The organism is Acinetobacter suaedae, from assembly GCF_008630915.1.
GTDB classification, from domain to species: domain Bacteria; phylum Pseudomonadota; class Gammaproteobacteria; order Pseudomonadales; family Moraxellaceae; genus Acinetobacter; species Acinetobacter suaedae.
The window spans coordinates 57,672-288,357 of sequence record NZ_CP043909.1 but is presented as its reverse complement, the minus strand read 5'-3'; the positions used below and the strand labels follow the sequence as shown (position 1 = coordinate 288,357).

The following is a 230,686-nucleotide window of genomic DNA, read 5'->3' as shown; positions in this document are numbered from 1 at the left end:
CCAAGTTGCCATAACGACGTGCAATCTCACCTGAGATACGCGCACCGATTGAACGATCACAGTTACCTACAGTAAAGTTAAATGAGCCACCTGTACCTGCTTCAATCGCTGGCAGCATTTCTTCAACCATACGCTCAGCCAAGACACCTTTATCGAATGGCTCATTGCCTTGAACTTGGCAATATTGTGCCTTGCCTTCTGCTGCAGGATGAGAAGTTAATAATGCACTTAGGTCTAAGTGTGCATGCTTTTCAGTTTCACCTGGTAACACTTCAAGCAAATCAACACGACCAATCAAGTCTTTCAGTGATGAAACACCTAATGCAGCCAACCATTCACGGGTTTCTTCTGCAATAAACTTGAAGAAGTTAATCAACATTTGTGGCTCGCCAATATAATGCTCTTGGCGTAAATGGTCTTGTTGTGTTGCCACACCAGTTGCACAGTTATTTAAGTGGCAAATACGTAAGTACTTACAACCTAATGCGATCATTGGCGTAGAACCAAAACCAAAACTTTCAGCACCTAAAATTGCAGCTTTGATCACATCCAAACCTGTTTTTAAACCACCATCAGTTTGAACACGAACCTTACCACGTAAATCGTTTACACGAAGAGCCTGATGCGCTTCACTTAAACCCAACTCCCATGGTGAACCAGCATGGTGAATCGACGAAAGCGGTGAGGCTGCTGTACCACCGTCATAACCTGAAATGGTGATGAAGTCTGCATAAGCTTTTGCGACACCAGCGGCAATAGTCCCTACACCCGGCTCAGATACTAATTTTACTGAAACCATTGCTTGAGGATTGACTTGCTTCAAGTCAAAGATCAATTGCGACAAATCTTCAATCGAATAAATATCGTGGTGTGGAGGTGGAGAAATCAACGTCACACCCGGCACCGAGTAACGTAAACGAGCAATCAAGCCATTTACTTTACCACCCGGTAGCTGACCACCCTCACCTGGTTTTGCACCTTGTGCCACTTTAATCTGCAACACTTCAGCAGAAGTTAAGTACGCTGGTGTTACACCAAAACGACCTGATGCGATCTGTTTAATTTTAGAGTTACGAATCGTGCCATAACGTGCAGGATCTTCACCGCCTTCACCAGAGTTCGAACGACCACCAATAGTGTTCATTGCGATCGCAATGGCTTCATGTGCTTCTGGAGACAATGCACCTAGAGACATACCCGCAGAGTCGAAACGCGGAAGAATATCTTCTATGCTTTCAACCTGATCTAATGCAATTGAATTGGCTGTTTTTAATTTAAATAAGTCACGGATCGTCGCAATTGGACGATTGTTGACTAGCTCAGCATACTCTTTAAAATCTTGGTATTGACCAGAACGCACCGCTTTATGAAGTGAATTAATCACATCCGGGTTAAACGCATGGTACTCTTTACCAAAGACAAACTTGAGTAAACCACCTTGATCAATCGGCTTACGGTTCTGCCAAGCCGTTGTTGCCAATTTTTTCTGATCATTTTCTAAATCGATAAAGGTCGCACCTTGAATACGGCTCGGTACGCCAAGGAAGCATTGATCTACAACTTCATCGGATAAACCAACGGCTTCAAATAATTGGCCACCGCGATAAGATGCAACCGTAGAAATACCCATTTTAGAAAGTACTTTTAACAAGCCTTTCTCAATCCCTTTACGGAAATTCGCTTGTGCGTGAATTGGATCACCCAATAACTCACCTTTAGCAACCAAATCATTGATTACGTCATAAGCTAAGTACGGATACACTGCTGTTGCACCAAAGCCAAGCAATACAGCGAACTGGTGTGGATCACGTGCAAAGCCCGTTTCAACCAAGATATTCGCATCAGTACGCAAACCAGTTTTAATCAAATGATGATGAACTGCACCAGTTGCTAATGCGGAGTTGGCAGGCAAGAAACCTTCACGAATATTTTTATCCGTTAAAACAACCAAAGTTTTACCATCACGAATTGCTTGTGCTGCTTCTTCACAAATACGTGTAATTGCGGCTTGTAAACCTTCTGATTCTGGATAATTTAAATCAATGTCAACAACACCATAACCTGCACGCTCCTTTTCGACATTGCGGAGCTGCTGCATTTTCGAGTTGGACAATACTGGACTTGCAATAATGATCCGATCTGCATGCTCAGGACCTTGCTCAAATACGTTTTGCTCACGACCTAAACAAGTTTCCAATGACATTACAATTGATTCACGTAATGGATCGATTGGTGGATTGGTGACTTGCGCAAATTGTTGACGGAAATAGTCAGAAACATGGCGCACTTGACGAGATAATACGGCCATTGGGGTATCATCCCCCATCGAACCAACAGCCTCTTGACCACTTTCAGCAATCGGGCGTAATAACTGATCACGCTCCTCAAATGTCACCATAAACATTTTTTGAGCTGCTTTTAATTGATCGCCAGTTAAACCTTGATCAATTAATCTCTCTTCAAGTTCAGGATTTGCTTTCAGACGAATAGCATGGTCACGTAACCATTCACGGTACGGGCGCATATTTTTAAGATGGTTGCTAACGTCTTTAGTATCTAATACTTTACCTGTCAAAGTATCGACCACTAAGATTTGACCTGGACCAACACGACCTTTAGATACCACATCTTCTGGATGATAATCCCATACACCGATTTCTGATGCGAGTGTGATGTAGTCATTCTTTGTGATCACCCAACGCGCTGGACGTAAACCATTACGGTCAAGCATACAAATCGCATGACGTCCATCTTGAATAACTAAACCAGCAGGACCATCCCATGCTTCCATGTGCTTAGAGTTAAACTCATAAAATGCACGTAAGTCTGCATCTAAGGTTTCAACGTTTTGCCATGCTGGTGGAACAAGCATACGCAACGCACGGAATAAATCCATACCACCACCAACAAGGATTTCAAGCATATTATCTAAGCTAGAAGAATCCGAACCAGTACGGTTTACAATTGGATTTAACTCAGTTAAACCTGGGAGTAATGGGTTTTCAAATTTTGGTGTACGTGCCAAAGCCCAATTACGGTTTGCCGTAATTGTATTAATCTCACCATTATGAGCAAGATAACGGAATGGTTGAGCCAATGGCCAACGTGGTAATGTATTGGTTGAGAAACGCTGGTGGAATACCACAATATGTGACTTTAAACGCTCATCGGCTAAATCTGTATAAAAGTCAGCAATCGCTGCCGGCATCATCAGACCTTTATAACTGATCACCGTTGTAGCCAATGTCGTTACATAAAACAAAGGATCGTTTTGTAATTGTTGTTCAGCACGACGACGCGCTAAAAAGAGTTTACGATTAAACTCAACTTCAGTTAAACCCATTGGGCAATTTACAAGAATTTGTTCAAATGCTGGCAATGATTGCAGTGCAATTTCACCTAAAGCATCATTATTAGTCGGTACAACACGCCATGTTGCAACCGTCAAACCTTCCGCTGCAATTTCTTTATTCAGAATATTTTTTGCTTTTTGAGCAAGTGCAGGATCAATATTTAAAAATACGGTACCAGCAGCAAAAACTTCAGTTAAATTAACCCCTAATTTTTGCGCTTCATCACGGAAAAATTGTTTAGGCATAGCCAATAACAATCCGCACCCATCTCCTGTCTTACCATCTGCGGCAATACCACCACGGTGCGTCATGCAACTTAAACTGTGAATCGCGGTTTCAACTAAATGATGGCTTGAGTCCCCTTTCATGTGGGCGATCAAACCAAAACCACAGTTATCCTTAAACTCATGAGGTTGATATAAACCTTGAGCGGGAGCTACAGTATTAGGCGATGGCATGTGCATAGCGTACCCTTCTTTTAACATGGCTCTTTCGAGCAACAAACAATCAATTCATTTTCTGCGATATTGCCGATTAACTCATACAAAGTTCAATGCTTCGCGAAAACATTTTTCATGGCGAATTTGCAATATACGTCTTTCTCATCCAAGAATCAGCGTATTTACCATGTAATGTGTTTTCAGTTATTACACCTTAGCAAGGCTTTGTAAAGCAGAAAACTTTACATTTCACCAAATTAATGAGTCATTTAGCACCAAAAAGAACATTGAGCAGACAAATTAGCACCACAAAAAAGCAAAAAACATGCCAACAGGGTATAAAATTACTAAATCATTAAAAAAATTAAAATAACTTTAAGTTATAGTGATCTAAGGCTAAGATTTATTGCATAAAAATGCACCACAAAAAAGCATAACGCTACAATATTGACCCAATTAAGCACCAATTTAGTGCTTATTAATTAAAAGGATCACTGATTTCACGCTTAGCAGAATCTGAATTTTCTTTTATTTTTTCTGCATTTGTTGGTGCATTAACAGCAGATTGATTTTGCTGAACATTCACAACATTCCCTTGTGCATCACGACGGGTCACCGTTGTTCTCACTGTAGTCGATGCATCTGTTGAAGTCGTTTTATTTGCTGACGTAGAACCTCGGCTCGTTCCAAGCAGTAAAGTTTCATCAACCTTTGGTAAAGCTGCTGGTTTTAGTTGTATCTCATAAAGACGATTGGTTGCCAACTTCATCTCTTCAGCACCCAAATCATTCACTAAATCTGCATACACTCCTAGTCGTTGCGCTTTTGGCTGAATTGAATCAGGAAGCTTTAAGTCTAGTTGTGTGAATTGTCGATTTGCTTCATCCGCATTCGCAAATAGACCATATGCCAAAACATATTGCTCAATTTGATCTGGACTACTTAAACGGAAATAAACAAACTTTTTACGATCTGAACGATTTAACAAAAAGTTTTTAATAATTGCCTCATTTGAACTTCGAAAAATCTCAACAATCCACTTTCGCTGATTCTCTTTTATATATTTCGTCCCACGGAACTCTGGAAGGTGTTCATTTGCGACAACAACACGTGCTTTTAAATCCAAAGGTCTCACACTATCTGACAATGCTCCCAGATGCGTAGTTGCAGCGACTTTTTCTGGTTGAATTTGTACAGACACATCAATTTTCGATGGTTGCTCAACCTCAACCAAAGCGTCACGATCAGTCACTGCCCAAAAAACCAATGCAGCAATTAAACAAGCGAGTGCTAGAACCAGCCAGCTATATTGTTGAATATTTTGCCAAATTGATCGTGACACAGCCATGCTTTCCTTCGTGATTTATGATACAGATTGATTTGCAAGAATAGATTGTTTCATCAGCTCGATGTCAAAGTCTTTGGTAATTACCGCTTGCCCTAATCTTTGAAGCAAAACTAGACGCAATTGCCCATTCAAAACTTTTTTATCATGCGCCATATAAGCTAGAAACTCATCTAATGGAATTTTTGGACATGATATCGGTAAATTAGCACGTTGAATGATTTTTTTTGTACGCTCTACATCTTCAACTGAAATCCACCCCAAACGCTGCGATAAATCTGCAGCCATGACCATGCCTGTAGCTACAGCTTCTCCATGCAACCAAACACCGTAACCCAAATAAGATTCTATCGCATGACCAAAAGTATGACCTAAATTTAATAAGGCTCGTTCACCTTGTTCTTTTTCATCATTGGCAACAATACGTGCTTTGTGAGCACATGAACGATAAACTGCTTCAGCCAATAAGTTTGCATCACGAGCAACCAATGCATCCATATTCTGCTCTAACCATACTAAAAAGTCTTGATCACCCAATAATGCATATTTAATGACTTCAGCCAAGCCTGCTGATAATTCTCGATCAGGCAAGGTATCCAACTGCGCCATATCCGCAAGTACCACCTGCGGCTGTTGAAAAGCGCCTAGCATATTTTTTCCCAAAGGGTGATTAATTCCCGTTTTACCTCCAACACTCGAATCCACTTGAGATAAAAGAGTTGTTGGAACTTGAATAAAATTCACACCACGCTGAAAACATGCAGAGGCAAAACCTGCCATATCCCCAATTACTCCACCACCTAAAGCGAGGACAGTGCAATCACGATTAAAACCTGACTCTAATAATGCATCAAAAATCAAATTAAGATGTTGAATATCCTTATATTGCTCACCATCCGGCAAAATACATTCAGCAACTTGTTTATTCAATTGAATGAGTGCGTCTTTATAGCTTTGCAAATATAAAGGAGCAACTGTGGTATTTGAGACCAACATGACTTGTCGCCCATGGAGATATGGCTCAAGCAAAGCTTTAGGATCTAAATGACTACCAATAAAGATCGGATAACGACGCTCACCTAACTCAACATATAATGTTTGCATAACTTAAACCAACTACAGACTTACTTAACTTGTTTAGACAAAATCACTTGCAGAATTCGTTGAGCCAGATCCCGTGCTGCACCTTGATTGGTCTCAATCACATAATGCGCAACCTCACGATATAAAGGATCACGGATTGCTAATAAATCACGCAATTTCTGCTCTGGATTTTCAACTTGTAATAATGGACGATTTTTATCTCGATAGGTTCGCTGTAGTTGAAGTTCTACAGGAGTGTATAGATAAACAACAATACCTCGTTGTTTTAAAAGCTCTCGATTCGGAAGCTGAGTTACAGCCCCTCCGCCTGTTGCTAAAACCAGCGAAGAGCGAGCAGTCAAATCATTCAACACATTTGTTTCACGTAAACGGAATCCCACTTCACCTTCTTTTTCAAAAATCCATGGAATCGTCGCTCCTGTTTTACGTTCAATCTCATGATCACTATCCATGAAATCACGTCCTAACAGCTCAGCTAAGTGTCTACCAACTGTTGTTTTCCCTGCCCCCATTGGCCCTACCAAATAAATATTTGGTAGGGATTCAAACGCTTTGCTTGGCAAATGCGCCACCTATATTAATTGCGATTATTGAAAATATATTAATGATTTCTCGTCAAAGTGTCATTAACAATTCTCGGTGTCACAAAAATAAGCAGTTCACGTTTATTGTCTGTTTTCAGATCTCGACGGAAAAGCCTTCCGACATAAGGAAGATCCCCCAAAAATGGAACTTTGATTTGCGAGCTGATATTTTCTTGCTCAAAAATCCCTCCAAGCACCACAGTTTCACCATTATCAACCAACACGTTAGTATCAATTGAGTTCTTGCTAATTGTTAGCTGACCTGTTGGTGTCGGGTTACTTGGCGCATCCTTGGTAATATTGAGTTTCATCATGACTTTTCCATCTGGCGTGATGCTTGGTGTCACATCCAAACTCAATGTTGCATCAATAAACTCCGTCTTAGGTACCGCATTTGCGCCTGCACCAGTTGAAGAGGAATATGGAATCTTTGTTCCTGATTCAATTTTTGCAGGTTGTTTATCTGCAGTCATTACTTTTGGTGTTGAAATGACTTCACCATAACCATCTGCTTGCACTGCCGACAGTTCTAAATCCAACATAAAATCAGAGAGACTAATTAAGCCAAAAGCAATACGGCTTGCGCCTGCAGTCGTCGCCCCCAAATCCACATTTAAATTATCAGGACGTTCGATTTCATACTTCCACCCACCAGTCTCACTGTCTTTCTTAGGCTCTCTTAGATTCCACAACGTAGTATCACTACCACCAACCAGCAAATCATTATTTCGAGTGATACCTTGAGACAAGATTCCCCACTTCACCCCCATTTCCTTCGTAAAGTCAGTGCTTGCTCGAACAATGCGGGCTTCGATCATAACTTGCTTAACAGAGACATCCAGCAAATCAACCATCTTACGGATCTTGTCAATATTTTGAGCAGTATCATTTACAATTAAAGTATTGGTTCGTACATCAGCCACTGCACTACCACGTGGACTTAACAAACTTTCCAGTGCGAGTGAATCTGAATTCGCAGTACGATTTGATGCCCCAGCCTTACCGTCACGAGAATCTTCAATCAGCTTTAAGATATCCGCCGCTTTGGCATAACTCAGCTTGATATACTCTGATTGGATCGGCGCGAGCTTCACACTCTGAGCGATGGCTTTTGCCTCTTCTTCCTCAGCCTTGATCAGTTCTGCCACTGGTGCAATCCAAATCACATTACCATTACGACGCTTATCCAAGTTTTTAGTTTTCAGCACGATATCCAAGGCCTGATCCCAAGGAACATCCTTTAAACGTAAAGTGATATTACCTTGTACAGTATCCGCAGCCACCATGTTGATATTGGTAAAATCTGCGAGTAACTGTAATACGCGTCGCACTTCAATATCTTGGAAGTCTAAGGAAATTTTATTGCCTGTATAAGTCTGAGATTTTGCTTTTAATGGTGATTTTTCTTCAGGTCGTTTGAGGCTAATTGTAAGTTTATTTTCGGCTTGATAAGCCATATATTCATAACTACCTGCAGACTGAATGGTAATCACACCATTCCCTTTGTCATTGTAGGCATCAATACTTGCCACAGGAGTAGCGAAGTCATTGGTGTTTAAACGACGTGCTAAATGGGTAGGAATTTTATTCCCCATCGTACGCACAACAATTTTACTACCTTGTTGCTGTACATCCACAGGGGTATTACTGCCCAATAAATCAATCACAACGAGGCCTTCACCTTGATTACCGCGCTGGAAACCAATATTAGAAACCCCTTGTTGTACTTGACGTGCAGTGGTCGATACAGGACTCACAATAGCAGGACGAGCTGAATTAATTTTTAGAATAAAGGTATTGCCTTCAACACGTGTAGTAAAAGCGCCAGCATCTTTTAGATTCACAATCACTCGTGAGCGCTGATCATCAGCAGCAACTTCAACCGAACTAGCCTCATTGGTTGCAACAGGGATAGACGTTTGTTTTAACGTTTGTTTAGCTTTATCAAAATCCAAAATCAAACGAGAAGGCTGTTCAAGTTGATATGCTTGTGGCTGTGGTGGCAGACCATTAAACATGACACGAATCTCAGTCCCCTGATCCGCCAAACCCATAGGCACAATATTAGTCATGTTTACTTGTGCTGAAGCTACTTGCATTACTGCTATAGCAACAGCACCCATAGAAAATTGACGGAATGCACGATTCATGGTCTTCGCTTCCCCAAATAAAGAATATTTAAACTGTTTTTTCATTGTTATTCCCTTAATCTTACGGCGCAGGTCCAATTAAAACGAGTGTTCTTGGTCTCTCAACATAACCCTCTCGCCCATCAGGAACGATCTCAACCAAATCAATTTGTGTTGGACTAATTTTAATAATACGCCCTTGATTCATCCCTAAATAACTCCCTACTTGTACTCGCTCAATTTGTCCATCTGGCGTCTGAATCAGTGCAAGGGTTTCATTTGTTCGGCCACGCATACTACCTTTCATATTTAGAGACTCTAAGGCATAACTCTCTAAAGGCTGAGGTTGGCGATTAAAATTAGGATAAACACGTTTTCCTGCCATGATTTTTAATTCAGCAGCCAATGAACTTGGCATGAACGGACTTTTAAGCTGATGCGCTGAATAATTAAATAAAGGGACTGGCATAAAGACAGGTGCAGGCTCAATAGGCAATGGCGGTTGATTGCGAATCTCAGCCATTTTTTGATTCACCGAATCAATACGAGAATCACACCCAACACCTCCAAGCGTAACTAATAATAAAAGTAATAACTTATAATTATTCATTAACGTTGTCCCCCTTGAACAGGTGTGCTTTCAGCCTGATCATCTGCACCAACATAACGATAGGTTTTTGCTTTAACTGTATAATGAACAACAGGAATATCTGATTTTTTCTGCGTATCTTCTTTCGCTTCAACCGTGAAATCATGTAAAGTCACAATTCGAGGTAATGAGGCAATCCCTGTCGCAAAAGCACCAAAAGCGTGATAATCACCTGTCGCTTCTAAGCTAATTGGCTGTTCAATAAAGAACTCTTGTCTAATTTCTTTTTCTAAACGAATGTTTTTAAATTTCAGACCAGAATTTACTCCCGTTAAGTTCATATCCTCAACCAAGCTTGGAATTTCCGTCTCTTTTGGTAATTGTTCAAGTTGCTGATTGAAATTCGCTTCCATTTCTTGCAACTGAGTTTGATATTGCTGCAAATTACGTAATTTAGATTCCTTTTCTCTAAATTCATTTAACAGACTTTGTTCACGTGCTTGAGCATTCGCAATAGTTTGTAACTGTTTTTGGATGACTAAAAAATACCCCAATGCAGCGACAGCCAACAAAATAAAAATCCAACACGTCACTTTCACCGACCATGGCCAACTGCCATAGTTATTCATGTCCAAGGTATTAAACTGCTGGAAAAACTGCTCAACTGTCATCTTCTTTTTCTTAACAGCTGCACCTTCTTGATTAAGATCATTCAATTCATCTTGGCTCATTGTGCGCCTCCCACTGTTGCTGATGCAGCTGTATCCGAAGCAGAGTCATTCGCTACCGTGGTTCCAATTTCACCCAAATCTACAGTAACAACGAAACTTCCATAATTTTCTTCAACACGAGGAACTAAAGAACTAACCGCTTTATCTTTTTTCTCTTCTGATGCCAAAAAGGAGTTCATAAATGCATTCCGATACCACGGAGAAGCTTCTAAATTACGTAGTAACTCAGCAACCGTATTTGGACTTTCTGCCTTTCCTTCAATCGTAAATTTATCACCTGTACGCGTAAACTTAGTGATATACATTGTCGGCGGAGTTACACGAACCAACTCATCCACTAAACGAACGATAACTGGTCGCTGGCCTTGAAGACCTTGAATTAACTTCATACGCTCAATAATCGCATTACGACGCTCTTGCAAGCCCTCCAGCGATTTCAACTGTACATCTAAGTTTTGATTGGTACTTACAATAAATTGATTTGCTTGTTCTTGATCATTGAGTTTATGGTCAAAATACATCCATGCTGTAAATACAGATGCAATCCCTAAAGCAGCTACCCCAACGCAAAATGCAATAAATTGTTTCTTTCTTTGTTCTCTTAGCTCATCGCGCCAAGGGAGTAAATTAATCTTTGCCATTAATCAAAACTCCTCAATGCCAAACCACATGCAACCATCAATGAGGACGCATCATTTTCAATTTTTTTAATATCGATTTGTGGAGAAAAACCCATTTGTAGGAATGGATTGGCAATTGTCACTCGGTAACCGAGTTTTTGTTGTAATAACTTCGCTAGGCCAGGAATATTCGCATTTCCGCCAGCAAGCAAGATATGATCAATTTCATTAAATTGAGATGATGAAAAGAAGAATTGTAGTGAACGTGCTGCCTGTTGCACTACAGCATCCAAAAACGGCTCCAACACTTCAATATCATAATCATCTGGAAGCGTTCTTTCTTTTTTTGCCCGACCCGCTTCTTCAAAAGATAAACCATAACGACTTTGAATATCTTGTGTTAGCTGTCGACCACCAAAAACCTGCTCACGTGTGTAGATAATTTTGCCTTTCTGCATCACAGACAATGTGGTCATGGTATGACCGATATCTAAGATACCAACGGTATTTGCCCCCATAGGAAGTGTATCGGCAAAGACACTAAATGCTCGCTCCATTGCATAGCTTTCAACATCTGCAGTTTTAGCAGTTAATCCTGCAAGTTCGAGTACTTCAACACGGGTGTCAACATTTTCGGTACGTGTTGCAACAAGTAATACATTTACCCGATTTGGATTGTTTAATCGATCAGGCAAAACTTCAAAGTCTAAACTTACTTCATCTAATGGGAACGGAATGTATTGCTCAGCATCCATACGAATTTGAACTTCTCGCTCATCATCCGTCATGTCAGCATCCATTTCTATAATCTTATTGATGACCATAGATGTTGGAACTGCCATCGCGACATTACTGGTATGCGGATTTGCAAGGTTTACCACTCTTTCAAGCGCATCACCAACTGCTTCTGGGTTCAGAATGCTTTTTTCCACCACACTATTTTCAGGCAGTGGCATCACGGCATAACTTTCAACCCAATATCTACCGTTCTTTACAGAGAGCTCCAATAATTTCACGGTTGTCGAACTGATATCGACCCCCACTAACCCCTTATTTGGTTTACGATATAACCTGAGCACAATACTTTCCTATTTATTTTTTTATCCCCAAAAAATACAACATACTAATTTGTTTTGGTCTTTAATAATACGGATACAATATCTCATCTAACAATCCGCATGTCTAAAGGATATACTGACCACAATTAGTTTGCCATTCGCTCTTATTAAAACTTACTTATTATGAAAAAGCTATCCAGTTCTGGTATTGTTCGCCCATTTTTTTTGATCCTGATTATTATCTTAGTCTCACTTCCAATGGGATTTTATGGCATGTATCTCTATCTGGCACCTTCTTTGCCTGATATGAGTTCACTAAAAAAGGCGCCTCTCATAAAACCATTGCAGGTCTACACAGCAGATAATCAGTTGATTGCAGAATATGGCGGAAACCTTTCTATTCCTGTTGAATATGAACAAATTCCACCCACCTTTATTCATGCATTCTTGGCTGCTGAAGATTCATCATTTTTTGAGCATAGTGGTATCAGTTTTAAAGGCCTCGGGAGAGCGATAACCGAGTCAATTACTGGTTCTGATGTTCAAACAGGTGGTTCAACGATCACCATGCAGGTAGCGAAAAATTATTATTTAAGTCCAGAGCGAACGCTTCGACGCAAGCTGACAGAAGTCTTTCTTGCACGCAAAATTGAGCAGAAATTAACCAAGCAAGAGATTTTGAGTTCTTATGTAAACAAAATCTTTTTGGGTAAAAATGCCTATGGTATTGCTGCTGCAGCTCGCATCTATTACAACAAAGAAATTAATGAGTTGAGCACTGCGCAAATGGCGATGATCGCAGGATTACCAAAGGCTCCTTCTCGATATAATCCTGTTGCCAATCCTCAACGTGCACTTGAACGCCGTAACTGGATTCTTGGTCGCATGTTGCAACTCGGCTACATCAACCAATCCCAATATCAAAAAGCTGTCGCGGAACCAATCAACTTAAATATGGTTGATCGGTCTGTAACCAATGTCTTTCCTTATGTCGGTGAAATGGTTCGTTCTGAATTAGTAAAACATTTTGGTGAACAAGCTATCGATTCTGGCTATAAAGTCTATACGACTATTGATAGCAACCGCCAACGTTATGCTGAGCAAGCACTCCAAGATGGATTAGAAGCATATGATCGACGTCATGGTTGGCGTGGTCCAGAAGCACATGATCAACCACTGAACCAATTTATGGCCTTTGCCAATACAGTTCCAGCGCAAGTGACCAAGGTAAATAACAACTCTTTTGAAGCCTTATTACAAGACGGATCGACTGTTACTGTAAATTGGTCAGGCATGTCATGGGTTCGCCCTTATCGTAATGTCAATAGTGTAGGTGGTGCGCCATCAAATGCCTCACAAATTGTTAAAGTAAAAGATATTGTTCGCTTACGTCCAAACAAAGATAAAACAGCTTGGGCTTTAACCCAAATTCCTAAAGTTCAAGGACAATTGATTGCGTTAAATCCAAATGATGGCGCAATAGAAGCTGTTGTTGGAGGATATAACTTTTATCATTCTAAATTTAACCGTGCCATCCAAGGGTGGCGTCAACCAGGCTCAACAATCAAACCTTTTGTGTATGCACTTGCCTTAGAGCGTGGTATGACTCCATATAGCATGGTCAATGACAGCCCCATTACCATTGGAAAATGGTCACCAAGAAACTCTGATGGGCGCTATCTTGGCATGATTCCATTACGACGTGCGTTATACCTATCTCGAAATACAGTTTCAGTGCGCTTACTACAAAATGTTGGGATCGAACGCACACGTCAGTTATTCATGGATTTCGGACTTCAAGACGATCAAATTCCTCGTAACTATACGATTGCCCTAGGTACACCACAGGTACTCCCTGTTCAAATGGCAACAGGTTATGCAACTTTTGCCAATGGTGGTTACCGCATCCAACCCCATTTTATTCAACGCATTGAAGATGTTACTGGTAAAGTAATTTACACAGCCAAACCCGAATATGCTTGCATCCCATGTATAAGTAAAAACGCTGCAATCAAAACAAAGCAAACCGATACAGCCGATGAACAACAAACTCATGTTACCGAGATTACCAATCAAAGTTTAGAACAGACTGCCGCTGCTTCTGAAACTGTTGAAAACACAAATCAGCCAGAGCAACCAATTAAAAACAGCAGTGATTACCGTCAAGCACAACGCATTATAAAATCTAGCTCTGCCTATGATATGGCGAACATCTTGCGTGATGTTATTCAACACGGTACTGGACGTGCAGCTTTAAAAATAGGACGTGATGATTTAGGTGGTAAAACAGGTACAACCAACGATGCTAAAGATGCTTGGTTTGCTGGTTTTAATGGCAATCTTGTAGCCATTGCATGGGTTGGATTCGATCAACCTCGTACACTCGGTCGTAGAGAATATGGTGGGGTAGCTGCGCTTCCAATTTGGACAAACTTTATGGCAAACGCCCTAAAAGATACGCCTTCTGCATGGGTAAAACTAGATAAGGATGCGAAAGATCCAATCTCGCATGATCAATTACAGGTTCAGCAGAATCAAGATCGCAAAGAGTACCGTGCCTCTCCACCATTGGCTCGCCCACTTTATCGCCCTGCGCCTCCTGCACCGCCATCATCTGCTCAACGTGATTTTTCAGACTTATCTGAAACAAACTCCAACACAGAGCAACCGATCACTCCAACACGCAAGGCTCCACCCAACATGGGGTCAACAACTCAAAATACAGCACCTCAAAGAGAGCGTGATGGTATTGAAAATTTAATTAATCAAATTCAATAGCTACACAGCTCAATGTCAAAAAGCCATCAAATTGATGGCTTTTTATTTTTCTCAAATACATAAATCTGAAAAGCAGCAGTGACAGCAAATTGCTGTGCTTGCTCTAGCTTCATACGTCGCTCAGGATTTGCTTTATAAGCATAAGGTGTCATTGCAATTAAGTTTTTTAATGCATATTGATCTAAAAGCATGGGGGCTTCAATGCATTGTGATTGTGTTAGATTAAACTGCACCGCCAACTGTTCCACAAATTTCTGAGGTTCATGTAAGGTGACCTGTTCAAACAAGGCTTCACGCAATTCGTATAAATGTCTTGGCGCTGGTGTAACGACAATGAGATGCCCCTGCTCCCTTAGCACACGAACAATTTCATTTTGAGGAATTGGACTAAATAAGCTAGTACATACATCAATAGCATGATCTTGTACAGGTAAGGTTGCTCCTGTACCGACAGCCCAAGTAATATTCGAATTTAACTTGGCTGCACGCTGTATGGCTGTTTTGGCAATATCCACCCCAATACACCGCTCTGTGCACATTTGCATTGCACTCGTATAATACCCTTCACCACAACCAATATCTAAGACTGATTTAGGTTGTAGTTGCTGTAACAATGCAACCACAGCATGCTGTAAGGGCTGATAAAATCCTGCTTGTAAAAATTCTCGACGTGCCAATACCGACTCAGGTGTATCCCCAGGTGTTTTACTGTGCTTATGTTGCACCACATGTAAATTAACATAACCTTGTTTAGCCACATCATAGCTATGACCACTCTCACATCGCCATGTATGTTCTACCAAGTGTAGAGCTTGGCGACATACTGGACACATCAATAAACTCATTCATTTCCTCCAAACATAAAAAAAGCTGGTATTTTCACCAGCTTCTTTCTTTGAATCGTGGCTTAACGTAATTTTAAGGTCATTAATCCTAAAACCACTAAGAAAATCGTAATAATCCAAAAACGGATAACAACCTGCGTTTCTTTCCAACCTTGTTTTTCATAGTGATGATGCAAAGGTGCCATTAAGAACACACGCTTATTTCGCATACGCAATGAGCCAATCTGTAAGAAAACAGAAATTGCTTCCATGACGAAAACACCGCCCATAATTGCAAATACAATTTCCTGACGCACCATGACCGCAATGGTACCCAACATTGCACCCAATGCTAAAGCACCAACATCTCCCATGAAAACCTGCGCAGGGTGGGCATTGTACCAAAGGAATGCCAAACCAGCACCCACCATTGCCGAACAGATTACTACCAGCTCAGATGTATATTTCACATAAGGAATATGCAGATAATTTGCAAAGCGAATATCACCCGATAAATAAGCAAATACCCCCAGACCAGCAGCAACCATCACAATTGGCATAATCGCTAAGCCATCTAATCCATCAGTTAGATTAACCGCATTCGAAGCACCATTGATCACCAAGTAAGTAAAAGCAATAAATGCCAAACCAAATGGAATTGCAGAAAGTGGAATTGAAAGATTCTTAAAGAATGGAATCAACAAATCTAACATGTTTGCCGTATGTACAGCACTATCCTGTTGTTTTGCAATCACATAAAGTGCTACACCTGCGCCAAGCGCAGCCAGTGACGTCCAAAAGAACTTTTTGCGAGCAGGTAACCCTGCATTATCTTTATAGCGAATTTTGATCCAGTCATCGGCCCAACCGACTGCACCGAACACCACCATCACGCCTAACACAATCCAAACATAAGGATTTGATAGGTCAGCCCATAGCAAGGTACTAATCCCGATTGAGAGTAAGATCAAAATCCCTCCCATCGTAGGTGTCCCCATTTTCTTGGCATGGTTTTCAGGCGCAAAAGAGCTGACTGCTTGACCATATTTTAATGCTTGTAATTTACGAATCATTATCGGCCCAAGAAATAATCCGATCATCAACGCAGTCAATACACTCAACAAAGAACGTAATGTTAAATAACGAACAACTTGGAACGAGCTGTTATAACCCGCCAATTGCTCAAACAACCATAGCAACATTTAAATTTTCTCCATCAAATCAGCCATCAACGTTTCCATATGGGTATAACGAGACCCTTTAAATAGGAAACTCATTGACTGGGGTTGATGTGTTTGGACTAAATTAATTAAAAACGGTAAAGCGTCTGCCTGTGTTGCAAATGCATGTAAATTTTCTGCACGTTCAGCGCCTTGTTGAGCTGCTTCTGCAAATTCACCAACCACAACCAAATGATCTAGGGGGAATGAAATCAAATCACGCCCCAAATCATGGTGTTCTTGCCAACTGCTCTCACCCAACTCCCCAATATCCCCCATCACCATGACTTTTAAGCCCTGCTGTTGTAGTAAGACCTTTGCTGCGGCGCGCATTGAGGTTGGATTCGCATTATAAGTATCATCAATAAAAAGATGATTTTGATGTTGAATAAAGTTCAAACGCCCTTTGGCCCCTTGTGCTTGCTCCAAACCTTGAACAATATCATCCAAAGGTATACCAATCGCTAATGCAAAGGCAGTTGCTGCCGTTGCATTCTGCACATTATGTGCACCAGCAAATGGCAGGTTGACTGCTCTCGAACCTTCTGGCGTATGTAGGTTAAATTGTGCAGACTGCGGATTCAGCTGAATCTCCGTTGCGTACACATCACCACCCTCACCAAAACTCAGGATTGGATGATTGCCTGCATTTTGACGAATAGTGGTGGTGAAATCATCATCTGAAGGAACAATTGCAGTCCCGTCAGGTAGGATATGTGCATAAATTTCGGACTTAGCACGACAAATTCCATCACGCCCACCAAACTCACCCAAATGGGCAGTTCCAATATTCAAAATTCCTGCAACATGTGGCTGGACTAAATTAGACGTATAATCAATCTCACCTTGGTGATTCGCACCCAACTCCATTACAGCAAATTGGTGCTCTGGGCGGAGTTCAAGCAACATCATCGGCACACCCAAATCATTATTCAGGTTACCTCGTGTAATTAAGGTCGGCGCTAAACGAGACAATATACTGCCCAACATCTCTTTAGTGGTGGTTTTCCCACTACTTCCGGTCAAAGCGATGACTTTCAACTGCTGATTTTGTTGACGGCGATACGCCCCTAGGTGACCTAAGGCAACTCGAGTATCTTTAACAATCAATTGTGCAATGTCTGCATTTATTATTGGGCGCTCTACAATAACAACCTGACATCCTTGAGCTGCAACTTGCACAACAAAATCATGTGCATCAAAACGCTCGCCTTTTAAGGCGAGAAACGCATCGCCCATTTCCGCATGACGTGAATCCGTTAGAATGCGTTTAATTTCACCCTTCGGAAGATTCTGCTGAAACCATTCCCCTTGAGTCGCTTGTTGTAACTGTTCTGCTGTCCACGCTTCTAATGGAACAGTACTGGTTGTTGAGGTATGCATGGTTTTTATTTACCTTTTAACGCTATTGTGCAGAATAAGCAGAATCTACAGAGTGTGACTGAGCAGCAATCGCAGCCTGGACCTCAACCACATCATCAAACCAATGACGCACGCCATCAATTTCCTGATAGTTTTCATGCCCCTTTCCTGCAATCACCACAATGTCACCCGCTTGAGCTTGAGCAACGACAAATTTAATTGCTTCTCTACGATCATGAATTTCATGCACAACATGCTCAGCGAAATTAACACCCTGCTTCATGTCAGCAAAAATCTGTGTAGGATTCTCAGTTCGAGGGTTGTCTGAAGTCAAAACAACAGGATTCGCATGCTCAAGTGCTGCTTGTGTCATCAATGGACGCTTACCACGATCACGGTCACCACCACAACCAAATACGACCCAAAGTTGTCCTGTAACATGACGCTTCAATGTTGTTAGTACTTGAATCAAAGCATCAGGCGTATGTGCATAGTCCACCACAAACAAGCGATTTGCATCTTGAATCACTTGCATACGACCAGGTGCACCCTGAAGTTGTGGTACAAACTCAACTAAATCCGCCAAGTTGAATCCTGCACTCTCAGCAGCAATCAAACTTGCCAATAAATTTTCAACATTAAAATGCCCAAGCAATGGACTTTGAACTGAATACGACCCCGTTGGTGCAAGCAAGGTAAAATTCGCACCGCTTAAACGATATTCTAAATCGCCAATATAATAATCAGCCATCGCCTGAGTTAAAGAATAAGTTAGAATCTTCGGTCGAGATGGATTGGCTTTAGCCGCATCTAACATGAGTGTTGCATAAGCATCATCTAAATTAATCACAACAACCTTTAATGTAGTGAATTTAAATAGCAACGCTTTTGCTTCAGCATAAGCTTCTAATGTTCCATGATAGTCCAGATGATCGCGACTTAAATTACTGTAAACTGCTATTTCCAAATCGCAGCCATTCAGACGACCTTGTTCCAATCCATGTGAGCTTGCTTCCAATGCTACAAATCTTGCACCTTGTTTTGCATAATCATGCAAAGCATCTTGGAGTTGCAAAGCATCTAAGGTGGTATGTGTGGATGGGGTTAATTGGGGCAGAATTCCGTTACCTGTAGTGCCCATCACTGCACAACCTTTGCCTTGTGAGCTAATCAACTCAGCAATCAGGCGAGAAATCGTAGTTTTTCCATTAGTGCCTGTGACTGCAACCCCAATTAAAGGCTGCACTGGATCAACCGCCTGCAGATATTGTTTGTGCCATGCCCCCATCAAGTAACGTACTTCAGGACAAACCCACTCATTTTCTAGCCCTAATGCCATTTCACTGATTACTGTGAGAGCACCAGCATCCAAAGCATTTTGTGCAAATTGGCGTGTTCTTTCTGGTTGACTAAAACTATTTAAAGCAATAAAAATTTGTCCTGCTTTCACCTTCCGACTATCAAGACAAAAACCTTGAAAAGGTTGTGCATACCAAACCGCATCTATGCTGATCGGATGTATTTGTTGAAAACTAATCGACATAATTTACCTACGGATTGGTTTTTATAGAAGTATCTAGTGGCTTGTCTAAAGGTACATTAAGTAACCGCAATGACTCTTGCATAATTCTGGCAAATACAGGCGCTGCAACCAAACCACCATAATAACGACCTTGTGGGTTCTCTACGACAACAATCATTGCCAAACGAGGATCACTTACAGGCGCAACACCTGCAAACAAGGCACGATATTCGCTGTTCGAATAACCTTTACGGTCTGCACGAAGCTTATGTGCTGTTCCTGTTTTTCCACCAACGCGATAACCCGGAATAACGGCTTGTTTAGCCGTTCCACCTGGTAAGGTCACTTGTTCCAACATCATCAAGACTTGATCTGCGATCTTAGGATCGAGTACCTGTCGCCCTTCAGGTACTTGGTCAAGTTTATGTAGACTCAACGGCATTTCCACACCGTGATTTGCCAACATGGCATAACCTTGTGCAAGCTGCAAAATTGTCGCATTCAAACCATAACCATAGGCCATCGTACCTAATTGTGATGAGTTTAATTTATCGGCAGAATAGAGTAAGCCTGCACTTTCACCAGGAAATTTCACATCTGAGCGTTGACCAAATCCAGCTCGACGGAAGAAAGAAGGCAATGTCTCCTTAGGTAAGGATAATGCTAACTTGGCAGAACCAACGTTTGATGACTTTACAATAATTCCTGTCAAAGTCAGTGCACCATAGTTATGCGTATCACGAATGGTATGCCAGCCTAACCGCATTGTTCCCGGCGCTGTATTCACAATCGAATTCGGAGTGTACTGACCACTTTCTAATGCCGCGGCAACCGTAAACGGTTTCATGGTCGAACCAGGCTCAAACATGTCGATAGCACCGCGGTTACGCATCGCATCTTTATTGCTCAAACCGGCTTTATCATTTGGATTGTAAGATGGCCAACTGGTCATCGCCAAGATTTCACCCGTTTTAACATCAACAGCAATCGCAGTCGCAGAACGTGCATTATTTGCCACTCCTGCAGCTGTTAACTCTCGATACATAATGTATTGCAGACGTGAATCTATACTCAGCGTAATATTTTCACCAGACTCGACTTCTTTAATAACCTCAGAAACTTTTAAACGATTACCTTTTTTATCACGAATAATTTTTTGTTCGCCGTCTACACCCGCAAGACGGGTATTCAACTGCATTTCCAAGCCTTCAATTCCTCGCCCCTCACTATTGGTCAAGCCAATAATTTGAGCATTCGGTTGGGGTTGTGGATAATAGCGTTTATAGCTTTTCTCCGTATAAACTCCTTGGAAGTTATGCTTTAGAATCAAGTCAGCTTGTTGTGGTGGCACTTCGCGCTGTAACACCAAATAACGAGATCTTGCCCGATCCGCCATTTGTTTCTTTAACGTTTTACGATCAATCCCAACGACATCTGCCAATTCATCTAAATTTAGATTTTTATTCGGTAACTGCCGTTTTAATCGACGATTATTCGGATCTTTTTTAAGTTCTGCAGTAATCTCATCAAATTGGGTCTTGGCATCCCAATAGTCTCTCGGATCTATCACGATCTTCATGATCGGCGTACTTATTGCTAAAGGCACTCCATGGCGATCACTAATCACTCCACGCATTGCCTCTAAGCGCTCTGTCCGTAGAATATTTGCATTGGCCTTATTCTGGAGAAAATCTTTATTGATAACCTGTACATAGAAAGCACGTGCAACAATCACAATAAAACAGAATAATACCGCCCCCCAAAGCAAATAAAACCGCCACATATCCAAAGCCAGTGTTGGTTTAGCCGAAATGGATTGCTGTTTTTTTCGTGTTGGTTTATTTCGCTTATCTACCATACAGCGTGCCTTATTTGTCTTGCTTTGAAGTCGTTGGTAAAGAAATCACAACCGTTTGGGATGCAGGCGGTGAAAACATACGGAGTTGGGTCACAGCACGTGAGCCGATTTGTGCAGTTGCACCAAAAGTTTGCTGTTCAATCAACAAACGTCCCCACTCTGCATTCAGATCATCTCTTTCACGCATTTGCGCACTCAAATCACGATAATCATGTCTGTATTCAAACACTTGAAACACCACCATTAATGCACTTGTGAACACCAGTGCAACGAGTGCAGCATAAACAATCACTTTTTTAAGTCCTGTTTTACTGCTTGTTATCACCTCGTCATCATTTTTGTTGTTCATTATTTGCCTTTTTTCTCTAAACGCTCCGCCACACGTAACCATGCACTACGTGAACGAGGATTTGCTTTTACTTCTGCTTCACTCGCACGAATACGAGAAACCTTCTTCAAACGGCGAGTATCAACTTGTGCTTGAGGCATGCCCCAGCCGTGATCTTCAGCCAAACTTGATTCTTTTTGAATAAATTGTTTGATCAAACGATCTTCCAGAGAATGGAAGCTAATCACTGCCAATTGTCCTGCTGGTTTTAATAATTCTACAGCTTGCGGCAAAAATATCTCAATATCATCTAGTTCTTTGTTAATTGCAATGCGAATTGCTTGGAAAGTCCGAGTTGCTGGGTGTTTGTGTTTCTCCCATTTAGGGTGAGCTACTTTAACAATCTCAGCGAGTTGAGCTGTAGTTGTGATTTCACCAGCCAACTTAATTGCCTTTGCAATACGTCGGCTATAACGCTCTTCACCATATTGGTAAATAATATTGGCTAGTTTTTCTTCTTCAATTTCAAGTAGCCACTCTGCGGCGGTCAGACCTTGAGAATTATCCATGCGCATATCAAGAGGGCCATCTTGCATAAAGCTAAAACCACGTTCCGCTTGATCAAGCTGAGGAGAAGACACGCCAAGATCTGCCATAATTCCGTCAACTTCAACAATACCGATCTTGGCCAATTCAGCTTGAATATCTGCAAAACTGGCATGGATAATTTTAAAGCGAGGATCTTCTTGTTCTAACTGAGCTGCAACCTCGAGTGCCTGTGGGTCTTTATCAAAGGCATAAACACGTGCATTTTGATCAAGCTTAGAGAGTAGCAGCTTGGTATGACCACCACGACCAAAGGTTGCATCGACATAAACACCCGTGTCGCGACCTGCCAATACGCCATCAACCGTTTCGTGAAGTAAGACAGAAATATGCGACATAAGAGATAAATCAACAGCTAAAAATGTAACTGCACATTATCACCTTGTTTTAAGCTAGCACCAAACGACTTTTTGTAGAGAATTCTTAACTTTTCATAGGTAAAACCGTTTTTTATACCATTCAAGCTATCAATCCATGTTTTCTACACATTTGCTTGCTAAATTCACCTTGTATACAAAGTAGACGAACTGTTATAGTTAGTAGGTATTAATAGCTATAAATTTTATTATTTTTGTAAAAAGTGTGACGTAGTTCTACTTTTTTATTAAGATTTATGTTTGAATCGTATTATTAAAGCAATACTATATTTGCTTAGTTAGTCTTTTAGACTCAATTAATGAAGGGGATGTTAGCAATGCGAGCATTAGAAATGAAAAAAACATTATGCCTCAGTTTATTTTTAGTATGTTCTGTGCAAATGGGACATGCTGCCGCAATTAAAGAAAATAACAACCTAAAAACTATGGAAAAAACTGCATCACCAATTGTGAAGGCACTTGACCAACAAAAACGCAATACTGCGATGTTACCATCTACAGATGATGAGCTCAAAATGTTAAATACAATTCGGACAACACCGACTCAAACATTTTTTGCCAGTCAACATGAACGCTTTTCACGTTTTGTACAGACGATATTCCAACCGCACAATTCTTAATTTTTAAATATGTAACCCTTCGCATGTTTAAATCAAGCCTAGTCATGTCGTGACTAGGCTTTTTCGTTATAATAGCTTCAATTCTAATTTAACGTCCTGCTTACCTATGAAAGTTCGTACCCGTATTGCTCCCTCTCCTACAGGTTTTCCACATGTAGGTACTGCTTATATTGCATTATTTAATTTATGTTTTGCTAAACAGCACGGTGGTGAATTTATTTTACGTATTGAAGATACGGATCAACTGCGTTCAACACCTGAATCTGAAAAAATGATTTTAGACTCATTACGTTGGTTAGGTCTAAACTGGTCTGAAGGTCCGGATGTTGGAGGTCTACATGCGCCTTATCGCCAATCAGAACGCATGGGAATTTATAAACAATATGCGCTTGAATTGGTTGAAAAAGGTCATGCTTTCTACTGCTTTGCAACAGCAGAGGAGCTTGACCAAATGCGGGCGGAACAACAAGCTCGTGGTGAAACACCTAAATATGATGGTCGCGGCCTTAAACTCACACAAGAAGAAGTACAACAACGTTTAGCTGCAGGCGAACCACATGTCATTCGCATGAAAGTGCCAGAAGACGGTATCTGCAAAATCAATGATATGTTACGTGGTGAAGTTGAGATTCCATGGGCACAAGTAGACATGCAAGTGTTGTTAAAGACGGATGGACTACCAACTTATCACCTTGCCAACGTCGTTGATGATCATTTAATGCAAATCACACATGTATTACGTGGTGAAGAATGGTTACCATCAGCCCCTAAGCATCAATTACTGTATCAATACTTTGGTTGGGATATGCCAACGCTTTGTCACATGCCACTGTTGCGCAACCCTGACAAATCTAAACTATCTAAGCGTAAAAACCCGACTTCTATCAATTACTATCGCGACATTGGTGTCTTACCTGAAGCCCTCCTCAACTATCTCGGCCGTATGGGATGGTCAATGCCAGATGAGCGTGAAGTATTTACGCTGCAAGACATGATCGAGAACTTCGATGTACAACGTGTTTCATTGGGTGGACCAATCTTTGATGTTGAAAAGCTTAACTGGCTCAATGGTCAGTGGATTAAGGGCCTAACACCTGGACAACTCCTAGATCGTCTATTGTCATGGAAAAGTGATCGCCAAACCCTTGAAGATATTGCTGCCGCTATACAGCCTCGTATCAACTTATTCTCTGAAGCTGTGAATTGGGCAGGTTTTTACTTCAATCACATGCCGCAAATCAGTAAAGAACAATTTGAAAGCAAGAAATTAACTGAAGAGCAAGTTCGCCAAAGTTTACAGTTTGCGATTTGGCGTTTAGAAAGTCAGTTTACGTGGAATAACGATACGGTAAGTCAGACCTTAATGGATTTGGCAAATCAAATGGAGATTAAACTGCGCGATTTCATGCCAGCATTCTTTATTGCAATCGCGGGTTCAACAAGTTCAACCCCTGTGATGCAAGCAATGGTTACGCTTGGACCTGATTTAACCTTCGCACGTTTACGCCATGCCTTAGAAATCGTAGGCTCTCCAAGCAAGAAAGAATTGAAAGCTTGGGAAAAGCTAAACGAATCGCTAAAATTGCCGAAAAATGATGCAACTAGTGAAAATTAGTTCAATTTAATCATTGACGTGTGAGGGTAATCCCCCTAATATTGCCCTCACACAAACTGGGGCCATAGCTCAGTTGGTAGAGCGCTACAATGGCATTGTAGAGGTCAGCGGTTCGATCCCGCTTGGCTCCACCAAATTTTAAGACCAGAAAAGCAAAACTTTTCCTTAAGATTTAAAGCCTTGCGACATATATGTCTTATATACTGTACGCTAGCAAGTAAAGCTCTACAACGTGCAATTCGCTTTTGCACAAAAATCGCCTCATCTGTCCCTATCGTCTAGAGGCCTAGGACATCGCCCTTTCACGGCGGTAACCGGGGTTCGAATCCCCGTAGGGACGCCATATTCTTTATCTAATAATTATATTTTTCTCACAATCTTTCCATTAATCAGATTGCACATTTCCGAATTTTACATAAAATAGCCGCTTCTCCATGTTTGGACAAATTGTCGTATGCAATCTTCCAACTCAAATACTCATCAGGATCAAAATGCGCCACAAACATTAAAACGCGCAATGAGTACTCGCCACTTAGTGATGCTATCTCTCGGTGGTGCGATTGGCACAGGGTTATTCTTAGGTTCAGGCGAGGTCATCGCCCAAACAGGACCAATTGGGGCAATTGTTGCCTATATTTTAGGTGGTTTAATTGCCTATATGGTGATGTTGTGTCTCGGTGAACTTGCCGTACATATGCCTGTAGCAGGGTCTTTTGGTACATACGCAAAACACTATATCGGTCCAGGCACAGGTTATATGATCTCATGGCTCTATTGGCTGACATGGACTGCAACCTTAGGTACCGAATTTACTGCAGCAGCACTATTAATGCAGGAATGGTTTCCCCATATTTCAATGTGGATTTGGACGATTATCTTTGCAGTCACCATTTTCGGACTCAATCTCAGCTCCACTCGTATCTTTGCTGAATCTGAATTTTGGTTAGCCTTAGTCAAAGTCGTGACTGTCATTGCCTTTATTATTCTAGGATTGCTAGCCATTTTTGGTCTAATTCCCTTTGAGGGCAAAGAGTCAGCTCCGTTGTTTCATAACTTGACCTCACATGGCTGGTTTCCTCAAGGTCTCATTCCAATTTTCACCACAATGCTGATTGTTAACTTTGCCTTCTCTGGTACAGAGTTGATTGGGGTCGCTGCGGGTGAAACTAAAAATCCAGCTGTAAATGTTCCTAAAGCAATTAATGCAGCGATCTGGCGCTTATTAATCTTCTTTGTGGGTACCATTATCGTCATTAGCGCCTTATTGCCTTTTGAAATCGCAGGCTTGGGCGGTGAAGGCGTTAGTAGCAGCCCGTTCGTCACGGTATTTAATTATATTGGTATCCCATATGCAGATGATATCATTCGTTTCGTGATTATTACGGCGTTACTTTCTGCAGCAAACTCAGGACTCTATGCTGCTTCGCGTATGATGTGGTCCTTATCTGATCAACGTCAATTACCAAGCATTTTCTCAAAGCTATCTAAAGGCGGCACACCAATCATCGCACTTATTGTCACCATGTTTGGAGCGATACCTGGGCTTTTATCAGAGCACTATGCACCTGAAACCATTTTTAAAAATCTCTTAGGTGTCGCAGCATTTACGATGGTAATTGTATGGATGTGTATTTGTTGGAGTCAGTTTAATTTTAGACGACAATGGTACAAAGCAGGCTATACGGCAAAAGATCTAAAGTTCGCAGCACCATTATTTCCAATTGTTCCGATCTTAGGCTTTGTTTTCTGCTTAATCACAGGTTTAAGTATGGCAGCAGATCCAGAAATGCATGCTGGCTTTATTGCTTGTTTAATCTTTATCGCAGGATGTTATGTGAGCTATTACATGTTCTATCGTGATCGCACATAATACTCACCTATAAAAAAATGCAGCTTAGTCTGCATTTTTTTATATCTTCATAAAATCATTATGATCAGAAAATTTATATATAACTGCTTATTTTTGATTATTTATTCCTCAATATGTTTTATTTTTAGACATTCATTCTGTTTTTTTAAATTTTATGCGGAAAAGTGTTTGACACCCTACCTAATTCACCCTAATATACGCCCACCTCTGAAACGTCCCTATCGTCTAGAGGCCTAGGACATCGCCCTTTCACGGCGGTAACCGGGGTTCGAATCCCCGTAGGGACGCCAATTTATAGTTTCAGATGTATGCCTCATATAAGTCCCTATCGTCTAGAGGCCTAGGACATCGCCCTTTCACGGCGGTAACCGGGGTTCGAATCCCCGTAGGGACGCCAAATTCTAAAAAAGCCACTGCATGACAGTGGCTTTTTTCTATCTATATGTTGTATTTGCTATTCGACACCAATACCGACTTGCACTTCTAAACGTCCTGATTGAACACGTAATCCACGAATTTCAAACTGATCAACCAACTGTTGTACTAACTCACGACTTTCTTGCAAAATATTCAAACCAGGTAAAATACTAAAATCAGTTAGATTTAATAATTTATCAACCATCCATGAACGATTATTAATAAAGTCAATAAAGCCTGCTTCCTCAAGATCAATATACCAAATACGATGACCTTCTTTTTGAATCCCGGGAACATCACGAATCAAATGATTAATCAGGAAAGGTATCGGCAATGAATTAATCAGATCAAAACTGATATTACCAACTCGCCGTGTTGCCCAGTTGGTGAGTGTACCGCCATGACGAACTTGTAGATCTAGATGTTCGTCAACCTGACGCAATCGCAGATATTTTTCTTGACCGATACGACACTCCAAGACATTAAACTCAAGTGATAAACGGTACAAGAAACGATGATAATGCCCATCCAATTCAATGTGAAAGCGATCATTTCCACACTCGACTTTAATATCATCGATCTCACTGCGATCAATCCGCTTTCTAATCTGATTATTGAGTAACATTTCGGGAAGATACAAGGTTAGGCTGCTTCGCCCTAACGAAGCACGAGCCATACTCAATGCAACTTGACGTGCTGCTTCACTGGTTTCAGTCACCATACCGCGCACAGAGTTTCGTACCCCCTCTACACCACGTTTAGTATGATGCGTGACGTGATCTAAAGCATCTAATGCTGCATCAGCCACCTCTGCGATATTACGAGATGTATCACTGGCAAACTCTACCGCATCCTGTGCGTGTTGTAGCGTTTTATTAATTAGACGACGTGACAATGATGGTTTCTCATCAGATGATGCTGTGTCGGCAGGCATAATATCAAACATTGCCTTTTTATCATCTTGTCGATTCAAGATGCTCTCCCTCTTCCCTTTCTTACTCGTTCATTTGTTATCCGTGACGATTCACTTTTTGAACAGTTCGAATCTTTCTTTCTAGATTAGCATGCAACAGAAAGCGATTTGCTTATTTTTGTTGCACAACATCAATTTTTTAATCACTCAACACTAGGTTTCTCATTCAATCTAATCATCACCATTTTCACGTGCAAAAGACATATCGGTAGATGGCTGCACCATAACAATCTGTTTTAAACGAAGCTGTTTATAGCGCTCTAAACTTCGCTGTAACTGTATGATTTTCTCTTGCACTTCATCCAAATGAAAATGTCTTAACTCCCTTAGACTCACCCATGCAGCCTGTATTTTTTCGAACTCTGTGCCTTTGTCCAATTTCCGTTGTAACCAAACACATAAATCCTGTGCTCGTTGTTGCTTCTCGTATTGATAAGCAAACAATCCACTGGATAAAGTCATATCATTCAATTGCTCACCCAAATGTTTTTGCATTTCCTGCAATTGTCGAGCTTGTTGGTCAGCGAACGGATAGAGAATGGTTTGTTGAAACCAAATCGCTAACCCAATCATTTCCGCAACCAACTCATCACGCTGCGCATACAATATAGACCGCTCAGGATGATGCTTATCAAGTCGAGCATCGCCTAGATAAGCCACTAAGCCTTGATCAAGAATAGTTTGAATGTCACCAAGTTCCAATGACGAAGTTGTCTTAAGCTGACGATCATTCAGCAACTCATGTAGTTGATTGCTGCGTAATGATTGAGTGACTAATGAAAGTGCTTGATTCTTTTGACTGAGCAATAGCCATAAATTACCTAAAAGATGTGTCGAGACCGTTTGCTCAATTGATGATGATCCACATAGGCGCTGCATTGCAACTTGCATGAGATCAGATTGAACTAAACTTTCTACAATAGGTGAATCCATTAATAATTGTGGTGCACTCTCAACCACCTGCTGGCAATAGGAAATATCGACATTTCTACCCCCCAATATTCCTCCCATCGATTTCCCTAAAGCATTTAAACTGCGTCCGACATCTGCCAACACATGCGTTTCTATTGCGCGGCCTCGAAGAATTGAAGAAGGTAAAAATGCGGTGACTGCATTTTGAATAGATTTCCGATAGGCTTTTTGATCAATTGGCTTTCTATAGCGACATAGCAAATCAATCGCATAAGCCACATCACTCACATCAGCTCGATATTGTTGTTGCCGTTGAATCAAACAATTTACATAAGCAAAAAAAGCCACTTCATTGGGTTGAGTTGCATGTTGCATTGCCCATTCATATTGTTCGATTGCCTGAGTATATTGCTCAGCACCAGCATAAGATTTTGCCAAAGCAATCGCATGTTGGGTGCTGGGATAATGCTGCTGAAAATACATTAATAAATCAATTTTAGGTGCTTGATCTAAGCACTGATCCAACTGTCGTAGATAAACATTGATTTGCTGCTGTGTAGGATGTAATACCACGAAGTTCAAGAGATACATCAAGCACTGTTCATACCAAGCATATTTCCGTGCATGCATTTCATAAGCAGCGATCAACTCTGTCTCGATCAGTTCGATCAATTGCGTTGAGTACAAGATGTCTTCTGCTGTCTCATGTTTAAATTTCCATTGCTTTGGCAATGACATTTTAAATAAACGTAAAATAAAGTGAGCACTCAGATCTGGGCTTTCCAGAGTGACTAACATGAGTTTGTCTTGTGTGGAAAGATGTGCTTTTCCTTTGGCAATCCGTGCCAAACGTAATTTGAGAATTTTGGTCGGTAACATGCCTTTCCTTGCGCACTATTCAGCCAATTTAGCTTCAACTTAGCATGAGTTCATGTCGATTAGCGACCATGTTTAGACGAGATGCAGGTGGGTCTAAAATAGTGAAATAAAGACTTGAGCAATTCTCCCACCTTTCGATCATCTAAATTTGACGATTTAAACATTTCTAGATTTTAGCTTTTGCGGTTTTTTCGCTAAACTACTCAAAACACAATAGGAAAAATCTATGCAATACCGTTGTCCTAAATGTCAAAGCGTAAAAATAATGCCTGCTAGTCAGGGTGCAAATAGTCCACGCCCTAACGTGCCAAAAAGCTTAGTTCTTTTGGTTCCTGCTATTTTTATTTTACTGATCTTGGTACTGATTAGTATTGCCATGTGGATTTTTGGTAATGGTGCAGGTCAAGGACTCCAAATCACAACGATTGTAGTATTTGTGATCTGTGTGATTGCAGGTGGTTTATTTTGGCGTGATCTACCAGATTTTAAAATTTCAATGCAAGCTTTCATGCAAGCACAAAAACATTGGAAATGCCGTGACTGTGGTCATGACTGGCACAACTAAGCACCGTCAAAAATTCACATCAGCTTAATGCTGATGTGAATGATCTGTATCAGATTTGGCATCATGTTGATGTGTGTGCTCACAATTCATTTCTGCATCATCTTCGATTTGTATCGTCATTTCCCTGATTTCATGTTGATGTGCCAACATTTCAGTGGCTGCTCGATGTAATTGATTACGATCGGCATGAGGTGCAAATAGATGGACCGTCAGATGAATATTTTTAGACGTAATCGCCCACACCTTAAGTTGATGAATACTTTCAACGCCATCCAATGCCAATAAATCATTCCTTAATTTTTCAATATCGATTTCTTCAGGTACGCCTTCCAATAAGATATTGATACTCTGCTTCAATAAAATCCATGTTCTCGGAAGTACCCAGAATCCAATTGCAACCGCAATAATCGTATCAACCCAATACCAATTGGTGTAATAAATCACGATTGCACCCACAATAACGCCGACTGATCCCAAAGCATCACTGAGTACTTCTAGATATGCACCTTTGATATTTAAACTCTCTGAAGCACTGGACATCAACATTTTCATCGAGATCAGATTCACCACTAAACCCAGTGATGCCACAATCAGCATACCTAAACTATTAATTTCAGGTGGTTGAGTAAAACGCTGATAGGCTTCATACAAAATATACATCGCAACAAAAAACAGCATACAGGCATTAAATAATGCCGCGAGAATTTCAAAACGCTGATAACCAAAAGTGCGTTTATTATCTGCTGGTCGTTTTGCGATTTGGATCGCAGCCAAAGCAATCGCCAGTGCAGCAGCATCTGTAAACATATGTGCAGCATCGGACAACAGCGCTAAACTTTGTGTGATTAAACCGGCAATCACTTCTACAACTAAAAACGTTGATGTCAGAATAAGCGCGATTGTGAGTTTTTTTATATTGCCTTCAGTTACAGCGGCATGGCTGTGATCATGACCTTGATGTCCACTCATGTTGGACTCCTTATAATTGTGTAAGCAAGAATATTGATTTTATCTTGCAACACTGCCTCGAATTAAAGGTTAAATCAAATACGTTATGTATAGGCGTTTTCCTACTTTGAAGGATCAAAGTAGGCAAAATCCCTTGTTAGACAGAGGGTACATCCCTGTAACCCCTGTCTAACGGGCGGCATCCTTGCCGCCTATCACGATAGCAAAGGCTGTCATTCCTCCCAAATAGCCTGACTGGTCGCTTTCTCATTCATCCAACGATAGACCACAGGCAAGATCACCAAAGTCAGTAAAGTCGATGAAATAATTCCACCGATCACGACTGTTGCTAGTGGACGCTGAACTTCAGCACCTGTACCCGTTGCGATCGCCATCGGAATAAAACCCAGTGATGCCACAAAAGCAGTCATCAAAACAGGGCGTAACCGTAAAATCGCACCTTGCCATGTGGCAATATGCAGGTCGAATTGTTCACGAAGCTCTTTGATAAAACTGAGCATCACCAAACCATTTAGGACTGCGACACCTGAAAGCGCAATAAAACCGACACCTGCAGACATCGACAATGGAATATCTCGCAACCACAACGCCACAAGACCGCCAGATAAAGCAAATGGCACGCCACTAAATACCAATAAGCTCTCTTTGAAATTGTGGAATACCGCCATTAACAAAGTAAAAATTGCAATCAGGGCCAAAGGAATGACGATCTGCATACGTGCTGCTGCAGAAGCTAAGTTCTCAAACTGCCCACCGTATTCCAGCCAATAGCCCGCGGGTAAAGGTTGCTGTTTTAATGTGGCTTGCAACTCTTGCACAAATGAACCTAAATCACGTCCTTCCACATTTGCAGTGACAATGACTCGACGTTTACCATTTTCACGACCAACTTGACTCATACCAGAAATCGTTTCGACTTTGGCAACGTCTTGCAATTGAACTAAACCACCATTCGGTAACTGGATTGGGAGTTGTGCCAAGCTTTGTGCGGTACGTTGGTGATCTGGCAAACGAATTTCAAAATCAAAACGACGATCTCCTTGCAAGATTTGCCCAACATTTTGTCCACCTACACTCGCAGCAACAACATCCTGAATACTTCTTACGGATAAACCATACTGTGCAGCCAAAGCATGATTAATCTCCACATTTAACACAGGTAGTCCACTGGTTTGTTCGACTTTTACCGCTGTCGCACCGGATATATTCTGTACTTTTTGTGCAATTGCTTGAGCTTGCGTATTCAATACATCCATATCATCACCAAAAACCTTGATACCAACATCACTACGTATGCCTGAGATCAACTCATTAAAACGCAATTCAATCGGTTGGGAAAACTCACTGTTATTACCAGGAATTGTTGCTAAAAAGGCTTGCATTCGTGTACGTAATTCATCAATGCTCTCTTTGGGATTTTCCCATTCCTTTTTCGGCTTTAATAAAATCACCGCATCTGAAATATTAGGCGGCATCACATCGGTTGCCACCTCAGCCGTCCCTGTTCGTGCAAAAATCGCTTTTACTTCAGGGAAGTTTTTCAAAATCAACTTTTCAGTGGTTTCTTGCATCCGCAAAGACTGCTCTAAACCCGTACTTGGAGAACGCATCTGCTGCACGGCAAAATCACCCTCACTTAACTGAGGCGCAAATTCACTCCCGATCTTGGTGCTTAAAATTCCCGTCAACAGCAAAATGCTGATCGCTAAAGTCACCACGACCAACCTAAACTGATAAGCCAGATCTAAAAGCTGTTGATATTTTCCTTTTAAAGCTTGCATCCAACGCGATTCTTTCTCTTTCACCTCACCCGTGACAAATAACGCAACCGCGGCTGGTACAAACGTTACCGACAAAATCATTGCACCTAGCAATGCCATGACTACGGTCATTGCCATTGGGTGGAACATCTTCGCCTCAACACCTGTTAAAGCGAAAATCGGTAAATACACCACCATAATAATGGCTTGCCCAAACAATAAAGGTTTACGTGCCTGTTTTGCCGCAAGAAAGACCTCTTTAAAACGCTCTTGTCGGGTTAATAACCGTCCTGCATGATGCTGTGCTTCTGCCAATCGCCGAATACAATTCTCTACAATAACAACTGCGCCATCAACGATAATCCCGAAATCCAATGCACCCAAGCTCATCAAGTTGGCACTGATGTTCTGCTCTGCCATTCCTGTAAGCGTAAATAACATTGAGAGTGGAATAACACAGGCTGTGATTAGTGCTGCTCGGAAATTTCCCAAGAAAATAAATAGAATGACGATGACCAGAATCGCACCTTCTACTAAGTTTTTTTGAACTGTTTTAATGGCTTTATTCACGAGACTGGTACGATCATAGACCGTTTCAATCTCAACACCTTTTGGCAAGGTCATTTGAATTTCTTGGATTTTTGCATCAACAGCTTGGGCAACAGTACGGCTATTTTCACCCATCATCATCATGGCAATGCCAAGAACGGTTTCCTCGCCATTATAGGTTGCCGCGCCCGTACGTAAATCATGTCCAATCGCAACCGATGCAATATCTGCAACACGAATGGGTAGACCATTTTTAACACTGACCGTAATATTTTGAATATCTTCAACGCTGCTCAACATCCCCGGTACACGCACTGTGAGCTGCTGACCATTTTCTTCAATAAAGCCAGCACCACGGTTCTCATTATTTTCCTGTAACGCCGTTTGGAACTCGGTTAAGGAAATCTGGAGTTGCTGCAACCGCTTTAAATCGGGAGAAACAATATAGGTTTTGTTATAGCCTCCAATACTATTAATTTCGGCTACACCTTTGACGCGCTGTAATTGAGGCCGTACGATCCAGTCTTGGATCTCTCTCAAGTCCATAGCCGTATAGAGTGTTCCGTCCTCTTTTTTGGCATCGGCTTTGGCTTTAATCACCCATTGGTAAATCTCTCCAAGTCCTGTGGAAATCGGTGACATCACAGGATCAACTGCATCAGGCAACTGCCCATCAGCCTCCTGCAAACGCTGATTAATCAACTGTCGTGCCCAGTAAATATCCGTACCATCTTTAAAAATAATGGTCACTTGGGATAGACCATAGCGCGAAATTGAGCGGGTCTGTTCCAGATTCGGAATACCAGCCATCGCTGTTTCGATCGGATAAGTAATCCTTTGCTCAACTTCTAAAGCAGTATAGCCATTGGCCTGAGTATTAATTTGTACCTGCGTATTGGTAATATCAGGTACCGCATCAATCGGCAGTTTTTGATAACTCCAGACACCAACGGCAATCCATGTCATCACAAAGAGCATGACCCAAATGGCATTGCGAATCGCAAACTGGATCAAACGATCAAACAGCCCTTCGGGTTTAGGTAACTGAGAAGAATTAGTGGTCATGTTCCGCTTCTCCTTTCTCAAGTTCCGATTTCAGTAAGAAACTGCCTGCTGCGACATAAGATTGTCCAACACTTAAACCTTGCTTAATTTCAACCCACTCACCATCCTGCTTCTCTGAAATGTTTCGCTGCCCAATTTGTACTGGAACTGCTTTAAACTCAAAACCTTTATCCTGATTTTTCTCTGCAACGAATACCACCTGCTTGCCATCAACTTGTTGAATTGCCTCTGCACTCACACGTATCACTGATGCAGTTGAACCAGATTGCAATTCCACATTCACCATGAGATTTGGACGCAATTCAGTCGCATTGGATTGCACTTTGGCACGAACCTGTAAACGACCTGTTTGTGCATCAGCTTCTGTTGTCAGGCTTTGTACTTGAGCATTAAAAATATTGCCTGTTTGTAGAGACTTAAATCGAATCTGTTGGTTTGGTTGCACATTGACATTCGCTATAGTCGGCAACACAAATTCCAACCACAATTGATCTAGCTGATCAATGGTAAATAATTGGTCGGCGAGTTGAACATTTTCTCCAATCACAATGTCTTTATTGCTAATTACACCACTAATGGGTGCGGTTAAGGTATATCGACCATTCGACCCAGAGCCAGCGCCAAAAGCCGTTAAACGTGAACGTGCAGCTTGAACTTGGATTTGTGCTTGGCGATAGGCATTGTAAGCACGTTGGTATTCTTGCTTAGCTGAAATTCCTTGTGACCATAAGCTTCGTTCACGCTCATAATCTTGCTTTGCAAGTTCCAAATTGGTTTGCGCGATTTGCAAGTTGGCTTGCTGATCAACCAAATCTGGCACGAGAAGATTTGCCAATGCTTGACCACGTTTCACTTGCTGCCCTAATTCGACATAAACCGATTCAACTCGTCCCGCAAAACTTGGCGACACATGAGCTTGTCGATCTGTGTTAACGACCAGTTTCGCAGGATAACTTTGAATCTGATTGACCTCACCCATAGCCACCTGAGCAAGCTTCAAGTTATGTTGTTGCATTTGCTCTAAGGTCAAACTCAGACCATCTTCATCATGCTCCCCTGCTGATGCATCATTTGTATGTTCATCTGCTTCATTTTCCTGATGAGAATGACCTTGTTCGCTTTGTGGCTTACTGCCTTTTTCCCAGAGTAAAACTGTTGCGAGAAAACCTGTAACAACAAGGATGACTGCAATCCAAACCCATTGCTTAGGCATTTTTGATTTCATCTTCATTACATTATTCTCCGACTTGGCTTGGGAAAGCACTTGCTTGTTGCCACATGCGTTGGTTGAGTTGCATCAATGCATCTTTAGCAGTGATCTGATCTGAGGAAAGCCCCATACGTGCCGTTTGCACATCGATATTGAGTTGCCATGCTTGCTTGAGCAGTTGGACTTTACGCAAACGAACGTCTTGTAGCTGGATTGTGGCTTGCTGAACATCTGTCACAGAAAACTTACCCAACCGGAAACCTTGCAAGGTTTTTTGTTGAACTTGTATCGCTAACGGTATTTGCTGATCACTCAATTGTTGATATTGGCTTTGCAAGGCTTTTAACTCAGTCATGCGAAGATCGATATCCAACTGATTTTGCTGACGATAAAAACGCTGCTGTTGTTGAATTAAAGTCTGTTTAGCTTGCGCAATTTGGATTCCATATTTTTGTGAATTAAAAATATTGAGTGGGATCTCTACGCCTAATCGAATTTGACTTTCAGTATTTTGGTCTGCCGAACGCGTACGATTTACCCCCAAGGTCATCGTTGGTTGAGGACGCGACTGCGCTTTGAGCTGTTCAATATGCGCCTGTTGACGCTGCGTTTCGAGCTGTAAGCCTTGTTCAAAAAGGTTCTGATTTTGTTCAGACACAGTTTGAATGGTCATTGCCTGCGTCCAAAGCTCATTTAAATTGGGCTGAATCGAAAAAGATGGCGTGCTTTCCCCCCATAATCCAGCCAACTGTTTTTGCGCAACTTGGAGCTGTAAATCTGCTTGTTGGCTAAGTCGCTGGTTCTCAAGATGTGCCATACGAACCCGCTCAACATCGACTTGGGCAATACTCCCTGCTTGATAACGTTTTTCAGTTGCCTCTAAGTTCTGCTGACTCACCTGTAATTGCTCAGTGATCGCTGCCTTTTCCAATTGCAATAACGCGACTTGAGACCATACATATTCAACAATTAATTCCAATTCAGCGTTATAACGCTGCTGTGACAAATCTACTTGGTGAGCAGAAAGCTTCGCGACCTTTTGCGCGGCCTTTCGCTGCCCAAATAGATCTAAAGGTTGTGAAATACCAATGGAGAGTTCGCGATCCTGATCACTTTGCAAGCCTGTTTGTTCGACCGAAAGACTAGGATTGGCCCACAGAGCACTTTGCTTAAGTTGCACACTCGCCATTTGTTGCTGTGTTTGCCAACTGGATTGTTGATTTTGATAGTTGCGAACGCGCGCTAACACCCCATCAAAGCTCGCATTTTGCTGTGCGATAGTGATCGATGATTGATTCGCATTTAATAATGATTCCGCCAAAACCGATGGGCTGGAAAGCACCGCAACTAAAGCCAATACCGAATATTTCAAAGCAATGGAATGCGTCGCAGGATTGAGCGTGTGATTTTTCAACGTACCGATACGCTGAGATAGATTAAAAGACATATAAAGCCCCGCAAATAAAAGAAGATGCGGTGGGCTATTTTTCGGCTACCCCACCTATAGCGGGGTTAGTAGCGGCGGCGGATTTAATCCAGATAGATGCGGAGACTGATAAGAATTAGACCAATAATATTTTTGTTTTGTCTTATGATCGCTAAAAACAAGATGATCAAGCTGTTGCTGTGCTTCAGTAACTACGACATGAAAACAGGATGGCAAATGATCATTATGATCTTGCAAACTTAATGGCATCGGTAAATCACTTGAATCTTGATTTACCTTCAAGGCAGGTATTTCAGTCTCATCCATATTTTCTGGTACATGATGACCAAAATGACCGACAGAAACCGTTTGCTGCGTTGTACTTTCATGACCACAATACGCCGCCGCCACATTCCAAAGACTTTGGAATATGAAAAGACTGAGTAAGACGGTAATAAAAATACTTGATCGACGCAAAATTTACTCTTTAGACAAAAATTGCTCAGCTAGACTATAGCAAGGAAGCTGGATGTAATAAAATTACATCTACTCATCCAGCATAAAATCTTTTGATAAACAAGATTCACACACCAATACGTTATCTTTAGCTGAGGAAAACTGCTAACAACAAAGTTAGCAGTTCCCTAAAAAATTAACTCGATACTTTACACTTATGCTTGTTGCTACTGTGTTTAATGCTATTTCCAACATTTGCCTTCATTTCTTGTTGAGACTGAAGGTTTTTTTCTAAGAAAATTAAACCTCCATCAGCATTTGCCAAGCTTGTTGAAAGGAATAACACCATAAAACATAGTTTTTTATTAAATTGAATCGACATTATCTTCACCTGATTTAAATGTTTTTGATTCATCTGAATCGAGGATTTGACCTCCAAACAAAATGAATAAAATTGTTCATTTATGATCTACTTCAATCATTTACCTAACAAAATGGTGAAATGACGTATTGAAATAGAGGGCTTTCTGGTGAGTATTTTGAAACTACCCCACCCATAGTGGGGCAAAGACTGGAGGGGGATTTAAGCTTGTTAGATATGGCGACTGGTAATGATTGGACCAGTTATATTTTTGTTCTAATTCATGTATCCGTAGAATTGGTTGCTTCAATTGCTGTTGTTCTTGAATAACAATTGCATGAAAACATGTTGGCAAATGATCGTGATGATCTTGCACGTTCAACAACCATGGAGCATCTGCCTCTTGAACTGCGACTAAAGAACTTTGTTGCTCTTTAGAGTTATCCAACGCATGATGACCAAAATGATTAACCGAAACAGTCTGCTGAGTTGCACTTTCATGACCGCAATACGCTGCCGCCACATTCCAAATACTTTGGAACATGAACAAACTTAGCAAGAGTGTCATGAATACAAGTGGACGTCTCAACAGCACACCATTACAGTAAATTGCAGAAAGGTACTATAGCAGTGAAGCATGGTGTAATAAAATTACAAAAATGTTGCGAGTTGCTCTTTTATTCAATCAAGCAACACAATTTAACACTTCATGTGATAGACAAAAATAATTTCTCTAATAGTTCGAGTAATGTTCATGTACAAAACTTTTTTTATTTTCGCCTTAATTGCAAGTTTCGGTTTGAGTGGTTGTGCTACTACGCTTCTCTCCGATGCCTTGCCTAATGAAACGACACATGTTCAAACCACAACATTAAAAACAGATCAAATTATTGCATTGGGCCAAGCAGTCCAAGATCAGAAGGAGTACGGTTTCATATTTGTCGGTCAAGACTATAATTATTTGATGACAGAAGGCAGCTCAAACTTACTCAATATTATCAAAAGCATTCCAGCAGAACAGAGAACGTTAAAAACACCATCCCCAATCGAGCTAGTAATGGATGATTCTACCCATTTCCATGGTGAAATTACGATTCGGTATAATAACCCTACTTCTAAAATAGATGAAAAACAGAAAGAGCTTTTAAGAACATTAGGTTTTACCAACCATTTCATGGCAATGGAAAATCAACAACAAGTATTTTACCCTTTCACCATAATTCGCTTTAAGGGCAAGATTTATCAAACAACCGTAACTCAGAAGATTCAACAAAAGCTCCCCACTCCTTACTCAATCGTATTACAGCAAAAAACTGAAATAACGAAAAAGCATCCTGTTAAACGCGCGACTCGAATGGCTTTGTACCCTTTAGCAATGACCTTTGATGTTATTACTGTCGCTCCGTCACTGATCTGGGCAGATCTACACGGTGATTTTAATAAATAACCCATTATAGAACTCAAGACCTTATTCAGCCTAAAATAAGGTCTACATCATTACTCAAAAATATTAAATTAAAAGCATGCATATCAACCCCGACCACTATTTAGAAACTGTCGCTGGTAGAGTTTTCACAAGTGAACGAAATCAGATGGCATGGGCAAAATGCTTTCATGACTTAGAAAATGAAATCATTAACAAATCAAGCGTACAAATCGTTTATGTCTTGATTGGTTGCCAAGCTGCTGGTAAAAGTACTTGGGCTGACAAAAAAATAAAGAAAGAGCCTTATAATATTATTTTTGATGCCATCTTAGTCAAAAAAGAGGAAAGAGCACCTATTCTAGAAATCGCACGTTTCCATAATATTGAATGTGTGGCAGTGATGTTCAAAACACCTTTATCGATTTGTCTAGAACGAAATAACAATAGAACCTTAGATACCAAGGTTGATGAACAGGCTCTCAAGAATGTTTTCGCAGCCATAGAAGCCCCAACACTAGATGAAGGATTTACAAGTATCATTTTTGTATAAAAGTAAAAAACCAGCCCTCAGGCTGGTTTTTATCAATCAAGTCTTAGCCCGAAATTTTCTTATATTTAGAGCGTTTCGTTGTTGCAGCATCACCCAAACGTGACTGACGATATGCTTCATATTCTGCATAGTTACCTGTATAGAATTCAGGCTGTTCATTTTCAAATGACAGAATATGCGTTGCAATACGGTCAAGGAACCAACGGTCATGCGATACCACCATTACCGTACCTGGGAACACCAAAATGGCATCCTCAAGTGCACGTAAAGTTTCGATATCCAAATCGTTCGATGGCTCATCCAGTAAGATGACGTTAGCGCCCATTTGAAGGATTTTGGCAAGTTGTAAACGGTTACGTTCACCACCAGACAATTCACCTACGCGTTTTTGCTGATCTTGACCTTTAAAGTTAAAGCGACCGATATAAGCACGTGATGCAATTTCGTAATCACCAATTTTCAGGATATCTAAACCGCCAGAAACTTCTTCCCAGACTGTTTTGTTGTTATCCAAGGTGTCACGAATCTGACCTACGTAAGCCACTTTAACTGACTCACCTAAAGTTACAGTACCCGTATCTGGTTGCTGCTCACCAGTCATCATACGGAATAAGGTCGTTTTACCCGCACCGTTTGGACCAACGATACCCACAATTGCTGTTGGAGGTACACTGAAGCTTAAGTTTTCATACAATAAGCGACCATCGAATGATTTGCTGATCCCTTCCACTTCCACAACCTTGTTGCCTAAACGTGGACCAGGTGGAATATAGATTTCAGACGTTTCATTACGCTGTTGGAATTCTTTAGAGTTAAGCTCTTCAAAACGCTCCATACGCGCTTTGTTTTTCTTCTGCTGGCCTTTCGCATTTGAACGAACCCATTCAAGTTCTTTTTTCAAAGCTTTAGCAAAAGATTCTTCTTGTTTCTGCTCTTGTTCTAAACGAGCATTTTTCTGTTCCAACCAAGAAGAATAGTTGCCTTGGTATGGAATACCATGTCCACGGTCAAGTTCAAGAATCCACTCAGCCACGTTATCCAAGAAATAACGGTCATGCGTAATCGCAACGATGGTGCCAGGGAAATCTTTCAAGAAACGTTCTAACCAAGATACTGATTCAGCATCCAAATGGTTCGTCGGTTCATCTAGCAGTAACATGTCTGGCTTGGAAAGCAATAAACGACAAAGCGCTACACGACGACGTTCACCACCAGAAAGTTTCGTAACATCTGCATCCCAAGCTGGAAGATTCAAAGCATCTGCTGCGATTTCAAGTTGATTGTTTAGATTATGCGCATCCCAAGCATGGATGATCGATTCCAATTTTTCTTGCTCTTTTGCAAGCGCATCAAAATCTGCATCAGGATCAGCATATTCAGCAAACACTTGGTCAAGACGTTCTAAAGCATCAAGTGCTTCACGTACGCCATCTTCAACGTTACCACGAACATCTTTGGTTGGATCTAATGGCGGCTCTTGCTCTAAGTAACCGATTTTGATTCCAGGTTGTGCACGTGCCTCACCTGAGAAATCTTTATCTACGCCCGCCATAATACGGAGCAAAGTAGATTTACCCGCACCGTTTAAACCAAGCACACCAATTTTTGCACCTGGGAAAAATGATAAAGAGATGTCTTTTAAGATTTCGCGCTTAGGCGGAACCATTTTAGACACTCGGTTCATCGTATAAATATATTGGGCCACGCAGGACTCCTCAATTGAAAAACCAACACATCGCAAAAAAAGCGAAAAATAATCGCACGTATTATACGCTGAAAACCCAATCAACATGAAGTTAAGTTGGATTTTGTTTGGAGGAATTAAAAGGATTTTATTTTTCAGCATATTACGAAATTTATTTACGTTAATAAGCTCGAACTCATTGAATAATTACTTACTATGCATATAAATAAAAATGCTAAAAATCGCATAAATTATGCACCATCCTGGATATTTTTTCGGCTACACTCGATCATTATTTAACTCACGTAGATGATGTAAACATGACTTATAAAGATGAAACTTTAGCTATTCATGCGGGATATTCACCAGAAGCAACCACCAAAGCAGTTGCAGTACCCATTTATCAAACCACTTCTTATGCCTTTGATAACACACAACATGGGGCAGATTTATTCGATTTAAAAGTTCAGGGAAATATCTACACTCGGATCATGAATCCAACCACCGCTGTGCTGGAGCAACGTCTCGCAGCGCTTGAAGGTGGTATTGGTGCTTTAGCTTTAGCCTCTGGTATGGCAGCAATCACTTACTCGATTCAAACCATTGCTGAAGCAGGTGACAATATTGCTTCTGTTTCAACTTTATACGGAGGAACCTATAATTTATTTGCCCATACTTTACCGAAACAAGGTATCGAAGTACGCTTCTTTGATTATCAGAATCCAGAAGTATTACGTTCAATTATTGATGAAAAAACCAAATTAGTTTTTGTGGAATCAATTGGTAATCCACTCGGTAATATTATTGACCTTGAAGCGATCTCAAAAATTGCGCATGAATATGGCGTACCCGTGATTGTGGACAATACCGTGGCGACGCCTGCCCTACTTAAACCATTTGAATTTGGTGCCGATATCGTAATTCATTCACTCACCAAATATATCGGCGGTCATGGTAATAGTATTGGCGGCATCATTGTGGATAGTGGGAAGTTTCCTTGGGGTAAATATCCAGAACGTTTCAAGGCATTAAATACCCCTGACCCAAGCTATCACGGCGTCAATTATGTGGAAGCACTTGGAGAGGCTGCTTATATTGCACGCGCGCGCGTCGTTCCATTACGTAATACAGGCGCAGCAATTAGCCCTTTGAGTGTATTCTTAATTTTACAAGGATTAGAAACTTTAAATCTTCGTATGGAACGTCATACCGAAAATGCAATCAGAATTGCGGAATATTTAAAACAACATCCAAAAGTGAAATGGGTGAATTATGCAGGACTCAAAGACCATCCACAGCATGATTTAGCTCAAAAATATGTGAAAGGGAAACCTTCTGCGATCCTTTCATTTGGTGTTCAGGATGGATTAGACGGTGGAACTCGTTTTATTGATGCATTACAGCTATTTACCCGTCTCGTAAACATCGGTGATGCAAAAAGTTTAGCATGCCATCCAGCGACAACAACTCATCGCCAATTAAACGCGGAAGAACTCAAATCGGCAGGTGTCAGTGAAGACCTAGTACGCTTGTCTATTGGCATTGAGCATATTGATGACCTCATTGCAGATCTTGAACAAGCCCTCGCACAGGTTTAATTTCGATAAAACTCATTAGCCTCCATCTGGAGGCTTATTTTTTATTCAAATTAACTAAAATATTCTTGCTTTTTCAACTATTACAATATCTTGTTTTAGAGTTTTTACTCTAAAAAAACTATTATTTTTCAAATATTTACACTAGACAAACAAAAAAAATCGGTTAATATTAATACAAAATAAAGTGCAATGTTTAATCGTAACAGGGATACATTGCAAACAACAGCTTGATTAATGTAGGACACTTACATGAACGCAAAACTCAAAAAACTTTTTCAGCAAAAAGTCGACGGGAAAACAATCATTGTCACAGGTGCTTCAAGTGGTATTGGTTTAACGGTTTCAAAATACCTTGCTCAAGCAGGTGCACATGTCTTGTTGATCGCTCGTACCAAAGAAAAGTTGGATGAGGTCAAAGCAGAGATTGAAGCAGAGGGCGGAAAAGCATCTGTATTTCCATGTGATTTAAATGACATGGAGTCAATCGATGCTGTCTCAAAGGACATCTTAGCGGCTGTAGATCATATTGATATTCTTGTAAATAATGCAGGACGCTCAATCCGCCGTGCAGTTCATGAATCGATTGATCGCTTCCATGATTTCGAACGCACCATGCAACTCAATTATTTTGGTGCAGTCCGTTTAGTGTTGAATCTTCTTCCACATATGATGCAACGCAAAAATGGGCAAATCATCAATATTAGTTCAATCGGTGTTCTCGCAAATGCAACGCGTTTTTCTGCTTATGTTGCATCAAAAGCCGCTTTAGATGCTTTTAGTCGTTGTTTATCTGCTGAAGTACATTCACATAAAATTGCGATTACTTCGATTTATATGCCTTTAGTACGTACTCCAATGATCGCACCGACAAAGATTTATAAATATGTTCCAACGCTTTCACCTGAAGAAGCAGCGGATCTGATTGCATATGCAATCGTAAAACGTCCTAAGAAAATCGCAACCAACCTTGGACGCTTAGCTTCAATTACTTATGCTGTCGCACCTGATATTAATAATATCTTGATGTCGATTGGTTTCAATTTATTCCCAAGCTCAACAGCATCTGTTGGTGAGCAGGAAAAACTCAATCTTATCCAACGTGCCTATGCACGTTTGTTCCCAGGTGAACATTGGTAATCTTTCATCGATATAAAGAACCTCCCAAAAGGGAGGTTCTTTTCTTAATTAATTACAGAAATTTGATTGATATTGATAAACAAACTGAGTTTTGGTTGCTGCCGAACTCGACGCGTTATACTGGGTTAAACCTTTTAAAGCGCTAAAACTTAAAGCGGCACGAGAGACTACTTTTTTAGTATAGTCTGCATTTGGATCTTTATATTTAAAAGAAATTTCGACTATGGCTGGCTTTAAGCCTGTATAAGGCATTTGGGTATACCACAAACTCATTTCTAGATCAGCATCAAACTCACCTAAATCAATCGTTGCACCATCATATTTACGTTCATAAATCGTCAAACCACCAACAGGCTGTAAACTCTGACGATTACTAAAATTATAATTATTCTTAAAACCCGTAAATAAAGTATTAATATCCTCAAAATCATTAATCGTTCTAGACGTAGTTACCGTCGTCGACTTACTTGCAACAACAAGAAAGCCGAGATTATCTTTGCGGGTAATATCGTCTTCGAGCTTAGTTTTAGCACCAGATACACTGCTGCTCATATCTTCAAAATCAGTCATGTAGTGATCATAACCACGATACTTTAATGTCACTTCTTTAGTGCCATTTTCGATACGCTCTCTAAAACTATATCCCATATTATTGAGCGGGCAGCTTCCTTGAGTATCATAAAAGCGAACTTCGCGTTGTGTATCGAAGCTCATACTGCCTGTGACATTTCGGCTAATTTTATTTTCGATGGCTGCTTTTGCCTGAGTAAAATAGCTATTTACATTACTCGCTTCATTGCCGTAACTAAAATGATTGGGATCTAATAATAATTTGTATTCGCGAGAAGTAACTTTAGGTGCAGCATAGCTAAGCGATGGCAGCACAACGATGGTGATTAAAGTCATTAAGGTCAGTCTATTTATTTTCATATTCGTTCTTCTTAAAAAGGATGAATTTAAAAAAGCCCAAAAGTTTTTTTGCTTTTGGGCTTCATTTCTCGTTATGGCTTGAACAGATTCAGCTTATCAATGACATATAAGGTTGGTGTATCGACACGCATACGGGCATGATCCAAATATTTTTGCTCTAAACCGTTGCCATTTCTCCAAAGCCCCATGTCATCATCATTCAGCACCCCAAGGTGATGCTGATCAATCAACCATAAGCCTTCCATTTTGTCATGTGCATAACTCACTCGTTTGCTTATATCCAAAACTAATGTTTTGCTGACAGGTTGAATATTTAACGTTTGTAATCCTTCCCAACCTTGCGCCAAAACATACTGCTCTAATGTTTTCCCTGCGATGGTCAAACCTAACTTTGAATCTTGCTGTAAATCACCTTGCGCAATGATACTCTCTAGATTAGTCGCATCTTTCAAATCAATTCGATACACATGTTTCATGATATCAGGTGTATCTTTGAGAAATTTACCATCACGCTCTAGCACCAAAAACTCATGATCATTAATCGCAACAATCGCTGAGTTCGAGTTCTCTGCAATTTCTTGGCGGTAAAGGTATTGTGCCACTTTTCCTGTTTCAAGATTGATCGTCACGATACGAGTTAATGTTGATTTATTGACAGCTTTTGTCGGTAAATTCATCGTGGATTGCATAATTCCAACCAATGTTTTTTGGTCAGGTGTAATGGTTAAACCTTCCATGCCACGGTTGGCACGGCGATAGCTAAACTCTTGCGGCAAAGTAAAAGTATTACGTGCATCATGAACAAAAGGATTGATACGACCAATTTCTTTACCGTTGGCATCATAATGCACAATATGCGGACCATACTCATCACTAACCCAAAATGTGCCATCATTTAATGCTGCTAAACCCTCACTGTCTAAACCGTAATCATCTAACTTGATTGGATTTGTGACAGGATCAAAAGGCTTGGTTGAATCTACCGTAATGACATGCCCATTGATATCATAAGGCGTTTCGCCTGTTCCACCCAGCGCAGCAGTATTTGGTAAACCTGTAATATTTTTCCCATTACGATCTTTTAATAAAATGGTTTTTATCAGTTTGATTGAACCATCATCTTGTAGCTCAAATAAACCAATTTTGGGCACAAAATCAGGAACAGGAAAAATCTTACCAGCACCATGCACACCATCATCATAGTCAGCATTTGGACCTCGATCAGTAATGGCATAAAATTGTTTTTTATTGGTGGGATGTGCTGCCACATCTGAGCCAAAACCACCTTGTCGTAGGGAAAATGGACGATCAATCGTTGTACCATTTGGCTGAAAACTTGCTAAGATTTTATAAGGTAAAGCAACGCCTTGAGCAAATAAATTGGCACCACATTGCACTGAACTTTGCTCAATTTCATTGGCATCTAACCGACCATTTTTATTTTTATCCAAACCACTTTCAATACGTGTTCCAGCACTCCAACAGTCATCATTGCCAAGTGCTAAAGGCACTTGTTGAATCAAGCTGTTTAATCCATTTTGACCATTATCCCCATCAGAACATGCGGTCATTAAAAGCATTGAAGCCAATAAAGTAAAAGTTAACGGTGTTTTTTTCATTATTCACAAACATCATTCAAAAAGAGCCTTCATACTAAAAAGACCCAATGACATTACTATGAATAAAATATAACCAAAAGATGACAACAGATCATGTGAATAAGTCTGAACTTATCCACAGTTATAGGTGGCATATATCACTTTTGATAAGGATTGAAATGTACCAAATGCTTAAAGCCACTTTGTACCACCATCGCTGTACGCGATTTTGGTCGAACAAATGCTTCATGTTGGGTAAATTCAATCATCTGCTGATTAAAGCCCAAGCGCGGATATTGCGTATATAATTGTTGTCTAAATCGCGTAGAAAACTCAAAACCCCGACTTCCAATCACATCACAACTGGCTGCTTGTTGCAGTAAATGTGCTTCGATCCCTTCATCAACCGCAACATAAGGATTCATGTGCATACTGATCACATCAAATAATTGCTCAGCACGTGGGGCTTGCCATCCTTGCGCTAAAGACCAGTCCTTTGCAGCATAAGCCCCCTGTCCTGCAAAGCAACGACAACTTTCATGATGCTGATAATGCGGTTCAGTCATGCCCAAGTCATGTAGTAAACACGAGACTGCCAATAACTCCTCATCATGACTCAAGCCTTGTAACTTGGAAAATGCCACAGCGTAATACCATGTTCGTAAACAATGATTCTGCAAACTCACTGAACTACAAGATTGCATTTTTTCGATCGCCTGTTTGACTTCATCACTATCAGGCAAATGTAAGTCCTCTACACTCAAAAACTGCCGAGCGTTCAGCTTAGAACGACCTGCTAATGCATACATCTTGATGCTTTGTTTAAGTACTGGGAATAGGCTATGACGTAATAAAGCCATCCGATCTTTTAAAGACAAATCACCTGAAGTTTGAGCCATCCATGCTTGTCGACCAATCTGCATTTTTATCCACCCATAAAATTAGAGTAATCACTCTAATTTTTAGTTTTACTGTAAATTTTTCTCCATGTCAAAGTGATCTGAGGTATTGTTCTGGTAGAAGCTAAAGTAGTTTTTTTAAATGTTGCTCTAACCAGTCAATAAAGTCTTGGAAATATTTTGGGCGATATTGTCGATCCGTCAGCAAAATATTTACAGGCAATTCCAAGCATGGAATATCTGAAAAGAGGCGCTGTAATTGTCCTTGCTCCACATAAGTTTTCGCATCAAATTCAGGGATCTGAATCAAGCCAAGGCCAGCTAAACCTGCTTGAATATAGGCTTCTGTATTTTCAACCAGTAAACGATAAGGCATGTTAATCCGATGATTTTGAAATGCTAACTCACTCCGTTCTCGATAATGTTTTGCCACATGGTAATCCACAGCAAAATGCCGTTCTAACGCATCAAAATGCTTCGGTTCACCATATTCCGCCAAATATTGTGGCGATGCCAAAGTCCAGATTTGCGTCTGTTTAATCGGTCGAATCAGTAAATATTCATCCTGAACCTGCCCAACTCGCACCACACAATCCAGTTGTTGTTCAATCAAATTTGAAAAATCATCGCTGCCATTAATCAACACTTTGACTTTAGGATAGCGTTGATAAAATGCGGATAGATGAGGAATCAACACTTGTGTTGCCAAGCGTTTCGGCATACCAATACTGATTTTACCTTCTTGACTACGCACCTGTGTTTTAAAACGATTTAGCTCTTTAAGTTGGGCAACCAGACGTATTGCCTCCTCATAAAACAAACTGCCTTCATGTGTTAATGCAACTTTGCGTGTGGTTCGATAAAACAGTAATACTTCATATTCTTTTTCCAAAGCTTGAATCGCATAAGTCACATTTGAACGAGGCAAACCCAATTGCAGTGCAGCTTGGGCAAAAGATTGTTTCTCAGCCACCAGACAAAAAATCTTTAAACGCTCAATTTTATCCATTTTATTATTCAACTTTTTTGCACAATCAGTTCAATACTAACAACTATTTCAAACAAATAAATTCAATTAGGATGTTTTTTATGCAAAAACAACATGAGGAATAAAGCAATGTCACAACATGATCTAAAAGGAAAAACGGTACTGATTACCGGCGGTGCAAAAAACTTAGGTGGATTAATTTCACGTAAATTTGCTGAACAAGGGGCAAATTTATTGATTCATTACAACAGTGTAGCAACGCAATCAGATGCTGAAGAAACCTTAAAAGCGGTACAAGCATTAGGGGTTAAAGCAATCTTGGTACAAGCAGATTTATCTAACATCCAGAACATTGAAGACTTATTTGTAAAAGCCAAAACAGAGTTTGGCGGTGTAGATATTGCGATTAATACTGTCGGACGTGTACTCAAAAAACCATATTTAGACACCACTGAACAAGAGTTTGATGGCATGAATGACATCAACAATAAAATTGCCTATTTCTTTATTCAATCGGCTGGCCGCCATCTCAATCCAAATGGAAAAATCTGTACCATTGTCACCAGCTTACTTGCCGCTTATACAGGTCTTTATTCAACCTATGAAGGATTAAAAGCGCCTGTGGAACATTACACGCGCGCCGCATCGAAAGAGTTTGGTGAACGCGGTATTTCTGTTACTGCTGTTGCTCCTGGCCCGATGGATACACCATTTTTCTACGGCCAAGAATCACCTGAAGCGGTGGCGTATCATAAGTCAGCATCAGCGTTGGGGGGGTTAACCAAGATCGAAGATATTGAACCCTTAGTCCGTTTCTTAGTCACTGATGGTTGGTGGATCACAGGACAAACCATTTTCGCCAATGGTGGGTATACTACGCGTTAAGGCATTAGCAACAAAAACTGGGAGCATAATCTATATGCTCCCAAGTTTTTAATTTAACCAAAACACCAATCCATAAAAACATGCCAAACTCAAAATAATCGTCAACAAAGTATGACGGACTTTATACGCAATCAAAATCGTTAAAATCGTCGCCAGAAAATAAGGATTCAATAAAGTTTCACGAAATACACCATGTTCATCCATAAAAACAATTGGTGTTGCGATTGCCGTCAACAAACATGGGGCGGAGTATTGCAAAGATTGTTGAAACCATTTCGGCAGTCGCAAAGGAAGATTAGGTTCAAGCAATATATAGCGATTCATAAATACAACTAATGCCAGAATAATCAGGATAAACCAAGTCATACTTTACGCTCCCGAAAATTCTGTAAGCAAGTTGCAGCAAACATCCCGATCACTCCAGCCATGATTGCTGCACTTTTAATCCCTAGACTTAAAAAAACCACCGTTAATGTGACTGAAACAAGCACACCAACCAAAGTATTTAAGTTTTTAATAAATGGAATTACGATTGCGATGAACGTCGCAACGATGGAAAAATCGAGATGGTATTGATCTAAATTAGGGACTGCAGAAGCAAGGAATACACCACAAGCGCTAAACAGTACCCAACACAAATAAAAACAAAATCCAGCACCAAGTAGATAATGAATATAGTGTTGTTGCTTTTTAATACTCACCGCAAACAACTCATCCGTCAGCAAAAAACCCAGCATCAAACGATTTTTTAAAGGTTGCTTAGAAATATCTTCACGTAAATACAGTGCATATAAATAATGCTGCGTGGTAATCAGAAAAACGGAAATGATAATCGTGATTGCGGGTGTTCCTGCCATCACTAAACCTAAGGTCATCAATTGTGCAGCACCAGCAAAGACCAGCGCCGACATCCCAATAGCTTGTAAAGTCGTAAGCCCCGCTTGAATCGCCATTGAACCTGCAAGCAAGCCCCACGGCAATACCGCAAAACACAACGGAAGTATCTTGATTGCGCCATTCAAAAATGCCCGTGATTCGGACATCTGAGTATCATCTATGCTTTCACCTAACATTTACATCACAACAGTTCATTAAAAACCTAGTGACTATGCCAAAAATCAACCGCTGGAGATTGCATAAAATTGCTATTTTTATTTGAGGTAAGCGATATAACCGCCCGGTGTAACTCCAAAAGTTTGACGGAAATGTCGACTAAAATGACTTTGATCCGAGAAACCACACTGCTGCGATACCTCGGATAAATTCAAACCTTGTCTTAATAATTTTTGTGACTTCTGTAAACGTGCTTGGATCAACCACGCATGCGGAGAGAGTCCGATATGCTTTTTGAATTGACGTAAGAAATGCCACTGACTCAAATTTGCCATTTCCGCCAATTCGATGAGTGAAAACTCTTGCTCAGGCATACTCGCCATTAAATCTTTAATATTTAAAATGCGCTGTTTGGTATTACCCAAATCTGTGGCAAGTGGTTTAGTTTGACTATACTTTGACACCAACCAAGCAATCGTAGATAAGAACAAGGTTTGTTTGAGTAAGGTATTATTCGGTTGTTCAAGTAAATCAAAGAGAAATCGGAATTGCTGTGCTAAACCTTCGTCATGCAACACGGCGTCTCTAAACCATGGTGCTGTACCATGTACTGTCGTCAGATCACGGGTTAATTCATGGAAAATCTCTGGTGTCGGATAAATTGCCCGATAACGCCAACCAGTTTCTACAGCTGACGAGCCGGTATGCACTTCATCGGCATTCACTAAAATAATATCGCCTTGTGGTGCGACATGGTTGCCACCTGTGCGATAGAACCGTTGTGCACCCTCTTCAATCACACCAATACAAAATCCTTCATGGACATGCCGAGAGAACTCCTGCTGAAAGTAACTGGCTTTCAACATTTCTAAACCACCGAGTTCTTCGAGGTGTAAGTAATCGACTTGTTCTCGAGGTCTACGTGACATCACGACCTCCTTTGGATTTTCACATCAAATCAGGTTAACGCAATAGGATACGATTTATAGAATAAAATTGCTGTTTATTCAAACCAAAGATGAACCTTGACCGCTAAATAAAAACGGATTAATAAGCCTTTATTTTCCAGTTTGAACTGACAAATTAATAACAGGAATCAATTTTATATAATGCAATGCAGAGAAAATAAAAAATATAATCATCTAAACATATTTAAATTTTATTTAAAATATTTTAAAATCCGCACATAATTTATTCAATAAATTGTAATAAAACCAAAAGCAAAAGAAATTGAGAGAATGATATGTTAAATCCTTTGCATCCTAAAAAATTAATCCCTTTAAGCTATGCAATTGCGCTCAGTCTTTCTGTATTAGGGACAACAACGATCCCAAGTTATGTGTATGCATCAGCATCTACAGAAGAAACTGCAACCAGTAATGCCACAGTTCAAAATGCTGTAGAAAATCCTATGGCAAAATTAGATTGGCATTTAGGACCTCAAAAAGAAAATATTGCTAACGTGGCAACTTTAAATACCCTCAAAGATGAAGGATTTCTAGATCCCCAAAATGCCGATAAATTCTTAGAGCTCACGGGAAATTTAACCACAGGCAGTACCAATATTTTAGTTGCTACAGATGATTCATGGTGGGCAACTTTTGATTTTGATCCATCTGGTTATGTAAAAGATGATGAGAAAATCGATGCCGATGCCTTATTAAAACAAATTAAAGCTTCTGATGAACCATCTAATAAAGAACGTGCACGTTTAGGTTATCCCAAACTATATACTGTTGGCTGGGCTGTTCCACCACATTATGATAATCAAACCAAACGTTTAGAGTGGGCACTTAAAATTCGTGATGAAGATAATAATGAAGCTATTAACTACACCATCCGTATTTTAGGTCGTACTGGTGTAACCAGTGCTACATTAGTATCTGACGAAGAACATTTGACTCAAAATATTAATGCATTTAAAACCAGCTTAAAGGGCTTTGATTATAATTTTGGTGAGAAATATGCAGAATATCGTGAAGGTGATAAAGTGGCTGAATACGGCTTAGCTGCATTAATTGCAGGTGGTGCTGCAGTCGTTGCAACCAAAAAAGGATTCTGGGCTGCGATTGCCGCATTTTTCGCAGCGGCATGGAAATTCATTGCTGTGGGTGCGATTGCCGTAGGTGCATGGCTCCGCTCTTTGTTTAATAAAAATAAATCATAAATGTCGTTATCCTTCGACATACTACTAATAATAGGGATAGCCGGGTTCTATATTTATGATTCGGCTCATCTCTATTTTTATAATGAGTTCAATATTCAAAAAGGGCTGGGATCTGCCTTTAAATCACAATTGATTTCACGACAACTGAATATCTTTCATAAATATTTATTCATTCCCAATCTATTGTTTTCCCATCAACTGCTTTTTAAATGTGCATGGAAGATCAAAGACCCTGACCCCACTATTCATCCCCATGATATTATCCATCTCAAAAATATCAGCCAATCCTTGAAACCACTGCAATGGGTCAATATTTTCGCATTCGTATTAACCTTAGCAATTTTACCCTTTTTCATTGCATTTAAAGCCGGCTATCTTGCTCTTGCAATCATCTTAGTCATTATTTATAGCTTGAATCTCCTTTCAATCTTGTTTGTGATAGTAAATAGGAAAAAACTTCAGCTTTCTTGGCTTAAAATCATGCAGCTATTATTAGATGCCTTGTTATGTCCTCCTTTTGCATTAAATCTATTACGCAAAATTAGTCTAAATTATCACACCAAAACAGATGGTATATTGCTCGCCGCTCAAATACTTGACCCGCAACAATATCAGCTCTTAATTGATAGCATCCTGTTGGATATCCAAACATTAAAAATGGCATCACATGAAAAAAATCTTGCTCAACTCGAATTAAGAGAGCAACAACTGCGCCAGTTAAAAGCGCCTATTGAGCACAGATAAAAGCCTCCCGTAGGAGGTGATTCAAATCGTAATTACTTTAATGATTCTGGAATATCAACCCGTCTCATCTGTTGACCATATTTGAGCCTCGAGTCTTTTTCCATGAGGTAGCATACTTTGACATTATCATAGGCATCTCGATAAGCATAGACACTGCCTTCAATACATAACTGTGGCTGATCCACCGAAAATTGAATCAAAGCAGGTTCACCATTTAAGCTACCTCTTGCATCTTTAAACCCTAAGATCGCATCACGTAACGGAAAAACCACACCAGTTTGGGTATCAATCACTACATAACGCATATATCGAGGGGACCCGACATTGAGCAAAATTTTTGTTGCATCATAGTTCGGAGACTGTTTTGCCAATGCAGTTTTATATTTAGCAATACTATGTTTTGAGCAAAAATCAAAATCATCATAATCAAAGCGACATTCAGCGGTTGCTGTATAAGGGACTTTAGCCACAGCAGTAAAGCTCAAACTTGAAATCGCCAATAAAAGCAGGATTTTTTTCATTATTTAACCTTTAGGGTGTTTTATGCTTATTGTCATCACTGACATTCAAAAAATTAGAATTATCATATCTAAAATAAAAGCCTCCGAAGAGGCTTTTATTTAACTTCTCAATTACTTAGATCCTTTGATCCCTGCTTGTAATAACAAGGCACCCAAACCACCAATTTTTTGCTCTTGTGGCTTGTCAGTTTTTGGCTTGTTATGTTGCGGACGTTTAAAGTCACCATCTTTACGTGGCGGACGTTGACCTTGGGGCTTACGCTCTGAACGTTCAGGACGATCCTGTTGTGCACGTTGCTGACGTGGTGCTTTAGCAGGTGCAGAACCTTCGGCACGCATACTCAAGTTGACGCGATTACGTTCCACATCCACTTGCATCACACGGACTTGCACGATTTGACCTGGTTTCACCACTTTATGTGGATCAGAAACGAATTCATTCGCTAACTCAGAGATATGTACTAAACCATCTTGATGTACACCCACATCCACGAATGCACCGAAATTCGTCACATTGGTCACTACGCCTTCAAGCTGCATTCCTTCAGTGAGTTGAGCAACTTCAGTAATGTCTTCACGGAACTTCGCAGTGCGGAATTCTGGACGAGGATCACGACCTGGTTTTTCCAATTCAGCTAAAACATCTTGAATGGTTGGTAAACCAAATTTGTCATCAACAAATTCATCCGCTTTCACTTGACGAATGATTTCAGTATTGCCAATGATGTCTTTTACCGTGGTTGCTTTTGCTGCAACGATTTTTTCGACTAGACCATAACTTTCAGGGTGGACTGCTGACGCATCTAATGGTTCAGAACCATTTTGAACACGTAAGAAGCCTGCTGATTGTTCAAAAGTACGTTCACCTAAACGCGGTACTTTCTTCAACGCTTGACGATTATCAAAACGACCATGTTCTTTACGGTATTCAACGATTTGTTGTGCAATCGCTTTGTTCAAACCTGCAATATATGCCAAGATTGCTGGTGATGCTGTATTTACATCAACACCGACTGCATTCACACAGTCTTCAACCACAGCATCCAATGTTTTTGCTAGACCTGTTTGGTTTACATCATGTTGATACTGACCAACACCGATTGATTTTGGATCAATTTTTACTAGTTCAGCCAATGGATCTTGTAAACGACGTGCAATTGAAACCGCACCACGGATTGAGACATCCAGCTCTGGAAGCTCTTGTGCAGCTAACTCACTCGCGGAATACACAGAAGCACCTGCTTCACTTACGGTGACACGTGTCAATTTAAGATCAGTGTTGGCTGCCATCATTTCAGCGACGATAGCCTCCGTTTCACGACTCGCTGTGCCATTGCCGATCGCAATAAGTTCCACGTGGAACTCTCGACATAAACGAGCAAGTTCTGTAATAGAACCTTCCTTATCTTCTTTTGGCGCAAAAGGATAAATCGTGCTGTGTGCAAGGACATCACCAGCGTCATTCACTACTGCAAGCTTCACACCTGTACGAATACCAGGATCAACTCCCAATGTCGTACGGCTACCCGCTGGCGCAGAAAGCAACAAATGACGTAAGTTTTCTGCAAACACATCCATCGCTTCAGCTTCAGCAGCTAAACGTTTTTCAGTCAATAATGAATGTTCAATTTGAGGACGAACTTTGCCCAACCAGAATAGTTTTGCCGTTTGCTTTAGATAATCTTGACGACTTTGTGGTTGAATTTGTTCAAGATTATATTCAGTTTCAATACGAGCCAATGGTGCATCATCTTCACCATCAACCTTTAAACCCAACACATTTTCTTGACGCCCACGCAACATTGCCAATAGACGATGTGAAGGCACTTTGTTCAAGTTTTCTGAAAATTCAAAATAATCACGGAATTTCTTGCCAACTTCTTTCTTCTCTTCAGAAGCAACTGCACTTTTCAATACGGCAGTTTTAGCGAAGGTTTGTTTTAATTCAGTGGTCAACGCAATATTCTGCGCCCAATCATCAATCAAGATATGTTGAATGGCATCCAGTTGACTTTCAATATCTGGATAGTCCTCATGACTAAATCCAGCCAACGCTTCGGTTGGATCAATGTCCTCTGCAGCAATTCTTTCAGCAATTGGACCTAAACCGGCTTCTTTTGCTTTGAATGATTTACTGGTACGTTTCGGACGGTATGGTGCGTAAATTTCTTCTAATGCATTCTTGGTTTCAGCTGCATTAACACGTGCCAATAGATCGTCATTTAATTTATTTTGTTCTGTTAAAGACTGAATCACTTTTTCACGACGTTCATACAAATCACGCAAATACGTTAGACGTGTATCGAGTTGACGCAATTGAGTATCGTCTAAGCCTTGCGTGACCTCTTTACGGTAACGTGCGATAAAAGGAACACTGGCGCCTTCATCAATTAAACGAATAGCAGCTTCTACTTGGTTTGGACGTACGGCAAGTTCATTTGCCAACTGCTGAACTAAGTCAGTCATCGTGATTGATTCCACAAGGGTTAAGTCTAAAAGCACTGATTATAAAGTCCATGACCATAAAATCCACTATTGTTTTTTTAAAATATTGTGCACAAGCCCCTTTCTTTTTTGAAAAGCTTACAGTTTATGCTAATTCACCAATGTTTCTAAAATACAGTGCTTTTTTTGCCTATCTATTGAAAAATAGATTGATTGTCATAATTTTACCTGTATATATTTGGTATCTTTCTCTTGATTTTATTGGCAATATTTGTTGCTTTATAACATAGTCAAATCTGTGCAATGAGTCGTATACTCATGAGTCTACGGATACTTCATGATTGAAATATCAATATATTCTATAGCATTGCATAAAGACGATGACAATAAACGATAAAGGAGCACAGCATGAGTTTAGTTGTACCTGCCGAATCGACGGACACTGTTCAACATGAAACAGACCGCGTCGAACGCATTTTAGTGGTCGATGACGATGTGCGTTTGCGTACGCTTTTACAACGCTTCCTCGAAGACAAAGGTTTCGTCGTTAAAACTGCCCATGACGCAACACAAATGGATCGTTTGCTACAACGCGAATTATTCTCGCTGATTGTTCTTGATTTTATGTTACCTGTTGAAGATGGTCTCAGTATTTGCCGTCGTTTACGCCAATCCAATATTGATACCCCAATCATCATGCTGACAGCTCGTGGTAGCGACTCTGATCGTATTGCTGGCTTAGAAGCAGGTGCAGATGATTATTTACCAAAACCATTTAATCCAAATGAGCTACTTGCACGTATCCGTGCGGTATTACGCCGACAAGTACGTGAAGTACCAGGTGCACCAAGTCAACAGGTTGAAGTGGTCAGCTTTGGCCCTTGGGCACTCGATCTTTCTACCCGTACTTTAACGCGTGAAGGTCAAGTCGTGACCTTAACCACTGGTGAATTCGCAGTATTGAAAGCATTGGTTCAACATCCACGTGAACCTTTAACCCGTGATAAGTTGATGAACTTAGCTCGTGGTCGTGAATGGGGTGCCATGGAACGTTCAATTGACGTTCAGGTTTCTCGCTTACGCCGCTTAATTGAAGACAACCCTGCTCGTGCTCGCTACATCCAAACCGTTTGGGGTGTAGGTTATGTATTTGTTCCAGATGGTGCTGAATAAGTTCAGGAAATTTAGACGTTGAAACTTGAACCTATTGACCCACAAGAGTTTACTGATTTCGTGGCCTATTCAGAACGGCCACGAACCAAATGGGAACGCTTTTTAGATAAGATCAAACCGCGTTCCGCAGCCATGCGTACTACGATACTAGTCTTATTCATGGTTTTTTTCAGTCTTTTTATGTCGCTATGGTTCTTTTGGCGTACTCTATATTTGCCTGAATTACAACAACATGCACGCTATCTCGCGATTGAACTTGAGCTCGTTAACAATCCTGATATTCGTATTTTGCATCGTGACACCGAAGTCGATGTAGATACATGGCTTAAAAATCGGATTGGCATTGAATACATTACAGATCCCAAAGAATTTCCAAAGGTCGAAGATAAGTTTTTAGCCGAGTTATTCACCAACCAAATTGAGGAAAAACTTGCCAAAGAATTAGGTGTCGATGACGTTACCGTCTATTTTAAATTCAAACCGATTCCAAGAATCTGGATTCAAACCCCAGAAATGAATGGCAACTGGGTTCGTGAGCCATTAAAAACCTATGCCAACTACAGTGTTGAACTCATCGCAACATGGTTATTTGGTGTGCCAATTCTCTCTTCGATTATTATCCTAATTTTGGTTCGTCAGATGAATCGTCCATTACGTCGATTACAGAACGCAGCTAATAATTATAGTAAAACAGGAAAAGCACCCTATCTCGATACTAATCACGGCCCACTTGAGATTCGCCAGGTCAATCAAGCTTTTAATCATATGGTGTATACGCTTGAGCAGACCGAGCGTGATCGCCAAATCATGTTAGCAGGTATCTCGCATGACTTACGTACACCACTGACACGTATTCGCCTCACTGCAGAAATGCTACCTGATGAATTCCTGCGTGAAGGTTTGGTATACGATGTTGACGATATGGATGCGATCCTAAATCAATTCATCTCGTATATGCGTGATGGTTCAGATGAAGAACTCAGCGACACCAATATCAATACTTTATTGCAAGAACTAGTGGTGCAATTCCAGCCACTCGATATCCAATTCGAGATGCAAGAGTTGCCGATTATTCCAGCACGCAGCTTGTCACTAAAACGATTGATTGCAAATTTATTGAATAACGCTAAACGCTATGGCTCAGAACCAATTGAACTCTCAGCAAGCCATGTCGATGACCATATTCTGATTACTGTTGCGGATCATGGTGAGGGTATTCCACCAGATCAAGTTGAAGAACTGATGCAACCTTTCGTTCGTGGTAATTCGGCACGAACAATCCAAGGCAGTGGACTGGGATTGGCAATCGTGAAGCGAATTGTGGATATTCATCAAGGTCAGATCAATATTCGTAACCGTGAACAAGGTGGTTTAGAAGTGGTCATTTCATTACCGATCCCATCACCTGAATCAGATGAACCACAAAGTAATACCATTGATAAAATTAGACAAACACTAACGGGGCACTTTTAATCAGACAATTTCTGATCAAATATATTGTTATTCACCTTAGACCTTAGCCTAAATTCAATACACTTTTCACATTTTAGGTCTAAAATCCATTGCTGATAAAAAGCAACATTGAGAATGGATGATGTCACTAAGTCGCATTCGCCTTCACAGCCTACATAACAAAGTTATGAGTGCTGATGAGGCTTCCAACTTTATTGAAAATGATATGACAGTTGGCATGAGCGGTTTCACGCGTGCAGGTGAAGCAAAAGCCGTTCCACAAGCACTGGTCAATCGTGCCAAAAAAAATCCGTTAAAAATCACATTAATTACCGGTGCAAGTTTAGGCAACGATTTAGACAAGCAGTTGACTGAAGCAGGTGTATTGGCGCGTCGTATGCCTTTCCAAGTGGATAGTACATTACGTCGTGCCATCAATCATGGTGAAGTCATGTTTGTCGACCAGCATTTGTCTGAAACTGTTGAACAAATGCGTAATCAACAGCTTAAACGCCCAGATATTGCCATCATCGAAGCAGTTGCGATTACTGAACAGGGGCATATCGTTCCAACCACGTCTGTGGGTAATTCGGCAAGTTTTGCGATTTTTGCTGAAAAAGTAATTGTCGAAATCAATACCTCATTAAGTGAGAACTTTGAAGGCTTACACGATATTTATATTCCAACCTATCGTCCAACGCGTACACCAGTACCGCTAACCCAAGTCGATGATCGTATTGGCTCTACAGCAATCCCGATTGATCCCGCTAAAATTGTAGGAATTGTTTTCAATGATACGGCGGACTCTCCATCCACAGTGACCGCACCAGATGTAGAAACGCAGGCGATTGCCAATCACCTAATTTCATTCTTTGAAAAAGAGGTTGAAGCGGGTCGTTTGGCTAAAAATTTAGGCCCGTTACAAGCTGGCATTGGTTCAATTGCCAACGCTGTGCTAACGGGTCTAAAAGACTCTCCATTTGAAGATTTAGTCATGTACTCAGAAGTACTTCAAGACTGTACTTTTGAACTCATTGATGCAGGGAAAATCAAGTTTGCTTCAGGCAGCTCGATTACGCTTTCAGCAAAATGCGGTGAACGTGTTTTTGGTCATTTGGACCAATACAAAGACAAGTTGGTATTGCGCCCCCAAGAAATCTCAAACCATCCAGAAATCGTACGACGTTTAGGCATTATTGGGATCAATACTGCACTTGAGTTTGATATTTATGGAAACGTAAACTCAACACACGTTTGCGGCACAAAAATGATGAATGGAATTGGCGGTTCAGGTGATTTTGCACGTAATGCACACTTGGCTATTTTCGTAACTAAATCGATTGCCAAAGGCGGTGATATTTCGTCAATTGTCCCTATGGCAAGCCACGTCGATCATTGTGAACATGATGTGGATATTTTAGTGACCGAGCAAGGATTGGCAGACTTGCGAGGCTTAGCACCACGTGAACGTGCACGCGTGATTATCGATAATTGCGTACATCCACTGTATCAAGCAGCATTGAATGACTATTTTGATCGTGCTTGTGAGCGTGGTGGGCATACGCCTCATATTTTACGTGAAGCGCTGTCATGGCATGCCAACTTCGAAGAAACAGGTCATATGCTCAACGCTTCTCAAGTCGCTAAATCAGCTTAAAAACAACCTCTACAATAAAGAAGTCGCTACATAGCGACTTCTTTTGTATTTAGCGTTATTCGATAGCATTCACCATCGAAATCATCAACAAAACCAACAAACTTAGCGTTTACTGCATCTATACACAGATACACGCTTATAAAATCTCAACAATCCGATAACTTGCTTGAGCAATCGGCTTAAGTTGATCATGCATTTGATAAACCTTGACATCATAAGTACCTATTTGCCATCCAGTTGGAGGCGCAGCACTTACCCAGTTCTGGGAAACATCTTGGGTAATCTTTCGTGGCGTAAACATCAACACTTCGCCAGTGTCACGGTTTAACCAACGAATAAATATTTGCTCATCTGCAGGAAACTTACCCAAGGTATCAAAATGCGCAAAAACACTCTGATTTGAATGGATCTGACTCAAATCCTCAGAGATTTGCGGCATCACAGGGGTACGTCCTAACACTAAACGACCAGATAAAGTCTGTTGATCATTATGCGAACTCAATTCTTCTAAAGCACGCTGAGCAAACAATTTTTTATTTTGGATCGCAGTGAAATCCTGTTTAGGAAAAGCTTTATTTAAATATTCATCGATTTGCTGTTCAGATGCATTTTCAATAATTTTAGACACTTGTTCACGTTGTTGCTCTGACAAGGTCTTGATTGATGATGTTGCGCTGTTGGTTATCGGTGATGGCACTGAAGCGACGATTGCTTGTAAATCGTTAACGACCATCGATGGACTCTTTGCATGTTTATCGAGTGGCGCAGATGAAGGTACGATTTGCTTAAAATCAGCCACTAGATACCCTAGACCAAAGCCAATGACTAAGAACAAAATATATAAATACTTTTCCATGATGGACCCCAAAATTAAAGGTGAACGCATCACCTTTAATTTTCATCAATATATTTAATGAGTAAGTTAGCTACAGCTTACTTTAATGCCATTTAATACGACGCTACCCGCACTAAATGTTGCGCCTTCAGCAATTACTTTCTGTTTAGTATGACCTGTACCTGTTAGCATTTTCAATGCAGTTCCTGAACAGACACTGGTTTGTTGCCCGTTACCAATGGTTGCAATACATCCATTTTCAGTCGCTTTGACTGTGCCAGCTCCTGTAACACACTGCGCAGTAATTACTACACCCGGTGTTGAAGTCTCACAGGCGGTACAATCGTTATTATTTTCACACGCATTGGCAGCAGACTGCGATTTACAAACATAGGTCACCCCATTTTTAGTAATGGTTTTAGAGAAAGAAGAGTTAAAATCATCACCATCTCCTCCTCCACATGCCGTTAAAGCACCCAATAATAATGCAGCAGTCGCTAATTTGATTTTGGATAACATACTAAGACCTTTATCATTTTATCTAATTAAAAGTTTTGTTTGTTTGAGTTGTTGTACTCAAGTTTTTAATTCCGCACGCTTATTATTTTTTGAGTTCACATCGTTTCACATAAGCATACCCAGCGAAATACAAGCCGAAGATTAGCTCAAAGATATATGATTAATCAACAAAATAAATTAATCAAAGGGTTAAAAATCATTTTTCTAATTCAGTCAAAGCAATAAAAAAGCCCCAAACTTTTGTTTGAGACTTTTTGAATATGGTGGCGTGACCCAGGATCGAACTGGGGACACACGGATTTTCAATCCGTTGCTCTACCGACTGAGCTATCGCGCCAATGGCGTGTATTAAGCCGTATCTAGCCAAAATAGTCAATCAATATCATGAGCTTTTGATTTAAATGCTTATTTTTCAGACAAGCACTAGGCAAAAAAAATCCCTGATGGGATCAGGGATTGAAATTTGAATCTATGGTGGCGTGACCCAGGATCGAACTGGGGACACACGGATTTTCAATCCGTTGCTCTACCGACTGAGCTATCGCGCCAAAGTGGGCGTATTAAACAATGTTTGTCAAAATCCGTCAAGTATATTTATGGATTTTTCGATTGAGCGCTTAATTTTACTGCAACCCATTATCCAAGCAATTTAAATTTTGCCAATATGCGATAAGCAACGATGGATTGCACCACACCCTGGTTCAAACAATTTCACCCCTTGTTCTTCCTCTATACGACACACCTCTTCCACAAGGCGTTCTGCCACACCACGACCACGATTTGCAGGATGCACCACCACATATTCCAAAACACGGCTTTCACCTTGTCCTGTCACCCAAATTGCACCTATAATTTTGCTGTTAAATTCAGCGGTATAAACTGTGGTATATTGCTGTAGATTTTGTTCAAGTTGCTCCATTGCATCTTGCCCATCACCAAACTCTGGGCTGGTGTCATAAAGTCGCTCTAGCTGGGTGCGAATTCCTAGATTTTCTAGTGAACTGTAAGCATGTACGCTAATAGGCATTGATTAACCCTCCTGAGCAAACTATGATGCTGTCACTTTTTCGTCACAGCGAAACTATTGGTTTTTAATTCAATCATTTTTGACGTTTTTTGAGGAACGTGTCCATGACGCAACGTATCAGTGAAGTGGTAAGAAATACCAACGAAACAAAAATTCGAGTTCGTCTCAATCTCGATGGTACTGGTCAAGGCACACTCAACACTGGAGTTCCATTTTTAGACCATATGATTGATCAAATCAAGCGCCATGGTCTATTTGATATCGATATTCATTGCGATGGCGACTTAGAAATCGATGATCACCATACTGTTGAAGATTGTGGAATCACCTTGGGACAAGCCTTTGCTCAAGCTTTAGGCGATAAAAAAGGTTTAAAACGCTACGGTCATTTTTATGCACCTTTAGATGAAGCCTTATCTCGTGTTGTGGTTGATCTTTCTGGTCGCCCTGGTTTGTTTATGGATATTCCATTTACTCGCGCACGTATCGGAACATTCGATGTCGATTTATTTTCAGAATTTTTCCAAGGTTTTGTCAATCACGCACTGATGACCTTGCATATTGATAACCTGAAAGGTAAAAACAGCCACCACCAAATTGAAAGCGTGTTTAAAGCATTGGCACGTGCGTTACGTATGGCATGTGAAGTAGATCCTCGTGCAGAAAATACGATTGCGTCAACCAAAGGTAGTTTGTAATGACTCGTATTGCTTTACTTGACTATGGCATGGGCAATTTACACTCTGCTGCGAAAGCACTCGAACATGTCGGTGCAACTGTTGATGTCACTAATGATCCTAAGTTAGTTGCGAAAGCAGATAAAATCGTATTTCCAGGTGTAGGCGCAATGCGTGACTGTATGCAAGGCATGCACGAAGCTGGAATTGATGAAGTGGTCCGTCAGGCTGCTTTTAACAAACCTGTTCTAGCGATCTGTGTAGGCATGCAAGCCTTATTGCAAACATCAGAAGAAAATGGGGGTGTGGATGCACTTGGAATTTTTGATGGTGTGGTGAAGCATTTTCCAGAAATGCCAAATTTAAAAGTTCCTCACATGGGTTGGAATCAAGTACATCAACTTGACCCAAACCATCCGATGTGGAACAACATCGAACAAGATGCGCGTTTTTATTTTGTCCATAGTTATTATGTTGAACCAAATGACTCGTCTGTGATCGCGGCAACTTGTGATTATGGTGTGAATTTCTGTACTGCGATTCACAAAGATAATTTATTTGCCACTCAATTCCACCCTGAAAAAAGCCATACCGCTGGTTTGCAGTTATTGAAAAACTTTGTGGAATGGAAAATCTAATTAAAAAACCATAGCAGATCAAATGTATTCATTTGATCTGCTTTTATAAAAATATTCTGTAATTCTCATATTATTTTCTTTATTATTCGCATCTATACAGATCACTCCATTTTAACAATTGTATAAAAACACTTAAATAGGAATAAAAATGAATTCACCTATCCAAACCATAGATAAACCGCTAAGCCCGAAAGGTCGTTTTGGCCGACTCGCGTATGCCGCTTGGTCCTTTTTGAGCGCAATCGTCTTCTGTATTGTTATTTTTATTCTTGCATTTATTGCAAGTCTATTCAGCGGCAATGGCTCTGAGTTCTCAGATTTTCCATTTATTGCGATTTTATTATTCATCATTCTCTATATTGGATTTCTCTATTTTTCTTTTGTTTTTACCATTCGTCGTTTGCATGATCGCAATCAAACAGGCTGGCTGTCATTGTTGATAGTTGTCCCGTTGCTGAACCTGATTTTTTTAATCTATTTATTCTGTGCTAAAGGAACCGAAGGTGAAAATCTTTATGGCCCGAGTCGAAGTACGGCTGGATGGGAAAAAGTATTGGGTTGGATTTATATTATTTTGATTCCTCTCCTGTTGGTTTTCGGTTTGGCTGCAAATGCAATTCCAGCGTATCAAGACTACATAGAAAGAAGCCAACAAATTCAAATGGAATATCAACAATACGATGCTGAATAATATTCCTTCTCGCTAGATCAATCGGCCAAGCTATGATGCTTGGCTTTTTTATGAACACAAATTCTAAAGAAAGATGCAGTCGTCTAACATCCAAAGCTTAGCGATTGAACAATACTTTGCTAATATGTAGCCAATTTAAACTCCATGATGACGCAAGGAGCGAAAGCATGCTAATCATCCCTGCAATTGACCTGAAAGATGGCAAATGTGTTCGTTTAAAACAAGGTCGTATGGAAGACGATACCGTTTTCTCTGATGATCCTGTCGCAACAGCACAGCACTGGGTCAATGAAGGTGCACGTCGATTACACTTAGTTGATTTAAATGGTGCTTTCGCAGGTACACCGATTCATAAACCAGTTGTCGAAGCGATTGCGCGTGCACAACCTGAACTCCCGATTCAAATCGGTGGTGGTATTCGTTCACTTGAAACCATTGAACACTATCTTGATGCGGGCGTAACTTTTGTCATTATTGGGACAAAAGCAGTGAAAGAGCCTGAGTTTGTTGAAGAAGCATGTAAACGCTTTGCAGGTCATATCATTGTGGGCATTGATGCAATCAATGGCATGGTCGCAACTGATGGTTGGGCAAATGTCACCGATGTAAAAGCCACTGATTTAGCAAAACGTTTTGCAGATGCTGGTGTATCTAGCATCGTTTACACCGATATTGCACGTGATGGCATGATGCAAGGGGTCAACGTAGAGCAAACCGTGAACCTAGCGCAATATTCTGGCTTACCGGTGATCGCTTCAGGCGGTGTAACCAACCTCGATGATGTGCGTAATTTAAAAGGCCAAAAAGGCATTTTAGGTGCGATCACAGGCCGTGCGATTTATGAAGGTACACTAAACCTTCGTGAAGCACAGTTATTACTGGATGAAGATCGTCTCTAAACAAAATGCTAAAAAAGAGCCTTACGGCTCTTTTTTTATGTATACGCAATCTATCGCAGAGAAGCTGTAGTTACTTTTGAAATTAAGCGAACCACACTACTTTCTTCATCATAGCAAATCAGAGAAGTTGTCTTTACGGTATTTCTAGGGATATATAATTGAAACCTTTCAAAATTTTTATTAATAACATCATTATTTAAAATTAAGCTTTGATTACAGGTCAGGTTCTCAGCTTTATCTATTTTCTCAAATAATTGATCTTGACCGTATACCAAATATGATCCGTATTCCTTGATGTAATTATCAGATGAACCCATTCTTTTCCGAAGACAGGGTTCACTTAAACCCAAACAATATTTTTTTAAATTAGGAAGAAGCCAAACACGCTTGGAGGGAGCTTGCGCAAAAAAATATTCATGACTTTGATCTTTTTGAAATATCACCCCATCATGTTCAGCCTCTTTCACTCTTTGGATTAAATGATGCATCGCATCAAATTTTAATTGATATATAGAAACATAATATTCATTTGCATAATGATGGGAGTCTTCAAATGTAATCATTTGATATCGATAAGAAATTAATCGATCACACTGTTTATGATTTGACATCATTTGAATGAGTGCACAATGCTGCTGTCCAAATTTTTCAAATCTTACATACGTATTCATGATATGACTAACCAAATCAATCGTACTCATTAAAACGTATAATATAAAAAGAAAGACCAACACTTTTCTTAATTTTCTATTCACAAGTTGCTCTTATTTTGAATAAGTAATCCGTCTCTTCAAACATCAACCATTTAAAAGTGGTAAATAAATTTATAAAACAATCTTTTAATGATCAAATTAATTTATATCGTTTTCTACGAAATTTGGCAATCCTCCCCCTAAAATGTTATGCTAGCGACACTTTCGTACACCCCCTCTTTTTTATAATGACACTTACGCCACCCTAGTTTTTACAGCCCCCTTTTGTAAATAACTCATCACTGTCTAGTGATGTGGTGTAGTCGTGTGTTTGTTATATATCACATCACTAGCCTTTTAACTTTTCAAATAAATAGGCTATTTCTATGTTTTCCAACGTACGAGAACAATGGTTCTCTAATATCCGTGGCGATGTGCTGGCGGGTCTTGTGGTCGGCTTGGCGCTGATCCCTGAAGCGATTGCATTTTCCATCATCGCGGGTGTCGATCCCAAAATTGGTTTATACGCTTCTTTTTGTATCGCAGTCGTCATCTCATTTGTCGGCGGAAGACCGGGCATGATCTCCGCTGCCACAGGTGCAATGGCCTTACTTATGGTCACTTTAGTCAAAGAGCATGGTTTAGAATATTTACTTGCTGCCACCATCCTGACAGGGGTGATTCAAATCATTGCGGGTTATTTAAAACTGGCAAAGTTAATGCGATTTGTCTCTAAATCAGTGGTGATTGGCTTTGTGAATGCGCTTGCTATTCTCATTTTTATGGCACAGCTTCCTGAACTGATTAATGTGACTTGGTATGTATACGCCTTAGTTGCATTTGGTTTAGCAATCATCTATTTATTTCCTTTACTGCCTAAAATCGGCAAATTAATTCCTTCTCCATTGATGTGTATCATCATCATTACCCTGATCGCGATTAGCTTCGGTATTGATGTTCGCACCGTTGGGGATATGGGGCAATTACCAGATACCCTTCCCGTGTTTTTGTTACCTGATATCCCTTTAAACCTTGAAACATTGACGATCATCTTGCCCTATTCAATTGCACTTGCAGCCGTGGGTTTACTTGAGTCGATGATGACTGCCACGATTGTGGACGAAATGACAGATACGCCGAGTGATAAATTCCAAGAATGTAAAGGTCAAGGTATTGCCAATATTGCTTCGGGCTTTATGGGGGGTATGGCGGGATGTGCCATGATTGGTCAATCCATGATTAACGTAAAATCAGGTGGTTTAACACGATTATCTACATTCTCAGCAGGTGTTTTCCTTCTGATTCTGGTGGTATTTATTAGTGATTGGCTGAGAGTTATTCCAATGGCTGCCTTGGTTGCTGTCATGATTATGGTCTCAATCAGTACCTTTGAATGGAAGTCGCTCACCAGTTTTAAAGAAAATCCGCAAAGCAGTAACATTGTGATGATCGCAACCGTGATCGTTGTTGTGGCAACCCATAATCTTGCACTTGGGGTACTTACTGGTGTGCTGCTTTCTGCCTTGTTCCTTGCCAATAAATTGGAAAATGATATTCGTGTAGAACGCCACCTCGAAGGCTCAACCCGTGTTTATGATCTCAAAGGACAGATCTTTTTCAGCTCCGCAGAAAAGTTCATGCAGGGTTTTGACTTTAAAGAAAATATCAATGACGTCATTATTGATTTAACCCATTCTCATATTTGGGATGTCACCTCTGTGGCAATGTTGGATTCTGTGGTCAATAAGTTCCAAAGAAACGGGGTCAATGTCACAGTACGAGGGTTGAATGAAGCCAGTTCAATCATGATTGATAAATATGGAACACATGCAAAAATCTAACTCTTATCTTCCCCAAATGGCGCTGATTTTGATTACCGTCATTTGGGGCGGGACATTTCTAGCGGTGCAATATGCACTGAATTTTAGTACGCCAATGTTTTTTGTTGGCTGTCGCTTTGCAGTGGCGGCATTCGCAATTCTCCTGATTTCATTAAAATCAATGACAGGCTTAACCTTAAAAGAAACCTTTGCAGGTACAGCAATTGGAGTCATGATCGCAATTGGCTATGGAACACAAACCATTGGTTTGCAAAGTATACTCAGTAGTGAATCCGCCTTTTTGACGGCATTGTATGTCCCCTTGGTTCCAATTTTAATGTGGATTATTTTTCAGAAGCGTCCTTCTTTGATGACATGGATCGGCACAGCCTTGGCATTTATCGGTTTGGTGTTGCTAACCGGTAATGGTTTTTCGAGTATCACCTTGAGTTATGGACAAGTCCTGACCTTGATCTGTGCATTTGTGATTGCCTTAGAAATTATCTTGATTGGCTTTTTTGCTGGCAAGGTCAATTTAAGACGTGTCACTGTTGTTCAACTCATCGTTGCCTCTGTTTTATCATTTGCTTGCATGCCACTCGTGGGTGAACATCAGCTTCCTGCATTTTCATGGCCACTGGTCTTTATTGCCGTTGGCTTAGGACTTGCAAGCGCATTGATTCAATTTGTCATGAACTGGGCGCAAAAAATGGTTGATCCAACACGTGCTGCGATCATTTATGCGGGTGAACCCGTTTGGGCAGGGTTATTTGGACGCATTGCCGGTGAACGTTTACCACTATTGGCTTTGTTTGGTGGATTACTCGTAGTTCTAGGCGTATTGGTCAGTGAATTGAAATTTAAATTCTTTGAAAGTAAAAAAGAGAGCTAAAAAGCTCTCTGTCTATTCAGTTTGAAATGCGGCTTCAAAAGCCCGACTTTGATTTGGCTTAATATTTAAATACACATACTCTATGAGCATATTTCATTCTACTGATTTGTACATCGGAACATTATCATATAAACACAGTAAACCATTAATCCCACGGTATACAACCCAAGCCAATGAAAAAGCAATAACACTCAAGAAACCTATAAAGACACCTGTGGCTACACTATCTGACAGAAAATCATGTCCGAACCACAAAAAGAATGCAAATAAGAATAGTGCGGATAAATTCCAAAAGAGATACCACCAAAACGTGCGAATTTGCCATTTAAAATGGCTTTCTAAAATTGTTCCTTTCACATCTTTACGCTTAATGTAATTTAGCACTACAGCAACAATTGCAAGAACACCACCCGTGAAACACGCAACAATATAAAAAATATACAAAATATAGGTCAATGTACGATTTGCTTTTTGATCAACTGTATGACTCATATTGATCTATCTCCCTCACCCACACATGTGGAAAATCAATTGAAAAATTAAAATTTTAATATGTAAACATTTACTTAGATAACAATGCTATTTACAGATAAGTACAAGTTTAAAATAAAGTTAATCACCATCGTATAACAGTGATCAACCCCATCACTTACGAATACATCGGTTTATTATCATTGAGAGCGATCAAACCACGAATGGCACGATAAACAATCCAAATCCATGCGACGAACACCACAGCAAACGCGAATGTAACCGCAGAAAGTGCAACACCTGCAAATAGGTTCGGATTATCACCTGTAAAAAACAGGAAAAGGAACGGAATAAAGGCGATAATATTCCATGCCAGATACCACCAGAAAGTGCGAATCTGCCATGTAAAATGACTCTCAAAAATTGAGCCTTGCACATCACGACGTTTGACATAGTTAATAATCAAAGCCACGATTGCCAACAAACCGCCCGTAAAAATCGCAATAATATAAAGAACATAAAGAATTAAGGTCAAGGTGCGATTCGGATCTTGATCAACAGAATAATTCATTTTTTATTTCTCCAGTACGAACCAACTCCCCTTAATTTAGTAAAAAACATTAAGAGGAGAAATTAACCAACATATCAACAATATATGAAAAGCTATGGTACAGAAATAAATCTGACGAAACGGTTGTTTTTGTGTTTTATGTCTCAGTTTTTGCTGAGCATACCAACCAGCGCACCATCCGCCCAGCGCATCGACAATATGTAAAGTCTGTTCAGGTACACGACGATTGCCCAACTGCGCTGCTTCTTTATCTTGAGCATATAGCCAATAACTTAATGCATTCATCAAACTCACAAACAGTAAGCTATACGGCGGCAACCATTTGGCTAAACTCGCAATTACCATAAAGCCGATATAAACCAAGATTCCGATTTTCATCGGTGTCCATGTCTGTTTCTGCTGAGATTTGGTCGGTGCTGCCTTATGCTCAATCACTTGCGATGCTTTCAAATAAGTGACTTGCTGTGCACGATAACGCCCACGTTCATCCAAAATCACAAGGTATTCCAACGCACAACCAACGATAGGACGAGGCCCAGGACGAGCAAAGTCTTTGATATGTAAAAAAACACGATCTTTAAATGCATCATTGGGTTGAATAAAACCGTAACCTTTTTCATCAAACCATTCAACTAATCGACCTTGATCTCGCATGACGTCTCCCTAAGCTGTGATCTGTTGTAAACGGTCTTGCAACATCATGCGCATTTCCATTGGATCTTTTTGCAAAATATCACCACCTGTACGTCCATGTTCGGCATTTTTTTGCGCAACTTGCAAACGCATACTCCAAAAACGGCATGCAGCCATCGCTAAAAATACATTCAAACACGCTTTCTCATCTTGGGTGAGCATACGAATCGTTTGATAAGCTTGCAAAAACGCGTCGGCTTTAGCTTGATCAAGATGAGCTTGCGGATAGGCAGTACAAAAGTCATTGATACTAATCGCAATATCAAATAGCCATTCATCCTGATTCAACTCATAAAAATCTAAAATGCCCTGCAATTGATCGCCTTCAAACAGCGTATTGTCTCGAAACAAATCTGAATGAATAAAACCTGTTGGACGATCTGGATGCTGCTGAGTAATGTCTGCAAATTGTTGAAAAACCTGCGCCAATAAGTCCTGATCCGCTTGATTCATGTGAGGTTTCAACTGTTCAGCAACTTCAGTCCAATACTGATGATTGCGATTAAAATCACGCACTAAAGGAAAATCTTTTAAAGCCAAATGCATTTTTGCTTGAGCTTGAGCGATCGCTTGAATCTGTTCTATCGTGGCATCTTCGGGATGTACGCCCATCAAACGGGGTGCAATTTGGGCGGGTTTATTTGCAATACTATGAATCGCTTGACCATGGTGCTTGAGTGGCACCGCGACAGCAACACCTGCCTCACCCAAACAGTCCAATACAGGGACCAACTCACCCGCACCTTCCGCATCTAACTCTTCAAACACCGTTAACACATATTGCTTTTGTGTTTGATCCACCAAAAAATAATTGGTGTTTTGGATACCGCCTTGGATCGGAATCAGATCAATCACTGCCAAACCATAAGGCTCAGCAAAGGCTTGAACTTCATCTAAACTCAACGGGGTATAAACCGACATGGAAAACCTGCAAAAAATAGCTGTGAAGTTTGATAGAATACCCTTTCCCACCATGAAGGTGTAGCACCTAAGTCGGTCTCCTTTCTTTATTGGCGATTTTTTGGAAAATTTTATGCTCGCAAAACGTATTATCCCTTGCTTAGATGTTGATAATGGTCGAGTCGTCAAAGGCGTTCAATTCCTTGATATTCGTGATGCAGGTGATCCTGTAGAAGTTGCTCGTCGTTATAACGAACAAGGTGCCGACGAAATTACCTTTTTAGATATTACCGCCACCCATCATGGACGTGATACTACCTATCGTACCGTAGAACGAATGGCTGAAAGCGTCTTTGTTCCTTTAACTGTAGGCGGCGGTGTTCGTAAGGTTGAAGATATTCGCTTATTGCTCAACGCAGGTGCGGATAAAGTGAGTATTAACTCGGCGGCAGTGTTTACGCCTGAGTTTGTTCAAGAGGCATCACAACGTTTTGGTGCACAATGCATCGTGGTTGCGATCGACGCCAAGAAAACAGGTGAAAATAAGTGGGAAATCTTTACCCATGGTGGTCGTAAACCAACAGGCATCGATGCAATTGAATGGGCAGTCAAAATGGCAGACTTCGGTGCGGGTGAATTGTTAATTACCAGTATGGATGCTGACGGTACCAAAGCAGGCTATGACATTGCCTTGATGCGTCAGATCAATGATCGTGTCAGCATTCCAACCATTGCTTCAGGTGGTGTTGGCAATTTACAGCACTTAGCTGATGGTATTTTAAAAGGCGGTGCTGATGCAGTATTGGCAGCCTCTATTTTCCACTTTGGTCAACATACTATTCCAGAAGCGAAACAATATCTGGCTGATCAAGGTATTGAAATGCGTTTATAAGCATTAAAGCGATAAAACAGCAACCTCCCAACGTGATCGTTTGGGAGGTTTTTTATCGACCTTTCACGACACAACATCCAACTTGCTTGCTGTATCTCGAGCAACTCTGTTTCATATTTAAGCTACTGATTGCTGCTCTGAGGTCTCAACAGCTGGGATAAGTTTCGGCTTTTGTTCCACCCATTTAGCAGGGAAAATGGATTCAATCGCTTGCGTTAGTACTTTAGAAATAGGCGCTGGCAATGGCAAGCCAAGTGGATTAGCTTCTTTTAAGTCAGCAGAAGATACCACCCGCGTTCCCATGACGTAGTCAAACCATGGTCGAGTCACACACCAATTGGCATCTTGATTTGAATTCATATGATGATCGTAGTGCCAAGGAATCGTACGTCTTGCCCAGTCTGGCTCTAAATGCGCACGACGATGTACATAATAATAATTCCCAGCGCTATAAAGTGCAGCGAGCGACATTCCTTTTGAAAATGGATAGAACGCCACACTTGCGACCCCAGCTACAACGGCCAATGACATCACTTCGTTACGTGTACGCCAATGTTCGAATCCTTGTACATAGCATTCATCCGAAAACTCCTGTTTTCGTACCTCACGATGATGTGCCCAGTGTGATTCCATGCTTTTTGGTACAGGGCTATAACGTGGTTGCCCAGGTCGATGGACACCATGCAAAATATATTTATGTGCAAACCACTCAAATGCATTGGCAACTGCCAAACCTGCGATGAACCCCTTTAACATGGTTTTCTCCTGATATTTCCTTCTTCTTATTTAAGATATAAATTTTTATAGGCGAAGTATTGACGATACGATATATTAATATTGACAAAACACGACAAGATGGGAACAGACAGGATGTCTCAACTCAAAAACTATACAGGCTCTGTTTTCGGTGGTTTGGGGCATTTGTTAAAAGCCTACTGTGAGGCGAAACATATTCCTATTCCAGAACAATTACAACGCATTCAAAATCAAGAGCGATTCGATTATGTCATTTGGCGAGATTTGCTCGAAGACTTAAATCGCATACAGCCCACTACCGCCTTAGGGCTCGAAATTGCCACCTATGTTCAACCCAAACATTTGGGGATCATTGCTTATTTAGCACTGTCGTGTGAAAACCTAGGCGAAGCTTTAGCACGCTATCATGACTTCCATCGTCTCATTTATGACGGAAGCCCTCTCATTGTAGAATTTGATCATCCTTATGCATCTATCCGTTGGGAAGCACCAGAGCCTCACCCCACCCAACTTACAGATGAAATTGCGATTGCCTTAATGGTACAGTTTCTTAAATTATTCATGTCAGGTGAGCAAATTCATTTGCATGAGGTACATTTCGTTAATATTGCACCTAAAAACACTCATATTTATGAGCAGTACTTCCATTGCAAAGTCCGCTTTGACCAACCTAAAACACAACTTTTATTACCTGTGTCCGAAGCATTTAAACCACTAAAAACAGGTGATCACACACTACAACAATTGTTATTGCAGCAAGCCCAAGCCTTATTGGAAAAGCTCCCAAACTCTACACAGCTCGACCAACGTTTACAGCATGCCATTTTGACAGGGCTGCAAAAGAACCAATACCAAATCGACTGTATTGCGGAAAAGCTTGGACTTTCAGTTCGACAGCTTCAACGACACTTGCAGCAACAAGACACCACATTTCAAGCACGCGTTCAGCAAGTTCGCTTTATGTTGGCAACAGAATATTTAAAAAACCCTCATCTTAGCCTGCAAGAAATCGCCTTATTGCTTTGTTATTCAGAACAAAGTGCTTTTCAGCGTGCTTTTAAGCTTTGGGCGGGAAAAACACCGCAACAGTGGCGGAAAAACAACATAATTTACAATTTGTAATAAAATTACCAATGAACTAACGCTTTCTCAACTGATCATTTTTTTTCAACCATTTATACAAGATCGTATATACCACTGTGAAATACTTCACATTTTTCACAGGGGTTAAACATATCCATAATAAAGTCTTGGATGTTTCGTTTTTTATTTTTTTACAACTGTGTTGGTGATAACAATGAACAAATATTTAGCAGAATTTCTTGGAACCTTTTGGCTTGTTTTTGGTGGTTGTGGTAGTGCTGTCCTAGCAGCAGCTTATCCAGAACTTGGTATTGGCTTTGCAGGCGTAGCACTTGCATTCGGTCTCACTGTATTAACAGGCGCATACGCATTTGGGCATATTTCTGGAGGACATTTTAACCCTGCTGTCAGCGTTGGTTTATGGGTAGGTGGTCGTTTTGATGCAAAAGATCTTATACCGTATATTATTTCTCAAGTGATTGGCGCAACAGTTGCAGCTTTAGTACTTTACATTATTGTACAAGGTCAAGCCGGCTTTGCTGGTACAGGTGGTTTCGCGAGTAATGGTTTTGGTGATTTATCTCCAAATAATTTCTCACTCGGCTCAGCCTTTATTATCGAAGTGGTATTAACTGCATTCTTCTTAATCATCATTATGGGAGCAACTGATCGTCGTGCACCTGCTGGCTTTGCACCTATCGCGATTGGTTTGGCATTAACCTTAATTCACTTAATCAGTATTCCAGTGACCAATACCTCTGTAAACCCTGCACGTAGTACGGGGGTTGCTTTCTTTGCTGAAACAGCGGCGTTAGGTCAACTTTGGCTATTCTGGGTTGCTCCAATTATCGGTGCCGTGATTGGTGCTGTGATCTATAAATTGGTTGGACGTGAAAATAACTAAATCATGATTGAGTTCCAACGATTTATGATTAAAAAATGCCTCCTTTAAAAGGAGGCATTTTTATTGTGCTTATAAAAATGGATTATCTATTTCCTTTTCAGGCAAACGCTCAATCTTTTCGGGTAAGTCGTCTTTCTCTAATGCGATGACCACATCATTGACGAACTGCTGTAGTGCTTTTGCTGTTTGCAATCCCACTTGATCTTTGGTGATCTGCAAATTCCCATACAAACTGACGCAATCCACCTGATTTTCCAAAGTCAGATCATCAATCGCCGAAGATTCATTGCCATTTTCAAACGGTTTAAACATTTCAGCCTCACATTGTTATTTTATTTGAGATAGCCTGCGCTGCGCATTCTTGCTTTGCAAGTGATCCTACATTATCTCAACAATTGTAAAAAATACTGCACCAGCATATCCACCAACTGTCGAATAACTTCTTGCTTTGCTTCCTCATCAATTGATGACACTGGGCGTTCAGCCGTTAGCGTTGAATTATTCGTAAACTGACGTTGTTGTGCTTGAATACTGTCTGCACTGGCATCTTCTGCACATTGGCTTTGACCATCCCAATGCAAATACTTCAACTCACTCTGTGCTTTGACCTGCTGTGCTGAGGTGGGTAATTGATAGACATTACGCTTCTGTTGTTCTGTTAATTGGGGAAATAAGTTAATGCCTAATTTCTCTTCCAAATAACACACACTGACTACTTTTACCTGTAGCGAATTATTATTCGGAGCATAATACGCCCCAATAATCCCCTGCTTCGGCAAATATACCGCTTTATAAACTGCGGTTGGAACAATGACACCATTGCCAATGGTTTTTAGTCTTTGTCCTTCAAACACGGGGCCTGTAATCACATAAGCATCTTTATGCTGTTTACTCACCACTGCACGTACCGCTTCCTCAACTTTACGCCAAACTTCCTGATTATTTTTAGGCGCTTGCGGTACCATATTTGCCAAGGAAAAACTATCGTATTGTGCAGCTTTATTATTCATATCGCCATTTGGCGCCATATGCCCACGGTCATAACCTGAACCACGATAATCTGATAGCAAAGCACGATGACGTTCTGCAACGCGTGTTTCTTCATGGAAATTGTCTTCACGTTTGATCTTGATACTCAAACGTTCTGGGGTCAGATAGGCTGCTGACCAAAGTGGTGTTTTGGACACCCCTGAATACATCACATTAAAATCATTAAAGCACAGTGCATAACTGTCTTTTTGCAAACTGGCTTTGCTGAGTAAAGGCGGAACATCACGATAAAATTGCTTTAAACAAGTGGGATTACTGCTTTGCAAGGGAATAAATTTGGCAATTTTTTCATTACCAAATGCAATCGCAAAACTACTCGTTGCAAGCACCGCTAATACGATTTTTCCAAAATTTTGGCTCAAAAAAGCGAATTTCGCTTTACTCTTCCTGCTCGTTCTTCTTGCCATAACCACATCAAAATCCACATGAACGCGCAGCTTATCAATTCAAACCCTTGCTGTACATTGAACAGCGGCTTAGAACGACATCTTATGTCGCAAAACTGAGCATTCAATCATCAAACATAAAAAATGGCACCCGAGGGTGCCATTTTTATCGATCCAAGTTTAGATTTCGATCTGACTTCCTAACTCAACCACACGGTTGGTTGGAATCTGATAAAAGTCGCTGACTGGGCTGGTATTACGTTGCATCGAAATAAACAACTTTTCGCGCCAAGGTCGCATCCCTTGCCCCACTGTGGCAATGATTCGATCACGGGAAATAAAGAAGCTGATCTGCATCAAATCATATTCAAGCTCTAATTGCTCATAAGCCTGATTCAGTGCTTTAGGTACATTCGGCTCATCTTTAAACCCGTAGTAAATTTTAATTCGGTAAAAATGATCTGCCAATTTCTCAACAGCAACGCGTTCTTCTTGTGGCACATAAGGGACATCTTGCACCACAACTGTAACTAAGATATTTCGCTCATGTAGCACTTTATTATGTTTGATATTATGCAACATTGCATGAGGAACAACATTTGGTGTACCTGTCAGGAATACCGCATCCCCAGAAACCCAATGTACTTCATTGCCAATACTTTTAACAAATAGATCCAGAGGCAAAGTATCGTGTTCTAAACGGGCAAAAGTAATTTCGCGACCTCGTTTCCACGTCATTAAAATCGTAACCGCAATCGCACCGATTAAGAGTGGCACCCACCCTCCAGAGAACATTTTTAGTGAGGTTGCACTTACTAATATGATATCAATAATGAAAAACGGAATGATCAACAAAAGAACTTTTGGCAGACTCCATTTCCATGCAGAATAAATAAATACTGCAACTAAAATCGTGTCACATAGCATCGTTAAGGTCACAGCCAGACCATACGCACTCGCCAAGTTCGAACTGTTTTGGAAGATTAAGATTAATATAATAATTGCAGCCAACAACAACCAGTTTAAAAAAGGTACATAAATTTGTCCTTCTTCTGACTCTGAAGTGTGCTTAATCGTCAAACGAGGGAGATAACCCAATTGAATCGCTTGACGCGCAAGTGAGAAAACCCCTGAAATCACTGCTTGAGAAGCAATTACTGCTGCCATAGTCGCCAGTACAATCATTGGGTATAACGCCCAGCTTGGCACAAGCAAATAAAATGGATTTTCTATCGCACTTGGATTTCTTAATAATAATGCGCCCTGTCCCGCATAGTTCAGCAATAAACAAGGTAATACGATACTAAACCACGCCAGTCGGATTGGAAAACGCCCAAAGTGTCCCATATCTGCATACAAGGCTTCCCCGCCTGTTACAGTCAAGACTACAGCGCCCATAATAAAAAACGACATCACGGGGTGAGTATAAATAAATTGAATTGCCCAATGAGGACTAAACATCCCTAAAACAATAGGGGTTTGAATAATACTAGCAATCCCTAAAACCCCTAAAGATAAAAACCAAATCAGGGTAATTGGACCAAAGAACTTACCCACAAAGGCGGTTCCATGTTTCTGCATGATAAACAGCGTCACTACAATTGCAATTGCGATTGGCACAATAAAAGGATCTAGCACATTGGTTGCAATTGAAAGTCCTTCAACTGCGGATAAGACCGAAATTGCAGGTGTAATAATTCCATCACCAAAGAAAAGTGATGCGCCAATAAACCCAATGGCAATCAAATAAATTTTTTTACTTTCTGGAATTTTTGCTTTTCTTAGATTCAAAGCCAATAAGGCCATGATTCCGCCTTCACCATTGTTATCTGCTCGCATCACAACAGCAATGTATTTAATACTAATGATTAAAGTGAGACACCAAAAAATAATAGATAAGATACCTAAAACATTTTCTGGTTGGATCCCTAATCCATGCGCTGCATGGAATGACTCTTTGAGCGCATATAAAGGACTTGTTCCAATGTCTCCAAAGACCACCCCTAAGGCTGCCAATGTTAGTGCAGGCAATGCGGCTTTTTTTGCAGAACTTTGCATATATTTCAATCAAATCAACTTTGAGATCGTGCCATCTTACCACTAGCACAAAACTTTTTCTGCAAATCTGTTTGGTGATAACTTGGCAGCTGGCTTTTTTTTAGTTACTATCGCACACCTTGGTGAGGTGTCCGAGTGGCTGAAGGAGCACGCCTGGAAAGTGTGTAAACGTTTATAGCGTTTCGAGGGTTCGAATCCCTCTCTCACCGCCAAGATTTATATTCATGTGTTTGCATGAAATGAGAAAGCTTAAATCGAAAGGTTTAGGCTTTTTTATTGCCTCAAGGAATTCGATTGCATCCGTTTCAATCCCCTTATTGTGGGAAAGAATTAGATGAAATGGGATGAAATTAATTTTGAAACAAAATTATGGCGCATTCCTGCACACAAAATGAAAATGACATTACCTCATATTATTCCTCTATCAAGACCAGCCGTGAGTTAATTGAGGGACTAAGACCAATAACAGGTAACAAGCAATTCGTTTTTATAACCATAGTAAAGCCAAACCTTTGAGCAATAATGCTCTTTTAAGTGCAATTCGAACAATGGGCTATATGGGAAAAATGACTGGACATGGCTTCCGTAGGCTTGCCTCAACAACACTACACGAACAAGGCTATATGCACGATGCGATTGAAATTCAATTAGCTCATCGGGTAGGTAATGCAGTTTCTCAGGCTTATAACCACGCCCAACACTTAGACTATCGTATTAAGATGATGCAGGAGTGGTCTAACTTTATAGATATTTTAAGAAATAAAACTATTACTTCAAAATCCTAATTAGTTTAAAATAAAAACCTCTACTAAAAACACCATCTCTAAGTCAGAGTATTTTTAGAAAAGAACCTCATCTAAATATAAAAACATCATAAAACCACTAAGGATTAGATTTAATTCTCAATGGTTTTTCTACCACCCGATTAATAAATTGTGAATCAAAAAATAACTTAAAAAAGATAAAATTATTTTAATAAACACACCTAAATTTAAAAATTCAAACTCACACCATATAAATCCTCAATAAATTCATCTAATTTTGATTGTTCAGGCTCACTTAATAAAAATTCTATTTGGTTTTCATCAAATGGATATATGCCGAATGTTTTAATATAATTTTTACTTAATGAAAAATATCCAGAACCATATGGCTTACTAGTATTTACAACATAAAACCAAAATAATCTCGAGCTCATCAAAATCCGCAATATTTCTAGAGATTTTCTTTCATTTGACAGTACAGCCAATCCATTATGAAAAAGAAGATCTTCTTGATCAGAAACAACATAATTAGGAATCTTTGGTGTTATATGTGGAAAGAGCAACTTATATTTGTATTTAACCAGCCCTTGTTTCCGCCCATAAGCATACCACTCTTCATATTCCTTTTTACCTTTATCTCGCCCCGCCAATTCACTCTTATATGTTAACAAATATGAATATGCATTAGGATAATCCATCCTAAAAATATTCTCTGGTATAATATTTGCAACACCATCCTTATAAAAATAAGGGAAAATTATTTTTTTCCTCAAACCATCTAGACTAGAATTCTCAATTAGTTTATTTGGATTGATTACATCAACACATATATTTTTCTCTACTTTAGAGCCACAACTCAATATATAGTTAGTTTCATCTTCATTAACATAATCTATGATATAAACATTATTTTTTAAAGTTGCAATACCATTGCTAACTTTATAAAGATCTTTAAGCTGCATTCCAACTTTTTCAATTTCATTAACCACACCAATATTGCTTAAGTTCCAACCAGAACCATGACTAATTGAATCATAAGGAATTTTCGAATATTTTTTTGATTTTAAGCTTTTGAAGTCCATTAGCCTTCTATAATAAATTTCTTTAGAAATCTCTTTCTGAATAATACAAATACATGTATATGTATTTCTTGATAAGAACACCTGCATAGACCCAAAATCAGTTATAGATAACTTATATTTTTTATCACCAAAATATTGTCTTAACGCCCTTCCATTTATTGACTTAAAAAAAGTATTCATTGTTATAAAGCCCAGAACTCCTCTTTCCTTCAAAATTTCAAGCCCTATTTCAAAAAAAGGAATATACAAGTCAGGATGTCCAGTACTACAAACAGCCCAACGCTTTAACAATTTCAATGACTCATCATCTATATTACGGGATGCAACATATGGAGGATTTCCCACAACAATATCAAACCCAGAAAAACTATCTAATACACTAGTCCAATCGAAACTCAACGCATTACCGGAAAAAATATTAAATTCAAAATTTAATAAATCTTCTCCACTAGTTATAGCCAAAAGATGTAATAAGATCTTTGTTCTTTCGACTGAATATTCCTTCAAATCCAAACCAAAAATAAAATCTTTATATATCTCACTAAAACTAAGGTTAGGATTTATTTCTTTTATCTTTTTTACAGCCGAAAATAAAAAACCACCACATCCACACGCAGGATCACATATAAGTAATTTCTTATAGAGCAATTCATCACCTTGAATAACATTATCAATGATATTATTTCTAATAACTTCTGGTGTATAGACTGCCCCTGTGACGACCTTATCAATAGGCGAAATAATATATTCAAAAGTTTTAATTAAATCATCAAATGTTAGTATTTTTAAATTCAAACCAAAACTTAAAAATACATCATAATCAAAATCTCCTTCTAAAATAAATAAATTTGAAATATATTCATTTTTCACAGAAAAAATATTATTACTACGTAAAAAAGCTGTCACTATGATTCTATTTACATCATTAATTTCAGCTGTATAATTACGTAGCAAGTTCAAATCATCTAAATTCATTTACAATCACACAGCGAGCGGAAATACTTTCCCGATATTAAAGTCTTGATGTTTACATCCTTCTTTAAAAGCCTGAAAATATGGATCAAACATTCGTTGCTTTGCTCGCGCCAAAATATCTTGATACTCAGTATCTGCAAACAAATATTCCAGAAATGGAAAATCTTTCTTACCAAAAAAATTACATATTACAAAATGTATAGCTAGAAAAATGTCCATAGGAGGATGCGGAAGTCTCGGAGCACCTAAAAGCAATAACTGACCTGTATTTAATCCTTCAGCACGATGCCCTCCTGCTTGAAAATGATAGCTAGGGTGGGTATGGTTATGTGTACCGAGACCCGTAGGCGGTATATCTTTATCAAGATGCCAACAGTTCAAATATTCACCATTACTTGAGTATCCCATGATTACAAGTTGAAGACTGTAATGATTGATGATGTCTCTATCATTTGGATCTATCGTTAAATCAATGTCACATAAACAATCAATGTATATACTTAAAGACTGGACTTCTGATGGAATTGTACCAGAAGTCTTCTTATGCATTCGAAGCTCGATATCTTTTATTTCTAATCGATTAGAATTTGAGTATTGAAATTGATATGAAACGTTATGCAAAATACCTAAACCGTTATAAATGATATCTGATTGATCATAACGCCCTACAACCTCTACAAATTTAACTAAGTCTTTGCAGTATTGTTCTTTTTCCCAAGGCATTTATTTACCTCTCATTTTTTGTGATAAACGATTTCGATCCTGCTCTTTTATTTTTTTTAAGATTTTCTGATCTACATTATCAATTAGGAATTCAAAAGAATAATATTTGCTTTCTAACCAAGGAGATACATCTGTATCTTTTATAATTTCAAAACCATCTATCGGATCTAAAGGTTGTTTTAAATTTCCAGAACAGATTGTCCAGTAACGACTACTACACGAAAACTCAGATTGATCTATGGCGTTAAGATTGAAATTAAACTTTTCACCAATTAACTTATGACGCTCTTTCGCAGTCAGTCTTCGCAAGGAAGTTGCTGTAGGAAAGTTTTTACTCCACCAAATATCAATCCCCTGTGCCCACCAACGCTCATATGTTTTGCTATATAAACCTGTATATTTGAATTCATCTATTTCTTTTAATAATTTATCCCAATCTTGAGAGTCTACGGTCACCCCTAACCTAGCTGCCAGAACATCAGGGCCTATTAAAATACCGATAGGCTTAACTAGAGATGAGAGTAAAAGGCCTGACATCATAAAAGCATCATTTTGATACTTATCCATTACTAATAATTCTAATAATCGTCTATCTAATCGTGGTTGTAGTTGCTCAGGCATATCAAGTAAATCACTAATGACTCCATCCTGAGAATAAATCTTTGTCTTTAGATCTTTATACCCATCTATTAACTCTTTCATTAAATTAGAATATTTTTTTATTTTTTTAGTGAAAATTTCTTTTTCTACCGCAAAATCAAATAAATCAAAGCTAGTATAATCACGGTAATACGAATGAATTTCTGTTTCACTAGAAATAAGGACTATGGGTAAGCTCTCACCCTTCTCTACTACTTGGCTTCTGAAGAATTGAGCAAATGGAGGAGCATTAAATTTACTAACCCCAGCATAGAGACGAAAGTCCATTAATATTAAATCTGCTTCAACATTTTTAATTTGAATTAATGTATCTTCAAAGTTATTCAGTGGTTTAACATGCTCTACTTTTAAGCCTTGTTCTTCAATTTCCTCTATAATGGAATCAGGTACGAGATCCTCTAAATAGACAATTTTATAATCCATAATCTGTTAACTCTTTCTCGCTTGCTTTAGGTACTTCAACTCGAATACACGTTGAAAATTCAGCTTTTGCTGAAACAACCTCAACGCTTCCCCTATGAGACTTTACAATGTCTTTGACTATTTTCAATCCTAACCCTGTCCCTACTACCTCGTTACTTGCCTCAATCGCATCTAATGAAATAACTGCAGTAGTAGTAAAAAATTCATTAAAAATAAGTTCTTCATTTCCTTCTTTAATACCATCGCCATTATCTGAAAATTCTAAGTAAATACGACCATCCTCTTCACCACATTCTATTAAAATTTTCCCATCAACTCCTTGTCTAGCAATAGCCTTCTTTGAGTTGGTATAAAAATTAAATAGAATTGAAGACCATTCCGATGGATGCATAGACTTCGTGAACAAAAATATGTTATTGAATTTAGGTGTCAAAATTTCAATATCAAGTCTTTTAGCATCATGCTGCATAGATGAAATAAACGAATTAACCACATTCCGAATATTCAAAGGGGCTAATTCTCGAACAAGATTAGCTGAGACTACTGTATTAAAATAAGCTGTATAATTATGAAATGATTCAAAATTCTTTTTTAGGATTTCAACTCTTTTTAAATAAGGGTTTTGATCATCGGAATGACTCAACTCTCTAATTAAGAAGTTGATATCACTTTGAATATTATCCATATAGTATTTAATTTCATGGATAAACTGAGATACTGTAATACCCACACTACTTAAAACTCTAAGCATTGCACGCTCTTGAATTATTTTTTTAACCTCTTCCTCATGGGCAGCTTTTAGACCAGACAAATCTTTTTTCAACTTTTTTACAGCACGCCGTCTAGAAGCCTTTTTCTCTTCCCCTTCAAACTCTTTATCTAACTCTTCTAAGCTAAGTGCAATATTTCTTATACGTAATTCTACATCATTCCATGCATTCCCATCTTTTTTCTGAGAGGCTACTACTTTTGTTCCACGTAATGCCCCAATCCTTGCTACTGCTGTAACCAATGCTCTATGAACAAAATTTTTTAGCTCCCGAACACTAGCATTATCAATTAATCCCTCTCGGCTTGAAGTTTCATTAAATATATTTTCAGGATCAGCTAATTCTACAAAGCCATAAAAGTTATTATTACCATGTGGAATTAAGATAACTCTACGACGAACTGACTCATCCAATCTTAGCCAATCATCTCCTTGCTCACCATAAGGTAATACCCTGAATCCATTACGATATAATTTGATACCCCCTTCTCGTGCCAATCTACTCCTGATACTTGTAGAATGAAGTTTACTAATAAGGCTTGACTCAAAAATAAAATAAAATACTTTGAATTTCACTCCACGAATATTGGGGAAAATAGACTGATTATCATCCTGACCATATCCTATTTGTAATTTTTCATTTGTTATCTTAAGCTTTTTACTCTGTATATTCACCCAACCACAGCCTGCCTCATCTATTTCGCCACTTAATACGGCTACAGCATGTTGATACAGCATAATATTATTATCAGCGATTTTCTGTTTTCTACCTTGGTTTACTTCCAAAAAATCAACTACAAACTTATCTTTTTCTTCTTCAATTTCTAATGTATCATCCATAGGAAATATTGGAGTAATTATGTCAGAAACATAACGATAAACTCTTTGAATTGAGGCACTACTCCAACGATCACGTAATCTTTCTATTGTTAAAATAGTACCTTTCTCTTTAATTTTTGGAATAACTTCTAAAGTATTTTCCACTGTAAATAAATTTCCATCTCTATTATAGTCATCCCAATTAATTACGAGCTTTAGTGCATTATCATTATTTTTAATTTGCGTGATAATTGTAAGCTTTCGACCTAATCTTTGTACTGAAAATCGCCCAATACCTTTTTGCCCTGCCCGTTGTCTATTAAAAATTGGAGATCTTGGTTCATGAATTTTGGAAGTTGATGAAACTCGCATGAAACCATGAACTAACTCTTCACGACTCATACCCTGCCCATCATCCTCAATAATAAGAGTTCCACCTATATCTTTAGAATCGCAAAATTCAAGGGTCACATTTTGAGCATCTGCATCGTACGAGTTTTTAACCAATTCAGAAACGGCAGTTTCCTGCCTAGCTACCAACTCTTGCCCTAATCTATCAATTACTCCTGCATCTACAGAAAATCTAACTTTGCTTTCATCTGTATTAGCAAGTTTATGAGTTAAAGATAAAATTTGAGAATTATCTAATTCTTCTGCTTCTAGGCACTCTAATAGTTGTTTCTTTAACTCATCAACGTTCATTTTTTTACCCACCAACTCTTTATTATTTAAATAAAAATTAAAATAAAGTAGGTATTCTACATCATTTTTCTTATATCCTGTCAAAGCCATAAAAATAAAGGAGCAAAAGCTCCCATTACTCGCGCTCTTCCAACTTAGATTCAATCCACTGACAGATTGTCCTCGCCCCCTACACATCACAACTAAATTCAACCCAATCCAGCCAATTGCTCATTTTTTCGCTTGTCTTTTTAGCTAGATTAGGTAAAATGCTCGCCACGTTGCCGGCATAGCTCAGTTGGTAGAGCAACTGACTTGTAATCAGTAGGTCCACAGTTCGAATCCGTGTGCCGGCACCATCAAATTCAAAAAAGGCTTAAACTTTCAAGTTTAAGCCTTTTTTATTGTCTAACTTTTCACTGCACTGATTTGAGCATAACGTACCAAACCATCTCTGTAGAGTTTTCGGCACAGCTTGGCAGTCATATTGATTTTCAACTGAGCAAAGTCCAATGCTTTTTTGTCGATTTGCTGCATTTCAATATATCGCGCAAAACCATCTAATACAGCTTCGGAAAAGTCCTGAATTTTGACCTGACTCAAACCACGTCGCTCCAAAGTTTGCACAAGCTGTGGTTCATTCATTAAATGCTGCCAATCAACATCCGCCCCTTTTAACAACAAACGATATTGTTGCTTTTGCATATAGGAACACTGTTGCCAAGCGTCAGACCACATTAAATAGTGAAAAACAACACGACCTTTTGAATTTAAAACGGGAATGACTGAATCTAGAAATGAATTCAAATGACTGTGATACGCCGCATCAATGCAGATCACGGCATCAAATGAATTTAAAAAATGAAGTGTGTTTAAATTCAAAAAAGATTGGCAATAACTTTCAACCTGCGGCAAGTTTTTTTGAATTCGTCCAATACAGGCGGCTTGTAATTCAATTGCACAGAGCTGTTCGACGTGATAACGCTTGAGCCAATGCAACACACTCGCACCTTGCCCACAGCCGAGATCTAAAACACGATCCTGCTGTTGCAGTTGGATCGATCCTGCGGCTTGATCAGCGAGACTTTGGCATGCGAGTGGATAATCATCATATTGGCCTTGCCAATATCCTAAATTACTCCAAGCAAGCGTGGCATCATCACCGAGTCGTTTGGCATCAATGGCATACTTATGCCCAATGATTTTTTCAATCCATGCCTGCTTGAAGCGGGTCATCTTAGTAACCGAGTTCAGGTGCAACTTTAACTTTAGGTTTAAGCCCAACAAAAGGTAACGGCGCACCCAAGATTTCAGAGATATGCATCGCCGAAGTCACCGCTGATTCCAAGATTGGCAGACCATCACATGACCAAGAACCACAGTAGAAAACTTTACGATTTTGGTCTAAATGACGTTGCTGAATTTGCTTATTCAACGCCACCGTTTCTGAGTCCACCACCGCACGAGTAAGTTTTACTTTAGAAATAATTTTCTTTGGATCAATATCAATCACAGGACACCATGTTTGGAACACGGCATTTTTACCCACCAAAGTCGGTTCAATCGCGTTGATCCACACCGTAAACTGCTGACGAGTAAATTTACGATCCATCATATAGCTCAATACCGCCCAGTCTTTACGGCGTGGTGGCATGACCACAGGATCGGTATGAATCACCAAATCCCCTTGTTCAAATCTAAATTTCTTTAACAAGGCAATATCTTCAGCAAATTGTGGCTGTTTCAAGAAATTTTCAATCGCAGGGGTTGGTGTGGCGATCACCACACGATCGAAGCATTGACTCTGACCGAGTGCATTTTCTACCAAAATCTTGTCGCCTTGCTCTTCAACTTTCTCAACCGCAGCGCCACTATGGATCTCGATCCCCTCAATCAAGCGACTGACCAAAGCTGGCGTTCCGCCTTTCATTCGCAATAACGCTTCGCCTTCGGTCAATTGGCGAATAAACTCTAATAAAGGTTTTGCTGGCCATTCTCCAATGGTTTTTGGATGGCAGGTGCAAATAGTATAGAGAACCGGCATGACCGTTCCATGCCAAAACACTTCTTCAATATGGTACTGGTTCATAAATTCAGCAAGCGTAATGTCTTGATTCTCAGATTTAAAAAACTGATTCACCGCTGTTTTGAGCTGTAACATTCCTTTGACCAAACGCCAGCCATATTGCTGAATACCTTTACGGTTATTAATAATCGGAAAATTACCAATACGGCTACGAGAGGTCGTCAACCATGTATCTGTTCTGTCTTCAAATAACCAACTGCACGCCATAAAAGTACGAACTGGAAAGGTTTCAATACCTAAGTATGTGGCCAAACTTAACGTGTTTTTCCAAAGCTTTGGATTCATCACACGCAATGGAGCATCAATGATACCGCCATCAAAATCTATACTATGACTATCCATACCCCGACCTGAGAGTGCTTCGAAGATCGTTACTTTATGTCCTGCATCATGTAGGATTCTGGCTGCAGCAAGCCCTGCCATTCCACTGCCAATAATTGCAATATCCAAAATTATGTCCCATCAGTTGATGATTTTTATTGATTATGACCGATCATTAACCCAAACACCTTATTAAAAAATACCAGATTCAGCATTTAAGTCAGACTTTTCTCTAAATATTTTAGCTTACTACAGTTACATTTTATCACAATTCATTTTATAGACATAAACAACTGAAATTATTAAAGAAATCTCACAAAAAAGTCAAAAATATACAGATCCTTCTATATTTTTCCATATTTTAGCTTCGAAAGGCTTTGCAAAGTGCAAAATTCAGGCTATTCTGTTTGTACAACAATGAGAACTGAGTCACATAATAAGCTGTATAATTATAAGTGACCTAACATTAAAAAAATCAATAGAGAACGTTATAGCCGAAGCCCATAACTCTAGCGGAGTTATGGGCTTTCTTATATAAACAATTGATACCTAAAACAATATAGATTACATCACGCCAAATTTACCACTATTGAAATCATGTATCGCTTCGGCAATCTCAGTTTTACTGTTCATAACGAATGGTCCATAACCTTCAATCGGTTCATTGAGTGGCTGACCCGTTAAAATCAAGAATTTACTGTCCTGTTCAGCTTTGATTGAAAAATCAATTTCTTCTCGGCTAAGCACCACTAAACTTGGCGATTGTATCTGTTGTACTTCATTTAAAGTCACCTCACCTGCAAGTAACACCAACAAGGTTGTATGGCCTTCAGTCACATAAAAATGATGTTGCTGACCTTCAACAATTGTCCCATCCCAAACATTGACTGGACTGAATGTCGTTGCAGCGCCTTGGGTGTCTTGATATTGCCCAGCAATCACACGTAACTCACTGCCCACATCATCAAGTGCAATACGTTGAATCTGTGCAGCATCAATTGCTTGATACTTGGCAGGGGTCATTTTGGAATGAGCAGGTAAATTTACCCAAAGCTGTACCATTTCAAATAGACCACCTTGCTCAGCAAAGGCTGGTGAATGAAATTCTTGATGCAAAATCCCACCACCTGCGGTCATCCATTGCACATCACCTGCTTTGATGGTACCACCACCGCCAGCAGAATCTTTATGCGTCACCTCACCTTGATAAGCAATCGTTACCGTTTCGAAGCCACGATGTGGATGAGTACCCACGCCATGCTGAGCTGTGGTCGGTTCAAAGCGATACGGTGCAGCATAATCTAATAGCAAAAATGGGCTAATGCTTTGTCCTAAACGATCATAGGAAAATAGGTTATAGACAGGAAAACCGTCACCTACCCAGTGCATATGTTTATTTTGGAACACACCAAGAATCTTTTTCATCTATGTACTCCTATAACGTAGAAGTTCTGATCTTGGTTTTTATTTTACGCTGCTGTTTTGAAGGCTTATAGCACCAGTTTGACAACACATTATTCTATATACGGGACAATCCCTGCGATAATATAGGGGATAATTCCAGTAATTGTATCTTATCAAACCAACCTCAATCTTAATCATCCCATTTTTAGTATTGTTTATCCTATTTTTTAGACTTCATTCGGCTTGGTAATTTCACTAGCATTATTCTCAGAGATACCAATAGAGCGTTTTACGCTTGTATTTAACTTACAACAACATGAGGATACAACAATGGCTCAAGACTATATTCGACTAGATAAAGATAATGCAGCAGTGCTTTTAGTCGACCATCAAACAGGTTTACTTTCACTGGTTCGCGATATCGATCCAGATAAATTTAAGAATAATGTATTAGCATTAGCAGATGCTGCAAAATACTTCAATTTACCAACCATCTTAACCACAAGCTTTGAAAATGGTCCAAATGGCCCACTGGTTCCTGAGCTTAAAGAAATGTTCCCTGATGCACCTTATATTGCCCGTCCAGGCCAAATCAATGCATGGGACAATGAAGACTTTGTCAAAGCTGTTAAAGCAACAGGTAAAAAACAACTGATTATTGCAGGTGTCGTGACTGAAGTCTGTGTCGCATTCCCAACACTTTCAGCACTTGCAGAAGAGTTTGAAGTGTTTGTGATTACCGATGCTTCTGGTACATTTAATGCATTAACTCGTGACGCAGCTTGGGATCGTATGTCTAAAGCAGGCGCTCAATTAATGACATGGTTTGGTATGGCGTGTGAACTACATCGTGACTGGCGTAATGATATTGAAGGTTTAGGTGCCTTGTTCTCCAATCACATTCCTGATTATCGCAACCTGATCAATAGCTATAATCAAAATACATCACAAAAATAAAATACTCGCTGAAGATTAGAATCGTGCATATGATTCTAATCTTCTCTCGATATAGGACTACATCGACCTTGATCAACTCATTTGATGATTTTCATTATTTCTATCTCGTGGTGAAACACGGTGGCTTTAGTGCTGCCAGTGAAGCAGAACACATTAGTAAATCAAAGCTCAGTCGTCGGATCATTGAGTTAGAAAATAAATTTAATGTCAGCCTCATTCAACGCACCACTCGCCACTTTAAAGTAACAGAACTCGGACAAGAGTTTTATGAAGAGTGTTGCAAAGTGATTGCACAAGTTGAATGTGCTGAAAGTGTCTTACTCAAACAAAAAAGTGAACCTCAAGGTTTGGTTAAAATCAGTTGTCCACCATTGATGATGCATTTCCAAATCCGCCGGTTATTAAATGAGTTTCTAAAAACCTACCCCAAAGTCGAAATTGCCTTAGAACTAACTAGCCGTCGTGTTGATCTCATGCATGATGATATTGATATTGCAATAAGAACCAGCTTTGAACCCAACGAAGACTCGAGCCTAATCGTTCGTGATGTGATCCGCACTGAACACTGTCTCGTTGCAGCACCTGAACTTTTGCAGGGACAACACATCCAGCATTATTCAGAATTATCACATTATCCAAGTGTGGCTTTGGGGATCCAAAAAAGCCAATACTTCTGGCATTTATGTCATATAAACAGTGATAAAACGGTTGATGTTCCCTATACACCTCGCGTCAGAAGCAATGATCTTGCAGGGGTATATTATGCTGTTAGTGATGGACTAGGTATCGCAGATTTGCCTTACTTAACCGTGCAAGCCGATATCGAAAAAGGTAAATTGATTCATATCTTACCCGAATGGAAATCTAATCGAGGTACAGTGCAACTGGTTTATGCATCACGCAAAGGACAACGTTTAGTGGTTGAAAAACTGATTGATACTTTAATCGAAAATTTAAGACGTCTGCCTGAAAGCCAACACCAACATGGCTATCTCTCGACTTAAAAAAACGGTCATGAATGGGCATGACCGTTTTTTTAACAAGTTTGAGTATTTATATAGCTAGGGTTTACTCAGATAGATCCACACAGAGATATTTCATTTCCAGATACTCCTCAATGCCGAATTTTGAACCTTCACGACCTAAGCCTGATTGTTTGACACCACCAAATGGCGCAACTTCATTTGAAATCGCGCCCGTATTAATGCCAACCATGCCATATTCAAGCGCTTCGCCAACACGCCATTGACGAGCTGTGCTTTGAGTAAATACATAGGCAGCTAAACCAAACTCAGTGTCATTTGCCATTGCCACTGCTTCATCTTCAGTGTTGAAACGGAACAATGGTGCCAGTGGACCAAAAGTTTCTTCTCTCGACACTTTCATGTCTTGGGTTACGCCCGTTAATACAGTCGGTTCAAAGAAAGTACCACCGAGTGCTGAACGCTGACCACCGATACGCACTGTCGCACCTTTTGAAGTCGCATCAGCAATATGTGACTGAACTTTGGCAATCGCATCTTCATCGATCAATGGGCCCTGGGTGGAAGCTTCCTCACGACCATCACCGACTTGTAGCTTGGATACGGCTTCGACTAAACGATCTGCCAAGGCATCGTAAATACCATCTTGCACATAAATACGATTCGCACAGACGCAAGTCTGACCACTATTGCGATATTTGCTCGCCATAATGCCCTGAACGGCTTGATCGAGATTGGCATCATCAAACACCAACACAGGCGCATTACCACCCAATTCGAGCGATAGCTTCTTAATGGTTGGCGCACATTGCTGCATCAAGATACGACCCACTTGGGTTGAACCTGTGAAGCTTAGCTTACGCACAATATCGCTCTCGCACAGGGTTTTGCCGACTTCAATCGCATCACCGCTGATATTTAACAAAATATCGGCAGGCAACCCTGCTTGCAAAGCCAATACTTCCAGTGCATAAGCGGTCAAAGGGGTTTGTTCAGCGGGTTTGACCAACATCGAACATCCCGCAGCAATTGCTGGTGCAGCTTTGCGCGTGATCATCGCCGCAGGGAAATTCCACGGCGTGATCGCAGCCGTTACCCCAATCGCTTGTTTAATCACAAGCAAACGTTGATTTGGCAATGTTGGCGTTAACACCTCACCATCGATACGACGAGCTTGCTCTGCAAACCAACGGATGAATGAAGCCGCGTAACCAATTTCACCTCGTGCTTCAGCCAACGGTTTGCCTTGCTCGGCAGTTAAAATCTGAGCAAGATTTTCTTTATGCTCAAGCATCAACTGATACCACGCCAAAAGCACATCAGCTCGAACTAAAGCAGTTTGCTTTTTCCATGCGGCTTGGGCTTGGGCTGAACGCTGAATCGCGGCTTCAACACCTGCACGGTCATAGCTTTTTACCCATGCCAGTGTTTCGCCGGTCGCAGCATCTTTCACTTCGATATCATTATGAGCTGCTGGCGCAGCGAATGAAATATCGGGGTGCTGTAATAAATACTGCAAATTGTTTTGAATCATGCAGATTGCTCCACTGTTTGTGCACTGTCTGCTGTTAATGCTGCAAAACCTTGTTTTAAAATATCGAGACCTTGACGGAATTGCTCAGCAGGAATGGTTAACGGATATAGGAAACGAATGACATTACCGTATTTACCACAAGTGAGAATCAATAAACCATGTTCCATTGCATAAGTTTGTACTGCTTTTGCTTGCTCTGCTGTTTCTAGCTCGGCAGCGACCATTGAACCCAAAGCACGAATTTGAGTAACAACTTCGCCGGAAGCCTGTTGAATTTCTTTTAAAACAGTAACCAATGCTGCACCCAGTTGATTGGCACGCTCACATAAATTTTCTTCTTCGATTGCATCAATCACCGCATGCGCAGCAGCAACTGCGATTGGACTACCTGCATACGTTCCCCCTAAACCACCTGGGTTTGGCGCATCCATCACCTCAGCACGTCCCACTACACCTGAGATTGGGAAACCACCACCCAAGCTTTTCGCCATCGTGATCAAATCGGCTTTGGTTTCATAATGATTCATGGCAAATAATTTGCCTGTACGGGCAAAACCAGATTGCACTTCATCAGCGACCAATAAAATACCGTGCTTATCACACAAAGCACGTAAGCGCTTTAAGAATTCGGCAGGTACAACGTTAAAACCGCCTTCACCTTGTACAGGTTCAAGCACAATTGCCGCGACATCATGTGGGGCAATATCTTCGCTAAAAATATCTTCAACACTTTCAATCGCTGCTGCAACCGAGATGCCTTTTTCTGGTACTGGATAACGCGCATGAAATACACCTGCCGGCATCACACCAAAGTCACGTTTATAAGGTGCTGTTTTACCTGTCATTGCCATAGTCATAAATGAACGACCATGAAAGCCATTGCCAAAAGTAATGATACCGTGACGACCTGTGTATGAACGTGCAATCTTCACTGCATTTTCAACAGCTTCTGCACCTGTGGTGAAAATTGCCGTTTTCGCTGCACCTGCGATCGGCGCACGTTGATTAATGCGTTCAGCCAAAGCCACATAACTCTCATAAGGCGTAACTTGATAAGCGGTATGGGTAAATTTAGTCAGTTGCTCTGTTACGGCAGCGATCACTTTCGGATGACGATGGCCTGTATTGAGTACCGCAATCCCCCCTGCAAAGTCGATGTATGGTTTACCTTCTTTATCCCAAATCGTTGCATTTTCAGCTTTTTCTGCATACCACTGACACATCACACCGACACCACGTGGCGTTGCTTGCTGTTTACGTATATTCAGTGCAGAATGTTGAGCGTCCATTTGATTCCCTCATATTTCATCATCAGTTACAGCTTTGGTCTTACATCCTAGGAGTCGATTTTTGGGATGCGATACAATGGCTGCCTATAGCTGTAATTTCGCTCGTCTGATGGCAAGTGACGAGAGCCATTTTTAAACTGTAGGAGAGAGCCAATTGCGTAGCTTACTTGGAGATCATTTACTGCAAAGACTCCAACAAGACACTGAAGGGAAACTACATCAACGTCTTTTCCGTTGTCTGCGTGCTGCAATTATGGATGGTGTGATCCAACCTATGACGCGTCTACCTGCGTCACGTGATTTAGCTAGCGAAATTCATGTCTCTCGAAATACCGTATTGAGTGCTTATGAACAGTTGCAAGCGGAAGGTTATTTAGAAGCACGCACGGGACATGGCACTTGGGTCGCTGAAAAACTGCCTGAAACTTTTTTAAACAGCAGAAATAAAAATAAGAAGGCTGAAATAGCTCATATTGAAAGCTCTTATGCTTTATCACAGCGTGGCTCAAACTTATTGGGTTATGCAGCAGCTTCACCCCATCAATGGGGAGCGTTTGTGCCGGGCGCACCCGATGTAACTGAGTTTCCCCACCATATCTTTAGTCGCATTCAAGCACGTTTGAGTCGTGAACCTGATGTCAATCGACTGATTTATAGCAATGCAGGGGGATGTATTGAGCTCAGGAGCGCATTGGCAGATTATTTAAAAGTCGCACGCTCTGTGCAATGCGATGCGGATCAGATCATAATCACTGAGGGTATTCACCAAGCCATTGATTTAGTATCTCGCGCGCTCAGCGATATCGGGGATCGTGTTTGGATCGAAGATCCAGCCTATTGGGGCATGCGCAACACGCTCAGGATCAACGGTCTGGATATTCAACCGATGCCTGTCGATGCAGAAGGTATTATTCCTGAAAATAACCCGACCCAGCCACCAAAGCTGATCTTTGTGACACCCTCACACCAATATCCATTGGGTTCCCATCTCAGTTTGGATCGACGTCGACAGTTGATTCAGATTGCACGCCAGCACAACAGTTGGATCGTGGAAGATGATTATGACAGTGAATTTCGATTTTCTGGGCAACCTTATCCAGCCCTGCAAGGCTTAGAACATAATGCCCCCGTGTTATATATGGGCACCTTTAGTAAAACCATTTATCCCTCATTGAGGATCGGTTATCTGGTAGTGCCTAAACCACTATTTTCACCCTTACGTATCGTTGCGGCAGAACTCTATCGTGGCGGACATTTACTGGAACAAAAAGCTTTAGCCGAATTTATTCGTGAAGGTCATTATGAAGCGCATATTCGACGTATGCGCCTATTGTATGGCAAACGTCGGGATTATTTGGTGAGCTTGATTCAACGTTATCTAGGTGCTGAGTTTTTACATGAATACGATGAGGCTGCGGGCTTACATCTGGTTTTAAAACTCCCCGATTATTGTGATGATGTCGCGATTGCAGCAACTGCGTTGGAACGTGGAGTCAAAGTTCGTCCCCTGTCCCAATACTATATGCAGTCCCATGCTCATGCACAACGCGGTTTGCTCATGGGCTTTGCCTGTGTTAATGAAAAAGACATGGTGATGGCGTTTGGAGTCTTGCTGCAATGTCTACGTGAAGCAAAAGTGCCGACGCTTTCCGCATAAATTCAATAAAAAAGAACCTCAACATGAGGTTCTTCAATTCGCTTCAAGGTTTCGGATTAAAGCGATGGCTTTTCTTGAATCATTTCACTTTGTGCGTTTTTGCCCCAGTTGAATTTCTGAACCAGAAAACCTACTGCCACAATGAATAAGGCCAATAATGAAGTGTAGGTCACTTCTTTAAAATATGTACCATCAATCAACATGGTAATGATCGAACCAATGATCGCGAAAATCACCAAGTAGGTCAGCCAAGGGAATAGCCACATTTTAAAATCAATTTTGGCCCCTTCAGCTTCAAGTTTTTTACGCATCCGTAGCTGTGAAAAAGCAATGGTCAAATACACATACAACGCTGCCGTACCCGTTGCAAGCATGAAAATGTCATACACATTCATACTCTCTGTTGCGGTCAAAAAAGTTGCGAACAAGGCAAATAAACATGATGCAATTACACCAATGCCCGGACTGCCTTTTTTATTTAAATAACCAAAACTTTTGGGTGCATCGCCCCGTTTAGATAATGAAAATAGCATCCGTGAACAGGTATACAAAGCGGAGTTAAAGCAGCTACACACCGAAGTCAGCACCACGAAACTCACAATATGACGTGCTTCTGGGACGCCCAAAGCACTCAAAGTTACACTATAGGTTCCCCATGTCGGGTCTTTTAACAACGGGTTGTTATAGGGAATCAAACATACGGTAATCAACATAGACCCCACATAGAACAGCATAATTCGCCATACAATCGAGTTGGATGCTTTGCGGATTTCCTTAGATGGATTTTTCGACTCTGCAGCGGCAACGGTGACGATTTCAGCCCCAATATAGGCAAACATCACCCCAAGTAAAGCGGTGATCACAGAGGAAAAACCATTGGGCATAAAGCCTTGTGCGGTGAGATTGCCTACACCTGCAGCAGATCCCTCTCCCCAAGGCCAGAGGTGCATAATGGCTAAACTACCGATCACTAAAAAGATCACAATCGCAATGACTTTAATCAATGCAAACCAAAATTCAAACTCACCATAATTCTTAACGTTTTGTAAGTTGATCCAAACCAGGGACCCAATCACCAACAGCATATAGCCCCAAATTGGGATAAAGGGAAACCAGTTATTCAAAATTTTTCCTGCAACATAGGCCTCCCATCCCATGAGTAATGCCCATGAACACCAATATAGCCAACCGATGGTAAATCCCGCCCAGCGACCAATGGCACGATCAGCATAGGTTGAAAAGGAGCCACTGTCAGGGTTTTGAACCGCCATTTCCCCTAACATACGCATAATAAATAAAACCAGTAACCCACCTAGGGCATAAGCCAAAACAGCCGCAGGTCCAGCGGAGTAAATCACATTGCCCGAACCGATAAATAATGATCCACCAATCACGCCTGCAATAGAGATCATGGTCAAATGTCGTGATTGCAATCCATGTTTTAAATTTTGGGAGAGATTGGCTTCAGAACCGTGTTGATGTGCTGCCATATCATTTTCCTTAACCTATTGGGGATATTTGCAACCTGAGAAAGACTCATCTCAATGCCCCATATATCCCTTAAAATGGTGTTGTTCAAACCTGCTCTCCTCAAATAAAAGAAAGGACGAATGAACAACGTTTCCGTATGCATACTTGCTATGGCTTTAATTTGTCGTTTCGGCCCCGAAGAAACGAGAGCCATTTTTAGAATAAAAGAGAGAGCCAATTGTAAAAATTATGCACAATTTTGGCGAGTTTGATGATCAACTCGGTCTAAGTCGCGATCAGTGAATGATCTTTTTTATAAGAGTTTATATGAGGAATAAAGTTGTTGTCATGACATAACAAAAGCCCCTCTCCAATCGCTGAAAAGGGGCTTTTTGAAAAACTTGTTCAGTAAATCTTACAAGTTAGAACGGTAAATCATCATCTAAATCCGCAGGTGCTGTTGCAGCAGGCTGTGGTGCTTTAGGTGAATTAAAACCATTTCCAGCTTGTGGACTACCTGCATAATTACCCTGTTGGAAACCACCATTATTTTGGCCATAACCGCCTTGGTTTTGAGCATTAGAATTCTGGTAACCACCGCCTTGATTATTGTTAAAGCGTGGTTGATTGAAATCACCACCACTTTGCTCACCCTGTTGACGGGAATCAAGCATTTGCATCTGATCGCCACGAATTTCAGTGCTGTAACGTTCTTGACCATTTTGGTCAGTCCACTGACGGGTACGTAACGAACCTTCGATATACACCTTAGAACCTTTACGAAGGTATTGCTGTGCAATTTCACCTAAACGGTTGTGCAATACAATACGATGCCACTCTGTTTGCTCTTTACGTTCGCCTGTATTTTTATCCGTCCACGATTCACTTGTTGCAATCGAGAACTGTGTTAGCGAGCCACCATTCGGAAAAGTTTTTGTTTCAGGATCACGACCCAAAGTACCGACTAAAATAACCTTATTCACACCACGCATTAGCTGTCTTCATCCTATGTATTTCTGTGTTTTACTTTATAAGAGTTATGCTCAAATGGCTAGCTCTTTCCCCAACAGGTGCGTTAAATCTTGTCGCGCAGAAGCATCTAAACACTGTTTATCGACCTTAATATAAGCAACTTGCTGATCAGGCATCACCACGACTTCTTCAATACCACGAATTGCCAAGAGTTTTGAAGTCCACTCATCCGTTTCTTGAATTTCAGGTAGTGAAAATACCACCGAAGTTAAATAACGCGGCTGAGCAAGACGAAAACTAATGAACAGCCATAGTATAGCAATGACCGTAAGCACACTCCAACCCAATGCAGTATTCTGTAACATGATCAATTGACCACCCAAAATACCACCACTAAATGCCCCTAAAAATTGGGCACTGGCATTGATCCCCATAGCAGTGGCTTTGGATTGTAAGGGAGCTGATTTAGACAGCCATGAAGGCAACAAAGCTTCCATGACATTAAACGCAATAAAGAAGATTCCTAAACCTGCGAGTAATACATATTTTGACTCATAACCAAAAATCAAAATAAATAAACCAACGATAATCCCTGCAATTGCGGAGAGAAAAATACCGCGCATTTTACGATACTTCTCTGCCACGATAATGCTTGGAAATGCAAAGAACAGACTAATCAGCAGCAAGGGTAAATAGACCCAGCCATGTTGTGATAATGGAATTTGGGCATACTCAATCAGCTGCGAAGGTGCATAGATAAACATTGCGGTTAATAGCAAATGTAAGGCAAATACAGAAATATGCAGTCGATTCAGGTCGGCCATCTGAATCACTTGTTTGAGTTGAGGCAAATAACCTTGCTGGAAATTGCGATGATGACGTGTAACTTTCGGAACCAGTAAGAGCATGACAATTGCAATCAAGCCCATTAAGGTGGTCACCCAGAATAAACCTGAAATCCCCACCAAACTGGTCAACCAAGGTCCTAAACTAAAGGCAACCACAAAGGATAAACCAATACTCATGCCCATAATCGCCATGGCTTTGGTTCGTTGCTCTTCACGCGTAACATCTGCCAACAGTGCCATCACCACAGCCGAAACAGCCCCAGCCCCTGCGATCGCACGACCAATAATCACACCATAAATGGTTTCAGACATCGCCGCAATCGCCCCACCTAAGGCAAAAAGTAATAACCCAAGAACCACTAACGGCTTACGACTAAAGCGATCCGCAAGCAGACTAAATGGAATCTGTAACAGTGCCTGAGTCAGCCCATATACTCCGACAGCCAAACCAATCAATGCAGGCGTTGCATATTGATAAGACTGCCCTGCAACTGCAAATACAGGGATAATCATGAACAGGCCCAACATGCGTAAGGCAAAAATGCTACTTAAGGCAAAAGTTGAACGACGTTCTAAAGCATTCATCATTTTAAGACACTAAAACTGGCTGAACGGATTATAAGCCATCCGCTCACAAAGCGTTGAAAAAAACATAACCAAAAAACAAAAAGGGACGTTGCCGTCCCTCGTGATCTTAATCGTTTGAACTGAACTCAAACTTAAGAAAGCTGCTGCTGTCGCTTACTATATTGTATCGAAGCGATCACCGCCCAAACAATAAAGGCAACACCAATCAAACCTGTCACAACTTCTGGTACATGTAAACCTGTACCACTTGCAATCATAATAAATGCTAAAGCACCAATGGCATAATGCGCTCCATGCTCCAAGAAGATATAAGCATCCAACGTGCCTTTTTCGACTAAATAAATGGTCATCGAACGGACAAACATTGCACCAATTGCAAGACCCAGCATAATAATGACCACATCACTGGTGATCGCAAATGCACCAATCACACCATCAAAGCTGAACGATGCATCGAGGACTTCCAAGTACAAGAAACCACCAATACCCGCTTTTACCACACCCTTTGCTGCACCATCTGCGCCCTGTGTCACTGCATTGCCATCCTCATCCACCTCAGGCTCTCCACCCAATAAGTGACTGAGAACTTTCACACCGATGTATACCACGATGCCCCAGATACCCGCCATAGTCACCACCAAACGCTTTGCTTCGTCCACATGTGCAGCCATTACTAACATTGCCACCAACGCAATGAAAACCGACATGGCAGGCACACTGGCTAAATGCGCCAGTTTGGATTCAATCCAACGGAACCAATGGGTCTCTTTCTCATCATCAAAAAAGAAGTTTAAAAACACCATGAGTAAGAATGTTCCACCAAAGGCTGCGATCTCAGGATGGTGCTCCATCAGACGTTCAGAATAGGACTTCGGATCATTGAGCGCCAATTTCACCACTTCCATCATGCCCATATCAGCAGTGACAGCAACGATCAAAATCGGGAAAATTAAACGCATGCCGAATACAGCAACCAGAATACCAACGGTGAGGAACAACATCTTCCAGAAGTGATCCCAATTGCGGAGAACAGATGCATTGACCACGGCATTATCAAAAGACAAAGAAACTTCCATAATCGCCAAAATGACGGTGATGGTGAGTGCCTTTAACATGGTTGAAATGCCAGCTTCTGGGCCATGGGTATAACCCCAATAAGCAGACAGTGCTAAACACACAATGGTGAAGAATATGGAAAAACGGAAATGCTTCATGAGCTGCCTTTTAGACAAAATTATTGGGTCATAAAAATGTGTCTATTGTAGGCGAGTTTTGAACGAAAGATAGAAAAGATTGTTGAACTTGTTTGCAGATTCAAACCGAATAAAATCGACTTCTGTTATAGTTTGAATAAAATTTATTATTATCGTTTTACAGGCTCATTTCATGGCATTTTCACAAGCGCTTTGGCAACAAAACCACGATTTATACAAAAAAATATTAGCTCTTCCCTTCAATCAAGAACTAGCAGCGGGCACATTAGATCCAAAAGCATTTTGCCACTATGTGATTCAGGACGCGCATTATTTATTGGCGTATGGTCGTGCACTCGCAATCGCTGCAGCTAAAGCCTATGATGCCGATGATGTGATTCAATTTTCCGAAGCTGCAAAGATTGCCATCATTGTTGAACGTAGCTTGCACAATGATTTTATGCAGGAATTTCACATTAGCAAAACCGAGTTTGAAAGCACACCATTGACATTGGCTTGCCATCATTACACCTCTTTCTTGACCGCCACTGCATGGTCAGAAAGTTATCCTGTGGTTTTGGCCGCCTTACTGCCTTGTTTTTGGATCTATGCCGAAGTTGGTAAGGATATTGTCAATCAATCCGTCGCCAACAACCCCTACCAAGCATGGATTGATACCTATGCAGGTGAAGAATTTAATATCGCCGTTGCGAATGTGATTGCGACCGTGGATAAAGTTGCCGCGTGTTGCGATCAAGATACTTTAGCGAAGATGCATGCGGCCTATACCATGGGCGCAAAACTCGAATGGTTGTTTTGGGACAGCGCTTATCAGCAACGCCAATGGTTAGGTTTAGATCATATTTAAAACTTCGAAAGAATCGGTCAGATGGTTCAATACTCTGATCGATTTTGAATAAAATGCGAGACAGATATGTATATCGGCGAATTAGCATCTTTAACTGGAGCTACTCCTAAAGCCATTCGGTATTATGAAAAATTAGGCTTGCTCCCTGTGGCAAAAAGAAAGGGGAATTATCGTATTTATGAAGCGATTGATGTTCAATCAGTCAAGATGATTCGTCTCGCGCAAGCAGTTGGATTTAGCCTTTCCGAGCTGTATGATCTTTCAGCTTTAAAATATAAAAACAAGCACTTTCCTATCGAAGTTGCACAACAACTTATTCAAAAAAAGAATCAACAAATTATTGAGCAGAAAGAAGAGTTAAACCGTTTACAAGAAAAACTAAAGCAACTTGAAGATGAGATTACTCATACTTATATCACTAATAAGATTTCAGCTTAAATAGCGTATTAAAAGCTAGAAATATCTTTCCAAATAAACGCTTGACTCTGCCCTTAGGGTCAAGGTTTATCGTAATGACTCCTTTTATTTCGGGTCAATAAGATGAGTGCTAATCTCACTAAATTTAAAAATTCAACAGCTTTAATTACTGGAGCATCCTCAGGGATAGGCAAAGCCTATGCACGAAAGTTTGCGTCTTTAGGGATTCACTTAATTTTAACTGCGCGCTCCGCGCAAAAGTTGCATGATTTAGCTGACGAACTTAGAAAGAAATATAACGTAAATATTGAAGTTATCGTTTTAGACTTAGCTCAACCCAACTCCACCCAAATACTATTCGATGAGATACAAGCAAGGGAATTATCAGTCGAGATTTTAATCAATAATGCAGGATTTGGAAAATGGACTAAATTTTTAGATCAACCCGTTTCTACCTATCAAGAAATGATAACGCTTAATATCAGCAGCGTAACGTCTTTATGCTATTTATTCTTGCCCCAGATGCTTGCAAACAAAAAAGGCCTTATGATTAATATTTCATCTACTGGTGCTTTCCAACCACTCCCCTATATTGCTGTTTATGGAGCAACCAAATCTTATGTGTTGCAATTTACAGAAGCACTGGCAGGAGAATATGCATCTTCTGGTGTTAAATTTTTAGCTGTTTGCCCTGGTAACACCGAAACAAACTTTACTCAGGTGGCAAAGGCTAATACCAGCGGTATGAAAAGCTCGACAGTTGATGATGTTGTATCTGCAACAGTTGCTGCATTAGATAAAAATAAACCAACGATTGTTGTAGGGTGTAGCAATTATTTAATGTCTCAACTACCCCGCATACTTTCTAGAAAAAAGATGATCAATTTAGTTGAAGGTATGCTCAGAACCCGTATTATTGAATAGTCATAAAGATAGCTCATTTTTAAAAGATTAAGAGTTTCTCTTAATCTTTTAATGCTGAAACAACTGCTAACCGTAAATTAAACCTACATGATAAAATGCCTTACTTTTCGATGAAATCGAAATGATGAGAACATCTCTCAGCCCCCAATATACATTTTAAAATAACGCTCACATACGCTTATTCTATCCAGCAATAAATAAATTAAATTGCCATATTGTGCGTTTTTTAGAGAAAATTAACCGCAATTAAAGCAACCAAAGCTGGCAGCGCTTGGATATAGATAATCTTCTTACTAGCAGTCAACCCACCATAAATTCCAGCCACCAACACACAAGCTAAAAAGAAATTCGCCAAAGGCAATGCATAGCTGTCAGGTGCATACAATGACCAAAATAAACCTGCGGCAAGGAAACCATTATAAAGCCCCTGATTTTGTGCCAGTACCTTGGTGAGCTGTGCTTTTTCAGGCGTATTCCCAAATGCTTTCAAACCTGCTGGTTTATCCCACAAGAACATTTCCAACACTAAGATATAAACATGTAATAGACCAATCAATGCAATTAAAATATTTGCTAGCATGTTTTTCGATTCCTTATTCTGCTCATCCTATGATTGAGATGAATGTAGCACTGATCTAGCGATTTTGCTCGATCGGCAATTGGATTTGTGTGACTTTCCAGCTCAAGCCCGTTCTTTGCAAGATAATTTTGGTCGGAAAACGATTGTGTGGATGCTGAATTTCCACAGCGAATTGATTGAAAGACTGGTAACGACCTTTATAGCTTGCTTTTTCAGCGTGAGTTGAAGAGGTCGATTCAGATGAAGGAGGTGTTTGAAAGTCTGAGTTTGCTTGCAGTGGCAAACTGTCTTTGAGCTGCTTACCTTGCATGAGCATGGCCACTCCTTGTGGTGACACCATAACATCCACTACTTTATCCAGCATTGATGAAGCTAAAATTGCCCCGAATGCAGCGAGTCCTCGCTCAGAAGAAGGCGCTTGAGGCATATCTTGCAACATTTGTGCATTGACCTGATCTTTTAAACTCTGGCGTACACTTGGAAAATCAATATGACTGGCCAAGGCTGCACTATCCTCTTGTTCAATCGCTTGACGAATTTGATAAATCGTTAAATAAGGTGAAGCAAATAAATAACCGAAGACCAATAACACCAGCATAATGCTGAACATCTTAAATTTTTGTGACATCTTATCCTCAGCAATGAACAGTTTTTTTACTCAATGGTCTGTAAAACTCACAGATAAACACTTGGGCAATATAAAAATTTCATGTTAAAACATTAGGCACATCATTTATCCGACACAAACTGACGCTTAAAATCGTTTTGTTACAGCTTGAACAATTTTAAATCGCTATTATATAGAGGGTTTGAGGAAACTTCACAGATCCTAGTAGGAATGAAGATTACACTCCCTATTTCAATTTCCACATTACTGAGATGTATTTATGAGTCAAAGTCATATCCGTATTCGAGGCGCACGTACCCATAATTTAAAAAATGTGTCACTCGATATTCCACGTGACAAGTTTGTGGTGATTACGGGACTTTCAGGCTCAGGAAAGTCATCCTTAGCATTTGATACCTTATATGCTGAAGGTCAGCGTCGCTATGTTGAATCACTTTCAGCCTATGCACGTCAATTCCTTTCGCAAATGGAAAAGCCTGAAGTTGATTCAATCGAAGGTTTATCTCCTGCAATTGCGATTGAACAAAAATCGACGAGTCATAACCCACGTTCAACTGTCGGAACGATTACCGAAATTTATGACTATTTGCGCTTACTCTATGCGCGTGTCGGTACACCTTATTGTCCTGAACATGATTTGCCGATGGTCGCGCAAACCGTTTCGGAAATGGTCGATGCGGTAAAATCGCTTGAAGAAGGTACAGCACTGATGTTGCTCGCACCTGTCGTTCGTGAACGTAAAGGTGAATACAGCAACTTATTTGAGCAACTACAAAGCCAAGGTTTTGTACGCGCACGTGTCGATGGCGAAATCATTGATATTGATACCCCACCTGAATTAGACAAAAAGAAAAAACATACCATCGAAGTCGTCGTCGACCGTTTCAAAGTACGTGATGATCTTGGCAATCGAATTGCTGAATCTTTTGAAACGGCTTTACGTTTAGGTGGCGATATTGCGATTTTATCGTGGATGAATGGCGAACATCCTGAACGTGTCTTTTCAGCGAAACACTCTTGTCCTGAATGTGACCGTGCGGTTGCTGAACTCGAGCCTCGTTTGTTCTCATTTAACAATCCTTTTGGTGCTTGCCCTGTCTGCGATGGTTTAGGGACGCGTAGTCATTTCAGCGCCGACAAACTTATCCCAAACCCAGAAGTATCGATCAGCCAAGGTGCAATTCGTGGTTGGGACAGACAGCGTCCGTATTACTATACGATGCTTCAAAAAGTCGCAGATCATTTCGATATTCCACTCGATACCCCGTGGAATCAACTGGATAAAGAGACACAAAAGAAATTCTTACAAGGTACAGGCAAAGAAAAAATCGACCTCAGTTATATTGATGAACGTGGTCGTAAACATAACCGTGTGCAGCCTTTTGAAGGAATCTTGCCACATTTGGAACGCCGCTATCGTGAGACTGAATCGAATTATGTTCGAGATGACTTAGCTCAATACTTATCTAATGCCGCTTGTGATGCCTGTGGTGGTTCTCGTCTCAATGAAATCTCGCGTCATGTTCGCGTCAAAGACAAAACCATTGCTGAAATTACCAAGATGTCGATTGGTGATGCTGAAAGTTATTATCAAGACCTCAATCTTGAGGGGGCTAAAGGCGAAATCGCCGATAAAATCTTTAAAGAAATTCGTGAGCGTTTACACTTTTTGGTGAGTGTTGGACTCAATTATTTAAGTTTGGCGCGTTCAGCTGAAACCCTTTCAGGCGGTGAAGCACAACGTATTCGTCTCGCTTCGCAAATCGGTGCAGGCTTGATGGGCGTGATGTATGTGCTTGACGAACCATCGATTGGTCTACATCAACGTGATAATGATCGCCTACTACAAACACTGATTCGCTTACGTGATTTGGGCAATACCGTGCTGGTCGTTGAGCATGATGAAGATGCGATTCGTGCTGCAGACCATATTATTGATATCGGACCTGGTGCAGGGATTCACGGTGGTGCGATCATCGCCGAAGGAACCTATGACGAATTGGCAAGCCATGCCGACTCGCTTACAGGTCAATATCTTTCAGGCAAATTAAAAATTGCAGTACCGAAACAACGTACTCAATCACCACGTCCTGATGAAGTGATTAAGCTTTCAGGCGCAAGCGGACATAATCTTAGAAATGTCGATTTGACCATTCCTTTAGGCATTATGACCTGTGTCACCGGCGTTTCAGGTTCAGGAAAGTCAACCTTAATTAACCGTACTTTATTACCTTTAGCAGCCACTCAACTCAATGGTGCAACCACTCTTACCGCAGAAAAGTTTGATTCAATTGATGGTTTGCAACACTTGGATAAAGTGGTCGATATTGACCAAAGTCCAATTGGCCGTACACCACGTTCGAATCCAGCAACCTATACCGGTTTATTTACCCCGATTCGTGAGTTATTTGCGCAAACGCCAGAGGCCAAAGCACGTGGTTATAGCGCAGGTCGTTTCTCGTTTAACGTAAAAGGTGGACGCTGTGAGGCATGTGAAGGCGATGGCATGATCAAGGTTGCAATGCACTTCCTGCCGGATATGTATGTGCCTTGTGATGCCTGCCACGGCAAGCGTTATAATCGTGAAACGCTGGAAGTGGGGTATAAAGGTAAAAATATCTCTGATGTGTTAGAAATGACCGTAGAAGATGCAGCGGAATTCTTTAGTGCAATTCCTGTGATTCATCGTCGTCTAGAAACCCTGACTCAAGTGGGTCTTGGTTATATTCGTTTGGGTCAAGCCGCAACAACCCTTTCAGGTGGTGAGGCTCAACGCGTGAAATTAGCGCGTGAGTTAGCAAAACGTGATACGGGTAAAACCTTATATATCCTAGATGAGCCAACCACAGGTTTACATTTCCATGATATTGCCAAGTTACTCGATATCTTGCATGAGCTACGTAATAAGGGTAATACCATTGTGGTGATTGAGCATAATCTGGATGTGATCAAAACTGCCGATTGGGTGATTGATCTAGGCCCTGAAGGTGGTTCTGGAGGTGGTCAAATTATTGCAGAAGGTACACCTGAGCAAGTCGCTGAGGTTGAAATCTCACATACAGGTAAGTTCTTAAAACCGATGTTGAAATAGTATCTTTTGTTAAAACTAAGTTTATGTTACAAATATAGATATTATAGTTCTGTAACATAAACTTTAAAATGACCAATAAACCTAAAAAAGAAATCCTTAAAATTAAACTTAAATATGAAAATGGTGATGCAGATAATCATCATTTAGATTTATACGATGCATCTATCTCATTTCAAGGTTTTTCAAAAGCAATAGCTATAACGGCACATGCTTTTCTTAATAAAGGAGAAATTCGTACAAAAGGAAATACTATGAGTGGGGGACGTATATTTTTAGAAACATCAAAACAAGGTAGTTTTGAACAGTTAATTTCTATTGTTTATGAAAACCCTATCTATTCAGGACTAGCTGCAACTGCTTTATGGGAGGCTATAAAATATACTTGGAATCGTGTAATGAATATTGATTACTCTACTACAAATAAAAAAATTATTGAGAGAATAGAGCCTTATTTTGATGATCTAGAAGTTGCATTAGAAACTCCATTATTTGAGGCTCATAGACCAATCCGTACTGATGAAAATATTAGAATTAATATATCCTCCCCTAGAAAAGAAGGTAGTATCAATTTAAATAGACAATCTCTACAAAGTGTAGAGATACAAAAATCAAATAAGATTATTGATAATATCCAAGGTAATGTTACTCGTTATAATAATATTACCCATGTAGGGAAATTTTTTGACGAATCATTAGACCATACTATTTCATTTAATGCTGAAAGTTTATCACAATCAGAGAAAGAAATATTAAGTTGGTCCTTACATGAATCAAATGGTGATCCTAAAAATGGAAAAATTGCTTTATCGGCATTACCAACATACAGCGCAAAAAAGAAACTAAAAAGATATACATTTACCCATGTCGAAAAGATAATTTGATTGAAATCCTAAAGTACTAATGTTCTACCACATTCTTCCCTTTTGCCTTAGCCCTTAACATCGATTGATCCGCATTTTCTAACAGTTCAAGCCAGCTTTCTGCACCGACTGCGACACCAATACTCACCGAAACTTGAATGATCTCACCCAAACTTGAAACCTCAATCGATGCATTAGAAATTTCCAAACGAATACTTTCCGCAATTTGTTTTGCGGCATCTAACTGAATATTTTCAATGACCACCAAAAATTCATCACCACCATAACGGACGATTAAATCTGATGCACGTACATTGTGCTTTAGCTGATCCGCAATCATACTGATGACCTGATCACCAACAATATGCCCATATTGATCATTCACAAATTTAAAATTATCAATATCAATGACAATCACACCTAAATGCCTAAGAAGCTCAGGTTTAGATTGAAGTAAATCAAGATACTCATCTAGTGCAAGGCGATTAGATACCCCTGTCAACGGATCCGAATTTGCAATCTGCTTTAATTGCAACTCCATCGTATCCCGTTGACCCAGCATAACTTTGAGTTTATCTATCGCCTCAAATAAGGAATAGAATTCATTTCGAGATTTGGCTGGATTCACAGGCTCATCGCTGACATCGGATAATCCTAGAATCATATTTCGTGCTTTGATTAATGGGCTAAACACTTTTTGCTTGGCATAGATCATGGTAAAAAGTGCGATTAATAAAGATAAACTAGAAATACCAAGTGTAAAAAGAAACTGTTGTTGTGCATGCTTTTTTTGAGTTGTAGCAAATTCAATACTGTAATCTAAAATATAGTTTTGTAAATCCATCACTGTTGTGAACTTATCTACAATTTGCTCAGTGAGTTCCGTTCCAGAAATGAAGTAGTCTTCATTATTTTTGCTCTGAAGTAGCAATCGAGTCACTATAGGAAGTCCCTGATCTAAAAACTCAGTTTTGACTCGTTGATGCAACCGATTATATTCAGGTGTTTTAGATTGCTCTAAATGAATGGTGTCGACCAAAGCCCATAAGTAATAAGTTTGATGTTGCGTTTGTAAAGATCGAGCTAGATTTTCATCTGAGATTTTTTCATCAAAAGTGACTGGTGCCATGATATTGGAAGCAACACGGCCCGCCTGATCTCGCATATCGGTTAAAATCAAAATAGACGTAAAATAATTTGAAATTTTACTGTCCTTGCTTTTTGACTGGATCATCAACTTATTCAAAAGCTCACGTGCCTCATCCCATGCAGCAAACATGGATAAAATCGCTTGATCAAACTGTAATGATGTTCGTTGATGAGGTGGAATTAATGCATAAGCATCAACAGTAATTCGTGCTTGAGCCAACTCTGCCTTTAAATCCGTTTGTAAAGATTGAGCAATTGACGGAAAGCCACCTTGCTCCAAGATTGTAACCGTTTGATCAATTTCAGAATCTACAATACGTCTAAAAGCGTGTAATTCAGCTTGGTTTACCGCCAATTCATCTGGTGTACTGGACATTACCTTATTGGCAGGTGCACGTTCTCTAGAAATTTTATTCACGGTCTTCACCAAAGCCCGTAAACTTGTTGTTTCTGTTAATACCTGTTTGGTTTCAATATATTCTTGATAGCTGCGAATAATCAGCGGTATAGAGATATATAAGATCGATAAAATAATCACAATCATACATGAAAACAAACGAAGGCTAATTTGCTCAGAACGTAGTTTTGAGTTTTTTAAATCACGTCCCATGAACACACCCTGCTTTCTCACCAATCATTTTGATCAATTAACAATCAAGTAAACATTTTAGCGATGTTCTTACAATCACAACACCTTTAAGCGATCGACATCATATACCTCTACCAACATCATTGCCGAAACAGATTGTAAAAATAAAAATTATCAATTTTACAAATCAATCGTCAAACCACATACTTTGATTAAGCCATATGAATGACTGACTAAATACAAATTACCCTCTAGGATGTTTTCTCCCCCAAGTATAAACATCCTATTTATCAGCCCAACTCATGCTAAGAGATTGGGCTTTTTTTTGCTCAAAGACCAGAACCTTACTCACTTTAATAGATTCAATTGGGTTAATGCTTGATAAACAATTTCTTTACGTGCGGCTGCATGTGCAGATTGATTCATTTCCATATTGAGAGAAAAAGCGATCACTTTTCCGTTCGGATCTTCAATCCATCCAGTCCACCATCCTACTTGCGGGGTAATATCCATTCCCCAACCACTTTTGGCGTAAATTTTAGTTCCCCGTATTTCATCCACCAGCAACATATCGATCACTTGCTTTTGAGTTGTTTGTTTAAACGGGAGTTCCTGCTTTGCAAGACTGTAAGCAAATTGGGCTTCTTCGATTGGCGTAATTTTTAATGGTCCAATGAGCCAAAAATTATCAACTTGTGTCCCAATTTCCATATTTCCAAACCCGACGCTTTTGACTTCTTTTGCCATCAAATCCAATCCAATTCTCTGGGCAAGCGCTTGATAAACAGGTACAGCGGAAGCTTGCATGGCTTCAGCTAAAGTCAGATCTTTTTCCCAACTTTCAAAAGCACGTTTCTGACCGTCCCACTTAAATACTTCATTTGGTGAGGTCTTATCATGTTCAATGCCAATCAAAGCATTTAATATTTTGAAAGTTGACGCTGGAATATATGCAGTATTGGCACGATTCAAATCATTGCCGTATGCTTTGAACTTCTGCCCATCAAAGGTAATCAGAACGCCTGTCGTTTGAACATTCTGAAATAAGGAGGCAATCTTCGCTTCTTGACTATGTTCAACGCCACTCGATTGCATTGGAACATGAAAGTGTTGGCAAGCGACATTGGCAAATCCAATACCAATAAGCGCAGTAAAGATAAATAATTTTGATTGCTTCATTGTCTGTATTTAAAATTATCGGAATTTAATCGTTACTATAGATCTTTTATACAAATTGCTTTGTCATATTTCTTGATCTAAATCTTCTACTTTAAGCAAATAAAAAAAAGCTCGACCTTGGGGAAAGCCGAGCTAGTAAACTTAAAAATACACAAGGAAAATGTTAGGAGATCGTAAAATGCAAATTACATATCTCTTGATACGCATTATGTGAACTATGCCTCATAATGTAAAGTGAATTAAACAAATTACTTTTCAATTTATAATCGGTTTATCAAATTAAAAACTATTACTTTTTGTTTTTTACCCTCAAATAAAGAGCATTTTTCAAACAAAATACTCGTTATTTTTTTGCCACATTCATCGCATAATTGTAAAAAATCCACACCAAAAACACATTTTTCATGGCAAGTTTATGACAATGTTCAACCAATATTAAGTGAAAAAAACGATCAAAACAATCGATTTAACCAATCAACAATACAGCATTACTAAGGTATACGAAGTGCACATTTTCATGACAAACCCACCATATCTAACTGTTAGTTATATACTTTCTTTCAGGTTGACAAGAAATGATGCTTTTGTCTGATTTTTAAACAGCTCTTTATTAAGATCTTACCCTTGGTCGAGTAATTCGATTTATGACATTGACAACATACTTTGTTACAATACAATGACTCCCAACTTAACTCAATCACTGTTAAAGCTGGAAATTATTATGAAAAAACTCGGTTTAGCCACTGCTTTATTATTAGCCATGACCGGTGCTAACGCTTACCAAGTAGAAGTTCAAGGTCAATCTGAATTCATCAACGCAACTGATGCAAATGACAAAGACTTCACTGGTGCTGGTCAAGCAACTTATTACTTCAAAGATGTAGACACTTCTAAAGGTCCTTTAGCTGAAGCTGCGTTCTTAAACCAAGCTTCTAATGTTTCTGCAGCATATAGCTTTGCAAAATTAAGCGGCGATGAAGTTGTAACATCTAAAACCCAATCTTATGGTGCTAAAGGTGAAGCTTATATTCCAACACCTTACCTACCAGTATATACAAGCGCATCTTATAGCCACACTAAATCTAAAAGTGATGATGAGCGAGACAATGGCGACCGCTTCGCATTAGAAGTAGGTACAATGCTTGCACCTAATTTCTTAGTTGCTGTTGGTTATACTAACATTGCTGACCAATTTGCTTTAGATGCTAACAGCGTACTTTCTAGTGGTATTGCTAAATCATTTGCTCAACCATTAGTTATTGGTGAAGACCAAGACGCAATCACTGCGCGTACTAAATACGTTGGTAACATCGACGGTACAAACATGGCTGTAGGTTTCGAAGCAGGTCTTGTTTATGGCGATACAACCGCTTATGAATTAAAAACTGACTTCTATGTAACACCTAAGTTAAGCGTTGGTGCTTCTTATGCAGAAGTAAGTGCAAGCTCTAACCAAGCAAATGACAAATTCTCTCCAATCAAATCAGCTTGGGGTGCAAATGTAAATTACTTCATCACTCCAGCGATTGCTGTTGGTGCAAGCTACGTAAATGCAAATGCGAAAAGCTTCCTAGATGAAGATGCTGAAACTGTAAACTTAGATACGCAAACTATCGGCTTAAACGCGAAGTTCCGTTTCTAATTTTGGATTTTGGTTCTTCCTATAGAACACATGATTCATAATAAAAAAACCAGTTCTTTTGAACTGGTTTTTTTATGCAACGATTTGCAGAATAAATCGATAATAACTGAAAAATAAAATCAGGAAATTTTCTTCTCATCAATATTTAACGCACTGATCGCTAAAACGGCTTGAGTACGATTCTGCACGCCCAATTTACGGAAAATTGCCGTCACATGTGCTTTAATTGTTGCCTCAGAGACATCAAGTTCATAAGCAATTTGTTTATTTAATAAGCCTTCAGCAACCATCATGAGTACGCGAAATTGCTGTGGCGTTAAGGACTGCAAGCGTTCTGCCAAAGCAGTTTCATCTGCTGCTCTTGGGTCAAAGCTCGCATGTGTCGGTAAATTTGGTGGTAGCCAGATTTCGCCATCTAGAACATGCTTGATGGCTTCACCAATATGGCTTGGATGAGATGATTTGGGGATATATCCCATTGCCCCATGAGCAATGGCACGTTGAATAATTGAAACCTCTTCATGCGCTGAGACCACAATAATTGGAATCGCCGGATATTGTGCTCGCACATAAACTAGAGCAGAAAAACCCGATGCACCAGGAAGGTTTAAATCAAGCAAAACTAAATCAGGTTCAGCACCATGCTCTAAACGCTTATAGAACTCATCTACATCAGCCGTTTCTTGAATCTGCGCTTGTGGCAAACTGTAACGCACCGCTTGAATTAAAGCGTGTCTAAAGAGAGGGTGATCATCTACAATTAAAATATTCATAAGCGCTATAAGCAATCTGCTGTTTTAGTACGTCACTGTACGGTGTTTATTAAAATTAACCTATCTAAGCCTATTTTTAAATAAACCATTGGTCAAGCACTCTGACATTTTTTCTTTCTTTTTCCAGTAAAATAAATCATATATTTGTATAAATCATCACGATGATGGTTCGATCTTAAAAATTTTGAATAGAAACATAAAATTAAATCATCGTAAATTTACGATTTTGTATGCTTAGGCGATATATCTTTAAATCAGATAAGCTTGCAGCATTTCCTTATTTTACAGCACGACATCAGACGTAGATAAATAAAAGCCATTCGTAATGAACTTTTATTTAGGCAATGTCTATGTCCAATCGTAATACTGTTTCTACTCCGCTCAACATCGTTGCCGTTTCAGGTGGCTTGAATAGTCCATCAAAAACAGAAAGTCTCGTTCAAGCAATTCTTGATGAGCTTGCAGAAGCAACGCAGATCAAAGTCCATTTTGTAAAACTCAGTGAAATCGGACCTTTATTGGGTGGTGCAATCTATCGCAACCAATTACCACAACGTGTACAAGATGATTTGGCTGCGGTAGAGGCTGCAGATGCATTAATTGTTGGAACACCTGTTTATCGTGCTTCGTTTACAGGGCTATTTAAACACTTTTTTGATTTCGTTGAACAAACTGCCTTAGTTGATGTTCCTGTACTATTGGCTGCTTCGGGTGGTAGCGACCGCCATGCTTTGGTACTCGAGCATCAACTACGCCCTTTGTTTAGCTTTTTCCAAGCGCAAACCTTACCGATCGGTGTATACGCGACAGATCGTGATTTCACGCCAGCGTACACCGTCAATAGTGAGCAATTGTCTGATCGCATCACCTTAGCCGTTGCCCGTGCCTTACCTATTCTGGAATGGGCGCCTGCCAAGGGACAACGCGCAGCAGTCATCAAAGCCAAAACTGAGCAGGCCAATCAGAACTTGGGGATCAACAAGCAAATTGAACAAGCAGAGGTTTTACCATCAGCAGCTGTTCCAGACCTCGATGCCGCGGAATCTCGCTTACACCCCAAACCTACAAAAAATTTAACCCACGTCGCTTAGAAGACTATTTAGAGGGTAAAAAATGACTATTTCATCTGCAATTAAATTTGCGTATTGGGTTCCCAATGTCAGTGGCGGACTTGTGGTCAGTAACATCGAACAACGCACTGATTGGAGCTATGACTACAATATCCGTTTAGCACAAACCGCAGAAAAAAATGGGTTTGAATACGCGCTCACCCAAATCCGTTTTACCGCGGGCTATGGTGCAGAAAATCAACATGAATCGGTGAGCTTTAGTCATGCTTTGTTGGCAAAAACAGAGAAACTCAAAGTCATCGCAGCAATTCTGCCGGGTCCTTGGAAACCTGCACTTGCAGCGAAGCAACTCGCGACCATTGACTATTTAACTCAAGGTCGCATCGCAATCAATGTCGTGAGTGGTTGGTTTCGTGGAGAGTTTGATGCAATCGGTGAGCCTTGGCCTGAGCATGATCAACGTTATGTTCGCTCTGAAGAGTTTATTCGGACACTCAAAGGTATTTGGACTACAGACAATTATAGCTTTGAAGGTAAATACTACCAGTTTCACAACTACACGCTAAAACCAAAACCTTTGCAAAAACCTTATATTGAGGTCTTTCAAGGCGGCAGCTCCCGCGCAGCTCGTGATATGGCAGCGCGTGTCTCAGATTGGTATTTTACCAATGGCAATAGCGTCGCAGAGATCAAAAAGCAAATCGATGATGTACGTGCCAAAGCAAAACTCGAAAATCGCCAAGTGAAAATCGGAGTGAATGCTTTTATTATCGCCCGAGATACAGAGCAAGAAGCTCATGCTGTGCTAAATGAAATCATCGCTAAGGCAAATGTAGAGGCAGTCAATGCCTTTGGTGATGCAACACGTGAAGCAGGGGCTGCAGCGCCAGAACAAGAAGGAAATTGGGCTAAATCAAGCTTTGATGATCTTGTGCAATACAATGATGGCTTTAAAACCAATTTGATTGGTACACCACAGCAAATTGCGGAACGAATTGTAGCTTTAAAACAGGTCGGTGTAGATCTGATCCTGTCAGGTTTTCTACATTTTATTGAGGAGGTGGAATATTTTGGTGAAAAAGTATTACCGCTGGTACGGCAATTAGAACAACAACAATTGTCTCAAGTCACTGCAAAATCAGCTTGAGTTTCCTTCATTTTTGAATAAGAAGAAAAATAAAGATAAAGGCGCAAAATTACCCCCAAGACTCGGCTTGGGGGCTTTTTAAGTTTAACCTTCTGCACTACTCACTTCTGGGTAAACCGTTGCGATTAACGCATCTACCACTGCTGGCTCAGCAAGCGTTGAAGTATCACCTAAGCTGTCCAGTTCATTTGCTGCAATCTTTCTCAAGATACGGCGCATGATTTTACCTGAGCGTGTTTTTGGTAAAGCAGGTGCCCAATGCAAGGCATCTGGTGTTGCCACTGGTCCAAGAACTTTACGTACCCAATTGACCAACTCCTTACGCAACTCTTCAGACTCTGACACATCTGCTTGTAAGGTCACAAAGGTACAAATTCCCTGCCCCTTAATGTCATGTGGCATACCAACAACAGCAGCTTCTGCAACCGCTTCATGGGCAACCAATGCACTTTCAATTTCAGCAGTCCCTAGACGATGTCCTGAGACATTGAGTACATCATCAACACGACCTGTGATCCAATAGTATCCGTCTTCATCACGACGTGCACCATCGCCAGTGAAATAACAGTTCTTGAAAGTTGAAAAATAGGCTTCAATAAAGCGCTGTGGATCACCCCAAATCGTGCGCATTTGACCCGGCCAAGAATCCTTGATCACTAGGTTCCCTTCATTCGCACCTTCAAGTGGGTTACCTTCCCCATCAACCAATGCAGGTTGTACACCAAACATTGGACGTGTTGCCGAACCCGGTTTTAAAGCGGTTGCGCCCGGTAACGGTGAAATCAAAATACCACCTGTTTCCGTCTGCCACCATGTATCGACAATCGGGCAGCGTCCTTCACCAACCACTTCGTGATACCAGTTCCATGCTTCAGGGTTAATTGGCTCACCGACTGAACCGAGTAAACGTAAGCTACTACGATCACTCTCACGAACATAAGCATCGCCCTCACGCATCATGGCACGGATGGCAGTTGGTGCTGTATATAAAATCGTGACATTATGCTTATCAATCACATGACCAATACGCGCCCATGTTGGGTATTGAGGAATCCCCTCAAACATGACCGTGGTGGTTGCATTACAAAGTGGACCATACAATAAATAGCTGTGTCCTGTAATCCAGCCAACATCTGCTGTACACCAATACACATCATCTTCTTTGAGATCAAAAACCTCTCTAAATGTGGTGTTGACATAGACCAGATAACCACCCGTTGTATGTAACACACCCTTCGGCTTACCTGTTGAACCTGATGTATAGAGAATAAATAACGGATCCTCTGCCTTCATTGGTTCAGGTGGACAATGCTCGTCAACTTCCATGATTTCGAGGTGATACCATAAATCACGTGCTTCATTGAATTGGATCGGGTTGCCTGTACGGTGAACCACAATCACATGTTCTACACTTTCCGTACCCTGAATTTCTAAAGCGGCATCCACATTTTCTTTCAATGGAATTAACTTACCACCACGCATGCCAGCATCCGCAGTAATGACTAATTTTGCTTGACTGTCTTCAATACGGCTTGCCAGTGAATCAGGTGAAAATCCGCCAAAAACCACACAATGTACAGCACCAATGCGGGCACAAGCCAACATCGCAATTGCTGCTTCAGGGACCATTGGCATATATAAAACAACGCGGTCGCCTTTGCTAATACCCTGTTTCTTTAATACATTTGCAAAACGACAAACCTCATCATGCAACTCAGCAAACGAGATGATCTTGTGACGTGAAGGATGGTCACCTTCCCAAATGATCGCTGGCTTTAATGCATTATCTTTTAAATGACGGTCTAAGCAATTTGCTGATACGTTTAGTTCACCATCGGCAAACCATTCGATTTTAAAATTTGCTGGGTCAAAATTAGTATTTTTGACCTGAGTAAAAGGTTTAATCCAATCAATATTTTGTGCTTCTTCTGCCCAAAATGCCTCAGGCTGCTCAATTGAATATTGATAACGATTGAAATAGTCTGCTTCCGAGATCCTTGCCGTTTCTTTAAATTTTTCAGGCACTGGGTAGATTTCTTTCATAACTTACTTCCTTGGTCTTTTATCTCATACCTTAGATGTACTCATCTATTTTTTTGGTATGTCTGTGCTCACTTGCAGTATGGCGATCATCTATAAAGGTAAACAATGCGGCTTTGGTCGTAGGAGTTGGTTACTTATGCTTACTCAACGACCTAAAGTTCCTAAAAATAATTAAATATTAACTGCTTGTCGATGTTTTTTATTTTCAAAAAGGATCATTGTTTTGATCATTGACCATCAATCAACCGACCAAAGTATAAAAAAATAAGCCAATAAAATTGTTTATTTTTTGACAACAAAACTTCCAACAATCATCATAAACGATCATGCTCTATTCGTTATAAAATAAAACCATAAAGTTGTGAACGAATTTCTCATGCGTGCCGATTGTAAATTGATTATGATGACGCACCTGATTCCTTCTCACCATAAAATAGAGACTTCAACTTGGCAAACGAACAAATCACCTTGACAAGTGTCGCCAAAGATACAGGCATTTTAATCCAGCAAGCTGGTAGCAAAACGACTGAAACGGTCTTGGCACATACAGAAAAATATCAAGATGCGTACAGTACTATCGATAAAATGATCTATGCATTTTGGGATCGTATCCCCTATATCGGTCTTGCGATTATTGTTTTTGTGATTTTTTGGCTGCTCACAAAACTATTCAAAGTTTTTGTGAATAAAACACTCAGCAATCGTTCTTATGCAAGACAAAACTTGGTTCTAGTATTACATCGAGTCGGTAGTACCTTCATACTATTTTTTGGCTTCTTGATTGCGTTGGTGATCGCCATTCCTGGGTTTACACCGAGCCAGCTCATTGGAGCCTTAGGGATCGGCTCAGTCGCGATTGGTTTTGCGTTTAAGGATATTTTTCAGAACTTACTTTCTGGCGTACTCATCTTATTGGGTGAACCATTTCGCATAGGGGATGCCATCATCGTCAATGGCATGGAAGGTACTGTAGAGGATATTCAAATTCGCGCCACCTTCTTACGCTCTTACGATGGTCGTCGAATTGTGATTCCAAATGCGACTGTTTATACCAGTGCCGTAACGGTAAATACGGCTTATCAACAACGCCGCTGTGAGTTTGTCGTTGGCATTGGTTATGATGATGATGAACAGAAAGCGAAACAAATTGTCTTGGACATTCTAAACAATGACCGTAATGTGTTAAGCCAACCAAAATTTTCAGTCAATGTAACAGCACTGGCAGACTTCTCAGTCAACTTAACTGTTCGTTGGTGGATTGATACCACAGAAACCGATATTTTATCATCGACAAGCTCAATCCAAGCTCAAGTAAAACAAGCATTTAATGCTCAAGACATTAATATTCCATACCCAATCCAAGAACTCAAAGTTCAGGCAAATCAAGCCGCACAATTGCCAACAGTGATGCAGCCTTCAGATAAACAGCCGTCCTAAAATATGTGCTACTGCTGTTTCTGTTCGCAAGATTCGGTTGCCTAAGCATACTGCTTGGCAACCATTTTTTTGCATCAATTCAATCTCATATGGAATGAATCCTCCCTCAGGTCCAACGATCACACTACATCGATGTTGAATCGCATGAGGCATAACTGTTTCAGCATAAGGATGTGCGACATATGCAGCAGCCTCAGTCGTGATAAAGCAAGGCAAGATATCTTCAACAAAAGGCTTGAACCGCTTATACAATTGAATCTCAGTAGCAATCGGATCGCCTGCTTGTTCTAAGCCAAGCGTCACATAATCATCCAATTGTTGCAAAAACGGTGTTTGCCAATAGCTTTTATCCACTCGATAACTATGGATTAAACTGATCCGTTCCACACCCAAAGTCACAGCATCCATCACCATACGGCGTAACACTTTAGGACGAGGTAAAGCCAAAATCAGATGGACTGGTAGTTTTTCAGGAATTGCCTCAACTCGAATCGGTTTAACAATGATTCTTTGTTCTGAAACAGACAACACTTCTGTTAAATAACGCTGCTCATTGCGAACACCTATTTTCAATGTGTCGCCAACACTTAATTGCAGATGTTGCTGTAAATGTTTTAATTGGCGTGGGTTTTCGATTAACCATTGATCAGCACTAGCCGTTTGATGCGGCTCCAATAAAACCATGTTCATGAGTAATCAGTTTGCTTCAAATAATGATCAAGTAATTGAATATGCTTTTGCAACGAACCCTGATTACGCTTTAACACCACTTGAGCCTGTTCGATTAACTGCTGACGTTGCGTTGAATCATTCAAACAATTGAGAAGTTGTGCCGTAATCTGCTCAGCATTCTCGCCAATCAAAATCGCCCGCTCTGCAACAAACTCATCCACGATCGTTTGGAAATTAAAATAACGGGGGCCAATCACCGTTGGGACATCTAAAACCATCGGCTCTAGAATATTATGCCCACCACCCGGTTCATTCAATGATCCACCTACAAAGCAGGCTTGACTCAAGGCATACCACAACCACATTTCGCCCATACTATCAGCCAGAAAAACTTGTGTATCTGCTTGAATCGTTTGCTTAAGACTACGACGTTGCGTATTTAAATTTAAACTTTGGCATGCCTTATAGACTTCCTCGAAACGCTCTGGATGACGAGGAACAACGATACAAAGTAAATAAGGATTTGAATTTAAATATTGCTGTAATTGTTTAAGTAAATTTTCTTCCTCAGGGGCATGCGTACTGGCTAAAGTGATAATTTGCCGCCCAAGTAAATTCCAGTCTTGTTTTATTTGTTCTGCTTGCTCGATAAACTGCTGGGGAGCAGTAATATCAAATTTTATATTTCCTACGACCTGACTTTTTGTCCGATCCAGACCTAACTCAATATAACGTTGTTGTGTAGCTTTATCTTGTGCCAACAGCCAAGTCAGCTGTTGTAACATCGGTCGAGTTAAACGACTCACTTTTCCATAACCTTTGGCTGATTTTTCCGAAAGGCGCGCATTGAGCAAAATACAAGGAATATGTTGTTGTCGCGCTTCAGCAATTAAGTTCGGCCAAATTTCAGTTTCAACCAAAGCCAAGAGTTTTGGTTGATATAACTCAAAAAACTGTTTGAGTAATGACTTTTGATCAACGGGTAAATAAACCGCCTGAAATAAATCAAGATAAGGAGCTTTTAAAAAAAGTGATTTTGCTCGAGCTTGACCTGTCTTGGTGGTATTGGTGACCAGTACTGGATGACCTAATTTTAAATAATGCTCAATCAAAGGCTGTGCAGCATTGGTTTCACCGACAGAAACCACATGAAACCAAATGGCCGCTAAATTTTTTGGTGGCTGGAAGGGACCAAAACGCTCCACACATTCTTGCTGATACAGCGCATCACTTTCTGCACGTTGTTTTATTTTCCAACGATACAAGGGCTTGAGACAGATCAATAAAAAGTTATACCAAAATGGTGTTTGCTGTACTGCGTTTTGCTGCGCCATCCTAGACCATATTTCACGATTTAATATGTGCTTATTATGCGGAATTTAAATAAAAAACTCATGCCATTTTTGTTGGTTCTATTAAGACGATTTAACAGCCTTGAATGACATGAGCGTCCAAATAGAAGCTTATGCTTCTATTTTTTCAAATACAGGATAATCCGTATAACCTTCTGCACCCGCACCATATAAGGTCTGAGGTTGAACAGCGTTTAATGGTAAATCATATTGTAAACGTTCGAATAGATCTGGATTGGCAATATACGCTAAACCAAATGCCACAGCATCCGCTTGCCCAGTCGCCAAAATGCGTTTTGCTGATGCAGGCGTTAATTTTTCGTTGGCAATCCAAGTACCTTTGAATTTAGGACGCAATTTTGGCATTAAACTGTCTTCTGCTTCATATTCACGCGTGAAAATGAATGCAACATGACGTTGATCTAACTGCTCCACCACATAACCAAAGGTTGCCAATGGATTTTCATCCCCCATATCGTGTGAATCAGCACGTGGTGCTAAATGTACACCGACACGACCTGCGCCCCACACTTCAATAAAGGCGTCCACGACCTGTAATAACAAACGTGCACGGTTTTCGATAGAACCACCATACTCGTCATCACGTGTATTGGTCTTACTTTGCAAGAATTGGTCGATCAAATAACCATTGGCTGCATGTAGCTCTACCCCATCGAAACCTGCTGCTTTGGCTTGTTCAGCAGCATGTTTATATTCCGCTACGATTTCTTGAATTTCTTCATGTGATAAAGCACGAGGTGTGACGAAAGGACGTTTTGGACGAAGTAAACTCACTTCACCAGCAGGTTGAATTGCACTTGGTGCAACAGGTGTATCGCCATCCAATAAGTCAGGATGTGAAATACGGCCCACATGCCAAAGTTGAACGACTATTTTTGAACCTTGTGCATGTACAGCATCAACAATCTTGTGCCAAGCTTGAGCTTGTTCTTGTGACCATAGACCTGGTGTCTTGGCATATCCCACGGCCTTAGGACTAATTACCGTTGCTTCAGTAATAATTAAACCCGCATTCGCACGTTGTTGGTAATATTCCACCATCAAATCATTTGGAATACGTTCTTCACCACTACGTGCACGGGTTAATGGAGCTAAAACCAAACGGTTTTTAATTGTAAAATCACCTACTTGTAAGGTAGAACTTAATTCTGCCATGATCGCCTCAACTTCACTATGAACCGAAGCTTAAAGACCAAGTCTTGGCTCACGGCTATAGTGTTTGTTTTAAATGTTCGATGTATTGCTGAATCAAAGCTTCATTACGTGTGAAGTATGACCATTGCCCATATTTTTCAACTTTAATCAAACCCGCTTGCTGTAATACAGACAAGTGATTCGACATCGTCGATTGCGCAACTTTGCCTAAACGTTCGATGTGTCCTGCACATACACCACGTTCAAAACTGCCACCACATTCTTGTACAGGTAAAAATTGCTCAGGCTCTTTTAACCATTGCAAGATCTGTCGACGTAATGGATTGGCTAAGGCCTTGCTTATAACATCAATATCCATAGACTCACCATGTTTCTCAACAGGCAAAGCTTTGTTCAGCACCTAGAACCAGTATATCGAATTTTATAAATATTAATATCTATTTTTATCGATATTAATATCATATTTTTCCGATTAACCTTAAGGTACTGAACGAGATTGCCGTTCTGAATTTCTTTATACCCCTCCTTTTGCTCTCTCAGAATACTGAGAAAGTTCATCTCTTCAAAAGAGAGGACACTCGATTAAACCATCGAAGACGTCTCCCTCTTTTAAGAAGTGATTGAGAGAGGTTCTTATAAACCTTGTTTCAAACTCGCTTCGATGAACTTATCTAAGTCACCGTCTAGCACAGCTTTAGTGTTGGAATTCTCCACACCAGTCCGTAAGTCTTTAATTCGTGAGTCATCCAAGACATAAGAGCGAATTTGGCTTCCCCAACCAATATCAGACTTCGAATCTTCCAATGCTTGTGCAGCTTCATTACGCTTGCTCATCTCTAACTCATAGAGTTTGGCACGTAATTGCTTCCATGCATGGTCACGGTTCGCATGCTGCGAACGCTGGTTCTGACACGCCACCACAATTCCTGTTGGTGCATGCGTTAAACGCACAGCGGAATCGGTTTTGTTAATATGCTGACCACCCGCACCCGAAGCACGATACGTATCAGTACGGACATCTGCAGGATTAATATCGATTTCGATATTGTCATCAATCTCAGGTGAAATAAACACGGCAGAGAATGACGTATGACGGTTATTGTTACTGTCAAATGGTGATTTACGTACTAAACGATGCACACCACTTTCTGTACGTAACCAACCGTAAGCAAACTCACCGTCAACACGAATCGTTGCAGATTTGATACCCGCCACATCACCGTCTGAAACTTCCATGAGTTCAGCCTTAAAGCCATGACGCTCGATCCAACGCATATACATACGTAACAGCATAGATGCCCAGTCCTGTGCTTCTGTTCCACCAGAACCTGACTGAATTTCGAGGAAGCACGGATTCGGATCCATTGGATTGCTAAACATGCGACGGAATTCAAGATTACCTAAAGCTTGTTCGGCACTGTCTAATTCTGCTTGTACATCAAGCAACAAACTTTCATCGTCAGCTTCTACTGCAAGATCCAGCATTGCTTTCGCATCATCCAGCTGTTCAGCAAGACGATCAAATACACCTAAAGTATTTTCTAAACTGCCCTTTTCTTTTGCAATTGCTTGCGCACGACTTTGGTCATTCCAAATCGCAGGGTCTTCTAATTCTCTTAAAACTTCTTCTAAACGTTCAACTTTTAGATCGTAGTCAAAGATACCCCCGTAGTGTTTGGCTACGATCAGATAAATCTTTCAATTGAACTAAATACGGATTAATTTCCACGCGTGTTTTCTCACAAAAATTTTTCACTCAATTTTCCATTTTAACATAACTGTTTTAGCCGACACAGTCTCAATAGATCGAGCAGATCATTGCTTATAAGATGCCCACGTCAGTTTTTTCTTATTGATTTTATGACTTTCAAACGACACATTTAGCGACAATAGTGTTCAATAATTACACGAAAAATACCAAAACACACAATCCATCCTAAGTTTTAATAAATCAAAACATTAATATTTTATAATTAAAATCAAGTTGTTAGTTATAATAAATTACAATTCAGTTACACTTGTACCATCCGATTACCGTCAAAGGATTGACGCAGGCTGGATTTAGCCTAGACTGGAAGTTGTAACAAAACATGTAATCAAAATTTCATTTGGTTCGTTATCTCAAAGGGGCATAACCATGAAAAAATTAGCAATTGCATCAGCACTTTTATCTGCACTTGCAGTAACAGGAACTGCTCATGCGTATCAAGCTGAAATTGGTGCATCAGCAGGTTATATCGACCCTGACAAAGGTAGTTCAGGCAGTGACTTCGCGATTAATGGAAAATATTACTTCAATCCTGTACAAACTCGTAACGCACCACTAGCTGAAGCTGCATTTTTAGACCGTGCAAGTAACGTTAGTGCTGAAGCAGTTTGGAAAGATAAAGGGGCAATTGATGACAACACCTATGGTGTTGGTGTTGAATACTTTGTTCCTAACTCAGATTTTTACCTCAGTGGTGATGTAAGCCGCAATATCTTAAAGCTGAACAATGCACGAGATATTAAAACCACCTATTACAGTGCTGAAGTTGGTTATCTACCAGCACCAGGTTTCTTAATTGCAGTCGGTGCAAAAGGCTATGACAACAAATTTGACGATGGTGTTGATCCAACCATCCGTGCGAAATATGTAACTCAGGTCGGTGGCAATGACATCAACTTAGAAGCAGGTGCAGCATTTGGTGATTTGGATGAGTTTAACCTAGCAGCAGATTACTACATTGATAAAACCTTCAGTGTTGGTGCTGATTACTACGACAATGACCTATCTAAACAACGTGAATTCGGTGTAAATGCTCGTAAATTCTTCAACCAACAAATGAGCTTAGAAGGACGTATTGGTTTCGGTAAAGACAGAACCGTTGCTAAAAATGACTACAACACATTTGGTGTTGCAGCAAAATATCGCTTCTAATGTAACTACTGAAATAGACTTTTTCGTCTAATACATAATCGCTCTGAAATAAAAATATTTCAGGGCGATTTTTATATAAATAATTTCAACCAAATCAGAATAACAATCCAACTTCCCTAAAAACGTAAATGTCTTTTTAAGCGATAAATATATAATTGATTTGACCATTCATTTAATAATTGACGTATGGTTTTTTTTCACTAAACTACCCCGTGCAACACAATATTAATAAATGACTTATTTTAATAAGGGGTTATCAATCAATGAAAAAACTTAGTCTAATTACAGCGCTTCTATCCTCATTCATTTGCTTTAATGCAAATGCATACCAAGCAGAATCAACCATTGCCTATGAATATATCGACATGGATGGCGGTAAAACAAATGGTGCAGCAATCAGCGGAAAATATTATTTTAACCCAGTACAAACTCGTAGTGCGCCTCTCGCAGAAGCAGCTTTCTTAGATAAAGCATCAAGTATTGGTGGTGGATATTCTTATAGTAAGCTCAAAGATGATGAGGATTTTGGGGACTTACAATTTAATATTCTTGGAATTGAAACAGAGATTTTCATTCCTGATAGTCAATTTTATATTTCAGGTGCGTTACATCGGACTAATGTTAAAGCAACTATTAACGGTTTAGGCTCTGCCTCAAAAAATGGTAATGGTTATGAATTTGAAGTAGGTTTCCTTCCAATCAATGGCTTATTACTTGCAGTTGGTGTTGCTGATTTATCAGAAAGTCTGAATCCAGTTAAAGTTGCAAAATATGGTTTTATCACCAATCTAAATAATGCAGCGATTGTTTCTGGCGAAGATGATGATACTGCGGTTTCTCTGCGTGCGAAATATGTGACTCAACTTGGTGGTTACTATACCAATTTTGAAGCACAAAGTTATTTTGGTGATGAGACCATTTACCGTTTGGCTGCTGATCTTTATTTAGACCCAACACTGAGTGTCGGTGTTTCAATTGCTGACTCAACTGCTGATGACTCAGATAGCATTTTTAGTATTCGTGCACAAAAATTCTTCACACCACAAGTTGCTGTAGGTGTTGGATATACAACGATTGACGGTGCAGACTCATTTGGTATCAACGGAACATTCCGCTTTTAATTCGCCATACGCACAATAAAAAAACCGCTCAATATGAGCGGTTTTTTTATTGTTTTAAATAAGTGACTTGCAATTGCAGACTGGTATTTCCATTAAACACATTACGCTCTAAACTATAGACTAAATCGACATACCCTAGCATCGGGTTAAATTCAAAACGATCTATTGCGTTAAAAGCAATCGCGTCAATTGAGTGTGACCCTACTGCCAATTTCAGTTTTAAATGCTGATCTTTAAGCCAACGATAATCAACCACTTGGAATCGTCCTTCAAACTGCGGCAAAGGGAACTTTTGCCCCCAAGGTCCAAGCTGCTCAATCCAATCCAAAGAGCTTAAATGCAAAGCTGAATCATCTAACTCTCCATCGGTCCATAAGGTGGCTTGAAATAAATCAGAATCCATCTCAGCGATCATTTGAGTAAAAACGCTTTTAAACTCATCAAAATGTTCTTTCCTAAGCGTTAAACCTGCTGCTGCAGCATGACCACCAAAATGGCTCAGTAGATCGGGACGCTGCTCTGCCACGGATTCAATCATATCTCGGATATGAATACCATCAATAGAACGCGCAGAACCTTTGATGTGTATCCCATCTTCATCTGGTGCAAATACCAAACTTGGGCGATAAAACTGTTCTTTTAGTCGCCCAGCGACAATACCAATGACCCCTTGATGCCATTGTTCATCAAACATCACTAATGCTGGCGGTATTTGCTCAGCTGTTAATTGGACATGTTGCAAGGCAGACAAAGCTTGTTGCTTCATCTCTGTTTCAACTTGCCGACGCTCAAGATTTAATTGATTGAGCTGCTGTGCGATTGGATATGCGGTTTGCATCTCTGTTGCAAGTAAACATTCAATACCGATTCGCATGCTTTCCATACGCCCTGCGGCATTAATACGAGGCCCAAGGACAAAACCTAAATCCTGTGCACGTAAACTCGCAGCATCACGTCCCGCAATATCTAATAAAGCCAGAATTCCTACACGACATTGATGCTGCTGGATCCGTTTCAGCCCCGCATCAATCAATATGCGATTGTTGTAATCCAAGGTTGCGACATCAGCATAGGTTCCCAATGCCACGAGGTCTAAATATTGAGTGACTTTACAGCTACTTTTTCCATACTGAGCACGGTAACTGGCTAATTTTGCCAATACATAAAAAGCAACACCTACCCCAGCCAAAGCTTTGCTTGGGAAATCACAACCCAATTGATTTGGATTAACCACCGCTTCAGCAGCAGGTGTTGGTTTCGTCGTGAGGTGGTGATCGGTAATAATTACCTGCATACCTAAAGCTTGTGCTGTTTCTACACCAGCATGACTGGAAATGCCATTATCGACCGTGATCAGCAAATCAGGCTGATAACTCTGCTTTGCCAATTCAGCAATTTTGGGTGTGAGCCCATAACCATACTTAAAGCGATCAGGGACTAAATACTCTACTCTTGCCCCCATTTCTTGTAGAACCAAAACCATTAATGCAGTGCTGGTTGCCCCATCCGCATCATAGTCACCGATAATCACAATTTGCTTTTGTTGATCAATCGCCTGATCAATCAATTCAACTGCGGCATCAATCCCTTTTAAAGTAGGGGGCAATAAATGTTTTAGCTTGAGTTCAAGTTCTTGCTCTGATTGAACACCTCGTCTTGCTAATATTTCAGCAATAAACGAAGGCACGCCCTGAAACTGTTCAGGGCGTGTAAGTAAAGGTCTTTGTTGAATTTTTATCTGTGTCATTTATGGCATCAAACGCTGTATAGTCCATTGCCCATTATGTTTTTCATAACTTAAGCGGTCATGTAAACGATTTGGGCGCCCTTGCCAAAATTCGTAATAATCAGCAATTAAGCGATAACCTCCCCAAAAATCAGGTTTCGTGAGTTTACCCTGTTCACCAACTTGCTGCTGTAAATCGTAAAAACGCTGCTGTAACTCTTCTCGACTCGCAATTCTACCACTTTGTGGTGTACTGATGTGTGCGGCAATCTGACTATCACGCGGACGCTTTAGATAATACTCCGTTGACTCTTGTTCAGAGATCTTGACCACTTGACCACCGATGCGAACCTGACGCTCTAGACTTGGCCAGTAAAACAACAGTTCAGCAAAAGGATTTTCAGCAAGGTCTACCCCTTTCTGGCTATCATAATTAGTATAAAAATCATAACCAGCCTCCGTCGCTCCACGTAATAACACAGTACGCACATGTGGACGCCCTTGAGCATTTGCTGTTGCCAAAGACATGGTATAGGGCTCATGTAAATGTGCAGCCAAAGCGTGATTAAACCAGTTTAAAAACTGAAGATGAGGATGATCACTAATCTGTGCTTCATGCAGCTCACCTTGCTCATAACTTAGTCGTAATTCACTCAGGTCCTTAATCACATCACTCATGGATATTCTCTCTTATGCAACTTGGGCTTGAGCTCTAACAGCTTCCGCCAAATGATTGGCAATGCTCTCTACCTCTTGTTGCTGATCACCTTCCACCATAACCCGAATCACAGGTTCAGTACCTGACTTACGAATCAAAATGCGACCACGACCTTTGAGTTGTTGTTCGGCTTTTTCAAATTCTGCAACCAGAGCAGGAATAGAATACGGATCAATCATCTGCTGTAAACGAACATTCACCAATACTTGTGGGAATAACTCAAAACCTGCAACCAACTCATGTAGTGCTTTGCCTTGTTCAACCATCACTGTAAGTACTTGCAGAGCTGCAATAATTGCATCACCGGTGGTACTTTTATCTAAAGTTAAAATGTGCCCAGATGGTTCACCACCAATACTCCACTTCTGTTCTTCGAGTGCTTGTAATACATAACGGTCACCTACTTTTGCACGAACAAATCCAACATTGGCTTTGTCTAAAGCAAGTTCAAGTGCCATATTACTCATCACTGTTCCAACCACGCCCTCTGGCTTATGATTGGCCTGCGTTGCAAGGATGTAGAGAATATGGTCTCCATCAATCAATTGACCATTTTTATCCACCATTACGACACGATCAGCATCACCATCAAAAGCAATACCAAGATCTGCTTGATGTTCAACTACCGCTTTTTGTAAATGTTCTGGATGTGTAGAACCACAATTTTCATTGATATTTAAACCGTCAGGATCGTTGAATAATGGAATAACTTTAGCACCCAACTCACGGAACACTGATGGTCCAACACTGTAAGCTGCGCCATTGGCACAATCCACGACAATTTTTAAATTATGTAGGTTGAAATGATATGGAAAAGTTGATTTGCAGAATTCGATATAACGACCATTGGCATCTTTTACACGGACACTTTTACCTAAGTTCGCTGTATCCTCAATAAGTAAATCTTGCTCAAGCTCTTGATTAATTTGATCTTGTATATTGTCAGGTAATTTCTTACCTTCACTTGAGAAAAACTTAATCCCATTGTCAAAATAAGGATTATGTGAGGCAGAGATAACGATCCCTGCATGTGCATGCAGAGCACGAGTGAGATGCGCAATTGCTGGCGTCGGTAATGGTCCAAGTAAATGTACATATACCCCTGCAGCATTCAGACCCGCTTGTAATGCGGCTTCTAGGATATATCCAGATAAACGCGTATCTTTCCCCAATACCACAATCGGTTTGTTTTTCGGACTATTACGTTTTAATACTTTTCCAGCTGCAAAGCCCAACTTTAATGCAAACTCTGGCGTAATTGGCAATTGTCCAAATTTGCCACGAATTCCATCAGTACCAAAATAGCTCATTTTCCACTCTCTTTCTTATCTTTTATATGGTATGTCACCATATCTTTCTTAATCATATTCACTCTACACCAAAACAAAAAAACCGTCAGCGAACTGACGGTTTTTCCAGCGACAAAATTACCAAAAATCAACCAACACGGTAGTTTGGCGCTTCTTTAGTAATCGTTACGTCATGTACATGAGATTCAGACATACCTGCTGAAGTAATTTTTACAAATTTCGCATTTTGACGAAGATCTTCAATCGCAGCTGAACCCGTATAGCCCATAGATGAACGTAAGCCGCCCATCATTTGATGTACGATGTTGCCCATTGGACCTTTATAAGGAACACGACCTTCAATACCTTCTGGTACTAATTTTTCAGCACTTGCTTTTGAGTCTTGGAAATAGCGGTCAGCAGAACCTGTCGCGCCTGCCATTGCACCCAATGAACCCATTCCACGATACGCTTTATAGTAACGACCTTGGAAAAACTCAACTTCACCTGGTGCTTCTTCAGTACCAGCAAGTAGTGAACCTACCATGATCGTGCTTGCACCTGCGCCAATCGCTTTCGCCATATCACCAGAGAAACGAATACCACCATCCGCGATCAAAGGAATTTGATCTTTCAAGGCATTTGCAACACTATCAATGGCAGAAATTTGTGGCATACCAATACCAGCAACAATACGCGTGGTACAAATAGAACCTGGACCGATACCTACTTTTACAGCATCTGCACCCGCATCAAGTAATGCCAATGCAGCATCACCCGTTGCGATATTACCGCCAATCACTTGAACTTGTGGGTAATTCGCTTTTACCCAACGTACACGCTCAATGACGCCAGCAGAATGACCGTGTGCTGTATCAACAACAATAGCGTCTACACCTGCATCGACCAATGCTTCTACGCGGCTTGGTGTCTCAGCACCTGTACCAACTGCTGCACCTACACGTAAACGACCGAGTTCATCTTTACAGCTATTCGGGTAGCTTTCTGCTTTACGGAAGTCAGTCACCGTAATTAAGCCTTTAAGTTCGTTGTTTTCACCAACAACTAAAACTTTTTCAATACGATGCTTTTGTAGCAATGCTTGGATATTTTCTTTCGACTCGCCTTCACGTACAGTGACTAAGCGATCTTGACCTGTCATGATGTTACTAACAGGTTGCTCTAAATTCGTTTCAAAACGTGTATCACGTCCTGTCACAATACCGACAACTTTGCCGTCCTTAACCACAGGTACACCGCTAATATTATTTGCTTGTGTAATTGCAATCAGTTCACGAACCGTCGTTTCTGGTGTTACTGTGATTGGATCTTTCACCATTCCAGCTTCAAATTTTTTCACACGGCGTACTTCAGCGGCTTGCGCTGCGATATCCATGTTTTTATGCAAAATACCAATACCACCATTTTGCGCCATTGCAATCGCCATACGTGACTCAGTCACTGTATCCATTGCAGCCGAAACGAGAGGGATATTGAGTTGAATTCCGCGAGTTAAACGTGTCTTTAAGGAGACATCTTTTGGGAGAACAGTTGAGTAGGCAGGAAGTAATAAGACATCATCGAAGGTTAGCGCTTCTTGAACGATGGTCAGCATAACAATCTCACTGGTAAATTCCGTGAGCTATTATAAACAAATTTCACAGTGAATTTCATTTTCTACAGCGAAATAATTTCAGAAAAACTGTTGCTAGCACTTTTCACTGCACTTGGGGCACAAATTTTACAAGTTTTTTTATCACCCCACCTGATTATAATCCTCATTATTTGCTGCCTCTTGTTCTTCAATTTGAATCAAAGGAATCAAATTGTGCGCAATTCTGGCTTTATTACAATGCTCATCTGCCATCTGAACTTCTTGGCAGGTTGAGCTACGCACCTCATAAATTGAACAACTGACCTGCTGTCCAACCACACCTTCTAAAGCGATACATTTTACCTGAGTCTGATTCGTTCCCTTCATGCATGAATAAACTGCTGTGAGCGGCTCAATCATTTCACTTGGCATGGCTTCAGCCTCAGCCCAATAAAATGACACACGGTAATGCGCACAGCATGCGCCACAATGAACACATGCATCAGATGTTACAATTTGAGATAACATTTTTGTTAAAATTCTCATTATCAAATGGATTTCTTTATAATGCGAATCCTAAAAAAACTTATGTACAAAAACAAGAGAGATCAAACCAGATTTTTATATTCAGCAGTCATATTTATCCTATGTTTAAGCCATTTCTGTGGGCATACTAAATACATATTCGTTCATCAGATCCACACCACATTCTAAGGTTTCAATCCAATCTAGAAATTGCTCAATCATTTCTTTTCCAACAAAGGCTGTGCCATGTTGTGGAACGATCATCTCCAAATCCATCTGACGTACCATATTGACCCATAATCGGATCACTTTATTTGAGCACATATAACGCTGGTGAAAACCTTTCATTTTTTTAGTATGCGCTTCAAAATCTATAATTGGCACACTCGCATCATCCACAATCGATGCTCCCATATCACCAGAAAATAAGATTTTCGCAGTCGGATCATAAAACTGGAAATTACCGACAGAATGTAAAAAATGTGCCCACAGTTTTGATGCGACAACTTTGGCATCGGTATAGACTAACCAGCGAGGCATCGAGGTAATAATGTCTGGGTCCTGATGAGAAGCCATCACATAATCGAGATTTTTCAGTTTGGTATAGCGATTAAGCTCCATGGTTAAAGGCACATATGTGAGATCACCACCTGGATCTAAAACCGCAGCTCGCTCATGGTCAATAATCAAAAACTGATTTGCTTGAATGCCTTCCCCTTTCACCAAATTGGTAAAACTAATACATTTATGCGTACCATTATCAAATAATATCTGTGATGTTGTCCGTTCAAAACTCATATAAACCCCAAAAAATCTTTTAAATATGAATTATTTTAATTCCATAATAAAATAATGGGATTTAAATCTAGATTCAATCACATATTGGACATTTATCATAATTTATCCAACAATCGGCTTTAGATTTATTGCTTGGTTTTAGAAAACATATCCATTAAAATAATAACCATTCTCATTCGCGACATTCTCTTGCTATTTTGCTCCCTCCCTTGGACATCCCTATGCTTGTTACGCATCGTACTTTACTCGCAACACTTATCTTAAGCACCATGACCATGGCGTATGCCAAAGAAGATCACAGTCCTATACTGCCAACCATTTCAATTAAAGCCCAACAGCAAGATCAGGCTTATGCCGCCACGACAGCGACTTCAGCACTCAAATCCAATGCAGCTTTATTTAAAACAGCGCAGTCCGTCAGTGTAGTGACTCAAGAACAATTGCAACAAAAGCAAGCTTCTACCCTTGCTGAAGCGATCAACGGCGTCGCGGGTGTTGTATCAGGGCAACTTGGACGACGTGGTTGGGATGATTTTATTATTCGTGGACAAAACTCGTCCGATCAAGTCTTTATTGATGGGTTACGTCAAGGTCAGAGTACTTTTGTCGCAACAGAAATCTCGGGTATGGAACAGGTTCAAGTCCTAAAAGGACCAGCATCTGTCAATTTCGGTTTAGTACAACCAGGTGGCATGGTCAATATGGTGACCAAGCGACCTCAAGCAGAAAGTTTCTATCGCGGTACATTGACCTATGGCTCAAATCAACTCAAACAGGGCACATTTGATTTAAACTACAGTCCGAATAATAGCGAGAAAGGTGCTTTTCGTATCAATGGGCGTGTTGCAGATCAGAATGATCCGACCGATTTCGTTTATTTTAGAAATTACTACATTTCACCGTCCTACAATTTTGATTTAGGTGAAAATACAGATCTCTCTGTGATTGCCAGTTACCAACATCGAGAATATCTACGCCAACAAGGCCTCCCGGTTTTAGGGACACTATTGGACAATCCAAATGGTGCTTTAAACTCTAAATTATTCATCAGTGAACCATCTCATGGCGGCTACAATGCCGACGTTTATCGAGCGGGTTATAATTTTGCTCATACTTTCGAAAATAACTGGCAATTCAGACAAAATTTTGCCGTTCAAAAAACTGAAATGCTAGGTCCTGCAATCTTTGCAGCAACTGGAAAAAACTTTTGGGCAAAGAATAAAGACGGAAAGGTTGATTACACGACAATCCAACGTCAAGGACGTTATCAAGATGTCGATAATTTAAGCTTTTCTATCGATAATCAACTACAAAAAACATTCAGTCTCGGCCATATCTCACATGAATTCACCATAGGCATCGATGCGATGCAAGAGAAAAGTGATTACATCAATAATCGCTGCACAGTCGGCAATTTGAATCTATATGAACCGCAATACAATACAAAGGTGACTTGCCCAGAAACGCCGACCAACCATGATATCAATCGCCTCAGATATACAGGTTTATATCTACGTGATCGAATCCAACTGAATGATCAGCTGGTTTTAAATCTTGCTGGACGACATGATTGGGCAGAAACAAAAACGCAAAATCTGATTAAGCATACCGAAACAACCCAATCTGAAAATGCATTTACGGGTAATGCCTCTTTACTGTATAGCATCAATGAAATCGTGGCACCTTATGTGAGTTACGCCACTTCTTTCTTGCCGACCACAGGAACGGATTTTTATGACAATGCTTTTAAACCAGAAAAAGGCAAACAAGTCGAAGTTGGTTTGAAACTACAAAGCCCTGATCAACGGATTCAAGGCAGCATTGCATGGTTTGACTTACGTCGCCAAAATGTTGCTGTCACAGACCCAGTGAATAGTGGTTTTAAAGTTCAACGTGGCGAGCAAATGACGCGCGGGATCGAAACTGAAATCGCAGCGCAACTGTTTGATCAACTCAAAATCACAGCCGCTTATACGTATACACCTGATGCCAAAACCAGCAAAGACACTGTCACAGATCATCTTGGATTACGGATTGATAATATCCCAGAACAGAGCTATAGCCTTTCTACCCGTTATCGTTTTGAACCGAATTCCAACTTAGGCTGGTATGTCGGCGCGGGTATTCGAGGTGAAAGTAAAAAAAGCGTCAATGGTCTATCTGCAGATATCCCAAGCTATACTTTATTTGATACTGAAGCAGGTTATGATGCCAAACATTGGGGTGCCCAATTGACGATCCGTAATATGTTTGATAAAGATTATTATGCTGGTGCGCTCAATGAGAATCTCATCACCTTAGGCAATCCACGACAAATTAATTTTACTGTGAAATTTAACTATTAATCAATTAAAGCCCCTTTGCTCAAAGGGGCTTTAGAATTTTAATGTGCTCTAATCAGTACAAAATTAAATAACTTCTGTTAAAGCGTATTTTCAAATTACAACCTTAAAAGAAATAATGCTGAAGCAAAGTAGACACACCGATAATCAAGAAAATGGCAGCCCCCACTTTATGAATCAATGAAATCGGTAATTTATCTGCAATCTTGTGCCCAATGAACACCGCTGGCGCATTGGCAATCATCATCCCTAAGGTTGTACCCATCGTCACCCAAAAGATACTGTCAAAACGTGCAGCTAAAGCAACCGTTGCAATTTGAGTTTTATCTCCAATTTCTGCCAAGAAAAACAAGATAAAAGTCGCGCCAAATACACCAAACTTTTGCCATTTATTAATGTTCTCTGATTCATCGCCCAATTCATCAGGAATCAGCATCCAAATCGCCATCCCAATAAATCCAAGTGCAAGAATCCATAATAGAATTTCAGGGCTAAGTACGGTTGTAATCCACTGACCTAATACAGCAGATACACCATGATTGATCAAAGTCGCCAATAATATTGCAATTAGAATCGGAATCGGCTTACGGAATCGTGCGGCAAGTAACAATGCCAAAAGCTGAGTTTTATCGCCCATTTCTGCAAGGGCAACTATCGAAGTTGAGATGAGAAATTCATACATAATGGATTGCTCTGGCTAGCATATATACCGATGACCTATCCCTCCTGCTAGCCAAAATCAAATGAATTGATGCAGAGTGATAAATCAAAGGTCTTGCCAACAAAAGCACAGCTTGAGCTGCTTTGGTTCTTTGCTATGATGACCATGTTCAGTTGAACAATTATGTTGACCATCACCTCTTTACTTTGCGTAAAGAGCGGCTACTCCCCAATGAAGTGCAATTATTCTAACAAATCCATTCCCTATTTAAAATCTCTAAATTTAGATTTTTTGATAGCACCATAATCCGTAACGTAATATACCCAACACACAAGCAAACAAAAGATTACTCCCTATAAGACCCAGACTGCCCCAACTGCTTACACTACCCACTTGCTGTGCTTGGTACTCCATTGCCATTGCAACTGTGGCAACCATCACCTCCAATCCCATCACTAAATAAAATACCCATTCCCAAGGGAAATGCAGAACACTCACCCAAAGTCCCATTGCAACAAATATAACCAGTAATAAAGGCAACATTATTTTATATACAGCGAACATCGTGACTCCACATAAAACGTCCTTGCTTACCACTCATTTTAGATAAAAAATTGTACAAATAAAGCACTGCTTTGATCAAAGTTATTCAAAAAAGAAAACCCCGCAATTGCGGGGTTATTCCAAATTAAACAATTGAAATTACAGTAACAAAGTACGGATATCTTTCAATAATTTAGTTAATTTATTGGTGAAGCGTGCTGCATCCGCACCATTAATCACACGATGATCATAAGACAATGACAACGGCAACATTAAGCGTGGATCAAAATCTTTCCCATTCCATACAGGTTGCATGGTTGCAGGTGAAATGCCCAAGATTGCAACTTGTGGCCAGTTCACCAATGGTGTAAATGCTGTACCGCCAATTGAACCTAAGCTGGTAATCGTAAAGTTAGCACCTTGTAAATCTTTTGGTGATAACTTGCGATCACGCGCTTTTTGACTAAGTTCAGCTAACTCTGTAGCAATTTGCTTAATCGACTTTTGGTCTGGATTACGTAGTACAGGCACTGTCAAACCATCTGGTGTTGCAACCGCAATACCCATATGGATCTCATTACGAAGCAATACAGACTTTTGATCATCTGCCAAATGACCTGCAAAATATGGCTCTTCTTTTAACAAATGAGCAACCGCTTTCGCGATGAACGCTAAAATGGTTAAGCTAATACCTTGCTTCTTAAAACCATCTTTCAGTTCGCCACGCCACGCTTCAAGCTCAGTGATATCAGCCAAATCAAACTGAGTCACTTGCGGGATGAAGTTATTCAATGACAATTGCGGCACCGAAACCTGTTGCAAACGCGTCATTGCTTTTACTTCACCACCACCAAATGCAGTGAAATCAGGTAACGATGGCAAACCTGAAGCAACAGGTGCTGCCTGTGTGCTTGGAGCAGCTTGTGGTGCAGTTAAACGTGTTTTTACATATGCAAATACATCGTCTTTCATTACACGGCCATGTTCACCAGATGCTTTAACTTGACCAAGTACCACACCCAATTCGCGTGCTAATTTACGCACAGCAGGTCCAGCGTATACCTTGGCATTTTCAGCTTCTTGCTCTTTGGTTAACTTGTCAGTATCAGATGGTGCCGCAGGTTTAGACTGAGTTGGAGCAGAAGTGGCCGCTTGAGGTGCCATTGCTGGTGAAGTAGGGGCTACTTCTGCTTTTGCTGCTGGAGCTGCCGCAGTTGCTTGACCTTCAGCTTCAATTGTTGCAAGCAATATACCTTGCGAAACTTGTTGACCTGCTTGTAAATGAATTGCTTTGACAACACCAGCAACCGTACTTGGGACTTCTACAGTCGCTTTATCTGACTCAACCACAACAAGACTTTGGTCTACATCAACTTTATCGCCAACTTGGACCAAGATTTCAGCAACAACTGCCTTATCAACACCCAGATCAGGAACATTGATATCCACTGGACCAGATTGAGTAGCCGTCGCTGCTACAGTTTCTTGCTGAGCTGGTGCAGGTGCCGCTGCCACAGCTGCTGTTGTAGAAGCAGGCGCCTCAGTTGGTGCACTAGATACAGATGTTGTTTTCACTTGAAGAAGCACAACACCTTCTTTAACGGTATCGCCTTCTTTCACTTGAATGCTTTCCACAGTACCCGCAACACTACTTGGAACTTCTACAGTTGCTTTATCTGACTCGACAACAACAATACTTTGTTCAACATCGATCTGATCACCCACTTTAACGAGGATTTCACCAACCAATGCTTTTTCAACGCCGATGTCAGGTACAGTCACGTCAACAGTTGCAGTTGATGTAGCGGCAGCAGGTTGAGCTGAAGCTTGAGTTTGTTGTGCAGGTGCTGGAGCAGCTGGCTTTTCTTCAGCCGCAGGAACTGGAGTTGGCGCTGCTTGTGCTGCACCTTCTGCTTCGACCTCGATCAAAGCCACACCTTCAGTCACATCATCACCTTGATTAATCAAGATACTTTTTACGACACCTGCCGAAGTGCTAGGCACTTCAACAGTTGCTTTATCTGACTCAAGCACAACAATACTGTCGTCAACTTCAACACGATCACCAACTTTTACTAAAATTTCAGCAACGTTTGCTTTATCTACACCAATATCAGGGGTCTTAATTTGCATGCTTAGTTCCCCTCACCTGTTTGTGTTTCATTGTATTCAGCAACTGGCTGAACTTCTGGATGTGCTTGTGGAACCCAGGCTACTGGACGATCCGTATCTAACTCAAAGTTAGAAATCGCATCTTTCACCAAACGTGCATCCACCTCACCTTCATCCGCTAATTTTTTCAAAGTCGCAACAACGATATGCGCAGCATCAACACCGAAGAAACTACGTAGGTTCGCACGTGTATCTGAACGACCATAACCATCTGTACCCAATGCAACAAATGGTCGACCATCTGGAAGATACGCACGGATCTGTTCGCTATAAGCACGCATATGGTCTGTAGCAGAAACAACGATACCTTCCGTACCTCGTAATTGTTTAGATACCCAAGATTCTTTCACTTCTTCAGCAAGTGGGTGTAGGCGATTGTATTCTTCACATGCCATACCATCACGTGCCAATTCGTTGAAGCTTGTTACACTCCACACATTTGAATGGATTTGGTATTCATCACGTAAGATTTTCGCAGCTTTAATCACTTCACGCAGAATTACACCTGAACCAAGCAATTGGACAGTTGCTTTTTCATCTTTCTCAAATAAATACATACCACGTTTAATGCCATCTTCAACGCCTTCTGGCATTTCAGGATGTTCGTAGTTTTCATTCATTACCGTTAAGTAATAGAACACACGCTCTTGGTTCACATACATACGTTGTAAACCATCATGTACGATTACCGCCAACTCATAACCAAAACATGGATCATACGATACACAATTTGGAATCGTGTTCGCCAAAATATGCGAATGACCGTCTTGGTGCTGTAGACCCTCACCGTTTAATGTTGTACGTCCAGCAGTCGCACCCAACAAGAAACCTTGAGCCTGTGCATCACCAGCAGCCCATGCAATATCACCAATACGTTGGAAACCGAACATTGAGTAGTACATGTACATTGGAATCATTGGCAAGTTATTGGTTGAATAACTGGTTGCCAACGCAGCCCATGCGCTCATCGCACCTGCTTCGTTGATCCCTTCTTGTAACATATGACCATCTTTTGCTTCACGGTAATGCATGAGCTGTTCTTGATCTTCTGGTGTATATTTTTGGCCGTGAGCAGCATAAATACCAAGCTGACGGAACATACCCTCTAAACCAAAAGTACGTGCTTCATCTGGAACAATTGGTACGACGCGATCTTTAATTGCTTTTTCTTTGAGTAAAGCCGCAATTAAACGAACCATCACCATAGTCGTTGATTGCTCTTTGCCACCTGAGCCTTTCAATACTGCATCAAATACAGATAGATCTGGAATCGCTAAAGATTCACTCTCACGACGACGTGCAGGTAAGTAACCACCTAACGCTTCACGACGCGCTTTCATATATTTCATTTCTGGAGAGTTTTCACTTGGGCGATAGAATGGAAGTTCTTCTAATTGCTCATCTGTAAATGGAAGATTGAAACGGTCACGCACGTATCTTAATGAATCAATTTGCATCTTTTTGATTTGGTGCGTTTTATTGACTGCTTCAATTTCTTCAGACAAACCATAACCTTTAATGGTTTTTGCCAAGATTACCGTTGGTTGGCCTTTCGCTTTCATTGCTTCTGCATAGGCAGCAAAAACTTTGTAAGGATCATGACCACCACGGTTTAATGCATCAATATCTTCATCACTTAAATCTTTTACAAGTTCTGCAGCTTCTGGATACTTGCCAAAGAATTTTTCACGTGTATATGCACCACCTTTTACTTGGTAGCGTTGGTAGTCACCATCAACAGCTTCTTCCATACGTGCTTTTAAAGCACCACTTGTATCTTTAGCCAGCAATGGGTCCCAATGACGGCCCCAAACCACTTTAATCACTCGCCAGCCCGCACCACGGAAGATCGATTCAAGTTCTTGAATAATTTTACCGTTACCACGTACAGGACCATCTAGACGCTGTAAGTTACAGTTAACCACCCAGACTAAATTATCGAGCTTTTCACGACCCGCCAATGAAATCGCACCTAAGCTTTCTGGTTCATCCATCTCACCATCGCCGAGATATGCCCAGACTTTACGATCTTCTTCTTTAATCAAACCACGGTTCATCAAATATTTTTGAATGTGCGCTTGATAAATCGACATGATTGGACCAAGACCCATTGATACCGTTGGGAATTGCCAATAGTCCGGCATTAAATATGGATGTGGATAGCTTGGTAAACCGTTACCGCCAACTTCACGGCGGAAATTACTTAACTGCTCTTCAGTTAAACGCCCTTCAAGGAAGGAACGTGCATAAATACCAGGAGCACAGTGCCCTTGGTAATAAATCATATCTCCGCCAAAATTATCACTGTTAGCACGGAAAAAATGGTTAAAACCTACGTCATATAATGTTGCACTTGATGCAAAGCTCGCCAAGTGACCACCTAAATCATCACCTGTTTTATTCGCACGAAGTACCATTGCTAAAGCATTCCAACGAATCAATGCACGAATACGGCGCTCCATATCCTGATCACCTGGCATCGCAGGTTGTTCTTCAACTGAAATGGTATTGAGATAAGGTGTATTTAAGCGTTGAATAGGAACGTGTTTGGCAATGGCACGTTGATAAAGTTTTTCAAGTAAGAAAGCAGCGCGTTCCGTGCCCATGTGTTGTAATACTGAATCAAAAGCATCTTGCCATTCTTGGGTTTCCTGCGCGTCTGAGTCGCCATAAAACGCCATATAATTCACCTTTTCCCTTAAGCTATATTGTTATTGCTATATTTATCATGTTTTGGCGTCATAAAGGTATCGCCCTAAATGAATACAAAAGCGCTTAATATTTTTTTCCTAAATAGTCATTGACCCAAATCAAACAAAATTTATAAAAAATCGCCAATAAAGGCGATTTTTTCAAATATTTATATACAACTGTTAACAAATTACATTAAGGCAACATTGCAAGATAGGTTGAAGGGTTGCGGCGCTGACCATCCTTCACTACTTCAAAGTGTAGATGCGGCCCTGTACAACGGCCAGTACAACCAACATTTGCAATATGCTGACCTGCACCAACACGCTCACCTGCATTGACCATTAAGCGTGAAGCATGTGCATAACGAGTTACATAGCCATTACCGTGATCAATTTCAACGTATTGACCATAACCAGTACCCCATCCCGCCTTAGTCACAACACCAGGACCAGTTGAATAGATAGGCGTTCCTGATGGCGCTGCAATATCAACACCCGAATGGTGACGCGTCGAACCTAATAAAGTACGGTTACCCCAAGTCGAGCTCACTCGACCATCTTGTAATGGATGGCTGACTAACCAAGAATGGCCTGTACCTGCTGATAGTGACGCTCCACTATCTTGACGACCATACTTCTTTTCAATGCTCGCATTGTTTAGTTCAATGGTTTTTTCGCGTAATTTAACAGAAACATTTGATACGGCTGGCAGATCAATATCATCAGGATGGGTATATGAACCTTGAGCTAAGGTTTTTGATAACTGCTCTAGACGGTCTGCAGCAGTTGCTTGATTGATATTTTGATAATCTGCAAAAGCAACCGAGGCAGCTGAAGCAGCGAGTGAAAATGCGAGTAAAATACGACGCGTGTGCATAAAAAACCTCTTGAAACCGTCCTTAAAATGTTCCTTTATCATCTCTTCCTTGATCATAGCCGAACTAAACGCTTAAGATGGACAGGTAAACTTTAAGGAAGTTAACATGTCTGAACCTAACAACGTTTTTCAACAGAAAGGACAACATACAAAAACTGGAAACTTAACGTTTCTGACTACGCAAGTCACACAATGGCAAAAACTTACGAAAATTATTCAACCATTATTACCCCAACCGGAGCAATGGCAGGTTGTTTGTTATCAACATGGCGTTTTGATCATAACGGGTGAAAATCAAGCAATGATTAGTCAGCTCAGTTACTTACAAAGTCACTATGTCGCGCAGTTCGCTCAGCTTGAAGTATTCCGTGATTTACGCAAAATTCAAGTTCGTTTAAGAAACAAAAAACATGTTCCAACAGAACCTGCCCCCGTGTCAAAGAAACTTACTTCAGAGACCCAAGAGCTTTTACGCAGCGCCGCTGAATATGTGAGCGACCCTAAGCTTAGCCAAGCTTTACTACTTTTGGCAAGCAATAAAAAGTAAACGATGCAACTTAAGTGGTGGAATCTCTTCTTATTTTCCGTGATTTCCATCTCATTTTTATTTGTTATATTATAACATAGACAATAAAAGACAATGACTTATGTCACACTTACGTATGGAATTGGACAATTATTCTCGTCATCAAATGTTACAATTTCATAACTACTTGGATCATTCTGAACATTGCGCAATAGCTGATTATTCAAGGCATGTCCTGATTTATAACCATCAAACTTCGCAATTATTTGATGTCCCAATAGATATAGATCACCCACTGCATCTAATATTTTATGGCGTACAAATTCATCAGCAAAACGTAAACCTTCCTCATTGACGACACCAGTATCGTCCACACCTATCGCATTATCCAAACTCGCACCTAATGCAAGATTATTTGCTTTTAAGTAATCTAAGTCCTTCATAAAACCAAAGGTACGTGCTTCACTCACCTCATATACAAAGGTTTCTGTCGAGAAATCGATCGTCGCTGACTGATATTCTTTTGCAAAGGCAGGATGATCAAAGTCAATGGTAAAGTTCAGTTGAAAACCAGAATGTGGAGTAAAGATCGCACGTTTATCGTCGATCAGTGCTTCAACTGGTTTTAAAATACGAATGAATTTTTTCGGGGCATCTTGCTCAGCCAATTCACCTTGCATCAGTAAATAGATAAAAGGTCCTGCACTACCATCCATAATTGGAACTTCAGATGCCGAGACCTCGACAATTAAATTATCTATTCCAAGGCCAGCAATCGCACTCATGACATGTTCGATAGTACCAACTTTAATGTCTTCTCGAACAAGGTTCGAACACATAAATGCTTCTTGAATCAGCATCGCATTTGCAGGGATATCAACAGGCGGATTCAAGTCAATCCGACGAAACACAATTCCTCCATCGACGTGATGTGGAACAAAATTAATCAGCACCTTTTGACCACTGTGCAGACCAATACCGCTCGCTTTCACTACACGTTTAAGAGTCCGTTGTTTCAACATGCCATGCCAACTTTATTTGAAAAAACCGATATAAGTTAGCATATTTGGGGTGTTTTGGCACTTGATAAATCGAATCTGTTGTTGGCAGAAATGTCAATCAATACTTTATTTCAAAAAATTAAAAAGGGAGAAACAAGTTCTCCCTTTTATTAAACATCTGATTCTATTACTTTCTTTGTTGATTTTTTAAGTAATCTTGAATACTCATTGGAGATGAAAGCGGCGATGAACTTGGTGCAGCGGTTGCTGGTGCTTCTGCATTTGCACGCTTACTAATCGCTGGAACATCATCTTCATCCACAGATTGTGCTCCCTGTGAACTGGCATGTGCATTTGAAGCGCGTTTTCTCGTTTCTACTTCTGCCGCATTACGCGTTAAGCCTGTTGCAATCACAGTTACACGTAGTTCATCACGTGCATCTGGATCAAATACAGTACCGTAGAAAATTTCACCTTCATCCAAATCAACGATCTGGTTGACAACATCAGTGATAATCTCTGTTTCACGCAGGGTAATATCATCCCCACCTGTAATGTTGATTAACACACCTTTGGCATTGATAATATTAACATTATCAAGCAATGGACTACGGATTGCTTGCTCAGCTGCCTGACGAGCACGATCTTCGCCACGCCCTAAACCTGCACCCATCATCGCATAACCACGTGTACTCATTGCAGTTTTCAAGTCAGCAAAGTCAAGGTTAATATGACCGCGATTGACGACTAAATCAAAGATACTACGCACGGCATTTAGCAATACATCATCTGCCTTTTTATAGGCATCTTTCATTGATATATCGCCATAAACACTGAGTAGACGTTGGTTTGGAATAATAATCAAAGAGTCAACATGTGCTTCTAAAGCATCAATGCCTTTCTCTGCAGATTTTTGACGACGGCGACCTTCAAAGTTAAATGGTGTCGTTACAACACCAACAGTTAAGATGCCCATTTCTTTAGCAACTTCTGCGACAACTGGCGCAGCACCCGTACCTGTACCGCCACCCATACCAGCAGTTACAAATACCATGTCTGTACCTTCAAGGTGTTGACGAATCACTTCACGACTTTCTTCTGCCGCAACTTGACCCACTTCTGGATTTGCACCAGCACCTAGACCACGAGTACTTTGTTCGCCCAATTGAATTTTGAATGGGGCATTCATACAATCAAGTGCTTGTTTATCTGTATTCGCACAAACAAACTTTACACCCTGAATATCTGACTGCACCATGTGCTGGACAGCATTACCACCGCCACCACCAACGCCAAAAACTGTGAAACGGGCTTGACCGTTGCCATCGTCTAGTTCATCTTCTATAAATTCAAATGAGGCCATGACCTTTAGATTTCCTAATATATTAATGGCAGTTACTTCAGCCCGTTACTGCCCTGATTTTTAAAACAACTGATGTTTAGGATGCTGTTCAATAATCACTAGCTTGTCAAGTACAGTGACCTACTATTACAACTTCTTAACAAATTTTCCCAAAAAAAACTACAACTGAGAGTTTGTTTAGATTTCAAGCACGCATTGTATTACCAGTTAAATCGACGATCACAATGAGAGCGATAACTCACAAGGTGAAATCTCAACAAGCCCTAGAATATAGCCTTTAATTTGCTATTCAATGCATTCCAGCCATTAGCAACACGTTCGACAAAACTACGCTCGGTCGCTTCTTCTGGCTCTTCAACCACATCTTGCAAATCACTTTGACTAAACATCAATAAACCTGCAGCCGTTGCATACATTGAACGACGCAATGCAGGTAAGTGCTGATCATCAGCATATACCTGTAAAGGTGGATTACCTAAATGTGCAGAAACACCCAACATACGACGTGCCAAATTCACCATTCCTTCAATCTGACATGCATCACCAGTTAATACAACACCATGATACAAACCATGAATCGCACCACTATGCTCTAACTCTTCACGAATCATCGCAAAGATCTCTTCATAACGGGCAATGATAATTTCAGCTAATTCAATGCGGCTGATCGTTTGAGTTCCATCAATTCCCTGCACTTGAATCATATGATCAGGTTTGACAACACTAAGATCCACACAACCATGCAATATTTTAATACGTTCGGCTTCTTCTGTAGTGGTCTGTAAAACCGCAGCAATATCACGTGTTACATTTTCACCACCACGCTGCAAAGTACGCGCTAATGCTAAACGACCATCTAAGTACACTGCAATATTGGTAATACCAGCACCAATATCAACCAAACAAACACCATACTCTTTTTCATCCTTGAGCAGGCTTGCTTCAGCTGTCGCCAAACACGACACCACCATTTTTTCCACCCCGATATTTGCCCCTTTCATGGCACGATCAAGGTTTTGCATGGTACTGATTGGCATCATCATCAACTGATAATGCCCTGTCATGCTATGGGCAGACATATTGACTGGATTCTGCACCCACTCACCTGAATCACCCAATTCAAAACCCAACGGGACTGCACTCGCCAAATAATAATCAGGTGAAACATGACTAGCTTTCGCCAGCTCTAAAGCACGTACCACTTCATTGGTTGTAATAATATGATCGTGGTTTGCCACAGGTGTGCGACCCGAAGCATAAAAACTTTGTAATTCAGTACTTGGAATAGACACCCATGCGCTATGAATACGGCACTCTGCCATATCCTCAGCTTCGGATACCGCATTTTTAATAGCCGCAATGACCTTATCAAGACTGACAATCTTACCTTTCACCATACCACGGTTACGAGCAGACGCCATGCCAATCACTTGAATCTTATCGGGCGCATGGATTTTACCAATTAAAACTGTGACCTTATGAGTCCCAATATCAATCGTAACAACTGAGGGAACAGTTTCACTCATTACTTCAATACCATATCTTTGTTGTTTAGTACGGGCAAACTGCCTGTTGTTTTCAAGCCACGTATTATGGCTTTGCCTGAATTCCACCTGCAAGGCTTGTGTCATCAATCGTTACAACAAACTGACCATTAACGATCTTAGGCGGTGTTGCATTTCTCCACTGGATTGCCAGTCCATTTCGATAACGCAAGTCAATCGCTGAGATCTTCGGCCATACAGGTTTAAGATCCGTTTGTGCCAAATGGCTTAAGCGTTGTAACTTATTCATGGTTTGATCTTGATCAACGATAATACGTAAACCCGAATCAAACTGCATAAACCATGTCATACGCTCAGTTAAATACAACTCTTTCAGACGTAAATTTGCAGGCTGAAACAGCTGATTAATTTCATTATAACGACGCATCATCATTTTGGATTGGCTGATGGGCCCATGTAAAAGTGGTAAATTAGGATGTGCTTTTGGCACAGCCTCACTAAATACCTCACCATTGTCACTCAGCAAACGCCCTGTTCCCCAACGCGCAATCGGATGGCGCGGCATAACCCGCACCCGAATTGCATTTGGCCAAGCTCGTGACACCACCACACGGTCAACCCAAGATACGCTTAATGCATGATCTCGAATTTGCTCTAAATCCGAAGTGAAATAATTATCTTTAATCACTGGACTCAACTGTTGAACCAGCTGTTGATTTTCTTGTTCTGAATTTGTACCAACAACCTGCAATTCTGCCACAGTCGCATCAGTCATTACTTTATACAGACCATAGACACCCAATGCCAACACTGCAAATGCAACGACCAGCAACACCCAACCACCCGCATTGACCATTTTTTGTTTTGGTGTCGGTGGTTTCTCATGAATTGAGCTGATTGCTGGCCGTTGCTTACGGCGCATAGATGCAGGAAGTTGAGCCATAAAACTAAACCGATGCCGCCAAAGTTTGCTCTAAAATCGCAACACAGAGCGCATCAAAACTATAACCAACTGCTTGTGCAGCTTTTGGTACAAGTGAATGGCTGGTCATACCTGGTACAGTATTTACTTCTAACAACCAAAAATTACCTTGCTCATCCTGCATTGCATCAATACGCCCCCAACCTTCAGCACCAACAGCTTGGAAAGCACGCAAGCAAAGGGCTTGCAATGTCTTTTCTTCTGACTCGCTCAATCCACATGGAATACCATATTCCACATCATTGCGTTGGTATTTTGCTTCATAGTCATAAAATGCGACATCAGCAGGTGGTTGTAGGCGAATCACAGGCAAAGGCTGACCATTTAAAAATGAAATGGTAAATTCACGTCCTGTAATCCATTTTTCGGCCATCACCACCGCATCATGTGCTGTGGCTTTCGCAATTGCTGCTGCAAAGTCTTCGGTTTTCTCAACTTTACTCATCCCAACACTAGAGCCTTCATGTACAGGCTTAATAATGACTGGCAAACCAAGATCAGCAATCACTGCATCTAAATCAGTGTCTTTCGTAATGATACGATATGGCGCTGTTGGTAAATCACTACCCTGCCAAATTTGCTTGGTTTTGACTTTATCCATCCCAATCGCTGAACCTTGTACGCCAGTGCCTGTGTACGGAATATTCAGCCATTCAAGCACACCTTGAATCTGACCATCTTCTCCGCCACGACCATGCAACACAATAAAAGCGCGATCATAAGCAACCAGCTCAGTCACACTACGCTCTTGAGGGTCAAATGCCTCAGCTTGTACACCCGAACGCAACAATGCCTCTAGCACAGCCTGACCACTGTCTAATGACACAGCTCGCTCAGCTGACTTCCCACCCAATAACACAGCAACTTTGCCGAATTTTGCAGCATTTGACACGTTTATATCCTTAAAACTTTTAATATTCACAAAACAAAATTATTCGGCATACAGACGATGCTGAGCCAATTCTACCGAAATTGCACCAACGTTACCTGCGCCTTGTGTTAATAACAGGTCATTGCCTTGTAACACTTTTTGTAAAACACTCGGTAAATTTCCATCAACAGGATCAACCAAAATTGGTTCAACCTCACCACGCAAACGTATACTACGTGCCAATGCCCGACTATCTGCCCCAACAATCGGTTTTTCACCTGCCGAATAAACCTCTAATAATAACAACTGGTCTACTTGTGACAACACTTCCACAAAGTCATCAAAACAATCGCGTGTACGACTATAACGATGTGGCTGGAACAACATCACCAAACGACGATCTGGATGACTGGCACGTGCTGCTTTAATCGTCGCCTCAACTTCTTTTGGATGATGTCCATAATCATCAACCAACTTCACGAGGCCATCACCCACTTCAAACTCACCCTGAACTTGGAAACGACGCCCAACACCACTGAATCCTGCTAATGCGCGGCAGATTGCATCATCAGAAACACCTTCATCGGTTGCTACACCAATTGCAGCAAGTGCATTTAATACATTGTGTAAACCGGGTTGATTCACAGTAACACGTAATGGCTCACGATCTTTGCGTAAAACAGTGAAATGTGAACGCATTCCATCCTGTTCAACGTCGATTGCACGAATATCGTTGTCTTCATCAAAACCATACGTTATGACTGGACGGCCTACTCGCGGTAAAATTTCACGAATATTGGCATCATCACCACAAACAACAGCCAAACCATAGAACGGCAAATTATGAAGAAATTGAATAAAAGTATCTTTTAACTTATCAAAACTACCTTCATAGGTATCCATGTGATCCGCATCAATATTGGTCACGATCGCTGCCATTGGCTGTAAATACAAGAATGATGCATCTGACTCATCCGCCTCAGCCACAATGATACGGCTATCACCCAGCGCTGCATTGACACCGGTGCTATTCAACAATCCACCAATCACATAGGTTGGATCTAGATTGCCTTCAGCCAACATGGTAGTCAACAAGCTGGTAGTTGTCGTTTTACCATGCGTGCCCGCCACTGCGATCCCGTGACGATAACGCATGAGCTCACCCAACATTTCAGCACGGCGCACGATCGGAGTACGCTGTTCAATCGCAGCTTTTACTTCAGGATTCTCAGGATCAATCGCAGTCGATACCACCAGTACGTCAGCATGTTTAATATTGTCCGCAGCGTGACCGATATAAACTTTAATATTATTCGCTTCAAGCTGTGTCGTGGTTTTTGAAGCCTTAATATCTGAACCAGACACTTTATAGCCTTGGTTACTTAATACTTCGGCAATACCACACATCCCCGCACCACCAATACCAACAAAGTGGATATGTTTAATACGGCGCATTTCTGGCACTTTAATCAGCTTTTTGGCTTGGTTTGGACTTGTTGGAGACATAAATAAACTCGAATTACAATTTTTGAATCAGATCAACCACATGCTGCGTTGCATTTGGTTGCGCCTGTTGACGTGCTTTGATTGCCATTTCAGAAAGTAGCTGGCGGTTAAGTAGATGCCCAAACAACTCATCCAAAGCCGCTGGTGTCATCTCCGCTTGCTGGCAAATCTTGGCAGCCCCCACATTTGCTAAAAATTTTGCGTTTGCTGTTTGGTGATCATCGACCGCGATTGGTAAAGGAACAAAAACTGCTGCAAGTCCTGCAGTCGCCACCTCTGTGACTGTTAAGGCTCCTGCACGACAAATAATCAAATCCGCCTCACTATACGCTTTAGCCATATCATGAATAAATGGCTCAACCGTAACATTTAGACCTTCAGGTGCATCCTGATAACGTGCACGTGTTGCTTCTTGTTGGTTTTGACCACATTGATGGAACACATTCAATGCTACATCGACCTTTTTTAAGGCTTCAGGCAATCGCTCATTCAGCGCTTGCGCTCCCAGCGATCCCCCAACAATCAAGATATTCAGTGCTTGTTGTTCTTGCTCACGGGTTTGGTATCGCCATGAGGGATTTAAAATTGCAGTGATCTCAGCACGTACAGGATTTCCCGTGGTCACTACTTTATCACTGGTCGGGAAAGTATTTGGAAAAGCCTGACACACGGTTTTAGCAATACGTGCTAACTGAGTATTGGTAAAACCTGCAATCGCATTTTGCTCATGAATTAAAATAGGAATACCCAAGATACGTGCAGCTAACCCACCAGGACCTGCAACATAACCACCAAAACCAGCAACCGCATCAATGTTGAGTTGCTTCATGTAGCGCATCGCGCTGAATGTTGCTTTTAAAATTTTAAACGGTGCGCTGAGCTTACGCAGTAAGCCATTACCACGCACACCTTGAATATCAATTTGATAAATAGGAATATTTTGATCTTTGAGTAACCGATTTTCCATACCCGCAGGCGTTGCTAACCACGAGACTTGACAGCCTTCTTGTTGAAGTTGTTTGGCAACAGCAAGTGCAGGAAAAACATGTCCGCCAGTACCTGCAGCCATCATCAAGACATGTTTAGGTTTGTTGTGTGGTGAATTGGTCACGGTCTAATTCTTCAACTCAAAAAAGAAGGTTATCATCTATTGTTTTCGGGCGTTATTTTAATCCTAAAATTTCATTCACGAAAAGCGAATTTCACTTGTTTACAACAGAAAGCTCAGCTTTTTTCAATTCTTTGCTAAAAACACGATGATGTCTACATTGAATTGCCTATTTAGTACCAAGTTCGGTAAAAATTCACATGGGCAATTCGGTCAAAAATATAGGGGCTATTGACATTTCAGCCCCTTATTTTTTAGTTTGTACGACCTGCTTCAAGCACAGCAAAAAGATCATCCGCAATCGAAGTACCATATTGCGCATCAATTTCACGAATACAAGTTGGGCTAGTCACATTAATTTCAGTGACATAATTACCAATGACATCTAAGCCCACAAAAACCAAACCTTTTTCACGCAAGAAAGGACCGACTTTTGCTGCAATCATTTTGTCATTCTCACTCAATGGTCGTGCTTGCCCTAAACCACCTGCAGCTAAATTACCACGCACTTCACCATTTTGCGGAATACGTGCCAAACAATAAGGCACTGGCTCACCATTGACCATCAAGATACGCTTATCCCCTTCAACAATTTCAGGAATATAACGTTGTGCCATGATTGGGCGTGTACCCAATTCAGTCAACATTTCTAAAGTCGAACCGATATTCACACCATCTTGATACAAACGGAAAATTCCCATCCCCCCCATACCATCAAGTGGCTTTACGATCACATCACCATGCTCAGTAATAAACTCGCGAATTAAGCTTTGCTGTGACGTCACTAGAGTTGGTACTTGTAACTCTGGAAATTGGGTCGCAAATAGCTTTTCATTACAATCCCGCAGCGATTGTGGTTTGTTAATAATCCACACGCCTTCACGCTCAGCTTGTTCCAAGATATAAGTGGTATAGACAAAATTCATGTCAAACGGTGGGTCTTTGCGCATCAATATCACATCATAGTCAGCCAATGACTCTTTGCGCTGCTCACCCAACTCATAATAATGGTTATAATCTTCAAAGACTTTAAGCGGTGAAATCAAACCGAAAGCTTTACCTTGGTCGATATATAAATCGTGTTGTAATGCATAACCCAACTCATGACCACGACGGCTAGCCGCCCATAACATGGCCATCGTTGAATCTTTCTTGAGATTCACCGTTTCTATTGGGTCCATCACGACAAGTACACGCATAATCTGACGCTCGTATTTTTAAATCTTGGCAAAAAGTATATCGAAGTTTACAGCCAATCGTGCAACAAGTTGTGTAATTGTTAAATCTAAAAAACTCTAATTGATTCAGCTAACTACATCAGGTTTATTTTAAAGAAGTTTTTTTATCTTTCATTATAAATAAAAAATTACTGGCAAATGAGCACATCACCAGTAATTCGTACAGCATTCGATTTCAGATTCAAATTAAGCCAAAAGCTTTTGAATATCTTTGCCAATTTTTTCGGGCTTGGTGGTTGGAGAATAACGCTTGATCACTTTACCGTTTTGGTTAATCAAAAATTTGGTGAAATTCCATTTGATGCTTTCACTCCCTAAAATGCCTTTGGCTTCTGAAGTCAAATATTTATATAGTGGATGGGCATTTGTACCATTTACATCAATTTTGGCAAACATGGGAAATGACACGCCATAGTTACGCTGACAAAAACTGCCAATCTCTTCATTACTTGATGGGTCTTGGTTAGCAAATTGGTTACATGGGAAGCCCAAAATCACTAAACCTTGCTGTTGATAATCTTGATATAGCTTTTCAAGTCCCTCAAATTGTGGGGTTAAGCCACACTGACTTGCAGTGTTCACCACCAATAACACTTTGCCTTGATAGTCTGCAAGGTTCTTTTGCTCGCCTTCTAACAATTCTGCCTGAAAATCATAAATTGTGGTCATACAACATCTCGCTCTGATTCAATCAATCTTATTTACCTAATCGCTGTTTGCATTTGTTCAGCTATGGATATTAATATTGCACACAATTATCTTGTGTGCAAGTTAATTATGCGCAATATACTTTTATGCATTTTCAAACTATACTGTCACTTAGCAAAACGATGTTGAGGAGCGAAGCATGACCGAAATTTCTTACTTGGATAATCAAGTGTGTTTTGCGATGTACTCCGCGACCAATGCGATGATTCGTCAATATCGTCCCTTGCTTCAGGAATACGACCTGACCTACCCGCAGTTTATTGTGCTGCTGGCTTTATACGAAAAAGACAATGTGACTTTGTCTGAAATCGGTCAAAAGACCTTTTTTGATTCAGGAACGCTCACGCCGATTATTAAAAAACTAGAAGAAAAGCAATTTTTAAAGCGCCTTGCCGTTAAAGAAGATGAGCGTATGAAAAAGGTGGTTTTGCTTGAGAAAGCACTCGCTGCAAAAAGTAAAATCAGTACGATTCCATTGAAACTCGCCTGCTCTTTAGGTATGGATCCGAATGATCTACTGGCGATTCATAATCTATGCCATCGTTTTTTAAAGGGTTTGGAACACTCTAAACTTGAAAGTTTGAGTGAATAAATGCAGCAAGCCATTGTTGGTTTTCATCTAGACGACGAAGGACATTGGGTTGCTGATCTCGCCTGTGGTCACACGCAGCATGTCCGCCATGATCCACCGTGGCAAAATCGCCCTTGGGTGTTAACCGAACAAGGGCGTAAGGAAAAGTTAGGTATGATGTTGGAATGCAAGAAGTGTGAGGATATACAATTCGCATAAGCACCATTATGTTAAATTGAGTGAATATGATCATTCTAAACTTATTTCATAATTGGCGTGATTTACCATATTGATGGCGTAATTCGATTTATATATAAAATAAAAAGCTTCTAATATTGATTTATAAATAATCAACATGAAGAGTTTCTAATGGAAAATAAAACTGCACTGATCACAGGTGGAGCATCGGGTATTGGTAAAGCAACCGCAATAAAACTGGTGTCACAAGGAACTACAGTTATTATTTCTGGTCGACGTGAAGAAATAGGATTAAAAGCAGTTGAAGAGATAAAAGGCTTCGCAAAAAATAATGCTCAGGTACGATTCATTCGTAATGATGTATCAAATGAAGATGATGTCAAAAGTATGATAGATCAAATTGTGCTTGAGTTTGGACGTTTAGATATGGCTGTCAATAATGCTGGTATTTCTAATGAGACCTCAACCATCAATTTATCAGATACGAACCTGTATAAAGAAATGATTAATACTAATATTTTAGGCGTTTATTTCTCAATGAAGTATGAAATCATTCAAATGCTTAAACAAGGTCATGGATCTATTGTAAATCTTGCTTCTATTGCTGGTTTAAATGGTATTCCATGGGCAGATACATATGCTTCGACTAAACATGCAGTTGTGGGCCTAACTAAGTCTTCAGCAGTTGATCATGCTTCCCAGGGTATCCGTATTAATGGTGTAGCACCAGGAGCTGTTAAAACAGATATTATTGCGAAGCAATTGGATGGCGGTGATGCAAATTATAATGAAGCAAACATCAGCGCAATGCACCCTATGAATCGTTTAGGAAAACCAGAAGAAATTGCGAATGGTATTGCTTGGCTACTTTCGGATGAAGCCAGCTTTGTTACGGGACATATTCTAAGTGTAGATGGCGGATTCCAAGCAAAGTGATGTATGAGAAGATAAAATTACCAGCAGCATTTTGGTTAGCAGTAGAGCGGCTTAGTTTAAGCCGTTTTATGTTAATTAAAGAAGCAGATCTACCCTTAAATGTTGCACGTTGTGATGCACGGATAACAACCCTACAGTTTTTTAAACTGTGGCAAGCCTTAGAAAATTCTAGGGGTAAGCATGTTGGTATTGAATTTCTTCAAGTATTGGATAGAGGAAACTTACCACCGTCTTTTTTAGTGGCATATCATGCAAAAAATTTACGTGATGCAATCAGGCGTGTTTCACGATTTAAGACCTTATGTACACCTGAAGAATTATTGCTAACAGAAGATAAAGACTTACTTTGTATCACTATTAAATGGCCTACTGAACAACTTAAACCACCTCGTGCACTTATCGATGCCACAATAGCTTCTTTGATTTATTTGGCTAGAGAAGGCACTCAGCAATTGATTCAACCTGCCAAATTAGATTTAAATCGTGATACTGCTGATGTTTTTACAGGATTTATTAACTGCCCGATACACTGTAACTCAAGTGAGAATAGAGTGTATTTTTATCAAAAAGATTTAGATCTTAGTTTCCCTAGCTATAACGATGAATTATTAAAGATTCTAGATGTTGCGTTGGAAGTAAGTTTGAATCAACAGAGTGCAGGTTTAACAGTTTCTGAGCAAGTTAAATGGCTATTGCGAAGATCTTTAACTGCGGGACGCCCTGAACTAAGAAGTGTTGCAAAAGAGTTGTCTATTAGTCAGCGATCATTGCAAAGATATTTAAAGAATGAAGGCGCAAGTTTCCAAGCATTACTTTCTGAAACTAGAAACCAGCTCGCTTGTGAGTATTTATTGGATTCAAGCCTAGATATTGCTGAGATTTCTTATTTACTTGGATATGAAGAGCAAGGATCATTTTTTCGTGCATTTCAGGAGTGGGAAAACTCAACACCTACAAAATGGCGGGAAGTTCATCTTAACGAAGCATTGAAAGTGAGAAAATAATGAAAATTGTCATCTTTGGTGCCAGTGGCATGGTGGGAGAAGGTGTTTTAAAAGAAAGTTTATTAGCATCCGATGTAACTCATATCACGGTGATAGCACGTAAAAAATTGGATCGTATAGATGCCAAATTAGATCAGATCATAATTCATGATCTATATAAAACTGAATATTTACAATCTATTCAAAATTACGATGCCTGTTTTTTTTGTATAGGCCAGTCTGTAACGAGACTAACTGAAGAAGAATATCAACACGTTACATATGAACTAACAACTAGAATTGCACAGGCATTGGTGACTCATAACCCTGATATGACGTTTATCTATGTTTCGGGTAGTGGTACAGATAGTAGTGAAAGCGGTAAGACGATGTGGGCACGCATCAAAGGAACAACTGAGAATGCGTTACTGAAGATGGATTTTAAAGCGGTCTATCTTTTTCGACCTGCAATTATTCAGCCTCTAGATGGTATTCAATCTAAAACGAAAAGCTATCGCTTGTTTTATAGAATTATGAAGCCATTTTTCCCTATATTTAAGTTTGTTGTACCAAATTCAATTTTAACAACCCAAAGTATTGGTATTGCTATGTTAAATGCTGTGCGTCGAGGTTATTCAACTAATATTTTAGAAGTTAAAGATATTGTTAAATTATCAAATAATGTGGAATAGAAATTATGTAATTTATCTAAAATTAACATAATACGCCTTATGCGAAATACTTAAATTTTTCCTTTTCTCATCAATGCCTTACCTCAATCCGCCCTAGGATTCAGCACACTTGAACGGATTTTTTGTGATTTTTCACGTTCCACGCTTAGTTTTCAATCATTATTTCCAATAATCGATTAGTTAAACTAAATACGAAACTCTCACATATTTTGCCTAATAGCTAAATTTAGTCCTTGACCTCAAGCTAAGTTGAGCTTTTATAGTTGCCTTTTAATCCTAAATACTTGGGAAGAGTGATGAGCGATTCGAATAAAACATTTCTCATATATGGTGTTAGTAAAGGTTTAGGAAAAGCGATCGTTCAAGCTGTACCAAAACCAACAGATACCATCTATGGCGTATCCCGAACTCAACCGCAAAAAATTCCAAATTTAAACTGGATCTGTACTGATCTATCCAAATCTGAACAAGCTGTAAGTGACGTAAAAACAGCAATTGGACAGCAAAAAGTTGATGTGCTGATTTACAACGTAGGCATTTGGGAACAACAGGCATTTAGCGAAAATTATAATTTTGCAGACGTTTCTGCCGCTGAAATCAACCAAATTATTAATACCAATATCATCACCTGTATCCAATCCATTCAATCATTACTTGAAAATCTAAAGCGCTCTGACAATGCCAAAATCATTCTGATCGGTTCAACGTGGGGTGTTGATAATCATAACGGTAAAGAACTTGTTTTCTCCGCAACTAAATTTGCATTAAGGGGCATTGCACAATCACTACGAGAAATCTTACGTGAACACTTGATTGGGGTCAGTGTACTGAACTTGGGCTACCTTGCCAGTGAATATGAGATTGATGAACCAACGCAAGACGTTTTAGAAGAAACTAAATTCTCTCTTATTCCATTATCCGATGTGATTCAGGCGATTCACTTTATTATTTCAACCAGTAAGGCAAGTTGTGTCAAAGAAATCTTGATGCCTGCGATGCTGGATAAGAATGTTTAGTTTTTATGAATACACTAAATGGCCCTCATAAGATGAGCCAACACATTCAAAACCCATTTGTCGGTAGAGTTCTATGCAGGGTCATTATCTGCATCGACAATTAGATGTAAATACTCTCCTCTTTAGCTAAGCGTACAAATTTTAATAATGATGTTACATCATTAAAAGGTAAATTAGGGTTTGGTTTTAAATCGAAACTATATAAATACCCAAGGAAATATAGATATGCAAAAGAAAAATATTGGCATTATATTTGGAGGAAAATCTACCGAGCATGAAGTATCTCTTCAATCTGCAAGAAATATTGTTGATGCTATAGATCCAGAAAAATATGATGTGACATTAATCGGTATTGATAAAAATGGAATATGGCATCTCAATGAAAGTACTCATTTTTTATTAAATTCAGATAACCCATCTCTAATTGCATTGCATCAATCAGGGCGAAATATTGCGTTTATCCCCGGTAAAAATGAAAAACAGATTATTGAGTTTCAAAACAAAACTCTATCACAATTGGATGTAATTTTTCCTATCGTTCACGGAACACTTGGCGAAGATGGTTCTCTGCAAGGATTATTAAGAATGGTGAACCTACCATTTGTTGGTTCTCAAGTACTCAGTTCCGCCATTTGTATGGATAAAGATATAACAAAAAGGCTTTTAAGAGATGCGGGGTTAAATATCACACCGTTTATCAAATTAACGAAAAAAGATAGAAACAAAATAAATTTTGATATTGCAAGCTCTCAGCTTGGCTGTCCCTTATTTGTAAAACCTGCTAATCAAGGATCTTCAGTAGGTGTGAGTAAAGTAACTTCTCAAGATGAGTTTGAAACGGCCATAGATACGGCATTCAATTACGACAATAAAATACTGATTGAACAAGGAATTGATGGCAGGGAAATAGAGTGCGCCGTTATCGGTAACGATGAACCTTCAGCAAGTGTTTGTGGAGAAATTGAACTTGAAGATAGTTTCTATTCTTACAACACAAAATATATTAATGATAAAGGTGCAACAGTAACGATACCTGCAAATGTACCCGATGAAATCAGCCAAAAAATTAGAAATATTTCAATCAAAGCTTATGAGGTTTTGGAATGCACTGGGCTCGCAAGGGTTGATGTTTTTTTAACAAAAGATGGGGAGGTTTTTATTAATGAAATAAATACTTTACCAGGCTTTACCAATATCAGTATGTTTCCAAAGCTATGGGAAGCGAGCGGGCTAAATTATTCTGACCTCATTACGCGTTTAATAGAATTAGCAATTGAACATCATGAAAATAGCGCTCAACTACAAAATACAGTCTCTTTAAATAAGATAGGATAAGTATATTGTTCCCGTTCAAAACCAAGTAACAAAAAAGGAAGCCTTCGCTTCCTTTTCTCTTACACCTAAAACTTAGATGCCATATTTTTCACGATACGTCTGCATATTTGCCAAAGCTTCTTTCTCACCTTTTGCATCCAAATAATCCATCAAATCTTTCATTGTGATTAAAGCATGCACAGGGATTTCGAGTTCTTTTTGCACTTCCTGAATCGCAGAAAGCTCACCTTGACCACGTTCCTGACGATCTAGCGCCACTAATACCCCTGCAATCGTCGCACCCGCATTTTTCAAGATGCTCACAACTTCACGAATCGCAGTCCCCGCAGTGATCACGTCATCAATAATCCAAACTTTTTGACCAGCAACCGATGCACCAACCAATACACCACCTTCACCATGATCTTTGGCTTCTTTACGGTTAAAGCCCCAAGGTACACTCTTGCCATGTACTTGAGACAATGCCACTGCTGTTGCTGCAACAAAAGGAATACCTTTGTACGCTGGACCAAAAATCACTTCAACATTGTCGCACTGTACCAATTTATCCGCATAGCCTTGTGCTAAAAGAGAGAGTGCTTCACCATCATTGAGCAAACCTGCGTTAAAGAAATAAGGACTGACACGACCTGATTTTAAGGTAAACTCACCAAATTTAAGCACACCACGTGATAATGCGAGTTCGATAAAAGCTTGCGGATGAAATGACACAGGCGTTGTCATATAAGGTGCTCCAAATTCTTCAATTGAGGTTAAACAGACGTATGATACCAAAGGATAGCTATCCAAGTGATGTAAAAATTCTTCGAGTCGTTTCAATTAACGTGAATGGACTGCGTGCATCCGTAACCAAAGGACTCTTGGAATGGTTAGAGCAGTCCGATGCGGATGTGGTCTGTATGCAAGAAAGCCGTATCACTCATGAACAATGGACTGATAAATTTAGACCAGAAGGTTGGTACACACACCTATTCCCTGCTGAACGTGCTGGTTATGCAGGTACAGCCATCTATAGCCGTCTACCATTTGTTTCAGTCACCAATGGTTTAGGTTTTGAACTGGCAGACTCTCAAGGTCGTTTTATTACCGCTGAATTTGATTTAGGGCTGTCACATCCTGTTCATATTGCTTCTCTATACTTACCTTCAGGATCAAGTGGTGATGAAGCCCAAGCACGTAAAGATATATTTCTCGAAGAATACGCAAAAATACTAAAACAATGGCGTGACGAGAATAAATCAATCATCGTGTGTGGTGACTACAATATCGTACACAAGCGTATTGATATTAAAAACTGGTCAGGCAACCAGAAGTCATCAGGCGTGTTACCGCATGAACGTGCATGGCTGGATCATATTTATGATGAATTGGGTTATGTTGATACCTTCCGTGAAGTTCGACCTGAAGCAGAGTTGTACTCATGGTGGTCAAATCGTGGTCAAGCACGCGCAAAAAATGTCGGTTGGCGTATCGACTACCATGCATGCTCTCCAGATTGGAAAGCACGTACCGCAAATGCATGGGTCTATAGAGAACAATGGTTTAGCGACCATGCGCCTGTGATTATCGACTATAAAATACACGAATAAGTGAACACTTGTTCACTTTGACCGCTTCTTTAGCTTACGTATCATGTCGTTTTTTGTGTATTTTTATTTAGTACCTGTGACGGCATTATAGCACCACGGCACAGGGAAGCGGTCAGGATGACCACAAAGGGATAGGACGCCGTAGGAAGAAAAAATAAACTTAGTTTAAGTTTATTTGCAAGGATGAGACATTGGACGTTGAAATGAGACCCGCATGATCAGGATGATTAAATGCGGGTTTTCTCTTTTTTGGGTATTTCATTTTACTCACGTTCCTTCACCCCTACATTTAACTCAATAGACCAATCTATTTACGCATTTCATTCGCTGTTAATACCTTATATCGATCAACTTGATAAAAAAATTCAACTGGCAAATCACATCGATTTTCAGTTAGGCTGTGATGAGATGATTCACTTTTTTGATGGTTTGAACATGTTTAAAATTTACGGTATTAAAAATTGTAATTCGATGAAAAAAGCGTTTGATGCACTACAAGCGAAGGGAATTGATTACCAGTTTCATGATTATAAAAAACAAGGTATCGATGCCGAAACTTTAGAAATTTGGTTAAAAGAAATCGGTGCAGATAAAGTCCTCAATAAAAAAGGTACCACATGGCGCAAATTAAGTGCTGAAGAACAAGCTCATGCAAGCAGTAGCGAACAAAACCTAATTGCAACATTGATCGCATCTCCAAGCTTGATTAAACGCCCTGTATTACAGACACCTCAAGGTTTTATCATTGGCTTTGATGAAACAACGTATCAAAACTTATCTAGTTGATCGAATAAAAAAAACCGAGTCTTATAGACTCGGTTTTTTTAACTGAGCTTGGATTTAGTTCGTACGAACCCAAGTTTGATTACGACCAAGCGCTGCAACGCCGATATAGCCACGTAATTTCAGCTTTTGACCGCCATCAGTAAGTTCAGCTTTTAGTTTATAGGTCTTACCATTTTTTGGATCAACGATAGAACCGCCATCATAATTCACGCCACCTACATTTTTAAGGTTGCGTACAATAGTTACACCATTCAATGATTTGTTATGAAATGGACCTTCACATTTTGTACAAACACTTTCCTGACCAGGAACTAAATATTTCTGAATCGATGCAGATAATGAACCATCCTTTTGTTCAGTGAACTTGACGATCGCCTTTGGTTGCTTGGTTTCATCATCAATCGTTTGCCACACGCTACCGTGTAATGCATCTGCCGCATTGGCAAATGCTGTCAAACTAAACAATCCTAGTGCTAAAGCAATTTTCTTCATTTTTGTAATATCCTTAATGGGTCTTTTAAGACTAAGAGTATTGAAAACTTCCATCAATATTGCAATTCTTGATTGTGACTATTAGGTACAACCTGAATAGGTGAGAAACACCTCACAGATCGCCATTGAACAGGTTTCAATCAAATGCTCTCTTAGTTGTATACTGCTCTAACAATATGGAAAAATTATGAAATTTGGTACTGTTTGGAAATATTATTTTACTGAATCCCTACTCAAGGCGACCATTCGCACACCGAGTCAATTCAATTTAGCCCCAAATGCTTTACGCCCGCTATTAGACCAACTGTGTCGTTTATTTCCCCAGAATCCAAATGCACGCATTCGCCCCCTACGCCTAGCGGGTGTACGTGGAGAAGAAATTAAGACCAAAGCAACCGCTACTCAGTTAATTTTCCATATCCATGGTGGCGCTTTTTTCTTAGGCAGTCTCAATACACATCGGGCATTGATGACCGATATCGCTGACAGTACACAAATGCAAGTCATCCATATTGATTATCCTTTAGCACCGGAACATCCGTTTCCTGAAGCAATTGATGCGATTTTTGATGTTTATCAAGCATTACTCGTCCAAGGGATTAAACCCAAAGACATTATTATTTCGGGTGATTCTTGTGGGGCGAATCTTGCACTAGCACTGTGCTTACGTTTAAAACAACAACCTGAGCTAATGCCAAGTGGCTTGATTTTAATGTCTCCTTATTTGGATTTAACCCTCACCAGTGAGTCGCTACGCTTTAATCAAAAACACGATGCATTACTGTCGATAGAAGCCTTACAAGCAGGAATTAATCATTATTTGACCGCAGATATTCAAGCTGATGATCCTCGTGTCTCTCCTTTATTTGATGATTTAACAGGCTTACCTCCAACATTGGTTCAAGTCGGATCTAAAGAGATTTTATTAGATGATTCCAAGCGTTTCCGCGAAAAAGCAGAGCAAGCGGATGTTAAAGTGATTTTCAAACTCTATACGGGCATGTGGCATAATTTTCAAATGTTCAACGCTTGGTTTCCGGAAGCAAAACAAGCATTGGCAGATATTGCAACGTTTGCACAACGGATTGATCGCGACTGAGTCTTTTTCATTTCATGTAAAAAAATGGTCAGTTATCACTGGCCATTGTCATACCTAATTTATTATTGTCATCGTAAAATTAAGTTAATTGATTATTTAGATAATAGTCTATTTTTCAAAGAATTTTCCTCGTTGTAATTTGCAATCAAAGCTAAGAAGCAGACTTTCTTCTCATTCCAAAGATGCTATTGTTAGTTCTATACGCATTTGATCAACATTTTTATGTCAAATTTATCTTTATAAAGTTTCTTAGGAATCTCATTGCATAAAAGGATGCATGCCAATGACGAAGATTCATTTTAAGAGGACGGCGAATCGAGAGAAATGGAGTTTCTCTCAGCTTTGGGAACATGAACCACTGATCAACTGGAACATGTTAAAGAAGTCGATTCTATTGCTGATCCTTGCTGCATTTATGACCCTTTTTGGAATCGTTTGGGATGTCTTGGTATTACTCAATCCCATGACATGGCAATGGGTCAATTTACCTTTGGTTTGGTCTAAACTTTGGACCAATCTGATTATGTTTTTTGTTTTTTTAGGTCTAATTGTTCCCTGTTACCTTTTTAAAAATCGTGTTTGGGCATCGGAAGTTATTCCTATTTTAAGTGTGCAACTTTTTACTGTGTTACTGTGCCACACTAGCTATTTAATCGGAAGTTTCAGCCCTGCTACGATGGTGGCTTATGTGAGTGTCGTCGCTGTCGGTTTAGTCTTGTTTAATCGAAAAATGATTTACTGTGCGCTTATTCCTGCAACAATTGCATTATTATTCTGCAATATTTTAAGCGCATATGATGTACTTCAGTATGCTCCATTATTCAATCCAAAAATTCTGAATCAAGCGGAAATGCACCCTTTTTGGGTGGGAAGCATGTTGTTCTTCCTCTCACCTATTTTAATCGCTTGTTTATTCTTATTTGAAATCTTACTTACACAATGGCGTACTCGTGAAACCGCGATTCAAGCACTGAGTCGTCTCGACCCTCTGACTAATATCATGAATCGACGTAGTATTAGTAACCATTTGGAGAAACTAAATAAACAGCCAAATTCATTTTATTCGGTGGTGCTACTTGATCTAGATCATTTTAAAAATATTAATGATGAATTTGGTCATAGCATGGGTGATCAAGTTTTGGTGCATGTGGCAAAGTGCCTTTCTAACAATGTCCGTGACCAGGATCTGATTGGTCGCTTTGGTGGAGAGGAGTTCATCTTATTATTACCCAATACCACAGCAATCCAAGCCAAGAATGTCGCTGAACGCTGTCGATTAGCGATTGCCGACATGTGTTTTATTGCTGAGGATCAACAACAATTTTCTGTCAGTGCGAGTTTTGGAATTAGTAGCTCACTCAATGCGAATGAACCACACTTAGTTGTCAGTCAGGCTGATCAAGCACTTTATGCCGTGAAAGCTTCAGGACGAAATAATATTCAGATTTTTGGAGATTTAACGATGTGATTACTCCTATCAACAACTGGAGCACTAAAAGCCAATCAAGATTATGATGATTCACATCTAAATAGCTGCTCAACATTAATAATCTCATCAGCAAGATCAACACATTCCTGAGAGTGCGTAATCACGATTAAGGTCTCTATTTCGTTCTTTAGATAGCTTAAGACTTTAATACTCGTACTCAAATCCAATGCTGAGGTTGGCTCATCTAAAATTAAAACCTTAGGTTTTTTGAGAACTGCACGTAATATATTTAAACGTTGCTTTTCACCGCCTGAAAAAACCTTCAAGTATTCGTTGATATCATCATCCAATGTGAGCTTTTTATCTAATAAAAAATGTTGAAGATCAAAAACATTCAGTAAATATATTAATTGATCATCGCTATAATTATACTCAGTATTATAAATTAAATTTTCTCGTAATGACCCTGTAAAAATAGAGTAATTCTGTCCGACAAAAGCAACTTCATCAAAAATTTTAGTAGAGTACTCTTTAGTAATTTCAATATCTTTATAAAAAAGTTTCCCAATCTTTAGTTTGTAAGCACCTAACATATAGTTAATTAAAGTTGACTTACCTGACCCTGTTTTACCAACAATTGCATACATCTTTTTTTTATATAAATCTAAATTCACTTCAGGGCTCAATTTTCCAGCTATTTCTAATCCTGCATTTTTGAATGAAAATAACAAATCTTGATCATGATAGCTTTCACTATTTAACTGATCTTTTTCAAGATTAAAATAACTATAGAATTTTTCTAAAGCTACAGTGTTTCCAGCAAGTAAGTTGATTTGTTGAGAAATCATAAGTGATGGTGTGGTGAGCATCATAATATAAGAACTAATCATCACCATATCACCAGTCGTCATTTTTCCGATAGCAAATAACTTAGTAGATACAAGTAAAAATCCAAGCATAAATAAAAAGATAAAAGATATTTGAAAGATCATTAAGCAAGCAATCTTGAAATGACTATTGAAGCTTTGCTCAACAAAGGTATTTACATTTCTTTTGAAATTACTTACCTCAAAATTAGCAGCATCATTCACTTTTATCTCGTAAGCATTATTGATCTTTTCAAGAAATTTACTATTAAGAATATTTTTTATAGAGTACAAAGGCTCATAATATCTTTTACTTTTTTTGTTTATTAATACTGATATTAAAAAGAGTAAAAATGAAGCAAAAATAAAACCAAGTGAAAAATAGACACTAATATTTATACTCAGAATGTATGTAATAAAAAACAATTGTAAAATAACTGGTAAAAATACCAGCAAAAATGCAAAGGTTATCATTGAAAAGGCATTGCTTGCTCGCACTGCCTCGGCATTAAAAATACCAACATCAATTTTATCTTGTTTGGTCTTTGTGAGCTTAAGATAGTTATCTAAGCTAGCAATCAATACTGTTGTTTCTTGTTTCGCAGCAATTAAACCACTTAAAGCATTTTTTATCCAATCGATTGTCTGGGATAGTAACCAAGCACAACAATACGAAATCACTAAAATATAGATGTAGTTAATATTCTCATTTTTATGCGTATTATCAACAATAAGTTTAATAAAATAAGGAAGAATCGTAGTAATTAAACTTGTAAACACCACTAAAATTGTAAGTAAAACTAAATGTTTTCTCTCATTCTTATAAAATTTATTGGAAACACGCCACATTTCTTTATAGGCTTGTAAAAACACTGAGTGCATTCTCCTATTATGACTTTATTTCAAGTCATAATATTACGTGTCTAAAAATCACGTAGGAGAATAATTTGTTGAAATTTTGTCTAATTATTTAAATACATTTCACGATTTTGACGGTACGGCTCATCAAAAGGAACAAACATTTGCTCTTGTTTTGCCTCGACAATCCACTGTCGAACCGATGGCAAGGCCAAGATTTTTTGCATATAAGCTTGGCTTGATGCAGAGACAGGGAGCTTGAAACACACAAAGCGCATGACTACAGGTGCATAAAATGCATCAGCGATACTAAACTCACCACATAAAAAGCTGTCTTCACTTGGACGCTCTGACCAGATCTGATCAATTCGTGCAACTTCAGCGCGCAACTGCTCATGCTCAGCCCACAATTGCTCACCAATATGGGTCAGATCAGCCTCAATATTCATCGGGCAAAGATTACGTAAGTTTTGAAAACTGCTATGCATTTCAGCGCTAATGCAACGCGCTCTAGCACGTAATTTCTGATCTTGCGGCAACAGTTTTTTCTCAGGGTGCTGTTCAGCTACATATTCACAAATAGCTAAACTATCCCAAACCGTAATATCTGCATCGACTAGAGTAGGTACTTTTCCTGTTGGATTGAGCTTTAAGATTTCTGTCTTAAACTGGCTGTCTGGTTCAAAGCTATCAAATTGAATTAAATGCTCATGAAAATCAATGCCTGCTTGTTTTAATAAAATCCAAGGGCGCATTGACCATGTTGAGTAATTTTTATTACCAATAAAGAGCGTATACATCGTTATGATTTCCCCTCAAATAAAGCCAGTTGTTGGACTAACTCCGTTTTTTTAAATGCACCCGTTAAACGTAATGAACGGAGCTCTTGTTGTTGCGCGTTTAAGAATAAATAAGTGGGTGGACCTAAAATATCCCATTGCTTTAACAAAGCTTGATGAGAAGCATCATACTGACTCAAATCTAGCTTAATTAAATAATACGGCGCTAAAGCTTGCTGCACTTCTGCATCTTTTAAAATACGATGTTCAATAGGTTGACATGCCACACACCAATCAGCATATACATCAATAACAATCCCGCGATCTTTCGGTGCATTGGCAAGAATATGTTGAAACTCATCCGCTGTTTTGGCGACATGCCATTGAGCCAGCTTGTCTGCCTGAACTGAATTTAAATTTTGAATATGTTGATATTGATTGAATACAAGCCAAGGTGTCGTGATCATCAATAAGACAATATAAAGCCATTTGAGTTTACTGTTATGTGCCAACAAACGAGAGGCGGCATAAATAATAAATGCTAAACCAAGGATTAGACTGAGAATTTGTAATGCCAACTCAGGTAATAATGGACGAATAAAATAAAGACTCAAAGCCAACATTAAAAAGGCAAAAATCACCTTAATTTGATGCATCCACTCCCCTGCTTTTGGCAATACTCGTGCACCTAAAACTGTAGCCAATAACAGTGGAATCCCCATCCCAAAACCCAAGGTAAATAGCAATAATGCACCTTGCCATTGGTTCTGTGTTTGCGAAATAAATAGCAACACACCGGCAAGAGGAGCTGTCATACAAGGGCCAACCAATAACGCCGAAATCATGCCCATGACACTCGCGCCAACCAGCGTCCCACCTTTTTGTGAGGCTTGCAGATGATCCAGTCGATTCACCCATTTCTGTGGCATTTTCAATTCAAATAAACCAAACAGGTTTAAAGCAAACACCACAAATAACAGACTAAATGCAATCAAGGTGGCAGGCTGTTGTAACCAACGTTGGAAATTCAACCCAGCAGCGGAAGCAATAAGCCCCAGTAGAGCATAGATCATTGCCATACTGACCACAAAAGTCAGTGCTATTGCCCAAGCTTTAACCCCTTTATTTTCACGCACAATAAGTGACGTCAAAATCGGTAGCATGGGGAGTGAGCAAGGTGTAAAGGCCAGTAAAATACCTAAGCCTAAAAATAAAAGAATGCTATATAACAATGAATGCTGTGCTAAACGACTCGACCATTTTTGGTCTTGTGCCATTTGTCCTGCCGCATTTGATGAACTTATTGCAGATGCTTGCTCTTGATCAGAAATGTCTGCCAGATCGGGGCGTTGCGTATTGATTGCATTGGCAGAGCGAGCGACATCGAGAAAGCGTTTTTGTGCGTTTGGACTGAGGTTTTGTGTATTTACAAGACCATTGGCATCCGTATCAAATGCGATTGTTTGCGGCGGATAACAAATACGATCTTTGGCACATCCCTGCCATGTGACTTGATAGTGTTGAGATGCTTGTGTAGGAATCTCAATCGCAAGCTCATCATAGTACACTTGGCTATGACCATAATTTTCATCATATTGAGCCATCGCCTTAGGTAAGTTTAGAGCAACAGGCTGATTGCCTTGCTTCACCTCAAACTTATGCTGATATAAATAATAATTTGGTTGAATTTCCCAATGTAATCGAGCTTGATCTGCACGAGATGATTCTACGGAAAATACAAATGCATCCTCAGGATTTAACAGTTGAGCGGAAAGATTCTCTTGGGCGTGGGTAAAACTCCCACATAACAACAGTAAACTACCAAGAAAGTAACGCACCAGTTCGCTACTGTAGCCACCCTGAGCATAGATTTTCATTCAGATTTCTCTTTTATCAACCCAATACTCCCGATGAGAAATGCAGGGATTCACGGGAGATTGAGAAGTCACATGGATTAAAATAAAACGGAAATGCCTAAACCGCCGTTATAGCTTCGTGCATTACCTTCTAAATCGACACCCACACTGGCATCGAGCTGCATACGATTGTTTACCGCATAGACCAGACCTGTCCCCAAACCATATTCATAGTCTTGGCTCTCTGCTTTGCGATAAATAAACTCTGAGTATCCAGACAGCTTCCCAGCAATTTTATAATCAATGGTTGGAATGGCAGTCACAGCCCAATTGCTGTTTTGCGCTTCGTAACGCATGGTAATCGAGGTACCAATTAAGTCACTAAACTCATAAGCCACCGCCGAAGTGAGGCTATAGATATCATCATGGGCAGTAAATTCGTCATTTCCTGTCGCAAGAATCGCTTCAGCTAACAATGCCATGCTCAGACGGTCATCTTTTAAATTAATCGCTTTTTTCAAACCGATGCTGACATCACCTAAACCATTGTTTTCTTTAGTTACACCGGTACGCTTGTGTTGTTGCCATACTGGACCTTGCCAACCCAACTGAAGCTCTAACCCTTTCGCCAAACCTGTACGTAACAACATATCGCCATTTAAGGTTAAAGTTTTTTCCTTTACCCCATCAATTGTTTGTTGCTGATAACTTGCGGTTGGCAGGCCTTGCTCCCAAGCCAGTTGACCAACTGGTGTAATGCCTGTACCCATGCCAGCGCCAGGTCGATCAAAAGAAAATTCATTCGCAAAGGCTGAACTTACTAGCATTGATAGCGCGATCAAGCTTAATGTTTGACGTTGTTTCATCATTATCCCCTTTTATTCAATCGGCTAAACTCAAGTTGCTAGCTCTTTTGACATTTTTGCACCATGTTCACGTAACAATTCTAGTGTTGCTCGCTCCTCTGCCAACGCTTGCGACCAATCGATTTCATCAAAATCACAGTCAAAGAAAAGCTGGCTAATCGAGGATAAAATTGTTAGACCTTCTTCATCACGGGTATTTGGGTCAACCTTTTCATCTAATAACCGTTGCACCACTGGCGCACATGCTGAACTTGCGGCATCCCAAAGCGGACCATAAAACTCTTCCGCATCCCAAAGATGTAAATTCGCTTTCGCTTGAATGAGCGCATCTAAAATATCTAAGTAGACTTGAAGTTGTTGTTGTTTTTCAGTTTCAGTCAGTGGTTGATTGGCTTCATATGCCTCACAAATCGTTTCCCACCATGTAAATAATCCATCACATATCACTGAAACTGGCGGACCTTGTTCAGGATCGATAAAATTTGGGTCGAGTCCCTCAGCAAGTAAAGATTGCACTTGGTCTAAATCAAGTTGTTGTATGGCTTGCACCAAGGCCTGCTGCTGATTGCTTAACATGACCAATTCTCACAATATATTTAATGGTTCTATTATGCCGAATATCCTGGCAGGTTTTTATAAAACGACCTAAAAATCATGTATAAATTTGATACAGGCAAAAAAAAAAGCCCAACTTTTGGGCTTTTTCTAAGTTATTACTAAGAAGCTTCATCATCTATATCAACAAACTCAGGTAAACCACCTCGATGATGATCTTTTTTCTCATAGAGATGTTCCAAACTACGTTTTAATTTATCAATTGCACCATGAATAGAATGATCAATATTTGCAGCTTTATGTGTTACCGCAACAGGCTTCATCCCTGCTGGACGGGCTTCGATCATACAACGTTTGTCATGTTCGCCCGTTTTATCCCCATTTTCATCACTAATATGAACCGAAAAGTGTGTAATACGCTCGCTATAACGTTGGAATTCTTGTGTAAGCTCTTCACGAACATAACTAATTAAACGTTCACTACCTTGAATGTTTTTATCTGTACGGATTTCAATATTCATAAATATCTTCCTCTCTTTTCTGTGAGACGGTTCTACAAAATTATCTTACTGAGCACGCTTTTGAGCATGCATTCATTCAACGCAGTTGTATATTTTGTTTATGTAAATGCTTGTCGTCTCCTTGCTTTACATGTGTTGCTTTTCAGTGTGAAAGAAGATCTTCTATAATTCCAATATCCGTCCTTAATGAAAAATATGCAAGCTGATTTTTGACATTTTTATTAAAACTTGAGCAAAAAACAGTTAAATGATATGCAATTCCCCTCGATTTTCAGCACAACAATTCTTTTGAGCATTTGGTCAAATTTGGCTTTATTTTTGCTTGATTCCTTGTATGCTTTACACGCCTTTCAGGGGGGATTTTTTAAATGCAATTGAAACAACTTGCGGCAACATGTTTATTGGTATCTACAGCAGCTTTTACTCAAGCAAAACCGATTTGGCAAGATTTTAGCCTCACTGGTTTATACGGCGAAAACTATGAAGTTGTTGATGAAAAGCAAACAACTTTAACGGTTGAATACGCAGCAAAAGTAAAATATGCCGATGTATTTTTCTTTATGGATCGTATGCGTGGTAGTGACGACCACAAAAGCACTTATTTCGAGCTTTCACCACGTTTCAGCCTAGGTGAAATTTCTGGTCAAAAATTAGCTTTCGGTCCAGTAACCGATATTTTGATTTCAACGACTTGGGAATCAAACAGCGCAGATGGCAGTAATTTTGATAATTTCTTATATGGCGTAGGCTTTGATCTTAAAATTCCATATTTCCAATATGCAAATATCAATTTCTACCGTGCAAACAATGAGAAAACAGCTGATGACTACCAGCTTACTTTTGTCTATGCATTGCCATTTAAACTCTCAACTGAAGAGTTCTTAGTCGATGGCTTCCTTGACTGGTCAACAGCTGAAAAAGATCACGCCAGTGAACTCAACTGGACTACACAGTACAAATGGAATGTGGGTAAACACATTTCGCCTGAAACACGCTTATATTTAGGTGTCGAGCATTCAGTGTGGAACAATAAATTTGGTATCAAAGGCAGCGACGAAAACAACGTTAGCGCTTTGATCAAATATCATTTCTAAATTGTTCAAATCGTTAAAAACAGCAAGCTCAGTCTTGCTGTTTTTTTTGATATGTAGAATAAAATAATCAAATCTATTTATTTAAATTTAAGATGTCATTTACTACCGTGACAGGCGACATGGATGTCGCCTTGTTGAGTTGCGGTATCAGGATGTACCGTCAACTCAACAGAAGATTTTTGTTACTTTTGATCTTTCAAAAGTAAGAGATTCCCTATACACAAACAATCCGCCTCATCATAATCTATGCGGCAGTAACACAATGTGAAATAAAATCAATTCACTGATTCGAATTCATCTTCCACCTAATTCAACCTATAACCTATGCCTATTTCTACTCAATTTATGCCTCACATATTCAATAAGTATTACAAGATTCGCTTGGCAACAATTCATGACCTTGAGCAGATTTTAGCTATCTATAATCATGAGATCCTCACGGGCACAGCCAACTGGAATGATCAAGCCGTTTCCCTGACAGACTATCAGCAACGCTTCCAAGATTTACAACAGCAGCAATTTCCGATGATTGTAGTTGAGGATCAACAACTAGATCGTATCGCAGGATATGCCTATTATTCAGCATTTCGCTCGATTAGTGGTTATCGGCATAGCGTTGAACATTCAGTGTTTATTGACCCAAGTTATGCACGCCAAGGGCTTGGTAGAGCCTTGATGCAACAACTGATTCATCTTGCGACTCAACAGCATATGCATATGATGGTGGCTGCCATAGATAGTGAAAATCGGGGTTCAATCGTGCTCCACGAGCAACTTGGATTCATTCAAACTGGCTATATGCCTCAGATCGGACAAAAATTTGGACAATGGCGTGATTTAGTCCTGATGCAACTACAATTAAATACGCCATAAAAATTTAACAATACAGCACTGCTGTCCTGTGATTTGGCTGGTTAGAATGACAATTATCCGAGTCTATAAAGATAAATAAGATGAGAAAAATATCACTATATATTGCGATAAGTAGCGCATTTGCAGTTACCACAAGTTTTGCCGAATCATCTTATCAACAAGAATTACAACAAGGCTGTGCCAAAGTCAAAAATTATGCGCAGGCAGGAAAGAAGTTCTATGACCAAAAACAATACGTTAAGGCAGCAAAGCAATTTGAGAATCAAGCCGCATGGGCACACTTCTGCCAACTGAATGCAGAAGAAAGTGGGATCAAGATTACTGACCGAGATGTTGAAATCGCCAATAATAATGTGGGACTCAGTTATGCCAAATTGGGTAAACCGCAATGGGCAAGAGTCTGGTTTTTACGAGATAAAGATTCTAAAACCAGTCAATACAACTTAAAACAATTACCCAAACCCCAATTATCGACTGATCTACAAGGAAACTATGTCCGCGCCAATGGTTTTGGGCAATGGGATTACATTACGGTTAAAAAACAACAGAATCGATATCTTATTGATTTTGAAGGTTACTATTTTGGACTGCGTGGACTTATTTATGGTCCAAACCTAGGTTCATTTGAAACCAGCATGCCAATTACTGCAAAACAGGCCAATTATCGTTACGAAGACTGTCAAATCAAACTGCAATTTTTGAATGACCCACAGCATGGACCCAAGATCGAGGTGAAGCAAAATAATGGTGCTTCAACCTGTGGCTTTGGACACAATGTCTATGCAGGTGGGACGTTCTATAAGGTTGAACGCAAATAAATCTAGTACCAACCATTTAGTTTTCTAAATTGTATTACCCAACATTCACTATCGTGACAGGCGACATGGATGTCGCCATGTTCGACTGCGGTTACAAGGATGTACTGTCAGTCGAACAAAAGATTTTTGTTACTTTTGATCTTTCAAAAGTAAGATATATCACCAAGGTAGAGACTTAAAAAAAAACAGATAAAGAATCCTTAATTGAAGAATATTAAATCGCAACCAACTCCCGAATCCCCTTTTCAGGCATATCCGTACCTTGTCCTTGTGCAATCACCTGGCCACGTGCCATCACGGTATAATTATCAGCAAGTTCTTCAGCAAAATCATAAAACTGCTCAACCAACACAATCGCCATTTCACCTTGATCTGCCAATTTACGAATCACTCGACCAATATCTTTAATAATCGACGGCTGAATCCCTTCCGTCGGCTCATCCAAAATCAATACGCGTGGTTCTGAGGCCAATGCTCGAGCAATCGCAAGCTGTTGCTGTTGACCACCAGACAAATCACCACCACGGCGATGTTTCATTTCATCTAAAATAGGAAAAATATCATAGAGGTGACTCGGTACTTTTCGTGTTTTAGCCCCTGAAAATTTCGCCATTCCGATTAAAATATTTTCTTCAACGGTCAAAGTCGAAAATATATCTCGTCCTTGTGGCACATAAGCCAAGCCCGCACGTACTCGTTGCTCAGGCGACATCTTGGCAATATCTTTTCCATCTAACAAAATTTGTCCCGATTTAATCGGCAGAATCCCCATTAAACACTTTAATAACGTGGTTTTACCCACGCCATTACGCCCAAGAACCACACTGCATTCCCCTACAGGCGCAGATAAAGACACATCACGCAGAATATGACTGCCACCATAAAACTGATTAATTTGTTTCACTTCTAACATGGCAGTCTCCTAGCGTCCTAAATATTTTTCAATCACATCTTCATTGGCTTGTACCTCTACCAATGTGCCCTCTGCTAAGATTGCACCTTGCGCTAAGACCGTAACTTTCTCACTGATGGTGTCAATAAAGCTCATATCATGTTCAACCACAACTAAGGTGTGATTCTTTTTAAGTTCTAAACATAGTTCGGCTGTTCGTTCAGTTTCTGCATCCGTCATCCCCGCCACAGGCTCATCCAATAAAATCAGTTTCGGTCGCTGCATCAATAACATACCGATTTCTAACCATTGCTTCTGACCATGGGACAATAACCCTGCGGGCTTTTGTACAAATTCCTTTAAACGAATTTGCTCCAAACTTTCATCTAGTGCCAACTGCGCTTCTGGATCAAGTCGGCTAAACAAGCTTTTTTTCACTCGCTTATCTCGTGGCGCAGCCAGCAATAAGTTTTCCATCACTGTGAAATTTTCAAAGACAGTGGGTTTTTGAAATTTCCGTCCAATGCCCACTTCAGCAATTTGCTCGGTGCTCATTTTGGCAAGATCGTAATTTTGCCCAAAAAAAGCTGTGCCTGTGGTTGGACGGGTTTTGCCTGTAATCACATCCATCAACGTAGTTTTACCTGCACCATTTGGCCCGATAATGCAACGCAACTCACCCTCTGCGATATACAGCGATAAATCATTTAAAGCACGAAATGAATCAAACCAAACACTGACTTTTTCCAGATATAAGGCAATACCATGACTAAAATCTGCACCTTGTGTTTTGGCGCGTCCGTAACCCTCACCCAGTTGACCACCATGTTGAGCTGAGTTGTTGTGTAAATCACTCATTTAATTACGCTCCTTTTTAAAGCGGTCAAACAAACCAATGACACCTTTAGGAAGGAATAAAGTCACCACAATAAATAATGCGCCCAAGATCAGCAGCCATGCTTCAGGTGCAGCTACCGTGAAATAGGTTTTAGCGGCATTGATCAGGCCTGCACCTAAAATTGGGCCAATCAAGGTACCACGCCCACCCGCAGCAACCCACACGGCCATTTCGATCGAGTTGACAGGATTCATTTCACTCGGATTGATGATGCCAACTTGCGGTACATAGAGCGCACCTGCAATCCCTGCGATCACAGCCGAAAGCACCCATGCTGATAGTTTGTACCACAGCGTGCGATAACCTAAATATTGCAAACGGTTTTCACTGTCACGGATTGCACCAAGTACACGACCATAAGGACGGTTCATCAATTGACGTAATCCAATAAAGCACAGCATCAATACCAAAGCAGTTACAAAACATAAGGTGGCACGCATCGGTGCAGAGGTAATATCAAAACCCAATAAGGTTTTAAAACCTGTGAAACCATTGTTTCCACCAAAGCCTGTTTCGTTACGGAAGAACAAGAGTGCTGCGGCAAACACCATTGCCTGCGTGATAATCGAGAAATACACCCCTTTGATTTTCGAGCGAAATGCAAAGAAACCAAAAATAAAGGCCACAATTCCAGGGACTAAAATCACCAGTGCCATTGCCCAGAGAATATGTTCTGTTCCTGTCCAATACCACGGCAATTCAGTCCAACTGAGAAACCGCATAAAATCAGGTAAGCCATCGCCTGCGGATTGGCGCATCAGATACATGCCAAAAGCATAACCACCCAGCGCAAAGTACAAACCATGCCCTAAACTCAAAATACCGGCATAGCCCCACACCAAATCCAATGCCAATGCCACTAAAGCAAGGCACATAATTTTGCCAATCAAGGTGACCCAATACGCGGATAAGTAAAATGCTGAATCCGGAGGGAGCAGGTGCAGCCATGGTAAAAGTAGCAACACCCCGAAACACAGACCGATTGCAACCGCACTGTATGGCTGATCTGAAAACATTGTTGTCATTTTCATTGGCTTACTCCACAAAACGGCCTTTGATGGCAAACAAACCTTGTGGACGTTTTTGGATAAACAAAATCACAAGTACCAGTAGAATAATTTTTGCCAATACAGCACCCATGCCGATTTCCAACACCGTGCCACTGATCCCTAAACCAAGTGCTGCCAAAACTGCGCCCCACACTTGCCCCACACCACCGACGACCACCACGAGGAAAGCATCGATAATATAGTTCTGTCCAAGATCAGGTCCCACATTTCCCACTTGTGCCAGCGCACAACCCGCTAAGCCAGCCAAACCAGAACCGAGACCAAAAGCCATCATATCGATACGCGCTGAACGAATCCCCACCGCACGCGCCATCTGACGGTTTTGTGTGACGGCACGAACGAATAATCCGAAACGGGTTTTATTGAGTAAGAACACCAACAACAGTAAAACTGCAATGGTGAATGCAATAATCGCAATGCGGTTATAAGGCAACATTAAACTCGGCGTAAGTGCAATACCACCACTGAGCCATGACACATTCGAAACTTCGACATTTTGTGCACCAAAAACCATACGTACCAATTGCATCAAAATCAGACTGACACCAAAAGTCGCCAATAAGGTCTCAAGTTGACGACCATATAAAGGACGGATCACCGTACGTTCAATCAGCATGCCGATCAGCGCACTCACAAGGAATGCAGCAGGAATCGCAGCCAGTAAATACCAATCGACTAAACCAACAAAATGGGTTTTGAAAAAGCTTTGTACAACGTAAGTGGTATATGCACCAATCATGATCAATTCGCCATGTGCCATATTAATGACACCCAGCAACCCGTAGGTAATAGCGAGACCAAGTGCTGCAAGCAATAAAATACTGGCGGTGCTTAAACCTGAAAACACATGTCCAGACCATTCACTGGCTTGTATTCTGGTTTTAATTTTACTCTTGGCATCCAACAAAGCCGTTTGTAATTCTTGGTTGGCAATCGGCTGCTCTAAGGTTTGCTCAATCATTGCCAATACATCAGGACGATTCGATTCAGCGAGAACATTGACCGCCGCAATTTTTCCAAATACATCCGCATCATTAAACTCTAAACGTGCTTTAAGTTGTGCTAAACGTGCTTTGACTTTGTTGTTGCTCTCGTTGAGATAGAGTTGCTTGACCATTGCGACATCAATTTCAGCCAAGTTGTTTTCCAAAATATCAACGGCTGCCAAACGCTGTGATGCATCTTCTGAATTGAGTTTCACTTTGGCTTGCCCGAAATTAAGCGCTTTGCGTAAGGTATTGACCAAAGTAACTTGAGATAAATCGGCAGGCCAATCTTCCAATACCTGTTTGGCAGGATAACTGAGTAAGACCTCATCATTTTGTAAAATGTAAGTCTGTCCTGCATGATCGGTATACAACTCATTTTGGTCAATATACGCAACAAGCTGGTCTAGCTGTTCAATACTGGCTGGCCACTGATTCAGCATGGCACGACGTGTTGCAAAATCACCTTTAACGAAGGTTTGAATTGCATCTTGGGTAACCACAGCAGTTTCAACAGAAGGCGTGGTTGCTAAAGGATCTTGCTCTGCCCATGCAAGACTACAAAAAAACTGTGTCATCACGCAGAGCAATGCTAAAACATAATGTTTTGCCATACGACTCGCCCTTATGCATCGTAGATTTTTACGAAGAACCGAAAAAGAAAATGAAGAAACCTGCCATCGAAATAGCAGGTTGTAGAACAAACTTATTTTGGAATATAAGGACTCCAAGGCTCTGCCTTGATGGTTTCTGGTGTTTTATAAACCACGTCAAATTGCCCATCTGCACGAATTTGCCCGATCATCACAGGTTTATGTAAATGATGATTGCTTTCGTCCATTTTTAAGGTATAACCCGAAGGTGCTGCAAAGGTCTGCCCAGCCATTGCTTCACGGACTTTATCGACATCCGTAGTCCCCGCTTTTTCAACCGCTTGCTTCCACATATTGATCCCAACATAGGTTGCTTCCATCGGATCGTTAGTCACAACTTTATCGGCATTTGGAAGTTTGTATTCCACTGCGAATTGCTTGAATTTATTGACAAACTCAGTATTTTTTGGATTTTTGACTGACATGAAATAATTCCATGCTGCCAAATGCCCCACCAACGGTTTGGCATCAATACCACGTAGCTCTTCTTCACCCACTGAAAATGCCATGACAGGAATATCAGCGGCTTTAATCCCTTGGTTACCCAGTTCACGATAAAATGGTACGTTTGAATCGCCATTGATGGTTGAAATCACTGCGGTTTTTTTACCTGCAGAAAACTTTTTAATATTGGCAACGATAGTCTGATAATTACTATGACCAAATGGTGTGTACTCTTCCATAATGTCCGCATCGGCAATGCCTTTAGACTTCAAGAAAGCACGTAAAATTTTATTGGTGGTTCGTGGATAAACATAGTCTGTGCCAAGTAAGACAAAACGTTCAGCCTTGCCCCCTTCATCACTCATTAAATATTCAACCGCAGGAATCGCTTGCTGGTTTGGCGCTGCGCCAGTATAGAAAATATTCTTAGATTGTTCCTGACCTTCATACTGCACTGGGTAGAACATTAAACCATTTAATTCTTCAACGACAGGGAGAACTGATTTCCGCGATACTGATGTCCAACTCCCGAAAATCACGGCAACTTTATCTTGAGTAATCAGCTGACGTGCACGCTCAGCAAATAACGGCCAGTCTGATGCAGGATCTACCACCACAGGCTCTAATTTTTTACCTAAAACCCCACCGTTGGCATTGATCTCATTAATGGTCATCAAGGCGGTGTCTTTCAGTGAGGTCTCAGAAATCGCCATCGTTCCTGAAAGTGAATGTAAAATTCCGACCTTAATGGTTTCACCGCTCGCTGGTGCAGCTTTTGCTTCGGTTGTGCTCTGTTCTGTTTTCTCAGCTGGCTTTGAACACCCCACAAGCCCCACCCCCATCATGGCAGCCATCAGTACAGACATTGGCATCATTTTATTTTGCATCTTTGTTCTCCACAGTTTGATCTTGTGATTTTGACTGAATGGAGTTATTCAATTTTCATGCCAATAGTTTAATATATTGTTTTATATATGTTTTTATAAGAATTGTTCTACAAAAATCCCATCTTGTATACAACATTGCATACAAAAAATACGCAGTGAACTAAAATGATGCATTTTTGATCTTCATAAAAAAGCCAAGCATCTGCTTGGCTTTTTCCGTTGAGCTTAGCCCATCATCTAAACCGCAATATCGGCCAAATTGCCTTTTTGCTCTAACCAATGTTTACGATCAGCCGCTCGCTTTTTCGCAAGTAACTTATCCAGTAAACCAGCGGTTAAATGTGCATCATCCAAGTCCAACTGCACTAGACGACGTGTATCTGGATCCATCGTGGTTTCACGTAGTTGGCTGGCGTTCATCTCACCCAATCCTTTAAATCGAGTGATTTGTGGATTTTTATTCCCTTTAATATTTTTTAGAATCGCTTCTAGCTCATCATCATCCAATGCGTAGTGCACATCTTTTCCGATATCAATTCGATATAATGGCGGCATGGCAACATATAAATGACCTTCTTCCACCAATGTCGGGAAATGCTTCACAAACAAAGCGCACAATAATGTTGCAATGTGCAGTCCATCCGAATCCGCATCAGCAAGGATACAAATTTTTCCGTAGCGCAGTTCTGATAGATCATCACTGCCAGGATCAACCCCGATCGCAATCGCAATATCATGTACTTCCTGAGATGCTAATACCTCATCCGAAGATACTTCCCAAGTATTTAAGATTTTGCCACGGATCGGCATAATCGCTTGGAAATTCTTATCTCGTGCTTGTTTAGCACTACCACCAGCAGAGTCCCCTTCGACGATAAAGAGTTCACTATCTTCACGGGTTAAGCCCACACAGTCTGCTAATTTTCCAGGTAATGCAGGCCCAGCTACAATCTTCTTACGTTCAACTTTCTTAGCTGCTTTTAAACGGCGCCCCGCTTTGGCGATTGCCATCTCAGCTAATTGAGTCGCAATCTCGGCATGTTGGTTTAACCATAATGCAAATGCATCTTTGGCAATATTGAGAACAATATTCGAAGCTTCACGACTAGATAGGCGTTCTTTGGTCTGCCCTGAGAATTGAGGCTCTTGGAATTTCAAAGACAGAATGAAATTTACCCCATCCCACACGTCTTCGGCTGAAAGCTTCATATTGCGCGGTAATAAATTACGTAATTCACAGAACTCGCGCAACGCTTCTGTCACACCAGATCGTAATCCATTGACATGGGTACCACCTTGTGCAGTTGGAATCAAGTTGACATAACTTTCTTGAATCTGTTCACCACCCTCAGCATTCCAGCAAATCGCAAACTCACAAGCAGCACGTTCCGCTTGTCCGCTACTCACAAAAGCGGGCGCTGGCAGAATCTCACGGTCTTCGAGTTCATCCATCAAATAGTCAACTAGACCATTTTCAAACTGCCATTCAATCTTTTCATTATTGATTTTATCGTCATAAATAATTTTTAAGCCTGCCGCTAAAACCGCTTTGGCTTTAAGGTTATGTTTCAGTGCTTTTAATGCGAACTTTGGACTATCAAAATATTTTGCTTCTGGCCAGAAACGTACCGTTGTCCCTGTCGCACGTTTCGCCACTTTGCCTTCTAAAACAGATAATGGTGCGACAGGTTCACCTTGCTCAAATGCCATCTGGTACAAGTTACCTTGGCGTTGTACAGCAACTTCAACCCGTGTAGATAACGCATTGACCACAGAGATACCAACGCCATGCAAACCACCCGAAAACTGATAGTTATCTGTACTGAACTTGCCGCCTGCATGGAGCTTGGTCAGAATAATTTCGATACCACTTTGTCCATATTCTGGGTGAATATCAACTGGCATTCCTCGACCATTGTCTTCTACAGATAATGAACCATCTTCATAAACCGTAACCGTCACTTGATTGGCATGACCGGCAAGTGCCTCATCGACGGCATTATCAATCACCTCTTGCGCCAAGTGATTTGGACGTGAGGTATCAGTATACATCCCGGGACGACGACGAACAGGATCTAAACCAGAAAGAACTTCAAGGGATTGTGCCGTGTATTGTGTCACTTGGTCTGACTTCCTTTTTGCAGGGCTGCCGATAAAAATTCGAGTACTAAAGGTAATTTTTCTTCAAAATCATCCATTGCATGATTACCATTAGCGTCGGTTAAAATCAATGATGATGGATGCACTGCACTATAATAGCCTTGTGCTTGACGATAATCCAAGACTTCATCACCTTGTTGCAACAACACCAGAATTTTATCAGCATGGACTAAGCGAGTCTCAGCAATCGATTGTAATTGCTGCAATTGATCTATATCAAGTGTCCATGAATCCGTCACTTTGAGTGGAATCTGTTCAATCCCAAATAAATCTTGAAACAGTTGCCATGGTCGCATAGCTGGATTAATCAAAACAGCGGGGCATGCATAGCGTGCGACAAGATAGGTCGCGTAAAATCCACCTAAGCTACTTCCGACCAAGACCACTTGATCACATGGTAAACTCTCAATCAACTTAGAGAGTTCATGCATGACACGTTGTGGGGCCAGATTTAGATCAGGCAAATGCACGTGAATATGACGATGATTTGCACAATATTGATGCAATTGCTGCCCTTTTTTTGACATCGGGCTACTTCTAAAACCATGTAAATAGATAATTTGCATACGCACTCAGGAGGTGAATCGCTTGACTTATAGCCAAATAGATCACACTATTAATCATAATTGATAAACAAATAACAATATAATTTGCAGATAAGCCCGAAATTGTCCGACACAAAAAACGATACTACACACCGTTCATCAGTATTCTAAAAAAAATGCGATTGAAACAAGAAAAGATGCGCGTGTTTGCTGTAGTTTATCTAAACAATGTTAGGTTAATAACTTCAAACCTTCGGTATATATCAAGGATGAGGAAATCAATATGCCAAGTTTAACACCTCTACATGAAACCTACTGTAAATGGGACAGTACCCCTCCCAGTCAGGCGGATGTTTTGGAAGGTTTGGCACAACTCGTAAGCACCAGCTTAAGCGGGGTGCACGAATTAGTGCAATTGGTACAAACAGAGGTGTTACGGACAACCCTCGGTTTAAGTGCTCAAAAAGCCAGAAAATTACAAAAGCACCCACAATTACAGAGATTTTACCAATTCTCCTATGTCGCGATTCAAAAATACGGCGTTAGCTTCCTTGCACCAAACTTGCGCAGAGTCATTGCTAAATTTCCAGTATTACATGACAAGCCGTTGAGTCCTTCTTTACACTTTGTAGTCGGCGCACTCAATGGAATCTTTGGTGATTTTTTCTTAAAACAGCATAACCCGATGGCACTCCCTATGGTGCTGTATGATCACTATGGTTCATTACAACAAGGTGAACTCACAGGTCGTGTAGTCATTTTGACACATGGTCTTTGTATGAACCATTTAACTTGGTCGAATCATCGCTATGGTGGCATTGGTGAACGCTTGCTTGCGCAACGTGATAACAACACCATGCTGTATCTCAACTACAATACAGGGCGTCGTATTTCAGCCAATGGTCGTAGCTTTGCCAATGTGCTAGAAGATTTAGTTCAACGTAATCCACGCATCACCAGTATCGATTTGATTGGGCATAGTATGGGAGGATTAGTCTCTCGTAGTGCTCTGTTCTATGGTAAGCAGAACCTATGCCAATGGGTTCACATGGTTGAAAATTTGGTCTGCATTGGCTCACCGCATCATGGTGCAGTACTTGAACGTTTTGGTTTCATTCTGCAAGATAAACTCGGCGCATTTCCATTTATTAGCCTTATCGGTCAATTGGTCAATATTCGCAGTAATGGGATTTTAGATTTACGTCATGGTAGCGTACGTGATGATGACTGGGAACATAATGATGCACGGATTGGTTTTGAAGATGACAATCGTAAACCAGCACCTTTACCATCACATATCAATACCTTCCTCATCGCAGGTACACTCGAGTTCGAAAAGCTTAGAACCAAAGCGCTCACCGTGATTGGTGACTATTTGGTAAGTGTTAAAAGTGCTTTAGGTGAACACCCAAATCCTCGCTTCCAACTTAAACTTCCTGATACACATAAAGCGGTTTTCTATGGTTTGAACCATTTTGAGATTCAATACCACTCCAGTGTCGCAGAACAAATTACGCGTTGGTTATATCCAGATGTCAGCGATAAAGTTGAAGCAGGTGTTCAAACACATCTCATTAATATTCCAAATAATCATAGCTTTGAAGATCTGGAAGGAATTGTTGAAACCTAAACAGTGCTCCAAATTTTATCCAATAAAAAAGCCAACATCATGTTGGCTTTTTTTACCAATTAAGCAGGATATTTTCTAAAGAGTTGCCATAAACAAATCACAAGGATCAGGCTGAAATAGATCAAAGACCAAACAGGTAGTGATTGTCCCAGAAAACTCCAATCAACCATGGCACACTCTCCTGAGCCAGACAGCACTTGCTGCAATACCGCTCTCATCGGCAAGACATCAACCAAATAGTCTAAGCCTGGTCCACAGCTCGGTACTTGATCTGGTGGTAAATGCTGTAACCAGACATGCCGTGCGGCAACACCAGCTGACCATCCAATCGCCAAAGTTGCCAACAAGGCATAAAAGCGTTTAAAAAAGTTTGAAATTGGGTTGTGAATAAATGCAACTAATGCAATTAAGCCCATGCCAATTAAACCAATTCGCTGGAAAATACATAAAGGACAAGGTTCTAGACCTTGCACGTGTTCTAAATATAATGCAAATGCGAGCCCAATAATGCTCGTCAGTACCAATACAGCACTGACCAAACGATAATTCCAGCGCATGGAAAATCCTCTAAAAAATGTCCTCTGCCGCAATAAGAACAATAGCTCCTAAGATAAAATATCAGCAGACCCTATCGGTATTGTGCAAGATATTCTGCAAAACTCATGTGATTATCTTGTTCGAGTTGCCACTGTTTTTGCAACGAAGTTTGTGCCAAATGTTCGAAATATTGTTTTCTTTCTAAACTGATTTGGTGTTGCTCATAATCCTGTACATGCTGTTGAGCCATGAGACTACCAAAGTTCCATGTCCCTCCATATTGCAAGGTATCGTTAATCACCTGTGCAGAAAGGGTATTCTCAACCTGATGCAAGCGATGCTGCATGATCTGTACAGCATCTTGATATAGTGAAGTGCGATCCATTTGATCCAATAAAATCGCGCAGGCTTGAATCTGACTAAGATGACGTTGGGCCCAATCTTGGAAAGGTATCTCAAATGGCCCATCTTTAATTTTGGCGTCTGACGCACGCCCTCGATTGACAATTTCCGTTTGATTTAGATCAATCTGATCTTGTTCCTCTGCCCACAATTCAGGGCTGTCATTCAACAAACAATACAAAGCTAAACTTTCTAGGAACCCAGCTGCAGTCTCATCAATTCCAATCGCGCGATATGGATTGACGTCCACTGCACGTAATTCGACATAGCCCACACCACGATTTTTTAACGCTTGGGAAGGTGTCTCACCTTGTTCTGGTACTTGTTTTGGGCGAATCAAACTATAGTATTCATTTTCAATTTGTAGAACATGATCATTGATTTGAATCGGCTCACCTTGCTCATCATCTAAGCCTAGAGCTGTAAATTGAGGATAAGGTGTGTGCACGGCTTTTTGTAAACCATTTAAGTAGTCATGCAAATCGTTATAGTGAATACCAAGCTGCTTTTGGGCTGAGTTTTGATAACCTAAACGGCCCATACGTAAAGCCGTTGCTTCTGGCAAATACAATGTCCCTTTGATCAAGGCTTGTAAGTGATGTTCACGACCAGTCAAAAAACAACGACATACGGATGGACTAGCGCCCAACAAATACATCACTAACGGCGTCAGTCGAATAAAGTTACGAATCAAACCAAAGTAACGATGGCTACGATAATCCTGTAAACTGAGCTGCTTTAATTCAGCATTGGTTTCATGCTGTTGTAAATCTTCAAATAATCGCTCTGGAAAGGATAAATTATAATGTACGCCTGAAATGGTCTGCATACGACGACCATAACGCACACCTAAACCGTGACGATATAAAGTTTTAAAACGGCCAATATTGGATGTGCCATACTGCGCCAATCTAATATTTTCTTCATGGTCGTCCAACATACATGGCATAGAAAGTGGCCACAGCTTTTCCCCATCTTGCAAATGCTGATGCACCACATGATGAATATCTCTCAATTCATCTAAAGCAGCCGCAATCGTACTATGCGGTGTCGTGATAAACTCCATTAATGCTTCAGAATAATCTGTTGTGATATGCGGATGTGTCAGTGCTGAACCTAAAGCAATTGGATGATTTTTTTGCGATAAAAATCCATTGCTTTGCATACGCAAACTTTCACGCTCGATACCACGTAACATACCTGCCAATTGCGAAGCATCTACCCAAGTTGGTATCACAGAGGAAGAAAGTGCGCTGGGTTGATTCATAATATATATGCTCATTAATTCACTGGCCAAACACTGAGTAGTGGCTTGCTTTTGCCAATTATAACGACTATTGCCATCTAGTCAGCTGATTTAATTTGGCAATTTTTATCACAAACTTGTTATTTAAGACATGCCGAAATTGTGATTTTATTAAAAAATAATTCTGCTGATGGATAACTTCTTATGCAAGCACAAGACATTCTAAATTTTTGGTTTGCTCCCGATCATCAACCACTTTGGTTTGCTAAAAACGAGAGTTTTGATGCAAAAATTCGTGAGCTTTTTCAATCAATCCATCATCAAGCAACTCAAGCGGAACTTTGGTCTTGGCGTCAAAGTGCCGAAGGGCGCTTAGCTGAAATAATTATCTTAGATCAATTCTCTCGCAACTTGTATCGAGATCAAGCCCAAGCTTTTGCCTATGACAGCATGGCACTGATGTTGGCACAAGAGGCAATTAGTTTGCAACTCGATGCTGAACTGAGTCCAGAACAACGCTCTTTTTTATATATGCCCTTTATGCATAGTGAATCCAAAATGATTCACGACTATGCTCTAACGTTATTTCAACGCTTAGGCAATCCCATCAATTTAAGCTTTGAAGAAAAACATAAGGTGATCATCGATCGTTTTGGTCGCTATCCACATCGTAATGTGGTGCTTGGACGAGTTTCAACAGCAGAAGAACTCGAGTTTCTAACTCAACCAGACAGTCACTTTTGATCCGATCTTCTAGAGAGGAATAACATATGAAATCGTTATTAATGTGTACGCCTGTACTCATCGCATTGACCTTTGCAGGGTGTGCAACTGTTCCTAAACAACCCAAGACTTTTGATCAACTCGGTCAATTTACCGCTTATCCATTAAATAACAAAAGCTTCCGCATTAGCTTCCAAGCAGGAAATAATCTGAGTTATGGTACAGCAGAAGAAATCACTTTATTAAAAGCAGCTCAAACGACAGTAAAAAATGGTTTCCGATTTTTTACTGTCGTTGATGATCCAAGTAATGCACGTATTAAAGAGCAACGCCAAGCGGTGATCTATCCAAGTCGACCTTATTATCCTTATGGCTATTATCGTCGTCATCCCATGTTTTGGCCGGATCCATTCTATGATATGCCACAAGTGGTCAATCTTGATCCAATCCAAGTGTCGTATACTATCGAGTGTTTCAAGACTCAACAGCAAGCACCTGATGCCTTTGATGCGCAGCTGATTTTACAATCTTTAGGGCAAAAATACGGATTGAGTCCAACAGGAGACGTGTTGCAGCCACCTGCCCCACCTCAAAACAAAAAATGAATGAATAGGATGACTCAATGAATTCAGCCGAAGAAATCCACGTACCAAGTCTGCAAAGAAGTAAAAACTTTGCCACGATAGCACTGATTATTGCTGTCTCGGTATGGATCAGCCTCATGATCGTGGCGCACTTTCTACCTGAATATAAATGGCTCATCCATATTTTTATGTTAGGTGCAGAAGCAGGTGTCGTTGGTGGACTTGCGGACTGGTATGCTGTCACAGTGTTATTTCGGAATCCATTTGGAAAAATGCCCCTACCGAAATTGTTACGTGACCATACTGAGATTATTCCTCGCAACAAAGCACGTATTGCAGAATCAATGGGACGTTTCGTACAAGAGAATTTCCTTTCTCCGACCATTGTTCAACGTAGCCTACAAAACACCGATATTAGTTTGGCTGTGGGTGAATGGCTTGCCAATCCTAAAAATAACGGGCAAGTGGTGCAGATCATTCAACAAACGGTGCCGAAAATTTTTGAGTTTGTCAGCCAAGATCAAATTGCCAATTTCGTCCAAAATAACAGTGTGCAATGGGTTCGCAGTACCAAAATCAATACCCTAGCCAGTGAAATGTTACGTGCCGTTTTGGACAATGATTTCCATCAAGATGTATTACAGCGTGGTTTGGATGTTGCTCACGAATGGATGGTTTCTCATCCCGAAGAAGCACGCGAATTATCACGTACATTGTTTAAAGAGTTAGGGGTGTGGAAATTAGCAAAAGGTGCAAGTTGGATTGGTATCGACGTACAACAACGTACCATTGACTCACTGATTGAACGAGTTGAATCCATGCTCGCCAATCCAGACCATCCATGGCGACAGGACATTGAAGCTGTAACACATAAACTGATGTTAGAACTTGCAGACAATGACAGTGAAGCCAGCCAACGTTTAAACAATGGTAAAGATGCGCTACTCGACAGCCCACAGGTTTTGAATTTTATTACAGGTGCAATCGCAATCTTATGTGATGCAATCAAGACAGATTTGATGCAGGAAGATTCTGGCATTGCCACCAATTTACAAGCTGCAATCCAGCAACTTGGTGTGAGCTTGATCCAAAACGATAAAGTTCGCCAAGTCCTTAATACTAAAATGGTGGGTTTAGCGACCAATTTCAGTGAACAATACAGCGATAAAATTATTCGTTATATCAGTGAACGAATCCATGAGTGGGATTCACGAGAAATGATTGCCAAAATTGAGAGTGAAGTGGGTGGCGATTTACACATGATCCGTGTGAATGGAGTCATTGTTGGTACGTTTATTGGTTTGATCTTAGGGATCATACGTGCTGTGGTTGAAAATGTTTTGTAAATAAATCAAATTGTAAAAAGGAAAGCCGATGTTGCAGCTTCAGTCAAAACTTCCTCGTCAAGGCGTGACCATTTTTAGCGTGATGACTGAGCTCGCTCATAGGCTCAATGCATTGAATCTATCACAAGGATTTCCTGATTTTCCTGCTCCGCAGGCGCTACTTGAAGCACTCAGTCAAGCCACCCTCAATGGATATAATCAATATCCTGCAGGAGATGGGGTATTGGCTTTACGTGAGCAAATGGCACAGCAATTTTTAGTTCATGATCAATTGCAACTAGATCCTATCACTGAAATCACCATTACTCCGGGTGCAACCATTGCGATTTTCTGTGCGATCCAAGCCTGTATTCATGCCGATGATGAGGTGATCATTTTTGATCCAAGCTATGACAGTTATGCACCTGCGGTACAGCTTGCAGGCGGAAAATCAGTTCATATCCATTTAGATGCACCCAGCTTTCAAGTGAATTGGCAAAAGGTCAAAGACAGCATCAATACCAAAACCCGTATGATCATTGTCAACACACCACATAATCCAACAGGTGCAATTTGGTCAGAACAAGACTGGCTGCAATTGATTGAACTGATTCAAGATAAAAATATTGTGGTACTTTCCGATGAGGTTTATGAACATCTCGTTTTTGATGGACAGAAACATTACAGCGCACTGCACTTTCCAGAATTACGCGAACGTAGTTTTGTCATCGGTTCTTTTGGCAAAAGTTTTCATGTTACAGGCTGGAAAACTGGTTATTGTGTAGCCACGCCACAGTTAATGCAGTTGTTCAGGCAGATTTACCAATTTGCCAATTTTTGTGGTACCACGCCTTGTCAAATCGCGCTCGCCAATTATATGCAACACCATCCTGAGCATATTCAAACACTGCCTGATTTTTATCAGACCAAGCGAGATTTATTTAACCAACAGATTCAAAATTCGCGTTTTAATTTTATTCCCTCACCAGGCACCTATTTCCAAAGTTTGGACTACTCTGCCATCCGTCCAGATTTAGACGATGTGACCATGTGTCAGTTCTTGGCAGAACAACATAAAATTGTAGCTATCCCTATTTCCGTATTTTATCGACAAGCCCCTAAATCACTGAGACTGATTCGTTTTTGTTTTGCCAAGACAGATGAAACGCTTCAACGAGCAGGTGACATCCTAATGCAGTGTTAATCAACAAAAAATCAACGGAATCCTCATAACTTGATGCTAGCTTATGCTATGTTGAAAACATAGCAGATCCATTTTCGGGACGAAGTATCAAGGAATTTGAATGACACCACACCAGCCTTTGGTGATGCAACCCAATCTATGGAAAACCTTTTTTGTTTTTCTCGTCCCACTGATTGCAACCAATATTTTACAAAATTTGTCGGGAACGATTAATACCATCTTTGTAGGTCAAATGATGGGGGTAGATGCTGTTGCTGCTGTCTCGGTATATTTTCCGGTCTTGTTCTTTTTGCTTGCTTTTATTATTGGACTTTCTGCTGGAACAACCGTTTTAATTGGACAAGCATGGGGTGCACAGAACCTAGAAAAAGTGCGTAGCGTTATTGGCTCTACGCTGTTTATGACCTTAATTGGGGGCAGTATTATTGCCATCCTCGGGTTGTTCTTTGCCGAACATATTTTAATCCTGCTAGGTACTGATCCTACTGTGATGCATCTGTCATTGCCTTATGTGCAATGGATGATGGCAGGTAGCCCATTACTTTTTGTGTATATTATTTATACCTCGATCTTACGCGGTGTTGGTGATAGCGTAACGCCACTGATTGCATTGGGTTTAACCAGTTTGATTGGCTTAGCCGTCACCCCCATACTGCTAAAAGGTTATTTCGGCTTTCCTGCGCTTGGTATTGTTGCACCCGCAATCGCCAGTATTATCGGTTATTTGGCAGTGCTGATTTTTTTGGGTTTTTATCTGAATTATAAAAAGCATCCACTCAAAATCGATCGTCAACTTTTACAACATCTGCGTCATGATGCAGAGTTAAGCAAACTCATCCTAAAATTAGGTATTCCTACAGGGATTCAAATGGTCACCACATCATTGGCTGGTTTGGTGATTATTGGCTTAGTCAATCGTTATGGTGCAAATGCGACCGCAGCCTATGGTGCAGTCAACCAAGTTCTGAACTATATCCAATTTCCAGCACTTTCCATCGCCATTGCCGCCTCTATTTTCGCAGCACAAGCCATCGGTGCAGGAAAAGCAGAGCTACTCAGTCGCGTTACTCGTACTGCATTAAGCATGAACTTCCTATTTACAGGTAGCTTAATTGCTTTAGGCTATCTATTTTCCAAATATTTAATGGCACTGTTTATTACCGATCCTGAAGTGGTCGTTTTGGGGCAGCAGCTATTATTTATCGTGTTATGGTCATTGCTGTTTTTTGGTGCAAGTGCGATTTTTGCTTCAATTATGCGTGCCAGCGGAACGGTTACTGTACCGATGTTGATTAATATCTTCACCATCCTTCTGATCGAGATCCCATGTGCTTATTGGTTTACCACACTATGGGGACTAACAGGAATTTGGATGGCCTATGCTCTGGCTTTTGTCTGCCTATGTGTATTCCAAGCTACGTATTATCAGTTCGTTTGGAAGAAAGGGAAAATCAAAGTTTTGATTTAAAAAAAGCCATTCATTTAGAATGGCTTTCTTCAAGTCACTGAGAAATTAAAGCATTTTGGTAGCAAAAGCCGCAATACGTTGATAGCCTGTTGGGAATAAACGCTGGAATGAGTCGACGATACGAGCATCTGTTCCAATTAATAAACGGCGTTTATCTTTCAATACTGCTTGAAGGATTTGACGAGCCGCCTCTTCAGGTGGGGTACGCAAGAACTTATCAAACTGCTTAATTGATTTACTTGGATCCATCCCTAAGCTCTTTAAGCTGTCATTCATTTTTGCAGCTTTTGCAATATTGGTACGGATACCACCCGGATGTACACAAAGTGAGCTTACACCACTTTTCTCAATATCCAACTCTTGGCGAAGCGATTCAGTAAAACCACGCACCGCAAATTTGGTCGCATTATATGCAGACTGTGTTGGTTGTGAGGTTAAGCCAAAAATACTAGAGATGTTGATGATATGGCCATCTTTAGTTTGTTTAATAAATGGTAGGAATTCTTTAGTACCGTAAACCACGCCCCAAAAGTTAATTCCAACGATCCATTCTAGATCTTCGTAGCTTGCACCTTCTACTGTTGAGCCTAATGCAACACCCGCATTGTTGAAGATCATATTCACTGAGCCATGATCTTGTACGGTATCTTGTGCCCATTGTTTCACCGCATCACGGTTAGAAACATCAAGAACTTTGGTGGTGACAGTAACTGGATACTGTTTAACCAACTCAACAGTCTGTGCCAAACCTTTCTCATTGATATCACTCAATGACAAATGGCAACCTTGTTGAGCCAATAAAAGTGCCAGTTGTTGTCCAATCCCAGAGCCAGCACCTGTGATCGCTGCGACTTTATTTTTAAAGTTTTTCATTGCCTATCCTTTGTATTGCGAATGATTTGCACATATTCGCTCAGATCATGTGCCGTTTAACTTGTAACCAATATAATTTTGACAATACCGGTTGTCAATATAGTACACTATGCTTTTAAGACAAATGGCAAGAACAAACATAATGCTTGTCATAAATGCTCGTTCTAAGATCTGTTGGTATTTGAGTCATACACACGTTACTAGCTCAAGTGACAGAAACAAGACATATTATTTTAAACAGTTTGCAATCTAAGCACTGCTAGACATACGATATATAGACTTTTTTAGGGAACGGTTTTTCGATGACAACTGAGAAGCAAGCCAAGACAAAGAAAAAAAATAGCGAAACCAAAGAACGTCAATTCAAAGGTCTGTCTTTAACTGAACGCAAAGAAGCTCGTCGGGAGAAACTGATCGAGGCGGGTATTGCGACTTACGGGACAAACGGTTTTTTCTCTGTGACTGTTAAAGATGTTTGTAATGAAGCAAAACTCACTGAACGCTATTTTTATGAATCATTTAAAAAAAGTGAAGATTTATTCCAAACTGTTTTTTTGCGTATGATTAGCAAAATGCAAAGTTGTTTGACCCAAGCTGTATTGATGGCAGCACCTGAACCTAAAAATATGGTCACAGCAGGTTTATCTGCCCTACTCAAAACAATTAGAGATGACCCTCGGATGGCACGGATTATTTATATTGATGCGATGCTCGTCCAAGATCTACACAATCAGGCCACCATCCAAGAAACCTTGACCCAATTCGATCGGATTATCCAAGGCTTTGTAATGATTACCATGCCCAATGTACCGCAAACCACAGAAGAAGTGTCTCTAATGGCAACAGGTCTAAATGGCTATGTGACTCATATTATTATTCGTTGGGTCTCTGAAGGCTTCAAGCAACCTTTAGAAGATGTTCTAACTGCTTGTTGTGCTGTGTTTTTATCATTTATTGAAAACACCACACAAAAAAAATAAAATCATTTTACAGTTTTGTGACAATTATGACGATAACAAGACAGTGATGTTAAACAGATGAATTTATTTACTTTAGTCATTTGTGAATTGTCATCAATTAGTCACTCCTCTGCCCCACAATTGTCACAATTTATTGCTAAATTCGACTTTATTTACCCTTTTGCAATGATATTGTCATAATTAATCTTTGTAATAAGCCTGTCATAACAACAAAACGGTTAACCGTTACAGATTTTGAGGGTATTGCGCTGTGAAAGATGACTATATTTTAATTGTCGATGATGAGCTACCGATCCGCGAAATGATCCATACCTCTTTGGATATGGCTGGCTTCCAATGTTTACAAGCTGAGGATGCTAAGCAAGCGCATCAGATTATCGTTGATCAGCGTCCTGCTCTTATCTTGCTGGATTGGATGCTGCCAGGTGGCGTAAGCGGTGTAGATTTGTGCCGTCGTTTGAAACGAGATGAAAACTTAGCAGAGATTCCTGTAATCATGCTCACGGCTCGAGGCGAAGAAGACCATAAGGTTCAAGGTCTCGATGCAGGTGCAGATGACTACATGACCAAACCTTTTTCAACCCGCGAACTGGTTTCACGTATCAAAGCGGTATTGCGTCGTGCCAATGCGCTAAGCGGCGAAAAAGTGATTGATGCCAATGGCTTAATGCTAGATCCTGTAAGTCAACGTGTAAGCTTTGGCAACAGCATTCTCGATATGGGCCCAACTGAATATCGTTTACTCGCCTTCTTTATGACACATCCAGAACGTGCTTATACACGTGCCCAATTACTTGACCAAGTATGGGGAGGAAATGTGTATATTGAAGACCGTACCATTGATGTGCATATTCGTCGTTTGCGCAAAGTGTTAGAGCCTTTTGGTGTCGATCGTTTTGTTCAAACGGTACGAGGCACAGGTTATCGTTTTTCTACACGAGCTGATTTGGCAGCAGGTTAAAACCTTTTATGTATGAACCATATCCCGTCCCTGAGCTGGCGCGCGAACATCAACGTTTTCAATACAGCAGCTTATGGACGTTTGCAAAACAAGATTTAAGACTATTACTATTTTTCTTATTGATTGCAAGCTTAATTGGATTTGGGGTTGGATACTTTTGGAGCTGTATCTTCGTTGCTTTTGTGGTGTTTTTCATCCTACAGCTTCGCTCACTTTATCTCGTCAATGAATGGATCTCTAATCGCCCTTACGATATGCCACCGAATCTGAATGGGATTTGGGGTGCATTATTGTTCAACGTCTATCGTGCTCAACGCCAAGAACGTATTGTACAAGCCGAAATGGTGGGTTTGATTGATCGTGCACAATCATCATTGGTAGCGTTGGCAGAAGCCGTTGTCTTGATTGATGACCAACATCAGCTCGAATGGTGGAATCCAGCCGCAGAAAAATTATTGGGTATCAATCCAATGGATCGCGGGCGTAACTTGCTGTCGATCTTGCGCCAACCCAATTTTATTGAATATTTTAACCATAGTGATCAAGCACCCGATGGCATCCGTCTACAAGCGCAAATGGATGAAGAACGCTATGTGCAAGTCAAAATTACCCGCTTTGGAGGTGAAAGCCGTCTTTTGGTCGCACATGACATCACCCGTATGCATAATCTTGAACAAATGCGTAAGGACTTTGTTGATAATATTTCACATGAGTTACGTACCCCACTGACCGTACTCAGTGGCTATATCGAAACCTTTACTGATCAGGACGATATCACCCCTCGCTGGAAACGTGCTTTTACGCAAATGCAATCACAAACCAAACGTATGAATGCATTGGTTAATGACTTATTGCTCTTGTCCAATCTCGAAAATAATAAAAAAGTTGCAAAAAATCAGATTATTGAGATGGCAAATTTAATGAATCAATTATTTGATGATGCTCGTGCCTACAATCTTGATTATGGTCACACACTCAACTTAGACATTGATAGTCACTGTGATCTGATCGGCTCAGACATGGAAATTGCCAGTGCTTTCAGCAACCTCATTACCAATGCGATTAAATACACGCCCAAAGGTGGCATTATTACCATTGGATGGCATGAGGATGGGGATCAAGCCTATTTTACCGTTCAAGACAATGGCATTGGAATAAATCCGAAACATTTACCTCGTCTAACTGAGCGATTTTATCGGGTGGATAGTGCGCGTAGCCGCCAAACAGGTGGAACGGGTTTAGGCCTTGCAATTGTGAAACACGTATTGATGCAACACGGTGCACATCTCGAAATTAGCTCCAAAGAAAATGAAGGCTCAACTTTTACAGCCGTTTTTCCAAAAGAACGTCTCTATATTGGATAAATGGGCAGTTGAATAACTACAGACAGCCGATCTAAACAAATCGGCTATTTTGATTTGGAATTGAATTAATTATTTACTGTTGCATTCAACTGCTTTGCTTCAAGTAAATGGCTCGGCAAACCAAAAATATGATCAAAGAAATAGTTATACACAAAGGTATAACATGGGATGAGGATCATCAAACTAAAATCCAATAAAAATGCTTTGAGCAAACTGATCTGCATCCACCACGCAATCAATGGAATCAAGATCGTTACCAAAACAATTTGAAACCCGATTGCATGTGCGATCCTTCTTTTCACAGTACGCGTTTTAGAAATTTGTCGTTTTTCCCACATTTCAAAAACATAGTTGTAGAAAAAATTTACCGTCACCGCAATAACTGCGATTAGCACTGATAATGGCCCTGTATGACTCATACTGGTACCAGAAAGCGCTGCCAAAATCATGGCACAGATCAAAAAGCTAAACACTTCATAGAAAAAAACATAAGTTACTCTTCGTTTCGTTCCTTGCATGATCACACCTTAAAATCAACAATGGCTAGATTTTACGCTTTAGATCTGATAAAAAAAGTCAATCGTTATCAGATTTACTGACAAGGGAATTGCAATGAAACTGAGCAGTGAGCAGCTTGAATTGATTCTAGAAATCATTGATCGAGGAAGTTTCTCTGCAGCTGCCCGCACCTTAAATCGGGTTCCTTCCGCAGTGAGCATGGCAATTGCCAATTTAGAAGCTGAATTGAATTTAAAATTATTTGAACGCAGCAAAAATCATCTAGCACCAACGGAAATTGCACTTTCAATTGAACCCCATGCAAGGCTGATTGTGACAAAGCTACGTCAGCTCGAAATGCACCTCTCTGAACTTTCAATAGGATTAGAAACTCGTATCTGTATTGGTGTCGCAGCCGATATCAATCAAAAAATCATCTTAAAGGGCATTGAGCAATTAATTCAGCGCTATCCACTTTTGAATATTGAAATGGTCTGTGCACCACAGCAAGAATTAAAAGTACGCCTACAAAACAATGAAATTGATTTATATATTGCTTATAGCTCATCAAATATCGATATCAATCAACGCTTTCGACTATTAGGTGTTGAACAATTTGTCGCTGCCATTTCCCCGGAACAAGCACAACAACTTAAAGCACAACATAAAAATGAACTCACCATGTTGTCTGAATTTAGACAAATTATTGTCGCCAGTAAAAATCATCCTCTACCCGACCCTCGTATTTTGGTTTCTGATTCGTATTGGTACACTGACAATCTATCAATGGCAATTCATATGGTAGAACAAGGAATGGGTTGGGGAAATTTTCCACTTTCAGTCGTGTCCGAACATTTTTCCAAGCACAGTTTAGTCCGTTTAGAATTTAGTGATACTACCAATGGACTGGATATGCCCATCCATGCAATTTGGACCAGCTATAAACCCTTGAGTAAAACCATTCAACTACTGATCGAGCTTTGGAGTAAAGAAATCTTTGAATAGACATAAAAAAAGCCCGACATCCTGTCGGGCTTTTTCGGTATTTCGTTTCTAGGTGCAACTCCTGTCGTACCTCACGTCCTGATGCTCAAACTTATTATTTTTGTTTTATGTTTTGGAACTTCCTGTTCCTGATGAGTTCATATTAGGGAATTTAAAGCAGTATGAATATGGGACATTACCCCTAATCGTTGTAAGAAAAAGCGTACATTATTCAAAACAGGAAGCAAATTATGAGATCAACTAAATTCACATGCAACTTGCATAGAGCTCGCAATGCAACGTTCAAAATATAAGAAAAATAAATATTACATATAAAAAACTTGAATATTAATCAATCCCATGTATAATGACCTATAACTAGAAAAAGTATAGTTTAGTAAATCTTCTTTAAGTATCGCAGTTTTAGTCATAATCCTCCGTTTTTTTAGATCTTAAGCTCAATTCTTTATCTTTTTTCAAAGTTATACATAGCCTCATTAAGTGGCTGAAAATTATTAAAATTTAGTAGGATATATTATGTCTAATACAGTTACTGGTACAGTAAAGTGGTTTAACGAAACTAAAGGTTTTGGTTTCATTCAACAACAATCAGGTCCTGATGTGTTTGCTCACTTCAGCGAAATCGCAAATTCTGGTTTTAAAACGTTATATGAAGGTCAACAAGTTTCATTCAGCGTTGCTCAAGGTCAAAAAGGCCCAAATGCTGTGAACATTGTTCCTCTATAATCGCTGAATAAGCATGAAAAAAGCCCGACATCCTGTCGGGCTTTTTCGTATTTCGCACTTTAGGTATAACTCCTGTCGTACCTCACGTCCTAATGCTCAAACTTATTATTTTTGTTTTATGTTTTGGAACCTCCTGTTCCTGATGAGTTCATATTAGGCAATTTGATTGGGGCTGAACATGGGTCATTGACGTTAATCGATGTAAGCAAATACTTACGTTGTTTTTTATGTCCTTAATTAAATGAAAATTTCACCTTCTAGATATAAGCGGCATTCTCCTGCCACTTCAATTCGATCATTTTCAAGTAATTTGCAATACAGCACACCACCTCGTTTCGAAGCTTGATAAGCTACAATATTTTCTTTTTTAAGTAATGGTTGCCAGAGCGGTATAAGTGACGTATGTAATGAACCAGTGACAGGATCTTCATCAATTCCCATAGATGGCGTAAAGTAACGGGAAACGAGATCAAACTCAGCAAGCCCCTCATCTACAGTATCATTTAGTGAAGTGATTGCAACACGTCGCTCACCGAGTTTTTTAATCAGATCAAAATTCGGTTGTTCATTTAAAACGGATTTCGTATTTGGATAGACCACAATATAGGCCTGCGGATTGATATACACCTCTGCAATTTCTTGAGACAGGCTATCTCTTAATACCTGAGGAATTTCCTCTAATCTATTTGGAATCTGTACAGGAAAATTCATTTTAATCTTGCCCTTTTCACCACGAGTAATAAAAAACTCGCCTAAATTCGTTACATGAAAAGTTAATGATTGAATATCAGGATGATTTTTAAAAATAATAAAACTGGTCGCTAGTGTACCATAACCACAAAACTGCACTTCTTTGACTGGTGAAAACCATCTAATTTCATAGTTTTGATTATCAATTTTTCTTGCAAAACTAGTTTCAGATAAATTATTTTCTAATGCAATGCTTTGCATTAAATATTCATCCAACCATTGTTCTAACAAGATAACCGCAGCAGGATTACCTTTAAATAATTGATTGCTGAATACATCTACTTGGTAAATTTTCATTATTTTCAACGGCGATAATTTTTTAAATAAGATACTTAACCAATAAATCTAATAATGTATATTTTTTGATAAATAACATGCGTTATTTTCTATAACGGGCTTCACATCCTTGAAAAACAAAATCTGCTTTTGATAATCTTATTTGAACTACACTGTATCATTTCATTTTAATAATTTATTTCAAAAAAAAGCCCCAATTTCGGGGCTTTTTAAAAATTACTGCTAAATTAAACCGAATGACCTAAACGCTCACCCATCACCACAGTCGAATTGGCTTTAAACTGCTCTTCCCAAACCATTCTATCTTTTTCAAATAAAACCACTGCAGTCGAACCTAGATAGAAACGACCTAACTCTGCACCTTTATCTAACTGCATTTGATGATGTTGCAATTCAACACGACCAGTCGGTTTTACCTTACCTGTCGCAACTGTTTCAATCCCTGCAACAATCATTGCACCAACCAACACCACTGCCATACGACCAAGCTCAGTGTCAAACAAACACACCATACGCTCATTACGCGCAAATAAACCTGGAACATTTTCAGCCGTGGTTTGGTTGACTGAGAACAACTCACCCGGAATATATAAAGTTTCGGTCAATGTACCTGCCAATGGCATATGCACACGATGATAATCTTTAGGTGACAAATAAACAGTTGCAAACTGCCCATCAATAAATGGTTTTGCTAATTGTGGATCGCCAATCAATTTCTCAACAGAAAAGCTTTGACCCTTCGCTTGGAAAATATCACCCACTTCAATCTTACCGAGCTGAGAAATCTCACCATCCGCAGGACAAACAATACTATCGGCACGCTCATCTACACCACGTACACCTTGCTTCAAAGCACGTGTGAAAAACTCATTAAATGATTTATATTGATTTGGATTCGTTTGCTCGGCAATGCTCATATCAATGCCATATTTTGCTTTAAATGCCTGAATAACAGCAGTTTTCACCAAAAAATTTTCACTTGCAGCAACTTTACCTACTACACGGCTAAGTTGATGTTGTGGTACTAAATTTTGTGCTTTAATAAAAATTTGTTTTTTTAAATCTTCTGCGAAACTCAAGATGGTGACTCCCCTGTAGTAATAGGACTATCGAGGCGATTGCCCCATTCACTCCACGCACCATCGTAGGCTCTGACTTGCCAATCAAGCAATCTTGCTAAAATATATGCCAAACCTGAACGGTGATGTGACTGACAATACACCACTACAGGTTGTTGTAAATTAAAGCCGAGTTGCTCTAAACGTTGTTGAGTGCGTTCAAGCGGGTGCAATTTTAGATGATTTTCACGATTAAGGGCAGTACTCCACTCAAAATGCAGTGCATTTGGGATGTGACCGCCGCGTCGCGCAGCTAAACGTAACCCTGTATATTCCTCATTACTACGGCAATCCCACAATTGAACATCGCCTTGCTCGACTTGTGCCAATAACTCTTGATATTCAATACGATGCTGCTGTACTGCATTCACATCAACTTGAACCAATTCCTGAACAGGGTTAAAACGCTCAACTTCAGCACTTGTTGGAAGCCCAGCACCTAACCAAGCATGAATGCCACCATTGATCAGACTGGTTCGTGTGAAACCAAGGCAATGTAAATTCCAAATTAAACGTCCAGCCCAAGCACCGCCCTCATCATCATAGACCACGACATGATGCTGGGGAGAAATATTTAACTTTTTAATTAAAGCATTTAAACCATCAGTATCTGGCAACACGCCATTGGCTTGTTCTTGTTGGGAAACTAAATATTTAGGTTGCAAATGAATAGCATGCGGAATATGTAATTGTTCATAAACCGAGGCACGGCTTAAATCAACAACACGAATTAGCTCATGCCCTAAATAAGGAACAAGCTGTTCAGGCTCAATCAGTAAACCGAGTTTAAAATCAATATCAGTCATTATTATGCGCTTGTGTCATCACATCATGTTTGATTTTAGCATAGCTCACTTTTTATCTTTGCCTGATTTTTTACATTCGTTTAGCAGAAAAGAAGATATAAGCTAACTCTCTTCTTCAATCTGAAACACCTGACGCAAGTACGCCAAGAACGTATCATTATCAGTCATTGTCTTCCCTGGACTATCCGAAATTTTTGCGACAGATTGACGATTACACTCGACCAATTTCAATACAATATTCAGCGGTTTTTGCCCCATATCATTGGTCAGATTGGTTCCAATCCCAAAACTTACTTGAAAACGATCTTTAAAATAATGATGTAAATGCCACGCTTTTTCTAAATTCAGCCCATCACTAAAGGTCAACATCTTGGTTTTACTGTCGATTTTTAGATTACGATAATGTGCATAGGCTTTATCACCCCACTCATAAGGATCACCACTATCATGCCGTAAGCCATCAAACAGCTTGGCAAAATACAAGTCAAAATCACGTAGGAATGCATCCATACCAACGACATCAGTCAATGCAATGCCTAAGTCACCTCGATACTCTTGTACCCATGCCTCTAATGCTGCCTTTTGGAAATTTCGTAATCTTACATCAAGTGCCTGAAAAGCCTGTAAAAACTCGTGTGCCATCGTTCCAATTGGGCTAATACCCAGTTCTTTGGCTAATAGCACATTACTGGTACCACGAAACACCTTCGGTGCAGCCGCATGAAACGCTTGTACCACATGTTTTTGCCAATCAAAACTATAACGGCGACGAGTACCAAAGTCTGAAACTAAAAACGGTGGTTCATTATCCTGTTGCTCTTGAGCATATTGTTGCAACTGAACCAGTTTCTGCTGTAATCGGTGTTCACCTTCCTCCAATACAGCATCAGTACGGATACGACGAAAATACAATTCGTTGACGATTGCTAAGACAAAAATTTCAAACATCATCGCCTGAACCATCGGTCCTTCAATACGAATATCTAATCGCCCGGCTTGGTCTATACCGGCCTGAATAAAACGACGTTTTAGCTGAAACAGTTCTAAATAATCGACAAAGTCACTTTTGATAAAACGCAATGAGCGTAAGTATTGCAATTCATCTTCTTTGAATTTTAAATCACACAATAAATCCAGCTGATGATTTAACTCAGGCAAAATTTCCGATAAAGGATAAACCGTATCATCTAAATTTCGACAACGAAATAAATAAACACTATGCGTTTGTGGAAACTGATGTAGCACCACCTGTAGCATGGTGAATTTATATAAGTCTGTATCTAGTAATGATCGAATAATTGGTTTAGACATGACTGGCTGGAATCTATTATCGTTCAAGCATTAAAGCACACTTTTTCTAGGAAATGGCTCTATCTATTGCAATTGATTATGTTTCATAAAGCTGAAAGCATTGTATCTATTTAAATTCAAATACCTACCTAAAACAGATACTATTTTTCTGTTGGTGGTTGGATGTCTTTTAAGCGTTGCTGTTGTCCAAATTGAATAGCAAACTGTTCTGCAGTCAACAGCCCTGTTTTAGCGGCATTGGCATCACAATCGACTTGACGCAATTGTTTAGCAATACCCCATTCTGCTTTTACGATGGCCCCCATTAATGCAGTATGTCCACGTTTATCTCTAAGACAACGATTGGCACCTTGTTCTAGCAACACTTTTACTGCATCTTTCTGCCCATAATAACTTGCCATCATTAACGCGGTATAACCCGAATGATCTTGAACATCAATCGGAAAACCATGACTTAAAAACTCTTGTAAAACTTCAACATTGCCGACTTTAGCTGCTGAAAAAAACAGTTCAATGACTTCTGCTGAACCATTGTCCTGTGAAGATGGCATTGCTGCATAAACCGAAGCTCCTATACTGCTACACAACAGACAAGTTGCAAGAAATACCGAGCGAAAATAGATCATAACAACACCCTCAAAATCTGAATAAGAAGTGCCTGTAACACTCGCCCTAGGTGCAGGAAAGGCGATTGAGGTTACAGGACTTTCTGGAGGTAACATTCAAGCACCTGTTACCACATAGATTAAAAGATATTATTCATCTTTTAGTTGGGCTGCTTTGGCTTGCACCATTTTCAGATCTGCACCTACTGCTTTGGCAAGACGAGTTCCATAATCTGCATCTGCTTTATAGAAATAGGACAGCATGACCGTTTTGGTTTCAACATGCTTCACTTGCCCTAAGTCTGCAGCTAGATTACGGATTAAGTCTTTTTTCTCTAGTGCTGAATAGCTACGATATAAATCACCAGCTTGTTTATATGGTTGTTGTTTCTGAATTGCATGTTGCATCACCGTACCTTCTAGCGGTGTCTGAACAGCTCTGGCTTTTTCAGTCGATGGTTTTGGTTCAATCTGACTTGGTTCATAATTCACATGGGATTCAGTTTGCCCCATATTCATAAAGCCTTCTTGATTATTGTTGTTGACTGCAACTCGTGGACGATTGACAGGAATTTGCTGATGATTAGCACCTAAACGATACAATTGCGTATCAGAATAAGAGAAGACACGACCCTGCAATAAACGATCCTCAGATGGCTCAATGCCAGGAATTAAATTTCCAGGTGCAAAGGCAGATTGCTCAGTTTCTTGGAAAAAGTTTTTCGGCATACGATTTAAGGTCAATGTACCGACTTTAAATTCAGGAACCAGCTCGTTCGGCCAGATTTTAGTTGCGTCTAACGGATTAAAATCAAATTTGTCGAGATCTTTTGGATCAAGCACTTGAATGTACAAATCCCATTTCGGGTAGTTTCCAGCATAGATGTTCTTATACATATCATTGGTTAAATGACTCCAATCACGGCCTTGCACTTCCCGAACTTGTTCTAAATTCAGGCCTTTTACACCTTGTTGAGAACGCCAGTTAAATTTAACGTATTTATACTCACCTTTGTCGTTATAGAGCTTGAATGCATGTACACCAAAGCCATCTAAAGTCCGATAACTCTCAGGCGTACCCAAATTCGAATAAACATAGGTCAACATATTAATCGACCATGGTTGGCTTTGTAAGAAATCAAAAATGCGGTTTGGATCTTGAACATTAGTAACAGGATCAGGTTTCATCGCATGTACAAAGTCTGGAAACTTAATCGCATCACGAATAAAGAAAACAGGCAAATTATTGCCTACTAAATCCCAATTACCTTGCTGGGTATAAAACTTCACAGCAAAACCATGTGGATCTCGTGCAGTTTCTGGTGAACCTTTCGGATGAATTACCGTTGAAAATCGAACAAATACAGGCGTTTTCGTTCCTGCTTTGAACAAAGAAGCCAGAGTTAAATCCGACAAATCTTTAGTAGACACAAACTCGCCATATACACCTGTACCTCGAGCATGCACGACACGCTCAGGGATACGTTCACGTCCGAAACGTTGTAGTTTTTGAATAAGTTGCACATCTTGTAACAGCGTTGCACCATTAGCACCAGCTGTTGTTGAATTCTGATTATCACCTACAGGTGCACCATTATCTTTTGTTAAAGGTGCCGCATACGCTGTGCTTAGCGTTGCCGCAATTATTGTAAATAAAAATGTTCGTTTAAACATAATGTTAAATCCAAAAATATAAATGCCTTTCCTGCATGGTCACTATACAAAGTTTTTAACAATAGGTAAAAAAGATTATTTTAATTAAAGCAATCGAAAAATAAGATCAAAGCTTATAAACTCGTCGCTCACGCTCTCTATAAGCACATGAATTCTGCTAGACTACTGAAATTATTGAATACTTAGTTTTAAATCCCTCTATGCGTGCATTAATTCAAAGAGTCCTCGAAGCCAAAGTTGAGGTCGACGGTCAAACAACAGGTGAAATTAAGAAAGGTTTATTGGTTTTTTTAGGTTTAGGAAAAGAAGATACTTTAGAGAAAGGACATAAGCTGATTGATAAAATTTTAAAATATCGCGTTTTTGATGATGAACAAGGTAAGATGGGCTGGAACGTGAGTCAAGCCAATGGTGGAATCTTATTGGTTTCCCAATTTACCTTAATGGCTCAAACGCAAAAGGGCTTGCGACCAGACTTTGGTCCTGCTATGCCCCCTAACGACGCAAAAGTCCTGTATGAACAACTCGTTGAGTATGCTCAACAACAATTTGGAAATGTACAAACAGGTATTTTTGCGGCAGATATGAAAGTGCACTTAATTAATGATGGCCCTGTGACCTTTCAGCTTGAAGTTGAATAAAATAACGCAATAAAAAAACTCCCATTTAGGGAGTTTTTGGAATCGGTTTATTTACCCGTTTTTTCTTTAATAAATGCACGGGCTTGACGAATTTTTTCTTTTACTGGTTTTGGCACTTTTGGTGGAATCAATTTAGCAGCTTGGTTGAACCAAACCAATAAGCTAAAGTCACCTTCCATTTTGATGCTTCCATCTTGCATCCCAGTCATAAACGCTGTTGGATCACCTTTTAATAACGTTTTCACACCTTGCTCGCTAGATGCGAACTGTAAAATGAAATCAGCCTGTTCAGGACTACCAGCAACAGTTTCAATCTTGCCATGATTAACAAGAATCTGGCGCGCCATACCTAAATCAGTGCCGATTTGGATACGGAACTCACGGTCATGAACCAACTCAATAAACTTCGGGCTAGTACGTGCCAATTGCTTCATACGTAACGCCAAACCAGCCACTAACAAATCAAGAGGATCAGTGCTTACATCAATGATAGGTAACTTAACCACTGGTAAAGAAGAAAGCTTCATGACATTTATGCCTACAGTATTATGATGAAAATTAAGACAACCGTATCCTAGCACAATTGTAGATCAGACCGCCAAAGCTTTGTCACAGAATGCAACAAAGGCATGCTCAGCATGCCTTTGTTGTGATTCGAATTATTATGAATTATCGGCTAGAACATTGTTGCTGATCATCCTTGTATACAGGTGTATGTTCAATATACTGACGATTTGCCAGCTGCTTTTGTGCTTGTTTGTCTTCACGTAAAAGGATAAATGTAACCGTTACCATCGCAAGGCTTAAAGCAGTCAGATAACTATAGGCGACTGATATATCGAAGATCGTTTGCACTCCAAAACGTACAACTTCTAACAGTCCCCAGCAGAGCATACCCGCCAACATAAAACCTAACCAACGACGATAAGGAGAAAAGAAAACAGCAATAACTGCGACAGCGATTAAGCCAAATCCAACCCACATGGTGAAATTCGCTGCTTCCATAGGAACCTCCGTCTTTAAAGGGATGGTCTGTATCTTTGGTCAGACCTCATCATAATTGTTCTGTAATCTCTAACAGTACTACGTATTGCATTTGCGTCTTTATGCATTATGGAGGGTTTTTTTAAGAAAAAAAGAGCCTAAAATTAACCTTACGACACAAGCTGTCGCAATATGCTTTTGTAATTACATTTTTAAAAATTAAAAAACGCTTAAATCTCCATATAGCATCAAATGCAGCGTGTCATTACAAAAAACTATCGCCATTTTTTAGCTCAAAAAAACTTTTTTTCAATTTTTTTTATCGTTGTTTTTCTATACATTTAGACATAAATATGACGAAATCATGACGACTTTAAAATGAACAAAGCCGCTTAATTTTATGCGGCTTTGTTGAAGCATAGATTGATCTTTTAGGCACGATTTAAATCTTTATCATGCATACCTAATAAATACAGAACACCATCTAAACCAACACTTGAAATTGCTTGATTTGCATTTTGACGCACTAAAGGTTTCGCTCGGAATGCAACACCTAAACCTGCAATCGATAACATTGGCAAATCATTGGCACCATCGCCCACAGCCATCGCCTGCTCTAGCGAGATCCCCATTCTTTCTGCCAATTGACGTAACAATTCAGCTTTACGTGCACCATCAACAATCGCACCTTTCACCTCTCCTGTCACCACACCATTCTCTACATCTAAAATATTGGCGTGTACCTCATCAATTCCGAGTTTAGCTTGTAAATATTCTGCAAAATACTGGAATCCCCCCGATAAAATTGCAGTTCTATAACCAAGTGCTTTTAAAGTCGAAATCAAACGTTCTGCCCCTTCGGTCACCGTTAATCGTTCTGCGATCTTAGGTAAAACTGAGGCATCTAAACCTTTTAATAGTGCTACACGTGCACGGAAACTTTGTTGGAAATCAAGTTCACCTTGCATCGCACGCTCTGTAATTTCAGCAACTTGCGCCCCCACACCAGCTTCTAATGCAAGTTCATCAATCACTTCTTGTTCGATCAGAGTTGAATCCATATCAAAACAAACTAAACGGCGATTACGACGATAGGCATTGTCTTCCTGAACTGCTACATCAATATTCAATTCACCTGACAAGCTTAAACAAGCAGCACGCATCGCTTGTGCATCGAGCATCTGCCCACTTAAACCAAATTGCACACAAGCCCGACGTGGGTATGGGCTTTCTTCATCTAATCCTAAACGCCCCGACAAACGCGTAACCGTCTCAATATTAAAGCCTTGACTCGATACAATTCGAGTAACAGCTTGCAGGTGTTCTGCGGTCAATTCTGGCGCAAGCGCAGTCACGATATAACGTGTACGCCCCCCCTCACTCACCCATTGATCATATTCTGCGTTGGAGATTGGTTTAAATCGCACAGTGAGACCAATATCATGTGCTAAAATTAAAATCTCTTTCATTGCCAATGCCGTTGCAGTCTCATTGTCTGATGCCACAACGATCCCAAGGGTGAGTTGATTATGGATAACAGCCTGGCCAACATCGAGTATTTGCAAAGAATGTACGGAGAGTACCTGCATTAATCGAGTAAACTGATTCGGTTGATCTGGTCCTAGAAAGGATATAAGAATGATTTCTCGCATGAATTGACTCGTGTTTGAGCGACAACTATTGTGTGTAAGAATCATAACATAACCAAACCTAAATCTATTTACCTTGGAAGTTTAACTTGAATGCGCCTCGCCAAGGGCTATTTGCTAGCCTACTGATCGTAAGTTTTGCATTGCATACCTTTTTATTGGTGATTGCAACGACACATCAACTCAATGAAAATCGCGCCAGTCAAGGACAGCTGATGACCAGTCAGCTGGTGGCCGACAGTCTTGCGGAATTAGAACCTGCCAATACAGTTTCATTAGCATTGGTTGCTAATCGTTACGCGACCAATCCAAGTGTTGCTTCAATTCGAATTTTAGATGCGAATAAACAAGTGCTTGCAACTAGTGGTATGGCAAAAACACGTCAAGGTGAAGTATTTGTCCGTGATGCACTACAAAATGAAAAGAAAGTAGGAACTGTTGAAATTACGTTGATTCAACCAAGTATTGGGGAAATCTTACGAACTCAATGGTTAGCAATTTTTGCTTCTTTGTTCCTCCACTTCCTGATTTGGATCGCGTACAGAGTCATTGCTCGTCCAACACGTAGTGAATATTTGACACGTATTAATCAAGAGAATCATCTCAAACATGAGATCCAACGTTTGACTCAGGCACTCGCTTTGGAAAAACAAAATACCATCACCTTAGTTGCGCAAGCGCAAGCGCAACAGCAAGCGAAAGCACCAACAAAAACGCGTATGGAGAAAAATACATCTGAATCAATTCAACTTGATGATCAAGCGTTGGCTTTAAATATTCAGTTCTATGATCCAAAACAGTTACTTAGTAGCGTCAATCAATCAGTTTCCGCACCTTACTTTAAGCTGTGTCAACTATTCCTTGATAAAAGTATTGATTTATCAACCAAACATTATCAAATTGATTCTAAAAAAATTCATATTGTGCAAGAGTTTAGTGCTGAAGGAGCAACACTATCGACGACCTCTGAACAACCTGAAACCCTCGAATGTCTAATGATGGTCGGTGCCGTGTTCCAATTATTATCAGATGTTTTATATAAACGTTATCGCGAAGACAAACGTTTTGCTTTACAAACACGAGGAGCTGTTGCCAGTGCAGTTGATGCCATGCAATTAGATGCTGTTGAAGCAGCAAAGCGATTGACCCAACATATCCATGCCAAAGAGGCTGCATTGCATTTGAACCATGAACAACTCAAAGTCATTCAAAATAGTTATGAGTTGGTGGCAATGCCAAATCCAAGTAATATCATGACTCGCCATGCTTTTATGATTAATGGGATGAATGAGGAATGTGCAACCTTAGCACAAACTCTACGGACTGAAATCCTGATGGGGAAGAAAACCAAAGCTGCAACTGAGTCTTAATCACTCAAACGTTTCATATACTATGCTTTATAGAATGCCCATGCATCACAACCCGATGCATGGGCTTTTTACATTGCGATCATTAGACGTTCAATCTCAACGATTAATACTATCCGTCAAACTTAAAATCTATTGCTTACCCATCCGTATTTTGAATTGATAAAGAAGCACAGGCGAAATTTTTTAAAATGCGTTAAACTATGCCAGATTTATCGAATACTAGTGCCTGAAAAGGCAACATCAAAGGTGAAAGCGAATGCCGCTGAGTCGTGTTGAAGAGCTTGTCGCAGATATTCGTGCAGGCAAAATGGTCATCCTGATGGATGATGAAGATCGTGAAAATGAAGGTGATTTAGTTATCGCTGCTACGCATGTACGTCCTGAAGATATTAACTTCATGATTACCCATGCACGTGGTTTGGTCTGCCTAACCCTGAGTCGTGAACGCTGCAAACAACTTAATCTCCCTTTGATGGTTGATCAAAATGGTGCTCAACACGCCACCAACTTTACGCTCTCGATTGAAGCAGCCGAGGGTATTAGCACAGGTATTTCGGCAGCTGAACGTGCGCACACCATTCATGCCGCGGTTGCTGCACATGCCAAACCAAGTGATATCGTACAACCTGGGCATATTTTCCCATTAATGGCCCAACCAGGTGGTGTACTACACCGTGCAGGACACACCGAAGCAGGCTGTGATCTTGCTCGTCTTGCAGGTCTAGAACCCGCTTCTGTCATTTGTGAAATTATCAATGATGACGGTACTATGGCACGTCGTGCTGATCTGGAAATTTTCGCTGAAAAACATGGTTTAAAGATTGGAACCATTGCGGATCTTATTCATTATCGTATGACCAACGAACAAACCGTAGAACGTTTATCTCAAGAAACCATTGAAACAGAATACGGCACTTTCGATTTATATAAATATCGCGAAATTGGCGATCCTGATATCCATTTAGCATTGGTTAAAGGTGAGCCAAAAGAAGGCGTGACCACGGTTCGTGTGCATGGCTTCAATCCTGTCCGTGATCTGCTCAAATTCAAAAAAACAGATGGTTCAGCAGCGTGGAATCTTGATCTTGCTATGAAAACCATTGCAGCGAGTGAACGCGGCGTTCTGGTTTGGATTGGTCAAGACCATTTAGAAGATTTGGGCCATGCGATTCATCAGCTTAATCAACCAAAACCATTGAAATCCAATGCTGCTTTATCACAGCAGTATCAAACCATTGGTGTAGGTGCACAAATTTTACGTGATCTAGGTGTGGAAAAAATGAAACTACTCAGTTCTCCACTGCGTTTCAACGCCTTATCAGGATTTAATCTAGAGGTAGTGGAATACATCACTGCCGATCAAATCACAGCAAAATAATCGAGGTTGCTATGGCAATTCGCCGAATTGAAGGTTTATTACATCTCGCAAGCGAAGGTCGTTATGCGATCTTAGTGGGTCGTTTCAACAGCTTTGTGGTTGAACATTTACTTGAAGGTGCAATCGACACCTTAAAACGTCATGGTGTTGCAGAAGATGCAATTACCGTGATTCATGCACCTGGTGCATGGGAACTACCTATTGTTGCAAAAAAATTAGCAGCATCAAATAAATTTGATGCCATCATTGCTTTAGGCGCAGTAATCCGTGGTAGCACACCACATTTTGATTTTGTTGCAGGCGAATGTGCAAAAGGTTTAGGTGTGGTTGCACTTGAAAGCACAATGCCAGTCATCAATGGTGTCTTAACAACTGATAGCATTGAACAAGCAATCGAACGTTCTGGTACGAAAGCAGGAAACAAAGGTAGCGAAGCTGCATTGACTGCAATCGAAATGGTTAACTTATTAAAGGCAATTTAAAGCATGTCGCAAACACTTCAGGCCGCTTATGCAGCGAAACGCAAAGCACGTCGTTTTGCTGTACAAGGGATTTATGAATGGCAAATGAGTCAAAATCCTGTTCATGAAATTGAAGCACGTACACGTGTAGAAAATGCCATGCACAAAGTTGACCTTAACTATTACCATGAATTGCTCACTCAAGTGGTTGCTCAACATGAAGCTTTAGATGAGTTACTCATTCCTGTACTTGACCGTGAGCTATCTGCACTTGATGGTGTAGAACTTGCAACGTTACGACTCGGTGCATATGAATTAAGAGATCATCTCGAAATCCCATACCGTGTAGTACTTGATGAAGCAATTGAGTTAGCAAAACACTTTGGTGGTGCAGACAGTCATAAATATATCAATGGTGTATTAGACCGTCTTTCATCGAAGCTTCGTGAAGCTGAAAAACAACAAGCAAAATAATAGGCTTGGTGCTATGGCTGAGTTTTCCATTATTGATCAATATTTTAAACGACCATCAAATGCAGATGTGAGTTTAGGAATCGGTGATGACTCAGCCATTCTCACTCCCCCTTCCGGACAACAACTCGTAATCTGTACAGATACATTAGTTGCTGGACGACACTTCCCCTTAGATACGTCTGCCCATGCCATTGGCTGGAAAAGTGTCGCGGTTAATTTATCCGACCTTGCTGCCATGGGTGCAAAACCGCATAGTATCCTACTAGCACTTAGCCTACCGAACGTCGATCAAGTCTGGTTGGCTGAATTCAGTCGAGGGCTATTTGACTGCTGTGATCAGTTTGGTGTCAGTTTAATTGGTGGTGATACTACCCAAAGCACACAACTCACGATTAGCGTCACTGCGCTTGGCTGGATTGAACAGGGACAAGCCGTTACCCGATCTGGTGCACAAGTGGGTGACTATATTTGTGTCAGTGGACAAGTTGGAGATGCTGCATTTGGATTACAACATTTGGGACATCCTTTACAGCAACGTTTGGATTATCCAACACCTCGTTGTGAATTAGGACAGCAGTTGAAGGGTTTAGCATCGAGTATGATTGATGTTTCAGATGGCCTCGCCCAAGATCTAGGACATATTCTAAAAGCATCAAATAAAGGTGCGACATTACAACTCAACCAGCTTCCGATAGATAAATCACTAAAATTGATTGAAATGCAAAATGCTTGGCATTATGCGCTATCTGGCGGTGATGATTATGAATTATGCTTTACAATATCACCGCAAAACTATGAAAAACTATTGCGACAATCTCTTGATGTTCCGCTTACAATAATCGGCGAAATTACCCAACAAACTGGATTGTTATTTGAGTACATGGGCGAAATATACCCATTGCATGTTCATGGATACCAACACTTTGCATAAACCACCCTTACACTTTAACCAAATGACTTGGTTTGATCGTTTCATCGTTTTCTGCGGTGTCGGTTTTGGCTCTGGTTTAGCCCCCAAAGCGCCGGGTACTTTTGGTTCTGCATTTGCCCTACTTTTTATTCCAATTTGGCTACAACTTGGCATCAGCACAAGTATTGTGGCTGTAATTCTTATGTCTTTAATGGGTATTTATATTTGTGGACATACAGCAAAAGTACTCAACGTCCATGATGACGGGAGAATTGTTTGGGACGAATTTGCAGGACAATCCATTACCCTGCTGCCTTTACTTTATTTACAACAAGTGAACTGGTTATGGGTGATTGTAGGTTTCATATTATTTCGTATCTTTGATGTCTGGAAACCCTTTCCAATTAGTTGGGCCGATCAAAAAGTGTCTGGTGGTTTGGGGATCATGCTCGATGATATTATCGCAGGATTATGGGCAGCACTTTGTATTTGGACCATTCATTTTTATTTTTTAACTTAAACAATTGATACTAGAGTTAGGCATGTCAACAACAGTTATTATTCTTGCTGCAGGGAAAGGAACGCGAATGCGTTCACAACGACCAAAAGTATTACAACCCCTCGCTGGTCGCCCCTTACTCGGCCATGTGATTCAAACTGCTAAAAAACTGAATGCTCAAAATATTATTACCATTTATGGGCATGGCGGAGAGTTAGTTAAGCAAAGCTTTGCTGAGGAACATATTGAATGGGTTGAACAAGCTGAGCAATTGGGTACAGGCCATGCAGTTCAAATGACACTGCCTGTATTACCACAAGACGGTATTTCGCTGATTTTATCGGGTGATGTACCTTGTATTCATGCGAATACCCTACAAAAATTATTAGATGCATCTACTCAAACAGGGATTGGCTTGGTGACACTTACTGTAGAAGATGCAACAGGCTATGGTCGCATCGTCCGTCAAGACGGTAAAATTCAGGCGATTGTTGAACATAAAGATGCCAGCGAGGCACAACGCCAAATTAAAGAATTTAATACCGGCATTTATTGTGTCAGCAATGCAAAACTACATGAGTGGTTGCCTAAACTATCGAATGAAAATGCACAAGGCGAATATTACCTGACCGATATTGTTGCAATGGCGATTGCGGATGGTATGGAAGTTGCTTCTGTTGAACCAGAACTCGCATTTGAGGTGGATGGTGTCAATAACCGCCTCCAACTGGCGACTCTGGAACGTCAATTCCAACAACAGCAAGCCAAAGAACTGATGGAACAGGGCGTGCATTTGATTGACCCGAATCGTTTTGATTTACGTGGTAGTCTCAAGTGCGGTCAAGACGTGCAGATTGATATCAATGTCATTATTGAAGGTGACTGTGAACTGGGTGATAACGTACAGATCGGCGCAGGTTGTATCTTAAAGAATACCCGTATTGCAGCTGGCACCAAGATTCAAGCATACAGTATTTTCGAAAATGCTGTCGTAGGTGAGAACACTCAGATTGGTCCTTTTGCTCGCTTACGTCCAGGTGCAAACCTAGCTGACGAAGTACATATTGGCAATTTTGTTGAAGTCAAAAACACAAATATTGGTCAAGGCTCTAAAGCCAACCATTTCACTTATTTGGGTGATGCAGATATCGGCGCTGATTGCAATATCGGTGCAGGTACCATTACTTGTAATTATGACGGTGCAAACAAGCACAGAACAATTATTGAAGATCATGTTTTTATTGGGACAAACAACTCATTGGTTGCACCGATCAAAATTGGTCAAGGTGCAACAACTGGGGCGGGCTCGACGCTGACTCGTGATGTGACTGAGCATAGTTTGGCTGTCGAACGATCAAAACAGTTCGAAAAAGCAAATTATCAACGTCCCCAAAAGCTGAAAAAATAAGAGGGTAATTATATGTGTGGTATTGTTGGCGGCGTAGCAGAACGTTGTGTAACCGATATCCTGATTGAAGGACTTAAACGACTAGAATATCGCGGCTATGACTCCGCAGGTCTCGCATTACTGAATAATCAAAAAATTCTACGTGAGCGCCGTGTAGGTAAAGTCGCAAACTTAGATGAAGCCGTATCAGAACAAAAACTAACAGGTCATATTGGGATTGCACATACCCGTTGGGCAACACATGGCAAACCAACCGAAAATAATGCTCATCCTCATATTTCAGGCAATGTAGCTGTCGTTCACAATGGCATTATTGAGAACTATCAAGAACTCAAAGACACATTGCAAGCGCAAGGCTATGTATTTACCTCACAAACGGATACTGAGGTCGTCGCACACCTTGTTAATGATGCGCTTAAGAACACGGATAGCTTGCTTGAAGCAGTTCAACAAGTCGTTCCGCAACTAAAAGGGGCTTATGCACTTGGTATTATTCATACTGAACATCCAGATGAATTGATTACCGTACGTGAAGGTTCACCTCTAGTGATTGGTGTGGGCATTGGTGAAAACTTTATTAGCTCAGATCAATTGGCATTACTTCCTGTTACCAACCGCTTTGTGTATTTAGAAGAAGGTGATATTGCACGCTTAACTCGCAGCAGCATCGAAGTGTTTGTCAATGGCGAACCTGTTGAACGTCCAGTGAAGGAATTGGATGCGACAGTAAGCAATGCCTCAAAAGGTGAATATAAGCATTTCATGCTTAAGGAAATCTATGAGCAACCTGAAGCGATTCAGCAAACCATTTCCCAAGCGCTCAATGGCAATACGCTACGCAAGGATTTCCTCAACCATGCAGATGCGGATTTTAGTAAAATCCAGCAAGTTCAAATTATTGCTTGTGGTACCAGTTATCACGCAGGCATGATTGCCAAATATTGGTTCGAACAATTAATCGGTGTCTCTTGCCAAATTGAGATTGCAAGCGAGTTCCGCTATCGCAACCCTGTGATTGTAGCGAATACTCTATATATCTGTATCTCTCAATCAGGTGAAACTGCGGATACCTTAGCTGCGTTGCGTGAGGTTCAGAAACGTGCCAAAGCACAAGAGATTTACATTAGCACGATGACCATCTGTAACGTTGCAACCTCATCAATGGTACGTGAAACAGATCATCATTTGTTGACCTTGGCTGGCCCTGAAATCGGTGTTGCGTCAACCAAAGCATTTACCACACAGTTAGCTGCATTAATGCTTTTGATTCTTAAAATCGGTCAAGTCAAACAGCAAATTGCAGAAATACAATTAACTGAGATTATCAGTGGATTGTGGCATTGCCCTAAAGTCATTTTAGATACTTTACAATGCGATACTGAAATTCTACGCTTATCTACGCTATTCGTTGAGAAAAATCACTGTCTATTCTTGGGTCGTGGCACACATTTCCCAATCGCATTAGAAGGTGCTTTAAAGCTTAAAGAAATTTCTTATATTCATGCAGAAGGCTATGCAGCAGGTGAATTGAAGCATGGTCCATTGGCATTAGTAGATAACGAAATGCCTGTGGTCATTTTAGCGCCACAAGATGACATGTTAGATAAATTGAAATCAAATATGGAAGAAGTTCAAGCACGTGGTGGTGAGCTCTTTATATTTGCAGATCAAAACAGCGGTATTCATGCTAAAGATCGCCAACATGTTGTTCATATTCCAACAGTCTGCGAATGGTTAGCACCGATTGTTTATAGCATTCCTGTGCAATTATTATCTTATCATGTTGCGGTTTTACGTGGGACTGATGTTGATCAACCACGGAACCTTGCCAAGAGCGTTACTGTAGAGTAAATTCATTCAGATATTTCAATTATTTGTATGAGAGTATAAATTACTCTCATACAACAATTAAATTCTAATGATATGAATAATACAAACAAAATATTTACTTATGTAAGCTGGTTAATATTATTCTTTCCTGCATTTGCAACTTTTTTTTATGATCCCTCACTCTCATATCTAATCTTGTTTTCATGTACCTATCTCTACATAAAAAAAGTTAAAAATAAATCGAATTTCACCATTTCCTTTATATGGTTCTTATATGTTTTTTTTATGATATTTCCACCTTATCACATGTTCATAAGGCCTATTCTTCATGGAATGCCTGTAACTTATCCAATAGAAAATACAATCACGATCATGACTTCCTATATTTTTGATTCCCTTATAAAAAACATTATTTTAGCTGTGCTTTTTGGTCTCTCGTTATTTTTTTATGTCATGACAAAAAGGCTTCATAAAGAGATTCTTTATGAAGCCTTTTAACTGCTAGGCATATCATTACTTCGGTAATTTTATGTATTGAATAAAATCTAGATTCTCATTATAAACAGCACCTTAGTTCTTCAACACTAGAGTCAATATGAGAAATTGTATTCAAGCAACATAACGTGTGGTTTTATGATTCAATAAAATAATCGAATTTAAGATCACTACACCCAATATTGAAATTAAAATTAGATGCCAATCCACAAAAAATAAAGATGTTAATAAGATAGCAACATCTATTCCCATTTGTACCTTGCCAGCAGGCAACTGAAAACGCTCTTGTAAATACAGTACCAATAAATTAATTCCACCTAAGCTAGAACGATGCCTAAATAAAATTAAAAAACTGACGCCCATCAACACATTCGCAAAAACGGTTGCATAAATCGGATGTACCGCAGAAAGCTGTACAAAGTGAGGAATCGTTTCAGTAAAGCCAGCCAGCAGAGCAACTGCGATAAAGGTTTTGACCACCAAAGCCAGTCCCATTTTTTTATATGCAAAATAATAAAAAGGGATATTAATTAAGAAAAATAAAACACCAAACTGAATATCGGTAATGTAGTGGATTAACAATGATAGACCCGCTGTTCCACCCGTCATGATTCCTGCTTGTTTCAACAAGATCATGGCAAAAGAAAGAATAAATGTGCCAATTAACATCGCAAGTGCATCTTCTATCTTTGAGTGTTGCTCAACCACAGGCGTGACGGCACTTACCAAAGATATATTTTGCTCGGTATTCATACGGGAAAAACTCAATAGGAGAACAACACAGGGAGAGACATCTTTCAAAGAAAGATGTGGCATATTTGATCATTTTTATTTAAATTTCGCAATTTATTCTTATATTTTTATCATAAATGCAATTTATGTTCGTAATAATAGATTAGGTATATATTGCCCCATTTTAATGCAATGGGGTTTGATCCACTATCAAGTATTTCTATTTCAGTTTTCTTTATGTCCTCATTTCGTGGCAATGCCGTTCTCTTTAAGCTTTTCTAAGACAATCGAGGTGTTTAAATTACTTACACCAAAATCACTTGAAGATAGTGTCCCGATCAGCTTGACCATGTCATCCAGATTCCGAACCGCAACTTTAAGCGCAAAGTCATAGCTTCCTGTTAATTTATGAATATCTTTAACTGCAGGCTCGTGTAAAAGGAAATCAACAAATCGGTCATGGGTTGCATCATTATAATTCTGCAACTTCACTTCAATAATCCCCATGATCGGTGTCGGATCCGCAATCAAAGCAACCTGAGCATAGTAACCCGTAATAATTTTTTTCTGTTCCAGTTGAATACGGCGACGTGAGCATTGAGAAGTAGATAGCCCCACCAATTCAGCTAACTCTTGATTAGCCAAACGTCCATTTAACTGTAAATGATGAATAATTTTCCGGTCAAATTCATCCAGCTCTTCAATCATAAAACTCTCAACTTTCAAATCTAGGTAGGCATGGGGTAAAGTGTGTAGGCGATATTCAACACTTCTCAAAATTGTAACCTTTTGAACCTAGTTGTCACGAGTTCCCTTGAAAATCTCTCCTGACTGAATCCGAATAACGCCTTTCGCTAACATCTGCTGCCATGCCTCGGATAATGAGCCATTCAAATCAATTGCTTTACAAGCATCTTCAATCACATAAGCTCTAAAACCCATATTCGCCGCATCTATCGCCGTCCACGCCACACAAAAATCTGTGGCAATTCCGACAATATACACCGTATCTATCTGATGTTCTTTGAGGTAACCATTCAGTCCTGTCGGTGTTTGACGATCTGCTTCCATAAATGCAGAGTAGCTATCGATATGCTGATGAACACCTTTTCGAATGATCAACTGTGCCGTTGGGATCTGTAGTTCAGAATGAAATTCAGCATCATGTGTCCCTTGAACACAATGTTTTGGCCATAGCACTTGAGTCCCATAACTCAACTCAATCGTCTCAAAGGGTTTCTTGTTTTCATGATTATCTGCAAAAGAAACATGCTGATCTGGATGCCAATCCTGGGTCAGCACGACATGCTCAAACTGAGGAGCAAGTTGATTAATCAAGGGAATGATTTGATCTGCATCTGCAACTGCTAGGTTCCCACCCGGTGTGAATCCATTTTGGACATCCACCACAATCAATGCAGCATTGTTCAATAACTTTGATGTTTGATGATTCACCCTCAACCCCTTCCCTTAAATTTAACTCTGCTTATGGATCAGACTACACCGATCACAGCATCGGTCAAAACAAAATTCACGGAAAGATGACTTAAAGTTTTAGACAGTTTCACCAAAGCATATTGTTCTTATGTCTCCGATCAGTCATAATTTGCATAATTGTCATTCAACTTCTACTCTATTGTTGAACGACGAATCAAAATACTGCATCCATCCCATATTCGTTTTTTAATTATCTCAATCTCGGATGGAAAAATAGGATATTTTTTTAAAATGACTCAGCAAGCACAGAATATTCAAGGCTCAATTGTCGCACTCGTCACCCCTATGTTTGAAGATGGTCGCGTAGATTGGAAGAGCCTTGAGAAGCTCGTTGAGTGGCACATCCAACAAGGTACACATAGCATTGTTGCTGTTGGCACAACGGGCGAAGCGTCTACATTAAGCATGGAAGAACATACACAAGTCATCAAAGAAGTGATTCGTGTTGCCAATAAACGCATCCCGATTATTGCAGGTACAGGTGCAAACTCAACTCACGAAGCAATTGAACTGACAAAAGCAGCCAAAGATCTTGGTGCTGATGCAGCTTTGCTTGTGACACCCTATTATAATAAACCAACTCAAGAAGGCTTATATCAACACTATAAAGCGATTGCTGAAGCTGTTGATATTCCACAAATTCTTTATAATGTTCCAGGTCGTACTGGTGTTGACATGCAGAACGAAACCGTGATTCGTCTTGCTGATGTGAAAAACATTGTTGGAATTAAAGATGCAACGGGTGACGTACCTCGTGGTAAAGCTCTAATTGATGGCTTAAACGGTAAAATCGCAGTTTACTCTGGCGATGATGAAACCGCTTGGGAATTAATCCTGCTCGGTGCCAAAGGTAATATTTCAGTTACTGCGAATGTCGCACCAAAACAAATGAGTGAAGTTTGTGAAGCGGCGCTTGCTGGCAATAAAGAAAAAGCACAAAATTTGAATCAACAAATTGCAAATCTACACAATATTTTGTTTTGCGAATCAAACCCAATTCCTGTGAAATGGGCATTGCATGAGATGGGATATATTGGGACTGGTGTACGCCTACCACTAACCACTCTGGCAGAACAATATCGTGAACCTCTCCGCGCTGACTTAAAAGTTGCGGGAATTATTTAATACGAGCAATTTATGATGCAATTACGTGTTGGTATAGTCCTAGTCATTTCAGCATTGAGCTTGGCTGGTTGTGGTCGCTTTGCCATAAATAATCACTCTTTAGATTATAAAAAAGCGGAAGCACTTGAACCACTCAAATTCCCTGAAGGAGCAACGGTCAGACCATTTACACCTTTGTATCCAGCTCCAACAGTGGATCCATTAGCGATTCAACACGCACCGACTTTTGAGAATAAGACAGGCAACCGCTACGCCTTACCACGTCCTGAGTCGATGCAAACGACAGCAAGTAATCCAGATGATAACGTGGCAACCCTAGGTCGCCCACAACTCGTTATGGATGGAAACCGCAATCCATTACTGAAAGTGGAAGGTCCAACTGCTGAAGCATGGCAATATACCTTTGCTACATTGAATAGTCTTAACTACAAAGTGATTTCTCAAGCCAATAACGGCTATGAGGCAACAATTCAGGTTGACAATCAAACCTATGTGTTAAAGCTGTCTGCTGTTGGTTCAAACAATACCATCGCTCTATTTAAACCTGACGCCACCTTTGCAGACCAAGCGATTGCAACCGAGGTGTTAGCCCAGATTTACCAAAATTGGCCAGCCTAGTCGTTTACTAGGCATATTTTTCAAAAGGTTCCCCCATGTTAAAACAAACCTTGCTCTATACTGGTAAAGCAAAATCTGTATATGAGACAGATAACGCTGATCATCTGATTTTAGTCTTTCGTGATGATGCCTCGGCATTTAATGGCGAAAAAATTGAGCAGCTAGATCGTAAAGGCAAGGTCAACAACCGTTTTAACGCCTTTATCATGGAAAAGTTGGCTGAAGCAGGGATTGAAACCCACTTCGAAGAATTACTTTCTCCAACTGAAGTGCTGGTTAAAAAACTTCAGATGATTCCTGTTGAGTGTGTCATCCGTAACTATGCTGCTGGCTCACTCTGCCGTCGTTTAGGTGTCGAAGAAGGTAAAGAGCTTACACCGCCTACATTCGAATTGTTCTTCAAAGACGATGCTCTTGGCGATCCAATGGTCAATGAGTCTCAAGCAATCGCTTTAGGCTGGGCGACTGCTGATCAACTTGAAAAAATGAAAGAACTCACTTACCAAGTAAACGATGTGTTAAAAGCATTATTTGATGCAGGTAATATGATTCTTGTTGATTTCAAACTTGAATTTGGTGTGTTCCACGATCGCATCGTACTTGGTGATGAATTCTCTCCAGACGGTTGCCGTTTATGGGATAAAGACACCAAGAAGAAATTAGATAAAGATCGTTTCCGCCAAGGTCTAGGTGGTGTGGTTGAAGCTTATGAAGAAGTTGCGGCACGTTTAGGCATTAACTTAGATGACCTTTAAACAATGCTAAAGTAAAAAAACCAGCAAATGCTGGTTTTTTTATGGCTATTTGAAAGGGGGCTTTTCATTTTAAAATATAGATCAATCTTTCCTTGTTCTTGTTGAAAACCAACATAAAATTGACCCTATACAAACCATAAATGCGCCATACCAAAAGGATAACTCTAATGGTGTACTCAGTAGAAATGCTGCAAAAAGCGCAGAAAACACAGGAATAAAATAAGAAGCACCTGCCAATAACGTTACATTGCCATGTAAAATCCCGACATTCCAAGCTGCATAACCAAAACCCATGGCCACAGCTGCCATAACCAATGAAACAGAGGATGACCAATCAAAATTTAATCCACCTCCGCCCATCAAGAAATACTTAATCCAAAGTACAACTGCCACCAGAGTAAAAAACAAAGTGATGCCATTCGCACCCTTTGCAATTCTGGCTGTCAACGTGCAATAAGCCGCCCACAACAATGTCCCAACAAAGGCTAAACCATAGCTTAGTGGGTTGCTTTGAATATTGCCCCACATATTCGGTAAATCAAAACCTTGCTCACCACCCAGCACCCAGCCAATCCCCAATAGAGAAATAGCAAAACCAGGAATAATTAAGACACTGGCTTTCTGCTGATTAAACAAAATTGCAGCAACCATGGTAAAGGTCGGCCAGAGATAGTTCACCATTCCCACTTCAATCGCTTCTCGATTATTGTTGCTATAACCAATTGAAAGCGACAAACATATTTCATAAGCAACAAATAAAACACTACCCCCAATTAAATATGTTCTAGGGAAGGTTCTGAGGCTGCTCCAACCAACCGAGAAAAATAGAAAGATTGAAGCGAGCGTATAGATCAATGCTGCACCACCCACTGCGCCAAAATGACTACTAACATCCTTGATCAAAGCAACGATCAAGCTCCATAAGAAGATCGCAAGCAATCCAATGAGTGTGGCTTTTTTGGGGTTCATATCAATACATAAATAAATAAAGCAGCAAGTTCAAATCTGTTTTTATTGATTCGAGCAGCTACCAATTAAGATAAGCACACTGCTATGACTAAACTTTTAATTCATTAACATTCAGTCTTCCCCCACAGCGAAGAGTTATTTGTTAAACTGAAATGTAACGAAAGAATGTCACCGACAATGCAATGAAAAAAATATATTTCTTTTTTACTTTGGCGCTTATATGCATTTCTGCTTCATCCTTTGCAAAAAAAATGGAAGACGATGAGTTCCATCGCTATCTAAAGCAAAATAACGAACTCGGTCAGCAATATCATAACGATTTAAGCGTTGCGATAGTTACAGGAGACCGTCAAGCTATTCCAAATAAAATCTGCGCAATCTATAAAATCAGCTTAGAACAAGCTAAAATTGCAAAAGAAAATAAACACTTAAAGAATAGCCATCAAGCTGAGACATTAGCAACTGAAAATATAAATAATCTTGAAGCTATACTCACACCCCACCAAAAACCCATTACGAAGTACTGCCAAGTAACCAAGCGTACAAATACAGATTAATTAAATGGAGCTCAACAAGTTAAAATTTCACTGCTGCTGTTGCTCTTGCTGCCAACGTCGTTGCTGCAAGCGTTCAGCCTCAACCTCTCGCTTATTTAAAGCCCGCTCATAGAGCTTGGTTCCTTGTAGTTCTGGTGGCAAATACGCTTGTAACACGAAATGTTCAGGGTAATTATGTGGATACAAATAATCTACGCCATAACCCTGCTGCTTCATGAGTTTGGTTGGCGCATTACGTAAATGTAATGGCACAGGTAAATTCGCTGTTTTTTCTGCCAGTTCTAAAGCACGATTAATTGCTAAATAAGTGCTGTTACTTTTTGGGCTGGTTGCCAAATAAACCGCACACTGTCCCAAGATAATACGCGCCTCAGGCATACCTACGGCTTGCACCGACCGGAAACACTCACCTGCTAACAATAATGCATTGGGATTAGAGTTGCCGATATCTTCCGATGCCGCAATCAACATCCGACGCGCGATAAACACTGGATCTTCGCCGCCTTTGAGCATACGTGCCATCCAGTACAGCGTCGCGTCTGGATCACTACCGCGGATCGATTTGATAAATGCTGAAACCAAATCATAATGCTGCTCACCCGATTTATCATAACGGGCAATATTCTGTTGCGCTACTTTGACCACAATCGCATTGGTGACAACATTTTCAACATCTGCCTCAAAGGTGCTGGCAATTAAATCGATCAGATTGAGTGCTTTACGTGCATCTCCAGCAGCAAATTGAATCAGTGCATCATATTCCTCAATCTGGATAAAACGCTCTTTTAGAAACTTATCCGTTTGAATGGCTTTATTGAGTAAGGTTTGAATGGCTTCCGCATCCAAACTATTCAATGTATAGACCTGACACCGTGACAGTAATGCACTATTAACTTCAAAGGATGGGTTTTCTGTGGTTGCCCCAATCAGCGTGATTTTGCCTTTCTCAACGGCATTGAGTAAAGCGTCTTGCTGCGATTTATTAAAACGGTGGATCTCATCAATGAAGACCACGGGTGTAAGTAGATCACCGCTTTCAGCAATCACCTCACGCAGCTCTTTCACCCCTGTATTGAGCGCAGATAAGCTAATGAATGGACGATCCACAGCTTGGGCCAATAACAATGCGATCGTGGTTTTCCCTACTCCTGGTGGGCCCCAAAAGATAATCGAAGGCAAATGCCCTTGATCAATCATCTGACGCAAAGGTGCATTGTCACCCAGCAAATGATCCTGTCCAATAATTTCAGACAAATCACGAGGGCGTAAACGTTCAGGTAAAGGAATATGCGTATCTGACATCATCACTGGCTTTATGCTGTTTTATCCTAGTCTATTGTGTCTGGCACAAATCTACAATTTGAATCTGCAAAACAAATGATCAGTCTATTGAGCTGCATTCTGTTTGAGAATTTGCTGCATCGCTTGATAGGTTGCGGTAATACGTGCTTCATTCGGAAAATTGGTATTAGCAAGCATCACCATACCGATTTTTTGCTGTGGAATAAAAGCAGCATACGCTCCAAAGCCATTGGTCGCCCCTGTTTTATTAAAATAGGTTGCTGGTGAAGCAATCTTTGGCTGTTTGATTGGAGTAACAGCATGGCTTTCCAGTGCCATTTTGCTTGAATTGCCCTCTAACAAGGTTTCTAATTTCACAGGATAAGCATATTGCTCCCAACCCAAACCTTGCGTCATTGCCCCCACTTCAAAATAGCCCACATGGGTATTTTCAATGGCTTTACGGATAGGTTGTTGCAACTGTTGCACATTGATCTGCGCATCTAGAAACTTCAACATATCTGCACTGCTACTTTTCACACCATACGCTTCTGCATCAAACATACCTGGTGATACACGCATGGCTTGATCGGCTTTGTATCCCCATGCATATTGCGACATATGCGGCTTAGGTACATTGATAAAACTTTGAGTCATACCCAATTGAGGAAAAAGCGTTTGCTCGATCAATTCTACATAAGGTTTTTTCATGGCTAAAGTCGTCACATAACCCATCAAACCAATACTCGGATTGGAATATTGACGTGCAGCACCGATTTTTGTTTTTGATTGCCATTCTTGAAAATATCGAATCATATCCTGCTGTTTCACAACATCATCAGGAAATTGTAGTGGGAAGCCTCCAGCGTTGTATGTGCCTAAATTCAATAATGTCGCTTGATTTACGGCTGTATTTTTAAGTTCAGGAAAATATTTGGCTGGATGATCAGAGAATGACAACTGCCCTTGTGCCTGTGCATAGCCTGCCAAAGTCGCATTGAAGACCTTACTCACCGAGCCAAGTTCAAATAAGGTCTTATTGCTCACAGCTTGCTGGCTTTGTTTAGAGGCTAGCCCATAATTGACAAAATAGTGTTTACCATTCAAGGTCACTGCTACCGCCATTCCCGGTACTTTATATTGCGCCAATAAAGGCTTAAATTGCTGATCAATCACAGCTTTCACCTGTTGCTCAGTCAGGTTTTTAGCCCAAAGTATTGAACTAAAAGATAATAGTCCTGCCACCATCAGCAATTTTTTTAAAGTTCTCGAAAAATCGTTCGGCTTAGTCATTCATCATTTCACTTTAAGTTAAGATTTAATTTGCATTGAGCTTAAGTAGTTTTGCCTGCGGTCCATCTTCAATGACCCAAATCGATCCATCTTGGGCCTGATGTAGACCACGAATTCGTTGTTTCATGTCTAAACGTTGCACTTCTTTAACAGGCTGTGCATTGAGATCTACTACAACAATAGATTTAGATGATAAACCTCCAATCAGAGCCTTTTGTCGCCATAGCGGAAATTGATCACCTGTATAAACGATCATGCTTGAAGGTGAGATTACCGGTGTCCAATCAATTTCAGGCGCTTTAAATTCGGGTCGGGTGCTATGATCTGGGATCGGCAGACCTGAATAGTGATTGCCATTTGAAACAGTTGGATAACCATAATTTGCACCTTTGACAATCAGATTCAGCTCATCACCACCCTCTGGGCCCATTTCAACGACCCAAAGTTGTCCTTGGGTATCAAATGCGATGCCAAGCGGATTACGATGCCCCAATGACCAAATCTCAGCGCTTACTCCACCTTGTTGACTAAATGGATTTCCCTCAGCAGGCGTACCATCTTCATTTAATCGCAATACTTTACCCAGATTGCTCTTCATATCTTGGGCTGGATCAAATTTCTGTCTCTCCCCTGAGCTTACCCATAGTTTTCCATCTGCACCAAATACCATGCGATGTCCATAGTGCCCTTGTCCTGATACCTTTGGAACTTGTTGCCAGATCACCTTTACATCCGTGAGTTTAGGTTGTGTGACACTGGACAAATCGAGTTTGGCACGTGAAATTACAGCCCCATAGCCACCTTGGCCTTTTACAGCATAACTCAGATAAATCCAGTGATTGTTCTGAAAGTCTGGGTGTAAAATCACATCCCCTAAACCACCTTGTCCCCCATAACTAACGGCTGGGATCCCCTCAACATTCAAGCTTTGTTTGGTTTTAGGATCGAATATCTTTAACTGACCTCTGCGTTCTGTAATGAGCAAGCGTTGATCAGGTAACGACGTGATTGCCCAAGGTTCATTAAATTGTGCAATATTTTCTATATGGTAAGTCTGTAGACTCGCTTGTGCGCTTTGCTGAACTGTATTTTGATCTGTGGTTTTAGGATTACTATTGTTTGTACCGCAGGCTTGTAAAAATAAAAAACCACCACATAAAAATGGGGTGACGATGTGCTTGATCATTCCCTCTCTCCCTCTTATTTTCTTTTCTCATAGTACGAGGATTTATTTAAAAAACTGCTATAAAAGTGTTGTTTTTTTATACCTGCTTATTCAACTATAAATGATCAACGCCGCTAACGAACCCAGCGCACAATATATTCTTCGATTTGTTCTTCATCGACTTCAGTTTCTGAAATACAGCGACCTGCAACTGATTTTTTCGCATTGATCACACTTTTGCGCGAACCTGTCATCAAATAATGCCATGACGGTAAGTTTTTACCCTCACTCAAACGACGATAGGCACAACTTGATGGCAACCATGAAATATTCTGTAATTGTTCCAAAGTGAGTTGGATACAATCAGGAACTTGTTGTTGCCGATTAACATAATCTGAACATTGAGCTGTTTTACAATCCAATAACTTACATGCCACCTTGGTGTATGCCACCTCAGCTGTGTCTTCATCTTCCAGCTTAATTAGGCAGCACAATCCACAGCCATCGCACAAAGCTTCCCATTCCGCTTGGTTCAGTTGATCAAGCGAATATTGTTTCCAAAAATTAGGACGCAGTTCTGTGGACATAATAGTGTTTTCGATTTAAAACGAGCAGTCTAGTATACCATTCTTGAGTCACATACTTTATTTAAACGACACATTTCATCTATTGAACAGAGTGTGATCGAACATTAGCACCACAGAAACACAATATATAGATTAAAAAACATACAATATTATAGATAGAGAAATAACTAAAAATAGGAGAATACAATATGTTCCGTTGGGCGATTATTTTTGCTGTAATTGCATTGATTGCAAGTTTATTAGGCTTTGGTGGTGTTGCTGGCCTTTCCAAAGACTTTGCTGTCATTTTGCTGATTATTGCAGCAATTCTAGCTATAGTCGGTTTTTTATCTCGCGGTAAAGTCTAAAATTATTCATCCTGTATCGAAAAGAAGAATCAGCAGATTCTTCTTTTTTATCGCTAAAAATCCAGTTACCAAGAGACTCATTTTTGTTGTTTTAAGATGCCATCAATTACAATATTTTATGTTTTAATCGGAAAGTTTTAAAAAAAGACTAGGACTTTAAAATGAGCTCTCAAATTATAACTCGTGAAATTGAATATACCGCTCCAGATGGTCAACGCTTAATTGGTTATTTCGCAGCGCCAACAATTGATCAACCTATTGCGGGTGTCATTGTTGCACCTGAATGGTGGGGTCGTAACGAATATACTGAACAACGCGCACGTGAGCTTGCAGAACATGGCTTTGCTGCCTTAGCAATCGATATGTATGGTGATAAAAAAGTCACCACTGCTGTACCGCAAGCCTCAGAATGGATGAATCAGACCTTTGAACAACCAGATACGATTGTCAATCGCGCAAAAGCGGGGTTAGCAACATTAGCAGCTCAACCCGAAGTCAATGCCGAAAAACTCGCTGCTATTGGCTTTTGCTATGGTGGTAAGGTTGTACTTGATTTAGCTCGCTCTGGTGCAGATATCAAAGCAGTTGCCACCTTCCATGCCGTATTAGCAACAAGTACACCAGCACAAAAAGATCAGATCAAAGCTGAAATTTTAGTTTTACACGGTGAGCTTGATAGCATGGTCACTTTAGATGACGTCGCGAGTTTCCGTCAAGAAATGCATGATGCTGAGGTCAGCCATGAAGTCATCATTTTCGAAGATGCTAAACATGGATTCAGCAATCCTCTAGCAGATGAACGTGCGAAGGCGAATAATGTTGACCTCGGTTATAACGCAGAAGCAGAACGCCAAGGCCTTGAAGCCATGTATGAGTTGTTAGATAAACATTTAAAGTGATTAAAAAAACTATCTCTAAAATCCATAAATATGGAATTAAACGAATATCTCGTTTGTTTAATTCCTAACAATTTCGACTAGTGCAAGGCGACAAGGATGTCGCCTTGCACTAGCAAATATGAATAAGGATTTAATAACAAATTTGTTTGTATGCAGCAACTCCTCTCTGCTTTTCCGCTATACTAGCCCTCTGCTTTTGATTGTTCTGATTCATGTCTGATTTTTCATTTTCTGATGCACTGCTCGCTTGGTACGACCAACATGGTCGTCATGATCTACCTTGGCAAATTGCGGATGATCCTTATAAAGTCTGGGTATCAGAAATCATGTTGCAGCAGACACAAGTCAAAACGGTATTGCAATATTTTGATCGTTTTATCGAACGCTTTCCTACCGTACAAGACTTAGGACAAGCCAGTTGGGATGACGTTGCACCTTATTGGGCAGGACTTGGGTATTACGCAAGAGCAAGAAACTTACATAAAGCAGCAGGTATCGTCAGTCAGCAAGGCAAATTCCCTGAAACATTAGAACAATGGATTGAACTTCCAGGGATTGGACGCTCCACAGCAGGCGCGCTGATGTCACTCGGTTTACGCCAATATGGCGTCATTATGGATGGCAATGTGAAACGTGTTTTAGCACGTTTCTTTGCGATTGAAGATGATCTATCTAAACCACAACATGAACGTGCTTTATGGCAAATTGCAGAGGATCTATGCCCTCAACAACGCAATCATGACTACACACAAGCCATCATGGATTTAGGTGCGACCGTTTGCACACCAAAAAAACCATTATGTTTATATTGTCCAATGCAACAACACTGTCTAGCCTATCAACAAGGATTAGAACAGGAGCTTCCATTTAAAAAGGCTAAAAAGCCTGTCCCGATTAAAACAGCCCATGTTTTGCTCATACAATCAGGCGATCAATGGCTATGGCAGCAAAGAGAAGCACAGGGTTTGTGGGGAGGACTATACTGCCTACCCATTATTGAGCAAGCAACCGAATTACAACAGATTGAGCAACACTTTAAACTACAAGCTCAAGTATCATCATTGCAGATTAGCCATAGCTTTACCCACTTTACATGGTTGCTAGATGGAAAAGTGTTCCACGTGGAACATGACCAAAAAGAACAACTCAGTATTGAGTTGAATGGACACTGGCTTAGCCCAGATCAAGCCACAGCCAAAGGGATCCCCACTGCAATGAAGAAAATGATCAAGGCAGCAGATGCCTAAATAAGATTAAGTCATTATGGGTGTTAGCGCTGTGTTTAGTCGTGCCAACTTTCTATAAAATGCAAGGAGCCAGTATGCATCATTCAATCCGCTATGCCCTTCTCGGTGTATTGACGATCTTACTCTCAGCATGTGCCAGCACACCTCAAAAACCAACACCACTACCAAATACCCAAGTCAACAAACTACAAAATATGCGCCTCGATAGCCGATTACCAATACCGGTCAAAGGTGTCAGTCGAAGTGAGTTGAGCGACACGTGG

At 40.3% G+C, this 230,686-nt stretch carries 209 protein-coding genes, 8 tRNA genes, 2 pseudogenes and 1 riboswitch (2 of these 220 only partly in view); of the genes and pseudogenes, 89 read left to right on the top strand and 130 right to left on the bottom strand.

Annotated features, from left to right (window positions below; all coding sequences use genetic code 11):
• The 9 genes from gltB to F2A31_RS01310 all read right to left on the bottom strand — a co-directional run.
• Positions 1-3,811, bottom strand: partial view of a glutamate synthase large subunit gene (gltB, locus tag F2A31_RS01350; RefSeq protein WP_171490545.1) — the 5' portion only. 668 nt of this gene lie to the left of the window's left edge; the window shows 3,811 of its 4,479 coding nt (coding positions 1-3,811); its start codon is at positions 3,809-3,811; its stop codon lies off the left edge, out of view.
• Positions 3,812-4,271: 460 nt separating this feature from the next.
• Positions 4,272-5,141 (bottom strand): hypothetical protein, encoded by an 870-nt coding sequence (locus tag F2A31_RS01345; protein WP_150024857.1) that lies wholly within the window; start codon positions 5,139-5,141, stop codon positions 4,272-4,274.
• A 15-nt stretch (positions 5,142-5,156) separates the two neighbouring features.
• Entirely contained in the window at positions 5,157-6,242 is a 1,086-nt protein-coding gene (gene aroB, locus F2A31_RS01340; RefSeq protein WP_150024856.1) for a 3-dehydroquinate synthase, read from the bottom strand.
• 20 nt (positions 6,243-6,262) lie between these two features.
• Complete coding sequence (aroK, locus tag F2A31_RS01335) at positions 6,263-6,805, bottom strand: shikimate kinase AroK (RefSeq protein WP_150024855.1); 543 nt, start codon at positions 6,803-6,805, stop codon at positions 6,263-6,265.
• 38 nt (positions 6,806-6,843) lie between these two features.
• On the bottom strand, positions 6,844-8,976 hold the full coding sequence (gene pilQ / locus F2A31_RS01330) for a type IV pilus secretin PilQ family protein (RefSeq protein ID WP_171490615.1): 2,133 nt from the start codon (positions 8,974-8,976) through the stop codon (positions 6,844-6,846).
• 61 nt (positions 8,977-9,037) lie between these two features.
• Positions 9,038-9,565 carry a pilus assembly protein PilP gene (locus F2A31_RS01325; RefSeq protein ID WP_150024853.1) on the bottom strand — a complete coding sequence of 176 codons (528 nt, stop codon included), beginning with the start codon at positions 9,563-9,565 and terminating at the stop codon, positions 9,038-9,040.
• Entirely contained in the window at positions 9,565-10,275 is a 711-nt protein-coding gene (locus F2A31_RS01320) for a type IV pilus inner membrane component PilO (RefSeq protein ID WP_150024852.1), read from the bottom strand. Before F2A31_RS01320 ends, F2A31_RS01325 begins: the two co-directional genes overlap by 1 nt.
• Positions 10,272-10,916 (bottom strand): PilN domain-containing protein, encoded by a 645-nt coding sequence (locus tag F2A31_RS01315; RefSeq protein ID WP_150024851.1) that lies wholly within the window; start codon positions 10,914-10,916, stop codon positions 10,272-10,274. The genes F2A31_RS01320 and F2A31_RS01315 overlap by 4 nt, the downstream gene beginning before the upstream one ends.
• Complete coding sequence (locus F2A31_RS01310) at positions 10,916-11,974, bottom strand: pilus assembly protein PilM (RefSeq protein ID WP_150024850.1); 1,059 nt, start codon at positions 11,972-11,974, stop codon at positions 10,916-10,918. The genes F2A31_RS01315 and F2A31_RS01310 overlap by 1 nt, the downstream gene beginning before the upstream one ends.
• A 162-nt stretch (positions 11,975-12,136) precedes the next feature.
• Between F2A31_RS01310 and ponA the strand changes: the two genes are divergently transcribed.
• On the top strand, positions 12,137-14,731 hold the full coding sequence (gene ponA, locus F2A31_RS01305; RefSeq protein WP_150024849.1) for a penicillin-binding protein PBP1a: 2,595 nt from the start codon (positions 12,137-12,139) through the stop codon (positions 14,729-14,731).
• 26 nt (positions 14,732-14,757) lie between these two features.
• On the opposite strand, the gene F2A31_RS01300 is transcribed toward ponA, so the two are convergent.
• From F2A31_RS01300 to rsmH, 7 genes are all read right to left on the bottom strand, one after another.
• Positions 14,758-15,576 (bottom strand): putative RNA methyltransferase, encoded by an 819-nt coding sequence (locus tag F2A31_RS01300; RefSeq protein ID WP_150024848.1) that lies wholly within the window; start codon positions 15,574-15,576, stop codon positions 14,758-14,760.
• Positions 15,577-15,638: 62 nt separating this feature from the next.
• On the bottom strand, positions 15,639-16,757 hold the full coding sequence (mraY, locus tag F2A31_RS01295) for a phospho-N-acetylmuramoyl-pentapeptide-transferase (RefSeq protein ID WP_150024847.1): 1,119 nt from the start codon (positions 16,755-16,757) through the stop codon (positions 15,639-15,641).
• Complete coding sequence (locus F2A31_RS01290) at positions 16,758-18,158, bottom strand: UDP-N-acetylmuramoyl-tripeptide--D-alanyl-D-alanine ligase (protein ID WP_150024846.1); 1,401 nt, start codon at positions 18,156-18,158, stop codon at positions 16,758-16,760.
• Between the two features lie 22 nt (positions 18,159-18,180).
• Positions 18,181-19,680 (bottom strand): UDP-N-acetylmuramoyl-L-alanyl-D-glutamate--2,6-diaminopimelate ligase, encoded by a 1,500-nt coding sequence (locus F2A31_RS01285; RefSeq protein WP_150024845.1) that lies wholly within the window; start codon positions 19,678-19,680, stop codon positions 18,181-18,183.
• Between the two features lie 7 nt (positions 19,681-19,687).
• Positions 19,688-21,517, bottom strand: coding sequence for a penicillin-binding protein PBP3 (gene ftsI / locus F2A31_RS01280; RefSeq protein ID WP_150024844.1), 1,830 nt, complete (start codon positions 21,515-21,517; stop codon positions 19,688-19,690).
• Positions 21,518-21,527: 10 nt separating this feature from the next.
• Positions 21,528-21,866, bottom strand: a complete 339-nt coding sequence (ftsL, locus tag F2A31_RS01275) for a cell division protein FtsL (RefSeq protein ID WP_150024843.1) — start codon at positions 21,864-21,866, stop codon at positions 21,528-21,530.
• Positions 21,866-22,789: a 16S rRNA (cytosine(1402)-N(4))-methyltransferase RsmH gene (rsmH, locus tag F2A31_RS01270; protein ID WP_150024842.1), complete on the bottom strand. Its 924-nt coding sequence runs from the start codon at positions 22,787-22,789 to the stop codon at positions 21,866-21,868. The genes ftsL and rsmH overlap by 1 nt, the downstream gene beginning before the upstream one ends.
• Positions 22,790-23,208: 419 nt before the next feature.
• Between rsmH and F2A31_RS01265 the strand changes: the two genes are divergently transcribed.
• The 7 genes from F2A31_RS01265 to F2A31_RS01235 all read left to right on the top strand — a co-directional run bounded on the left by F2A31_RS01265 (position 23,209) and on the right by F2A31_RS01235 (position 27,330).
• Entirely contained in the window at positions 23,209-23,448 is a 240-nt protein-coding gene (locus tag F2A31_RS01265) for a DUF4179 domain-containing protein (RefSeq protein WP_407643272.1), read from the top strand.
• Positions 23,449-23,554: 106 nt separating this feature from the next.
• Positions 23,555-25,063 carry a glutamate--tRNA ligase gene (gene gltX / locus F2A31_RS01260; RefSeq protein WP_150024840.1) on the top strand — a complete coding sequence of 503 codons (1,509 nt, stop codon included), beginning with the start codon at positions 23,555-23,557 and terminating at the stop codon, positions 25,061-25,063.
• 58 nt (positions 25,064-25,121) lie between these two features.
• A tRNA-Ala gene (locus F2A31_RS01255) sits at positions 25,122-25,197 on the top strand.
• 133 nt (positions 25,198-25,330) lie between these two features.
• Positions 25,331-25,406 (top strand) — tRNA-Glu (locus tag F2A31_RS01250).
• A gap of 111 nt (positions 25,407-25,517) precedes the next feature.
• Positions 25,518-26,933, top strand: coding sequence for an amino acid permease (locus F2A31_RS01245; protein WP_150024839.1), 1,416 nt, complete (start codon positions 25,518-25,520; stop codon positions 26,931-26,933).
• A 214-nt stretch (positions 26,934-27,147) separates the two neighbouring features.
• Positions 27,148-27,223, top strand: a tRNA-Glu gene (locus tag F2A31_RS01240).
• A 31-nt stretch (positions 27,224-27,254) separates the two neighbouring features.
• A tRNA-Glu gene (locus F2A31_RS01235) sits at positions 27,255-27,330 on the top strand.
• A 57-nt stretch (positions 27,331-27,387) separates the two neighbouring features.
• Here the strand turns inward: F2A31_RS01235 and F2A31_RS01230 are convergent.
• Both F2A31_RS01230 and F2A31_RS01225 read right to left on the bottom strand, forming a co-directional pair.
• Positions 27,388-28,323 (bottom strand): hypothetical protein, encoded by a 936-nt coding sequence (locus F2A31_RS01230; protein WP_150024838.1) that lies wholly within the window; start codon positions 28,321-28,323, stop codon positions 27,388-27,390.
• A 171-nt stretch (positions 28,324-28,494) separates the two neighbouring features.
• Positions 28,495-30,114: a hypothetical protein gene (locus F2A31_RS01225; protein ID WP_150024837.1), complete on the bottom strand. Its 1,620-nt coding sequence runs from the start codon at positions 30,112-30,114 to the stop codon at positions 28,495-28,497.
• Positions 30,115-30,340: 226 nt separating this feature from the next.
• Between F2A31_RS01225 and F2A31_RS01220 the strand changes: the two genes are divergently transcribed.
• The gene (locus F2A31_RS01220; protein ID WP_004641358.1) at positions 30,341-30,679 is read left to right on the top strand and encodes a hypothetical protein; all 339 of its coding nucleotides are present in this window, start codon (positions 30,341-30,343) and stop codon (positions 30,677-30,679) included.
• A 24-nt stretch (positions 30,680-30,703) separates the two neighbouring features.
• Here F2A31_RS01220 and F2A31_RS01215 read toward each other — a convergent pair whose 3' ends face one another.
• The 7 genes from F2A31_RS01215 to F2A31_RS01185 all read right to left on the bottom strand — a co-directional run bounded on the left by F2A31_RS01215 (position 30,704) and on the right by F2A31_RS01185 (position 39,064).
• Positions 30,704-31,648 carry a cation diffusion facilitator family transporter gene (locus F2A31_RS01215; protein ID WP_005087053.1) on the bottom strand — a complete coding sequence of 315 codons (945 nt, stop codon included), beginning with the start codon at positions 31,646-31,648 and terminating at the stop codon, positions 30,704-30,706.
• Between the two features lie 212 nt (positions 31,649-31,860).
• Positions 31,861-35,022 (bottom strand): efflux RND transporter permease subunit, encoded by a 3,162-nt coding sequence (locus tag F2A31_RS01210; protein ID WP_150024836.1) that lies wholly within the window; start codon positions 35,020-35,022, stop codon positions 31,861-31,863.
• A complete protein-coding gene (locus F2A31_RS01205; RefSeq protein ID WP_150024835.1) occupies positions 35,012-36,253 on the bottom strand; it encodes an efflux RND transporter periplasmic adaptor subunit in 1,242 nt (413 codons plus the stop codon). The genes F2A31_RS01210 and F2A31_RS01205 overlap by 11 nt, the downstream gene beginning before the upstream one ends.
• A gap of 4 nt (positions 36,254-36,257) precedes the next feature.
• Entirely contained in the window at positions 36,258-37,679 is a 1,422-nt protein-coding gene (locus F2A31_RS01200; protein WP_150024834.1) for a TolC family protein, read from the bottom strand.
• Positions 37,680-37,733: 54 nt separating this feature from the next.
• Complete coding sequence (locus tag F2A31_RS01195) at positions 37,734-38,135, bottom strand: cation efflux protein, CzcI-like (protein WP_150024833.1); 402 nt, start codon at positions 38,133-38,135, stop codon at positions 37,734-37,736.
• Positions 38,136-38,310: 175 nt separating this feature from the next.
• Positions 38,311-38,496: a hypothetical protein gene (locus tag F2A31_RS15860; RefSeq protein ID WP_150024832.1), complete on the bottom strand. Its 186-nt coding sequence runs from the start codon at positions 38,494-38,496 to the stop codon at positions 38,311-38,313.
• 163 nt (positions 38,497-38,659) lie between these two features.
• On the bottom strand, positions 38,660-39,064 hold the full coding sequence (locus F2A31_RS01185) for a cation efflux protein, CzcI-like (protein ID WP_407643267.1): 405 nt from the start codon (positions 39,062-39,064) through the stop codon (positions 38,660-38,662).
• Positions 39,065-39,229: 165 nt separating this feature from the next.
• Between F2A31_RS01185 and F2A31_RS01180 the strand changes: the two genes are divergently transcribed.
• Together F2A31_RS01180 and F2A31_RS01175 are read left to right on the top strand one after the other, a co-directional pair.
• Positions 39,230-39,922, top strand: a complete 693-nt coding sequence (locus F2A31_RS01180; protein ID WP_150024831.1) for a YidX family protein — start codon at positions 39,230-39,232, stop codon at positions 39,920-39,922.
• A 145-nt stretch (positions 39,923-40,067) separates the two neighbouring features.
• Complete coding sequence (locus F2A31_RS01175; RefSeq protein WP_228715637.1) at positions 40,068-40,451, top strand: AAA family ATPase; 384 nt, start codon at positions 40,068-40,070, stop codon at positions 40,449-40,451.
• 43 nt (positions 40,452-40,494) lie between these two features.
• Here F2A31_RS01175 and ettA read toward each other — a convergent pair whose 3' ends face one another.
• Positions 40,495-42,156: an energy-dependent translational throttle protein EttA gene (ettA, locus tag F2A31_RS01170; RefSeq protein WP_109440996.1), complete on the bottom strand. Its 1,662-nt coding sequence runs from the start codon at positions 42,154-42,156 to the stop codon at positions 40,495-40,497.
• 299 nt (positions 42,157-42,455) lie between these two features.
• On the opposite strand from ettA, the gene F2A31_RS01165 reads away from it, so the two are divergent.
• Both F2A31_RS01165 and F2A31_RS01160 read left to right on the top strand, forming a co-directional pair.
• Positions 42,456-43,733, top strand: coding sequence for an O-acetylhomoserine aminocarboxypropyltransferase/cysteine synthase family protein (locus F2A31_RS01165; protein WP_150024829.1), 1,278 nt, complete (start codon positions 42,456-42,458; stop codon positions 43,731-43,733).
• A gap of 249 nt (positions 43,734-43,982) precedes the next feature.
• Positions 43,983-44,870 carry an SDR family NAD(P)-dependent oxidoreductase gene (locus F2A31_RS01160; protein ID WP_150024828.1) on the top strand — a complete coding sequence of 296 codons (888 nt, stop codon included), beginning with the start codon at positions 43,983-43,985 and terminating at the stop codon, positions 44,868-44,870.
• A gap of 48 nt (positions 44,871-44,918) precedes the next feature.
• On the opposite strand, the gene F2A31_RS01155 is transcribed toward F2A31_RS01160, so the two are convergent.
• The 4 genes from F2A31_RS01155 to F2A31_RS01140 form a co-directional block, all read right to left on the bottom strand.
• Positions 44,919-45,800, bottom strand: coding sequence for a hypothetical protein (locus F2A31_RS01155; protein WP_150024827.1), 882 nt, complete (start codon positions 45,798-45,800; stop codon positions 44,919-44,921).
• Between the two features lie 71 nt (positions 45,801-45,871).
• Positions 45,872-47,419 (bottom strand): esterase-like activity of phytase family protein, encoded by a 1,548-nt coding sequence (locus tag F2A31_RS01150; protein ID WP_150024826.1) that lies wholly within the window; start codon positions 47,417-47,419, stop codon positions 45,872-45,874.
• Positions 47,420-47,556: 137 nt separating this feature from the next.
• Positions 47,557-48,321 (bottom strand): HD domain-containing protein, encoded by a 765-nt coding sequence (locus F2A31_RS01145; protein WP_150024825.1) that lies wholly within the window; start codon positions 48,319-48,321, stop codon positions 47,557-47,559.
• 100 nt (positions 48,322-48,421) lie between these two features.
• Positions 48,422-49,306: a LysR family transcriptional regulator gene (locus F2A31_RS01140; RefSeq protein ID WP_005087070.1), complete on the bottom strand. Its 885-nt coding sequence runs from the start codon at positions 49,304-49,306 to the stop codon at positions 48,422-48,424.
• A gap of 108 nt (positions 49,307-49,414) precedes the next feature.
• On the opposite strand from F2A31_RS01140, the gene F2A31_RS01135 reads away from it, so the two are divergent.
• Positions 49,415-50,170 carry an SDR family oxidoreductase gene (locus F2A31_RS01135; RefSeq protein ID WP_150024824.1) on the top strand — a complete coding sequence of 252 codons (756 nt, stop codon included), beginning with the start codon at positions 49,415-49,417 and terminating at the stop codon, positions 50,168-50,170.
• Positions 50,171-50,218: 48 nt separating this feature from the next.
• Here F2A31_RS01135 and F2A31_RS01130 read toward each other — a convergent pair whose 3' ends face one another.
• The 3 genes from F2A31_RS01130 to F2A31_RS01120 all read right to left on the bottom strand — a co-directional run bounded on the left by F2A31_RS01130 (position 50,219) and on the right by F2A31_RS01120 (position 52,152).
• Positions 50,219-50,536 carry an AzlD domain-containing protein gene (locus tag F2A31_RS01130; RefSeq protein WP_150024823.1) on the bottom strand — a complete coding sequence of 106 codons (318 nt, stop codon included), beginning with the start codon at positions 50,534-50,536 and terminating at the stop codon, positions 50,219-50,221.
• Positions 50,533-51,243 (bottom strand): AzlC family ABC transporter permease, encoded by a 711-nt coding sequence (locus tag F2A31_RS01125; protein ID WP_150024822.1) that lies wholly within the window; start codon positions 51,241-51,243, stop codon positions 50,533-50,535. Before F2A31_RS01125 ends, F2A31_RS01130 begins: the two co-directional genes overlap by 4 nt.
• A gap of 78 nt (positions 51,244-51,321) precedes the next feature.
• Positions 51,322-52,152 carry an AraC family transcriptional regulator gene (locus F2A31_RS01120; protein WP_150024821.1) on the bottom strand — a complete coding sequence of 277 codons (831 nt, stop codon included), beginning with the start codon at positions 52,150-52,152 and terminating at the stop codon, positions 51,322-51,324.
• A gap of 314 nt (positions 52,153-52,466) precedes the next feature.
• Here F2A31_RS01120 and F2A31_RS01115 point away from each other — a divergent pair, with 314 nt between their 5' ends.
• Positions 52,467-53,390 (top strand): DUF2167 domain-containing protein, encoded by a 924-nt coding sequence (locus tag F2A31_RS01115; protein ID WP_150024820.1) that lies wholly within the window; start codon positions 52,467-52,469, stop codon positions 53,388-53,390.
• Positions 53,391-54,134 carry a hypothetical protein gene (locus tag F2A31_RS01110; protein ID WP_150024819.1) on the top strand — a complete coding sequence of 248 codons (744 nt, stop codon included), beginning with the start codon at positions 53,391-53,393 and terminating at the stop codon, positions 54,132-54,134.
• A 32-nt stretch (positions 54,135-54,166) separates the two neighbouring features.
• On the opposite strand, the gene F2A31_RS01105 is transcribed toward F2A31_RS01110, so the two are convergent.
• On the bottom strand, positions 54,167-54,655 hold the full coding sequence (locus F2A31_RS01105) for a hypothetical protein (protein ID WP_150024818.1): 489 nt from the start codon (positions 54,653-54,655) through the stop codon (positions 54,167-54,169).
• A 111-nt stretch (positions 54,656-54,766) separates the two neighbouring features.
• Positions 54,767-57,121, bottom strand: coding sequence for a Tex family protein (locus tag F2A31_RS01100; protein WP_150024817.1), 2,355 nt, complete (start codon positions 57,119-57,121; stop codon positions 54,767-54,769).
• A 387-nt stretch (positions 57,122-57,508) separates the two neighbouring features.
• Here F2A31_RS01100 and ompR point away from each other — a divergent pair, with 387 nt between their 5' ends.
• From ompR to F2A31_RS01085, 3 genes are all read left to right on the top strand, one after another.
• Positions 57,509-58,273, top strand: a complete 765-nt coding sequence (gene ompR, locus F2A31_RS01095; RefSeq protein ID WP_125502247.1) for an osmolarity response regulator transcription factor OmpR — start codon at positions 57,509-57,511, stop codon at positions 58,271-58,273.
• Between the two features lie 18 nt (positions 58,274-58,291).
• Positions 58,292-59,746, top strand: a complete 1,455-nt coding sequence (locus F2A31_RS01090; RefSeq protein WP_125502249.1) for an ATP-binding protein — start codon at positions 58,292-58,294, stop codon at positions 59,744-59,746.
• Between the two features lie 121 nt (positions 59,747-59,867).
• Positions 59,868-61,382, top strand: coding sequence for an acetyl-CoA hydrolase/transferase family protein (locus tag F2A31_RS01085; RefSeq protein WP_150027604.1), 1,515 nt, complete (start codon positions 59,868-59,870; stop codon positions 61,380-61,382).
• A gap of 136 nt (positions 61,383-61,518) precedes the next feature.
• Here the strand turns inward: F2A31_RS01085 and F2A31_RS01080 are convergent, their stop codons facing one another.
• The 5 genes from F2A31_RS01080 to F2A31_RS01060 all read right to left on the bottom strand — a co-directional run bounded on the left by F2A31_RS01080 (position 61,519) and on the right by F2A31_RS01060 (position 63,763).
• Positions 61,519-62,238, bottom strand: coding sequence for a hypothetical protein (locus F2A31_RS01080; RefSeq protein WP_150024816.1), 720 nt, complete (start codon positions 62,236-62,238; stop codon positions 61,519-61,521).
• Between the two features lie 66 nt (positions 62,239-62,304).
• Positions 62,305-62,736, bottom strand: a complete 432-nt coding sequence (locus tag F2A31_RS01075) for a hypothetical protein (protein ID WP_150024815.1) — start codon at positions 62,734-62,736, stop codon at positions 62,305-62,307.
• A gap of 261 nt (positions 62,737-62,997) precedes the next feature.
• Positions 62,998-63,073, bottom strand: a tRNA-Phe gene (locus tag F2A31_RS01070).
• A 135-nt stretch (positions 63,074-63,208) separates the two neighbouring features.
• Positions 63,209-63,284, bottom strand: a tRNA-Phe gene (locus F2A31_RS01065).
• 101 nt (positions 63,285-63,385) lie between these two features.
• Positions 63,386-63,763: a GNAT family N-acetyltransferase gene (locus F2A31_RS01060; protein ID WP_004641423.1), complete on the bottom strand. Its 378-nt coding sequence runs from the start codon at positions 63,761-63,763 to the stop codon at positions 63,386-63,388.
• Positions 63,764-63,867: 104 nt separating this feature from the next.
• Here F2A31_RS01060 and hisB point away from each other — a divergent pair, with 104 nt between their 5' ends.
• The 4 genes from hisB (at position 63,868) to hisA (ending at position 66,668) form a co-directional block, all read left to right on the top strand.
• Complete coding sequence (hisB, locus tag F2A31_RS01055) at positions 63,868-64,461, top strand: imidazoleglycerol-phosphate dehydratase HisB (RefSeq protein ID WP_002116767.1); 594 nt, start codon at positions 63,868-63,870, stop codon at positions 64,459-64,461.
• Positions 64,461-65,078 carry an imidazole glycerol phosphate synthase subunit HisH gene (gene hisH, locus F2A31_RS01050; RefSeq protein WP_150024814.1) on the top strand — a complete coding sequence of 206 codons (618 nt, stop codon included), beginning with the start codon at positions 64,461-64,463 and terminating at the stop codon, positions 65,076-65,078. Before hisB ends, hisH begins: the two co-directional genes overlap by 1 nt.
• A 148-nt stretch (positions 65,079-65,226) precedes the next feature.
• Positions 65,227-65,769: a DUF805 domain-containing protein gene (locus F2A31_RS01045; protein ID WP_150024813.1), complete on the top strand. Its 543-nt coding sequence runs from the start codon at positions 65,227-65,229 to the stop codon at positions 65,767-65,769.
• 167 nt (positions 65,770-65,936) lie between these two features.
• Positions 65,937-66,668, top strand: coding sequence for a 1-(5-phosphoribosyl)-5-[(5-phosphoribosylamino)methylideneamino]imidazole-4-carboxamide isomerase (hisA, locus tag F2A31_RS01040; RefSeq protein WP_005087083.1), 732 nt, complete (start codon positions 65,937-65,939; stop codon positions 66,666-66,668).
• Positions 66,669-66,718: 50 nt separating this feature from the next.
• On the opposite strand, the gene F2A31_RS01035 is transcribed toward hisA, so the two are convergent.
• Positions 66,719-67,339: a hypothetical protein gene (locus F2A31_RS01035; RefSeq protein WP_150024812.1), complete on the bottom strand. Its 621-nt coding sequence runs from the start codon at positions 67,337-67,339 to the stop codon at positions 66,719-66,721.
• A gap of 407 nt (positions 67,340-67,746) precedes the next feature.
• Here F2A31_RS01035 and F2A31_RS01030 point away from each other — a divergent pair, with 407 nt between their 5' ends.
• Both F2A31_RS01030 and F2A31_RS01025 read left to right on the top strand, forming a co-directional pair.
• Positions 67,747-69,201: a SulP family inorganic anion transporter gene (locus F2A31_RS01030; RefSeq protein ID WP_150024811.1), complete on the top strand. Its 1,455-nt coding sequence runs from the start codon at positions 67,747-67,749 to the stop codon at positions 69,199-69,201.
• Positions 69,188-70,072 carry a DMT family transporter gene (locus F2A31_RS01025; protein ID WP_150024810.1) on the top strand — a complete coding sequence of 295 codons (885 nt, stop codon included), beginning with the start codon at positions 69,188-69,190 and terminating at the stop codon, positions 70,070-70,072. Before F2A31_RS01030 ends, F2A31_RS01025 begins: the two co-directional genes overlap by 14 nt.
• A gap of 93 nt (positions 70,073-70,165) precedes the next feature.
• On the opposite strand, the gene F2A31_RS01020 is transcribed toward F2A31_RS01025, so the two are convergent.
• The 4 genes from F2A31_RS01020 to F2A31_RS01005 form a co-directional block, all read right to left on the bottom strand.
• The gene (locus F2A31_RS01020; RefSeq protein ID WP_150024809.1) at positions 70,166-70,564 is read right to left on the bottom strand and encodes a DUF4870 family protein; all 399 of its coding nucleotides are present in this window, start codon (positions 70,562-70,564) and stop codon (positions 70,166-70,168) included.
• A gap of 157 nt (positions 70,565-70,721) precedes the next feature.
• On the bottom strand, positions 70,722-71,114 hold the full coding sequence (locus F2A31_RS01015; protein WP_150024808.1) for a DUF4870 family protein: 393 nt from the start codon (positions 71,112-71,114) through the stop codon (positions 70,722-70,724).
• 36 nt (positions 71,115-71,150) lie between these two features.
• Complete coding sequence (locus F2A31_RS01010; protein ID WP_005087088.1) at positions 71,151-71,768, bottom strand: DUF1294 domain-containing protein; 618 nt, start codon at positions 71,766-71,768, stop codon at positions 71,151-71,153.
• Positions 71,769-71,777: 9 nt separating this feature from the next.
• Positions 71,778-72,728 (bottom strand): homoserine kinase, encoded by a 951-nt coding sequence (locus tag F2A31_RS01005; protein WP_150024807.1) that lies wholly within the window; start codon positions 72,726-72,728, stop codon positions 71,778-71,780.
• Positions 72,729-72,840: 112 nt separating this feature from the next.
• On the opposite strand from F2A31_RS01005, the gene hisF reads away from it, so the two are divergent.
• Positions 72,841-73,599, top strand: coding sequence for an imidazole glycerol phosphate synthase subunit HisF (gene hisF / locus F2A31_RS01000; protein WP_150024806.1), 759 nt, complete (start codon positions 72,841-72,843; stop codon positions 73,597-73,599).
• Between the two features lie 117 nt (positions 73,600-73,716).
• Here hisF and F2A31_RS00995 read toward each other — a convergent pair whose 3' ends face one another.
• Positions 73,717-74,355, bottom strand: coding sequence for a sterol desaturase family protein (locus F2A31_RS00995; RefSeq protein WP_150024805.1), 639 nt, complete (start codon positions 74,353-74,355; stop codon positions 73,717-73,719).
• 114 nt (positions 74,356-74,469) lie between these two features.
• Here F2A31_RS00995 and F2A31_RS00990 point away from each other — a divergent pair, with 114 nt between their 5' ends.
• Positions 74,470-75,477 carry an AraC family transcriptional regulator gene (locus tag F2A31_RS00990; RefSeq protein WP_150024804.1) on the top strand — a complete coding sequence of 336 codons (1,008 nt, stop codon included), beginning with the start codon at positions 74,470-74,472 and terminating at the stop codon, positions 75,475-75,477.
• A 175-nt stretch (positions 75,478-75,652) separates the two neighbouring features.
• Positions 75,653-76,342 carry an aquaporin Z gene (gene aqpZ, locus F2A31_RS00985; RefSeq protein ID WP_150024803.1) on the top strand — a complete coding sequence of 230 codons (690 nt, stop codon included), beginning with the start codon at positions 75,653-75,655 and terminating at the stop codon, positions 76,340-76,342.
• A 69-nt stretch (positions 76,343-76,411) separates the two neighbouring features.
• On the opposite strand, the gene F2A31_RS00980 is transcribed toward aqpZ, so the two are convergent.
• The 3 genes from F2A31_RS00980 to F2A31_RS00970 form a co-directional block, all read right to left on the bottom strand.
• Entirely contained in the window at positions 76,412-76,654 is a 243-nt protein-coding gene (locus tag F2A31_RS00980) for a hypothetical protein (RefSeq protein WP_004641447.1), read from the bottom strand.
• Positions 76,655-76,725: 71 nt separating this feature from the next.
• Positions 76,726-77,799, bottom strand: coding sequence for a DNA/RNA non-specific endonuclease (locus F2A31_RS00975; protein ID WP_150024802.1), 1,074 nt, complete (start codon positions 77,797-77,799; stop codon positions 76,726-76,728).
• A 159-nt stretch (positions 77,800-77,958) separates the two neighbouring features.
• Positions 77,959-79,836, bottom strand: a complete 1,878-nt coding sequence (locus F2A31_RS00970) for a potassium transporter Kup (RefSeq protein ID WP_150024801.1) — start codon at positions 79,834-79,836, stop codon at positions 77,959-77,961.
• Positions 79,837-79,957: 121 nt separating this feature from the next.
• On the opposite strand from F2A31_RS00970, the gene F2A31_RS00965 reads away from it, so the two are divergent.
• Both F2A31_RS00965 and F2A31_RS00960 read left to right on the top strand, forming a co-directional pair.
• A tRNA-Ser gene (locus F2A31_RS00965) sits at positions 79,958-80,048 on the top strand.
• Between the two features lie 122 nt (positions 80,049-80,170).
• A pseudogene (locus F2A31_RS00960) lies at positions 80,171-80,621 on the top strand (tyrosine-type recombinase/integrase); the annotation flags it as partial.
• Between the two features lie 206 nt (positions 80,622-80,827).
• Here F2A31_RS00960 and F2A31_RS00955 read toward each other — a convergent pair.
• The 4 genes from F2A31_RS00955 to F2A31_RS00940 are packed head-to-tail and all read right to left on the bottom strand — an operon-like array spanning position 80,828 to position 86,843.
• Complete coding sequence (locus F2A31_RS00955; RefSeq protein ID WP_150024800.1) at positions 80,828-82,657, bottom strand: Eco57I restriction-modification methylase domain-containing protein; 1,830 nt, start codon at positions 82,655-82,657, stop codon at positions 80,828-80,830.
• 6 nt (positions 82,658-82,663) lie between these two features.
• Positions 82,664-83,380, bottom strand: coding sequence for a hypothetical protein (locus F2A31_RS00950; protein ID WP_150024799.1), 717 nt, complete (start codon positions 83,378-83,380; stop codon positions 82,664-82,666).
• Entirely contained in the window at positions 83,381-84,463 is a 1,083-nt protein-coding gene (locus F2A31_RS00945; RefSeq protein ID WP_150024798.1) for a hypothetical protein, read from the bottom strand. It abuts the gene before it with no gap.
• Positions 84,453-86,843 carry a sensor histidine kinase gene (locus tag F2A31_RS00940; RefSeq protein WP_171490544.1) on the bottom strand — a complete coding sequence of 797 codons (2,391 nt, stop codon included), beginning with the start codon at positions 86,841-86,843 and terminating at the stop codon, positions 84,453-84,455. The genes F2A31_RS00945 and F2A31_RS00940 overlap by 11 nt, the downstream gene beginning before the upstream one ends.
• Positions 86,844-87,015: 172 nt before the next feature.
• On the opposite strand from F2A31_RS00940, the gene F2A31_RS00935 reads away from it, so the two are divergent.
• A tRNA-Thr gene (locus tag F2A31_RS00935) sits at positions 87,016-87,091 on the top strand.
• A 49-nt stretch (positions 87,092-87,140) separates the two neighbouring features.
• Here the strand turns inward: F2A31_RS00935 and F2A31_RS00930 are convergent.
• The 3 genes from F2A31_RS00930 to F2A31_RS00920 all read right to left on the bottom strand — a co-directional run bounded on the left by F2A31_RS00930 (position 87,141) and on the right by F2A31_RS00920 (position 90,564).
• A complete protein-coding gene (locus tag F2A31_RS00930) occupies positions 87,141-87,968 on the bottom strand; it encodes an SAM-dependent methyltransferase (protein ID WP_150024796.1) in 828 nt (275 codons plus the stop codon).
• Between the two features lies 1 nt (position 87,969).
• Complete coding sequence (locus tag F2A31_RS00925; protein ID WP_150024795.1) at positions 87,970-89,268, bottom strand: FAD-dependent oxidoreductase; 1,299 nt, start codon at positions 89,266-89,268, stop codon at positions 87,970-87,972.
• A 435-nt stretch (positions 89,269-89,703) separates the two neighbouring features.
• Positions 89,704-90,564 carry a pirin family protein gene (locus tag F2A31_RS00920; protein WP_150024794.1) on the bottom strand — a complete coding sequence of 287 codons (861 nt, stop codon included), beginning with the start codon at positions 90,562-90,564 and terminating at the stop codon, positions 89,704-89,706.
• 309 nt (positions 90,565-90,873) lie between these two features.
• Between F2A31_RS00920 and ycaC the strand changes: the two genes are divergently transcribed.
• Both ycaC and F2A31_RS00910 read left to right on the top strand, forming a co-directional pair.
• On the top strand, positions 90,874-91,500 hold the full coding sequence (gene ycaC, locus F2A31_RS00915; RefSeq protein WP_150024793.1) for an isochorismate family cysteine hydrolase YcaC: 627 nt from the start codon (positions 90,874-90,876) through the stop codon (positions 91,498-91,500).
• A 29-nt stretch (positions 91,501-91,529) separates the two neighbouring features.
• Positions 91,530-92,504, top strand: coding sequence for a LysR substrate-binding domain-containing protein (locus tag F2A31_RS00910; RefSeq protein ID WP_171490543.1), 975 nt, complete (start codon positions 91,530-91,532; stop codon positions 92,502-92,504).
• A gap of 64 nt (positions 92,505-92,568) precedes the next feature.
• Here the strand turns inward: F2A31_RS00910 and F2A31_RS00905 are convergent, their stop codons facing one another.
• Positions 92,569-94,017 (bottom strand): NAD-dependent succinate-semialdehyde dehydrogenase, encoded by a 1,449-nt coding sequence (locus tag F2A31_RS00905; protein ID WP_150024792.1) that lies wholly within the window; start codon positions 94,015-94,017, stop codon positions 92,569-92,571.
• Positions 94,014-95,306, bottom strand: coding sequence for a 4-aminobutyrate--2-oxoglutarate transaminase (gabT, locus tag F2A31_RS00900; protein ID WP_150024791.1), 1,293 nt, complete (start codon positions 95,304-95,306; stop codon positions 94,014-94,016). The genes F2A31_RS00905 and gabT overlap by 4 nt, the downstream gene beginning before the upstream one ends.
• Before the next feature lie 154 nt (positions 95,307-95,460).
• Here gabT and pdxR point away from each other — a divergent pair, with 154 nt between their 5' ends.
• A complete protein-coding gene (gene pdxR / locus F2A31_RS00895; RefSeq protein WP_075314457.1) occupies positions 95,461-96,963 on the top strand; it encodes a MocR-like pyridoxine biosynthesis transcription factor PdxR in 1,503 nt (500 codons plus the stop codon).
• 56 nt (positions 96,964-97,019) lie between these two features.
• Here pdxR and F2A31_RS00890 read toward each other — a convergent pair whose 3' ends face one another.
• From F2A31_RS00890 to F2A31_RS00870, 4 genes are all read right to left on the bottom strand, one after another.
• A complete protein-coding gene (locus tag F2A31_RS00890) occupies positions 97,020-98,453 on the bottom strand; it encodes an amino acid permease (protein WP_150024790.1) in 1,434 nt (477 codons plus the stop codon).
• A gap of 402 nt (positions 98,454-98,855) precedes the next feature.
• Complete coding sequence (gene ssb, locus F2A31_RS00880; protein WP_150024788.1) at positions 98,856-99,425, bottom strand: single-stranded DNA-binding protein; 570 nt, start codon at positions 99,423-99,425, stop codon at positions 98,856-98,858.
• Positions 99,426-99,476: 51 nt separating this feature from the next.
• Positions 99,477-100,841, bottom strand: coding sequence for an MFS transporter (locus tag F2A31_RS00875; RefSeq protein ID WP_150024787.1), 1,365 nt, complete (start codon positions 100,839-100,841; stop codon positions 99,477-99,479).
• Positions 100,842-100,972: 131 nt separating this feature from the next.
• A complete protein-coding gene (locus tag F2A31_RS00870) occupies positions 100,973-102,055 on the bottom strand; it encodes a DUF475 domain-containing protein (protein ID WP_113996552.1) in 1,083 nt (360 codons plus the stop codon).
• Between the two features lie 172 nt (positions 102,056-102,227).
• Here F2A31_RS00870 and tenA point away from each other — a divergent pair, with 172 nt between their 5' ends.
• The 3 genes from tenA to F2A31_RS00855 all read left to right on the top strand — a co-directional run bounded on the left by tenA (position 102,228) and on the right by F2A31_RS00855 (position 104,243).
• Positions 102,228-102,902, top strand: coding sequence for a thiaminase II (tenA, locus tag F2A31_RS00865; RefSeq protein WP_150024786.1), 675 nt, complete (start codon positions 102,228-102,230; stop codon positions 102,900-102,902).
• A gap of 66 nt (positions 102,903-102,968) precedes the next feature.
• Positions 102,969-103,340, top strand: coding sequence for a MerR family transcriptional regulator (locus F2A31_RS00860; RefSeq protein WP_150024785.1), 372 nt, complete (start codon positions 102,969-102,971; stop codon positions 103,338-103,340).
• A 102-nt stretch (positions 103,341-103,442) separates the two neighbouring features.
• Complete coding sequence (locus F2A31_RS00855; protein ID WP_150024784.1) at positions 103,443-104,243, top strand: SDR family NAD(P)-dependent oxidoreductase; 801 nt, start codon at positions 103,443-103,445, stop codon at positions 104,241-104,243.
• A gap of 226 nt (positions 104,244-104,469) precedes the next feature.
• Here F2A31_RS00855 and F2A31_RS00850 read toward each other — a convergent pair whose 3' ends face one another.
• Complete coding sequence (locus F2A31_RS00850; protein ID WP_150024783.1) at positions 104,470-104,823, bottom strand: DUF1304 domain-containing protein; 354 nt, start codon at positions 104,821-104,823, stop codon at positions 104,470-104,472.
• Positions 104,824-104,878: 55 nt separating this feature from the next.
• Positions 104,879-105,451: a DUF2939 domain-containing protein gene (locus tag F2A31_RS00845; RefSeq protein ID WP_150024782.1), complete on the bottom strand. Its 573-nt coding sequence runs from the start codon at positions 105,449-105,451 to the stop codon at positions 104,879-104,881.
• A 259-nt stretch (positions 105,452-105,710) separates the two neighbouring features.
• Here F2A31_RS00845 and uvrA point away from each other — a divergent pair, with 259 nt between their 5' ends.
• Complete coding sequence (uvrA, locus tag F2A31_RS00840) at positions 105,711-108,542, top strand: excinuclease ABC subunit UvrA (RefSeq protein WP_075314447.1); 2,832 nt, start codon at positions 105,711-105,713, stop codon at positions 108,540-108,542.
• 68 nt (positions 108,543-108,610) lie between these two features.
• A complete protein-coding gene (locus F2A31_RS00835; protein WP_150024781.1) occupies positions 108,611-109,423 on the top strand; it encodes a DUF7946 domain-containing protein in 813 nt (270 codons plus the stop codon).
• 16 nt (positions 109,424-109,439) lie between these two features.
• On the opposite strand, the gene F2A31_RS00830 is transcribed toward F2A31_RS00835, so the two are convergent.
• Both F2A31_RS00830 and blaOXA read right to left on the bottom strand, forming a co-directional pair.
• On the bottom strand, positions 109,440-111,161 hold the full coding sequence (locus tag F2A31_RS00830) for a GGDEF domain-containing protein (protein ID WP_150024780.1): 1,722 nt from the start codon (positions 111,159-111,161) through the stop codon (positions 109,440-109,442).
• Positions 111,162-111,488: 327 nt separating this feature from the next.
• Positions 111,489-112,319, bottom strand: a complete 831-nt coding sequence (blaOXA, locus tag F2A31_RS00825; protein ID WP_150024779.1) for a class D beta-lactamase — start codon at positions 112,317-112,319, stop codon at positions 111,489-111,491.
• 676 nt (positions 112,320-112,995) lie between these two features.
• Here blaOXA and omp33-36 point away from each other — a divergent pair.
• A complete protein-coding gene (gene omp33-36, locus F2A31_RS00820) occupies positions 112,996-113,961 on the top strand; it encodes a porin Omp33-36 (protein ID WP_267285520.1) in 966 nt (321 codons plus the stop codon).
• A 119-nt stretch (positions 113,962-114,080) separates the two neighbouring features.
• On the opposite strand, the gene F2A31_RS00815 is transcribed toward omp33-36, so the two are convergent.
• Positions 114,081-114,734: a response regulator gene (locus tag F2A31_RS00815; RefSeq protein ID WP_075314441.1), complete on the bottom strand. Its 654-nt coding sequence runs from the start codon at positions 114,732-114,734 to the stop codon at positions 114,081-114,083.
• Between the two features lie 350 nt (positions 114,735-115,084).
• Here F2A31_RS00815 and msuE point away from each other — a divergent pair, with 350 nt between their 5' ends.
• A complete protein-coding gene (msuE, locus tag F2A31_RS00810) occupies positions 115,085-115,825 on the top strand; it encodes an FMN reductase (RefSeq protein WP_004641499.1) in 741 nt (246 codons plus the stop codon).
• A gap of 22 nt (positions 115,826-115,847) precedes the next feature.
• Positions 115,848-116,951 (top strand): dimethylsulfone monooxygenase SfnG, encoded by a 1,104-nt coding sequence (gene sfnG / locus F2A31_RS00805; RefSeq protein WP_150024777.1) that lies wholly within the window; start codon positions 115,848-115,850, stop codon positions 116,949-116,951.
• An 84-nt stretch (positions 116,952-117,035) separates the two neighbouring features.
• On the opposite strand, the gene acs is transcribed toward sfnG, so the two are convergent.
• Complete coding sequence (gene acs / locus F2A31_RS00800) at positions 117,036-118,994, bottom strand: acetate--CoA ligase (RefSeq protein ID WP_150024776.1); 1,959 nt, start codon at positions 118,992-118,994, stop codon at positions 117,036-117,038.
• A gap of 447 nt (positions 118,995-119,441) precedes the next feature.
• On the opposite strand from acs, the gene F2A31_RS00795 reads away from it, so the two are divergent.
• Positions 119,442-120,431 carry a mechanosensitive ion channel family protein gene (locus F2A31_RS00795; RefSeq protein ID WP_150024775.1) on the top strand — a complete coding sequence of 330 codons (990 nt, stop codon included), beginning with the start codon at positions 119,442-119,444 and terminating at the stop codon, positions 120,429-120,431.
• Here the strand turns inward: F2A31_RS00795 and F2A31_RS00790 are convergent.
• From F2A31_RS00790 to prfB, 5 genes are all read right to left on the bottom strand, one after another.
• On the bottom strand, positions 120,411-121,121 hold the full coding sequence (locus tag F2A31_RS00790; RefSeq protein WP_150024774.1) for a 16S rRNA (uracil(1498)-N(3))-methyltransferase: 711 nt from the start codon (positions 121,119-121,121) through the stop codon (positions 120,411-120,413). The two genes, F2A31_RS00795 and F2A31_RS00790, sit on opposite strands and share 21 nt — an antisense overlap.
• Positions 121,118-122,437, bottom strand: coding sequence for a 3-deoxy-D-manno-octulosonic acid transferase (locus F2A31_RS00785; RefSeq protein ID WP_150024773.1), 1,320 nt, complete (start codon positions 122,435-122,437; stop codon positions 121,118-121,120). The genes F2A31_RS00790 and F2A31_RS00785 overlap by 4 nt, the downstream gene beginning before the upstream one ends.
• 129 nt (positions 122,438-122,566) lie before the next feature.
• A complete protein-coding gene (locus tag F2A31_RS00780) occupies positions 122,567-123,631 on the bottom strand; it encodes an alkene reductase (protein WP_150024772.1) in 1,065 nt (354 codons plus the stop codon).
• 55 nt (positions 123,632-123,686) lie between these two features.
• Complete coding sequence (locus F2A31_RS00775) at positions 123,687-123,989, bottom strand: ArsR/SmtB family transcription factor (protein WP_005403396.1); 303 nt, start codon at positions 123,987-123,989, stop codon at positions 123,687-123,689.
• Positions 123,990-124,264: 275 nt separating this feature from the next.
• Positions 124,265-125,360 (bottom strand): peptide chain release factor 2 gene (gene prfB / locus F2A31_RS00770; protein WP_150027599.1). Its coding sequence is split into 2 segments (ribosomal slippage): positions 124,265-125,287 and positions 125,289-125,360, totalling 1,095 coding nucleotides; the frame shifts between segments, so codons are not numbered across the junction.
• Between the two features lie 408 nt (positions 125,361-125,768).
• Between prfB and F2A31_RS00765 the strand changes: the two genes are divergently transcribed.
• Both F2A31_RS00765 and F2A31_RS00760 read left to right on the top strand, forming a co-directional pair.
• Complete coding sequence (locus tag F2A31_RS00765) at positions 125,769-126,551, top strand: putative porin (RefSeq protein ID WP_150024771.1); 783 nt, start codon at positions 125,769-125,771, stop codon at positions 126,549-126,551.
• Between the two features lie 263 nt (positions 126,552-126,814).
• Entirely contained in the window at positions 126,815-127,672 is an 858-nt protein-coding gene (locus F2A31_RS00760; RefSeq protein WP_150024770.1) for a putative porin, read from the top strand.
• Positions 127,673-127,718: 46 nt separating this feature from the next.
• On the opposite strand, the gene recJ is transcribed toward F2A31_RS00760, so the two are convergent.
• From recJ to F2A31_RS00730, 6 genes are all read right to left on the bottom strand, one after another.
• Positions 127,719-129,419, bottom strand: coding sequence for a single-stranded-DNA-specific exonuclease RecJ (recJ, locus tag F2A31_RS00755; protein WP_150024769.1), 1,701 nt, complete (start codon positions 129,417-129,419; stop codon positions 127,719-127,721).
• The gene (gene pdxH, locus F2A31_RS00750; RefSeq protein ID WP_150024768.1) at positions 129,420-130,076 is read right to left on the bottom strand and encodes a pyridoxamine 5'-phosphate oxidase; all 657 of its coding nucleotides are present in this window, start codon (positions 130,074-130,076) and stop codon (positions 129,420-129,422) included.
• A gap of 12 nt (positions 130,077-130,088) precedes the next feature.
• Positions 130,089-131,426: a phosphoglucosamine mutase gene (glmM, locus tag F2A31_RS00745; RefSeq protein ID WP_150024767.1), complete on the bottom strand. Its 1,338-nt coding sequence runs from the start codon at positions 131,424-131,426 to the stop codon at positions 130,089-130,091.
• Between the two features lie 127 nt (positions 131,427-131,553).
• Positions 131,554-133,020, bottom strand: coding sequence for an IMP dehydrogenase (guaB, locus tag F2A31_RS00740; RefSeq protein ID WP_004641532.1), 1,467 nt, complete (start codon positions 133,018-133,020; stop codon positions 131,554-131,556).
• A 141-nt stretch (positions 133,021-133,161) separates the two neighbouring features.
• Positions 133,162-133,527 (bottom strand): YkgJ family cysteine cluster protein, encoded by a 366-nt coding sequence (locus F2A31_RS00735; RefSeq protein WP_150024766.1) that lies wholly within the window; start codon positions 133,525-133,527, stop codon positions 133,162-133,164.
• Positions 133,528-133,650: 123 nt separating this feature from the next.
• Positions 133,651-134,322, bottom strand: a complete 672-nt coding sequence (locus F2A31_RS00730; RefSeq protein ID WP_150024765.1) for an oxygen-binding di-iron domain-containing protein — start codon at positions 134,320-134,322, stop codon at positions 133,651-133,653.
• A 221-nt stretch (positions 134,323-134,543) separates the two neighbouring features.
• Between F2A31_RS00730 and F2A31_RS00725 the strand changes: the two genes are divergently transcribed.
• The gene (locus tag F2A31_RS00725) at positions 134,544-136,667 is read left to right on the top strand and encodes a TonB-dependent receptor (RefSeq protein ID WP_150024764.1); all 2,124 of its coding nucleotides are present in this window, start codon (positions 134,544-134,546) and stop codon (positions 136,665-136,667) included.
• A gap of 103 nt (positions 136,668-136,770) precedes the next feature.
• Here the strand turns inward: F2A31_RS00725 and F2A31_RS00720 are convergent, their stop codons facing one another.
• The 5 genes from F2A31_RS00720 to F2A31_RS00695 form a co-directional block, all read right to left on the bottom strand.
• The gene (locus tag F2A31_RS00720; RefSeq protein ID WP_008942147.1) at positions 136,771-137,346 is read right to left on the bottom strand and encodes a TMEM165/GDT1 family protein; all 576 of its coding nucleotides are present in this window, start codon (positions 137,344-137,346) and stop codon (positions 136,771-136,773) included.
• Between the two features lie 82 nt (positions 137,347-137,428).
• A riboswitch (yybP-ykoY riboswitch) is annotated at positions 137,429-137,567 on the bottom strand.
• 40 nt (positions 137,568-137,607) lie between these two features.
• Positions 137,608-137,889, bottom strand: a complete 282-nt coding sequence (locus F2A31_RS00710) for a hypothetical protein (RefSeq protein WP_150024763.1) — start codon at positions 137,887-137,889, stop codon at positions 137,608-137,610.
• A gap of 138 nt (positions 137,890-138,027) precedes the next feature.
• Positions 138,028-140,001 carry a 2-oxo acid dehydrogenase subunit E2 gene (locus F2A31_RS00705; protein WP_150024762.1) on the bottom strand — a complete coding sequence of 658 codons (1,974 nt, stop codon included), beginning with the start codon at positions 139,999-140,001 and terminating at the stop codon, positions 138,028-138,030.
• A gap of 2 nt (positions 140,002-140,003) precedes the next feature.
• Positions 140,004-142,721, bottom strand: coding sequence for a pyruvate dehydrogenase (acetyl-transferring), homodimeric type (aceE, locus tag F2A31_RS00700; RefSeq protein WP_150024761.1), 2,718 nt, complete (start codon positions 142,719-142,721; stop codon positions 140,004-140,006).
• Between the two features lie 205 nt (positions 142,722-142,926).
• Positions 142,927-143,610 carry a M23 family metallopeptidase gene (locus F2A31_RS00695; protein ID WP_150024760.1) on the bottom strand — a complete coding sequence of 228 codons (684 nt, stop codon included), beginning with the start codon at positions 143,608-143,610 and terminating at the stop codon, positions 142,927-142,929.
• A gap of 106 nt (positions 143,611-143,716) precedes the next feature.
• Between F2A31_RS00695 and F2A31_RS00690 the strand changes: the two genes are divergently transcribed.
• Positions 143,717-144,157 carry a DUF721 domain-containing protein gene (locus F2A31_RS00690; protein WP_150024759.1) on the top strand — a complete coding sequence of 147 codons (441 nt, stop codon included), beginning with the start codon at positions 143,717-143,719 and terminating at the stop codon, positions 144,155-144,157.
• A gap of 98 nt (positions 144,158-144,255) precedes the next feature.
• On the opposite strand, the gene lpxC is transcribed toward F2A31_RS00690, so the two are convergent.
• The 9 genes from lpxC to F2A31_RS00645 all read right to left on the bottom strand — a co-directional run bounded on the left by lpxC (position 144,256) and on the right by F2A31_RS00645 (position 154,379).
• The gene (gene lpxC, locus F2A31_RS00685) at positions 144,256-145,158 is read right to left on the bottom strand and encodes a UDP-3-O-acyl-N-acetylglucosamine deacetylase (protein WP_150024758.1); all 903 of its coding nucleotides are present in this window, start codon (positions 145,156-145,158) and stop codon (positions 144,256-144,258) included.
• A gap of 166 nt (positions 145,159-145,324) precedes the next feature.
• A complete protein-coding gene (gene ftsZ / locus F2A31_RS00680; protein ID WP_150024757.1) occupies positions 145,325-146,500 on the bottom strand; it encodes a cell division protein FtsZ in 1,176 nt (391 codons plus the stop codon).
• 263 nt (positions 146,501-146,763) lie between these two features.
• Positions 146,764-148,026, bottom strand: coding sequence for a cell division protein FtsA (gene ftsA, locus F2A31_RS00675; RefSeq protein WP_004641555.1), 1,263 nt, complete (start codon positions 148,024-148,026; stop codon positions 146,764-146,766).
• 64 nt (positions 148,027-148,090) lie between these two features.
• Positions 148,091-148,948: a cell division protein FtsQ/DivIB gene (locus F2A31_RS00670; RefSeq protein WP_150024756.1), complete on the bottom strand. Its 858-nt coding sequence runs from the start codon at positions 148,946-148,948 to the stop codon at positions 148,091-148,093.
• A 4-nt stretch (positions 148,949-148,952) separates the two neighbouring features.
• Entirely contained in the window at positions 148,953-149,879 is a 927-nt protein-coding gene (locus F2A31_RS00665) for a D-alanine--D-alanine ligase (protein ID WP_150024754.1), read from the bottom strand.
• A 39-nt stretch (positions 149,880-149,918) separates the two neighbouring features.
• Positions 149,919-151,364 (bottom strand): UDP-N-acetylmuramate--L-alanine ligase, encoded by a 1,446-nt coding sequence (murC, locus tag F2A31_RS00660; protein WP_150024752.1) that lies wholly within the window; start codon positions 151,362-151,364, stop codon positions 149,919-149,921.
• A 13-nt stretch (positions 151,365-151,377) separates the two neighbouring features.
• Positions 151,378-152,475 carry an undecaprenyldiphospho-muramoylpentapeptide beta-N-acetylglucosaminyltransferase gene (gene murG / locus F2A31_RS00655; protein WP_150024750.1) on the bottom strand — a complete coding sequence of 366 codons (1,098 nt, stop codon included), beginning with the start codon at positions 152,473-152,475 and terminating at the stop codon, positions 151,378-151,380.
• 251 nt (positions 152,476-152,726) lie between these two features.
• Positions 152,727-153,671 (bottom strand): glutathione synthase, encoded by a 945-nt coding sequence (gene gshB / locus F2A31_RS00650; RefSeq protein WP_150024748.1) that lies wholly within the window; start codon positions 153,669-153,671, stop codon positions 152,727-152,729.
• A 225-nt stretch (positions 153,672-153,896) separates the two neighbouring features.
• Positions 153,897-154,379, bottom strand: coding sequence for a glutathione peroxidase (locus F2A31_RS00645; protein WP_005087200.1), 483 nt, complete (start codon positions 154,377-154,379; stop codon positions 153,897-153,899).
• A gap of 178 nt (positions 154,380-154,557) precedes the next feature.
• On the opposite strand from F2A31_RS00645, the gene F2A31_RS00640 reads away from it, so the two are divergent.
• The 6 genes from F2A31_RS00640 (at position 154,558) to F2A31_RS00615 (ending at position 158,814) form a co-directional block, all read left to right on the top strand.
• Positions 154,558-155,010, top strand: a complete 453-nt coding sequence (locus F2A31_RS00640) for a MarR family winged helix-turn-helix transcriptional regulator (RefSeq protein ID WP_150024746.1) — start codon at positions 154,558-154,560, stop codon at positions 155,008-155,010.
• On the top strand, positions 155,011-155,208 hold the full coding sequence (locus F2A31_RS00635; protein ID WP_150024744.1) for a DUF3565 domain-containing protein: 198 nt from the start codon (positions 155,011-155,013) through the stop codon (positions 155,206-155,208). It abuts the gene before it with no gap.
• 150 nt (positions 155,209-155,358) lie between these two features.
• Positions 155,359-156,123, top strand: coding sequence for an SDR family NAD(P)-dependent oxidoreductase (locus tag F2A31_RS00630; RefSeq protein ID WP_150024742.1), 765 nt, complete (start codon positions 155,359-155,361; stop codon positions 156,121-156,123).
• Positions 156,123-157,127, top strand: a complete 1,005-nt coding sequence (locus F2A31_RS00625; RefSeq protein ID WP_150024740.1) for an AraC family transcriptional regulator — start codon at positions 156,123-156,125, stop codon at positions 157,125-157,127. The genes F2A31_RS00630 and F2A31_RS00625 overlap by 1 nt, the downstream gene beginning before the upstream one ends.
• Positions 157,127-157,798 carry an NAD-dependent epimerase/dehydratase family protein gene (locus F2A31_RS00620; protein ID WP_150024738.1) on the top strand — a complete coding sequence of 224 codons (672 nt, stop codon included), beginning with the start codon at positions 157,127-157,129 and terminating at the stop codon, positions 157,796-157,798. The genes F2A31_RS00625 and F2A31_RS00620 overlap by 1 nt, the downstream gene beginning before the upstream one ends.
• Positions 157,799-158,094: 296 nt before the next feature.
• Positions 158,095-158,814: an SDR family oxidoreductase gene (locus F2A31_RS00615; protein ID WP_150024736.1), complete on the top strand. Its 720-nt coding sequence runs from the start codon at positions 158,095-158,097 to the stop codon at positions 158,812-158,814.
• A gap of 3 nt (positions 158,815-158,817) precedes the next feature.
• Here F2A31_RS00615 and F2A31_RS15955 read toward each other — a convergent pair.
• Positions 158,818-158,933: pseudogene (locus tag F2A31_RS15955) on the bottom strand (GNAT family N-acetyltransferase); the annotation flags it as partial.
• A gap of 106 nt (positions 158,934-159,039) precedes the next feature.
• Here F2A31_RS15955 and ddlA point away from each other — a divergent pair.
• Positions 159,040-160,149, top strand: coding sequence for a D-alanine--D-alanine ligase (ddlA, locus tag F2A31_RS00605; protein ID WP_150024734.1), 1,110 nt, complete (start codon positions 159,040-159,042; stop codon positions 160,147-160,149).
• A gap of 72 nt (positions 160,150-160,221) precedes the next feature.
• Here ddlA and pyrE read toward each other — a convergent pair whose 3' ends face one another.
• Entirely contained in the window at positions 160,222-160,872 is a 651-nt protein-coding gene (gene pyrE / locus F2A31_RS00600) for an orotate phosphoribosyltransferase (RefSeq protein ID WP_150024732.1), read from the bottom strand.
• A gap of 41 nt (positions 160,873-160,913) precedes the next feature.
• Between pyrE and F2A31_RS00595 the strand changes: the two genes are divergently transcribed.
• Entirely contained in the window at positions 160,914-161,738 is an 825-nt protein-coding gene (locus F2A31_RS00595; RefSeq protein ID WP_150024730.1) for an exodeoxyribonuclease III, read from the top strand.
• 435 nt (positions 161,739-162,173) lie between these two features.
• A complete protein-coding gene (locus tag F2A31_RS00590) occupies positions 162,174-162,524 on the top strand; it encodes an arsenate reductase (RefSeq protein WP_150024728.1) in 351 nt (116 codons plus the stop codon).
• A gap of 54 nt (positions 162,525-162,578) precedes the next feature.
• Here the strand turns inward: F2A31_RS00590 and F2A31_RS00585 are convergent, their stop codons facing one another.
• Positions 162,579-163,016 carry a DUF2147 domain-containing protein gene (locus F2A31_RS00585; protein WP_150024726.1) on the bottom strand — a complete coding sequence of 146 codons (438 nt, stop codon included), beginning with the start codon at positions 163,014-163,016 and terminating at the stop codon, positions 162,579-162,581.
• A gap of 187 nt (positions 163,017-163,203) precedes the next feature.
• Here F2A31_RS00585 and F2A31_RS00580 point away from each other — a divergent pair, with 187 nt between their 5' ends.
• Together F2A31_RS00580 and F2A31_RS00575 are read left to right on the top strand one after the other, a co-directional pair.
• Positions 163,204-164,115 carry an alpha/beta hydrolase gene (locus tag F2A31_RS00580; RefSeq protein ID WP_005087216.1) on the top strand — a complete coding sequence of 304 codons (912 nt, stop codon included), beginning with the start codon at positions 163,204-163,206 and terminating at the stop codon, positions 164,113-164,115.
• Between the two features lie 283 nt (positions 164,116-164,398).
• Positions 164,399-165,583 carry a GGDEF domain-containing protein gene (locus F2A31_RS00575; RefSeq protein WP_150024724.1) on the top strand — a complete coding sequence of 395 codons (1,185 nt, stop codon included), beginning with the start codon at positions 164,399-164,401 and terminating at the stop codon, positions 165,581-165,583.
• Positions 165,584-165,624: 41 nt separating this feature from the next.
• Here F2A31_RS00575 and F2A31_RS00570 read toward each other — a convergent pair whose 3' ends face one another.
• The 6 genes from F2A31_RS00570 to F2A31_RS00545 form a co-directional block, all read right to left on the bottom strand.
• Positions 165,625-167,283 carry an ATP-binding cassette domain-containing protein gene (locus F2A31_RS00570; protein WP_150024722.1) on the bottom strand — a complete coding sequence of 553 codons (1,659 nt, stop codon included), beginning with the start codon at positions 167,281-167,283 and terminating at the stop codon, positions 165,625-165,627.
• Between the two features lie 89 nt (positions 167,284-167,372).
• A complete protein-coding gene (locus tag F2A31_RS00565; protein WP_150024720.1) occupies positions 167,373-168,068 on the bottom strand; it encodes a glutathione S-transferase family protein in 696 nt (231 codons plus the stop codon).
• A gap of 2 nt (positions 168,069-168,070) precedes the next feature.
• Complete coding sequence (gene dsbD / locus F2A31_RS00560; RefSeq protein WP_150024719.1) at positions 168,071-169,924, bottom strand: protein-disulfide reductase DsbD; 1,854 nt, start codon at positions 169,922-169,924, stop codon at positions 168,071-168,073.
• A gap of 77 nt (positions 169,925-170,001) precedes the next feature.
• Positions 170,002-170,769 carry a transporter gene (locus tag F2A31_RS00555; RefSeq protein WP_171490613.1) on the bottom strand — a complete coding sequence of 256 codons (768 nt, stop codon included), beginning with the start codon at positions 170,767-170,769 and terminating at the stop codon, positions 170,002-170,004.
• Between the two features lie 30 nt (positions 170,770-170,799).
• The gene (locus F2A31_RS00550; RefSeq protein ID WP_150024715.1) at positions 170,800-171,345 is read right to left on the bottom strand and encodes an ankyrin repeat domain-containing protein; all 546 of its coding nucleotides are present in this window, start codon (positions 171,343-171,345) and stop codon (positions 170,800-170,802) included.
• 140 nt (positions 171,346-171,485) lie between these two features.
• Positions 171,486-171,845 carry an HPF/RaiA family ribosome-associated protein gene (locus F2A31_RS00545; RefSeq protein ID WP_150024713.1) on the bottom strand — a complete coding sequence of 120 codons (360 nt, stop codon included), beginning with the start codon at positions 171,843-171,845 and terminating at the stop codon, positions 171,486-171,488.
• A gap of 368 nt (positions 171,846-172,213) precedes the next feature.
• Here F2A31_RS00545 and F2A31_RS00540 point away from each other — a divergent pair, with 368 nt between their 5' ends.
• The 3 genes from F2A31_RS00540 to F2A31_RS00530 all read left to right on the top strand — a co-directional run bounded on the left by F2A31_RS00540 (position 172,214) and on the right by F2A31_RS00530 (position 174,630).
• Positions 172,214-172,939, top strand: a complete 726-nt coding sequence (locus F2A31_RS00540) for an outer membrane protein OmpK (RefSeq protein ID WP_017396331.1) — start codon at positions 172,214-172,216, stop codon at positions 172,937-172,939.
• Positions 172,940-173,263: 324 nt separating this feature from the next.
• Positions 173,264-173,812, top strand: a complete 549-nt coding sequence (locus F2A31_RS00535; RefSeq protein WP_005087228.1) for a GNAT family N-acetyltransferase — start codon at positions 173,264-173,266, stop codon at positions 173,810-173,812.
• Positions 173,813-173,892: 80 nt separating this feature from the next.
• On the top strand, positions 173,893-174,630 hold the full coding sequence (locus tag F2A31_RS00530; RefSeq protein ID WP_150024711.1) for a hypothetical protein: 738 nt from the start codon (positions 173,893-173,895) through the stop codon (positions 174,628-174,630).
• 214 nt (positions 174,631-174,844) lie between these two features.
• Here F2A31_RS00530 and urtE read toward each other — a convergent pair whose 3' ends face one another.
• The 7 genes from urtE to F2A31_RS00495 all read right to left on the bottom strand — a co-directional run bounded on the left by urtE (position 174,845) and on the right by F2A31_RS00495 (position 183,186).
• The gene (urtE, locus tag F2A31_RS00525; RefSeq protein WP_150024709.1) at positions 174,845-175,543 is read right to left on the bottom strand and encodes an urea ABC transporter ATP-binding subunit UrtE; all 699 of its coding nucleotides are present in this window, start codon (positions 175,541-175,543) and stop codon (positions 174,845-174,847) included.
• A 9-nt stretch (positions 175,544-175,552) separates the two neighbouring features.
• Positions 175,553-176,380 carry an urea ABC transporter ATP-binding protein UrtD gene (gene urtD, locus F2A31_RS00520; RefSeq protein WP_150024707.1) on the bottom strand — a complete coding sequence of 276 codons (828 nt, stop codon included), beginning with the start codon at positions 176,378-176,380 and terminating at the stop codon, positions 175,553-175,555.
• Complete coding sequence (gene urtC, locus F2A31_RS00515) at positions 176,381-177,451, bottom strand: urea ABC transporter permease subunit UrtC (RefSeq protein WP_008942125.1); 1,071 nt, start codon at positions 177,449-177,451, stop codon at positions 176,381-176,383.
• A 4-nt stretch (positions 177,452-177,455) separates the two neighbouring features.
• Complete coding sequence (gene urtB / locus F2A31_RS00510; protein WP_150024705.1) at positions 177,456-179,090, bottom strand: urea ABC transporter permease subunit UrtB; 1,635 nt, start codon at positions 179,088-179,090, stop codon at positions 177,456-177,458.
• 92 nt (positions 179,091-179,182) lie between these two features.
• Positions 179,183-180,460 carry an urea ABC transporter substrate-binding protein gene (urtA, locus tag F2A31_RS00505; RefSeq protein WP_150024704.1) on the bottom strand — a complete coding sequence of 426 codons (1,278 nt, stop codon included), beginning with the start codon at positions 180,458-180,460 and terminating at the stop codon, positions 179,183-179,185.
• A 237-nt stretch (positions 180,461-180,697) separates the two neighbouring features.
• On the bottom strand, positions 180,698-182,581 hold the full coding sequence (gene parE, locus F2A31_RS00500; protein ID WP_150024702.1) for a DNA topoisomerase IV subunit B: 1,884 nt from the start codon (positions 182,579-182,581) through the stop codon (positions 180,698-180,700).
• Entirely contained in the window at positions 182,578-183,186 is a 609-nt protein-coding gene (locus F2A31_RS00495; RefSeq protein WP_150024700.1) for a YqiA/YcfP family alpha/beta fold hydrolase, read from the bottom strand. The genes parE and F2A31_RS00495 overlap by 4 nt, the downstream gene beginning before the upstream one ends.
• Before the next feature lie 262 nt (positions 183,187-183,448).
• Here F2A31_RS00495 and F2A31_RS00490 point away from each other — a divergent pair, with 262 nt between their 5' ends.
• Positions 183,449-184,795: a PGAP1-like alpha/beta domain-containing protein gene (locus tag F2A31_RS00490; RefSeq protein ID WP_150024698.1), complete on the top strand. Its 1,347-nt coding sequence runs from the start codon at positions 183,449-183,451 to the stop codon at positions 184,793-184,795.
• Positions 184,796-184,854: 59 nt separating this feature from the next.
• On the opposite strand, the gene F2A31_RS00485 is transcribed toward F2A31_RS00490, so the two are convergent.
• Both F2A31_RS00485 and gshA read right to left on the bottom strand, forming a co-directional pair.
• Positions 184,855-185,352 carry a disulfide bond formation protein B gene (locus tag F2A31_RS00485; RefSeq protein ID WP_150024696.1) on the bottom strand — a complete coding sequence of 166 codons (498 nt, stop codon included), beginning with the start codon at positions 185,350-185,352 and terminating at the stop codon, positions 184,855-184,857.
• 71 nt (positions 185,353-185,423) lie between these two features.
• Positions 185,424-187,001 (bottom strand): glutamate--cysteine ligase, encoded by a 1,578-nt coding sequence (gene gshA / locus F2A31_RS00480; RefSeq protein ID WP_150024694.1) that lies wholly within the window; start codon positions 186,999-187,001, stop codon positions 185,424-185,426.
• 183 nt (positions 187,002-187,184) lie between these two features.
• On the opposite strand from gshA, the gene F2A31_RS00475 reads away from it, so the two are divergent.
• From F2A31_RS00475 to F2A31_RS00455, 5 genes are all read left to right on the top strand, one after another.
• Positions 187,185-187,724, top strand: coding sequence for a DUF924 family protein (locus tag F2A31_RS00475; protein WP_150024692.1), 540 nt, complete (start codon positions 187,185-187,187; stop codon positions 187,722-187,724).
• A gap of 26 nt (positions 187,725-187,750) precedes the next feature.
• Positions 187,751-188,308, top strand: a complete 558-nt coding sequence (locus F2A31_RS00470) for a CC0125/CC1285 family lipoprotein (RefSeq protein ID WP_150024690.1) — start codon at positions 187,751-187,753, stop codon at positions 188,306-188,308.
• A gap of 17 nt (positions 188,309-188,325) precedes the next feature.
• Positions 188,326-189,633, top strand: coding sequence for a DUF445 domain-containing protein (locus tag F2A31_RS00465; RefSeq protein WP_150024688.1), 1,308 nt, complete (start codon positions 188,326-188,328; stop codon positions 189,631-189,633).
• A gap of 28 nt (positions 189,634-189,661) precedes the next feature.
• On the top strand, positions 189,662-190,816 hold the full coding sequence (locus F2A31_RS00460) for a methionine aminotransferase (RefSeq protein ID WP_150024686.1): 1,155 nt from the start codon (positions 189,662-189,664) through the stop codon (positions 190,814-190,816).
• A gap of 100 nt (positions 190,817-190,916) precedes the next feature.
• A complete protein-coding gene (locus F2A31_RS00455; RefSeq protein WP_008942115.1) occupies positions 190,917-192,284 on the top strand; it encodes an MATE family efflux transporter in 1,368 nt (455 codons plus the stop codon).
• 45 nt (positions 192,285-192,329) lie between these two features.
• Here F2A31_RS00455 and F2A31_RS00450 read toward each other — a convergent pair whose 3' ends face one another.
• Positions 192,330-193,157: an SDR family NAD(P)-dependent oxidoreductase gene (locus F2A31_RS00450; protein ID WP_150024684.1), complete on the bottom strand. Its 828-nt coding sequence runs from the start codon at positions 193,155-193,157 to the stop codon at positions 192,330-192,332.
• 302 nt (positions 193,158-193,459) lie between these two features.
• Between F2A31_RS00450 and F2A31_RS00445 the strand changes: the two genes are divergently transcribed.
• The 3 genes from F2A31_RS00445 (at position 193,460) to phoR (ending at position 196,462) form a co-directional block, all read left to right on the top strand.
• Positions 193,460-194,137 (top strand): TetR/AcrR family transcriptional regulator, encoded by a 678-nt coding sequence (locus F2A31_RS00445; RefSeq protein ID WP_150024682.1) that lies wholly within the window; start codon positions 193,460-193,462, stop codon positions 194,135-194,137.
• Positions 194,138-194,387: 250 nt separating this feature from the next.
• Positions 194,388-195,098, top strand: coding sequence for a phosphate regulon transcriptional regulator PhoB (gene phoB / locus F2A31_RS00440; RefSeq protein WP_004659793.1), 711 nt, complete (start codon positions 194,388-194,390; stop codon positions 195,096-195,098).
• Between the two features lie 8 nt (positions 195,099-195,106).
• Positions 195,107-196,462 (top strand): phosphate regulon sensor histidine kinase PhoR, encoded by a 1,356-nt coding sequence (gene phoR / locus F2A31_RS00435; RefSeq protein ID WP_004641648.1) that lies wholly within the window; start codon positions 195,107-195,109, stop codon positions 196,460-196,462.
• A gap of 65 nt (positions 196,463-196,527) precedes the next feature.
• On the opposite strand, the gene F2A31_RS00430 is transcribed toward phoR, so the two are convergent.
• Positions 196,528-196,980, bottom strand: a complete 453-nt coding sequence (locus tag F2A31_RS00430) for a PACE efflux transporter (protein ID WP_150024680.1) — start codon at positions 196,978-196,980, stop codon at positions 196,528-196,530.
• Between the two features lie 94 nt (positions 196,981-197,074).
• Between F2A31_RS00430 and F2A31_RS00425 the strand changes: the two genes are divergently transcribed.
• Both F2A31_RS00425 and F2A31_RS00420 read left to right on the top strand, forming a co-directional pair.
• Positions 197,075-197,965 (top strand): LysR family transcriptional regulator, encoded by an 891-nt coding sequence (locus F2A31_RS00425; RefSeq protein ID WP_150024678.1) that lies wholly within the window; start codon positions 197,075-197,077, stop codon positions 197,963-197,965.
• Positions 197,966-198,481: 516 nt separating this feature from the next.
• The gene (locus tag F2A31_RS00420) at positions 198,482-198,691 is read left to right on the top strand and encodes a cold-shock protein (RefSeq protein ID WP_004641656.1); all 210 of its coding nucleotides are present in this window, start codon (positions 198,482-198,484) and stop codon (positions 198,689-198,691) included.
• Positions 198,692-198,928: 237 nt separating this feature from the next.
• On the opposite strand, the gene F2A31_RS00415 is transcribed toward F2A31_RS00420, so the two are convergent.
• The 6 genes from F2A31_RS00415 to F2A31_RS00390 form a co-directional block, all read right to left on the bottom strand.
• Entirely contained in the window at positions 198,929-199,738 is an 810-nt protein-coding gene (locus tag F2A31_RS00415; RefSeq protein WP_150024676.1) for a PhzF family phenazine biosynthesis protein, read from the bottom strand.
• Between the two features lie 227 nt (positions 199,739-199,965).
• Positions 199,966-200,817 carry an archaetidylserine decarboxylase gene (asd, locus tag F2A31_RS00410; protein WP_150024674.1) on the bottom strand — a complete coding sequence of 284 codons (852 nt, stop codon included), beginning with the start codon at positions 200,815-200,817 and terminating at the stop codon, positions 199,966-199,968.
• Positions 200,814-201,662 (bottom strand): sulfurtransferase, encoded by an 849-nt coding sequence (locus F2A31_RS00405; RefSeq protein ID WP_150024672.1) that lies wholly within the window; start codon positions 201,660-201,662, stop codon positions 200,814-200,816. The genes asd and F2A31_RS00405 overlap by 4 nt, the downstream gene beginning before the upstream one ends.
• Before the next feature lie 102 nt (positions 201,663-201,764).
• Positions 201,765-202,973 carry a nicotinate phosphoribosyltransferase gene (gene pncB, locus F2A31_RS00400; RefSeq protein ID WP_150024670.1) on the bottom strand — a complete coding sequence of 403 codons (1,209 nt, stop codon included), beginning with the start codon at positions 202,971-202,973 and terminating at the stop codon, positions 201,765-201,767.
• Positions 202,974-203,113: 140 nt separating this feature from the next.
• Positions 203,114-203,599, bottom strand: coding sequence for an ankyrin repeat domain-containing protein (locus F2A31_RS00395; RefSeq protein ID WP_150027596.1), 486 nt, complete (start codon positions 203,597-203,599; stop codon positions 203,114-203,116).
• A 129-nt stretch (positions 203,600-203,728) separates the two neighbouring features.
• The gene (locus F2A31_RS00390; RefSeq protein ID WP_150024668.1) at positions 203,729-205,252 is read right to left on the bottom strand and encodes a catalase; all 1,524 of its coding nucleotides are present in this window, start codon (positions 205,250-205,252) and stop codon (positions 203,729-203,731) included.
• A gap of 200 nt (positions 205,253-205,452) precedes the next feature.
• Here F2A31_RS00390 and dtd point away from each other — a divergent pair, with 200 nt between their 5' ends.
• Positions 205,453-205,893 carry a D-aminoacyl-tRNA deacylase gene (gene dtd, locus F2A31_RS00385; protein WP_150024666.1) on the top strand — a complete coding sequence of 147 codons (441 nt, stop codon included), beginning with the start codon at positions 205,453-205,455 and terminating at the stop codon, positions 205,891-205,893.
• 47 nt (positions 205,894-205,940) lie between these two features.
• On the opposite strand, the gene F2A31_RS00380 is transcribed toward dtd, so the two are convergent.
• The 3 genes from F2A31_RS00380 to serB form a co-directional block, all read right to left on the bottom strand.
• Positions 205,941-206,420, bottom strand: coding sequence for an SCP-2 sterol transfer family protein (locus F2A31_RS00380; protein ID WP_150024664.1), 480 nt, complete (start codon positions 206,418-206,420; stop codon positions 205,941-205,943).
• Positions 206,421-206,562: 142 nt separating this feature from the next.
• Positions 206,563-206,898 carry a ciprofloxacin tolerance protein AciT gene (aciT, locus tag F2A31_RS00375; protein WP_004637201.1) on the bottom strand — a complete coding sequence of 112 codons (336 nt, stop codon included), beginning with the start codon at positions 206,896-206,898 and terminating at the stop codon, positions 206,563-206,565.
• Positions 206,899-207,308: 410 nt separating this feature from the next.
• Positions 207,309-208,529 carry a phosphoserine phosphatase SerB gene (gene serB / locus F2A31_RS00370; RefSeq protein WP_150024662.1) on the bottom strand — a complete coding sequence of 407 codons (1,221 nt, stop codon included), beginning with the start codon at positions 208,527-208,529 and terminating at the stop codon, positions 207,309-207,311.
• Between the two features lie 86 nt (positions 208,530-208,615).
• On the opposite strand from serB, the gene F2A31_RS00365 reads away from it, so the two are divergent.
• The 8 genes from F2A31_RS00365 (at position 208,616) to glmS (ending at position 216,877) form a co-directional block, all read left to right on the top strand.
• The gene (locus F2A31_RS00365; protein ID WP_150024661.1) at positions 208,616-209,896 is read left to right on the top strand and encodes a hypothetical protein; all 1,281 of its coding nucleotides are present in this window, start codon (positions 208,616-208,618) and stop codon (positions 209,894-209,896) included.
• Positions 209,897-210,152: 256 nt separating this feature from the next.
• Positions 210,153-211,274 (top strand): bifunctional 3,4-dihydroxy-2-butanone-4-phosphate synthase/GTP cyclohydrolase II, encoded by a 1,122-nt coding sequence (ribBA, locus tag F2A31_RS00360; protein ID WP_150024659.1) that lies wholly within the window; start codon positions 210,153-210,155, stop codon positions 211,272-211,274.
• Between the two features lie 11 nt (positions 211,275-211,285).
• Positions 211,286-211,756 (top strand): 6,7-dimethyl-8-ribityllumazine synthase, encoded by a 471-nt coding sequence (gene ribH / locus F2A31_RS00355; RefSeq protein WP_004637206.1) that lies wholly within the window; start codon positions 211,286-211,288, stop codon positions 211,754-211,756.
• A gap of 3 nt (positions 211,757-211,759) precedes the next feature.
• Positions 211,760-212,209 (top strand): transcription antitermination factor NusB, encoded by a 450-nt coding sequence (nusB, locus tag F2A31_RS00350; RefSeq protein ID WP_150024657.1) that lies wholly within the window; start codon positions 211,760-211,762, stop codon positions 212,207-212,209.
• A 13-nt stretch (positions 212,210-212,222) separates the two neighbouring features.
• Positions 212,223-213,140, top strand: a complete 918-nt coding sequence (gene thiL, locus F2A31_RS00345; RefSeq protein ID WP_150024655.1) for a thiamine-phosphate kinase — start codon at positions 212,223-212,225, stop codon at positions 213,138-213,140.
• Positions 213,118-213,639: a phosphatidylglycerophosphatase A family protein gene (locus tag F2A31_RS00340; RefSeq protein WP_150024653.1), complete on the top strand. Its 522-nt coding sequence runs from the start codon at positions 213,118-213,120 to the stop codon at positions 213,637-213,639. The genes thiL and F2A31_RS00340 overlap by 23 nt, the downstream gene beginning before the upstream one ends.
• Before the next feature lie 22 nt (positions 213,640-213,661).
• Complete coding sequence (gene glmU, locus F2A31_RS00335; RefSeq protein ID WP_150024651.1) at positions 213,662-215,026, top strand: bifunctional UDP-N-acetylglucosamine diphosphorylase/glucosamine-1-phosphate N-acetyltransferase GlmU; 1,365 nt, start codon at positions 213,662-213,664, stop codon at positions 215,024-215,026.
• Positions 215,027-215,038: 12 nt separating this feature from the next.
• Positions 215,039-216,877, top strand: coding sequence for a glutamine--fructose-6-phosphate transaminase (isomerizing) (gene glmS, locus F2A31_RS00330; RefSeq protein ID WP_150024649.1), 1,839 nt, complete (start codon positions 215,039-215,041; stop codon positions 216,875-216,877).
• Between the two features lie 588 nt (positions 216,878-217,465).
• Here glmS and F2A31_RS00325 read toward each other — a convergent pair.
• The 3 genes from F2A31_RS00325 to pncA form a co-directional block, all read right to left on the bottom strand.
• Positions 217,466-218,104 (bottom strand): YitT family protein, encoded by a 639-nt coding sequence (locus tag F2A31_RS00325; RefSeq protein ID WP_150024647.1) that lies wholly within the window; start codon positions 218,102-218,104, stop codon positions 217,466-217,468.
• Between the two features lie 222 nt (positions 218,105-218,326).
• On the bottom strand, positions 218,327-218,791 hold the full coding sequence (locus tag F2A31_RS00320; protein ID WP_150027593.1) for an Lrp/AsnC family transcriptional regulator: 465 nt from the start codon (positions 218,789-218,791) through the stop codon (positions 218,327-218,329).
• 87 nt (positions 218,792-218,878) lie between these two features.
• Positions 218,879-219,538 (bottom strand): bifunctional nicotinamidase/pyrazinamidase, encoded by a 660-nt coding sequence (gene pncA, locus F2A31_RS00315; RefSeq protein WP_150024645.1) that lies wholly within the window; start codon positions 219,536-219,538, stop codon positions 218,879-218,881.
• Positions 219,539-219,811: 273 nt separating this feature from the next.
• On the opposite strand from pncA, the gene dapA reads away from it, so the two are divergent.
• From dapA to purC, 3 genes are read left to right on the top strand one after another with little or no spacing between them, the layout of a single operon-like run.
• Complete coding sequence (gene dapA, locus F2A31_RS00310) at positions 219,812-220,705, top strand: 4-hydroxy-tetrahydrodipicolinate synthase (RefSeq protein ID WP_150024643.1); 894 nt, start codon at positions 219,812-219,814, stop codon at positions 220,703-220,705.
• 15 nt (positions 220,706-220,720) lie between these two features.
• Positions 220,721-221,323: a lipoprotein-34 precursor (NlpB) gene (locus tag F2A31_RS00305; RefSeq protein WP_150027590.1), complete on the top strand. Its 603-nt coding sequence runs from the start codon at positions 220,721-220,723 to the stop codon at positions 221,321-221,323.
• Positions 221,324-221,358: 35 nt separating this feature from the next.
• On the top strand, positions 221,359-222,078 hold the full coding sequence (gene purC, locus F2A31_RS00300) for a phosphoribosylaminoimidazolesuccinocarboxamide synthase (protein ID WP_150024641.1): 720 nt from the start codon (positions 221,359-221,361) through the stop codon (positions 222,076-222,078).
• 81 nt (positions 222,079-222,159) lie between these two features.
• On the opposite strand, the gene yddG is transcribed toward purC, so the two are convergent.
• Entirely contained in the window at positions 222,160-223,047 is an 888-nt protein-coding gene (yddG, locus tag F2A31_RS00295) for an aromatic amino acid DMT transporter YddG (RefSeq protein ID WP_150024640.1), read from the bottom strand.
• A gap of 182 nt (positions 223,048-223,229) precedes the next feature.
• Here yddG and F2A31_RS00290 point away from each other — a divergent pair, with 182 nt between their 5' ends.
• Positions 223,230-223,604 (top strand): hypothetical protein, encoded by a 375-nt coding sequence (locus tag F2A31_RS00290; RefSeq protein ID WP_150024638.1) that lies wholly within the window; start codon positions 223,230-223,232, stop codon positions 223,602-223,604.
• 27 nt (positions 223,605-223,631) lie between these two features.
• Here the strand turns inward: F2A31_RS00290 and F2A31_RS00285 are convergent, their stop codons facing one another.
• From F2A31_RS00285 to F2A31_RS00270, 4 genes are all read right to left on the bottom strand, one after another.
• Positions 223,632-224,906: a replication-associated recombination protein A gene (locus F2A31_RS00285; RefSeq protein ID WP_115736326.1), complete on the bottom strand. Its 1,275-nt coding sequence runs from the start codon at positions 224,904-224,906 to the stop codon at positions 223,632-223,634.
• Between the two features lie 84 nt (positions 224,907-224,990).
• Positions 224,991-226,178, bottom strand: a complete 1,188-nt coding sequence (ampC, locus tag F2A31_RS00280) for a class C beta-lactamase (protein WP_150024636.1) — start codon at positions 226,176-226,178, stop codon at positions 224,991-224,993.
• Between the two features lie 25 nt (positions 226,179-226,203).
• Positions 226,204-227,364, bottom strand: a complete 1,161-nt coding sequence (locus tag F2A31_RS00275) for a PQQ-dependent sugar dehydrogenase (RefSeq protein WP_150024634.1) — start codon at positions 227,362-227,364, stop codon at positions 226,204-226,206.
• Positions 227,365-227,477: 113 nt separating this feature from the next.
• Positions 227,478-227,930: a YcgN family cysteine cluster protein gene (locus F2A31_RS00270; RefSeq protein WP_150024632.1), complete on the bottom strand. Its 453-nt coding sequence runs from the start codon at positions 227,928-227,930 to the stop codon at positions 227,478-227,480.
• Positions 227,931-228,118: 188 nt separating this feature from the next.
• On the opposite strand from F2A31_RS00270, the gene F2A31_RS00265 reads away from it, so the two are divergent.
• From F2A31_RS00265 to F2A31_RS00250, 4 genes are all read left to right on the top strand, one after another.
• Complete coding sequence (locus tag F2A31_RS00265) at positions 228,119-228,277, top strand: DUF1328 domain-containing protein (protein ID WP_150024630.1); 159 nt, start codon at positions 228,119-228,121, stop codon at positions 228,275-228,277.
• Positions 228,278-228,438: 161 nt separating this feature from the next.
• The gene (locus F2A31_RS00260) at positions 228,439-229,176 is read left to right on the top strand and encodes a dienelactone hydrolase family protein (protein WP_150024628.1); all 738 of its coding nucleotides are present in this window, start codon (positions 228,439-228,441) and stop codon (positions 229,174-229,176) included.
• 212 nt (positions 229,177-229,388) lie between these two features.
• Complete coding sequence (mutY, locus tag F2A31_RS00255; RefSeq protein WP_150024626.1) at positions 229,389-230,423, top strand: A/G-specific adenine glycosylase; 1,035 nt, start codon at positions 229,389-229,391, stop codon at positions 230,421-230,423.
• 74 nt (positions 230,424-230,497) lie between these two features.
• Positions 230,498-230,686, top strand: the 5' portion of a protein-coding gene (locus tag F2A31_RS00250) for a M23 family metallopeptidase (protein ID WP_150024625.1). 348 nt of this gene lie beyond the right edge of the window; the window shows 189 of its 537 coding nt (coding positions 1-189); the start codon lies at positions 230,498-230,500; its stop codon lies beyond the right edge, outside the window.

What these genes read in the sequence shown, in the direction of transcription:
- F2A31_RS01345 (WP_150024857.1), bottom strand. Translation starts at nt 5,141, where the DNA reads ATGGCTGTGTCACGATCAATTTGGCAAAATATTCAACAATATAGCTGG.
- aroB (WP_150024856.1), bottom strand. Translation starts at nt 6,242, where the DNA reads ATGCAAACATTATATGTTGAGTTAGGTGAGCGTCGTTATCCGATCTTT.
- pilQ (WP_171490615.1), bottom strand. Translation starts at nt 8,976, where the DNA reads ATGAATCGTGCATTCCGTCAATTTTCTATGGGTGCTGTTGCTATAGCA.
- F2A31_RS01325 (WP_150024853.1), bottom strand. Translation starts at nt 9,565, where the DNA reads ATGAATAATTATAAGTTATTACTTTTATTATTAGTTACGCTTGGAGGT.
- F2A31_RS01320 (WP_150024852.1), bottom strand. Translation starts at nt 10,275, where the DNA reads ATGAGCCAAGATGAATTGAATGATCTTAATCAAGAAGGTGCAGCTGTT.
- F2A31_RS01315 (WP_150024851.1), bottom strand. Translation starts at nt 10,916, where the DNA reads ATGGCAAAGATTAATTTACTCCCTTGGCGCGATGAGCTAAGAGAACAA.
- ponA (WP_150024849.1), top strand. Translation starts at nt 12,137, where the DNA reads ATGAAAAAGCTATCCAGTTCTGGTATTGTTCGCCCATTTTTTTTGATC.
- F2A31_RS01300 (WP_150024848.1), bottom strand. Translation starts at nt 15,576, where the DNA reads ATGAGTTTATTGATGTGTCCAGTATGTCGCCAAGCTCTACACTTGGTA.
- mraY (WP_150024847.1), bottom strand. Translation starts at nt 16,757, where the DNA reads ATGTTGCTATGGTTGTTTGAGCAATTGGCGGGTTATAACAGCTCGTTC.
- F2A31_RS01290 (WP_150024846.1), bottom strand. Translation starts at nt 18,158, where the DNA reads ATGCATACCTCAACAACCAGTACTGTTCCATTAGAAGCGTGGACAGCA.
- F2A31_RS01285 (WP_150024845.1), bottom strand. Translation starts at nt 19,680, where the DNA reads ATGTCGATTAGTTTTCAACAAATACATCCGATCAGCATAGATGCGGTT.
- ftsI (WP_150024844.1), bottom strand. Translation starts at nt 21,517, where the DNA reads ATGGTAGATAAGCGAAATAAACCAACACGAAAAAAACAGCAATCCATT.
- ftsL (WP_150024843.1), bottom strand. Translation starts at nt 21,866, where the DNA reads ATGAACAACAAAAATGATGACGAGGTGATAACAAGCAGTAAAACAGGA.
- rsmH (WP_150024842.1), bottom strand. Translation starts at nt 22,789, where the DNA reads ATGTCGCATATTTCTGTCTTACTTCACGAAACGGTTGATGGCGTATTG.
- F2A31_RS01265 (WP_407643272.1), top strand. Translation starts at nt 23,209, where the DNA reads ATGGGACATGCTGCCGCAATTAAAGAAAATAACAACCTAAAAACTATG.
- gltX (WP_150024840.1), top strand. Translation starts at nt 23,555, where the DNA reads ATGAAAGTTCGTACCCGTATTGCTCCCTCTCCTACAGGTTTTCCACAT.
- F2A31_RS01245 (WP_150024839.1), top strand. Translation starts at nt 25,518, where the DNA reads ATGCAATCTTCCAACTCAAATACTCATCAGGATCAAAATGCGCCACAA.
- F2A31_RS01225 (WP_150024837.1), bottom strand. Translation starts at nt 30,114, where the DNA reads ATGTTACCGACCAAAATTCTCAAATTACGTTTGGCACGGATTGCCAAA.
- F2A31_RS01220 (WP_004641358.1), top strand. Translation starts at nt 30,341, where the DNA reads ATGCAATACCGTTGTCCTAAATGTCAAAGCGTAAAAATAATGCCTGCT.
- F2A31_RS01215 (WP_005087053.1), bottom strand. Translation starts at nt 31,648, where the DNA reads ATGAGTGGACATCAAGGTCATGATCACAGCCATGCCGCTGTAACTGAA.
- F2A31_RS01210 (WP_150024836.1), bottom strand. Translation starts at nt 35,022, where the DNA reads ATGACCACTAATTCTTCTCAGTTACCTAAACCCGAAGGGCTGTTTGAT.
- F2A31_RS01205 (WP_150024835.1), bottom strand. Translation starts at nt 36,253, where the DNA reads ATGAAGATGAAATCAAAAATGCCTAAGCAATGGGTTTGGATTGCAGTC.
- F2A31_RS01200 (WP_150024834.1), bottom strand. Translation starts at nt 37,679, where the DNA reads ATGTCTTTTAATCTATCTCAGCGTATCGGTACGTTGAAAAATCACACG.
- F2A31_RS15860 (WP_150024832.1), bottom strand. Translation starts at nt 38,496, where the DNA reads ATGTCGATTCAATTTAATAAAAAACTATGTTTTATGGTGTTATTCCTT.
- F2A31_RS01180 (WP_150024831.1), top strand. Translation starts at nt 39,230, where the DNA reads ATGTACAAAACTTTTTTTATTTTCGCCTTAATTGCAAGTTTCGGTTTG.
- F2A31_RS01175 (WP_228715637.1), top strand. Translation starts at nt 40,068, where the DNA reads ATGGCATGGGCAAAATGCTTTCATGACTTAGAAAATGAAATCATTAAC.
- F2A31_RS01165 (WP_150024829.1), top strand. Translation starts at nt 42,456, where the DNA reads ATGACTTATAAAGATGAAACTTTAGCTATTCATGCGGGATATTCACCA.
- F2A31_RS01160 (WP_150024828.1), top strand. Translation starts at nt 43,983, where the DNA reads ATGAACGCAAAACTCAAAAAACTTTTTCAGCAAAAAGTCGACGGGAAA.
- F2A31_RS01155 (WP_150024827.1), bottom strand. Translation starts at nt 45,800, where the DNA reads ATGAAAATAAATAGACTGACCTTAATGACTTTAATCACCATCGTTGTG.
- F2A31_RS01150 (WP_150024826.1), bottom strand. Translation starts at nt 47,419, where the DNA reads ATGAAAAAAACACCGTTAACTTTTACTTTATTGGCTTCAATGCTTTTA.
- F2A31_RS01145 (WP_150024825.1), bottom strand. Translation starts at nt 48,321, where the DNA reads ATGCAGATTGGTCGACAAGCATGGATGGCTCAAACTTCAGGTGATTTG.
- F2A31_RS01140 (WP_005087070.1), bottom strand. Translation starts at nt 49,306, where the DNA reads ATGGATAAAATTGAGCGTTTAAAGATTTTTTGTCTGGTGGCTGAGAAA.
- F2A31_RS01135 (WP_150024824.1), top strand. Translation starts at nt 49,415, where the DNA reads ATGTCACAACATGATCTAAAAGGAAAAACGGTACTGATTACCGGCGGT.
- F2A31_RS01130 (WP_150024823.1), bottom strand. Translation starts at nt 50,536, where the DNA reads ATGACTTGGTTTATCCTGATTATTCTGGCATTAGTTGTATTTATGAAT.
- F2A31_RS01125 (WP_150024822.1), bottom strand. Translation starts at nt 51,243, where the DNA reads ATGTTAGGTGAAAGCATAGATGATACTCAGATGTCCGAATCACGGGCA.
- F2A31_RS01120 (WP_150024821.1), bottom strand. Translation starts at nt 52,152, where the DNA reads ATGTCACGTAGACCTCGAGAACAAGTCGATTACTTACACCTCGAAGAA.
- F2A31_RS01115 (WP_150024820.1), top strand. Translation starts at nt 52,467, where the DNA reads ATGTTAAATCCTTTGCATCCTAAAAAATTAATCCCTTTAAGCTATGCA.
- F2A31_RS01110 (WP_150024819.1), top strand. Translation starts at nt 53,391, where the DNA reads ATGTCGTTATCCTTCGACATACTACTAATAATAGGGATAGCCGGGTTC.
- F2A31_RS01105 (WP_150024818.1), bottom strand. Translation starts at nt 54,655, where the DNA reads ATGAAAAAAATCCTGCTTTTATTGGCGATTTCAAGTTTGAGCTTTACT.
- F2A31_RS01100 (WP_150024817.1), bottom strand. Translation starts at nt 57,121, where the DNA reads ATGACTGACTTAGTTCAGCAGTTGGCAAATGAACTTGCCGTACGTCCA.
- ompR (WP_125502247.1), top strand. Translation starts at nt 57,509, where the DNA reads ATGAGTTTAGTTGTACCTGCCGAATCGACGGACACTGTTCAACATGAA.
- F2A31_RS01085 (WP_150027604.1), top strand. Translation starts at nt 59,868, where the DNA reads ATGTCACTAAGTCGCATTCGCCTTCACAGCCTACATAACAAAGTTATG.
- F2A31_RS01080 (WP_150024816.1), bottom strand. Translation starts at nt 62,238, where the DNA reads ATGGAAAAGTATTTATATATTTTGTTCTTAGTCATTGGCTTTGGTCTA.
- F2A31_RS01075 (WP_150024815.1), bottom strand. Translation starts at nt 62,736, where the DNA reads ATGTTATCCAAAATCAAATTAGCGACTGCTGCATTATTATTGGGTGCT.
- F2A31_RS01060 (WP_004641423.1), bottom strand. Translation starts at nt 63,763, where the DNA reads ATGCCTATTAGCGTACATGCTTACAGTTCACTAGAAAATCTAGGAATT.
- hisB (WP_002116767.1), top strand. Translation starts at nt 63,868, where the DNA reads ATGACGCAACGTATCAGTGAAGTGGTAAGAAATACCAACGAAACAAAA.
- hisH (WP_150024814.1), top strand. Translation starts at nt 64,461, where the DNA reads ATGACTCGTATTGCTTTACTTGACTATGGCATGGGCAATTTACACTCT.
- F2A31_RS01045 (WP_150024813.1), top strand. Translation starts at nt 65,227, where the DNA reads ATGAATTCACCTATCCAAACCATAGATAAACCGCTAAGCCCGAAAGGT.
- hisA (WP_005087083.1), top strand. Translation starts at nt 65,937, where the DNA reads ATGCTAATCATCCCTGCAATTGACCTGAAAGATGGCAAATGTGTTCGT.
- F2A31_RS01035 (WP_150024812.1), bottom strand. Translation starts at nt 67,339, where the DNA reads ATGAATACGTATGTAAGATTTGAAAAATTTGGACAGCAGCATTGTGCA.
- F2A31_RS01030 (WP_150024811.1), top strand. Translation starts at nt 67,747, where the DNA reads ATGTTTTCCAACGTACGAGAACAATGGTTCTCTAATATCCGTGGCGAT.
- F2A31_RS01025 (WP_150024810.1), top strand. Translation starts at nt 69,188, where the DNA reads ATGCAAAAATCTAACTCTTATCTTCCCCAAATGGCGCTGATTTTGATT.
- F2A31_RS01020 (WP_150024809.1), bottom strand. Translation starts at nt 70,564, where the DNA reads ATGAGTCATACAGTTGATCAAAAAGCAAATCGTACATTGACCTATATT.
- F2A31_RS01015 (WP_150024808.1), bottom strand. Translation starts at nt 71,114, where the DNA reads ATGAATTATTCTGTTGATCAAGATCCGAATCGCACCTTGACCTTAATT.
- F2A31_RS01010 (WP_005087088.1), bottom strand. Translation starts at nt 71,768, where the DNA reads ATGCGAGATCAAGGTCGATTAGTTGAATGGTTTGATGAAAAAGGTTAC.
- F2A31_RS01005 (WP_150024807.1), bottom strand. Translation starts at nt 72,728, where the DNA reads ATGTCGGTTTATACCCCGTTGAGTTTAGATGAAGTTCAAGCCTTTGCT.
- hisF (WP_150024806.1), top strand. Translation starts at nt 72,841, where the DNA reads ATGCTCGCAAAACGTATTATCCCTTGCTTAGATGTTGATAATGGTCGA.
- F2A31_RS00995 (WP_150024805.1), bottom strand. Translation starts at nt 74,355, where the DNA reads ATGTTAAAGGGGTTCATCGCAGGTTTGGCAGTTGCCAATGCATTTGAG.
- F2A31_RS00990 (WP_150024804.1), top strand. Translation starts at nt 74,470, where the DNA reads ATGTCTCAACTCAAAAACTATACAGGCTCTGTTTTCGGTGGTTTGGGG.
- aqpZ (WP_150024803.1), top strand. Translation starts at nt 75,653, where the DNA reads ATGAACAAATATTTAGCAGAATTTCTTGGAACCTTTTGGCTTGTTTTT.
- F2A31_RS00980 (WP_004641447.1), bottom strand. Translation starts at nt 76,654, where the DNA reads ATGTTTAAACCGTTTGAAAATGGCAATGAATCTTCGGCGATTGATGAT.
- F2A31_RS00975 (WP_150024802.1), bottom strand. Translation starts at nt 77,799, where the DNA reads ATGGCAAGAAGAACGAGCAGGAAGAGTAAAGCGAAATTCGCTTTTTTG.
- F2A31_RS00970 (WP_150024801.1), bottom strand. Translation starts at nt 79,836, where the DNA reads ATGCAAAGTTCTGCAAAAAAAGCCGCATTGCCTGCACTAACATTGGCA.
- F2A31_RS00955 (WP_150024800.1), bottom strand. Translation starts at nt 82,657, where the DNA reads ATGAATTTAGATGATTTGAACTTGCTACGTAATTATACAGCTGAAATT.
- F2A31_RS00950 (WP_150024799.1), bottom strand. Translation starts at nt 83,380, where the DNA reads ATGCCTTGGGAAAAAGAACAATACTGCAAAGACTTAGTTAAATTTGTA.
- F2A31_RS00945 (WP_150024798.1), bottom strand. Translation starts at nt 84,463, where the DNA reads ATGGATTATAAAATTGTCTATTTAGAGGATCTCGTACCTGATTCCATT.
- F2A31_RS00940 (WP_171490544.1), bottom strand. Translation starts at nt 86,843, where the DNA reads ATGGCTTTGACAGGATATAAGAAAAATGATGTAGAATACCTACTTTAT.
- F2A31_RS00930 (WP_150024796.1), bottom strand. Translation starts at nt 87,968, where the DNA reads ATGACCCGCTTCAAGCAGGCATGGATTGAAAAAATCATTGGGCATAAG.
- F2A31_RS00920 (WP_150024794.1), bottom strand. Translation starts at nt 90,564, where the DNA reads ATGAAAAAGATTCTTGGTGTGTTCCAAAATAAACATATGCACTGGGTA.
- ycaC (WP_150024793.1), top strand. Translation starts at nt 90,874, where the DNA reads ATGGCTCAAGACTATATTCGACTAGATAAAGATAATGCAGCAGTGCTT.
- F2A31_RS00910 (WP_171490543.1), top strand. Translation starts at nt 91,530, where the DNA reads ATGATTCTAATCTTCTCTCGATATAGGACTACATCGACCTTGATCAAC.
- F2A31_RS00905 (WP_150024792.1), bottom strand. Translation starts at nt 94,017, where the DNA reads ATGATTCAAAACAATTTGCAGTATTTATTACAGCACCCCGATATTTCA.
- gabT (WP_150024791.1), bottom strand. Translation starts at nt 95,306, where the DNA reads ATGGACGCTCAACATTCTGCACTGAATATACGTAAACAGCAAGCAACG.
- F2A31_RS00890 (WP_150024790.1), bottom strand. Translation starts at nt 98,453, where the DNA reads ATGGCAGCACATCAACACGGTTCTGAAGCCAATCTCTCCCAAAATTTA.
- ssb (WP_150024788.1), bottom strand. Translation starts at nt 99,425, where the DNA reads ATGCGTGGTGTGAATAAGGTTATTTTAGTCGGTACTTTGGGTCGTGAT.
- F2A31_RS00875 (WP_150024787.1), bottom strand. Translation starts at nt 100,841, where the DNA reads ATGATGAATGCTTTAGAACGTCGTTCAACTTTTGCCTTAAGTAGCATT.
- F2A31_RS00870 (WP_113996552.1), bottom strand. Translation starts at nt 102,055, where the DNA reads ATGAAGCATTTCCGTTTTTCCATATTCTTCACCATTGTGTGTTTAGCA.
- tenA (WP_150024786.1), top strand. Translation starts at nt 102,228, where the DNA reads ATGGCATTTTCACAAGCGCTTTGGCAACAAAACCACGATTTATACAAA.
- F2A31_RS00860 (WP_150024785.1), top strand. Translation starts at nt 102,969, where the DNA reads ATGTATATCGGCGAATTAGCATCTTTAACTGGAGCTACTCCTAAAGCC.
- F2A31_RS00855 (WP_150024784.1), top strand. Translation starts at nt 103,443, where the DNA reads ATGAGTGCTAATCTCACTAAATTTAAAAATTCAACAGCTTTAATTACT.
- F2A31_RS00850 (WP_150024783.1), bottom strand. Translation starts at nt 104,823, where the DNA reads ATGCTAGCAAATATTTTAATTGCATTGATTGGTCTATTACATGTTTAT.
- F2A31_RS00845 (WP_150024782.1), bottom strand. Translation starts at nt 105,451, where the DNA reads ATGTCACAAAAATTTAAGATGTTCAGCATTATGCTGGTGTTATTGGTC.
- uvrA (WP_075314447.1), top strand. Translation starts at nt 105,711, where the DNA reads ATGAGTCAAAGTCATATCCGTATTCGAGGCGCACGTACCCATAATTTA.
- F2A31_RS00835 (WP_150024781.1), top strand. Translation starts at nt 108,611, where the DNA reads ATGACCAATAAACCTAAAAAAGAAATCCTTAAAATTAAACTTAAATAT.
- F2A31_RS00830 (WP_150024780.1), bottom strand. Translation starts at nt 111,161, where the DNA reads ATGGGACGTGATTTAAAAAACTCAAAACTACGTTCTGAGCAAATTAGC.
- blaOXA (WP_150024779.1), bottom strand. Translation starts at nt 112,319, where the DNA reads ATGAAGCAATCAAAATTATTTATCTTTACTGCGCTTATTGGTATTGGA.
- omp33-36 (WP_267285520.1), top strand. Translation starts at nt 112,996, where the DNA reads ATGACTCCCAACTTAACTCAATCACTGTTAAAGCTGGAAATTATTATG.
- F2A31_RS00815 (WP_075314441.1), bottom strand. Translation starts at nt 114,734, where the DNA reads ATGAATATTTTAATTGTAGATGATCACCCTCTCTTTAGACACGCTTTA.
- msuE (WP_004641499.1), top strand. Translation starts at nt 115,085, where the DNA reads ATGTCCAATCGTAATACTGTTTCTACTCCGCTCAACATCGTTGCCGTT.
- sfnG (WP_150024777.1), top strand. Translation starts at nt 115,848, where the DNA reads ATGACTATTTCATCTGCAATTAAATTTGCGTATTGGGTTCCCAATGTC.
- acs (WP_150024776.1), bottom strand. Translation starts at nt 118,994, where the DNA reads ATGAAAGAAATCTACCCAGTGCCTGAAAAATTTAAAGAAACGGCAAGG.
- F2A31_RS00790 (WP_150024774.1), bottom strand. Translation starts at nt 121,121, where the DNA reads ATGAACATGGTTTTATTGGAGCCGCATCAAACGGCTAGTGCTGATCAA.
- F2A31_RS00785 (WP_150024773.1), bottom strand. Translation starts at nt 122,437, where the DNA reads ATGGCGCAGCAAAACGCAGTACAGCAAACACCATTTTGGTATAACTTT.
- F2A31_RS00780 (WP_150024772.1), bottom strand. Translation starts at nt 123,631, where the DNA reads ATGGCAGAATTAAGTTCTACCTTACAAGTAGGTGATTTTACAATTAAA.
- F2A31_RS00775 (WP_005403396.1), bottom strand. Translation starts at nt 123,989, where the DNA reads ATGGATATTGATGTTATAAGCAAGGCCTTAGCCAATCCATTACGTCGA.
- F2A31_RS00765 (WP_150024771.1), top strand. Translation starts at nt 125,769, where the DNA reads ATGAAAAAATTAGCAATTGCATCAGCACTTTTATCTGCACTTGCAGTA.
- F2A31_RS00760 (WP_150024770.1), top strand. Translation starts at nt 126,815, where the DNA reads ATGAAAAAACTTAGTCTAATTACAGCGCTTCTATCCTCATTCATTTGC.
- recJ (WP_150024769.1), bottom strand. Translation starts at nt 129,419, where the DNA reads ATGACACAGATAAAAATTCAACAAAGACCTTTACTTACACGCCCTGAA.
- pdxH (WP_150024768.1), bottom strand. Translation starts at nt 130,076, where the DNA reads ATGAGTGATGTGATTAAGGACCTGAGTGAATTACGACTAAGTTATGAG.
- glmM (WP_150024767.1), bottom strand. Translation starts at nt 131,426, where the DNA reads ATGAGCTATTTTGGTACTGATGGAATTCGTGGCAAATTTGGACAATTG.
- guaB (WP_004641532.1), bottom strand. Translation starts at nt 133,020, where the DNA reads ATGCTGACCATCGTTCAAGAAGCGCTAACCTTCGATGATGTCTTATTA.
- F2A31_RS00735 (WP_150024766.1), bottom strand. Translation starts at nt 133,527, where the DNA reads ATGTTATCTCAAATTGTAACATCTGATGCATGTGTTCATTGTGGCGCA.
- F2A31_RS00730 (WP_150024765.1), bottom strand. Translation starts at nt 134,322, where the DNA reads ATGAGTTTTGAACGGACAACATCACAGATATTATTTGATAATGGTACG.
- F2A31_RS00725 (WP_150024764.1), top strand. Translation starts at nt 134,544, where the DNA reads ATGCTTGTTACGCATCGTACTTTACTCGCAACACTTATCTTAAGCACC.
- F2A31_RS00720 (WP_008942147.1), bottom strand. Translation starts at nt 137,346, where the DNA reads ATGTATGAATTTCTCATCTCAACTTCGATAGTTGCCCTTGCAGAAATG.
- F2A31_RS00710 (WP_150024763.1), bottom strand. Translation starts at nt 137,889, where the DNA reads ATGTTCGCTGTATATAAAATAATGTTGCCTTTATTACTGGTTATATTT.
- F2A31_RS00705 (WP_150024762.1), bottom strand. Translation starts at nt 140,001, where the DNA reads ATGCAAATTAAGACCCCTGATATTGGTGTAGATAAAGCAAACGTTGCT.
- aceE (WP_150024761.1), bottom strand. Translation starts at nt 142,721, where the DNA reads ATGGCGTTTTATGGCGACTCAGACGCGCAGGAAACCCAAGAATGGCAA.
- F2A31_RS00695 (WP_150024760.1), bottom strand. Translation starts at nt 143,610, where the DNA reads ATGCACACGCGTCGTATTTTACTCGCATTTTCACTCGCTGCTTCAGCT.
- F2A31_RS00690 (WP_150024759.1), top strand. Translation starts at nt 143,717, where the DNA reads ATGTCTGAACCTAACAACGTTTTTCAACAGAAAGGACAACATACAAAA.
- lpxC (WP_150024758.1), bottom strand. Translation starts at nt 145,158, where the DNA reads ATGTTGAAACAACGGACTCTTAAACGTGTAGTGAAAGCGAGCGGTATT.
- ftsZ (WP_150024757.1), bottom strand. Translation starts at nt 146,500, where the DNA reads ATGGCCTCATTTGAATTTATAGAAGATGAACTAGACGATGGCAACGGT.
- ftsA (WP_004641555.1), bottom strand. Translation starts at nt 148,026, where the DNA reads ATGAGTGAAACTGTTCCCTCAGTTGTTACGATTGATATTGGGACTCAT.
- F2A31_RS00670 (WP_150024756.1), bottom strand. Translation starts at nt 148,948, where the DNA reads ATGGCTCAACTTCCTGCATCTATGCGCCGTAAGCAACGGCCAGCAATC.
- murC (WP_150024752.1), bottom strand. Translation starts at nt 151,364, where the DNA reads ATGTCTCCAACAAGTCCAAACCAAGCCAAAAAGCTGATTAAAGTGCCA.
- gshB (WP_150024748.1), bottom strand. Translation starts at nt 153,671, where the DNA reads ATGCGTGTACTTGTCGTGATGGACCCAATAGAAACGGTGAATCTCAAG.
- F2A31_RS00645 (WP_005087200.1), bottom strand. Translation starts at nt 154,379, where the DNA reads ATGACCACAATTTATGATTTTCAGGCAGAATTGTTAGAAGGCGAGCAA.
- F2A31_RS00640 (WP_150024746.1), top strand. Translation starts at nt 154,558, where the DNA reads ATGACCGAAATTTCTTACTTGGATAATCAAGTGTGTTTTGCGATGTAC.
- F2A31_RS00635 (WP_150024744.1), top strand. Translation starts at nt 155,011, where the DNA reads ATGCAGCAAGCCATTGTTGGTTTTCATCTAGACGACGAAGGACATTGG.
- F2A31_RS00630 (WP_150024742.1), top strand. Translation starts at nt 155,359, where the DNA reads ATGGAAAATAAAACTGCACTGATCACAGGTGGAGCATCGGGTATTGGT.
- F2A31_RS00625 (WP_150024740.1), top strand. Translation starts at nt 156,123, where the DNA reads ATGTATGAGAAGATAAAATTACCAGCAGCATTTTGGTTAGCAGTAGAG.
- F2A31_RS00620 (WP_150024738.1), top strand. Translation starts at nt 157,127, where the DNA reads ATGAAAATTGTCATCTTTGGTGCCAGTGGCATGGTGGGAGAAGGTGTT.
- F2A31_RS00615 (WP_150024736.1), top strand. Translation starts at nt 158,095, where the DNA reads ATGAGCGATTCGAATAAAACATTTCTCATATATGGTGTTAGTAAAGGT.
- ddlA (WP_150024734.1), top strand. Translation starts at nt 159,040, where the DNA reads ATGCAAAAGAAAAATATTGGCATTATATTTGGAGGAAAATCTACCGAG.
- pyrE (WP_150024732.1), bottom strand. Translation starts at nt 160,872, where the DNA reads ATGACAACGCCTGTGTCATTTCATCCGCAAGCTTTTATCGAACTCGCA.
- F2A31_RS00595 (WP_150024730.1), top strand. Translation starts at nt 160,914, where the DNA reads ATGATACCAAAGGATAGCTATCCAAGTGATGTAAAAATTCTTCGAGTC.
- F2A31_RS00590 (WP_150024728.1), top strand. Translation starts at nt 162,174, where the DNA reads ATGTTTAAAATTTACGGTATTAAAAATTGTAATTCGATGAAAAAAGCG.
- F2A31_RS00585 (WP_150024726.1), bottom strand. Translation starts at nt 163,016, where the DNA reads ATGAAGAAAATTGCTTTAGCACTAGGATTGTTTAGTTTGACAGCATTT.
- F2A31_RS00580 (WP_005087216.1), top strand. Translation starts at nt 163,204, where the DNA reads ATGAAATTTGGTACTGTTTGGAAATATTATTTTACTGAATCCCTACTC.
- F2A31_RS00575 (WP_150024724.1), top strand. Translation starts at nt 164,399, where the DNA reads ATGACGAAGATTCATTTTAAGAGGACGGCGAATCGAGAGAAATGGAGT.
- F2A31_RS00565 (WP_150024720.1), bottom strand. Translation starts at nt 168,068, where the DNA reads ATGTATACGCTCTTTATTGGTAATAAAAATTACTCAACATGGTCAATG.
- dsbD (WP_150024719.1), bottom strand. Translation starts at nt 169,924, where the DNA reads ATGAAAATCTATGCTCAGGGTGGCTACAGTAGCGAACTGGTGCGTTAC.
- F2A31_RS00555 (WP_171490613.1), bottom strand. Translation starts at nt 170,769, where the DNA reads ATGAAACAACGTCAAACATTAAGCTTGATCGCGCTATCAATGCTAGTA.
- F2A31_RS00550 (WP_150024715.1), bottom strand. Translation starts at nt 171,345, where the DNA reads ATGTTAAGCAATCAGCAGCAGGCCTTGGTGCAAGCCATACAACAACTT.
- F2A31_RS00545 (WP_150024713.1), bottom strand. Translation starts at nt 171,845, where the DNA reads ATGAATATTGAAATCCGTACAGATAAAAACATTCAAGGTAGTGAACGT.
- F2A31_RS00540 (WP_017396331.1), top strand. Translation starts at nt 172,214, where the DNA reads ATGCAATTGAAACAACTTGCGGCAACATGTTTATTGGTATCTACAGCA.
- F2A31_RS00535 (WP_005087228.1), top strand. Translation starts at nt 173,264, where the DNA reads ATGCCTATTTCTACTCAATTTATGCCTCACATATTCAATAAGTATTAC.
- F2A31_RS00530 (WP_150024711.1), top strand. Translation starts at nt 173,893, where the DNA reads ATGAGAAAAATATCACTATATATTGCGATAAGTAGCGCATTTGCAGTT.
- urtE (WP_150024709.1), bottom strand. Translation starts at nt 175,543, where the DNA reads ATGTTAGAAGTGAAACAAATTAATCAGTTTTATGGTGGCAGTCATATT.
- urtD (WP_150024707.1), bottom strand. Translation starts at nt 176,380, where the DNA reads ATGAGTGATTTACACAACAACTCAGCTCAACATGGTGGTCAACTGGGT.
- urtC (WP_008942125.1), bottom strand. Translation starts at nt 177,451, where the DNA reads ATGAAAATGACAACAATGTTTTCAGATCAGCCATACAGTGCGGTTGCA.
- urtB (WP_150024705.1), bottom strand. Translation starts at nt 179,090, where the DNA reads ATGGCAAAACATTATGTTTTAGCATTGCTCTGCGTGATGACACAGTTT.
- urtA (WP_150024704.1), bottom strand. Translation starts at nt 180,460, where the DNA reads ATGCAAAATAAAATGATGCCAATGTCTGTACTGATGGCTGCCATGATG.
- F2A31_RS00495 (WP_150024700.1), bottom strand. Translation starts at nt 183,186, where the DNA reads ATGCAAATTATCTATTTACATGGTTTTAGAAGTAGCCCGATGTCAAAA.
- F2A31_RS00490 (WP_150024698.1), top strand. Translation starts at nt 183,449, where the DNA reads ATGCCAAGTTTAACACCTCTACATGAAACCTACTGTAAATGGGACAGT.
- F2A31_RS00485 (WP_150024696.1), bottom strand. Translation starts at nt 185,352, where the DNA reads ATGCGCTGGAATTATCGTTTGGTCAGTGCTGTATTGGTACTGACGAGC.
- gshA (WP_150024694.1), bottom strand. Translation starts at nt 187,001, where the DNA reads ATGAATCAACCCAGCGCACTTTCTTCCTCTGTGATACCAACTTGGGTA.
- F2A31_RS00475 (WP_150024692.1), top strand. Translation starts at nt 187,185, where the DNA reads ATGCAAGCACAAGACATTCTAAATTTTTGGTTTGCTCCCGATCATCAA.
- F2A31_RS00470 (WP_150024690.1), top strand. Translation starts at nt 187,751, where the DNA reads ATGAAATCGTTATTAATGTGTACGCCTGTACTCATCGCATTGACCTTT.
- F2A31_RS00465 (WP_150024688.1), top strand. Translation starts at nt 188,326, where the DNA reads ATGAATTCAGCCGAAGAAATCCACGTACCAAGTCTGCAAAGAAGTAAA.
- F2A31_RS00460 (WP_150024686.1), top strand. Translation starts at nt 189,662, where the DNA reads ATGTTGCAGCTTCAGTCAAAACTTCCTCGTCAAGGCGTGACCATTTTT.
- F2A31_RS00455 (WP_008942115.1), top strand. Translation starts at nt 190,917, where the DNA reads ATGACACCACACCAGCCTTTGGTGATGCAACCCAATCTATGGAAAACC.
- F2A31_RS00450 (WP_150024684.1), bottom strand. Translation starts at nt 193,157, where the DNA reads ATGAAAAACTTTAAAAATAAAGTCGCAGCGATCACAGGTGCTGGCTCT.
- F2A31_RS00445 (WP_150024682.1), top strand. Translation starts at nt 193,460, where the DNA reads ATGACAACTGAGAAGCAAGCCAAGACAAAGAAAAAAAATAGCGAAACC.
- phoR (WP_004641648.1), top strand. Translation starts at nt 195,107, where the DNA reads ATGTATGAACCATATCCCGTCCCTGAGCTGGCGCGCGAACATCAACGT.
- F2A31_RS00430 (WP_150024680.1), bottom strand. Translation starts at nt 196,980, where the DNA reads ATGCAAGGAACGAAACGAAGAGTAACTTATGTTTTTTTCTATGAAGTG.
- F2A31_RS00425 (WP_150024678.1), top strand. Translation starts at nt 197,075, where the DNA reads ATGAAACTGAGCAGTGAGCAGCTTGAATTGATTCTAGAAATCATTGAT.
- F2A31_RS00420 (WP_004641656.1), top strand. Translation starts at nt 198,482, where the DNA reads ATGTCTAATACAGTTACTGGTACAGTAAAGTGGTTTAACGAAACTAAA.
- F2A31_RS00415 (WP_150024676.1), bottom strand. Translation starts at nt 199,738, where the DNA reads ATGAAAATTTACCAAGTAGATGTATTCAGCAATCAATTATTTAAAGGT.
- F2A31_RS00405 (WP_150024672.1), bottom strand. Translation starts at nt 201,662, where the DNA reads ATGACTGATATTGATTTTAAACTCGGTTTACTGATTGAGCCTGAACAG.
- pncB (WP_150024670.1), bottom strand. Translation starts at nt 202,973, where the DNA reads ATGTCTAAACCAATTATTCGATCATTACTAGATACAGACTTATATAAA.
- F2A31_RS00395 (WP_150027596.1), bottom strand. Translation starts at nt 203,599, where the DNA reads ATGATCTATTTTCGCTCGGTATTTCTTGCAACTTGTCTGTTGTGTAGC.
- F2A31_RS00390 (WP_150024668.1), bottom strand. Translation starts at nt 205,252, where the DNA reads ATGTTTAAACGAACATTTTTATTTACAATAATTGCGGCAACGCTAAGC.
- dtd (WP_150024666.1), top strand. Translation starts at nt 205,453, where the DNA reads ATGCGTGCATTAATTCAAAGAGTCCTCGAAGCCAAAGTTGAGGTCGAC.
- F2A31_RS00380 (WP_150024664.1), bottom strand. Translation starts at nt 206,420, where the DNA reads ATGAAGCTTTCTTCTTTACCAGTGGTTAAGTTACCTATCATTGATGTA.
- aciT (WP_004637201.1), bottom strand. Translation starts at nt 206,898, where the DNA reads ATGGAAGCAGCGAATTTCACCATGTGGGTTGGATTTGGCTTAATCGCT.
- serB (WP_150024662.1), bottom strand. Translation starts at nt 208,529, where the DNA reads ATGCGAGAAATCATTCTTATATCCTTTCTAGGACCAGATCAACCGAAT.
- ribBA (WP_150024659.1), top strand. Translation starts at nt 210,153, where the DNA reads ATGCCGCTGAGTCGTGTTGAAGAGCTTGTCGCAGATATTCGTGCAGGC.
- ribH (WP_004637206.1), top strand. Translation starts at nt 211,286, where the DNA reads ATGGCAATTCGCCGAATTGAAGGTTTATTACATCTCGCAAGCGAAGGT.
- nusB (WP_150024657.1), top strand. Translation starts at nt 211,760, where the DNA reads ATGTCGCAAACACTTCAGGCCGCTTATGCAGCGAAACGCAAAGCACGT.
- thiL (WP_150024655.1), top strand. Translation starts at nt 212,223, where the DNA reads ATGGCTGAGTTTTCCATTATTGATCAATATTTTAAACGACCATCAAAT.
- F2A31_RS00340 (WP_150024653.1), top strand. Translation starts at nt 213,118, where the DNA reads ATGGATACCAACACTTTGCATAAACCACCCTTACACTTTAACCAAATG.
- glmU (WP_150024651.1), top strand. Translation starts at nt 213,662, where the DNA reads ATGTCAACAACAGTTATTATTCTTGCTGCAGGGAAAGGAACGCGAATG.
- glmS (WP_150024649.1), top strand. Translation starts at nt 215,039, where the DNA reads ATGTGTGGTATTGTTGGCGGCGTAGCAGAACGTTGTGTAACCGATATC.
- F2A31_RS00325 (WP_150024647.1), bottom strand. Translation starts at nt 218,104, where the DNA reads ATGAATACCGAGCAAAATATATCTTTGGTAAGTGCCGTCACGCCTGTG.
- F2A31_RS00320 (WP_150027593.1), bottom strand. Translation starts at nt 218,791, where the DNA reads ATGATTGAAGAGCTGGATGAATTTGACCGGAAAATTATTCATCATTTA.
- dapA (WP_150024643.1), top strand. Translation starts at nt 219,812, where the DNA reads ATGACTCAGCAAGCACAGAATATTCAAGGCTCAATTGTCGCACTCGTC.
- F2A31_RS00305 (WP_150027590.1), top strand. Translation starts at nt 220,721, where the DNA reads ATGCAATTACGTGTTGGTATAGTCCTAGTCATTTCAGCATTGAGCTTG.
- purC (WP_150024641.1), top strand. Translation starts at nt 221,359, where the DNA reads ATGTTAAAACAAACCTTGCTCTATACTGGTAAAGCAAAATCTGTATAT.
- yddG (WP_150024640.1), bottom strand. Translation starts at nt 223,047, where the DNA reads ATGAACCCCAAAAAAGCCACACTCATTGGATTGCTTGCGATCTTCTTA.
- F2A31_RS00290 (WP_150024638.1), top strand. Translation starts at nt 223,230, where the DNA reads ATGAAAAAAATATATTTCTTTTTTACTTTGGCGCTTATATGCATTTCT.
- F2A31_RS00285 (WP_115736326.1), bottom strand. Translation starts at nt 224,906, where the DNA reads ATGTCAGATACGCATATTCCTTTACCTGAACGTTTACGCCCTCGTGAT.
- ampC (WP_150024636.1), bottom strand. Translation starts at nt 226,178, where the DNA reads ATGACTAAGCCGAACGATTTTTCGAGAACTTTAAAAAAATTGCTGATG.
- F2A31_RS00275 (WP_150024634.1), bottom strand. Translation starts at nt 227,364, where the DNA reads ATGATCAAGCACATCGTCACCCCATTTTTATGTGGTGGTTTTTTATTT.
- F2A31_RS00270 (WP_150024632.1), bottom strand. Translation starts at nt 227,930, where the DNA reads ATGTCCACAGAACTGCGTCCTAATTTTTGGAAACAATATTCGCTTGAT.
- F2A31_RS00265 (WP_150024630.1), top strand. Translation starts at nt 228,119, where the DNA reads ATGTTCCGTTGGGCGATTATTTTTGCTGTAATTGCATTGATTGCAAGT.
- F2A31_RS00260 (WP_150024628.1), top strand. Translation starts at nt 228,439, where the DNA reads ATGAGCTCTCAAATTATAACTCGTGAAATTGAATATACCGCTCCAGAT.
- mutY (WP_150024626.1), top strand. Translation starts at nt 229,389, where the DNA reads ATGTCTGATTTTTCATTTTCTGATGCACTGCTCGCTTGGTACGACCAA.